This is a genomic window from Leifsonia sp. 21MFCrub1.1 (assembly GCF_900107895.1).
Lineage (GTDB): Bacteria > Actinomycetota > Actinomycetes > Actinomycetales > Microbacteriaceae > Leifsonia > Leifsonia soli.
The window spans coordinates 3,455,596-3,675,624 of sequence record NZ_LT629867.1 but is presented as its reverse complement, the minus strand read 5'-3'; the positions used below and the strand labels follow the sequence as shown (position 1 = coordinate 3,675,624).

The window sequence follows — 220,029 nt, the reverse complement described above, 5'->3', positions numbered from 1 at the left end:
GAGGGCGCCACAGAACCCGTTCCGATCGCCTCGATGCCCGGGGTCTCGCAGCACAGCCTCGACTCCCTGAAGCGCGTGGCCGCCGAAGCCGCCGAGGCCGGCGTCGGCGGGCTGATGCTCTTCGGCGTTCCCGAGACGCGCGACGCCGTCGGGTCCGGAGCGACCGACCCGGACGGCATCCTCAACGTCGCCACCCGGGTGCTCGCCGCCGAGGTGGGCGACGCCCTCGTGGTCCAGACCGACCTCTGCCTCGACGAGTTCACCGATCACGGGCACTGCGGCGTCCTGGATGCGCACGGTCACGTCGACAACGACGCCACCCTGATCCGCTACCGCGACATGGCCGTCGCCCAGGCCGAGGCCGGCTCCCAGCTGCTAGGCCTCAGCGGCATGATGGACGGCCAGGTCGCCGCGGTGCGCGACGCGCTCGACGCGTCCGGGCACACGGATGTCGTCATCCTCGCCTACGCGGCGAAGTACGCGTCCGGCTTCTACGGGCCGTTCCGCGAGGCCGTCGACTCGCAGCTCTCCGGCGACCGCCGTGCGTACCAGCAGGACCCGGCGAACCGCCGCGAGGGCCTGCGCGAAGCGCGGCTCGACCTGGAGGAGGGCGCGGACATCCTCATGGTGAAGCCCGCGCTCAGCTACCTCGACGTGCTCAGCGATGTCGCCGCGATCAGCGATGTCCCCGTCTGGGCGTACCAGGTGTCGGGGGAGTACGCGATGGTGGAGGCCGCGGCGGCCAACGGCTGGATCGACCGCGACCGGATCATCGAGGAGACGCTGATCGGCGCACGCCGCGCCGGCGCCGACGCGATCATGACCTACTGGGCGACGGAGGTGGCCGGGTGGCTGCGATGAACGACGTGAATGAGCAGCAGTTCGAGCGGGCACAGCGGGTCATCCCGGGCGGGGTCAACTCGCCGGTGCGCGCCTTCCGCTCGGTCGGAGGCACCCCGCGGTTCCTGGTGTCGGCGTCCGGTCCGTATGTGACCGATGCGGACGGCCGCGAGTACGTCGACCTGGTCGCGTCGTGGGGTCCGGCGATCCTCGGCCACGCGCATCCCGCCATCGTGGATGCGGTGCAGCGCGCGGCCGCGCGCGGCCTGTCCTTCGGAGCATCCACACCCGCGGAGACCGAGCTGGCGGAGGCCGTGATCGGCCGCGTCCCGTTCGTCGAGAAGCTGCGCCTGGTGTCCACGGGCACCGAGGCGACGATGAGCGCCATCCGGCTCGCCCGCGGGTTCACGGGCCGGCCGCTGCTGATCAAGTTCGCCGGGCACTATCACGGGCACTCGGACAGCCTGCTCGCCGAGGCGGGCTCCGGTCTCGCCACGCTCGCTCTTCCCGGCTCGGCCGGGGTCACCGAGGCGACGGCGGCGCAGACGATCGTGCTCCCGTACAACGACCTGGATGCGGTGCGCGCGGTGTTCGAGGCGCAGGGCCCCGACATCGCCGCGGTCATCACGGAGGCCGCCGCCGCCAACATGGGCGTCGTCCCGCCGGACGAGGGCTTCAACGCCGCGCTGACCGACCTCGCCCACGAGTTCGGCGCGCTGCTCATCCTCGACGAGGTGCTCACCGGCTTCCGCGTCAGCGAGGCCGGCTTCTGGGGGCTCGACCGCGGCTACACGCCCGACCTGGTCACCTTCGGCAAGGTCATCGGCGGCGGGATGCCGCTGGCCGCTCTCGGCGGACGCGCGGAGCTCATGGACTTCCTCGCACCGGCCGGTCCCGTGTACCAGGCGGGGACGCTCTCCGGGAACCCGGTCGCGGTCGCCGCCGGGCTGGCCACGCTGGCGAACGCCGGCGAGGCCGTGTACGACCGCCTCGACGCGGTCGCCGGCACGGTGTCGTCGGCGGTGTCCGAGGCGCTCTCGGCCGCCGGGGTCGCCCATCGGGTGCAGCACGCGGGCAACCTGTTCAGCGTCGTCTTCGGCGATTTCGAGCGGGCGCCGCGCACCTATGCCGAGGTGCAGGCGCAGGAGGCGTACCGCTACCGCGCCTTCTTCCACGCGATGCTCGACCAGGGCGTCTCGCTGCCGCCGAGCGTGTTCGAGGCGTGGTTCGTCACGGCCGCGCACGACGACGCGGCCGTCGACCGCATCCTGAACGCCCTCCCCGCGGCCGCCCGAGCCGCGGCCGCCGCCACCCCCGCCACCTGACCCCGTCCCCGTTCCCCGTCCCCCGCCCCCTCCGCCGAGTTGCGACATCATGTCGCAACTCGCCCTGGATTCCGGCAACGAGTCACGACTCGATGTCCGTCAGGCGTCGGGAGCGGCGGGTTCGCGCGAGAGGGACTCGACGTAGGTGTACGTGGCTGTCGCGGGCCAGCCGTCCGCATCCAGCAGGGCGTAGACGTCGAAGTTGAGCGTTCCACCGCCGCCGGCGGCACGGCGGAGCGTGCGCGGCGGTGCGTCCGACGATGAGCGGATGGTCACCGTCTGCGGCTCCGCGCCCGAACGGAGAAGGCGGGCGCGGAAGGTGGTGGTCCGGGTCATCCCACCACTCTCCCACGCCCGCCCGGAGGACGGGACCGGAGTCCCTAGGCTTGGCCGTGCGACGCCCTCGAGCGCCGCGACAGCGAGTCGATGATCACCGCGAGCAGCAGGACGGCGCCCGTGATCATGAAGCGGTACGACGAGTCCAGGTTGAGGAGCGTCAGGCCGTTCGAGATCGACTGGATGACCAGGATGCCGAGCAGCGCCGACCACGCGGAGCCGCGCCCGCCGAACAGGCTCGTTCCGCCGATGACCGCCGCCGCGATGGCGTTCAGGTTGGTATCGGTTCCGCCGGAGCCCGCACCCACCGACGCGAGGCGGGCGGCCGCGAGCAGGCCGCCGACCGCCGCGAACGTCGAGCAGAGGATGAACACGCTGATGAACACGCGGTTCACCCGGATACCGGCTCGACGCGCCGCCTCCACCGATCCGCCGACGGCGAAGACCGAGCGTCCCCACCGGGTGCGGGTGAGGAAGAAGTTCATCACGATGACGAGCACCACGAAGAACAGGAACATGGCGCCCGTGCCGCGGTCGGTGGAGAGGTACCAGACGCTGATGCAGAGTCCGACGAGCAGCAGAGCGGCCTTGATGGCGACGACCGCCATCGACCCCTCGGAGAGCCCCGCGTTCCTGCGTCGCACGTTGCGCCGGAAGTCGGAGAAGAACATCCCGCCCGCCGCGATGACCGCCAGAGCGTAGGCCGCCCACGGCGGCAGGAACCACTGCTGCGCGAACTTCACGATCCACGAGTCGTAGGGGATGTTGATCGAGCTGTTCGCGCCGAGGATCCACAGCTGGAGGCCGAGGAATCCGAGCAGACCGGCCAGCGTGATCACGAAGCTCGGCACGCCGAACCGGGTGAACAGGAAGCCGTAGAGCAGACCGATCGCCGAACCGGCGAGGATGGCGACGATCACCGTGAGCCAGAGCGGCCAGTGCAGCTGCGTGAAGCCGACGCCGAGGATGGCCGCCGCCACACCGCTCACCGACCCGACCGACAGGTCGATCTGGCCGAGCAGCAGCACCAGCACGATGCCGATCGAGATCGTTCCGATCGCGGCGCACTGCAGGGTCAGGTTGACCAGGTTGTTCGCGCTGAGGAAGTTGGGGTTGAGGATCTGGAACACGACCCAGATCACGACGAGTCCGATGACGACCGGCAGCGATCCGAGGTCGCCGCCGCGCACCCGGCGCCCGAAGGCGCGGACGGCGCCGCCGAGCCCTTCGTCGCGGATGATCCGCTCGTCCTGGAGGTCCGCCGCCAGTTCGGCAGGCGTCTCTGGTGCCTTGGTCATGCTTCCGGGCTCCGTTCGATGGATTCTTCGGCCTCCATGAGCCGTTCGGCGCGACGCACCACGACGTTGTCGGTCGCGCCGGTGATGGCGGAGATGATGTCCTCGTAGCTGACCTCCGGCACGCGGAAGTCGCCGTTGTTGCGGCCGAGCCGCAGCACGGCGACGCGGTCGGCGACGGCCTGGACGTCGGCCATGTTGTGGCTGATCAGGATGACGCCGAGTCCGCGCTCACGGAGCCGCTCGATGAGGTTGAGCACCTCGGCGGTCTGTGCGACGCCGAGGGCGGCGGTCGGCTCGTCGAGGATGACGACGCGCGGGTCGCCGATGAGCGACCGGGCGATCGCGACGGTCTGCCGCTGGCCGCCGGACAGCGACGCGACGGCGATGCGGACCGAGGGGATGCGCGCCGACAGCTGCCGGAGCAGACTCCACGACCGCTTCTCCATCTCCTCCTCGTCGAGCGTTCCCTTGCTGATCTCGCGGCCGAGGAACAGGTTGGACACGACGTCGAGGTTGTCGCACAGGGCGAGGTCCTGGAAGACGGTGGCGATGCCGAGCTGACGGGAGGCGGCGGGCGATGGGATGCTCACCTCCTGGCCGTCGAACTCGATCGTCCCCGCATCCTGCGGGTGGACGCCCGCGAGGATCTTGACGAGCGTCGACTTGCCGGCGCCGTTGTCGCCGACCAGGGCGACGACCTCTCCCGGGTAGACGTCGAGGTGGATGTCGGTGAGCGCTTGGACGGCGCCGAACCCTTTCGAGACCCCCCGCAGGGAGAGGACGGGGCGGCGTGAGGACCGCTCCTCGTCCACGATCGCGGATTCCATGGTCACGGCGTTCTCCTTCGAGCTGTGCGCAGCATGCTTCCTGTTCTCAGGGTAGAGCGGAACCCGGCCCGGGGCGCCCCCCGCTGTGAAGGCGGGAGGCGCTGTCCGGGCCGGGCATCCGTCGATCGGTTACTTGATGCCGTACTTCTCGCAGTCGGCCTTGTAGTCGGCGGTGCAGATCTTGGCAGCCGAGTCGGAGCCGTAGAACTCGTCCTTGACCACCGTGCTCTCGATGTTGTCCGTCGTCACCGACACCGGGGTCAGCAGGAAGGACTGGATCGCGGCGCCGCCGGCAGTGTCGACGGTGGTGTCACCCTTCGGCTTGTTGCCCTTGGTCAGGTCGACGGCGAGCTCCGCCGCCTTCTCGGCCTCCGGCTTGAGCGCCTTGTACACGGTCATGTACTGGTCGCCGGCGAGGATGCGCTGGATGCCGGCGAGCTCAGCATCCTGACCCGTGACGGGCGGGAGCGGGCTCAGGTTGGCCGCCTTCATGGCCGCGATGGCGCCGCCGCCGGTGCCGTCGTTCGCCGCGTAGACGCCCTTGATCTGGTCCTTGAACTGCGAGACCTGGCCGGACACCCAGTCCTGGGCCTTGGCGGGGTCCCATCCTGGTGTGTCGTACTCGGCGAGCACCTTGTAGCCGCTGGAGTCGATGACGCTGTGCGCGCCCTTCTTGAAGAGGGTCGCGTTGTTGTCGGTCGGGGATCCGTTGACCATCAGGATGCCGGCGCCCGAGGGCACGCCGTCCTTCTTCAGCTTGTCGACGAGCGCCTGGCCCTGCAACTGGCCGACCTTCTCGTTGTCGAACGAGATGTAGTAGTTGCTGTCCGGGCTGTTGATCAAGCGGTCGTAGGAGATGACCGGAACGTTCTTGGCCTTGGCCTCACCCACGATGGATGCGGCGGCCTCGCCGTCGAACGGGTCGAGGACGAGCACCTTGACGCCCTGGGTGAGCATCGACTCCGCCTGCTGCTGCTGCTTGCTGGCGTCGCCGTCGGCGTTCGCGTAGAGGACCTTGCAGCCGGAGCAGAGCTCCTTGACCTTCGCCTCGAAGAAGGGCTTGTCCGCCGCCTCGTAGCGGGCGGTGACCGAGTCAGGCAGGAGCAGACCGATCTGGGCGTTGGCGGCGTCGCCGGTGCTTCCTCCGCCGGAGCCGTTTCCGGATCCGTTCGAACAGGCTGTGAGAGTGACGGCTGTGAGCAGGATCGCGGCCGACGCGATGACCGCTCTCTTGGTGGCGATCTTCATTGAAAAACCTCCGATTCGGCACCGCCTTCGTTGGCGGCTGGGTTGAGTGTGCCAGCCGGGGGGTTTGGCGTCAAGAGTTGAAGACAATGGTTTCGATAACGGTTCGGACCGTCTTCGGGGGACACTCCGCCGGGAGGATCAGTACGAGACGCCGTCCGGTGAGAGGGAGACGCAGTCGACGGCGTAGGCGACCGCGCCGAGCGCCGCGGCGCGCACCCCGAGCTGGGCCTGGACGATGTCCGGCATGAGGTCGGGGTTGACGATGATCGAGCGCTCGACCGCGTGCCGCAGCGGGCCGAGCAGCAGCTCGCCCGCGCGCGACAGTTCGCCGCCGACGATCACCCGCTCCGGGTCGATCAGATTGCACAGGTTCGCGGTCGCGACGCCGATGTGGCGTCCGGCGTCGCCGATGGCGCGGATGCAGCGCGCATCCCCGGCCATCGCCTGCAGGACGACGTCGCCGAGCTTGAGGCTGCCGAGGTGGTCGCGCAGCTCGTCGAGGATGGCGGGGCCGCCCGCGAGCGCCTCCAGGCATCCCCGGTTCCCGCAGCGGCAGAGCGGTCCGTTCTCCCGGATCGTGGTGTGGCCGAACTCGCCGGCGACCCCGTGGTTGCCGCGGAACAGCTGGCCGTTGAGCAGAAGGCCCGCGCCGATCCCGTCGCCGACGTCGATGGTGATGGTGTTGCGCTTGCCGCGGCCGGCGCCGAAGCGCGACTCGCCGAGCGCCGCGAGGTTGGCGGCGTTGTCGACGAAGACCGGGCGCTTGATCCGCCGCTCCATCGATTCGGCGATCACCACGCCGTCCCACCCGCGCATGATGCCGCTGCGCGCGATCGTCCCGCTGGCGCGGTCGATCGGGGCGGGGACGGCGATGCCGACGGCGAGCAGGTCGTCGCGGGACGCATCCACCGACTCGAGCATGTCGTTCAGGAGCAGCGAGACCTTGTCGAGCTCGTTGTCGGCCCGGTGGTCCCGGGCGAGCGGCATGTGGTTCTCGGCGACGACCGTGTGGGCGACATCCGCCAGGGCGACGCGCAGGTGCCTGGTCGAGAAGTGCACGCCGACGACCAGTCCGAGGGCGTGCGCCAGGGTGACGTGCTGGGCGCGCCGGCCGGAGCGGATGCTCTGCGTCGTGTGCAGGACGCCGGAGGTCGAGAGCTCCTTGACGATGTTCGAGACGGTCGCGGGAGAGAGCCCGGTCGCGCCGGCGAGCTCGACCTGCGTGAGGCCGCCGTGCTTCTTGATGGCATCGACGATGCGGGCTCGGTTGGCTTCACGAAGTGAAGTCTGCGAACCCGGAGTTCGTCGCTGCGTTGCCACGACGAGAAGGATACATGGCCGGGCACGGCGGCCGATCACAAGTGAAAGTAATGCGTTTGTGAGATTCCTATGACCATCCGGACCGCCCGGCTTGGCAGGATAGAGCTATGGCCGATCTGCACGTTCACCCCGACCGCTTGGAGATCCACCTCACGCGGGCCGAGAAGGTGCTGGCCATGAAGCGCGAGGATCTGGTGGTGCCGCGGGACAGCATCCGCTCGGTCGCCATCACCGAGGACCCGTGGATCTGGATCCGCGGCATCCGCGCGCCCGGGGCCGCCGTCCCGCTGACGCTGTCGATCGGAACGTGGAAGTTCCACGGCGGCAAGGACTTCCTGCTCATCAAGGGCAAGCAGCGCGCAGCGGTGGTGATCGATCTCGACGGGGAGGAGTACTCCCGCGTCATCGTGTCGACGCCGCATGCCGCCCGCCTGGTGGAGGCCCTCCGCGTCGACGGCAGCGAACTGGCCGCCGACGGCATCATCGACTGACGGTCAGCTGTTCTCGGCGACGACGAACAGGATCAGGCCGATCGCCGGGATCCCGCCCTCGACCAGCGCCAGGAGCCAGAACCGCCGGGCGATCGTCAGCAGAACCAGCGACGCCAACACCATGCAGACGCCGCAGAAGAAGATGAGGCCGAACCCCACATCGCGGAGCGTCGTCCAGTAGAGGACGAGCCCCACCAGCGACCCGCCCGCGAGGAAGAGGTTGTAGAAGCCCTGGCTGTACGCGACGGGCCGCACCACGTCGGCGTCGTGCTGGGAGCCGATGCCGAACCTGCTCCACACGCCCGGTCCTGACCAGAGCACGCTCTGCACCGCGAAGAACCCGAGGTGCACGAGCGCCGCCGCGGCGATGAGGATGCTCCCGATGATCGCCATGCCGGGAGGATACGCTGCCCACCATGGAGACGTTGCAGACGACGTGCGTCATCGTCGGGGGCGGCCCGGCCGGGATGATGCTCGGCCTGATCCTGGCGCGCAACGGCGTCGATGTGGTCGTGCTCGAGAAGCACGCCGACTTCTTCCGCGACTTCCGCGGGGACACCATCCACCCGTCGACCATCGGCGTGCTCGGCGAGCTGGGGCTGCGCGAGCGGTTCCTCGGACTCCCGCACACCAGCGTCGGGGCGCTGGACGTGGTGGTGAACGGCAACCGCCTGCACCCCATCGACTTCGGCCGGCTCGCGCCGCCGGACGACTTCCTCGTGCTCGCGCCGCAGTGGGACTTCCTGAACTTCCTCGCGGAGGACGCCCGGCGTCACCCGAACTTCCGCTTGCTGATGCAGACCGAGGCGGCGGAGCTGCTCTCGGAGGGGGATGCGGTGCGGGGCGTCCTGGCGCACGGCCCGGACGGCGACCTCGAGATCCGCGCCCGGCTGACCGTCTCGGCGGACGGCCGCGCCTCCGGGCTGCGGTCCCAGGCGGGGCTCCGGCCCCGCCGGTTCGGGGTGCCGATCGATGTGCTGTGGTTCCGCATCCCGAAGCCGGACGACCTTCCCGCGCACACGCTCGCGTACGTGGGCGGAGGCGGGATGGTCGTCACGATCGAGCGCCACGACTACGTTCAGGCGGGGCTGATCATCCCCAAAGGCGGCTACACAGAGCTGCACGCGGGCGGCCTCGGCGCCTTCCGCCGGGCCGTGATCGACGCGGCGCCGCACCTGCGCGCCGCGCTCGAGACCGTCACGGACTGGGACCAGGTCAAGCTGCTCAGCGTGCAGATCGACCGCTTGCCGCGCTGGTACCGGCACGGCTACCTCGCGATCGGGGATGCGGCCCACGCGATGTCCCCGGCCTTCGGCGTCGGCGTCAACTATGCGGTGCAGGACGCGGTCGCGACCGCGAACGCCCTGACGGCGACGCTGCGCGAACTCGGGCCGGCGGCGGGGTCGGACGCCGAGGTCGACCTGCGGCTGCTCGACGGCATCCAACGGCGGCGGATGCCCGCGGTCGCGGCCATGCAGCGCATCCAGCTGGCGGCTCATCGCACCATCTCGCGGCCGGAGGGCGTCCGGCTGCTGCCGGAGCCGATGCCCGCACCGCTGCGGGCGGCGCTCGCCGTGGCGACGCCGGCCGTGCAGGTGGTGAGCTCCCGGCTGATCGGCCGCGGGCTGCGGCCGGAGTCGGTGTCTCCGGAACTCCGCTGAGACTCAGCTCTGGCCGGTCGCGAGCCCGATCAGCAGCAGGGCCAGCCCGATCAACGGGAGCGACCCCTGGATGAGCGCGGGGCGGAGGTACCCGCGCCCCGTCGTGACCAGCACGATGGCCGCCGCGACCATGCACGCGGTCGTGAAGATGATGAGCGCGAGACCGGCCGCGTGCTGGCCGACCCCGTAGAGGACGAGGCCGACGACCGCGCCGATCGCGAGGAAGAGGTTGTAGAACCCCTGGTTATAGGCCATCGGCCGCACCGTGTCGGCCGCCTCCTGGCTGACGACGCCGAACCGGCGCCAGACCGTCGGACGGGTCCAGGCGACGCTCTCCATGAAGAAGATCGCGATGTGGAGGGCGGCGGCGAGGGTGACCACGACGGTGGCGACGACGATCATGGCGCCAGCATATCGAGCGTTCTGCGAGGCGGAGGGTTCGCCGGGCCGAGCGTGTGCTGGGCCGAGCGTGTGCTGGGCCGAGCGTGTGCCGGGCCCAGCGTTCGCCCGGGCGGAGCGTCCGCCGGCCTGGCGTCTCGCGGAAACGAACGTACGGCGCGGTCAGGCGCGGACGTCGACCACCGTCCGGCCGCGCAGTCGCCCGGCGAGGATGTCCTCCGCCGCCGGGATGGCCTCGGCCAGTGAGACGAATCGGGTCATCGCGGCGAGCGCCTCCTCATCGAGGTCGGTGGCGAGCCGGCGCCAGGCGGTCTCGCGCAGGGCGAGCGGCGCATCCACCGAGTTGATGCCGACCAGGGAGACCGCGCGCAGGATGAAGGGGAGCACCGTCGTCGGAAGGTCCGGGCCCTGCGCCAAGCCGCAGGCGGCGACCGTCCCGCCGTAGCGGGTCTGCGCGAGCACGGTCGCCAGCGTCTGACTGCCGACGGAGTCGACCGCGCCGGCCCACCGCTGCGACTGCAGCGGCCGGCCCGGGGCGTCGAGCTCCGACCGGTCGATGATGGCGGTGGCGCCGAGGTCGGTTAGGTAGTCGCCCGCCTCCTCCACCCGGCCCGTGGATGCTGTGACCGGGTAACCCAGTTTCGCCAGCAGGGCGACGGCGACGGAGCCGACGCCTCCCGCCGCACCGGTGACGAGGACGCTGTCGCCGCGCTCGGCGACCTCGCGCGGGTCGACGCCGTTCCGTTCGAGCGCGAGCACGGCCAGCATCGCGGTGAAGCCCGCCGTTCCGATGGCGGCGGCCTGCTCCGACGTGATCGAGTCGGGGATGCGGACGAGCGCGTCGCCGCTCACGCGCGCCTTCTCCGCCAGTCCGCCGTGGTGGTTCTCGCCCAGGCCCGCGCCGTTGAGAGTCACGCGGTCGCCCGGTCGCCAGCGCGGGTCGTCCGAGCGCTCGACCGTTCCGACCACGTCGATCCCGGGGATCAGCGGCGAGGTGCGGGCGACGCCGGGACGCCCGCCGACGGCCAGCCCGTCCTTGTAGTTGAGGTCGGAGAACTCGACGTCGATCGTCACATCGCCGGGCATCAGGAAGTCGTCGGTGACCCGCCGGATCTCCGCGGTGTGGGCGGTGATCCGTCCGCCGTCGACCTGCTGCTCGATCACGATCGCCCGGAAATCGCTCATGGCCTCACCCTACGCCGGAGGGTCGAGACGGCCCGGGTGAGGCTCAGTTGAGCTGCTCCGTGCCGATCGGGAGCGCCCCGCCCGCGTAGAGCTCGAGCGCCGTGTTCTTGAGGGCGGTGAGGGCGACCCGCTGCGTCCACGGCCCGTACGAGACCCGCGCGACCCCCAGTTCCTCCAGCCGCTTCGGCGGGACCGATCCGGGGACGGCGATGACGCTCAACCTGCGCTCGCCGAGGCCGCCGACGAGCTGCTCGACCGTCCGCTCGTCCAGCTTGCCGGGGACGAAGACACAGGTGGCCCCCTCGTCGAGGAAGGCGCGGCCGCGGCGGATCGCCTCCTCGACCTTCTCGTGGTCGGTCGGGAAGGTGCCGCGGAGGAACACATCGGTACGGGCGTTCAGGGCGAACGGCACGCCTTCTGCCTCCGCCGCCTGGATCGCGGCCCGCACGGCGGCGACGGCCTCATCGAAGGGGCGGAGCCGGTCTTCGAGGTTGGCGCCGACGGCTCCCACGCCGATCGCGCGCCGGATGGTCTCGCCCGCGTCACCGTATCCGCTCTCGAGGTCTGCGCTGACGGGGAGGTCGGTGGTCGCGACGATGCGCCCGATCATGTCGAGCATGAGGTCGAGCGGGATGTTCTCGCCGTCCTCGTAGCCGAGCGTCGCCGCGATGGAGTGGCTGGCCGTCGCGAGGGCGCGGGTGTCGGGCAGCTCAGCGATCACGCGTGCGCTGATCGCGTCCCAGACGTTGACGACCTGGAGCAGTTCCGGGGCGTCGTGGAGTCTGCGGAGTTCGGCGCCACGCGCCTGGATGTTCGTCATGGACACACCCTACGGCGCGGACGTTCGTCGCTCTAGGATGGCCGCATGGCCCGCACGGGGGAACCGATGGAGGTGCCGAAGAGCCGTTCGGCACTCGGTCGGCGCGTCTCGGTGAGCTCGGTCATCGACTACGCGTTCTTCGTCTTCGGCGGTGTCGCCGCGGTCTGGCTGGCCATCCTGCTTCTCACGGACAGCTTCGAGTGGGGCTGGTTCCTGGTCCTGTTCTTCGTGGTGTTCTGGCTGGTGCTCGCCTACCTGGTCCTGCCGCGGCTGCATCGCATCCTGACCGAGATCTACGTGCCGGACTACTTCATCGGCCGGGCGCGCACGAGTGACGGGCTGCTCGGCGACCCGATCAACCTCGCGCTGCTCGGCTCGGAGGCGCAGCTCGACGACGCCATGCGGGAGGCCGGCTGGACGCGCGCGGATGACGTCACCTTCCGCTCCAGCCGGCGGATCATCACGTCGACGCTGCTGCGCCGCAGCTATGACGAGGCGCCGGTGAGCCCGCTGTTCCTGTTCGGGCATCAGCAGGATGTCGCGTACCAGCAGGAGGTGAAGGGCAACCCGGCGAAACGGCATCACGTGCGGTTCTGGCGGTGTCCAGAGGGCTGGCTGCTCCCGGGCGGGCACGGGGTGGACTGGCTGGCCGCCGGGACGTTCGACCGGTCGGTCGGCTTCTCCCTGTTCACGCTGCAGATCACCCACAAGATCGACGCGAACACCGACATCGAGCGCGATCACATCGTCTCGACGCTGCTGGGTGCGGATGTCGGCGTCGAGGTGTCGGTGATCCGCGACTTCTCGACCGGCTACCACGCGCGGAACGGCGGTGGCGACACGATCGAGACGGACGGCGATCTCCCGATCGTGGACCTCCGCCAGGTCGCGGTGGACGAACGGGCAGCGATGGTCGCGGCCGACGCTGCCGCCCGTCGCGCGGCCCTCGCGGAGCGCCGCCCGGTTCCGACGGCGCTCGGTGCGCTGCTGATGGCGCTGCGGGTGGTGGCCGGTGTCGGCTACATCGTGCTCAATCTGCTCGGCTGGGATCGTTTCGTCATGTCGGAGCTCGGCGGCGAGGTGGTGACGGCGAGCGAGCGGAGCGCGGTCAGCCTGGTGCTCGGCATCGCGATGGGGGTCTTCGGGGCCGGTCTGGTGCTGTACTTCGTGCTCGCCCTGCTGGTGTTCTTCGGCAGCAACTGGGCGCGGATCACCGCGATGTCGTACAGCTCGCTGATCATCGTGGTCTCGGCGATCGACTACTTCAACGGCGGCCCGCAGATCTCGTTGCGCAACAATCTGCTCGGGTTGGCCTTCGACATCCTGGTGGTCCTTGCACTGTCGTCGAAGCGCTCGCGACTGTGGGCACGTCGCCCGCGCGGCGACGGTCGCGACGCTCGCCGCGGTCGCGGTCGCGGCCGCCCTGCCGCTGCGCCCGTGACGGCCGCCGGCCCGCCGCCGGTGGATTCGGCGCCGGCGGACTCGCCGACCCTCACATGAGCGGCTTCTTCCCGTCGGCCCCGCCCGCCTTGAGTGCAGACTCCTCTGCATCCAGGAACGCGAGCACCGACCGCACCGCGGGTTCCTGGTAGCGCCCTTCGGCCCGCGCCTCGAGCACGGCCTGGCGCTCCGCGGTGATCATCGTGCGACGCAGCCGCCGATATTCGAGCGGCAGGTCGGCGCGATCGTCCGGTGACGGGTTCTCGAGGGCGTCGGACAGGAACAGTGCATTGATCCGCAGTCGCTCGATGACCCGATCGTCCTCATCGCCGGTCACCTGCGACTCCAGGTGCTCCAGCCCGGCGGACTGGGCCTCGGCGAGCAGCCGCTGCATCTCGCTGGCCTCTTGCGCGAAGTCGGGAGGCGGCAGCTTCAGCCGGCGGATGATCCAGGGCAGCGCGAGCCCCTCGAGCAGCGTCCCGACCACGACGACGAAGGCGAGGAACTGCAGGAACTCACGGTGCGGGGTGTCCTCGGGGAGCAGGAACACCGCCGCGAGCGTCACGACGCCGCGGATGCCCGCGAACGAGACGGCGATGCCCGTCGGCCACGACCAGCCGCGCTCCCTCAACCGCTGCGGACCGTACCGGTAGAGCGTGGTGGTGCCGATCATCCACAGGAAGCGGGCGAGGAAGATCGCCAGCAGGACGACGATGCTGATGACGATCGTCTGAGGGATCGTGATGCCCGAGGTGAACGCGGCCGTCAGGATGGACCGCAGCTCGAGCCCGATGAAGAGGAAGACGGCGTTCTCGAGCAGGAAGCTCACGGTCCGCCAGTTGATCGTCTCCGCGATCCGGGCCTCGGCCGTCTGGATGGTCGGCGAGCGATAGCCGAGGTACAACCCGGCGACGACCACGGCGAGCACCCCGGAACCGTGGAGCAACTGCGACGGGATGAACGCGAGGTAGGGCGTGACGAGTGCGAGCGAGGTGTCGAGGACAGGCGACCGCAGCTGCTTGCGGATCGTGGCGAGGACGAGCCCGACGAGGAGTCCAACGCCGATGCCGACCACCACGGCGAGGACGAAGTCGACGCCGACCGACACCGGGTTCACCACGCTGACGATGGCCGCGATGCTGGCGTTCAGCGCGACCAGGGCTGTCGCGTCGTTGAGCAGGCTCTCGCCCTCCAGCACGGTCACGAGTCGTCTCGGCAGCTTCACCCGCCCGGCGACCGCCTGCACGGCCACCGTGTCCGTCGGGGCGACCACCGCCCCGAAGGCGAACGCCGCCGCGAGGGTGATCGCCGGGACCACCAGGTAGGTCGCGAACCCCACCACGACGACCGTGAACGCCACCAGACCGACGGAGAGCAGCAGGATGCCGTCTCGCCTGGCCCGGACATCCACGATCGAGGTCTGGATGGCGGCCGCGAAGAGCAGGGGAGGCAGGAGGCCGAACAGGACGACCTCGGGTTCCAGCGCCACCTCCGGCACGCCCGGCACGAAGGACGCGGCGGCCCCGACGAAGACGAGCACGACGGGGGCCGACCAGCCGACCCTGCGGGACAGGCCGGTGACCGTGACCGTGACGACGACGAACGACACGATCCAGACGATGGTGGAGACCGGATCCATGCTGTTCATGATGGCGGCAACACGAAGAGGCCGCCAAGGTTTCCCGCGAGTCGGTGGAGAACGTGTTCGCCCTCGGCGATGTGGACGGTTTCGCTCTCGGGATCAGGCGGCGTGGGCCTCGCAGGTCGCGGTTCCGCAGTCGTCGCACACCACGAGCTGCTCCCGGCAGGCCGGGTCGGAGCAGTTGCGCATCCGGCTGGTCGACGCGCCGCAGGTGACGCAGCGGCCGAGGACGGCGGCGTGGTCGCTGAAGGTGAGGGAGCCCCGTCCGTCGAAGACGTAGAGGGCGCCCTCCCAGAGGCCGTCGTCGCCGTACGTCTCGCCGTATCGCGCGATCCCCCCGTCGAGCTGATAGACCTCCTGGAAGCCGCGGGAGCGCATCAGCGACGACAGCACCTCGCAGCGGATGCCTCCGGTGCAGTACGTGACGACGGGCTTGTCCTTGAGGTGGTCGTACGCGCCGCTGTCGAGCGCGGTGACGAACTCGCGGGTGTTCGCGACATCGGGCACGACGGCGTCCTTGAAGCGCCCTATCCCGGCCTCGAAGCGGTTCCGCCCGTCGAAGAAGACGAGGTCGTCGCGTTCCTGGGCGAGCGTGTGCAGCTGGTCGGGGGAGAGGCGCTCGCCGCCGCCTTGCACCCCGTTCTCATCGACCAGCAGCTCATCGGGAGCTCCGAACGACACGATCTCGTCCCGCACCTTGACCGACAACCGGGGGAAGTCGACGCTCGAATTGTCCGCATTCAGGCCGGAACCTTCGCTCCATTTGGCCTCGATGCCGCGGAACGGCCCGTACTCCTTGGTGACGCGGAGGTAGCGCTTCAGCGCATCGAGCTCGCCCCCGAGCGTTCCGTTGATGCCGTGGGCCGAGAGCAGGATGCGTCCCCGCAGTCTCAGCCGTTCGCACAGTTCCCGCTGCCAGAGCCGGACCGCCTCCGGGTCGGGCAGCGGCGCGAAGACGTAGAACAGCAGAATCTTGGGGACGGCCACCGCCTCATCGTAGGCGAGTGGTTCCGCGGCCGACCGAATCGTAGGATCGTGAAGGCTGTGAGCGCCCGCAGTCTAGTTCGCCTCCCGTTCAGACTGGTAGGACAGGGTCGAGAACGCCCCTCCGGAGCGTGCCCCTGACAGAAAGGCGGGTTGTTGCGAACCCTGGTCATCATCCCGACCTATGACGAACGAGAGAACGTCGGCTCGATCGTCGGACGCGTGCGTGCGTCCGTTCCGGACGCCGACGTGCTCGTCGTCGACGACAACTCTCCGGATGGCACGGGTGAGCTGGCCGATGCGCTCGCCGCAACGGACGCCAACGTGCATGTGCTGCATCGCACGGGGAAGGAAGGCCTCGGGGCCGCCTACCGCGCGGGGATGCAGTGGGCGCTCGACGCGGGCTACGACGTCATCGTCGAGATGGATGCGGACGGCTCGCACCAGCCAGAGCAGCTTCCGCGCCTGCTGGGTGCGGTCCGGTCGCCCGATTCGCCGGCCGGAGCGGACGTCGTCCTGGGTTCGCGCTGGGTCGACGGCGGGGGAGTGGTGAACTGGCCGGCCCGCCGCCGGCTGATCTCCCGCGGAGGCAGCGCCTATTCCCGCGTGGCTCTCGGGCTGCCGGTTCGGGATGTCACCGGCGGCTACCGGGCATTCACGGCGGACGCGCTGGAGCGCCTGCACTACGAACGCACCGAGAGCCAGGGCTACTGCTTCCAGATCGACATGACGCGTCGGGCACACGACGTGGGTCTCCGGATCGTCGAGGTGCCCATCACCTTCGTCGAGCGGGAACGCGGCGCTTCGAAGATGGGCGGCGGGATCGTGGTGGAGGCCATGCTCCGTGTGACGCTGTGGGGTCTGACCGGTCTGCCCCGCCGCTTCCGCAGGCATCCCTCCCCGGTGGAACCGGAACCCGCAGCGCGGGCGTAGCGTGGCGGTATGGCCAACGACCCCCTGGAGCGCTTCGGCGCTGTACCCCTCTTCCGTGTTTCGAGCGACGACGTCGCGGACGGGCGTCCCCTGTCCCGCGCCCAGTGGGGCGCCGGCGGTGGCGGCGACGACATGTCGCCGCAGCTCTCGTGGAGCGGCTTCCCCGCCGAGACCAAGAGCTTCGCGGTGACCATCCACGACCCGGACGCCCCCACCGGCTCCGGGTTCTGGCACTGGGCCGTCTACAACATCCCCGCCTCCGTCACCGAGCTGGCCGCCGGTGCGGGCGCCGAGGGCGGCGCGAACCTTCCAGCCGGCGCCTCCATGCTCTCCAACGAGATGCGGTCGAAGAGCTTCACGGGCGCCGGACCTCCGCCCGGAACGGGAACCCACCGCTACGACATCGTGGTGCATGCACTGGATGTCGAGCGCCTCGACCTCGACCCCGAGTCGACGCCGGCCGTCCTGGGCTTCAACGCGCACTTCCACACCCTCGCCCGGGCGATGATCGCGCCGATCGCCACGGCGGGGGACATCTGATCGCTGGAGGCCCGCGTCGACCGCAGGCCCAGCCCGCGGTCGGCGCGCCCGGTCAGTGCTTGACGCCGGTGAAGGCGAGCACGCCGCCGAGCCCGATCATGAGCACACCGCCGGTCGCTCCGAGGCGCTCCACCCGTTTGGGCGAGCGTCCGAACCACTGCCGAGCGGTGCCGGCTGCGAGGGCCCAGACGCTGTCGAACATCAGCGCCAGCACGAGGAAGACCACGCCCAGTTCGAACATCTGCAGGGGGATCCCGCCCGCCCGGTAGTCGACGAACTGCGGCAGCACCGCGACGAAGAAGACGAGCGACTTCGGGTTCGTCAGCCCCACGACGAATCCTTCGCCGAGGATGCGCGCCCAGGATCGCCGCGGCGGGGTCGCCTCGTGCGTGACGGCGGTGTGCCGTCGATGACGGATCGCCTGGATGCCCAGGTAGACGAGGTAGGCGGCGCCTGCGAACTTGATGATCGTGAACAGGACGAGCGACTCCGCGACGATCGCCCCGATCCCCAGGGCGACCGCGATCACCAGCGGGAGCATCCCGAGCGCGTTCCCGAGGACACTGAGCAGACCTCCGAGCCGCCCCAGGGCCAGGGAGCGCCCGATGACGAACAGCACGCTCGGTCCTGGGATCACGATCAGCGCGATCGACGCGAGGGCGAACGCGAGCAGTGACGGGCCGGGGACCATGTGCCGAGCGTAGGGGAGGTAGGTTCGTTACGTGAAGCTCCACAACGTTCGTGTGCACAGCAGCGAGGAGAACCTCGCCCGTCAGGACCAGCTCGCGTGGAAGATCGCGGAGGTCGCGGCCGACCCGGTGGAGGTGGACGCGGAGGTCACCGAGATGGTGATCAACCGGGTGATCGACAACGCGGCCGTCGCCGCAGCCTCCCTGACCCGGCGACCTGTCGTGTCGGCCCGGTCGCAGGCCCTCGCGCATCCGATCCCGTCGCGGCAGCTGGAGGAGCTCACCGAGTCGGTGGATCACCCGCAGGACGGCTCGACGGTGTTCGGCGAGGAGCCGGCCGTACGTGTGTCGCCGGAGTGGGCCGCCTGGGCGAACGGGGTCGCAGTGCGCGAGCTCGACTTCCACGACACCTTCCTGGCCGCGGAGTACTCCCACCCGGGCGACAACATCCCCCCGATCATCGCGGTCGCGCAGCACGCGGGACGCGCCTACGGCCTGACCGGGCGGGACCTCGTTCGCGGCATCGCGACCGGCTACGAGATCCAGATCGATCTGGCGCGAGCGATCAGCCTGCATCGGCACAAGATCGACCACGTCGCGCACCTGGGTCCGTCCGCTGCGGCGGGCATCGGCACTCTGCTGCACCTTCCACCCGAGACCATCTATCAGGCGATCGGCCAGGCGCTTCACACCACGACCGCGACCCGGCAGTCCCGCAAGGGCGAGATCTCCAGCTGGAAGGCCCATGCGCCCGCCTTCGCCGGGAAGATGGCGGTCGAGGCCATAGACCGCGCACTGCGCGGTGAGACCAGCCCCACCCCGATCTACGAGGGGGAGGACGGGGTGATCGCCTGGCTGCTCGACGGCCCGGACGCGTCGTACGACGTCCCCCTGCCGGAGGCCGGGGAGCCGAAGCGGGCGATCCTCGACTCGTACACCAAGGAGCACTCCGCGGAGTATCAGGCCCAGGCGTGGATCGACCTCGCGAGGAAGCTGCACCGCGAGCACCCGGAGGCGGCTGATCCGTCGCAGGTGGAGAGCATCGTCATCCACACGTCGCATCACACGCATTACGTGATCGGCTCCGGTGCGAACGATCCACAGAAGTACGATCCGACGGCCTCGCGGGAGACGCTCGACCACAGCATCCCGTACATCTTCACGGTGGCCCTGCAGGACGGCGGCTGGCATCACGTGGAGTCCTACCTCCCTTCGCGTGCCGCACGTCCGGACACCGTCGAGTTGTGGGGGAAGGTCACGACGTCCGAGGACGCAGAGTGGACCCGCCGCTATCACTCGACCGACCCGGCGGAGAAGGCCTTCGGAGGCCGCGTCGTCATCCGTCTGGCGGACGGCCGCGTCATCGAGGACGAGATCGCGGTCGCAGACGCCCATCCGCTCGGCGCTCGGCCGTTCGTGCGAGCCGACTATGTCGCGAAGTTCCGCATGCTGGCGGCCGATGTGCTGGAGCAGGACGAGATCGAGCGGTTCCTCGCGCTCGCCGGCCGCCTGCCCGAACTGAGCGCCTCCGAGCTGGGCGGTCTGACCATCACCGCACGGCCGGGACTTCTGGCCGCGACCCCCTCGCCGAAGGGACTTTTCTAGATGCTGTATTCGTCCGTCCCCGCGCATGAGAAGCGCGCCGCCTTCCGCGCCCGGTTGGCGTCGGGTGAGCTGATCCGGATGCCGGGGGCATTCAATCCGTTGAGTGCCCGCCTGATCGAGCGCAAGGGCTTCGAGGGCGTCTACATCTCGGGGGCCGTCCTCTCCGCGGATCTGGGGCTGCCGGACATCGGTCTGACGACGCAGACGGAGGTCGCCGCCCGATCCGCTCAGATCACGCGGATGACGGACCTTCCGGCCCTGGTCGACGCCGACACGGGATTCGGCGAGCCGATGAACGTCGCCCGTACCGTCCAGGCGCTGGAGGATGCCGGCGTCGCCGGCCTGCACATCGAGGACCAGGTCAACCCCAAGCGGTGCGGCCATCTCGACGGCAAGCAGGTGGTGGACGAGGACACGGCGCTCAAGCGCATCCGGGCCGCCGTCGATGCTCGCCGCGACGGCAACCTCCTGATCATGGCCCGCACGGACATCCGCGCGGTCGAGGGGCTCGCCGCCGCGATCGACCGCGCGAAGGCGCTCGTCGATGCGGGCGCCGACGCGCTGTTCCCGGAAGCGATGGCGGACCTCTCCGAGTTCGAGGCCATCCGGGCCGCCGTGGACGTGCCGGTGCTGGCGAACATGACCGAATTCGGGAAGAGCGACCTCTTCACCGTCGACCAGTTGCGCGATGTCGGGGTGAACATCGTCATCTGGCCGGTGTCTCTCCTGCGTCTGGCGATGGGCGCCGCCGAGCGCGGCCTCGACCAGCTGGTCGATTCGGGCACGCTGAAGCCGATGCTGGACGACATGCAGCATCGCGCCGACCTGTACGACCTGATTGACTACGAGGGCTACAACGCCTTCGACACGTCGGTGTACAACTTCGACGTGCGGAAGTAGCGCCCTCTCTCGAAACCGTCCGTCGGCGGCGATCCCGTCAGCAGCGAAGGAGCTCATATGACCGACCCTGAGATCCACAAGGGCCTCGCCGGCGTCGTGGTGGACACGACGACCATCTCCTCGGTGAACCCGCAGACGAACTCTCTGCTGTACCGCGGTTACCCGGTTCAGGAGCTCGCCGCGCACTGCTCCTTCGAGGAGGTGGCCTATCTGCTGTGGCACGGCGAACTGCCCACGCCGGAGCAGCTGGTCGCCTTCGAGTCCCTGGAGCGTTCGCTGCGTCGCCTGGACGATCGCACGCGTCGCGCCCTCGACGACATCCCGGCGTCCGCCCACCCGATGGACGCGCTCCGTACCGCGGTGAGTCAGCTCGGAGGCCTCGACGCGACGCTTCAGCAGCCCGACAGCATCCTGGACCCGGAGCTGAACGAGGGCCGCGCCCTCTACCTGTTCGCGCAGCTGCCGGCGATCGTGGCGCACATCCAGCGTCGCCGTCGCGGACTCGACCCGGTCGAGCCGCGCGACGACCTGGACTACTCGCGCAACTTCCTCTGGATGACGTTCGGCGAGGTTCCCGACGACGTCGTGGTCGACGCGTTCCGTGTCTCCCTCGTCCTGTATGCGGAGCATTCGTTCAACGCCTCCACGTTCACGGCGCGGGTGATCGCGTCGACCCTGTCGGACGTCTATTCGGCGGTGACCGGCGCCATCGGCGCGTTGAAGGGCCCGCTGCACGGTGGGGCGAACGAGGCCGTCATGCACGCCTTCGAGGAGATCCGGACCGCCGATCGTGCTGAGGAGTGGCTGGACGCGGCCCTCGCCGAGAAGCGCAAGATCATGGGTTTCGGTCACCGCGTGTACAAGAACGGCGACTCGCGGGTGCCGACCATGCACGCATCCCTGGTGGTGCTCGCCGACCACTACGACCGCCGCGATCTCCTCGACCTGTACGACGCTCTCGAGAACGCCATGGGCGAGCGCAAGAACATCAAGCCGAACCTCGACTATCCGTCCGGCCCTGCCTACAACCTGATGGGTTTCGACACGGAGACGTTCACCCCGCTGTTCGCAGCGGCACGGGTCACCGGCTGGACCGCGCACGTGTTCGAGCAGTACGCGGCCAACTCGCTGATCCGGCCTCTGTCGCAGTACACCGGCCCGGCGGAGCGTCACCTGGAGCGCTGACGCCAGCCCTGACGCCAGCGCTGACGCCAAGTCCGTCACCGCCGCCAGCGCTGCGCCCACCGCGGCCCGCAGCGCTCGTCGGCACCACCGGATCAGCGGTAGAGCAGGAGGGCGTCTCCCTGTCCGCCACCGCCGCACAGTGCGACCGCAGCTCGCCCGGAGCCTCGCCGCGCCAGCTCGTGCGCCGCGTGGCCCGCGAGCCGCGCGCCGGACGCGCCGATCGGATGCCCCACGGCGATCGCGCCGCCGTGGATGTTCACCCTGTCCGGATCGAGACCCAGGTCTGCCATCGACTGCAGTGCTACCGCTGCGAAGGCCTCGTTGATCTCGACCAGGTCGAGGTCCGCCGCGCTCCAGTCGGTCCGCCGGAGTGCTGCGTCGATCGCCCGCGACGGCTGCGAGTGCAGCGAATTGTCCGGCCCGGCGACCTGTCCGCTCGCCCCCACCAGCGCGAGCCAGGGCAGCCCGAGCCGCTCCGCGTTCTCGCGGCTGGTCAGCACCAGCGCCGCCGCCCCGTCGCTCAGGGGCGAGGAGTTGCCCGCCGTCAGCGTCCCGCTCTCCGCGAAGCTCGGCCGCAGTCGCGAGAGCGTCTCGGCCGTCGAGTCGGGTCGCACCCCCTCGTCCGTCCGCACGACGAGCGGTTCGCCTTTCCGCTGCGGGATGGTCACCGGCGCGATCTCGTCGTCGAAGACCCCGCTTGCTGCTGCCGCTCCCGCGCGCTGGTGGGATCGCGCCGCGAAGTCGTCCTGCGCCTCCCGCGTCAGCCCGAGCTTCTCCGTGTAGCTCTCGGTGGAGGCACCCATCGAGATCCCGTCGAACGCGTCCGTCAGCCCGTCGTGCGCCGCCGAGTCGAGCGCCTGGATGGAGCCGTAGCTCCAGCCGAGCCGTGAGCCGGGCAGGATGTGCGGCGCATTCGTCATCGACTCCTGCCCTCCCGCCACGACCACGGTCGCCTCGCCTGTTCGGATCAGCCGCGCAGCGTCGATCACGGCCGCGAGGCCCGACAGGCACACCTTGTTGATCGTGGTTGCGGGCACGTCCCACCCGATCCCCGCGCCGATCGCCGTCTGACGGGCCGGATTCTGTCCGGCTCCCGCCTGAAGCACCTGACCGAAGAGGACGGTGTCGACGGCGTCCGCCCCGACGCCCGACCGGTCGAGCGCTTGCTTCACGGCGATCGTCCCCAGCTGCACCGCGCTCAGTGAGGCGAGTGCCCCCTTGATCTTCCCCAGCGGCGTGCGCGCGGCGGACAGGATGACGACCTCGTCGGTGCTCATGGGCTACTCCTTCGTGCCTGGTCCTCCCATTGTCACACCGCGCACGACGGGCGCACCGGTAGGCTTGGGGCTCGTGACTGCACGCGTTTTGATCAAGGACCTGGCCGCCCTCCCCGACGGCCCCGTGAGCGTCGCCGGATGGGTCGAGACCGTCCGCGACCAGAAGAAGGTGCAGTTCGTGGTTCTGCGCGACGAGTCGGGAGCCGTCCAGCTGGTCAACCCGCGGACCGTCGGCGACGACGGCCTGGTGATCGCCGATGAGCCCGCGACCACCATCTCCGCTCTCTCGCAGGGCAGCTTCGTGCGGGCCACGGGCGAGCTGAAGCACGACGAGCGCGTCAAGCTCGGTGGCATCGAGATCAAACTGACCTCCCTCGAGGTCGAGACGGCCGCCATCCCGGAGACCCCGATCGCCGCCGACAGCGGCATCGACAAGCGCATGGACTGGCGCTTCCTCGACCTGCGCGAGCCGCGCCACAACCTCATCTTCCGCGTGCAGACGACCTTCGAGCACGCCCTCCGCCAGTACTGGGTGGAGAACGGCTTCGTCGAGATCCACACGCCCAAGCTGATGGCCTCCGCCTCCGAGTCGCGCGCCGAGCTGTTCGAGCTTCCGTACTTCGAGACCACCGCCTACCTGGCGCAGAGCCCCCAGATCTTCAAGCAGATGGCGCAGGCCGCCGGCTTCGGCCGTGTGTTCGAGATCGGCCCGGCGTTCCGTGCCGACCCCAGCTTCACCAGCCGTCACGCCACCGAGTTCACCAGCGTCGACACCGAGATCAGCTGGATCGACAGCCACGAAGACGTCATGAAGGTGCACGAGGACCTCCTGGTCGCCGGCTTCACCGCCGTCAAGGAGAAGCACGGCGAGGAGATCGAGCGCCTGTTCGGCGTCGAGATCACCGTGCCGTCGACGCCGTTCCCGCGCATCCCGCTGGCCGAGGCGAAGCGCATCGTCGCCGAGCGCGGTTACGAGGTGCAGCGCGAGGACGACGACATGGACCCGGAGGGCGAGCGCCAGATCTCGGCCTACGTCAAGGAGACCTACGGCCACGAGTTCGTCTTCCTGACGGACTACGCCGCCAGCATCCGGCCGTACTACCACATGCGTCATCCCGAGGACCCGTCGATCACCCGCAGCTACGACCTGATCTTCAACGGCGTCGAGATCTCGACGGGGGCTCAGCGCGAGCATCGCGTCGACATCCTCGAGAAGCAGGCGGTCGAGAAGGGTCTCTCCGTCGAGGAGCTCGAGGATGTGCTGGCCTTCTTCCGGTACGGTATCCCGCCCCACGGCGGCTTCGGCATGGGCCTTGCGCGCGTGCTGATGCTCATGCTGCACCTCTCGAACCTGCGCGAGACGACCTACCTCTTCCGTGGGCCGACCCGCCTGACGCCGTAGCGCCCGAGCCAGCGGTGGGCAGAGCCGTCCAGCTGTCGCCCGCCACCAGCACGTGCCCCAGGAAGCGGAGGCCGAGTGTCGCCGCGGACTGGTCGAGCCGGCGGGTGAGCATGAGGTCGGCGACGGATGCGTCGAGCACTCCGGACGGATGGTTGTGCGCGACCGCGAACGACCGGCCGCCGCGGGTGAGCACCGCCTGAAGGACGTCGGCCGGCTGAACGCTCGTCTCATCCACGCCGCCGTCCTGCAGGAGCACCAGCTCGAGCGGACGCGACGCACGATCGGCGACGACGACCACGAAGCGTTCCGAGTCGCGGTGGAGGAGCTCGGGCCGGACCACATCGGCGACGGCCTTGTGGTCGGTGAGCCTGGTCCACGTGGACGACGCCCCGGCGCGACGCCAGATCTCGATGATCGCGACGAGTCGGCCCGCGGTCGCCGGCCCGACTCCCGGTAGTCGTTCGAGTCGGGCGAAGTCCATCGTGGCCAGCCCGGGAAAGCCACCGGTCCTGCGGAGCACCGATCGCGCCAGTGCGAGGACGCTGCGCCCGGTCTGCCCGGACCCCAGCACGAGGGCGAGCACCTCGTCGTCTGTGAGGGATCCGACGCCCAGTCGCCGCATTCGCTCGCGGGGGCGGTCGTGGTTCGGGATGTTCGCAAGTGCCACGTCCTCTTCTTCGTCGTCGGCCATGAGTCGACGCTACGAAGAGCCCCTCTCAGGCCGGGCCGGTCGTGGGAATCTGTGGAGAAGTGCGAGCCCTCTCAGCCTGGGGACGGTTCCGGCCGGACGTGCCGCGCGGGCGCTCAGTGAATTCAAGGGAACCCCCTCCGTAGACTGGAGCGGTGGTAGCGAGCCAGGTTCACCTCGTCCGTCATGGCGAGGTGTTCAATCCCGACGGCATCCTGTACGGCAGGCTGCCGGGCTTCGGCCTCTCCAAACTCGGCCATCGCATGGCACAGGCCGCAGCAGACGACCTGCGCGAGCGGTCGCGGCCGGTCAGCGCACTCCGCGTCTCGCCGCTGCAGCGCACGCGCGAGTCCGCGGCTCCCATCGCGGCGGAGTTCGGCCTGGAGCCCGTCATCGACGAGCGCATCATCGAGCCGACCAACCGCTTCGAGGGCACGCGCATGAAGCGCGCCGTGCGCAATCCGGCGTACTGGCCGTACCTGGTGAATCCGCTTCGCCCGAGCTGGGGTGAGGCGTACACGAGCACCGAGCGCCGCATGATGGCCGCCATCCACGACGCGTTCGACTCGGTCGAGTCGGGCGATGTCGTCCTCGTCAGCCACCAGCTGCCGATCTGGGTCGCTCACCTCTCCGTCGCGGGAGAGCGCTACGCGCACGATCCGCGCAAGCGCCGCTGCGCGCTCTCCAGCATCACCACGTTCGAGCGGGTGAACACCGACTCGGAGGTCCCGACCGACCAGGCCGAGCCTCCCGCCCATCCCGGCCGCACCCCCGAAGCCCAGCGTCTGGTCGAGGTCGGCTACGTCGAGCCCGCCGCGAGCCTCCAGTCCGCCGCAACCGATGTGGGGGCCGTGTGACCTCCGTGTCCCGCCTCCGCTCCCGCATCCTCCTGCCTGCCGCCGCCCTCGCTGCGGCGACAGCGCTCGCACTCTCCGGCTGCACGGCGAACGACAGCCTCGCGAACCAGTACCGCTCCGGCAACGGCCAGAACTACATCGCCGGCGATGGAACGGTCAGCGAGTTCGCCGCGGGCAACCGGGGGGATGCGGTGTCGTTCACCGGCACACTGCAGGACGGAAGCACGGTGTCCTCCGCCGACTACGCGGGCAAGGTCCTCGTCGTCAACTTCTGGTACGCCGGCTGTCCGCCGTGCCGGGTGGAGGCGCCGGACCTCGAATCGCTCAGCAACAAGTACAAGTCCGAGGGCGTCGCCTTCCTGGGCGTCAACCTGTACGACTCCGCGCAGACGGCCGAGAGCTTCGAGAAGGAGAAGGGCGTCACGTACCCGTCCGTCCTGGACCGCGACACCGGATCCGTCCTTCTCGCATTCAGCAAGACCGTCCCGCCGAAGGCCACCCCGACGACGCTGGTCGTCGACAAGGAGGGCCGCGTCGCCGCGCGCATCCTCGGAGCGATCCCCGGCAAGAGCATCCTCGACACGCTCATCTCCGACGCCGTGGCCGAGAACTGACGTGGGCGACGTCGGTCAGATCGTCTTCAGCGGTCAGCTCCTGCTGGCGCTGCCGATCGCGCTCCTCGCCGGGCTCGTGTCGTTCGCGTCTCCGTGCGTCCTGCCCCTGGTGCCGGGGTACCTCGCCTACGTCGGCGGGATGAGCGACCCGGGGGCCAAGCGCGACCGCTCCCGCGTGCTGACGGGTGTCGCCCTGTTCGTCCTCGGGTTCGCCATCGTGTTCGTCGCCTACGGGGCCGCGTTCGGAGCGCTCGGCTACTGGCTGGTGCGCTGGCAGGATGTCGTGGTCCGGGTGCTCGGAGCCCTCGTGATCGTCATGGGTCTGGTGTTCATCGGCCAGTTCTCGTTCCTGCAGCGGACCATCAAGCCCTCGTGGCGCCCGGCCACCGGACTGATCGGCGCCCCCCTCCTCGGCATCGTCTTCGGGTTGGGATGGACGCCGTGCATCGGGCCGACGCTCGCCGCCATCAGCGCGCTGAGCGTCGGAAGCGGTTCGCCCTGGCGCGGCGCCCTGCTTGGGCTCTTCTACTGCATCGGCCTCGGCATCCCGTTCCTCCTCGTGGCCCTCGGGTTCGACTGGGTGGCGGGGTCCGTCGCCTTCATCAAGCGGCACATCCGTGTCATCAACATCATCGGAGGCGTTCTGCTCGTGGCCATCGGAGTCTTGATGGTGACCGGCCTGTGGAGCGAACTCATGTCCCAGTTCTTGGCGGTGATCCAAGGTTTTGAGCCGGCCCTCTGATCACATCGACGCGCCTCCCCAGCGGGAGGACCCGGAGGTCGTCCAGCCGAAGCTGGGCCCGACCGGGTGGATCCGCTGGTTCTGGCGTCAGCTCACCAGCATGCGCACGGCGCTGTTCCTGCTGCTGCTGCTCGCCATCGCCGCCGTCCCCGGGTCCCTCGTCCCGCAGCGGAGCTCGGACCCGAACGGCGTCACCAAGTACTTCAGCGAGAACCCGTCGCTCGCGCCCGTGCTCGACAAGCTGCAGTTCTTCGACGTCTACACCTCCGTGTGGTTCTCGGCGATCTACCTGCTGCTCTTCGCCTCCCTGATCGGGTGCATCATCCCGCGCACGCGCCACCACTTCGAGGCGATGCGCGCCAAGCCGCCGCGCACGCCGGTGCGCCTCACGCGCATGTCCGGGTTCCAGGCCCGCATCCTCCCGGCGGCGCTCCGCCCCGACGCCCCGGACCCGATCCTCACCGCCCGGGATGTGCTCAAGGCGAATCGCTACCGCGTCGCCTTGTACCAGGACGCGCGGTCGACCTCCGTCTCCGCGGAGCGCGGCTACCTGCGCGAGACGGGCAACCTGGTGTTCCACATCGCCCTGCTCGGAGTTCTGCTCGCGATCGGCGTCGGCGGCGGCTTCGGCTACACCGGCCAGAAGATCGTGGTCGAAGGCCAGAGCTTCGTGAACAGCCTGCCCTCGTACAACTCGTTCAATCCCGGCCGGTTCTTCAACGACGCATCGCTCGTGCCGTTCTCCATCGGGGTGGACAAGCTGGATGTCGCGTACGAGACCAAGAACCGGGATGCGATCGGCACGCCGCTCGACTACACGGCGCACGTGAAGACGACGGGCCCGGGGGATGCGTCCTCCGACACCACGATCAAGGTCAACGAGCCGCTCGCCATCGGCGGGACGAACGTGTACCTCCTTGGCAACGGCTACGCACCGACGATCACGGTGAAGGACCCGGCGGGCAAGGTCGTCTTCAACGACTCCGTCCCGTTCATCCCTCAGGCGGACCCGAACCTGACGTCCCTGGGGTTCGTCAAGGTGCCGGACGGCTTGAAGCAGCAGGTCGGGATGATCGGGTTCTTCTATCCGACGGTCACGGAGAGCTCGACCGGGGGCGGCGCGCTGGCGTCGAAGTTCCCCGGGCTGAACGATCCCGTCCTGAGCTTGAACGTGTACGCGGGCGATCTCGGCGTCGACGACGGTGTCCCGCAGTCCGTCTACAGCCTGAACACGGACACCCTCGAGCAGCTCGCCGGACCGCCGACCAAGACGAAGGCCCTGCAACTGAAGCCCGGGCAGACGGTGGAGCTCCCGAACGGGCTCGGCACGATCTCCCTCGACGGCGTCAAGCGGTTCGCGACGCTGGAGGTCCACCACGATCCCGCCCAGATCTGGGTGCTCGTCTTCGCCATCCTCATCCTCGCCGGCCTGCTCACCTCGCTGTTCGTCCCTCGGCGACGGCTGTGGGTCAAGGCGGTGGAGAACCCCGACGGCTCCCTGACCCTCGAGTACGCGGGACTCGCCCGCGGAGAGGACCCGAACCTCCTGGCGGCCGTGACCGCGGTCGCCGATCAGCACTCCCGAGCCCTGGCGGGCTCCCCGAAGACATAGGCTTGCATCGTGACCGAGACACTCGCTCAGCTGTCGACCGTGTTCCTGTACGCGGCGATGGGACTCTACGCGGCGGCGTTCATCGCCTTCGCCCTCGATCTCGCGCGCCGCGGGGCGCGGGCGACGGCGGTCGAGGCGGCGGTGGTCCCGAGCGCGGTGGCGCGCAGGGCGGAAGTCGCCGCTCCGGTGGGAGCGGGCGCGACGACCGTGATCGGCGGCGGACCGAGTGACGCTCCGCCCGAGCCGTCCTCCGCGCTCGGCCGGTTGTCCTCGCGCATCAGCAGCCGGGTCGAGGACGACCTCGTCGCGGGATCCGCGAATTCCCTCTCGATGCGATGGGCGTTCGCGCTCACCATCGTCGGCTTCGCGTTCCACCTGGTCGCGGTCGTGCTCCGGGGGATCGCTGCCGCGCGTGTGCCGTGGGCCAACATGTGGGAGTTCTCGATGACGGGCACACTCGTCATCATCGGAGTGTTCCTCATCGCCAACCTCAAGTGGCCGATCGCGTACGTCGGAACGTTCGTGCTGGGTCTGGTGCTCGTCCTGCAGGGGATCGCCCTGCTGCGGTATTACGTGCCCGTCGTCCCCTTGCAGCCGGCGCTCCAGTCGTACTGGCTCGTCATCCACATCATCGTCGCCGTGCTGGGCACGGCGTTCTTCGCCCTCGGGTTCGCGTTGTCCGGACTGCAGCTGCTGCAGTACCGGAGGGAACGGCAGGTTGTCGAGTCCCGTCCGCAGCAGTTCCGCTTCCTGGCGACGCTCCCGAGTTCGGTGGCTCTCGAGAACCTCGCCTACCGGATCAACATCGTCGGCTTCATCGCCTGGACCTTCACCCTCATCGCCGGAGCGATCTGGGCGGAGAAGGCATGGGGCCGGTACTGGGGATGGGACACCAAGGAAGTCTGGACGTTCATCATCTGGGTGATCTACGCCGGCTACATCCACGCCCGTGCCACCCGGGGATGGCGGGGCTCGCGGTCAGCGTGGCTCGCGATCATCGGATTCGCCGCCGTGCTCTTCAACTTCGGGATCGTCAACGTGTTCTTCCACGGACTGCACGCTTACTCGGGGCTGTGACCCGAGACGATCCGCCCGTCTGAACAGAACCCCCTCGGAGCTTCGGCTCCCGAGGGGGTTCTGGCGTTTCGGCGGGGGATGCGGCCTCCCGGAGGAGAGATCCGCGGAATTCCGGGGATGTCAAGCGCGACACGCCCGGGCCGCAGGTCGAATTTGCACGTCCACGGAGGCCTGCGTAAAGTACTTACTTGTCACCCCAAAGGTGCGGGAGAGCGGAAGAGCTCCCCGGCCTCAAGCGGGACCAAATCCTTAGCCTAGCGGCAAACCTGAACTTGAATTAGTTCGGTTGCTGCGCTTAGGATTAACACCCACTCACTGAGCAGGTCTAACCGGTTCGGATCGTGTGATCGGTTGTGCCCACCACATATCGGGCCAACGAGGAACACGAAACGCCGACTTGACAAACTGACTGAGAGTGGTAAGGTAGAGAAGTTGCCTCGCAGAGAAAGCCGACAGGCTGGAAGGCGAGAGCGTCCGATCCTTGAGAACTCAACAGCGTGCACAATGTCAAATGCCAAACAACCTCGGCATTGACTGTCTAGACCTAGTCTAGTGGTCGATGCGAGATTCCTTTGGATTAGAAACAGAATGTCAGTAGATATTCGAAACTAGTCAAGACAAACTCGCAGTGCGCGGACCTATTTCCGGTCCAAGCCTGCACTATGTTTCCCGGTCGCTTGCGATCGTGGAGCTAAACATTTTACGGAGAGTTTGATCCTGGCTCAGGACGAACGCTGGCGGCGTGCTTAACACATGCAAGTCGAACGATGAACCTGGAGCTTGCTCTAGGGGATTAGTGGCGAACGGGTGAGTAACACGTGAGTAACCTGCCCTTGACTCTGGGATAACCTCCGGAAACGGAAGCTAATACCGGATATGACGTACGGAGGCATCTCCTGTACGTGGAAAGAACTTCGGTCAAGGATGGACTCGCGGCCTATCAGGTAGTTGGTGAGGTAACGGCCCACCAAGCCTACGACGGGTAGCCGGCCTGAGAGGGTGACCGGCCACACTGGGACTGAGACACGGCCCAGACTCCTACGGGAGGCAGCAGTGGGGAATATTGCACAATGGGCGCAAGCCTGATGCAGCAACGCCGCGTGAGGGATGACGGCCTTCGGGTTGTAAACCTCTTTTAGTAGGGAAGAAGCGAAAGTGACGGTACCTGCAGAAAAAGCACCGGCTAACTACGTGCCAGCAGCCGCGGTAATACGTAGGGTGCGAGCGTTGTCCGGAATTATTGGGCGTAAAGAGCTCGTAGGCGGTCTGTCGCGTCTGCTGTGAAAACCCGAGGCTCAACCTCGGGCCTGCAGTGGGTACGGGCAGACTAGAGTGCGGTAGGGGAGAATGGAATTCCTGGTGTAGCGGTGGAATGCGCAGATATCAGGAGGAACACCGATGGCGAAGGCAGTTCTCTGGGCCGTAACTGACGCTGAGGAGCGAAAGCGTGGGGAGCGAACAGGATTAGATACCCTGGTAGTCCACGCCGTAAACGTTGGGCGCTAGATGTGGGGACCATTCCACGGTTTCCGTGTCGCAGCTAACGCATTAAGCGCCCCGCCTGGGGAGTACGGCCGCAAGGCTAAAACTCAAAGGAATTGACGGGGGCCCGCACAAGCGGCGGAGCATGCGGATTAATTCGATGCAACGCGAAGAACCTTACCAAGGCTTGACATATACGAGAACGGGCCAGAAATGGTCAACTCTTTGGACACTCGTAAACAGGTGGTGCATGGTTGTCGTCAGCTCGTGTCGTGAGATGTTGGGTTAAGTCCCGCAACGAGCGCAACCCTCGTTCTATGTTGCCAGCACGTAATGGTGGGAACTCATAGGAGACTGCCGGGGTCAACTCGGAGGAAGGTGGGGATGACGTCAAATCATCATGCCCCTTATGTCTTGGGCTTCACGCATGCTACAATGGCCGGTACAAAGGGCTGCAATACCGTAAGGTGGAGCGAATCCCAAAAAGCCGGTCTCAGTTCGGATTGAGGTCTGCAACTCGACCTCATGAAGTCGGAGTCGCTAGTAATCGCAGATCAGCAACGCTGCGGTGAATACGTTCCCGGGCCTTGTACACACCGCCCGTCAAGTCATGAAAGTCGGTAACACCCGAAGCCGGTGGCCCAACCCTTGTGGAGGGAGCCGTCGAAGGTGGGATCGGTGATTAGGACTAAGTCGTAACAAGGTAGCCGTACCGGAAGGTGCGGCTGGATCACCTCCTTTCTAAGGAGCAACTGGCACCCTCGGGTGTCCAGGCGCCGGATCTGAGCGAACGTCTCAGCCGGTAGCTCATGGGTGGAACATTGACATTGGTGCGGAGCCGAACGGCTCGAACCCAGTACATCCCTCGGGATAGGAACGGTTCGGACTGCGAAGCTTCGCACATGCACGCTGTTGGGTCCTGAGGGACCGGACCTCATCCGATCGGATGAGAACCCGAACCTCTGGACCTTTTCTTGTCGGTCATAACTCGGCCGGCGGAGAAGGTACCGCCCGTACTTTGAGAACTACACAGTGGACGCGAGCATCTTAGATTCGAACCTTCGGGTTCGGATCACAAAGATGATCTGATTTATTAGATCATTGGTCAATCTGCTCATCTTCGGATGAGTCGATCGATTCTAAAACTCATGTGATTTCAAGTTTCTAAGAGCAAACGGTGGATGCCTTGGCATCTGGAGCCGAAGAAGGACGTAGCAATCTGCGATAAGCCTCGGGGAGTTGATAAGCGAACTTTGATCCGAGGATTTCCGAATGGGGAAACCCCGCTGGGCCCTTTGGGTGACCCAGTGACTCCCGCCTGAATATATAGGGCGGGTAGAGGGAACGTGGGGAAGTGAAACATCTCAGTACCCACAGGAAGAGAAAGCAAAAGCGATTCCGTTAGTAGTGGCGAGCGAACCCGGAAGAGGCTAAACCGATCATGTGTGATAGCCGGCAGGCGTTGCATGGTCGGGGTTGCGGGACTTTTCAGCAGCTTCTGCCGAACTGCAAGCGTTACAAAGGATCATAGGCGAATGGTATTGAAAGGCCAGTCATAGAGGGTGCCAACCCCGTAGCCGAAATGGTCCAATGGCGCGAAGAGTATCCCAAGTAGCACGGGGCCCGAGAAATCCCGTGTGAATCTGTCAGGACCACCTGATAAGCCTAAATACTCCCAGATGACCGATAGCGGACAAGTACCGTGAGGGAAAGGTGAAAAGTACCCCGGGAGGGGAGTGAAATAGTACCTGAAACCGTTTGCTTACAAACCGTTGGAGCCTCCTTGTAGGGGTGACAGCGTGCCTTTTGAAGAATGAGCCTGCGAGTTAGCGATATGTGGCGAGGTTAACCCGTGAGGGGTAGCCGTAGCGAAAGCGAGTCTGAATAGGGCGATTCAGTCGCATGTCCTAGACCCGAAGCGAAGTGATCTATCCATGGCCAGGTTGAAGCGACGGTAAGACGTCGTGGAGGACCGAACCCACTTAGGTTGAAAACTGAGGGGATGAGCTGTGGATAGGGGTGAAAGGCCAATCAAACTTCGTGATAGCTGGTTCTCTCCGAAATGCATTTAGGTGCAGCGTTGCGTGTTTCTTGCCGGAGGTAGAGCTACTGGATGGCCGATGGGCCCCAAAAGGTTACTGACGTCAGCCAAACTCCGAATGCCGGTAAGTGAGAGCGCAGCAGTGAGACGGTGGGGGATAAGCTTCATCGTCGAGAGGGAAACAACCCAGACCACCAACTAAGGTCCCTAAGCGCGTGCTAAGTGGGAAAGGATGTGGAGTTGCACAGACAACCAGGAGGTTGGCTTAGAAGCAGCCACCCTTGAAAGAGTGCGTAATAGCTCACTGGTCAAGTGATTCCGCGCCGACAATGTAACGGGGCTCAAGCACGCCACCGAAGTTGTGGCATTGACATTATTGGTAGGCCTTCGTGGTCCAGCCGTGTTGATGGGTAGGAGAGCGTCGTGTGGCGAGTGAAGCGGCGGTGTGAACCAGCCGTGGACGCCACACGAGTGAGAATGCAGGCATGAGTAGCGAAAGACGGGTGAGAAACCCGTCCTCCGAAAGACCAAGGGTTCCAGGGCCAGGCTAATCCGCCCTGGGTAAGTCGGGACCTAAGGCGAGGCCGACAGGCGTAGTCGATGGACAACGGGTTGATATTCCCGTACCGGCGAAGAACCGCCCAAGCTAATCCAGTGGTGCTAAGAGTCCTAATCCTGGACACGGATCCCTTCGGGGTGAAGGTCCGGGCCTAACGCTCGACCCCATGCTGGTGCGGCTAGCGTATTAACAGGTGTGACGCAGGAAGGTAGCCCAGCCGGGCGATGGTTGTCCCGGTGTAAGTGTGTAAGCCGAGAGATAGGCAAATCCGTCTCTCATATAGGCCCAGGCACGATGCGTAGTCTTCATTGACGAAATGGGTGATCCTATGCTGCCAAGAAAAGCATCGACGCGAGGTTCCAGCCGCCCGTACCCCAAACCGACTCAGGTGGTCAGGTAGAGAATACCAAGGAGATCGAGAGAATCGTGGTTAAGGAACTCGGCAAAATGCCCCCGTAACTTCGGGAGAAGGGGGGCCTGAGGCGTGAAGGGATTTACTCCTGGAGCGTTTGAAGGCCGCAGAGACCAGTGGGAAGCGACTGTTTACTAAAAACACAGGTCCGTGCCAAGTCGCAAGACGATGTATACGGACTGACGCCTGCCCGGTGCTGGAAGGTTAAGAGGAAGGGTTAGCTTCGGCGAAGCTCAGAATTTAAGCCCCAGTAAACGGCGGTGGTAACTATAACCATCCTAAGGTAGCGAAATTCCTTGTCGGGTAAGTTCCGACCTGCACGAATGGCGTAACGACTTCCCAGCTGTCTCAACCGCGAACTCGGCGAAATTGCACTACGAGTAAAGATGCTCGTTACGCGCAGCAGGACGGAAAGACCCCGTGACCTTTACTACAGCTTGGTATTGGTGTTCGGTGTGGCTTGTGTAGGATAGGTGGGAGACTTTGAAGCCGGCACGCCAGTGTCGGTGGAGTCAATGTTGAAATACCACTCTGGTCACTCTGGATATCTAACTTAGAACCGTAATCCGGTTCAGGGACAGTGCCTGGTGGGTAGTTTAACTGGGGCGGTTGCCTCCCAAAAAGTAACGGAGGCGCCCAAAGGTTCCCTCAACCTGGTTGGCAATCAGGTGTCGAGTGTAAGTGCACAAGGGAGCTTGACTGTGAGACTGACAAGTCGAGCAGGGACGAAAGTCGGGACTAGTGATCCGGCAGTGGCTTGTGGAAGCGCTGTCGCTCAACGGATAAAAGGTACCTCGGGGATAACAGGCTGATCTTGCCCAAGAGTCCATATCGACGGCATGGTTTGGCACCTCGATGTCGGCTCGTCGCATCCTGGGGCTGGAGTAGGTCCCAAGGGTTGGGCTGTTCGCCCATTAAAGCGGTACGCGAGCTGGGTTTAGAACGTCGTGAGACAGTTCGGTCCCTATCCGCTGCGCGCGTAGGAAATTTGAGAGGATCTGACCCTAGTACGAGAGGACCGGGTTGGACGAACCTCTGGTGTGTCAGTTGTTCCGCCAGGAGCACCGCTGATTAGCTACGTTCGGGATGGATAACCGCTGAAAGCATCTAAGCGGGAAGCCGGCCTCAAGATGAGATTTCCATGCCTTCGGGCGAGAGGCTCCCAGCTAGACTACTGGGTTGATAGGCCGGATGTGGAAGTGGGGACTAAAGACCCATGGAGCTGACCGGTACTAATAAGCCGATAACTTGATAATCACCACTCTCATAAACGTTGTAAGGCAGCTATGAGGGGCCAAGATTGTTCGCGTCCACTATGTGGTTCTCGATGTACGGTCGAGAACTGATTCAAGCGAAGCTTGATCGTTCACTTTGATACATCAATAGTGTTTCGGCGGCCATAGCGAGAGGGAAACGCCCGGTTACATTCCGAACCCGGAAGCTAAGACTCTCTGCGCCGATGGTACTGCAGGGGGGACCCTGTGGGAGAGTAGGACACCGCCGGACTTCTTTGTGAGATGGCCACCCAGTGATGGGTGGCCATTTCGCGTTAACGGGGTCAGTAGCAGTACGAAGCATAGGCTGGGCTCGACCCGCCGACTCGACAGGAGAAGCCGTGAGCGACACACCGGCAGACGAGAACGCCCGGAACGAGCGACCGCGGCGCCAGCAGCCCGACCGTTCCGACCGTGGGGGTGCCGGGTACCGGCAGGATCGAGGCGACTCTGGTCAGGGTCGCCGGCCGCGCGAGAACGGCGGATACCGACCGTCCCGGGACGGCGACCAGGGTGGCCGCGCACCGCGGGGCGACGGGTACCGACCGTCGCGCGATGGGGGCGGTCAGCAGGGACGTTCACGGAGCACCGGCGACGGGTACCGGCCTGGCCGGAACGACGGCGATGCCCGCAGTGTTTCGCCGCGGGGCGGCGACGGCTATCGTTCCCGCGAGGACCGCGCAACCGGCCGTCCGCGTACCGGCGGCGACGGGTATCGGCCCGCCCGGAACGACGGAGACCGTGGTGGCCGGCCTGGTACGGGCGGCGGCGCCTCGCGCGACCGCTCGGTGTCGAGCAGTGGGAGTTGGCGCAGCAACCGGACGGATGGTGCCGGCAGCGATGAGCGCCGCTCGGGCGGGTATCGCTCCGACCGCGGCGGGGCGCCGCAGTACCGCGGTGACCGCACCGAGCGCGGAGGAGGCGACCGCGATCGCGGCCGCTCGCGTGACGATGGGCGTCCGGCTCGTGAGTGGAAGCCGCGTTCTGATGATGGCCGTCCGGCTCGTGAGTGGAAGCCGCGCGGCGGCGATGACCGATCGTCGCGTGGCGGCAAGCCGCGTTCTGACGACGGGCGTCCGGCTCGCGAGTGGAAGCCGCGTTCTGACGATGGCCGTCCGGCTCGCGAGTGGAAGCCGCGTTCTGACGATGGCCGTCCGGCTCGTGAGTGGAAGCCGCGTTCTGACGATGGCCGTCCCGCTCGTGAGTGGAAGCCGCGTGGCGGCGACGACCGACCGTCGCGTGGCGGCAAGCCGCGCACCGAGGGCGGCGACCGGTATCGCTCGGGCGGTGACCGCGGACAGTACAACGGTCGCCCCGCGAGGGCGGGCGACAGCCCGCGTTCCGGCGGTTTCCGCGACGACAGGCAGGGCCGTCCCCCGAAGAACGACGGACTCTGGACGCGCGAAGGTCGACCGGCGCGCGGAGACAGGGACGCTCGCGATGAGAGCTGGCGCACCGACGAAGAGGCCCAGCTCGCCCGCGAGCTGCAGTCCGTCCGTCCGCGTCACGACGACCCGCTGATCCCCGAGGATGTCCAGGCCCGGGATCTTCCCGGTGAGGCTCGCGTCGAACTGAAGACCCTGAGCAAGGACAACGCCGACTGGGTCGCCAAGCACCTGGTCATGGCGAGCCGCCTGATCGAGGACGACCCGGAGCTGGCGCACCAGCACGCTCTCTCGGCCGCCCGCCGGGCGGGACGCGTGGCCGTCGTCCGCGAGACGCTGGCGATCACCGCGTACGCGATCGGCGACTTCGCCCTGGCGCTGCGTGAACTGCGCACATACCGGCGCATCTCCGGGTCCAACGACCAGCTGCCGCTCATGGTGGACAGCGAGCGTGGCGTCGGCCGGCCCGACCGTGCGCTCGAACTCGGCCGCTCCGTCGACCGATCCACCCTCCCGGCCGATGTCCAGGTGTCACTGGCCATCGCCATGTCGGGTGCCCGGCTCGACCTCGGCCAGCCGGAAGCCGCGCTGGCCGAGCTCGAGATCCCCCAGCTGGATCCCACCCGAGCGTTCTCGTACAGTGCCGACCTGTTCCACGCCTATGCGGAGGTGCTCGACGACCTCGGACGCGACGGGGACGCCACGCGCTGGCGCGAGCTGGCGCAGCGGGCGGAAGAAGCCTTCGACCAGGCGAACCCGACGGACGAACTCGAGACGATCGACGTGATCGAAGAGGAGGTGCCCCTCGACCCGGAGGAGTCGTCCGACGAGCCGCTCCTCGACGAGGACGAGCTCGAAGTCGAAGCGCTCCTCAGCGAGGATGAGGCCGACCTCCACAACGAGGGTGACCACGACGACCACGACGGCGATGAGCTCGTCGACGAGGATCACACCGATGACCAAGCCCGGGATGACGAGGAGGGTGAGCCGACCGATGGCGCTGTTCCGACGGAGCACTGAAGGGCGTGCGCCGCTCGATGGCGTCGACCTCGTTCTCGCCGACCTCGACGGCGTCGTCTACAAGGGCCCGGACGCCATTCCGTATGCCGTCGAGAGCCTGAACGCCGTCGCTGAAACCCTGCGAGTCGGTTACATCACGAACAACGCGTCGCGCACGGATGCATCCGTCGCCGAGCACCTCACCCACCTCGGACTGCGCGTCGCGCCGACCGACGTCGTCACGTCTCCCCAGGCCGCCGTGCGGCTGCTTGCGCAGCACGTGGCCGCCGGTTCCCGCATCCTGGTGGTCGGCGGCGACGGTCTCGTCGACGAGGTCGAGAAGGGCGGCTTCACCGTGACACGCTCGGCCGACGAGTCGCCGGCCGCGGTCATCCAGGGGTTCTCGCCCGACGTTGGCTGGGCCGAGTTGGCCGAGGCGTCCTTCGCGCTGCAGGGACGCACCGACGACGAGCGCCCGTGGATCGCGACCAACACCGACTGGACGATCCCGGTCGCCCGGGGAATCGCGCCAGGAAACGGGACGCTGGTCTCGGCCGTGCACACCGCGGTCGGGCGGCTGCCTCTGGTCGCGGGAAAGCCGGAGCGGGCCATCTTCGACGAGGCGGTCGCGCGGTTCCACGCGCAGAAGCCGCTGTTCATCGGCGACCGGCTCGACACGGACATCCTCGGCGCCAACCGGGCGGGCATCGCGTCCGTCCTCGTCCTCACCGGGATCGACGGCGGAAAGCAGTTGCTCTCCGCCGACGCGGAATCGCGGCCCACGTTCATCGTCCGTGACCTCCGCGGGCTCAGCGAGCCGTATCCGGAGGTGAAGACAGCGAAGAACGGCGCGGTCAGCGTGCGGGATGCGACCGTGGCGATCGACGGCAACGACGTCCGGATCCTGTCCGAAGGAACGGACGAGCTCGACCTGCTCCGCGCGGCGTGCGCCGCGATCTGGAACTCGGGTCGCGCGATCTACGGCCTCGAGGTTCCGGAGCGCCTCTACAGCTGAGGCCGGATCAGAGCGCGAGCCCGCGCTCGAGGATGCGGTGGCAGCGCGCCAGCCGGTCGAGCCACCACTGCGTGCGCTCCGGGTCGGTCTGCAGCTCGTCCAACCGGGCGGACGACACGCTGGGGCGGACGACCGGGATGCTCCCGTCCACGGGACGAAGCGGTTCGTCGGCGACATCCTGTGCGAACAGGGCGACCGTACCGAGCCCGCAGTCGAACTCCAGCTCGGGGAGCGCGGCGGCCAGGTGGGCTCCCATGGCGATCCCGACCGACGTGTCGAGCGCGCTGGAGACCACAGCGGGGAGTCCGGCCTCCGCGACGATCCGCCGCGCCGCGTGCACTCCGCCGAGGGGCTGCGCCTTCACGATCACGATGTCTGCGGCCCCCGCCTTGGCGACGGCGAGCGGATCGGCCGCCTTCCGCACGCTCTCGTCCGCCGCGATCGGGATGCCCATGTAGCGGATGCGGCGCCGCAGCTCGGCGAGCTCGTCGACGGTCGCGCACGGCTGTTCCACGTACTCGAGATCGAACGGCGCGAGCGCATGGATCGCGTGCTCCGCTTCGTCCAGGTTCCAGAGCGCGTTCGCGTCGACGCGCACGCGGCCCTCCGCGCCGAGCGCGTCGCGGACGGCTCGCACCCGCTCGACGTCGTCGGTCAGGGTCTGACCGCGTTCGGCGACCTTCACCTTCGCCGTTCGCGTGCCGGGGAACCGCGCCAGGACCGCGGGGACCTGGTCGGCGGGGACGGCCGGAACCGTCGCGTTCACCGGGATGCGGTCACGCAGCGGCTCCGGCGCCGCCCTCCAGCCGAAGTCGATCGCCGCGCGCAGCCAGGCCGTCGCCTCCTCGTCGTCGTACTCGACGAACGGCGAGAACTCGGTCCAGCCGAACGGACCCTCGATGAGCACCGCCTCGCGCACCGTGATCCCGCGGAAGCGGGTGGTCATCGGAAGCGAGACCACGCGTGAAGTTGCCAACAGGTCGGCGAGGTCCGGCACCATTCCACAAGTTTTGCACGAGCCGATCGGCGCGGGGCCGCGAACCGTAGGCTGGATCCATGCAAGCGGACGTCTCAGAACTCTTCGACCCGGAGGTGTGGCGCGAGGTCACCGGCTTCGATGGCCTCACCGACATCACCTACCACCACGACGTCAGCGGGCGCATCGCGCGGGTGGCGTTCGATCGCCCCGAGGTCCGGAACGCGTTCCGCCCCCGCACGGTCGACGAGCTGTACTCCGTGCTGGAAGACGCGCGCACCGACCCGCAGATCGGTGTCGTACTGCTGACGGGCAACGGCCCGAGCCCGAAGGACGGCGGCTGGGCGTTCTGCTCGGGCGGCGACCAGCGGATCCGGGGGCGTGACGGGTACAAGTACGCCGAGGGCGAGACGGCGTCGACCATCGACGCCGCGCGGGGCGGCCGGTTGCACATCCTCGAGGTGCAGCGCCTGATCCGATTCATGCCGAAGGTGGTCATCGCGGTCGTGCCCGGGTGGGCCGCCGGAGGCGGGCACTCGCTGCACGTCGTGTGCGACCTCACGATCGCGAGTGCAGAGCACGGCCGGTTCAAGCAGACCGATGCGGATGTCGGATCGTTCGACGCCGGCTACGGTTCCGCCTACTTCGCGCGGCAGGTCGGTCAGAAGTTCGGGCGCGAGGTGTTCTTCCTGGCGCGGGAGTACTCGGCGCAGCGGGCGTACGAGCGCGGCGCGGTCAATGCGGTCGTCCCGCACGCGGAGCTGGAGACGGTGGCCGTCGAATGGGCGAACGAGATCCTGACGAAGTCGCCGACCGCGATCCGGATGCTCAAGTACGCCTTCAACGCGGTCGACGACGGCCTGGTCGGGCAGCAGCTGTTCGCCGGAGAGGCGACACGACTCGCGTACGGGACGGACGAAGCGGTCGAAGGCCGGGACGCCTTCCTCGAGAAGCGGGAGCCGGACTGGTCGCCGTTCCCCTGGCAATACTGAGGCGTGACGATGACCCGGAAGCTCCGCGTGGTCGACGCATCGCGGCCCGAGGACGTGTTCGTCGCCCTGCGGGAGGCGCTCGGCGGCGGCGGCGCAGCGGTCGTCCCCCGGAGCTCGTCGGCCGGGTCCGACTCGTGGCCGACGACGAGCGAACGGGTCCCGCAGAACGTGTCCCTCGTGATCGAGACCTCCGGCTCGACCGGTGTGCCGAAGCGGGTGGCGCTGTCCGCCGATGCCCTGCTGGCGAGCGCGGCCGCCTCGGCGGGCGCCCTCGGCGGTCAGGGCCAGTGGCTGCTGGCGCTCCCGGCCCACTACGTGGCCGGCGCACAGGTGCTGGTGCGTTCTCTCGCCGCTGAGACCGAGCCCATCCTGTACGGCGGCGGCCATTTCGACGCAGAGCGGTTCGCCTCCCTTTCCCGTCAGCTGACCCATGACCTGCGGTTCACCTCGCTGGTGCCGGTTCAACTGGCCCGGCTGGTCGATGCGGTCGAGGCCGGCTCGCGGCCGGTGGCGCAAGCGCTCCGACGGTTCGACGGCATCCTGGTGGGCGGGCAGGCGCTGCCCCAGCCGCTCCGCGAGCGTGCGGAGTCGATCGGAGCGCGCATCGTGAGCACCTACGGGTCGAGCGAGACCGCGGGCGGATGCGTCTACGACGGCGTCCCGATCGGGACGGCCACGGCGCGCGTCGTCGGCGGCCAGCTGGAGATCTCCGGGCCCATGCTCGCGGAAGGGTATCTGGGCGATCCCGAGCGGACGGCTGCGGTTTTCTACGAGGCCGACGACGCACGCTGGTACCGGACGGGCGACCTCGGCACCGTGGACGATGCGGGGCACGTGAGCGTTCTGGGGCGCGCCGACAACGTCATCATCTCGGGTGGCGAGAAGGTGCTGCTCGACGAGGTCGAGCGCACGGTGCGCGACCATGCCGGGCTGCAGGACGCCATCGTCGTCGGGCTCGAAGACGCCCGCTGGGGTCAGGTTCCGGTCGTGGTCGTCGAGACGCCCGCCGGGGATGCGGAGCTTCCGTCGCTCGAGGCATTGCGCCTGGCGGTGAGAGAGCGATTGGGGCGTGCGGCCGCCCCCGCGCGGATCGTGGTGGTGGACCGCCTCGCCCGGCTGGAGAGCGGCAAGCCGGATCGGGTCGCACTCGCCCGGCTGGCCGGTGAACGAGAGGCATAGCCCGTGTTGTTACGATTCGCTCTGTGATGAGTCAGAACAAGCCCCGCATGGAGCGCATGGCTCCGCAGACCTCCCGCGGACCACGCGGCGGCCGAAGCCGGCGCCCCGGTGCCGCCTCCGCTCCGGCGAAGCCCGCGACGACCGCCGACTGGATCGCCGGCGCGCGGCTCCGCACCCTGCCGCTTGCGATCGCGCCCGTCCTGATCGGCGTCGGCGCCGCGAAGGTCGCCGAGGGTCCCGGCGTCTGGCACCCGGTGCGGGCGCTGCTGTGCCTCGCCGTCGCCGTCCTGCTGCAGATCGGCGTCAACTACGCCAACGACTACTCCGACGGCATCCGCGGCACGGACGAGTTCCGCGTCGGCCCCGGCCGCCTCACGGGCTCCGGCAAGGCCACGCCGCGCGCGGTGCTGACCGTCGCCCTCACCTTCTTCGCGCTCGCCGCCGTCGCCGGGCTGATCCTGGTGATCCTCACGCAGTACTGGTGGGTGCTGATCGTCGGCGTCGCCGCGATCGCGGCCGCCTGGTTCTACACCGGCGGCAAGCGGCCCTACGGCTACTACGGGCTCGGCGAGGTGTTCGTCTTCGTCTTCTTCGGCCTCGTCGCCACCGCCGGCACCACCTACATGCTCGCCGGGCTCGTCAATCAGGAGGCCTGGTACGGCGCGGTCATCGCCGGCCTCATCGCCTGCGCCGTGCTCATGGTGAACAACATCCGCGACATCGAACCGGACAAGCTGGCGGGCAAGCGGACGCTGGCGGTGCTGCTCGGCCGGGTCGCATCCCGCATCGTCTTCTGCGTGCTGCTTCTGGTGCCGTTCGCGATCCTCGCCGTCCTGGCCGTGTTCTACCCGTTCGCCTGGTACGGGATGTTCGCCCTCCTGGCGGCGCTCCCGGCGTGCGTGATCACGCTCTTCAGCCGCACTTCGCGCGAACTGGTCACCGCCCTGCAGCTGACGAGCCTCACCGGACTGCTGGTCGGGATCGCGCTCGGCGCGGCCTACGCCTTCTGACGGGAGACCGTCAGTCGCGCTTGCGCTCCTGCGGCTCGGCGGTCGAGTGGTCGATTGCTGCGTGGTCGGCAACTGCATCGGCCGCGGATGCATCCTGAACCGCTACGTCGTCGGCCGCCGGATCGCCGACCGCCGCATCGCCGACCGCCGCATCGTCGACCGCGGCGTCCTCGACGTCGTCGTCCTCCGACCGCACCGGCTTCTCGCGATGGCGGACCGCGTACAGGTCGGCCGACACCGCGTTGCGCGGACGGCTCAGGAAGATGTACGAGAGGCACAGGCCGATCAGGGCGGCGGCGATGACCGCGAGCCACCACACGAGCCCCACCAGAAGCAGGATCACGAGCGGCACCGCGAACACCAGAAGGCGCAGCACGGTGTAGGTGATCCAAGAGGGAATCCGCTTCACCCTCCCAGCTTAGAGAGCGTCTCTGAGAGTTACGATTGACCCATGGTTCGCCTCTGGATAGCCCTCGGCGTCGCAGCCGTGGTGTTCTACATCTATTCGGTGGCAGACTGCGCCCTGTTCGACCGTTCGCGCGTGCGCGGCCTCCCGAAGCCCGTGTGGCTGCTGGTCATCATCCTGTTCCCGGTCATCGGCGGAATCCTCTGGTTCCTGATCGGCCGCGGCCGCCGGAAGGCGGACCTCGCGCGTCGCGTGAGCGCACCGGACGACGACCCCGAGTTCCTGGGCAAGCTCCGGATGGACCACGACCAGGAGGAGCGCATCCGTCAGCTCGAGAAGGAGCTCGCCGAGCTGGACGAGAACGGTCCCGACAACAACGATCAGACCGGCCGCAGGGATGGGTGACCGCCCGCACGCGGGCGACGTCACCTCGGTCGGCACGAGTCCGGTCGGCACCGGCAACCCGGCGACGGACTTCTCCCTCGCGCTTCTGAGCGCTCTCGTCCGTCACGGCGTCCGCGACCTCGTCGTGAGTCCCGGCTCGCGGTCGCAGGCCCTCGCGCTCGCCGCGGCCGAGCTCGAACGGTCGGGTTCGGCCCGCCTGCACGTGCGCATCGACGAGCGTTCGGGCGGATTCCTCGCGCTCGGCCTCGCCCGCGAGACCGGTGCCCCCGCCGTGGTCATCACCACGAGCGGCACCGCGACCGCCAACCTGCACCCGGCCGTCCTGGAAGCGCACGAAGCGGGGATCCCGCTCATCATCGTCACCGGCGACCGTCCGGAGGAGCTGCGCGGCATCCGCTCCAACCAGACCACGCAGCAGGACGGCCTCTATGCCGCCGCCGTGCACTGGTCCGAGGACGTCGACGCGCCGACGGGAGCCCGAGACGAGGGGGATCGTGCATCCGCGCTCGGCGCAGCGGCGGTCCGGGCAGCGGTCGGCGCCGACACGGCGGACCCCGGACCCGTGCACCTCAACGTCGCATTCCGCGAGCCGCTCTCGGTGGCCGTCCCCCCGCTGCCCGGACCGCTCCAGGGCACGCTGCCCGCGATGGCCGGACCGGAGGCGCTCGGCCGCGACGTCCTGACGATCGGCGGCGGCCCGAGAACGGTCGTCGTCGCCGGTGCCGACGCCGGACCGGTCGCCGAAGAGTTCGCGCGCGACGGCGGCTTCCCGCTGCTCGCCGAGGTGTCGAGCGGAGCCCATTTCGGTCCCAATCTCGTCGTCTCCTACCGGGAACTGCTCCGCGACGACACGTTCGGGGGAGCGGTCGAGCGCGCCATCGTCTTCGGCCATCCCACGCTCAGCCGCGAAGTGCCGCTCCTGCTCACCCGTGCCGACGTGGAGGTCGTCGTCGTCGCGCCCGCGGGAGCGCAGGCGTACAACCCCGGCCACCGCGCCCGGATCGTCGGCGGCGTGCACGCCGCCGACACCATCGACGTGCGCTCGCCGGAGGTGCGCGGTTGGGTCGGCCGGTGGGTGTTCGCGAGCAGACGCATCGCCGAGCAGGCAGAACGCGAAGCCGACCCCGCCGCCGTCGCACCGGATGTCGAGAAGGCTCGATCGTTCGACCCCGCCGATGCCCTCGCCTTCGCCTCCGCGGAACTCGCGGCCATCCGGGCGCCGATCACGCGCGCGCTCCTCGCGGAGGCCGTGTGGCGGTACACCTGGCCGCACGACCGGCTCGTGCTCGGCGCATCCCGCCTCATCCGCGACGTCGACCGGATCGTTCCGGGCAAGAAGATCACCGTGCACGCCAATCGCGGACTGGCCGGCATCGACGGCACCATCGCCACGGCGACCGGGATCGCGCTGGCCAGCCAGTCCGCGGCCCGCGCGGCGGGTGCCCCGAGCGGGGTGACCCGCGTGCTCCTCGGCGACCTGGCGCTGCTGCACGATGTCGGCTCGCTGCTGATGGGCGCCGGCGAGATGCGCCCGCACCTGCAGGTCGTCGTGGGCAACGATGGGGGCGGCACGATCTTCGACGGCCTGGAGGTGGCCGCAACCGCGACGTCGGACGCGTTCGACCGCGTCCTCTACACCCCGCAGTCCGTCGACCTCTCCGCGCTCGCGTCCGCCTACGGATGGCAGCACAGCGTCGTCCGCACCAAGGGCGAGCTCGACCAGGCGCTCTCCGCGCCTCCCGCCGGCACCAGCATCGTCGAGGTTCCCCTCCCGCGCTGAACGTGCTGGGATTCTTCTGGGACGCACTCACCACGACGGGAGACTGCCATGGCGCACGACGCACTGCCCGAGCCGATCCAGCGGTTCATCGACCGGACCAACGACGGGGACTCCGCCGGATTCGTCGAGACCTTCACGGATGACGCGTACCTGAACGACTGGGGCCGGGAGTTCCACGGTCACGCCGGCGTCCGAAGCTGGGACAGCACCGACAACATCGGTGTGAAGTCGCACTTCGAACTCGTCGACGCCCGCGAAGGCACGCAACCCGGCGCCTGGGTGGTCACCCTCACGGTGACCGGCGAGGGGTTCAACGGCACCGGTCCGATGGAGTTCCAGCTGCGCGACGGCCGCATCGCCAGCCTCCGGATCAGCTGACCGCCTCCCGCGGCTGATGCGGTGCGCACAAGCCGCATCCAGCGCGGTCGGCCGCGCCTTGGAGACATCGCACAAGGGATGCGCCGCTCCGGTGGCGGATCACTAACATGATCGCCGTGCACATGATCTTCCGGACGATGCTTCACGCGATCATCTCCCGTTTCGGAGCGCGGCTCGGCCACTGGGATGTGGCCCGCACGAGGTTCCGCGTGCTGCCGACGGACCTCGACATCCTGAAGCACATGAACAACGGCGTGTATCTCTCCATCGCGGACATCGGGCGCTTCGACCTGCTGACGCGCAACGGCGTGTGGGCGATCTTCAAGAAGCGCGGCTGGTATCCGGTCGTGGCGTCGGAGACCATCTCGTTCCGCAAGTCGCTGGAGCTGTGGCAGCCGTTCGTCGTCGAATCGCGCATCCTCGGCTTCGACGAGAAGGCCGTCTACGTCGAGCAGCGCTTCACGGTGGACGGCGAGATCTACACGCAGGCGTTCATCCGCGGGCGCTTCCTCAAGCGCGGCGGCGGGATCGTGACCATCGACGAGCTGTTGGATGCGGTGGGGCCGTCCCCGACCGACGTCACGGTGCCCGAGTGGCTGCGCACCTGGGGAGCGGATGCCGCCCTCCCGTCGACGCGCGTCGACGCGCCGAGCATCTGGAGCGAGTGACGCCGGTCAGGCCGGTCCGAACGCGAAGACGCGGTCCGGGTCCCACTCCCGACGGACGACCTGGAGGCGCTCGGAGATCGCCGTCGGCCACACCCTCTCGAAGGCCGCCCGGTCGGACAGGTCTCCTGCGAAGTTGACGTTGGTGATCGCCGAGACCGACTCCTGCAAGGCTTCGGCGATGGCGCGGGCCCGCGCGGGAGCGGCCTCGGCGAAGGTGGACGGGTCGCCCGAGAGCAGGCTGAGCGTGTAGCCGCTGTCGCGCCCGCCGACGGACGTGCCGTCCTCCGGGTCGCGTGCGGTCGCCCCGCCCAGCTGACGGACCTCCACGGCGATGAAGGGCGAGCCGGATCCGGGGCCCGCGAGCTCGAGGATGGCGTCGACGGAGTCCTGGTCGAACGAGTCGAGCATGAAGCCGCGGATCCAGGTCGGGCCGCCCTCCTCCGGATCGTTGTGGATGCTCGCGACAGCGGTGGTGGGCATCTCGGCGACGAAGTCGAGATACACGGGCGCCGCCGCCCGGATGGGTGCGAACAGCCGTTCGCCCTCTGCCGGGTCGCCGGGGTACGCGAAGCGGACGCTGAGGACGGTGCGGCCGCGCAGGAACGGGGGCGGACCTTCGACGTCGGGCACGTTCAGGAGCACCACGGACGTCGTCGCCTCGTCCGGCAGCTCGGCCGACCAGTCGACCCAGGCGCGCAACGCCGGCTCGATCGCTCCGCCGTCGAAGAAGACGCTGCCGCCGTACAGCGAGCGGAGCTCCACCAGCTCCAGCGTCATCTCCGTGACGACGGCGAGGCCGCCCTTGCCGCCGCGGAGGGCCCAGAACAGGTCGGGGTTCGTCTCGCGGTCGGCCGTCACGAGCTCGCCGTCCGCGGTGACGACGCGGAAGGCGCGGACCCAGTCGCTGGTGAACCCGTAGCGGCGCGCCAGCGGGCCGACCCCGCCGCCGAGCGTGTAGCCGACGGCGCCGACACTGGTCGACGATCCGGTGACAGGCGCGAGTCCGTGCTCCGCCGCGGCGATGATGACGGGAGCCCAGCGCAGGCCCGCACCGATGCGGGCCAGGCGGGACCGTGCGTCGATGGAGAGCGAGTCGAGGCCGCGTGTCGAGACGATCATGCCCCCGACGATCGGCGCCTCCGCTCCGTGCCCCGTCGCCTGCACCCGGACCGGCAGACCGGCCGCGCGGGCGAAGCGCACGGCCTCCACGACGTCGTCGTCGGAGGCGACGGCGACCACGATGTCCGGATCGTGGCGGATGGCGGGGTTGAAGCAGGCGACCTCCGCTGCGAGGCCCTCGTCGCCGCGGACGTAGACGGTTCCCGAGATGCCGTCGCGCAGGCGCGCGACAGCATTCGTGTCGAGTTCGATTCCCATGGGGGAAATGTAGGGGAGGCCACCGACATGAGGGAACCCCATCTTCCCGACGAGCCGTTGTCAGGCGGGTGACGTAGCATGCCAGCATGTCCGCCGTCCTGCCCTCCGCCCGCGCCTCAGCGGCGGGCGCGACGGCTCCGTCCGCGGCGCGGGCGCCCGATGCCGAGACGGTGTATCGGCCCGCGGGGCGGCTCGATCTCGCGGGAACGCTCGCACCGCTCGGCCGTGGTCCATACGACCCCACGACGACGTGGGACCTGCGGGGGATGTGGCGCACCTGGCGCACGCCGCTGGGCGCGGCGACTCTGCGCATCCACCGTCCGTCCGCCGACGGCGCCGTCTCCGCCGCCGCATGGGGGCCGGGAGCAGAGTGGGCCATCGGGGCGGTGCCCGCCCTGCTCGGCCGGGACGACGACTGGTCGGGGCTCGACGTCGGCGGCCACCCGCTGCTCCGCGACAGTCTGCACCGCAATCCCGGCCTGCGGCTGGCACGGACGAGCCGGATGCTCGAGGCACTGATCCCGGCGATCATCGAGCAGCGCGTCACCAGCATCGAGGCCTACCGCTCCTGGTCGCGCCTGCTCCGGTGGTACGGCGAGCCGGCGCCGGGGCCCGCCCCGGAGGGGATGCGGGTGACGCCGACGCTGGAGCAGTGGCGCGGCATCCCGTCGTGGGAGTGGCATCGCGCCGGGGTCGACCCGCGGCGTGCCCGCGCGATCCAGGCGGTGCTGGCGGTCGCACCGTCGCTCGAGCGCGCGACCGAGCGGGCGGCGACCCTCGCGGACGCCGAGACCGTGCTGCAGACCATCCCCGGTGTCGGCCTCTGGACGGCGGCGGAGACGCTGCAGCGTTCCCACGGCCACCCCGATCTGGTCAGCGTCGGCGACTACCACCTCGCGCATCAGGTCGGCGAGGCGCTCATCGGCCGGCGGGTCGACGACGACGGGATGCTCGAGCTGCTGGAGCCCTGGGCAGGACACCGGCAGCGCGTGGTGCGGCTGATCTTCGCGAGCGGCTTCCGCTTCCAGCGACGCGGCCCGCGCGTGACGCTGCAGGAGCACCGCTGGCACTGAGCGGCGGTCGACGTCAGCCGGCGGTCGACGTCAGCCGGCGGTCGACGTCAGCCGGCGGTCTCCGCGCGGGCGGCGGAGTGCTCGGATCGCAGGTCGCGGTCGAGCTCCCGGCACAGCGTCCGGTAGTGCTCCGCCATCGCGGGGCCGTAGCTGCTCCACTCCGGGAGCGGCTTGTGATCGTGCACGGCGACGAGGCGATCGAGGTAGTAGTCCCAGCGCGGCCCGGCATCGGCCTCCTCCACGAGGGAGCGCAACCGCCGGCCGACCGTGACGGTGGTGTGACCGCTCGCCTCGCTGAGATGCACGAACATCCGGTGGGATGCGCCGGCAGCTCCGACGTCCGCATGGAGCCGATGCGGCGCCGAGCACTCCAGCACGGAGACGTCCTGCCAGTCGGGGTCGTCCCCCTCGACGGTCATGCGGAACTTGACCGCTCCGGTCGACCCGGTGCCCTTGTACTCGCCCAGCCATTCGGAGAGCCGCGGCGAGCGGCTGAAGAAGGTCCACACCTCCTCGATCGGCGCTTTGAACATCCGGTCGAGGACGAGGTAGACCCCGTCATCCTTGCGGACCAGTCTTCCTGTCGGCTGCGGCATCATCGTGACCTCCGTCGGCTCAGCCTCTGGTGATCCACACACTAGTCACGCTCGCCCGGAAACGGCAGAGGGCGCTTTGCGAGTGCTCTCAGCCTTCGAGCACGGCCATCGCGGCGTTGTGTCCGCCGAGCCCGCTCACCGCGCCGCCCCGTCTGGCTCCGGAACCGCACAGCAGGATGCGCGGGTGCCGCGTCGCGACGCCCCAGCGCTGCGCGGGGGTGTCGAGCGGGTCGTCGTCCTCGGCGAACGGCCACGACAGCGGGCCGTGGAAGATGTTGCCGCCGGGCATGTTCAGCGCCTGCTCCAGGTCGCGGGTCGTCTTGGTCTCGATGCACGGGTTGCCGTCCGCGTCCGTCAGCAGCAGGTCTTCGACCGGCTCGGCCAGAACCGAGTTCAGGGAGGCGAGCACCGCATCCTGGAGCCGCTGGCGGGTCGCATCGTTGTTCTCGTCCGTCAGCCAGCGGTCGGGGGTGTGCAGGCCGAACACGGTGATGGTCTGCGCGCCCGTCTCGGCGAGCTCGGGATCCAGGATGCTGGGGTCGGCGAGGGTGTGGCAGTAGATCTCGCAGGGGAGGAGCTCGGGCATCACTCCGCGGGTCATGCCCGCGTAGGCCTCCTCGAGCTGCGTGTACGTCTCGTTGATGTGGAAGGTGCCGCCGAACGCGGCCTTCGGGTCGATCGCCTCGTCGCGGAGGCGGGGGAGCCGCTTCAGAAGCAGGTTCACCTTCACCTGAGCACCTTCCGCCTTCTGCGCAGGCGGATCGGCCGGTTCGCCGAGCAGGCGATCGAGCACCCCGGGGGCGACGTTGGCGAGAACGTGGCGGCCGACCACGCTGCGCTCGTGCCCGTTACGGCGGTATTCGACCGTTCCGTCCGGATCGATCCTGGTCACTTCGGCTCCGGTCACGATGCGCGCGCCGGCCTCGCGTGCGACGCGGGCGAGCTCGCCGGTGACGGCGCCCATCCCGCCGACCGGGACGTCCCATTCCCCGGTGCCCTGGCCGATCACGTGGTAGAGGAAGCAGCGGTTCTGAGCGAGGCCCGGGTCGCCCAGGCTGGCGAACGTTCCGATGAGAGCATCGGTGGCCACCACGCCGCGCACGAGGTCGCTCTGCAGGCGCGCCTCGATGAACTCGCCGATCGGGCGCTCGATCAGTGCCTGCCACAGCTCGTCGTCGCCGACCAGCGCGCGCGCCTCGGACCGCGTCAGCAGCGGTTCGGTCACGGTGGGCCAGAGGGCGCGCGCGAGCTCGCCGGTGCTCTCGTAGACGCCGTCGAAGGCCTCGGCGTCCTCGGCCGCGCCGACCCGGGTGAAGGACGCGGCGGTGGCCGCGGCGTCGGTGTTGTCGATCAGCAGTCCGGCGCCGTCGGGATCGCCGGGGACCGGCGTGTACGAGGAGTAGCGGCGGCGGGCCAGCCGGATGTCGAGGCCGAGATCCTCGATGATGCGCTGCGGCAGCAGGCTGACGAGGTAGGAGTACCGGGAGAGGCGTGCCTCGACCCCGGGGAAGGCCTGGGCGCTGACCGCGGCGCCGCCCACCTCATCCAGTCGCTCGAGCAGGATGACGGACTTGCCTGCGCGCGCGAGGTACGCCGCTGCGGTGAGGCCGTTGTGCCCGCCCCCGACGATCACGATGTCGTGGGTCGCAGCGGACGGCGAGGGGGAGCGGTCGGTCATGGAATCGACTCTAGCCGCGGTGGAGAACGGTCAGTTCTCCACATCTTCAGTTCGCTTCCGGGGCCGCCCAGCGCCGGGTAATAGTGTCGTCATCATGGTCGACACAACGGATGGCGCCGAGGCGCGCCCGGCGACGATCGCTCACGAGGCGGTCGGGCTGGTGCAGCGCTGGCTCGCCGAGAGCGCGCGCGGGGCCGACGGCTCCTCGCCCCGCCAGGATCCCGCCGCCGAGAGACTCGCGGGGGTGCTCAGCGACCCCGACGGTCTCGACTTCGCGGTCGGCTTCGTCGACGGCGTCGCCCGCCCGCAGGACCTGTTCGTCGCGGGCTACAACCTGCAGCGGGTGGCGAAGCGCATCCCCGCGTTCCTGCCGTGGTACATGCGGTTCGCGATCTGGCTGGGCGGTGTGTTCGGTCCGGTCCTGCCGTGGGTGGTGATCCCGATCGCCCGCCGCGTGCTTCGCCGGATGGTGGGGCATCTGGTGGTGGATGCGACCCCGGAGAAGCTGGGCCCCGCGATCGCCCGGCTGCGGTCGCCGGATCCGTCCGGCGGTCCCGGTGCCCGTCTCAACCTGAACCTGCTCGGCGAGGCGGTCCTCGGCGAGAAGGAGGCGCTCCGGCGCCTCGAAGGCACCCGCACCCTCCTGGCCAGAGACGACGTCGACTACGTCTCCATCAAGGTGTCGTCGATCGCCTCGCAGCTGTCGATGTGGGCGTTCGATGAGACGGTCGAGCGCGTGGTCGAGCGGCTGACTCCTCTGTATGAGCTCGCCGCCGCCTCGCCGACGCCGAAGTTCATCAACCTCGACATGGAGGAGTACCGCGATCTCGACCTGACGATGGCGGTCTTCACCGGCATCCTGGGCAAGCCGCAGCTACTCGGGCTCGAGGCCGGCATCGTGCTGCAGGCCTACCTGCCGGACGCCCTGGACGCGCTGCAGACGCTCACCGAGTGGGCGACCCGGCGGCGGGCGCAGGGCGGGGCGCCCATCAAGATCCGCGTGGTCAAGGGCGCCAACCTGGCGATGGAGCGGGTGGATGCCGCGATCCACGGCTGGCCGCTCGCCCCGTACGGCACGAAGCAGTCGACCGACGCGAACTACAAGCGCGTGCTGGACTGGGCCCTGACGCCAGAGCACGCGGACGCGGTGAAGATCGGCGTCGCCGGGCACAATCTCTTCGACATCGCCTACGCGTGGCTGCTCGCACAGAAGCGCGGGGTCACGGGGCGGATCGACTTCGAGATGCTGCTCGGGATGGCCACCGCGCAGGCGGAGGCGGTCGAGCGGACGGTGGGCGGCCTCCTGCTGTACACGCCGGTCGTCGATCCGCGCGAGTTCGATGTGGCGATCTCCTACCTCATCCGGCGCCTGGAGGAGAACGCCAGCCCCGAGAACTTCATGTCCGCCGTGTTCCAGCTCGATTCCGACCCCGAGCTCTTCGAGCGCGAGAAGCAGCGGTTCCTGGCCTCCGTCGCCGAGCTGGAGGCCGACGCGGGGCCACGCGGAACCGCGCCCGTCCCGAACCGGCAGCAGGACCGAACGCGCGAGTGGGAAGAAGCGTCCGCGCCCTCCTTCACCCGTCCGCCCGCGCCCGCTCCGGTCACACCCGCCGCCACCGACGAGCAGGGGCTCACCAGCGTGGTGCTCGGGTTGACCCGCGGATCCGGCGGCATCGAGCTGCCGACGCCGAACGCACCCGCGGGGGCTGTGCCGGCGGAGGCCGCGCCGGCGGCGGTCCCGACAGAGCAGGCCGGCGACTTCCACAACGCTCCGGACACGGACCCGTCGCGTGCGGCGAACCGCGCCTGGGGCCGGCGCATTCTGGTCCGCTCCGCCGCTTCGACGATCGGCGAGGAGACCATCGACGATGCGGCCGTCCGCGACGCCGGTCGTCTCGACGCCATCCTCGGGATGGTCGCGGAGGCGGGACGCGAGTGGGGGTCGCGCTCCGGGCACGAGCGCGCGGCGGTGCTCGACCGCGCCGGGCACGCTCTCGAGGCCAACCGCGACCGCCTGATCGAGGTCATGGCGGCCGAGACGGGGAAGACCATCGCGGAGGCCGACCCCGAGGTCAGCGAGGCGGTCGACTTCGCGCACTACTACGCCACCCGCGCTCGCGAACTGGATGCGGTGCAGGGTGCGCAGTTCGTTCCGAGCGCCTTGACCGTCGTCGCCCCGCCGTGGAACTTCCCTGTCGCGATTCCGGCCGGGTCGGTCCTCGCGGCGCTCGCCGCAGGCAGCGGCGTGATCATCAAGCCGGCACCGCAGGCGCGGCGGTCCGCCGCCGTCATGGTGGAAGCGCTGTGGGAGTCGGGCATCCCCCGCCAGCTGCTCGCCCTGGTCGACGTCGCCGAGAACGAGCTCGGGCAGCAGCTGATCGCCGACCGCCGGGTCGGCCGGGTCATCCTCACCGGTTCGTACGAGACGGCGAAGCTGTTCCGCTCCTGGCGTCCGGACCTCCCCCTCCTCGCCGAGACCAGTGGCAAGAACGCCATCATCGTGACCCCGAGCGCCGACTACGACCTGGCGGTCTCCGACATCGTCAAGAGCGCCTTCGGCCATGCCGGCCAGAAGTGCTCAGCGGCCAGCCTCGTCATCCTCGTCGGCTCCGTCGCCCGGTCGGAACGATTCAGGAACCAGCTCGTGGATGCGGTCACCAGTCTCCGGGCCGGGTACCCGCACGACCCGACCAGCCAGATGGGGCCGCTCATCGAGCCGGCGTCGGGGAAGCTGCTCCACGCGCTGACCACGCTGGGCGCAGGCGAGGAGTGGCTGGTCGAACCGCGTCGGCTCGACGACTCCGGGCGGCTCTGGAGCCCGGGAGTCCGTACTGGCGTCCAGCCCGGCTCGTACTTCCACCTCACCGAGTTCTTCGGACCGGTCCTCGGAGTCATGACGGCGCGTGACCTGGAGGAGGCCATCCGGTACCAGAACGCCGTCGAGTACGGACTCACGGCCGGTCTGCACTCGCTCGACAGCGATGAGCTCGCCCTCTGGCTCGACACCGTCGAGGCCGGAAACCTCTATGTGAACCGCGGGATCACCGGAGCGATCGTACGGCGGCAGCCGTTCGGAGGCTGGAAGCGGTCCTCGGTCGGCGCGGGCACCAAGGCCGGAGGGCCGAACTATCTGTTCGGGCTCGGCAACTGGGTCCCCGAAGCGGGGCACTCGAGCTCGAGCCTGCACCTCCGTGGGCTGGAGACACGGGTCTCCGACCTCATCGAGTCCGGACAGTCGTCGATGGACTACCCCTCCTTCGACCTCGTCCGGCGGTCCGCCCTGAGCGACGCCATCGCCGTCGCGACCGAGTACCACCGCGTCACGGACGTCTCCGGACTCGGCGTAGAACGCAACCTGTTCCGCTACCGGCCGGTCCCCGTGGCCATCCGGCTCTCGGAGGGCAGCTCGCTTCCCGAGCTCCTGCGCGTGATGGCGGCCGCAACGGTCGCCCGCTCGCCCTTCTCGGTCAGCACGCCCGTGAAGCTGCCGCGCGGGATGCACGCACTCCTGCGCGAGCGGGAGATCGAGGTCGTGGTCGAGTCCGATGCGCATTGGCTCTCCCGCGTGCGGGCGCGCCGCATCCCGGCGCATCGCATCCGGCTCATCGGAGGAGACCCGGTCGCGCTCGCGACGGCGCTGGGCGGCAGCCCCGACGTCGCCGTGTACAGCGGGCCCGTGACGCCGTCGGGCCGGGTGGAGGTGCTCACGTTCCTCCACGAGCAGGCCATCTCGATCACGAACCACCGCTTCGGCAATCCGACGCACCTGTCGGACGGCCTCCTCTGACATCCCCGACCCCGACATCACCGATTTCGGACATCACCGACGACACCCGAGTGGAAGGCAGCGCGCGTACTGTGACCGGCATGACCCCTTCGATCCCCTCCCTGCCCCTCGACGGCGGCGGCAGCATCCCGCAGATCGGCCTGGGCACCTGGCCGCTGGACGACGCCGCGGTCGAGAAGGCGATCGTCGCGGCCGCCGAGCTCGGCTACCGGCACGTCGACACCGCCGTCAAGTACGGCAACGAGGTCGGCGTGGGTCGCGGCCTCACGAGGAGCGGGCTCGCCCGGGAGGACTGGTTCGTCACCACCAAGCTCGACGGCACGTACCAGGGCGAGGATCGCGCTGTCGGCGGCCTCGACGACAGCCTGGCGCGGCTCGGGCTCGACTACGTCGACCTCCTGCTCATCCACTGGCCGCTGCCGAAACGCGACCAGTACGTCTCGACGTGGGAGACCTTCATCCGGCTGCGAGAAGCGGGCAAGGCGCGCGCAATCGGGGTCTCGAACTTCAAGCCGGCGCACATCGACCGCCTGATCGCCGAGACGGGCGTCACACCGGCCGTCAACCAGATCCAGCTCAGCCCCGCCATCCCCCGACGGGAGCAGCGCGCCTACGACAGCGAGCACGGCATCGTCACCGAGTCCTGGAGCCCCATCGGGGGCACGGGCGACCTGCTCGCCGAGCCGGTCCTCGCCCGGCTGGCCGACAAGCACGGCCGCACCCCCGGCCAGATCGTGCTGCGCTGGCATGTGCAGAACGGGCTCGTCGCCATCCCGAAGTCGCGCGATCCCGAGCGGATGGCCCAGAACCTCGCGGTGTTCGACTTCGAGCTCGACGCGGACGATCTGAGCGCGCTCGACACGCTCGACAAGGGGCCGGACGCCGGAGTCGACTCCGACCGGTCCGGGCACTGACGGTCAGTCGCGACGCAGGGGCAGCGTCACCGTCACGGTGAGGCCGTGGGGTTCCGCGTTCGCAAGACGGACGCGCCCGCCGGCAGCGCCCGCCAGCGCGCCGACGATCGCGAGCCCCAGCCCACCGCCCGACTGTCCCGTCCTGGCGCCGTCGGCGCGCGTGAAGCGGTCGAGGGCAACGGGGATGAACTCCTCCGGCATCCCCGGACCGGAGTCCCGGACCGTCAGCACGACCGAGTCGACGCCGTCCGTCCCCTCGGAGAGCGACAGCGAAGCGACGACCGTCGCCTCCGGTCGGCCGTCGCCGCACGAACGGATCGCGATGATCGCGTTCGCCAGCAGGTTGTCGAGGATGCGACCGAAATCCGTGGGAGACAGGGCGACGCGTGCCTCGGGGTCCGGCCGCCGGCGCGGGTCGTACTCGAAGTCCACCGAGACGCCCGAAGCCTCGTCGTCGCTGCTCACCAAGAGCCGCGCCCGGTCGATCGCATCCGTCAGCTCGTCGACCAGCGTCCGCCAGTCGATGCGACCGCTCGACGGGCCTGCCTCGATCCGCGACAGCTCCAGCAGGTTGTTCGCCAGCGCTGCCAGGCGGATCGCCGTCGCGTGCGACGCGCGGACGTCGCTCAGCAGCGCGTCGGGATCACCCGCATCCAGCTCGGCCAGCTCCAGCTGCCCACGCAGCACGGCCAGCGGCGTGCGCAACTCGTGGCTGGCATCCGACACCATCTGACGTTCGCGCTCGGCCGAGGCCCGCAGGCGCAGAATGAGGTCGTTGAGCGTGGTCGCGAGCTCCGACAGCTCGTCCTGGGCGGGACCGACGGTCAGCAGCCCGGCCACCTCCGGGGTCGATCCGGCGATGCGGTCCGCCTGCTCCCGCATCCGGCTCACCGGTCGCAGCGCCGCCCGGGCGAGCAGCCAGGACGCGGCGCCGAAGGCGAGGATGAGAACGCCGGCGCCGGCGAGCAGTGCGGCCGTGAGCCGGTCCAGGATGAGCGCGGTCGTCTCGTCGTTCCGCGCGGCGACGACGTGCATGACGCCGGAAGAGGTCGTGACGCTCCGGGAGAGGACCACATAGTGGTCGTCTCCCACTTGCACCTCCTGAGGCTCGCGGCCCTGATCGATCAGGCGTCCGATGCGGTCCTCGAGAGCCTGCGGCATGGTCGAGGCGAGGATCGTGCCGTCCTCCGCGACGATGGCCAGCTCCTGGCCGCCGCCGGGCAGGTCGAACGGCCCCGTGGGCTTCGACGGCAGCGATTCGACCGGCGCGGCGACATCATTGCTCAGCAGCGTGACCGTCGCGTTGTGGAGGATGGACGACACGCCCACCCGAATGATGACGACGGCGACCAACCCGAACAGCGCGGCGACGATCAGACTTCCGATCGTGATGCGCGCCGTGATCGACAGGCGCCGCAGCCGGTTCACGGCGTGGCTGCGGTGTCGTGGCCGCTCGGGACGGCGTCGCCTCCCGGCGTCGCGCGCTTGGTGTCGACCGCATTGCGGGCATCGAGGCGGTAGCCGCGGCCACGCTCGGTGACGATGTTCAGCCCGGCGCCCGCCGCGTCCAGCTTCTTCCGGAGATAGGAGACGTACTGGTCGATGACGTTGGTGCCGATGTTCTCGGTCGTGCCCCACACCGATTCGAGGATGTCGGACCGCGACAGCGTCTTGTCCGGGTTCGTGGCGAACAGGCGCAGGAGGGTGAACTCCCGCCGGCTCAGCGGCATCTCGTGCCCGGCGACGAGCGCCTGGTGCTCGTGCGAGTCGATGGTGAGGCGTCCGACGCTCACCTGCGGCCGCATCCCTGTCGGCTCGCGGCGCAGCAGCGCGCGGACGCGGGCGGCGAGCTCGGCGAACGCGAACGGCTTCGTCAGGTAGTCGTCGGCCCCCGAATCCAGGCCGTGCACGCGGTCCTCGATGGCGTCGCGGGCGGTCAGGAGCAGGATCGGCATCGGGTTGGACGCCTCGCGGATGTGGCGGCACAGTTCGAAGCCGCTCATGCCGGGGAGCATGACGTCGATGGCCGCGGCGGAGAACGCGTCGCTGCGCAGGGCGATGAGAGCGTCGACGCCGTTGGTGACCAGGGTGACGTCGTACCCTTCGGCCGCCAGACCGCGCTCGACGAGGCCTCCCATGTCGGGATCGTCTTCGACAACGAGCAGTTTCATGCGCCCATCGTGCCACTGTTCGCCGTGCCGGTGCTCGGATGGCGCCCTCGCGCCGGGTCGCAGCGCTGAACGTTCTCGCAGGAGACGGTCAGCCGTGCTCGACGACCGACTTCAGACTGTCGAGCACCATGCGCCAGTTTCCGCTCGACCGCTCGGCCTCCGCCTCGTCGGCGCAGCCGTCCTGCGTGATGGTCACGCGGGTGCCGTCGCCGTCGTCCGCGAGCAGATAGGAGACGTTCTGGTAGCTGTCGGGGACGTCCGGCTTGCCGCTGAGCGGGCTGTAATAGCTGGTGACCAGGCGCTCGCCGGGGACGATCTCCAGGATCGTGCCCTTGTCCTCGTACGGCTCGCCCTCCCACTCGCCGCGGTAGACGATCGGGCTTCCCTTCGTCCACTCCGTGGTGACCCGGCTGCCGAACAGGTAGCGGGCGATGGTGTCGGGGTCCGTCAGGGCCGCCCACAGGCGGTCGCGGGACGCGTCGATGTGGATGTCTGCGCGTGCTGTCGTACTCATGCCGCCAGTCTCATCCCCTCGGGCGGCGCGGTCTTGAAGTTTCGCGACGCTCAGGCGTGGCCGCGGTTGATCAGGCGCGACAGCACGATGGCGCTGCGGGTGTGGTCGACGTTGGGCGCGAGCCGCACCTTCTCCAGCGCGGCCTCCAGGCTCGGGATGTCGCGCGACCGGATGTGGACGATCGCGTCGGCGCTTCCGGTGACCGTCCCTGCGTCCACGACCTCGGGAACGGCCGACAGGATGCGCAGCAGCTCCTCCGGCGAGACGGTCCCGCGGCAGAACAGCTCGACGTACGCCTCGGTGCTCATCCCATCGATCGCCGGATCGACCTGGATGGTGAACCCCCGGATGACGCCGTCGGCCACCAGGCGGTCGACACGGCGCTTCACGGCCGAGGCCGAGAGCCCGACGACGGAGCCGATGTCGCCGTATCCCGCCCGGGCGTTCTGACGGAGCAGGTCGAGGATGCTGCGATCGAGATTGTCCACGGGGTGAGCTTATGGTGAATCGTTGCGCATAAGCCAGAGAAGCGATCGTTTTGTGCGTCTCTGTGCACAAAGGCGGCGCGACGACGGTTGTCCACCGATGCGGCGTCGGGCGTTCACCAGCGCGATCGACGGTGGGAGCATGGGCGCCATGAGCAGAACGGACACCGCCCAGGACCGACGCGACGACAGCAGCCACGGCTTCTTCGGCCAGCCGCGGTCGCTCGCCAACATCTTCGGCGTGGAGATGTGGGAGCGGTTCTCGTTCTACGGCATGCAGGGCATCCTCCTCATCTACCTCTACTACTCGGCCGAGCGCGGCGGCCTCGGCATCGACGAGGCGACGGCCACCGGCGTGGTGGGCGCCTACGGCGGCGCCGTCTACCTCTCCACCATCCTCGGAGCCTGGCTCGCCGACCGCCTGTTCGGGTCGGAGCGCGTGCTGTTCTGGAGCGCCGTCGTCATCATGGCGGGGCACATCTCGCTCGCCGTCCTCCCCGGCGTCGCCGGGGTGCTCGTCGGTCTGCTCCTGGTCGCGCTGGGAAGCGGGGGGCTGAAGGCGAACGCCACCCGGATCGTCGGGACGCTGTACTCCGAGAAGGACCCGCGGCGCGACGCCGGGTTCTCCCTCTTCTACCTCGGCATCAACCTCGGCGCCTTCGCCGGGCCGCTGCTGACCGGGCTGCTGCAGTCGACGCTCGGGTTCCACTGGGGATTCGCGCTCGCCGCGGTCGGGATGGCCATCGGGCTGATCCAGTACTCGCTCGGCCGCAAGCGCCTCCCCGATGAGGCGCGCCACGTGCCGCATCCCCTCGAGCGCTCGCGGTACCCGCTGATGATCGGCGTCGGCGTCGCGGGGCTCGTCGTGATCGTCGTGCTGGTGCTGACAGGGCTGATCAACGCATCCAATCTGGCGCTGTGGGTGATCGGCGTGACGATCGTGGCCGCGATCGCCTACTTCGTCGTGATCCTGGGCTCGAAGCTCCTGAGCGCCGACGAGCGCAGCAGGCTGTTCGCGTTCATCCCGCTGTTCATCACCAACGCGGCGTTCTGGACGCTGTACCAGCAGCAGTTCACGGTGGTGACCATCTACTCCGACAAGCGGCTCGACCGCAATCTGTTCGGCTGGGAGTTCCCGGTCTCGTGGGTGCAGTCGATCAACCCGATCTTCATCATCGTGCTCTCGGGCGTCTTCGCGGCGATCTGGACGAAGTGGGGCGAGAAGCAGCCGTCGACGCCGATCAAGTTCGCGGCGGGGACGGTACTCATGGGTCTCGCCTTCTTCCTGTTCCTGTTCTGGGCCGGCGGTGGCGCGAACAGCACGCCGCTCCTCGCCGTCATCGGCATCCTCTTCGTCTTCACGGTCGCCGAACTGCTGATCTCGCCTCCCGGGCTCTCGGTCACCACGAAGCTCGCGCCGCGGTCGTTCCAGGCGCAGATGGTGGCGCTGTACTTCCTCTCGGTGGCGCTCGGGACGGCGATGGCCGGCCAGCTCGGCAAGCTCTTCACGACCGTGCCAGAAGGCATCTACTTCAGCATCATCGGCGGCATCGCCATCGCGATCGGCGTGGTGCTGGCGCTGTTGAGTCCGTGGGTGCTGCGGCTCATGCGCGGGGTGCGGTGAGTGCGACCGCGGGGCTCGCGCGCGGCGGCTGGGATACTGGGGCGATGGCAGAGATTCTTGCGGTGTGCCGGGTCGAGCAGCTCCTCCCCGACAGCGGGACCATCGGCGTCACGGCCATCGACAAGCGGCCGGTGGAGAAGCGGCTGCGGGTGCGGCCGCTCGGGTTGCACGGCGACGTGCAGGCCGACCGCAAGCACCACGGAGGGGCGTCGAAGGCGCTGTACGCGTACGCCGACGAGGACGCCCAGGACTGGGCCGCTGAGCTCGACCGCCCCATCCCGCCCGGGCTCTTCGGTGAGAACCTGCGAACGTCCGGGATCGACGTGAACGGCGCGGAGATCGGGGAGCGCTGGCGGATCGGCGACGAGGTCGTCGTCGAGGTGACATGCCCCCGGGAGCCCTGCGCCACCTTCCAGCGGCGGATGCAGGAGCCGCAGTGGGTCAAGCGCTTCACCGAGCGGGGCCGCCCAGGGGCGTACCTCTCGGTGGTGAAGTCGGGCGGCATCGGAGCGGGAGACCGCATCGAGGTGCTCTCGCGGCCCGGCCACGGCGTGACGGTCGCATCGTGGTTCTCCGGAGCGGATGCCGCACAGGCTGACGCGCTGGAAGCGGCGGAGGCGGCGGGGTCGGTCACGCTGGTCGGCGAGATCAGGGAGGCGATCCACAAACTGCGCTCGCGCCGTTTACTTGTTCTTGACAAGTGAACTTGCAAAGAGCAAGCTAGTGCCACACCGACGACCGGAGGACACCATGGCAACGAACATCTTCGTCAACTTCCCGACGAGCGACCTCGAGCGCGCGAAGGCCTTCTACGAGGCTCTCGGGTACACCATCAACCCCATGTTCACGGATGACAACGCGGCCTGCGTCGTCCTCAGCGACACCATCTACTTCATGGTCCAGACGCGCGAGTTCCTCGCCACGTTCACGGACAAGCAGATCATCGACCCGGCCACCCAGACCGGAGCCACCATCGCCCTCAGCCAGGACTCCCGCGAGGACGTCGACGCGATCGTCGCCCGCGGCCTCGAAGCGGGCGGCACGGAGCCGCGGCCGGCGCAGGACTACGGCTTCATGTACTCGCGCGACCTGGAGGACCCGGACGGCAACAACCTCTCCTACCTCTACATGGCGCCCGAGGCCGTGGAGAAGGGCCCGGAGGCGTACATGGCCGAGCACGCGGCCGACGCTCCGGCGCAGGCCTGACACGGCCTCCCGGATGGCGGCTCGGGCGCCCCGCGGTTTCGGCCAGGCCGGAGGCGTGGCGCGCGCGGTGGAGCGGGTCGGGGAACGGTGGGCGCTGCTCATCGTCCGCGACCTGCTCGCCGGCGCGCGCCGTTACAGCGACCTCAAGGCGGGCCTTCCGCGGATCCCGACCAACATCCTCAGCGACCGGCTGAAAGAACTGCAGCTGGCCGGCATCATCCGCCGCGTCCCGACCGTGCGCGGCGGGTACGAGCTGACGCCGCTCGGCCGTCAGCTCGAACCGGTCGTGCTCGCCCTCGAGCGCTGGGGATGGGCGGCGCCCGGCGAACCGGCCGAGGGTGAAGTGCTGACGGCCGATGCGCTCGCGGTCACCCTGCGGGCGGCCTTCCGGGGCGAGGTCGCGGGGGAGTTCCCGCCGACCGAGTACCTCATCCACACCGGAGAGACCTCCGTGAGCGCCGTGGTCGCCGCCGGTGACCTCGACGTGATGGACGTCGGTCCCGACGCTCTCCCGCAACCCCAGCGACGGGTGGCGATCGCCCCGCCGGAGGATGTGCTGGAGTTCCGCGTCGAGCGGGAGCGGCTCGGCGACCTCCTCGGTGGTGAGCTGCCGCCGCTCGACGTCGAGACCGGCGACCGGCGCCTGGTGGACCGGTTCCGTCGGACGTTCCGCTTCGACGGGATCCCCGGCGCCGACGCGACCAGGGAGGCCTCGGTCGCCTGACGCTCGTGCGGGCATCGACCCCGCGTATCGGGCATGCGGGATTCAGCAGTACGATCGCACAATGGAACTGCGGCAGCTGGAGCACTTCGTCACCGTCGCCGAAGAGCGGCACTTCACCCGCGCGGCCGAACTGCTGCGGATCTCCCAGTCCGGACTGTCCGCATCCATCCGCTCGCTCGAGCAGGAGCTGGGCACGTCGCTGTTCATCCGCAGCACCCGCCGCGTGGAGCTGACCGCCGCCGGTCAGGCGCTGCTGGCCGACTCGGTGCGCACCCTCGCGAGTGCGGCCGCAGCGCGCGACGCCGTCGCCGCGGTGCGCGGACTCGTGCGCGGCCGCCTGACGATCGGGGCGGAACCGTGCCTCGGCTCGGTCGACCTGCCCGCAGAGCTCGCCGCCTTCCGCACCGCCAACCCGGGGGTCGAGGTGCGGTTGCGCTACTCGGGCTCGGAGGAGCTGGTGGATGAGGTGGCCGGCGGCCGAGCGGACGTCGCCCTCGTCGTGGACACCGGTCACACGCCGGCCGGAGTGCACCTTCGGCCGCTGAGCACGCAGCAGATGCTCGTGCTCTGCCACCCGGAGCATCCCTTCGCCGCCGAGCAGAGCATCCCGCTGGAGGCCCTGCGCGGGGAACCGCTCGTCGGCTTCCAGGACGGCTGGGGTGCTCAGGCATTGAGCCGGCGCGCGTTCGCCGCCGCCGGGTTCGACTACCGGGCGGCGATGGAGGTCAACGACGTGCATCCCCTGCTCGACCTCGTCGGCTACAACCTGGGTGTCGCGGTCGTGCCGGAGAGCTTCGCGCGCAAACGTCCGGACGCCCTGCGCGCCGTCCGGCTCCAGGACGCCCCGGTGTGGACCGTCGCGGTCGCGATGGCCGAGCAGCCGAGCCCGGCGGCTTCCGCGTTCCTCGCCCAGCTCGACCCGGTGGCCCTGGCCCCCGCCACCGCCGGCTCCTGAGTTTTTCCGCCCGGCAGCGCGTGCGCGGGCGAAAAACTCAGGAGCCGAGAGTGGGTGAGGCGCGGGTCAGGCGGCGTTGAGGCGCTCGAGCTCCTCGGGGGTGAGCTCGACGTCGACGGCCGTGACGGAGTCGCGGATCGTCTCGGGGCGCGACGATCCCGGGATGGGGATGACGTGCGGGCTCTGCGCCAGGTGCCACGCGAGCGCGACGACCTGCGGGCTGATGCCGCGTGCGTCTGCCACGTCCTTGAACGGCTCGAACCGGCTGCCCAGGTCGCCCGCCGAGGTGATGCCGCCGAGCGGGCTCCACGGCAGGAACGCGATGCCGAGCTCATCGGCGAGGCGCAGCTCCGGCTCGCTGGAGCGGAACGCGGGCGAGAACTGGTTCTGCACCGACACCAGCCGGCCGCCCAGGATCTCCTGCGCCTCCCGGATCTGCTGCGGGTTCGCGTTCGAGATGCCGGCCATGCGGATCACGCCGTCGTCCAGCAGGTCGCGGATCGCTCCCACCGATTCGGCGTACGGGACCTCGGGGTCGGGCCGGTGGAACTGGTACAGGCCGATGGCGTCGCCGCCGAGACGGCGGAGCGACTCCTTCGCGGCCTGCTTGAGGTAGTCCGGATGCCCGTTCAGCGTCCACGAGCCGTCGCCGGGGCGCAGGTGCCCGCCCTTGGTGGCGACCAGCACGGAGGAGGCGTCCCCGCCCGTCCACGTGCGGAGCGCCTCGGCGATCAGCTCCTCGTTGTGACCGACCTCGTCCGCGTGCAGATGGTACGCGTCCGCGGTGTCGATGAAGGTGATGCCCTCGTCGAGCGCCGCGTGGATGGTCTTGATCGAACGCTCGCGGTCGGGGCGTCCTTCGATCGACATGGGCATCCCGCCCAGGCCGATGGCCGAGACCTGGACGTCGCCGATAGTACGTGTCTTCACTCGTTCTCCTTCGTCTTCGTTGTGCCCGGGGTCACCAGGCGTAGTCCTCAGGGGCCGTCTTGTGGCCCGGGAAGATCTCGTCGAGTCGCGCGAGCGCGGCTTCGTCGAGGTGGATGTCGAGCGCGCGCAGACCGCCGTCGAGCTGTTCGTGGGTGCGCGGCCCGATGATGGGGCCCGTGACACCGGGCCGGGTCAGCAGCCAGGCGAGGGCGAGGTCGCCCGGCTCGTGTCCGAGCTGGGCGGCGAAATCCTCGTACGCCTCGATCGCGTCGCGGTGCTTCTCGAGCGTCTCGGCGGAGCGGCCTTCGAGCCGGCGCTTGCCCTCGTTGTGCTTGCGGATGACCCCGCCGAGGAGGCCGCCGTGCAGCGGCGACCAGGCGATGACGCCGACGCCGTTCGCCTGGGCGGCGGGCAGCACCTCCAGCTCCACCTGGCGGGTGAGGAGGTTGTAGATCGACTGCTCGCTGACGAGCCCCAGCTGGTTGCGCTTGCGCGCCTCCGCCTGAGCCGTCGCGATGTGCCAGCCGGCGAAGTTGCTCGACCCGGCGTACAGGATCTTGCCCTGCGCGACGGCCGTCTCGATCGCCTGCCAGATCTCATCCCACGGGGTGTCCCTGTCGATGTGGTGGAACTGGTAGATGTCGATGTAATCGGTCTGCAGGCGCTGCAGGCTGGCGTCGAGGGCGCGACGGATGTTGAGCGCCGACAGGCGGTTCTCGTTCGGCCAGTCGCCCATGTCGCCATACAGCTTGGTGGCGATCACCGTGCGCTCGCGGCGGCCGCCGCCCTGGGCGAACCAGTTGCCGACGATCGTCTCGGTGGCTCCGCGGCCCTTGTGCTGGCCGTAGACGTTGGCGGTGTCGAAGTAGTTGATGCCGGCATCGTGCGCGGCATCCATGATCCGGTGGGAATCCTCTTCGCTGGTCTGCGGACCGAAGTTCATCGTGCCGAGGACGAGGCGCGAGACCTTCAGGCCGGACCGGCCCAGGTGTGTGTACTCCATATCCGCCACTCAACGCCCCGCCGAGTCAGATGTCCAACAGGTGGTGTGGATGGGATTGCGCAGTCCCGACGATGAATGGAGTCAGCCCTCGTCAGGCGCGGAGGGCCGCCTCGAGCTCGGGGTCGGTCGGCTCGACCAGGTGGCGGCCGTCCGGGAAGACGATCACCGGGATGTTCGTGCGGCCGCTGATCTGCTGGGCACGGTCGGCCTCTTCCGGGCGGGCGACGAGGTCGATGTACTCGTAGTCGGCGCCGAGGCGGTCGAGGAGGGACTTCGAGCGGATGCAGTCGCGGCACCAGTCGGCGCCGAAGACGGTCACGCGGTCGAAGGACGCGGTCGGAGAGGTCATTGCTCCAGGCTAAGCGCCTGCGGCTGGGAGTCCGGTGGTGCCGTCGACGACCAGCGTGGCGCGCGCCTTCGACGCTTCGATGAGGACCGCGTTGGCGCCGTCGACATCCCGGGCCCAGGCCGTCGCCGCCTCGAGCGTGCGGCCGTGACGCGTGTGCCGATCGACCAGCCGCCGCAACCGCTCGGCCTCCGGGGTCGCCACGAACCACGACTCGGCGAGGAGGTCGGGGATGCGCGACCAGGGCTCCGCGTCGACGAGGAGGTAGTTCCCCTCGACCACGACGACCCGCGCGGCGGGCGGCACGACGATGGAGCCCGCCACCGGTTCGTCGACCGTCCGCTCGAACGCCGGCGCGTAGACCGGGTTGCCGGTCTCGGTCAGCACGCGCCCGAGCAGGGCGACGAATCCCCAGCCGTCGAAGGTGTCGATCGCGCCCTTGCGGTCGTGCCGCCCCAGGGCGTCGAGCGTCGCGTTGGCGAGGTGGAACCCGTCCATCGGGAGGTGGACCGCGGTTCCCGCGCCGGCGAGCTCGTCCATGCGGCGCGCGACGCGGCGCGCCAGAGTCGTCTTCCCCGAGCCGGGGCTGCCCGCGACACCGACGATCACCCGGCCCTCGGCCGGTGCCAGGGCGATGGCGCGCCGGGCGAGGGCCGTCAGATCCGAGACGGGGGAGGCGGTGGATTCGGTGGTCACGCGTCCCATTCTGCTGCGATCAGCGCGCGAAGCCGGAGATCGCCTCCGCCATGAGTTCCGAGGACTGCGGACCGCCGTGGCCCTCGCTCTCGACCACGATCAGCCGGCTGGCCGGCCACTTCCTGTGCAGCAGCCACGGCGTGATGACGGGCCCGCTGACGTCGTGGCGGCCGTGGATGAGCACCGCCGGGATGTGCGCGAGCTCCTCCACCCGGCGGAGGATGGCGCGGTCGCCGGGCAGGAAGCCGTCGTTCGCCCAGTAGTGCGTCACCAGCGTCGCGAAGACCAGCCGCTGCGCCGGATCGGTGTGCAGCGGACCGGGAACGGCGTTCGGGTCGAGGGAGACATGGGTCGCCTCCCAGTCGTCCCAAGCGTCGGCCGCGGCGATCCGCTCCTCGAGCGTGCCGGTCGCGAGCACTCGGGCGTAGGCCTCGATGACGCGCTCGCCGGGGCGCCGGTGCGACGACCGCTCCAGCGCCTCCCAGGCCTCGGGGAAGACGCGTCCCATGGTCTCCGTGAGCCAGTCGACCTCGTCGCGGCCGGTGGTGGTGACGGCGCCGAGCACGATCCCGGTCACCCGCTCGGGATGCGCCAGCGCGTAGGCCAGCGCGAGCGTCGACCCCCACGATCCGCCCGTCACGACCCACCGGTCGATGCCGAGCTCTGCGCGGACCAGCTCGATGTCGGCGATCAGACCCTCGGTGGTGTTCGCGGGCAGGCGGTCGAGCGCATCCACGACGGAGGGGGTGCTCCGGCCGCATCCCCGCTGGTCGATGCCGACGAGCCGGAACGCGTCGGGATCGTAGCGCTTGCGGTAGCCGCCGGACCCGAGACCGGAACCCGGGCCTCCGTGCAGCCACAGGACGGGAACGCCGTCCGGGTTGCCGCTGGTCTCCCAGTAGATGCTGTCTCGCTCCGGGTTCTCTACCCATCCGCGTGCGTACGGCTCGATCGCAGGGAACATCCCCGCACGGTATCGCATCCCGTCAGGAGGTGCGGGTCGCCGTCGCCTCGACCTCCTGGAGCTCCTCGCGGACCACCTCGCGCGGCGCGAGCACGACCCGCGGGCGGAGCCCGGTGAACCGGACGCGCAGGCCGCGGTACTTCACGAGGTAGATCACGCCGACCAGCGCGGCCGCGAACCCGCTGGCGGCGCCGACGCCCATCGCCCAGCGCGGGCCGAACGCGTCGGCCACCCAGCCGACGATGGGCGCTCCGACGGGGGTGCCTCCCATGAAGATGGCCATGTAGATCGCCATGACGCGACCGCGGAGCACCGGGTCCGTCGTCATCTGCACGGTGCCGTTGGCCGTGGTCATGAGGGTCTGCGACGAGACGCCGATGACGATGAGAGCGGCCGCGAACAGCCAGTACGTCGGCATCACGGCGGCGACGGCGCAGCCGAGCCCGAACAGCGCGGCTCCGGCGAACAGGAGGGAGACGCGCGGCCGGTCGCGCCGGGCGGAGAGCAGGGCGCCGACCACCGACCCGACGGCCATGATCGACGACAGGATGCCGTACTCCCCGGCGCCCTGATGGAACACGGTCACCGACATGGTGGAGATGAAGATCGGGAAGTTCAGTCCGAACGTGCCGATCAGGAACACCATGATCAGGATGACGAGGATGTCCGGGCGGCGCCGCACGTAGCGGAAGCCGTCGACCAGGCTGCCGCGCGACCGCTTCGCGCGCTCGGTGCGGTAGAGCTGGTCGCGCCGCAGCATCGCCAGCGACAGCAGCACCGCGCCGAAGGTGGCGGCGTTGATCAGGAACACCCAGCCCGCTCCGACGGCGGCGGTCAGCAGGCCGGCCACGGCGGGGCCGAGGAGGCGGGCGGCGTTGAACGAGGCGGAGTTCAGGGCGACCGCGTTCGACAGGTTCGGCCCGGCGACGAGATCGGAGACGAACGTCTGGCGGGCGGGAGCGTCGAAGGCGGCGACGACGCCCAGCAGCAGAGCGAAGAGGTAGACGTGCCACAGCTGGACGACGCCGGTCACGGTGAGGATCCCGAGACCGAGCCCGAGCAGCCCCATGGCCCCCTGGGTCGCCATGAGCAGCTTGCGGCGGTCGAGATGGTCGGCGGCCCATCCCGTCACCGGGAGCAGGATCAGCTGCGGGCCGAACTGCAGGGCCATGACGACGCCGACGGCCGCGGCGTTGTTGTGGGTGAGCTGGGTGAGGACGATCCAGTCCTGCGCCGTCCGCTGCATCCAGGTGCCGACGTTCGACACGATCGCGCCGGCTGCCCAGATGCGGTAGTTGACGCCGGCGAGCGAGCGGAACATGGAACTCACGAGTCGGCGAGCTCCCGCATGATCCGGGCGGCCTCGGCGAGGGTGGCGCGCTGCTCGGCGGTCAGCGTGCGGAGACGCTGGTGCAGCCACGCGTCGCGGCGCTTGCGCGTCTCGGCCACCAGGTCGATGCCGCGCTCGGTCGGAACGACGACGACCTTGCGCCCGTCCGCCTCGTCGGCCGTTCTGGCCACGTAGCCCGCCTGCTCCAGTCGGTTGACGGTGCGGTTCATCGACGGTGGCTTGACGCGTTCGAAGTCGCTCAGCGCGCCGATCGTCGCGGAGCCTTCGCGCACCAGGTAGCCGAGCGCCGCCGTCTGCGAGTCGGAGAGCTCGTGGTCCTCCTTCTCGGAGCGCAGGCGCCGCGAGAGGCGCGCCACCGCGATGCGGAGCGCGCCGCTGAGATCGTTCGTCGACAATCGTGCACCCATACATAGTTAGCCTAACAAATTAGGTCGGCTAACTAAACCCCCTTCGCTGCCGGCGTACGCCAGACTGGGCGCGTGCAGAGTGAGCAGGGCCGCAGTTTCGACGACGAGGACGGCGTCCGCGTCCATTTCGATGTGTACGCGCCGACGCCGGAGGGCACGAGACCGGCCGCCGCCATCCAGCTGGCGCACGGGGTGGGGGAGCACGCCGGCCGCTATCGCGAGCTCGCCACCCACCTCGCGGCCGCGGGGTACGCCGTCTACGCCGACGACCACCTCGGCCACGGCCGCACTGGCATGGAGCAGTGGAACGGCGACGCGACGCGCCTCGGGCGGCTGGGGCCGGGCGGGCTCCGAGCGGCGATCCGCGACATCCATGCGTTCAGCGACCTCGTCCGCGCGGAGAACCCGGACCTGCCGCTGGTCTACATCGGGCACAGCTGGGGATCGCTGATCGGGCAGATCCTCCTCAACCGGCACAGCGACGAGTACGACGGGATGGTGCTCTCGGGCACCGCGTACCGGGCGCTCGGATCGATGAACGGCGGCGACCTCAACAAACGGCATGCCCACCTCGGCACGACGGGGGCGGAGTGGCTCAGCCGCGACCCCGCCGTTGCGCAGGCGTTCGTCGACGACCCGCTGACGACGCTCACGCCGCTGCAGAAGCTGTTCGGGATGGCGGACGCCGCGCGCCTGCTTGGCCGGCCGGCCCGCCGGCTGGCGCACGACCTGCCCGTGCTCATCCAGGTCGGATCGGACGACCCGCTGGGCGGCCCGGAGAGCGCCCGACGTCTGGAGCGCGCCTACCGCATTCGCTCGGGTCTCTCGGATGTCACGACGATCGTCTACGACGGCGCGCGGCACGAGATCTTCAACGAGACCAACCGCGCCGAGGTCTTCGCCGATCTCACCGCCTGGCTCACCGAGCGCTTCCCCTCCCGCACCTAGCCTGCGCCCCCCGTCGAGTCCGCAAAGACTGCACGCCGATCGGGCCATCAGCGTGCAATTTTTGCGGACTCGACGGCGGGAGCGGAGGGCTCGGGAAGTGTCTAGCGCGGGCGGCGCGGGGGCGGGGACACTGAGGGGCGGGAGGGCGTCATGGGAGCACACATCGTCATGGGACTGTCTCGGTTCGCGCCGATCGACAATCCGGCGAACTACAACGGGCACGACACCGACCTGATCTGGATCCTGGTGATCCTGGGTCTGCTGCTCGTCATCCTGCTCATCGGCCTGGGTGTCACGTTCGCCCGCAACCCGGAGCGCGAGCTGGACGAATGGGGCAACCCGAGGACCCCGCCGGGAGGCACGCCTCCGCAGGCCTGACCGCCCGACGGATCGGCCCGCGACGGACGTAGGCTGGGGGCATGCATGGTGAGTACAAGGTCCCCGGGGGCAAGCTCGTCGTCGTCGACCTGGAGGTGGTGGACGGCAGAATCGCGGACTTCCAGCTCGCCGGCGACTTCTTCCTCGAGCCGGACACCGCCCTGGAGGCGATCAACGAGGCCGTGAATGGCCTGCCGGCGGAGTCCGACGCGAAGACGATCGCCGCGGCGGTCAAGGGCGCCCTGCCGGAGGGCGCGAGCCTGCTCGGCTTCTCGCCGGAGGCCGTCGCCGTGACCGTCCGCCGCGCGCTCGCGAAGGCGACGAGCTGGCGCGACTACGACTGGCAGATCGTGCACGCCAAAGCGGTCTCCCCGCAGATGCACCTCGCCCTGGACGAGGTGCTCGCCACCGAGGTCGGCGAGGGCCGCCGCGGACCGACGCTGCGGATCTGGGAGTGGGACGAGCCGGCGGTCGTGATCGGAAGCTTCCAGTCCGTGAAGAACGAGGTCGACCCCGAGAACGCGAAGAAGTACGGCATCCAGGTCGTCCGGCGCATCTCCGGTGGCGGCGCCATGTTCATGGAGGCGGGATCGGTCGTCACGTACTCCATCTACGCTCCTGCCGATCTGGTGCAGGGCATGAGCTTCGCCGACAGCTACGCCTTCCTCGACGAGTGGGCGATCATCGCCCTCAAGTCGCTCGGGATCGACGCCGTCTACCAACCGCTGAACGACATCACGAGCCCCTCCGGCAAGATCGGCGGCGCCGCGCAGAAGAGGCTCGGGTCCGGCGCGGTGCTGCACCACGTCACCATGAGCTACGACATGGACGGCCAGAAGATGACGGAGGTGCTCCGCATCGGCCGCGAGAAGATCAGCGACAAGGGCATCACCAGCGCGGCGAAGCGCGTCGACCCGCTGCGCAGCCAGACCGGCCTCAGCCGCGCGGAGATCATCGAGCAGATGAAGCTGACCTTCCGGAGCCTCTACGGCGCGACCGACGGCGACCTCACCGACGCCGAGTACGCCGCTGCGGAGAAGCTTGTCGCCGAGAAGTTCGAGACAGAGGAGTGGCTCTACCGCGTGCCGTGACGGTCGGCGAACCAGCCGATCTTCAGGGATCGCACAGGTCCTCGGGTACCCTGGACGGCGTGAATTGGTGGGTTCTCGGCATCATCGCGGCGTTCGTCGCGCTGATCGTCGTCGCCGTGAAGCTGGGCTGGATCGACCTCTCGAACAAGGCGCAGCGCGGCTCCGGCACCATGAGCGGCGCGATCGGCGGCTCGTTCGACGAGATCTTCGCTCCGGCCCGCCACGAGGCGCAGCAGGAGATGGACCGTCAGTCGCTCCTGCCTGCCCCCGCGCCCCTTCCCGGCGACAAAGCCGACGGCACCTGGGAGGGCGGCAAGATCACGCTCGACCTCGGTCCGGCCGGTCAGGGGCAGCGCGCCGAGGGTAGGGCGCCGAGCGAGGACGGCCGGGCTACCGCTTCTGCAGCTCCGCGTAGTCGGGGTGCTCGCTGAGCCAGCTCCGCACGTAGGGGCACGACGCGATCACGCGCAGGTCCGAGTTGTCGCGCACGTCGTCGAGCGCCGTCTGCACGAGCGTCGACGCCATCCCCTTCTCGCGCTTCTCCGGGTCCACCTCGGTGTGCGTGAACACGATCGCGTCATGCCGGAGTTCGTACTCGGCGACGCCGATCACCTCGCCGTCCTGGAGGAGGGCGTAGCGGGACTGGTCTGGCTGCTTCTCGACGCTCAGGCTCATGCGTCTCACGCTACCCCGTGCGGAACGGCGTCTCGGTAGTACTCGGTAGTCCCGCGGTCCTGGCCGCCCACGACCGTGGCGGACTCTGAAGTCACGGGAGCGGCGCGCCGCCGATCCCGCCCGCCGACCGGGGAGACAGGATGCCCGCAACCGCCGTCCGGCCGACAGATCTGGAACTGCTGCACCGCGTCCGCCAGGGCGAGCACGCGGTCCTGGGAGAGCTGTGGGGCCGCTACCAGGGGTGGGCTCACCAGATCGCCCGCCGCACGACGTCGCGGTACGACGCGCAGGACATCGTGCAGGAAGCCTTCGCCAAGGTGCTCATCGCGCTCCGAAACGGAAAGGGGCCGACGGAGGGTTTCGCCCGCTACCTCAGCACCGCGATCCGCACCGTCGCGGCCACGTGGGGTGCACGGGACGCCCGGATGCCCCTCGTCCCCCTGAACGACGAGGTCGGCGTCGGCGTGTACGAGTTCGAGATCGTCGGCCTGGGCGAGCTGGAGCAGCCGTTCCGCAGCCTGCCGCAACGCTGGCAGCGCATCCTGCTGCTGACCTGCGTGCACGATCTCTCGGTCGGCGCCGCCGCGGAGATCCTCGGCATGACGCCCGGCGCCGCGGCGGCACTCGCCGCCCGAGCTCGGGCCGGTCTCCGCACAGCGGTGGCGGAGGCCGCCCAGAACGGGGAGCTCCTCCTCGCCGCCTGAATGTCCGCCCCGGAGGACGCGTGCTGCCGCCGTGCCCTCCGGGTGAGCGGTCGGGCGTAACTCACGGCCGCGGGGTCTGCTCTCGATGCCAGATCGCGAGCTCGGTCCGCGAGCGGAGGCCCAGCTTCACCAACGCGTTCTGCACGTGCGTCTCCACCGTGCGGATCGACACGAACAGCTGCCGCGCGATCGCCTTGTTGGAGGCGCCGTCTGCGACGAGGGACGCCACCTGCGCCTCGCGCGGTGTCAGCTCCGGTGTCCGTGCCGCCGACGGGATGCCGGTGCGCGTGCGGGACTCGACGACTCCGTGCAGAGCGAAGTCGATGCTCTCCTCCTCGCTGAGCGCCGCCCCGTACGCGAACGCCCGATCGAAGGCTTCGGGGCCGAGACGACGACGGAGCGCCCGCTCGGTCGTCGCGCGGTCGTGGAAATAGGGCGGATAGTCGGCGCGGATCGCGCCCGCGTCACGCCACCGGGCCGCTGCCGCACCGAGCAACGTCGCGCCCCGTGCCGGGTCCGCGCGTTCGCGTGCGACGTCGGCGAGGAGTTCGAGCGACTGGGCGACGCCGAGTCCGTTGCCCAGTCCGCGTTTCACGACGAGCGCCTCCCTGGCATCCGCTTCCGTCGTCTCGTACTCGCCGGCGACAGCGCATGCGGATGCGCGCGCGGTGAGCGCGAAGGACCGCTCGAAGCGGTCGCCCACGACGAGGGCGCGTTCGGTGATGTCGTCGTCGACGCGGGTACCCTCCGCCCGCAGGCCCAGAGCGTGCAGTCGAGCCGCGAGGCGTTGCGGCGTGTTCGTGCGGCCGAAGCGGTAGGCGTCCTCGCCGAGCTCGTCCATCAGGGTGCGGAGCAGGTCGAGGGCACGCCGGTCGTCGGTGTCGACGGCCTCGGCGGCGCTCCGCACGATGACCGCGCACTCCCGGGCCGCCTCCCTGTCGGCTCCGGCGGCGACCTCCTCGAGGGCCGCTCCGGCCAGCGCCAGCTCCCGGCGGGCGAGGCCCGGTTTGCCGGTCTGGCCGAAGACCGCGGCGCGGAGGGCGTGCCCCTGAGCCGCCCAGAACGGCGAAGGACGGCCCGAGGCGAACGCCGTGCCGAGCCAGGTCGAGACCTCGTCGCCGCTGCCGTGGAGGATCCACGCCTGCCGCCAGCCGGTCACCGCCACCTCGACGGCGCGGTCGGTGTCGCCGAGCGCCCCCGCGGTCGACACAGCGCGACGGATGTTTGCGATGTCTCCGCGCAGTCTCCGCAGGATCTCGCGCTGACGGTTGCCGAACCAGGCGTCCTCCGCATCGCGCAGCCGGAGCAGCATGCACGAGACGAAGTGGCGCTGCGCGTCGTGGGGATGGACGGCCCGCTCGGCTCCGAACTCGCGCAGGGCGGGCAGCAGCTCGTAGCGGACGTCGCCCTCGACCCGGCGTCGGTGGACCACCGAGCGCCGGATCAACTGCTTCAGCGCGGCACTCGCGTCTCGGCGGGTGCCGGTGCTCAGCCTGGCAATGGCTTCTCCGAGGTCGAGATCCCAGCCCGGCGCGAGAACCGAGAGATCCGACCACACGCGGCGTTCGGCGTCCGTGCAGCGCTCCCAGCTGTCCTCCACCGCCGCGCGGAGCGACCGCGATTCCGCCGCAGCGGGCTCCAGGGTGTCGAGCTGATCGGAGATGCGGCGAGCGAGCGTGCGCACATCCATGAACTGCAGCTGCGCCGCGGCGAGCTCGATGGCCAGAGGGACGCCCGAGGTCGCCTCGCAGATCGCGATCACATCGGGAAGGGTGCTGTCGTCGACCGAGAAGAGCGCGTCGCCTGCCGCAGCGCGCTCCGCGAACAGCCGGACGGCGTCACTGGACGCGGTCAGGTCGCGATGGGCGAACGGTCCCACCGCGACGAGTGCCTGCGCGGCGGACGACGGCGGCTCGCGGGAGGTCACGATCGCCCGCACACCCGGGCACGCGAGCAGGAGCGCGTCGATCACCGCAGACGTCTCGGGCACGGCTTCGTCCGCGTCGTCGACCAGCAGCAGCGCATCCTCGTCGGCGATCGCCGCGATGACGGCTCCGAGCGTGTCGTCCCGGGGGTCCACCCTCAGCTCCTGGGCGATCGCCAGCGCGACGTCGGGTCCGCGTCCGCGCACATCCACGTACCAGACACCTGCGACCGAGCGCCGGAGCGAATCAGCGGCCGCGATCGCGACGCGGCTCTTGCCCACCCCCGCGGTGCCCGTGATGGTCACCAGACGGGTCGATGTCTGCAGCAGCCGCCGGATCAGCGACACCTCCTCGCGCCGCCCGACCATCGCGTCCAGGCGCACGGGGAGGCCGTGCGTCGAGCTCGATGTCTGCATACCGACCCCTGTCGGCCGGGCGGGATGCCGGCCGGAGTCGTCGTCCGACCCGCGAGCCGACACCCCGGTCGGGTGTCCTGCCTCGCATGGTGTCAGGAGCGGATGCGGCTCGAAAGACAGCCATCACAGGTGCGGCTGGTACGGCGCCCACTTCTCCAGGTCGTACTCGAGCTCGACCCCGGAGTAGAGCCGGACCAGCCAGCGCCGCGAGTCGCCGCCGGCGAACTGGCCCGTGACCGTCTCCGTCACCCAGCCGCCCTCCGCGTCGCGGGTCCAGCGGATCAGACCGACGTGCTCACGGAGCCGGGGAGGGTGCGGCGGGTGGATGTAGTCGAATTCGTCAGTCATCGTCATTGCCTCCTCCCGCCCGGCGGGTGTCGACCCGTCGATGGCGGCGAGGCCATGATGCACCCTCGGCGGTGCGTGAGGGACTACGCGTTTTCCCTGCGGTCATTACTGCGAACGGTTATCCGCCGGGACATCCTCCCGCTTCCACTCCAGTTCGACGCCGGAGACCAGCCGGACGCGCACCGTCCCGCCGACCGCCTCGATCGTGTCGACGTCGGGATGGTTCTGCACCCGCATCCAGGCCGGCGAGCCCGGCTCGGGAAAGGCACCAGCGTCCTGGTCCACCGCACCCCTCCCTGCCGCAGATCGACCGACTTTTGAGAGGTAGCTTGACGCCTACCCGGACCGTTCCGCTAGCCCATCGAGTCGTCAGGTGGCAGACGACTCGCGCCCGACGTGCCGGTAGATGGCCTCGCGAGGCCAGTCGTCGGCTGTCACGAGCTCGTAGACGTCCATCGGCCGCCCGGCGGAGTCCTGCGGGGCGGGATGACCGACGGGGACGCGGACCCGGACGGGAGGATGCGATTCGAGCACCGGAAGCTCGATCGAGCGGTCCCGTGCGGGCTCGTCGCTGTGCACGAGGAAGGCGGTGAACACGTCGTCGCCGAAATCCATGCGTTTACATTAGCCCTCGGGTCGCCCGCTGCGAACCTGAGCCCCCACTGTCTATCCACGTCTCGGCCGGCCGAGCCACCATGTCCCCGAACGCAAGCGAGGGGGCGCGACAGATGACGTCGACGGATCAGAAGAGGACGGAACGGCCGGGGCGGTTCCCGGTAGGGGCCACAGTGCTGCTCGCCGTGCTCGGCTCCATCATCCTTCTCGGTTCCGGGGTGCTCGGTGGGCTCACTCTGCGCTCGGCGGGCTCGACGCTCGGGCAGTCGCTCACCCGGACCGCGCCGGTGACCTCGGCATCGGTGTGCGACGCCGAGCGTGTCGCCCGCGACGTGCTCCCCTCCATCGTGACGATCGGTGTGGTCGCGGGCGACGGATCCGGGGGCACGGGAAGCGGCGAGATCATCTCGGCCGACGGCTACATCCTCACCAACAACCACGTCATCGCGCCGGCGGCCGACGGCGCGACCATCACCGTGCTCTACAACGACGGGACCACGCACCCGGCGAAGCTCGTCGGCCGGTCCCCGCGTGCCGATATCGCCGTGGTGAAGGTGGAGGCGAGCGGACTCCCCGTGATCGAGCAGGGCGACTCCGCGTCGCTCCAGGTCGGGCAGCCCGTTGTGGCGCTCGGCGCCCCGCTCGGCCTCTCCAGTACCGTCACCACCGGCGTGGTGAGCGCCCTCGGCCGCACGGTGCCTGTGCAGAGCGACAGCGACCGCAACGCGGTGCTCGCGGACGCGATCCAGACCGACGCCTCCATCAACCCGGGCAACTCCGGGGGAGCCCTCGTCGACTGCGGCGGCCGGCTGGTCGGCGTGAACTCGGCGATCGCGACGGTCCCCGGGGCGTCCGGGGTGGCGGGTGGAGGGAGCGTGGGGATCGGTTTCGCCGTGCCGCAGGCCGTGGCGATGCCGATCGCGCAGCAGATCATCTCGACGGGGAAGGTGACGTACCCGACCTTCGGGATCTCGGTCACGCCCATCCAGCCGGGCCAGGGCGAGAAGGAGCAGCCGGGCCTGTACGTGCAGTCCGTGACGCCGGGTGGGCCGTCGCAGCAGGCGGGTCTGGCGGCAGGGGACGTGATCGTCCGGGTCGACGGCAGATCCGTCGGCAGTGTGGACGATCTCACCGCCATCCAGCTGACCAGCAAGCCCGGCGATGGGGTCGACGTGGTCTACGTACGGGACGGCCGACGCCAGACCACCACGGTCACCCTCGGAAACGGCTGACGTCTCAGGCGGTGCGTTCGGCGACGTTCGCGATCTTGAACCGGTCGATGATCCGATAGCTGTCGCCCGGGCCGTTCTCTTCGACCCGGACCGTGTCGTAGACCCGGAAGTCGAGGATGCGGAGCTCGCTCAGGCGCTCGGCGCGCTCGTTGAGGAGCGCGGAGCGGAGCGCCGACGTGGGCTCGCGCGGTATGAGAGGCGTGACGATCTCACCCCGCCAGCCGTCGGTCGTCACGCTGACGAGCTCGGCGGCACGCTCCCGTGGGTTCCAGTGCATCAGCCTCATCTCGTCCTCTCGGCGTCGATCACGGAGCGGCCCGGCCGGTTCGATACCCGACGAACGGACCGGACCACTCCGAAAGAGAGGCCCGCGACGGGCGCTCCCCTGGAGACGCGCGAAGCCCGATGATGCGCTCTCCGCTTATGAAGACGTGGCTCGGGGATGAACATGACGCGAGATCCTCAGCTGCACAGGTTCCATTGCGTGCGGACCTGGTCGGCGGACAGGGCGGTGCCGTAGACCGCGGCGAAAGCGAGGCTGCCGGTGATCTGCCGGGACGACGGTGTCTGCGGCCCCCAGTTGTCGAGGTTGTCCGCCCCGATGCGCCAGCGGCCGGGGAACTGATGGGCCTGCGTGACGGAGGGGTCGTGAGCGACCCGCTCCCCGTCGACGTAGAGCGCCATGCCCTCCTCCGACAGGGTCGCGGTGGCCTGGTGCCAGCGGCCGTCGGTGTAGCTCGCGTCGGAGGAGATCGTGCGGACCGCGTCCGGGAAGACCCCGAACACGAGCCGTCCGTCGTCGGTCAGGAAGAGGTGGCGGTCGTAGTACGCCGAGGCGCCCTCCGTCGATCCGCTGAAGCCCACCAGCCGCCCGCCGCCCGCGGTCGCCGAGAACCAGATCTGGACGGTGAAGCGGTCGACGGGGACGCGGAGCGCGTTGTCGGTCAGGCTCCACTCCCCGCCTCCGGGGTGCCCCGTGTATCGCGCCGTGTTCCCGTGGACGAAGTCAGTCGCGGTCGAGGAGCCGGCTTCGTCATCCAGCCGATAGGCGAACAGCGTTTCGGCCGCCGGTATCGCCTCGAGGGCGGCGACACAGCCCTGCGGTGCGGATTTGCCGGCATCTGGAGGGAGCGGAGCGTCGGGGCGCTGGTCGATCGGCTCTCTGGGTGCGTTCTGTGCGCTCGACCCCGTCTCGGGGGAGCCGCCGGCGGAGGGTGCGGGGCCGTCTCCGCTATCGGGCGGGGGTTCCGCTGCGGCGTCCGGCTTCAGCTGGTCCTTCTGCTCCGGCGTGACGCGACGGGCCTGGGGTTCCGGCCCGTCGCCGTTCGTGTTCCGCTGTCTCGAGGTCGAGCCATCGCCGGCGCCCGCCGAAGTGGGGTCGGACTGCGGAGCCGCGATGACCGCGCCGTAGGTGAGCGCGGCGGCGGCCGCCACACTCGCCACGACCGCGGCCATGCCGGCCTTCGAGCTGCCGGCGGCCGTGGCGGACAGATGCCGCAGGCGGGCGCCGTGGTGGAGGGCGACGGCCGGATGCGCGACACCGGCCGCGACGGCGCCCTCCGTCGCGCCGACCGTGGAGAGATACGCGGTCGCCCCCGCGAGCCCGAGGAACAGCGGAAGGATGCCGAGCGCCAGTCGCGAGCCGACGCGGTCCGCCTCGGAGGCGGCATCCGCGCAGCGCCGGCACGCGCCGAGGTGCTGCAGCACTTTCCGGCGGTCGGCCTTCGCCAGGCGGCCGCGGACGAGCGGGCCGAGCTTCTTCAGCGTCCAGCCGTGGATCGGATCCTCGGAGGGTGCGCTCGCCAGGTGCGCGTTGATCCACGATTGGCGCAGTCCCTCCCTGGCGCGGAGGGCCAACGCCGAGACCGCGTTGGGACTGAGGCCCATGAGAGGCGCGACCTCGCGCGGCGCCATGTCCTCGATCTCGGTGTACCAGAGCACCTCCTGCCACTTGACCGGCAGCGCGTAGAAGGCCTCTGCCATCGTCTCCCGGTCGATGCGGTCGAGGGCGGTGGCCTCGCTGAAGGTCCAGTCCTCGATGGCGTCGGCGTCCTCGATGTTCGGCGTCGTTTTGCGGCGCGACCAGTCGATGGCCACGTTGCGCACGGTGGTGGCGAGATACGAGCGGAATCCGGCGGTCGGGCCCTTGCCCCGGCAGATCGACGTCAGGATGCGCGCGAACGCCTCCGACGCGAGATCGTCGGGATCGAATCGACCGGTGATGGACGTCGCCATGGTGCGCGCTGCCGGCCAATGACGTTTCCAGAGCACCCCGTAGGCGAGCGAGTCGCCCTCCCGGGCGCGGACGATCAGGTCGGCGTCGGAGAGGTCGTCGAGTTCACCGGTCATAAGGGTCGGGTCCTAAGGTGCAGTACGGGCGTTCACTCACTTGGACGCAGCGAATTGCGAATCGTGACGCGATCGCGGAAGAAAGTCCTGCGATGTCGATCGGGGATGGCGTGGCCCCACCATCCCGCCCGTCCCCGCGGTCACGTGACCGTCGGACTGCGGAGAGACTACGTAGCTCGGGCGACCCGCCCGCTCAGCGGGTGCGGCGGCGACCCCGGGTCGCCAGGTTCCACAGGCCGGCGACCAGCACGGCGCCCGCGACCCCGTTCAGAACCCCGCCCACGACGTCCGTTCCGTAGTGCACGCCGACGTAGAGGCGCGACCAGGCGACGGCGAGCACGAAAAGGGTACCGACGATCACGACGATCGCCCGGGGGAGGCCCGCCCGCGACACCATGGCCAGCGCCGTCACCAGCGCCGCGGCGAAGACGACGTGCCCGCTCGGGTAGCTGAGCGTCGCGGGCGAGATGTGGAGCACGTGCGTCAGATCCCGGGTGGACGGCCGGGGCTGCGCGACGGCCGCCTTGACGACCAGCGTCGTCAGCCAGCCCGCACCCGCGACGATGCAGGTGCCGAGGGCCCGCCGCCATCCCACGGCGAACAGCAGGATCACGAAGACGACGGCCAGGATGCCCGCGACGACCACCGGATGGTCGAGGCGATCGAGGAGGAGTGCGGCGGCGTCCAGCAACGGCGAGTTGACCCGGTTCACGGCAGCGTCGAGTCCATCGAACCGCACGGCGGGGATCGCCTTCGCGACGAAACCGAGGGCGATCGTGACCGCGAAGAGGACGATGCTCCAGACGATCCAGTGGGCGGGGGCGCGGAGGGCCCACGACGTCGATCGCCTGGAGTGCATCCCCTCAGAGTAAAGAGGAGGCGCAGGCGAAGCCTGGACGTCCGCCGCCGGAGCGTGTGAAGACGTTCAGCGGACGAACGGCGCGATCGACCGCGCGATCGTCACTGCGCGTTCGGCGACGTCGGCCGCAGAGCCGCTCCCGCCGGCGGACGCCCACTCCCGGACCGCGATGCGGAGGGCGGCGATGCAGGCCACGACCAGTAGCTCGGCCTGCGCGGCGGCATCCGCCTCGCCGGGTGGCGCGTCCGGTGCGGCGACGTCGTCGGCGGCGACGTCCGCGAGGAAGGCGGAGACCGCCGCGACGAGCCCCGATCGCAGGTCGTCGAATCGCCCGAGCCGGCGGCGGAGGAGTCCGGCGTGCCGCGCGGCGATGAGCATGCGCGCCTCGCGGAGTTCCGCATCCTGCTCGTCGGGGAGGGAGGCCGTGAACAGGGTGTCGACGAGCGCGCCGACCACGCTGCCCTGGTAGGCGTCGGCGAGGCGCCGGCCGATCCACTCCGGGTCGCCCCAGGCCCGGCGGATGTCGAAGAGCGCGTCCTCCTTCGTGTCGAAGTAGTTGAAGAAGGTGCGATGCGAGACAGGCACCCGCGAGCAGATCTCGTCGACCGTCACCTCGTCGAGGTCGCGTTCGAGGGCCAGTTCGAGGGTCGCGCGTTCGAGGTCGGCTCTGACCTGCGCCTTCTTGCGCTCGCGGAGTCCGTCGGGGGATGAAGTTTGCATAGGTGGAAATTTTGCAGTCATGTCATTTATTAGTTGACTTCGGTCACCTAATCATATATGGTTGATCGTCGTCAACCAATTGTGCGAAGGATCCACATGTCAACAACGCTCTCCAGGGACGGGTCACCGGTCGCGATGTCGCACCGGCAGGTGCTCGAGTCCCTTTCCGGACTCCTGCTCGGGATGTTCGTCTCGATCCTCGCGGGCACGGTCGTGTCGACCTCGATGCCCCGGATCATCTCGGAGCTGCACGGCGACCAGACCGCATACACCTGGGTCGTCACCAGCACGCTGCTCGCGACGACGGTCTCGACGCCCATCTGGGGCAAGCTCGCCGACCTGCTCAACCGCAAGCTGCTCATCCAGCTCGCCCTCGTGATCTTCGTCGCGGGATCGGCGATGGCCGGGTTCTCGCAGGACACCAGCATGCTCATCGGCTTCCGCGTCATCCAGGGGCTCGGCGCCGGCGGTCTGACCGCGCTCAGCCAGATCATCATGGCCGACATCATCAGCCCGCGCGAGCGCGGCCGCTACATGGGCCTCTTCGGCGGCGTCATGGCCGTCGGAACGGTCGGCGGTCCGCTGATCGGCGGCCTGCTCACCGACTCGGTCGGATGGCGCTGGAACTTCTTCGTCGGCGTTCCCGTCGCGGTCGCCGCGATCATCCTGCTCCAGGTCACCCTGCGCCTCCCGAAGCGGCCGGCGCGGAAGGTGCGCATCGACTACCTCGGCGCGATCTTCCTCGCGGCCGGCGTCTCGCTCCTGCTCATCTGGGTCTCGCTCGCAGGCAAGAACTTCGACTGGTGGAGTGCCGAGACCATGTGGATGGTCGGAGGCTCGATCGCGCTCATCATCGCGACCATCGTGACCGAACTCGTGGTCAAGGAGCCGATCATCCCGCTCGGGATGTTCAAGAACCGCACCTTCACGCTCGCCGTGATCGCCTCCATCTCGGTCGGCGTCGCGATGTTCGGAACGTCCGTCTTCCTCGGGCAGTACATGCAGCTCGCTCGTGGGGCGACGCCGACGGAGTCCGGTCTGCTGACCCTGCCGATGATCCTCGGCTTGCTGCTCTCCTCCATGATCGTGGGTAACCTCATCAGCCGGTTCGGCAAGTGGAAGGGCTTCATGATCGTCGGCTCCCTCCTGCTCACCGCCGGGCTGTACCTGATGAGCACGATCGAGTACGACACGAACTACTGGCTCGTGTCGCTGTACATGCTCGTGCTGGGCGCCGGTGTCGGCATGGTGATGCAGAACCTGGTGCTCATCGTCCAGAACACGGTCCGTCCCGACCAGCTCGGCGCGGCGAGTTCGAACGTGGCGTTCTTCCGCAGCCTCGGCGGCACCATCGGCGTCTCGGTGATGGGATCCCTTCTGGGCACCGCGGTGAAGGACATGATGGCCGACCGCCACCAGGAGCTCCTGACCGCCGTCGCCAAGCTCGGCGCGAAGGGCGTCGCGGCCGCGAAGTCTCTGCAGAGCGGGACCCTCCCCGAGGTCAACACCCTCCCGGTGCCGATCCGGACCATCGTCGAGTCGGTCTACGGCCAGGCCGTCGCCGGCATCTTCCTGGTCGCCGTCCCGCTCGCGATCATCTCGGTGATCGCCATCCTCTTCCTCCCCAACATCACGCTGGGAAGCAAGACGGCGATCGAGCGGATGCGCGAAGAGAACGGCGAGACGCCGCTCGAGGCCGCAGAGGAGAACGCGATGGAGGTGGCGGAGGCCCTCATCGGCGCCCCGGCCACCGGATCGGTCGCCGCCGTCCGCGGGGACGCCGGTGAGGGCACCGCTGGGAACGGGCGCTCGACGGCCACGTTATGATCGCGGCCATGGACAACACGGATCGGGTGGCGGCGGGTTCCGCCGCCACCCTTCCCGCCGCACCGGAACCGGCGAGCGATGCGGCCATCTCCGACGTGGAGGAGCAGTTCACCCGGCTGTTCAACCAGGTCGGCACCGCGATGCGCGATCGGGCGGAGCGCATCCACCCGGATCTGCAGCCGGGCGGCTACAAGCTGCTGACGACGATCGTGCGCAGCGGTCCCATCCACGCGGGCGCGCTCGCCGCCATGCTGTACACCGACAAGAGCGTGATCAGCCGGCAGGTGAAGCTGCTCGAGGACATGGGCTTCATCGAGCGCAAGACCGACCCCACCGACCGGCGCGCCAGCTTCATCGCGGCGACTCCCGAGGCGATTGAGAAGGTCGACGAGGTGCGTGCCGCCGATCAGGCGACGCTGTACCGGGGCCTCCGGCGTTGGGGCGAAGAGGATGTGCGGCGCCTGGCCGAACTGCTCGCCCGGCTCAACGACGTCACGCGCTGACGGCTCTCCCGGTGGTGTTCCAACCGGACGCTGGTAGCCTTCCTCTGGTATGCCCCCCGCATCCGCCCCCCTTCGCCCTCGCGGCCGCCGCTCGGCAGGCCGTAGCGCCGCTGTGCCGTCGCAGCGGGTGCGGATCCGGCTTCCGAAGTCGCGGCGGCGGCCCCTGCTGCCGCTGCAGCACCGGATCGGCGTGACCCTCGCGGTCGTCGGCCTGGTCTGCGGGTTCTCGATCGTCCCGACGGACGACGCCCTCGCATCCACCCTGCTCGTCGCCCCGTCGACGACGCTCGCGCCGGGCGACGGAACGGCCGACACGACCCCGCCGGCGCCCGCGCAGCAGCTGCTGGTGGATGCGACGATCGCCGCGCCCGTGGTCAACCGCGAGGACCTCAGCGCGACCGACGGTCTGCAGACGCTCGCGCGCGTCGGCACGAACGAGGCCTGGGCGAAGCTGGTGCTGATGTTCGGCGGCTGGCCCCAGACCGACGCGAATGTGACCGTGATGCTGCGCTGGATGCGCCAGGAGAACGGGCCGCCGGACTGGTGGAACCGTAACAATCCTCTCAACAACGGTTACGGATCGGGCGGTGGCGCGGGTCTCGGAAGCTATCCGGACCTGATCACGGCGGCGGAGTACTGCGCGAAGAACCTCCAGCGCGGCTACCCGGGCATCGTGGCCGGGCTCGAGGCAGGCACGTCCGCCGACGCGACCGCCTCCGCCATCTGGGCGTCGCCGTGGGCGACCAGCCACTACGGCAACGGCACCCACTGGAGCACGCGCCCGGTCGAGATCGTGCAGGCCCCCGCCTCCGCTTGGGGACTCTGACCGGCATCGAGTCGTGACCCGATGTCCGAATTCGGGCCGAGTCGTGACGTGATGTCACCCCTCGATGGGGTCAGGACTTGGCGAGCCAGGTGCGCAGGCGATCCAGCGGCCAGGTGGTGATGATCCGGTCGGCGGGGACGCCGTTCGCGGCGGCGCGCGCGGCGCCGTACGCGAGGAAGTCGAGCTGGCCGGGCGCGTGCGCATCGGTGTCGATCGCGAAGAAGCATCCAGCATCGAGGGCGCGCTGGATAAGGTCGTCCGGCGGGTCCTGGCGCTCCGGCCGCGAGTTGATCTCGACGGCGACCTGGTTCTCGACGCACGCGGCGAAGACGGCGTCCGCGTCGAACTCCGACGGCGGGCGCGTGCCGCGCGACCCCTGCACGAGCCGGCCGGTGCAGTGGCCGAGGACGTTCGTGTGCGGATCGCGGATGCCGCCCAGCATCCGCTTCGTCATCGTCCGCTTGTCGGAGCGCAGCTTGGAGTGGACGCTGCCGACCACGACATCCAACCGGCCGAGCAGGTCGGGCGTCTGGTCGAGCGTGCCGTCCTCCAGGATGTCGACCTCGATCCCGCGGAGCAGGGTCACCGAACCGGTGTCGAGGCCGGCGATGACGTCCAGCTGCTCCTCCAGCCGCTCGGCGCTGAGGCCGCTCGCCACCGTGAGGGTCGGGGAGTGGTCGGTGATCGCCTGGTATTCGCGCCCGAGGGTCGCAGCAGCAGCAGCCATGACCTCGATGGGGACGGTCCCGTCGGACCACTCGGTGTGGCTGTGCAGGTCGCCGCGGAGCTGGGCGAGCAGGTCGGCTCCCGCCGTCTCGAGCGGCTGCGCGTTGTGTTCGCGGAGGTCGGCCAGGTAATCGGGGACATCGCCGTCCACCGCCTGCGCGATGACCTGGAAGGTGCGGTCGCCGATGCCCTTCGTGCGCTTGAGCCGTCCGTCGGCGACGCGTTCGGCGAGCTCGTCCGCGTCGAACGGGGCGATGATGGCGGCGGCGCGCCGGAAGGCCTGCACCTTGAAGCTCGGCGCGAGCTCCCGCTCCAGCCAGAAGGCGATCTCGTTCAGCGCGTCGACGGGGTCCATGCGGACCATGCTCCCACCGTGTCGGCGGTGCCCGGTAGCGTTCGTCGCATGGGGAGAATCGTCTTCGACACGGCCGCGACCATCAACGGGTGGATCGCCGATGAGCACGACTCGCTGTCCTGGCTGTTCGCGGTGCCGGGCGGGGAGGAGCCGGACGAGGGCCTCCTCCCTCAGGGTGCGACGGTGATGGTGGAGGGGCGCACCACGTACGAGTGGGTGCTGCGTGAGAGCGGCATCCTCGAGGCGCCGGAGAAGTGGCAGGAGTTCCACGGCACGCGTCCGACCTTCGTGTTCACGCACCGCGAGCTGCCGGTGCCCGACGGCGCCGACATCCGGTTCGTCTCCGGCTCGGTGGCGGAGGCGCTTCCCGCGATCCGCGAGGCGGCGGGCGACGGCGACATCTGGGTCGTCGGCGGGGGCGACCTGGCCGGCCAGTTCTTCGATGCCGGGGCGCTGGACGAGCTGGCGGTGTCGATCGCGCCGGTCGCGCTCGCCGGGGGCGCTCCGCTCTTCCCGCGCCGCGTGGAGTCCGACCGCCTGCACCTCGAATCCGCGGAGGCCGTCGGCCAGTTCGCGCGGCTGCGCTACCGCATCCTGGCCGCAGAAACGACCGCCTGATATATCGTGGGTCGCGTTCGACGGAGGGATTCGACATGACCGCAGCGGCCGACAGCCACGATCTCATCCGCGTCCAGGGGGCGCGGGAGAACAACCTGAAAGACGTCAGCGTGGAACTGCCCAAGCGGCGGCTGACCGTGTTCACCGGCGTCTCGGGCTCGGGGAAGAGCTCGCTGGTGTTCGGGACGATCGCCGCCGAGTCGCAGCGCATGATCAACGAGACCTACAGCGCGTTCGTGCAGGGCTTCATGCCGTCGCTGGCGCGGCCGGACGTCGACGTGCTCGAAGGGCTCACGACCGCGATCATCGTCGACCAGGAGCGGATGGGCGCCAACGCGCGCTCGACGGTCGGCACCGTGACCGACGCGAACGCCATGCTCCGCATCCTGTTCAGCAGGCTCGGCCGGCCGCACATCGGCTCGCCGCAGGCCTTCTCGTTCAACATCCCGTCGGTCACCGGCCGCGGTGCGATCACGGTCGGCGGCAAGACGGAGTCGCGCGAGTTCGCGCAGCTGGGCGGCATGTGCCCGCGGTGCGAGGGGATGGGCAGCGTGAGCGACATCGACCTCACCCAGCTGTTCGACGACAGCAAGTCGCTCGCCGAGGGCGCCATCACCATCCCCGGCTACACGGCGGACGGCTGGGCGGTGCGGATCATCGGCAGCTCGGGCTTCGTTCCCTCGGACAAGCCGATCCGCGAGTTCACCGAGCGGGAGCGGCAGGACTTCCTCTACAAAGAGCCGGTCAAGGTGAAGATCGAGGGCATCAACATGACCTACGAGGGGCTCGTCCCCAAGGTCCAGAAGTCGATGCTGTCGAAGGATGTCGACGCGATGCAGCCGCACATCCGGGCGTTCGTGGAGCGGGCCGTCGCCTTCGCGACCTGTCCGGAGTGCGGCGGCACCCGGCTGAGCGAGGGCGCGCGGTCGTCGAAGATCGCAGGGATCAGCATCGCCGATGCCTGCGCGATGCAGATCACCGACCTGTCGGACTGGGTGCGCGGGCTCGACGAGCCGACCGTCGGGCCGCTGCTGAAGAACCTCCAGCACCTGCTCGACTCTTTCGTCGACATCGGCCTCGGCTACCTCTCGCTCGACCGGCCGTCCGGCACGCTGTCGGGCGGCGAGGCCCAGCGCACCAAGATGATCCGCCACCTGGGATCGTCGCTCACCGACGTCACGTATGTCTTCGACGAGCCGACGGTCGGGCTGCATCCGCACGACATCCAGCGGATGAACGAGCTGCTGCTGCAGCTGCGCGACAAGGGCAACACGGTGCTCGTGGTCGAGCACAAGCCGGAGGCGATCGCGATCGCTGACCATGTCGTCGACCTGGGGCCGCACGCGGGCTCGGCGGGCGGCGAGGTCGTCTTCACCGGCACTGTGGACGAACTCCGCTCTAGTGGCACCCTCACCGGGCGGCACCTCGACGACCGCGCGCACCTGAAGGAGACGGTGCGGGCGCCGAAGGGGGCGCTCGAGGTGCGCGGCGCCTCCGAGCACAACCTCCAGGGCGTGGATGTGGACATCCCGCTCGGCGTGCTGGTGGTCGTCACCGGGGTCGCCGGGTCGGGGAAGAGCTCCCTCATCCACGGCTCCGTCGCACCGCGGGAGGGCGTCGTCTCCGTCGACCAGGGGGCGATCCGCGGGTCGCGCCGCAGCAACCCGGCGACGTACACGGGGATGCTGGAGCCCATCCGGAAGGCGTTCGCCAAGGCCAACGGCGTGAAGCCCGCGCTGTTCAGCGCCAACTCGGAGGGCGCCTGCCCGAACTGCAACGGCGCCGGCGTGATCTTCACCGACCTCGGCGTCATGGCCGGTGTCTCCACCGTGTGCGAGGTGTGCGAGGGCAAGCGCTTCGACGAGTCCGTGCTGGAGTACCGGCTCGGCGGCCGTGACATCAGCGAGGTGCTCGCCATGCCGGTCACGGAGGCGGAGGAGTTCTTCGCGGGAGGTGAGGCGAAGCTGCCTGCGGCGCACGCCATCCTGCAGCGGCTGTCGGATGTCGGGCTCGGATACCTGACGATCGGCCAGCCGCTCACCACCCTCTCGGGCGGCGAGCGGCAGCGCCTCAGGCTGGCGACGCACATGGCGGAGAAGGGCGGCGTGTACGTGCTCGACGAGCCGACGACCGGCCTCCACCTGGCGGACGTCGAGCAGCTGCTCGGGCTGCTCGACCGGCTGGTCGACGGGGGCAAGTCGGTGATCGTGATCGAGCACCATCAGGCCGTGATGGCGCACGCCGACTGGATCATCGACCTCGGTCCTGGGGCCGGACACGACGGTGGCCGCCTCGTCTTCGAGGGCACCCCCGCCGACCTGGTCGCCGCGCGTTCCACCCTCACCGGCGAGCACCTCGCCCGCTACGTCGGCGCTTGAGCCGCCCGCCCGCCGTCGAGTACGCACAAACTGCACACGAAACGCCGTCGGCGCGTGCAAACTTCGCGTACTCGACGGCGGGTTACGGAAGGTTGCGCGGGCGGAGGAGCCCGCGGCGAGGGGCGGATAGCGTCGGAGGGTGACCAGCCCGATCGAGAACCTCGGCCGCGAGACGCGGCTGTACCGGCCCTCCGAGGAGTTCGCGGCGCAGGCGAACGTCGACGCCTCCGTGTTCGCCGAGGCCGCCGCCGACCCGGTGGCCTTCTGGGAGCGTCAGGCCGCCCGCCTCGACTGGGCGGAGCCCTGGCACACGGCCCACACATGGGAGCCGGCGGCGCCGGGCGACGACGGCGAGCTGACCGTCCCGCGCGCGGAGTGGTTCGCCGGCGGACGGCTCAACGCCGCCGTCACCTGCGTCGACCGGCACGTCGCCGCCGGCCGGGGCGACCGCGTCGCCCTGTACTTCGAGGGCGAGCCGGGCGACCGCGAGACCATCACCTACGCCGACCTGCAGCGCCGGGTGGCGCAGGCGGCGAACGCCCTCACGGCGCTGGGCGTCGGGAAGGGCGACCGCGTCGTCGTGTACCTCCCCGTCATCCCCGAGACGGTCGTCATCACGCTGGCGATCGCACGGGTGGGTGCCATCCACTCGCTCGTCTTCGGCGGCTTCTCGGCGGAGGCGCTGCGCTTCCGGGTCGAGGACACGGGCGCAAAGCTCCTGGTCACTTCGGACGGGCAGTTCCGCCGCGGGGCCGCCGTCCCGGTCAAGGCGAACGCGGATGCGGCCGTCGCCGGCGACAACGCGATCCAGCACGTGCTCGTGGTGCGGCGCACGGGAGAACTGACCCCCGACGTGCCGTGGACGCCGGGCCGCGACGTGTGGTGGCACGACGTGGTCGAGACCGCTCCGGACGTGCACGAGCCCGAGTTCTTCGACGCCGAGACCCCGCTCTTCATCATCTACACGTCGGGGACGACGGGCCGGCCGAAGGGCGTCGTCCACACCACGGGCGGCTATCTGACGCAGGCGTCGTGGAGCCACTGGGCCCTCTTCGACGCGAAGGACGACGACGTGTACTGGTGCACGGCCGACCTCGCCTGGGTGACCGCCCACACGTACGTGCTGTACGGCCCGCTGTCGAACGGCGCCACCTCGGTGATCTACGAGGGAACGCCGAACACCCCGCACACCGGCCGGCACTTCGAGATCATCGAGCGCTACGGGGTGACGACGTATTACACGGCGCCGACTCTCATCCGCACCTTCATGACGTGGTTCCCGGAGGGGCCGGGCGAGCGGTGGGACCTCTCCAGCATCCGGCTGCTCGGCACCGTCGGCGAGGCCATCAACCCGGAGGCCTGGGTCTGGTTCCGCGAGCATCTGGGGGCGGGACGCGCGCCCGTGGTCGACACCTGGTGGCAGTCGGAGTCGGGCGCGGCGATCGTCGCGCCGCTTCCCGGGGTGACCGCGCTGAAGCCGGGGTCGGCGACTGTCGCCGTGCCCGGCGTCACCGTCCGCGTCGTCGACGAGCGCGGCGAGGATGTTCCGCGCGGATCGGGCGGCTCGATCGTCATCGACGGCACCTGGCCGGCGATGTCGCGCACCGTGTGGGGCGACCCGGAGCGGTACCGCGACTCGTACTGGCGGCCGTACGCCGACCGCGGGTACTTCCTCGCCGGCGACGGCGCGGCGGTCGACGACGATGGATACATCTGGCTGCTCGGCCGCCTCGACGACGTGATCAACGTCTCCGGTCACCGCCTGTCGACGATCGAGATCGAGTCGGCGCTGGTCGCGCATCCACGCGTCGCCGAAGCCGCGGTCGTCGGCGTGGGCGACGACACCACCGGCCAGGCCGTCGCCGCGTTCGTCGTGCCGTCGGGCGACGCGCCGGGGGAGGGGGACCTCCGCGACCAGGTGACGCGCGAGATCGGCGCGATCGCGAAGCCGCGGCACATCGTGATCGTCGGCGACCTCCCGAAGACGCGGTCGGGCAAGATCATGCGCCGGCTGCTGGTGGACCTGTTCGACGGCCGGCCGCTCGGCGACACGACCTCCCTGCAGGACGAGACGGTTCCGCACACCATCGCGGCGACGCTGGCCGCACGCGCGCGCTGACCGGTCGGCCTGCGCGAAAGGGAGGTGCCGCGGGTCGACACGCCGGCGGAATGGGCCGAACGGAGGTGGATGCGGTGCTGAGGACGCGAAGGTCCTCCGTTTCCGGCGATGCGCGCGGTCAGGGACGCTGCTGGAGTCCGGCCGCCGAGATGACCGCCTCGCGGAACAGCGGCGTCAGCTGTTCCGCGGTCGGGCGGCCGGTGGGGTCGGTCGTGGTCATCGCGTGGAGGATGCGCGACCAGTCGTCCGGCAGGCCGTCGGGGATCGGCGGTTCGTGCTCCAGCCGGGCCATCGCCGACTCCACCGCCCCTCCGGGATAGGCGACCGAGCGGGTGAAGCATTCCAGCAGGACGAGCCCGAGCGAATAGATGTCGCTCGCCGACGTCGCCGGCTGCCGCATGGCCTGCTCCGGGCTGAGGTAGGCCGCCGTGCCGGTCGTCTTGCCCTCGTCCGGCTGGGACGGCGTGCCGACGATGCCGCTGGCGATCCCGAAGTCGGTGAGCCGGGCCCGGGCGCGGAAGGTCGTCGTGCCGTAGGAGACCAGCATGATGTTCGACGGCTTGATGTCCCGGTGCACCACCCCGTTCGCGTGCACGTACTCCAGCGCCTCGGAGATGTCGTAGGCCACCTCGGCGATCTCCTCCAGGCTCAGCTCCCGCTGGGCCAGCATGCTGGCGAGGTCGGTGCCCGAGACCAGCTCCATGATGAGGAACGGGCGCGGATCCTTCGGCGACGAGTAGTCGATCCCCGCGTCGATCAACGACACGATGCCGTGGTGGCTGAGCCGCGCGAGTGCCGCCTGCTCGGTGCGGTACTGCGCCATCTCCTCCTCGCCACCGGAGCGGTAGAGCTTGATCGCGACCTCGCGCCCGAGCAGTTCGTCGGTCGCGCGGAAGATGCTGGCCTCCCCGCCGCGGCCGATGACGTGCTGCGGCCGGTAGCGACCGAGCAGCGCAGGGATGGTGGACTCGGGCATCAGCTGTTCCGCGACCTCAGCAGGGCGAACGACGACTCTCCCAGGATGACGCTCTCGCCGTCCCCCAGAGCGAGTTCGGGGTCGCTGGAGAGCTCCAGCTCCCACCGAGAGCCGCGCGCGTCGGGGAGGACGAACTCGACGCCGTTGCCGGCCGCGTTGAGCATCAGCAGGAACGAGTCCGCGCCCTCGTGGCGCAGCTCGAAGGCGATGGAGCGCGCCTCCGGGTCGGCCCAGTCCTCGTCCGCGAAGGGCTCGCCATCCGCCCGGACGATGCAGACGACATCGGGACCGCCGACATCGGGCGCGTGCCGGTACCACTCCGGGCGGAGGGCCGGCTCGCTGCGCCGCAGGCGGATGAGCTTCGAGGTGAACTCGTGGAGCTCCCAGTCGGCGTTCTGCCAGTCGAACCAGGAGATCTCGTTGTCCTGGCAGTAGGCGTTGTTGTTGCCCCGCTGGGTGCGGCCGATCTCGTCGCCGCCGAGGATCATCGGGACGCCCGCGGAGAGCAGTACCGTTGCGAGGAAGTTCTTGCGCTGCCGCGTGCGGAAGGCGTTGATGCCCTCGTCGTCCGTCGGCCCCTCGACCCCGTAGTTGCTCGACCGGTTGTCGGACTCCCCGTCGCGGTTGTCTTCGCCGTTCGCCTCGTTGTGCTTCTCGTTGTAGCTGGTGAGGTCGGCGAGGGTGAAGCCGTCGTGCGCGGTGACGAAGTTGACGCTCGACAGCGGAGCGCGCCGAGAGTCCTCGTAGATGTCCGGGCTGCCGAGCACCCGCTGCGAGAGGGTCGACAGCACGCCGGGCGTGCCGCGCCAGTAGTCGCGGACATCGTCGCGGAACTTGCCGTTCCATTCGGACCAGCCCGCCGGGAACCCGCCCAGCTGGTAGCCGGCGACATCCCACGGCTCGGCGATCAGCTTCACCTGCGCGAGCGTCGGGTCCTGCTGGATGAGCGTCAGGAAGGCGCTGTGCAGGCTGGCGTCGCCGCCCTGACGGGTCAGCGTCGTGGCCAGGTCGAAGCGGAAGCCGTCGATGTGCATGTCCTCGACCCAGTAGCGGAGCGAGTCCATGATGACCTGGAGCGCGGCCGGGTGGCTCACGTTGAAGCTGTTTCCGGTGCCGGTCGTGTCGAAGTAGTGGGCGGCGTCCCCCTCGACCAGCCGGTAGTACGACGGATTGTCGATGCCCTTGAAGCTGTAGGTCGGCCCCAGGTCGTTGCCCTCGGCGGTGTGGTTGTAGACCACGTCGAGGATGACTTCGATCCCGGCCGCGTGCAGAGCCTTGACCATGCCCTTGAACTCGTCGACCTGGTGCCCGGTGTCGCCGGTGGCGGAGTACTCGTTGTGCGGCGCGAAGAAGCCGATGGAGTTGTAACCCCAGTAGTTGCGCAGCCCCTTCTCGAGCAGGTGCGCATCCTGGACGAACTGGTGGATGGGCAGCAGCTCGACGGCGGTGACGCCGAGGTTCTTGAGGTACTCGACGGCGGCGGGATGCGCCAGCCCGGCGTAGGTGCCGCGGAACTCCTCCGGCACCCACTCCATCAGCTTCGTGAAGCCCTTCACGTGCAGCTCGTAGATGATCGTCTCGCTGAGCGGCGTGTGCGGGCGCTCGTGGTCGCCCCAGTCGAACTCCTGCGGGTCGATGGCGACGCCGAGTGCGACGTGGCGTGCGCCGTTGGTGTCGCTGCGGCGCTTCGGGCGCCCGAGCTGGTGGCCGAACACGGCCTGCGTGTTGTCCCACGAGCCCGTGACCGCGCGGGCCTGCGGGGCGAGCAGCACCTTGGCGGGGGCGAACCGGAGGCCGTTGGCCGGGTCCCAGGGGCCGTCGACGCGGAGCCCGTAGCGCGTACCCGCGGTGAGTTCGGGGACGAAGCCGTGGAAGACATGGCCGGTGCGCTCGGTGAGAACGGTCTGCCGCTCGCGGCCCCGGTGGTCGAAGATCGAGACGATGACCTTGTCGGCCCGCTCGCTGTAGACGGCGACGTTCGCACCGCCGTCCCGCAGGGTGACCCCGAGCGGGTACGGCGTGGAGGCGCCCGTCACAGGGCCGGCCCCTGCGAGCGGCGTGCGCGAGGGGCGGTCCGGCGGGGGAGCCGGGGGCAGGGTCGGGACACGGTGCCTCCGTTCGGTAGAACGCCACGATACCTGCGGGGTGACACGCGCATCCAGCCATTGACAGGGGGGTTGCGGACCGTTAGGCGCGCGGCTACAACGGCGAGATCCGAGACTCCAGCCACCGGACGACCTCGTCGTTTTCGACGCCACCGTCGGCCACCTTTCGAATGAAGGCGTCCGCCTCCGGCACCGGCTCGCTGGTCAGGTGCAGGCCGTTGAGCGCGAGGAAGGTCTTGGCCACGATCCAGGCGAGTCGCTTGTTGCCGTCGGCGAGCGGGTGGTTGCGATTGAGGGCGATGAGGAGCGCAGCCGCCTTCTCGATATCACCCTCGTACATCTCCTCGCCGAAGACGGGCAGGGGCGAGGCGAGTGCCGACAGCAGCAGATTCTTGTCGCGAACGTTAAAACCCAGTTGTCTCATCAACCCCAGCACATCGCGAGGCTCGAGATACTCGGTCACCGGGAGAGGGCGTCGAGCAGGGCCGCGTCCTCGTCGAGGATGCGGTCCATGATCGCCCGCGTGCGGGCGCTCTTGTCGAGCTGAGCGGCTCGCTCTTCGAGGGCGAGCTTCACGACTTCTGTCTTCGTGCGGTGCTCCTGCTGGGCAAGCGCTTCGAGCAGTTCTTCGTGGGCGGTGTCGAGCCGCAGATTCATGGCCATTTTTCGCTCCTAGTACCAAGTGGTACCTAAGCGTACCACCTCGCACCTACTGTCGCGTCGCGCGAACCGCTTCGTCGAATGCCGCGATCGCATCCGCTGGAGCAGCTCCGAGGCCTGTGCCGGACAGGCTCACCTCCACGAGCAGCTCACCGCGGCGGAACCGGAAGACGCCGTCTGTGTACGCCACCTCGGTCGCGGGCGCATCGGCCGGGATCGTGCGGCGCAGTGCAGTGAGCGTGCGGTACCAGGCGAGCATGCGGGCGTTCTCCGGACGCTCCGGCTCCGACCAGTCGAGCTTGGAGCGCCGGAAGGTCTCGGGGTCCTGCGGGTCGGGCACGACATCCGGGTCCCATCCCATCCGGGCGAACTCCGCGATGCGTCCCTCCGCCGTGGCCTTCCCGAGTTCGGGCTCCGGGTGGGAGGTGAAGAACTGCCACGGGGTCGTCGCCGCCCACTCCTCGCCCATGAAGAGCATGGGCGTGAACGGGCCGAGCAGGGTGAGGGCGGCAGCCGCGGCGAGGCGTCCGGGGTCCAGTGTCGCGGTGAGGCGGTCGCCGACGGCGCGGTTGCCGATCTGGTCGTGGTCCTGGCTGAACACCACCAGGCGGGTGAACGGGATGTCCGGGTCGAGCGGCCGGCCGTGATGGCGCTCGCGGAAGCTCGACCACGTGCCGTCGTGGAAGAAGCCGCGCTGGAACACCTTCACCAGCGCCTCCGGCCGGGCGAAGTCGCCGTAGTAGCCGGTGTCCTCTCCGCTCAGATTCGCGTGGATGGCGTGGTGCACGTCGTCGTCCCACTGCGCGTGGAGGCCGTAGCCGTGGTGCGAGCGCGTGCGGATGAGCTTGGGGTCGTTGAGATCGCTCTCCGCGATGAGGGTGCGCGGGCGCCCGGTCTCGCCGGCGAGCTCGTCGGCGAGGATGGCCAGCTCCTCGAGCAGGTGCGTCGCGCTGTGATCCTGGAGCGCGTGCACCGCGTCCAGACGCAGGCCGTCCACGTGCATCTCGCGCAGCCAGTACTCGGCGTTGTCGAGGATGTACCGGCGCACGTCGTCCGACAGGGGGCCGTCGAGGTTGATGTTCACGCCCCAGGTGCTGGCTCCCTGGCCGAGGTAGGGACCGAACTTCCCCAGGTAGTTGCCGCTGGGCCCGAGGTGGTTGTACACGACGTCCTGGATGACGGCGACACCGCGACGATGGCACACCTCCACGAAGCGCTGGTACGCCTCCGGTCCGCCGTACTGCTCCTGGACGGCGTACCAGAGCACGCCGTCGTAGCCCCAGTTGTGCGTCCCGTTGAACGCGTTCACCGGGAGCAGCTCGATGGCGTCGACGCCGAGGTCGATCAGGTGGTCGAGCCGGGCGGCCGCGGCGTCGAGGGTGCCCTCCGGCGTGAACGTGCCGATGTGCAGCTCGTAGACGACCGCGCCCGTGAGGTCGCGGCCCTCCCACGCGCCGTCGTCCCAGGCGCGGGCGCGCGGATCGAACTCGCGGCTCAGGTCGTGCACGCCGTTCGGCTGCCGACGCGACCGCGGATCGGGGAACGGGCCGTCGCCGTCGACGACGAACCCGTAGTCGAGCGGCTCCGCCGGCAACGTCGGCGCCTCGGCGAGCTCCCACCATCCGCCGGCCGGGTTCGCGTCCGACGCGGGCACGCGGGTGAGCGGGAAGGTGCCGAGGCCGCCGAGCACTACATCCACCGACCGGGCCCCGGGTGCCCATACGGGGAAACGCCGGTCGGCACCCGTCATCCGGTCGCCGCCGCTCACCGGATCACCGCCAGCAGGGCGACCGGGTAGGTCTCGAGCAGGGAGGCGAGCGGCACGCGCCCGGAGAACTCGCGCCCGGTCAGTTCGTCGCGCATGCGCTGGTCCTCCAGATCGATCGTGGTGTCGGCCCAGCCTCCGGTCGCGGAGAGCCCGACCGGCAGGCGGGTGGCGATGGCGATCGCGCCGCCCCGGTCGAAGCCGACGAGGTGGCCGGCGCGCGAACCCTCGGCGTAGACGGGACGGTAGCCGGTGAAGAGCTCCGGCCGGTCGCGGCGCAGGCGGAGCGCCTTCGCGGTGACCAGCTCCTTCGCCGCGCCCGACGAGTCGACCGCGGGCTGCCATCCCTCGTCGATGTGGGCGAGGAGCCCGGCGGCCGCGTCGAATTCGACCGGACGGCGGTTGTCGGGGTCGACCAGCGAGCGCTCCCAGCGCTCCGAGCCCTGGTACACGTCCGGGATGCCTGGCGCCATCAGCTGCAGCAGCTTGGCGCCGAGCCCGTTGCTGGCGCCGGGGGCCTCGATGACAGCCGCCAGCGCCTCCACCTCGGCCCGTACGCGCTCGTCGTCGAAGGCTGCGTCGATCGCGGCGAGCATCCGCTTCTCGAACGCCTCGTCCGGGTCCGTCCATCCGGTCGACGCCCCCGCCTCGCGCGCGGCCTTCAGCGCGTAGTCGTGCAGACGCTCGCGGGATGCGGGCCACGCGCCGATGACGGACTGCCACAGCAGGCTCTCCAGCGAGCCGTCGCCGAACCCGACGCGCTCCCGAACCGTCCGCAGGAACCGCTCCCAGCGTCCCGGCAGCTCGGCGAGCACGTGGATGCGCGCCCGCGTGTCCTCGCCGCGCTTGGTGTCGTGCGTGGAGAGCGCCGTCATCGACTCGGGCAGGCGCCGTTGGCGGTCGGACTGCCGGCGGTGGAACTCCTCCGGCGAGATCGCGAACTCGGAGGGGTCCGCGCCGACCTCGGTCAGCGAGACGAGCCGGGTGAATCGGTAGAAGGCGTTGTCCTCGACGCCCTTCGCCATGATCGCGCCCGTGGTCTGCTCGAACCGCTCGCCCAGGCGGTCGACGATGCGAGCCAGGACGGGCGCGAGGTCGGGGCGCGTCGCCGCGGCGGCCAGGCGGGCCTCCTCCAGGTACTCGTCGCCGTAGGGGAGGTAGCTGCGGTACACGGGGAACCAGGCGGCCAGCTCGGCGACGGCGTCGGCGACCTCCTCGTCCGTCCCCTCGCCGAGCTCGCGCACCACGCGGAGCACCTCCGAGCGGAGGATGCCGTCGGCGACGGCGCGCTTGCGGCGGTGCACGAGCTCGACCCAGTCCTGGCTCTCCTCGCGGTCGTCGAGCTCCCCGGCCAGGGCGGTCAGCGGCCCTTCGCCCGACGGGTCCACGAAGACGCGGTCGATGACGGCGAGGGCGTCGTAACCGGTGGTGCCCTGCACCGGCCAGTCCGGCATCCGCTCGTCGCCCTCGATGATCTTCTCGACCCAGATCGGCGCGTCACCGGCGAGGTCGCGCAGGCGTTCGAGGTACTGACCGGGGTCGCGGAGGCCATCCGGATGGTCCACGCGGAGCCCGTCGACGAGCCCCTCGCTCAACCAGCGGCCGATCTCGCGGTGGGTGTCGTCGAACACCTGCTGGTCTTCGACCCGGAGGCCGGCGAGCGTGTTGACGGCGAAGAAGCGGCGGTAGTTGAGCTCGGCGTCGGCGCGGCGCCAGGACATCAGCTCGTAGTGCTGGCGGGCGTGGACCTCGCGCGGGGTGCCCTCGCCGGTGCCCGGCGCGAGGGGGAAGCGGTGGTCGTAGTAGCGCAGCTCGCCGTCCTCGATGCGGAGGGCGTCCTCCTCGTCCGGTCCGTCGCCGAGGACGGGAAGGCGGAGTCGCCCGTGGCCGAACTCCCAGTCGATGTCGAAGAAAGAGGCGTGACGCGAGTCCCGGCCGTGAGCGAGCACATCCCACCACCACGCATTGACCGCCGGCGTCGCGACGCCCATGTGGTTGGGGACGATGTCGACGAGTACCTTCAGGCCCCGGGCGTGGGCGGCGTCGGCGAATTCGCGGAGCGCGTCCGGACCGCCCCGCGCTTCGTCGACGCGGCTGTGGTCGACGACGTCGTAGCCGTGCATCGAACCGGGCTCGGCCTCCAGGAGGGGCGACAGATAGACCCAGTCGGCGCCGAGGCGTCGGATGTGGTCGAGCACCTGGGTGGCGTCGCGGAGGGTGAAAGTGGGGGAGATCTGGAGGCGGTAGGTGCTCACAGCGTTCATTCTGGGGGAGGGGAGCGGTGCCGAGTAGGCCTTGAAATCGATCGCCGGGCATTTTGCTAGACGAGCGAGCTATATGATGAGACTAACTACATATCCGCTGGATCAGCGATACAACGAAGGGAGACGTGGCGTGGGAGTGCTCAGCTACGGGGGAGCCGACTACGAGTTCTCGGATCGCCTGCTGGCTCATGTGCAGGTCGTCATCACGACCAAGCTGCGCCGTCGAGAGTCGTTCGCGCTGAGCTGGATCCGCGATGGGGACGGCGGCCGCGAGACCATCTGGGTCGACAACGGGCTGCCGATCCGCTTCCGCTACGACGACGGCGTCATCGCGCCGCTCAACCGGGAGTGGCTCGAATCGCTCATGGACGGCACGCACCGCCCGAACGGGCTCCTCGTCACGCCGGAGCCGGCCGCGTCGCCGGCCGCGAAGGGCAAAAGCTAGGGAGTCTAGTTAGTAGGTGCTCTATCGTTAAGTGCATGACGTCCGAGACCCAGGGATCGGCGCACTACTGGTACGAGGAGCGCGCCCAGCAGCGCGCTCCCGGCATCGAGGTGCTCGAGGCGATGCGCGCGTACGGCGCCGCCGAGTCGGCCATGCGCCGGCGTTCCGAGGGCGTGCTGCGGATGAGCGAGAACGACGTCTCGGCCATGCGCTACCTGCTCCGCGCGCAGGAGGCCGGCCGCGCGGTCGGCCCAAAGGAGCTGGCCGAGTACCTCGGCATCCAGAGTTCGTCGGTCACCGCCCTGCTCGACCGTCTGGAGCGCGCCGGGCACGTCCAGCGTCAGTCGAGTCCGTTCGACCGGCGCGCGCTCATCGTGGTGCCGACGGTGCCGGAGGACGAGCTGCAGCGGTCGATCCTGGGCGACATGCGGCAGGAGCTCGTCGACGTCGCCGCGTCGCTCGACCCGGCCGACGCGGCCGTGGTGATCGACTTCCTGCGCCGGATGCGCGAAGCCGTCGACCACATCGACGCCGCGGAGGCGGCGCGTGGACCGAACCGCTCCGGCGACCGCACCCGCAGCAGCACGTAAAATCGGGGTATCGAAGAACAGACCGGCGGGCGGTACTGGTACGACCGTGCGGACCCGCATACCGTTGACGTCCTGAACGCGCTGCGCGACTACCGCGCCGCGGAGCAGGCGATGCGCCGTCGTACCCGCGAGTCGATGCGGATGGGGGAGAACGACCTCCGTGCGCTGCGGTTCCTGATGAAGCGGCAGAACGACGGCGCTCCGGCGACTCCGGCGGAACTCGGCGCCCACCTCCAGCTCAAGTCGTCGTCGGTCACCGTCATGCTCGACCGGCTGACGGTAGCCGGGTGGGTGAGCCGCCGGCCGCATCCCGCGGACCGGCGCAGCCTGGTGATCGTCGCGACCCCCGGTGCGGACGAGGAGGTCCGGCACACGCTCGAGGCGATGCACCGCCGGATGCTCGAGGCCGCCTCCGTGCTGGATGAGAGTCAGGCGGAGATCGTGACCGGCTTCCTGGGCCGGATGTCCTCCGCGCTCGAGGCGCTGGACCACCGCGACGGCGTCTCCTGAACGTGACGTGGGAGGTCCGCGGGCGGGGGTAGACCCGCCTGCGGAACGGTGGGAGCGTCGAAGACGAAACGGACCACGAAAGGGGACGTCATGGGACTGGACGACAAGATCGAGAACGCCGGAGAGAAGCTGGGCGGCAGCGCCAAGGAGGCCACGGGTAAGGCCACCGGCGACGAGCGGCTCGAGGCCGAAGGCAAGGGCGACCAGATCAAGGCCGACGTCAAGCAGGCCGGCGAGAAGATCAAAGACGCCTTCAAGCACTGACCCTCCGACGACCACGAAGCCCCCGCCCCGAACCTCCGGGCGGGGGCTTCGGCGTGTTCACCGGCCGGCCGACGGGATTTCGCCTTTTGTTCACCCGATCTGCGGAGTAGTTTCCGGTGCATGGGAGACCAGGCGGATCGCGCCAGGGCGGCGCGACGAGAGGGGATCGGGGCGGCGCTCGCCGTGCTCGCCCTCATCGCGACGGTCGCCCTCGCGATCGCCATCCCGACGCTGGGCGAGAATCCGCGCGCGTGGGGCGTGATCGTCTGCGGGCTGGTCACCGTCGGCCTGTGCGGTGACCTCGCCCTCCGCAACCGGCGGCTGCTGCGGCACTACCGGGGCGACGACCTCGCGCCGCGGCGTCATCCCGCCCCGCGGCGGGCGTTCCCGCTCGGTCGGCCGCCGGCGCGTCAGGCGCGCGCGAAGGCCGCGCGGTAGCGCGTCGGAGGGACGCCCACCTCGGCGTCGAAGTGGTGGCGCAGCAGAGTGGCGCTGCCGAAGCCGCACTGCCGGGCCACCTCGTCGATGGGCAGGTCGGTCGTCTCGAGCAGCAGCCGGGCGCGCAGGATGCGCTGGGTGGTCAGCCACTGCATCGGGGGCACGCCCGTCTCCGCCACGAACCGCCGCGAGAAGCTGCGGGTCGACATGTGCGTGCGCTCGGCCAGGCTCCCGACCGTGTGCGTCTCGTCGAGGCGCTCGGCCAGGTAGTCGATGAGCTCGCTGAACGTGTCGTCCTCGCAGTCGCTCACCGGCTTGTCGATGTACTGGCGCTGACCGCCGTCGCGCTGCGGCGGGACGACCATGTTGCGCGCGATCGTGTTCGCGACGGCGCTGCCGAGCTCGCGGCGGACGAGGTGGAGGCTGGCGTCGATCCCGGCCGAGGTGCCGGCGCTCGTGATGATCTGGCCGTCGTCGACGAACAGCACGTCCGGGTCGACGCAGGCGGCCGGGAAGCGGCGCTGCAGTTCGTCCGAGTAACGCCAGTGCGTGGTGCAGTCGCGCCCGTCGAGGAGTCCGGCGGCCCCGAGGGCGAACGCACCGGAGCAGACGCTGAGCAGGATGGCGCCGCGGTCGTATGCGCGGCGGAGCGCATCCAGGAACTCCTCCGGGTACTCCTCGCGGATCGTGGCTGCGGGGACGGCGATGAGGTCGGCGTCGTCCATCGCCTCCAGCCCGTAGGGGGCCGTGACGCTGACGCCGACGGGGCTGGCCACCGGACTCCCGGGCTGGATGGAGCAGACCCGGAAGTCGAACGGCTCGAGCCCGGCATAGCTGCGGTCGAGTCCGAACACTTCGCACACGACGCCGAACTCGAACATGGCGAAGTCGTCGATGAGGGGCACCGCGACGGATCGGATCATGCCGTCAGTGTAGTGGCCGAATCTTTGCGAAGATAGACCTGAAGCCATCTCGTGTCCGTATCTTTACGTCCGTAACGTGAGGGTCATGGCGAACACGACATGGACACAGGGGATGGAACACAGCTGGGTGGCGCGCCCGGCACGGACGACCGAGGGGCGACCGCCCCGTCGCCGACGCTTCGTGCTCAGTGACTGGCTGCCCGCGGCGATCCTCGCCCGCGGCGGCCGGGCCGACCGCGAGACGGAGCGCGCGCTCGGTGACCTGCGTGCGATCCACGCGGCCCGCGAGACGGGCCGCTGACGGCGGCGCACGGACACCCGGGGACCCCGTGGCGCCCCGTCTCCTAAGCTCGGAGAGTGGATGAGATCTCGGCGGCCGGCTTCCTGTTCGACATGGATGGGACGCTCGTCGACTCGACGGCGGTGGTCGAATCCGTCTGGACGGCCTTCGCCGTCCGCCACGGGGTGGATGCGGCCGCGCTGCTCGCGTACGCCCACGGCCGCCAGGCGGCCGACACGGTCGGGCACTTCCTCCCGGGGGTGGCGGAGGACGAGCGCGCCGTCCTGGTGCGCGGGCTGGTAGCCGAGGAGGTCACCCGCACGGACGGGATCGTCGAGATCCCGGGTGCGGTCGCGCTGCTCGAGCACCTCGTGGCTCAGCGAGCGCCGGTCGCCGTGGTGACCAGCGCGCCGCGCGCGCTCGCCGTCGCCCGGCTCCGCGCCGCCGGGGTCCCCGTTCCGGACGTGCTGGTCGCGGCGGAGGATGTCGCCCGCGGCAAGCCGCATCCCGAGGGCTACCTCCGTGCCGCGGAGCACCTCGGCGTCCCGATCGACGAGTGCGTGGTGTTCGAGGATGCGGAGGCGGGGATCGCCGCGGCCGTCGCATCCGGGGCCCGCGTCGTCGTGGTCGGCCACCACGAGTCTCCGGTCACCGACGGCCTCGACCGTCTCGGCGACTACGCCGGATTCCGGGCCGCCGTTCGCTGACGAGTACTGCATTGCGCGACGCCGCATGAGGCGAGCAGGATCGCGCCATGAGCACCAAGAGCGTGCCGCGGCGCCTGCCGCGCCGGCCGGCCTCGAGCCTCTCCGAGCGATGGACCGTCGTCGACGGCGTCGACGTGTTCTACCGCGAGTCGCCCACCCCGCCGGACGCCCCGGCGATGATGCACGTGCACGGGTTCGGCCTGTCCGGCCGCTACCTTCTCCCGACCGCTGAACGTCTCGCTGACGAGTTCCACACCCTCGTCCCCGACCTCCCGGGGTTCGGCCGGAGCGGCAAGGTGCCGGGGGGCCTCGACATCCCGGATCTGGCGCGCGACGCCGCCCGCTTCCTCGACGATCGCGGCATCGAGACGGTGACCCTCGTCGGCAACTCGATGGGCTGCCCGGTCATCCTCGAGTTCGCTCATCACTATCCCGAGCGGATCGACCGCGCCGTGCTCGTCTCGCCCGCAGGCGGCGCATACAACCGGCCGTTGCGGCGCGCCGTCGGCCAGCTGACCCGCGACGGCGGCCGGGAGCCGCCGCGGATGATGCGGGTGGCGACGCCGGACTACCTCCGCTTCGGCGTACCCAGCACCTTCAAGATGTTCAGCGCCCTCACGTCGTATCCGTCGCTCGAGCGGCTGCTGGAGCTGCGCATCCCGACCCTGGTGGTGATCGGCGACCGCGATCCGCTGCTGCCCGGCCCCGACCGGGTGCGGGAGGTCGCGGCCGCGACCGACAACCACGTGCTCGTGGTGCGGATCGAGGGGGCGGCGCACGCCATCAACTTCAGCCACCCCGGAGAGCTGGCCCACATCATCCGGCTGTTCATGGCCGACCGGCCGATCGTGGACGACCCGGCGTCGCCCGGGCACGCCAGCCTCTACGAGATCCACCGGGGGCGGCACCTGCCGTCGACGGACTAGCGGCGGCGGACGGACGGCGCCCCGGCGCAGAGCCGCGACCGCACCCAGTCGCCGGCGTCGCTGAGCGGCAGCTCGCCCGAGCGGACGGACCGCACGAAGTCCACCGCGAGATCGGTGAGCCGGCCGTCGGCGGAGTCGGGCGCATCCCGGCCGACGTGGATGGAGAGCCAGCGTGTCACGCGCGGTCCGACGCGGGCGGCGACGGAGACGATGCCGGCGAAGTGGCGCGCCTGCCCCTCGGTCCCGTCGTCGACGTGCCGGCGGAAACCGCGGCCGCGGACGCGATTCGACCCGCCGCTGCCGGCGTCGAGGAACCAGAACGGACCGCGCCGGACGCCCGCGACCTCGTGACCGAGGTCGCGCAGGAAACGGCTGGGCGATGGGGTCCGTGCGGCGAGGCGGTCGCACGCCGCGGCCAGCTGCTCGCAGGCGTCCGCGGTCACTTGCCGCGGCCGTTCACGAGCGCCTCCGCCCCGGCCTGCCACCAGACGCCCGCGGCGGGCCCGCCGTTGCAGCTGCCGTCGCTGACGCCGGGGTGCTTCACCCAGAGCAGCGCATCCAGCTTGCCGTCGGTGCCCTCCATCACCTTCGGGTCCTGACCGAGCGCGGCGCCGGGCGGATTGCACCACGTGCCCGTCCATCCGTTGCCGTTGCGGGAGACGTCGATCACGTAGTGCTTCCAGCCGACTTTCGACGACAGCCTGCCCGCATAGTCGCGTTCGCGCTGGGTCGTGTCGAAGTTCGACACGTTGGTGAAGAAGCCGTGCGCCTGCTCCACATCGGCGCGCTTCAGCCAGGCGGCCTGGTCGTCGGGCGACAGCCAGCGGGCGTTGCCGCCGTCGAGGTAGGTGGCGATGCCCGCGCCTTCGAGGATGCCCACCGACGAGCGCAGCAGAGGGAGCCGGACCTCCGCCGAGCCGGCGCACTTGTCGGACGACAGCATGGCAAGCGAATCGGGTTCCAGCAGGACGACCGCACCGCTTCCTTCCAGGGTGGAGGCGATGGTCCGGATCCACGGGAGGTACTGGTCGGCGGCGAGCCCGCCCTTCGAGTAGCCGCCGCAGTCCCGGTTCGGGATGCCGTAGGCGACGAACACCGGCGTCGCCTGCTGCGAACGGGCATCCGCGACATCGTTCCGGAGCTCGGTCACCAGGCGGTCGCCCTGGAACCACTCGCCCAGCCAGACGGCCGTCGGCACGGCGGCGATCCGGCCGACGACGGCCGCGGCCGCGGTGTCGCCCTGGGCCAGCAGGCGCTTCTGCGCCGCGGCCGCCTCGGTGTTCGGATCGAGGTAGAGGCGCGGTGACGCGAACGCGGGCTTCAGGCTGTCCGTGGTCGGGGGCGGGGTGGTCGGACCGCTGACCGCGGGCGGGGGCGTCGCAGCCCGCAGGCCGACCCCGACGGCCGCGGCGACCGCGACGAGGGCGAGCGCCCCCACGACTGCTGCGACGACCGGTTTCCGCATCCGCTCCCCTTCCGCGCACTCCCGGAAGTCCACACCCTAACAGCGCCGGGTGGACCGCATCCGTGTCGCCCGGATTGGGGTACAGACCCGTGTCCTCCAAACGACCCACAGACCGGTCTTTCTGGCTATGCTCGCGGATGTCACACCCGAGTTACTGTCTTGAGCCCCGCGGGAGCCGACCCGAAACCGGTCCGCGGGAGAACCCGAACGCGCAAAGGACGTACCGTGCACACCACCCTGCCCTACAACCATGCCCACGACCGGGCCCAGCTGCTCGCCCGCCGCCACGAGCGCGACCTGCACTGGGCGAAGGAGCGCCGTCGCCAGCACGAGCGCGAGAACGCGGAGGCGCGGGCGCTGCTGGCGACGCACCCGCTGCGCCTCGCCGGTGCGACGCTGTGGACCTCCGCGGCGGCGCTCGCCGCGATCGGCGCCGGCTGGGCGGTCGCCCTCGCCGTGACCGCCCCCGGCTGGCAGGCCGCCGTGGACGTCGCAGGCGCGACCCTCACCCTGGTCGTGCTCCTCGCGTCCACGATCTCCCTCGCGCGGATCCGTGGACGCCGGGCCGCGGCCCGGGCGTTGCTGCGCAGCAGGGACGCGCGCCTCTCTCACACGCAGTACCACATCCACGAGAGCGTGCACTCGTTCATCGACGCCCGGGTGGACGTGGCCAACACCCGGCAGCCGGTCTCCGCCTGACGGCCGCGGCTACGGCCTGAGGGCGGTCGTCGACCCGACCACCTCATCCACGAACCCGTAGTCGCGGGCCTCGTCGGCGGTGAACCAGCGGTCGCGGTCGCCGTCCTCGATGATCTGCTCCACCGGCCGCCCGGTCTGCTGGCTGGTGAGCTCGGCCATGCGGCGTTTGAAGTGCAGGATCTGCTTCGCCTGGGTCTGGATGTCGGCGGACGTGCCGCCGAAGCCGCCGTGCGGCTGGTGCATGACCACGGAGGAGTTGGGGAGGGCGTAGCGCTTGCCGCGCTTCCCCGACGACAGCAGGAACTGGCCCATGGAGGCGGCGAAGCCGAGCGCGAGCGTCGCCACGTCGGCCTTCACGAAGTTCATGGTGTCGAAGATGGCGAAGCCCGCCGTGACGGATCCGCCCGGGGAGTTGATGTACAGGAAGATGTCGCGGTCGGGCGCGATCGAGTCGAGGAGGAGCAGCTGGGCGCAGATGTCGTTGGCGACCTCGTCGGTCACCTCGCTGCCGAGGAAGACGATGCGCTCGTCGAGCAGCCGCTGAACGGGAGAGGTCTTGTCGGTGTCCATGAGGCCAGTGTGCGAGCCGCGTCGCCCGGTGTCTGCGGCTTCTGCCCGCCGCGAATCTGCGCAGGGCAGACCGCGCCGACGACGGGTGCGGCGTGCCAGCATGGACCCGTGCGGAGGCAGAGGAGCGGATGGCGCACCGCGGTCGGCGGTGTTCTCGCGGCGGTTCTGGCCGTCACGGCCCTCGGCGGCTGCTCGCAGGAGGTCCGTGGCGAGGAGGACCTGGCCGCGCGGCCGTACACCGGTGCGTTCTACGACGACCCGCCCGCGGCGCCCGGGACGCCGGGCGAGATCGTGCGGTCGGAGCTGGCGGCCGGCGGTCCGTTCGGGGCGACGGCGTGGCGCATCCTGTTCCGGTCGACCGACCTGTCCGGCCGGCCGGTGCTGAACAGCGGGATGCTGCTGGAGCCGGACGGGCCAACGCCCGACGGCGGCAGGACCATCGTGTCGTGGGCGCACCCGACGACCGGCAGCGCCGAGAAGTGCGCGCCGTCGCGATCGGCCGACCCCTACGTGTGGATCGAAGGGCTGCAGGCGCTGCTGAAGCAGGGCTACGCGGTGGTGTCGACCGACTACACCGGGATGGGTGTCCCCGGCCCGAACTCGTACCTCGTCGGCGCCACCGAGGGGCGCAACGTGCTGGACGCCGCCCGCGCCGCCCGCGACTTCCTCGGGTCGGCCGCCAGCGACCGCGTCCTGTTGTGGGGGCACTCGCAGGGCGGGCAGGCGGCCCTGTTCGCCGCACAGGTGTGGAAGGAGTACGCGCCGGAGCTCGACCTGAGGGCGGTCGCCGTCGCCGCTCCGGCGACGGACCTGGCGTCGCTGATGCGCGCCGACATCGGCGACGTCTCCGGGGTCAGCATCGCGTCTTACGCCTTCGACGCCTACGCGGACGTGTACGGAGCGCCGCTCGACTCCATCCTCACTCCCGCCGCCGTCGCTGCGCTGCCGACGATGGCGGGATTCTGCCTGCTCACCCAGAACCGGGCACTGCACGACGTCGCGCAGCCTCTCGTCGGCCGGTTCCTGGCGGGCGATCCCGAGACGACGGAGCCGTGGGCCGGCCTGCTCGCGGCGAACACACCGGGCGCAGCCGCGATCCCCGTCCCCCTGTTCGTGGCGCAGGGGCTCAGCGACAAGCTGGTGCGGCCGTCGTCGACGGCGGCATTCGTGGCAGGCGAGAAGAAGCGCGGTACGGACGTCGTCTACGACGCCATCCCGGGGGCGACGCACGGAACGGTGGCGAACACCGCCCTGCCCGCGGTGCTGCGGTTCTTCGGCAGCCACGACGGCGCTGCCGGGTGAACGTTTCTATAATCGAACACGTGCCTCTCGCCGATGACGCTCCGCAGACCCCGCCGCTGCAGACGCTCTCGCGCGGCATCCGCACGCTGGAGCTGCTCGCCGACGCGGGCGAACCCCTCAGCATCCCGGTGATCGCGGCGCGGCTGGGCCTGCACCGCTCGATCACGTACCGCATCCTCCGCACACTGGAGGACCACGGACTGGTGGTGCGCGACGCCGCCGGCGCGGTCGAGCTCGGACCGCGGATGGCCAGCCTCGCCCGATCGGTGTCGCGCGACCTGCAGTCGGCGGCCCTTCCGCAGCTGACGGCCGTCGCCAACGAGCTCACGATGACGGCCTTCCTCGCCGTGCTCGACCGCCATGACGTGGTCACCCTGGTGACGGTGGAGCCGTCGCACGCGCACGCCACCGTGGCGCAGCGGCCGGGGACGCGGCATCCCCTCGCCTCCGGCGCCCCGGGGATCGCGATCCAGTCGGCCCTGACGGAGGCGCAGTGGCGGGCGCTGCCGGGGGAGCATCCCCGCGAGGCCGCCGCGCTGGCGCAGCGCCGCGGGTACGCCACCAGTCACGACGAGGTGATCGCGGGACTCGCGTCCATCGCCGTGCCGGTCGTCGCCCCCGGCCAGCCCGTGGCGGCGCTCGCCGTGGTCTACGTCGCGAACGACGTGGACGCCGCCGCGATCGGAGCGCGCCTGCGGACCGCCGCCGCCGCCATCGAGGCCGACCTGCGCTGACCCACCCACCGTCGAGTCCACAAACTTTGCACGCCCGCGCGGCGTTTCGTGTGCAATTTGTGCGGACTCGACGGTGGTGGGGGTCAGGCGGTTGGGGGTCAGGCGGTGAGGGTTCGGGTGAGGAGGATGGGGCGGAAGAATGCGGCGAGTTCGGCGGTGGCCGTCAGGGGGAGTATCGCCGAGACATACTGATCGGGGCGGACGACGACGATCGCGCCGCCTCGGTCGATCCCGCGGACCGCGAAGATGTCGTCGGCCGGGTCGGCCGCGTAGACCTTCTCGTAGTCGATCAGCCCGAACGGTCCGACCCGGGGGAGGAACAGGTCGGGGACGACGCCGAGGTCGACGGCCGTGTGGTCCTGCTGGTAGATCACCTTGACGTCGAACCACGCGTCCGGATCCGCCCCAGCGGGCGTCGCGGCGAGCGGCGAGTCGGGAGACTCCGAGAGCCACGCCGCGAGGTCGGTGACCGCCGAAGGCTCCCCGGCGCGGGCGGCGTCGGCGAAGACGTAGATGCGCCACCGGCCGTCGGCGCGCGCGTGGTGCCCGAGGTGCACCGGGTTGCCGTCGCAGACCCGCTTCACCGCAGCCGACTTGAAGCGCTTGCCGACCGGGAAGCCGGTCGCGAGCTCCTGGTGGCTCTGCTCCCCGACGATGAGGGAGGGCGCGTACTGGGTCATGAAGCCGGCGGGGAACTCGGCGGTGCGGACGTAGAAGTCCTCCAGCTCCGACGGGCTCTCGAACTCCTCCGGCTTCTTCGCCATCAGCGTCGACCACTGCTTATCGAAGTCGATGAGGTCCTTCGCGACCACCTGCCGCTCGGCGGAGTAGGTCGCGAGCAGGCTCTCCGGGCTCCGGCCGTCGAGCACATGCCCGAGCTTCCAGCCGATGTTGAAGCCGTCCTGCATCGACACGTTCATGCCCTGGCCGGCCTTCGCACTGTGCGTGTGGCAGGCGTCACCGGTGATGAAGACCCGCGGCGTGCGCATCCCGAGCTCCTCCGGCCGTACGTCGTCGAAGCGGTCGGTCAGCCGGTGGCCGACCTCGTACACGCTGTGCCAGGCGACGTTCCGCACGTCCAGCGTGTACGGGTGGAGAATGCGGTTCGCCCGCTCGATGATCTGCTCGATGGAGGTCGCCCGCACGGCGCCCTTGTCGTCGGGCGCGACCTCGCCGAGGTCGACGTACATCCGGAACAGGTAGCCGCCTTCGCGCGGGATGAGCAGGATGTTGCCCGCCTCCGACTGGATCGAGCACTTCGTCCGGATGTCGGGGAAGTCGGTGACCGCCAGCACGTCCATCACCCCCCACGCGTGGTTGGCCTGGTCGCCGGCGAGGTGGCAGCCGATCGCCTCGCGGACCATGCTGCGCGCTCCGTCGGCTCCGATGACGTACTTCGCGTGCACGACGCGCTCGGCGCCCTCGTCCGGTCCCGCCGTCCGGCGCAGGGTGACGGCGACGGGATGCTCGCCGTCGCCGACCTCGAGCCGTACCAGCTCGTAGCCGTAGTCCGGCGTCATCCGGGCGGGCGAGTTCGCCATCACCTCGGCGAAGTAGTCGAGCACGCGGGCCTGGTTGACGATCAGGTGGGGGAACTCGCTGACGCCGGTGGGGTCGTCGACCGGCCGCGCGGTGCGCACGATGCGCGACGGGTCGGCAGGGTCGGGCTTCCAGAAGGCCATCTCGGTGATCCGGTACGCCTCCGCGATGATCCGCTCGGCGAAGCCGAAGGCCTGGAAGGTCTCGACGCTGCGGGCCTGGATGCCGTCGGCCTGCCCGATCGCGAGCCGCCCGGGCCGGCGCTCGACGATCCGCGTCGTGACGTTCGGGAACTGGGAGAGCTGCGCTGCGGCGATCATGCCCGCCGGGCCGGTGCCGACGATGAGCACGTCCATCTCTTCGGGCAGCTCGGCCGGGCGGTCGATCCCGGTGCCGGCCGGCTCCTGGATGCGCGGGTCGCCCGAGACGTAGCCGTGGTGGTGGAACTGCACGAGAACCTCACTTCGTCGTAAGTCGTTCATTATGCGAACGCCGTGTTCGCATATCGCGCACCCAGAGTACCTCATTCCGCCATGGCTGCGCCGCGTAGCTTTGTGCAACAGAAGGCGTTTCGGGAGGGGCCGTGCCGCACCATAGGGGCATGTCGGAGTTCAGCACAGCCCAGGTGCACGCGGGAGAGGCCCGCGATGCCGCCCACGGCGCCCGGGTCACGCCCATCTACCTCACCGCGGGGTTCGAGTTCGACAGCTTCGCCCAGGCCGAGGGCCGTTTCGGCGGCGCCGAGCCCGGCTACACCTACAGCCGCTCCGGCAACCCGACGACCGCCGCGCTGGAACGGCGCGTCGCCGCCCTGGAGCGCGGGCGCGAGGCGATCGCGGTCGGCAGCGGCCAGGCGGCCCTCACGGTCGCGCTGCTCGGGCTCGTGCAGGCCGGCGACCACATCCTGTCGGCCCAGAGCGTCTACTCGGGCACGCGGGGGCTGTTCGAGAACGGTCTGCGCAGGCTCGGGGTCGAGATCGAGTTCGTCGACGACCCCACCGATCTCGCGGAGTGGCGGCGGCGCATCCGGCCCACCACCCGGGTGCTGTTCGGCGAGTCCATCGCGAACCCCGGCACGGAGATCCTCGACATCGCGGGCGTCGCCACCGTCGCGCACGAGAACGGCATCCCCTTCGTGGTCGACAACACGCTCGCCACCCCTTACCTGCTGCGGCCGGGCGACCACGGCGCCGACATCGTCGTCCACTCCGCCAGCAAGTACCTCGGCGGTCACGGCTCCACGCTCGGCGGACTGGTCGTCGACCAGGGGAGCTACGACTGGGCGGCCTCGCCGTTCGCTCACCTGACCGGACCGGACGAGTGGCTGGACGGCGCGAGCTACGTGGATGTGCACGGCGCTGCCGCGTACACCGCCTTCACCCGGTCGGTCGTGGCGTCGCTGTTCGGGCCGGTGCTGTCGCCGCTGAACGCGTTCCTCATCCAGCAGGGCATCGAGACCCTCTCGCTGCGGGTGCAGCGGCAGTCGGACACCGCGCTCGCCGTCGCCCGCTGGCTGGAGGCCCAGCCCGAGGTGTCCGGCGTGGACTACGCGGGTCTGCCGTCGCACCCCTCGCATCCCCTCGCCCAGCGGTACCTGCCGCGCGGGCAGGGTGCGGTACTCGGGTTCACGCTCTCCGGTGGGGCCGCCGCGGCCGAACGGTTCTACGACGCCGTCGAGCTGTTTAGCCGGATGACGCACATCGGCGACGTGCGGTCGCTCATCCTCCACCCCGCATCGACGACGCACGCGCACCTGCCCCGGGAGGTCCGTGAGGGCACCGGCATCGGTCAGGGCCTGCTGCGGCTCTCGATCGGCCTGGAGGATCCGGACGACCTCATCGCCGACCTCGCGCGCGGCATCGCGGCGGTCGCGGCGACCGATGTGGTGGTGTCCGATGCGGCTGCGGAGCCCATTCCGGCGGCGCTGGCCGCCACGGCGGGGAGGTAGGCGCACCATGGCACGACTGCAGCACTTCGGCTGGTTCTTCAGCCGCGGGTTCGGCCCTCAGGGCTGGGGGCACCCGTACTGGGAGTGGGGCTACGACTGGACGCGCCCGGACCTCTACCAGCAGTCCGCGCGTGAGCTCGAGCAGGCGGGACTCGACCTCGTCATCATCGAGGACGCCCTCTCGCTGGGCTTCCCGGAGACCGTCGACCTGCGTGTGCGCGAGGCCTACGGCGGCCCGAAGCACGACCCGCTCATCCTCTCGCCGTACCTGCTGGATGCGACGCGGCACCTCGGTGTCGCCCCGACCATCAACGCCGGCGCCTACCCTCCGTATGTGGCGGCGCGGCAGTTCGCGACCCTCCACCACCTGAGCGGCCACCGCCTCGGCGTGAACGTCGTCACCGACGTGGGCAGCGCCCGCCACCTCGGCCTCCCGCCGCTCTCGCACGACGCCGCGTACGACCGCGCCGAGGAGTGGCTGACCGTCATCCGCCGCCTGTGGCACAGCTGGGACGACGGTGCGCTCGTGCAGGACGCCGCGACACGGCACTTCGCCGACGGGTCGAAGATCCGGGGCTTCCAGCACGAGGGCGAGTACTTCCGGGTGGCCGGTCCCCTCAACGCGGTGCCGTTCACGGACGGAGACCCCGCGATCGTGTCGCCGGGCGGCTCGCCGCGCGGCATCGCCTTCGCCGGCACCCACTCGGAGGTGCAGCTCGCTCTCGCCCCGCTGGATGCCCAGAGCATCCGCGACTACCGCACGAAGGTGCGCGAGGCGGCGATCGCGGCCGGGCGCACCCCCGACTCGATCAAGGTCCTGTTCGTCTTCAAGCCGGAGGTCGTGTCGAGCGACGAGGAGGCGCGGCGTGTCGTCGAGGCGTCGAAGCATCCCACCGACGAGGAGCTGTACCGCGCGCTGGCCGGGCAGTCGAGCGACCTGGAGACCGACCTGACCGTGCTCTCGCTCGATGAGCCGTTCGACGTGTCGGTGTTCGGCGACCACGTGTCGCAGGGGAGCATCAAGGGACTGTTCGGCAAGCAGGGCATCCGCGGCGGCGTCACCCTGCGCGAGCTGATCGCGCCCAAGGTGGTCAAGGGACGCATCGCCGACCGTGCGGGATTCGTGGGAACGGCCGAGCAGATCGCCGACTTCATCGAGGAGATCGGGGAGGAGGCCGACAACGACGGTTTCATCTTCTCGGGCGACCTGCACCCGGTGACGCTGCACCGCTACCTCGACGAGCTGGTCCCGGTGCTGCGGCGCCGCGGCATCCTGCGCACCGAGTACGGGAACGGCGGCATCCGGGGTAACCTGTCCGACTTCTGACGCGACGGGTTAGTCCGCGTGCTCCTTCCTGGCGCGGAACGCGATCATGTTCACGCGATTGCCGCAGCGGACGCTGCAGAAGCGCTTCGATCCGTTGCGGGAGAGGTCGAGCACCAGCCCGGTGCAGTCGTCGGCCGCGCAGACGCGGAGCCGGTCGGTCTCACCGGAACGGATGACGTCGACGAGAGCGAGCGCGACCTCGACGCGGATGCGCTCGGCCAAGGGGGCATCCTGTGCCGTGGCGTGCAGGTGCCAGTCGAAGCCGTCGTGGCGCATGAGGTAGGGGAGCGCGCGGGCTTCCGCCAGCATCGCGTTGACTTCGAGGGCCGCGGCGTCTCGGTCGAGGGACCAGGTGCGCTTCAGGCGCTCGCGCGTCGCGCGCACCTCCCGCAGCTCGGCCTCGTCCCCGTCGACGCGGCCGGAGTAACGGTTCTCCTTCAGGAGGGCGGCGAGCTGCTCGATCGTCGCCAGCTCGTCCTCGCCGCTGCGTGTGGCTCCGGGGTCGGTGTCGGTGAGTGCGACGGCGAACTCGAGCGCATCCACGGTGTCAGGGGCAAAATGCAAGTTGACTCCTTACTCGGTTCAAGACTAGCGTCAGGACCATCATCCCTTTCGATCCTGACAGGTGAATCATATGAAGCAGCGCCACCCCGCAACGGCAGGCCTCCTCATCGCGGTGCTCGCTGCGGCCTTGTTCGGGATGTTGGGCGCCCTCATCAAGCCGCTGCTCGAGAGCGGCTGGTCACCCGTCGCGGCCGTGACCGCCCGCGCGGCCATCGGCGGGATCGTGCTGCTGCCCTTCGCGCTCCTCTCCGTCCGCGGCCGCTGGGGCGCGGTCTGGCGGGGCCGCTGGCGGCTGCTCGGGATGGCACTGGTCGGTGTGGCCGGAACCCAGGTGCTGTACTTCGGGGCGATCCAGCGCATCCCGGTGAGCACCGGGATCCTCGTCGAGTACCTCGCGCCTGTCCTGCTCGTGGCGGTCGTGTGGGCGCAGACCCGGAGGGTGCCGCGCGCCGTGGTGCTCGCCGGATCGGCGGTGGCCGTCGCGGGCCTCGTGCTCGTGGTCTCGCCCGGCGGCGCGGGAGCTCCGGATCCACTCGGGCTGCTGCTGGCGGTGCTCGCGATGGTCGGATGCGCCGCGTTCTACGTCATCGCCGCCCGGCCGAGCGACGGCCTGCCTCCCGTCGCGCTCGCCTCCGGCGGTCTGCTGCTCGGCGCCGTCGCCCTCGCCCTCGTCGGGGCGACCGGGCTGCTCCCGGTCACCGTGAGCTTCGCCGACGTGCCGCTGTTCGGCCGTCCGACGGCGTGGTGGGTGCCGCTGCTCGTCGTCGGCGTCATCGCGACGGCGTTCGCCTACGCCGCCAGCATCACGGCGACCGAGCTGCTCGGATCGCGGCTGGCGTCGTTCGCCGGCCTGCTGGAGGTCGTCTCCGCGACCCTGTACGCCTGGCTGCTGCTGGGCGAGCAGCTCAATGCCCTCCAGCTGCTCGGCGGCCTGCTCATCCTGGCCGGCATCGCACTGGTCCGCGCCGATCGCGGGGATGCGGCGCCCCGGGTGCCGCGGAGCGCTCGCAGCGAGCGGCGCGAGAGCACCCTTCCGCTGAGCTGACCGACCCGCTCGGCTTCACCCTGCGCTCCACGAAACCGGTCCGACCCCCTTGTCTATCCTCTCGGGCGCGCCCATCGTGGAGGACATGGATGCGACGAGCGGCGACGCGGACCGACGAGGGCACGACGACGACACGTCGACCATCGGCATGCGACTGACAGGAGTCCGCGATGCGAAGGACCCGGATGGCCTGCTGACGGTCGAGCAGGACGCCGAGCGTCCCGATCCGGCACGCTACGGCCGGCGGGAGACCGACACCCTGGAGCGCGAACGGGCGTACGTCGCAGCGCTCGGGGATGGCGGCTCATCCGCCGACCTCCCGCAGGTCCCGCCGAAGCGGGGCGTGACCGGGCTGGGCTGACCGGGCTGGGCTGACCGGGACCGGTCGCCCGCAGGGCGAGAATGGCCTGATGGCCCTTCCCGCGACCGAGCGCATCGTCCCCGTCTCCGTGCAGCGCATCGAGCTGGAGGCGGAGGTCGCCTTCGGGACGCTCCGCCGTGCGTTCGAGGCCGAGGTGCCGCCGCTGGATGTTACGCGCCTGCGCGAACTGCTGTCGTCGGGCGCCGACTGGAGGCGGCTGACGCTGGAGACGGCGGGGCCGGGCATCCACCGGTTCGTGCGGTTCTGGACCGACCACCCGACGCCGGTGATGCGCGTCGGCGGCGCCGACATCGCGAGCGCCGTCTACCTGATCGGCGACTATGCGACCGCCGCCCGCATGTTCCGCCATGACGCCGGGACGCTGCTCTACACGCCGATCCGCGTCGAACTGCACGCGAGCCGCACCGGAGGCACCGTGCTCAGCGTCGACCAACCGAGCAGCCGCCTCGGGAGCTTCGGCAACAACAAGGTCACCCAGGCCGGGTTCGAGCTCGATCGGATGCTCGGCGACCTCATCGAGGAGCTCGGCCTGCCGCGGCCGAGCGTCCTCCGGCGCTGAGCGCCGCGCCAGCCGTCAGTCGTCGCTGTCCGGCACGTCCGGGCCGGTGACCGCCACATCGCATCGGTACCAGAGGCCGGCGATGCCGCCCGCATCCACCCAGGCGCGGACGATCTCATAGCGGCGCGGGATGTCTCCCCGCGTCGGCTGCTGCGACATCGCGTCCTCGAGAGCCTCGGCGAATCCCCCCTGAGACGAACCCGTGACCAGCATGGGAGCCTTCTTCCCCGGCTCGTCGGCGAGCCGATCCAGCCGCACGCTACGCCATCCGGGAACGCGGTGGCAATCGGGCGTCCCGTCAACCCGGGTGCGGTGTCGGGGCCGCGGCGTACTGTCTGCCGCATGACCGACAGTGAAGACATCAGCACCGGCAGCGCCGGCTCCGCCGACGACGTGCTCGGCGCACGCCATGGAGACGACGAGAACCCGGCCAGCAAGGACCCGTCGGAGTGGGTCACCGGCGACGAGCCGATGACCGCCTCGCAGCGCAGCTACCTCGACACCCTCGCCCGCGAGGCCGGCGAGGAGATCCCCGCCGACCTCACGAAGGCGCAGGCCTCCGAGCACATCGACCGCCTGCAGCAGAAGACCGGGCGCGGCCAGGGCTGATCGCGCCCGGAGGCGCGTGACGTCCCGGACCGTCAGGCGCGCCCGGCCGGAACCGCATCCCGCAGGAAGTCCGCCACCCAGCGGGCGCTCCGCTTCGGCGTCCGCTTCTGCGTCTCGTAGTCGACGTGGACGATGCCGAACCGGCGCGAGTACCCCCACGCCCACTCCCAGTTGTCCATGAGCGACCAGATGAAGTAGCCGCGGAGCGGCAGGCCCTCGGCCACCGCATCCCGGGCCGCCTCGAGGTGCGCCTCCAGGTACTCGGCGCGCTGCGGGTCGTCGATCCCGCCGTCGGCGTCCACCCGGTCGGGATAGGCCGCGCCGTTCTCGGTGATGTAAAGCGGGAGATCGGGGGCGAGCGCGTTGGCCTGACGGAGCACGTCGACCATCCCGTCCGGGTGGATCTCCCAGCCCATCTGGGTGACCGGTGCGCCCGTCTTCACAAAGCGGACGTGCTCGCTGCCGGGGTAGGCGCTCGCCGGGGCGCCGGCGGCGGGTGCCGACCCGGAGGCGACGGTGTGCCTGCTGTAGTAGTTGATGCCGAGGAAGTCGATCGGCGCGGAGATGCGCTTCAGGTCGTCGTCCGTCGCGTTCTCGGCGAACCAGGCCGTCTCGCCGAGGTCGTCGAGCACGTCGGCCGGGTACGCGCCGCGGAGCACAGGGTCGAGGAAGAGGCGGTTGCTGAGTCCGTCGATCCGGCGCGCGGCATCCGCGTCGCCCTCGCTGTCGCCGGCCGGCTGCACCGGGGAGAGATTCAGGGTGGTGCCGACACGAGCCGCCGAGTCGGTCGCCCGCAGCGCCTCGAGCGCGTGGCCGTGACCCAGCAGGAGGTGATGGGCGGCGTGCGCCGCGCGCGAGCCGACCCTGCTGCCCGGCGCGTGGTCGCCGCTCGCGTAGCCGAGGAACGACGAGCACCATGGCTCGTTCAGCGTGATCCAGTCGGACACGAGGTCGCCGAGCTGGTCGGCGACGTGCGCGGCGTAGTCGGCGAAGCGGAACGCGGTGTCGCGGTGCATCCAGCCGCCGCGGTCCTCGAGCGCCTGCGGCAGATCCCAGTGGTAGAGGGTCGCCCACGGCGTGACGCCGCGCTGCAGGAGCGACTCCGCCAGCCGCCGGTAGAAGTCGACGCCCGCGCGATTCGGCGACCCGCTCCCGTTCGGCTGGATGCGCGGCCAGGCGATCGAGAACCGGTAAGCGTCAAAGCCCAGGTCGCCGATGAGGGCGACGTCCTCCGCCGAGCGGTGGTAGTGGTCGTCGGCCACGTCACCGGTGCTGCCGTCGGCGATGGCACCGGGAACACGCGCGAACGTGTCCCAGATGCTCTCACCACGGCCGTCCTCGTGCGTGGCGCCTTCGATCTGGTACGACGCCGTGGCTGTCCCGATCACGAAGTCGTCGGGCAGGTCGCTCCTGCGCATGGTCAGTGCTCCTTCGCGGGGGCGAGCCAGTCGCCGTCGCCGTTCGCGTACAGGGAGGGTGTCGTCCCCGGTGATGCTGCTTCACGAGAGTATCGCGAGACGATCTCCGGACATCCGGTCCGGTCGGTCGGGACTTTGGGCCTGTCCGCACGGGGGCACGCCCCGGAAGGATACACGTGGGCCCCGGCAGGCGGGGTCTTCACCGAGAGGAGCTGGGCGTGGGACGAGTCGATGGCAAAGTGGCGCTGGTCACCGGGGGAGCACGGGGTATGGGAGCGTCGCATTGCCGACGGCTGGCACGCGAAGGCGCCCGGGTCGTGATCGCCGACCTGCTCGACGAAGAGGGGCAGGCACTGGCCGAGGAACTCGGATCGCAGGCGACGTTCGTCCACCTGGACGTGACGAAGCCGGCCGAGTGGGACCGCGCAGTCGCGCACGCGACCTCCACTTTCGGGTCGCTCGATGTGCTCGTCAACAATGCCGGCATCGCCAACGGTGCTCCTCTTCACGAGTTCACCGATGACATGTGGGCGTCGATCATCGCGATCAACCTCAGCGGTGTGTTCTACGGGATGCGGGCCGCGGTCCCTGCCTTGGCTGCGAGCGGACGGGGAAGCATCGTCAACATCTCCTCCGTCGAGGGCATCCAGGGCAGTCCAGGTCTGCACGGTTACGTGGCGGCGAAGTTCGGTGTGCGCGGACTGACGAAGTCGGCGGCGGCTGAGCTGGCTGCAGCGGGCATCCGCGTGAACTCTGTGCATCCTGGCCTGATCGAGACGCCGATGACGACCGGGATCGACGCGAAGCAACTGCAGATCCCGCTCGGCAGGGCCGCGACTCCGGATGAAGTCTCCAGCCTCGTCCTCTACCTGGCGAGCGACGAGTCCTCCTACTCGACGGGATCGGAGTTCATCATCGACGGCGGCCTCACGTCGCACATCCCGCAGGGCGTGTGACGCGGGGAGAGATCGGTGGACCGCGGCGGCGGCATACTTGACGGATGACCGCTGCAAGCATCCTCGCTTTCGCTGGGCTGTGCGTCGTCCTCGCGATCACGCCCGGGCCGGACACCTTCCTGGTGCTGCGGTTCAGCTTGTCCCGACCCGGCGCGGGCATCGCCGCGTCCCTCGGCTCTGCCGTGGGGTCGCTGGCGTGGGCGCTCGCGGTCGCGCTGGGGCTCGCGGCGCTGCTGGAGCAGTCGGCCGAGGTGTACCGCGTGCTCAAGATCGTGGGTGGTCTGTATCTGATCTACCTCGGCGTGATGGCGTTCATCGCCGGCCGCCGCAACCGATCCGGTACCGGCATCGAGACCCCCGTGAGGCGTACATCGCTGCACGGCGGGTTCGCCGCAGGGATCCTCTCCACGATGACGAACCCGAAGGTCGGGCTGTTCTTCCTCGCGGTCGCGCCGCAGTTCGTTCCTCACGACGGCTTCACCATCGGCAACACGCTCCTGCTCGGCGCGATCGATGCGTTGGTCGGTTCGCTCTACCTGGTCGTGGTCGCCCTGCTGGCCGGCCGGGCGGTCGCCTGGCTCAAGCGTCCGGCGGTGACCACGTGGCTGGAGCGGGTGTCCGCCGGGATCCTGGCGGCGCTGGGCCTCGGGACCATCGCGCTCAGCGCGGAGTCCTAGCGAGCGTAGCGTGACGGGGTGCCGTCCCGGTCCGAGCCACGCACCTCTGCACACCGACCGCGCGCTGGGATATGGTTCGGCCACGGCGGTCGTGGGTGGAGGCGAGCAGCATGCGTGGAGCGGTACGACACGTGGAGTGGGTGGGCGACGAGGATCCGCAGCGGCTGGAGGCCGCGGTACTCACCCTGGCGCCGGACAGGCTGGATGCCCTCGGCACGTCGCGAACCACGGACTACGTCACCAGCTGGACGCTGGAGACCGGACCGGACTGGGTGACATCGCGACTCTCCGTGTCGGTGGCCGGGCGCGGGTTCATACGCTGGCTGGTGCTGACGCGCAGCGGTCACGGACGGTGGGCCACCGAGACGTACGCGCACGGGGACGACCGCTACCACGGCGAGCGGATGCCCGATCCGGGCACAGCTCATCCCGAGGACCTGGACGACGCGCTCGACTGCGATCTCGCGCTCTGCCCGGTCACCAACACGATGCCGATCCTCCGGCTCCGCGCCCGCGAGGGACTGGCCGAGACGGAGCTCACCATGGCGTGGGTGGACCTGCCGTCCCTCGCGGTCGTCCCGAGCAGGCAGGCCTACAGTGCCGCGAAGCCCTACGATCCCGCCTCCGGCCACACCGTGGTGCGGTACCGCAGCGTTGGCGGCACGTTCATGGCCGATCTCACCGTGGATGAGGACGGGATCGTGATCGACTACCCGCGAGTGGCCCGGCGCATCCTCTGAGAGACGCCGAACATCTGAGAGCTCTCAGGCCGTCCGGACGGCTGCCCAGGGTCGCGAGTCCGCCGTCCGGGATGCTAGGGGGATGCGCAACAAGGTCCCGGCGGTCACCGCCCTGTTCTGGGTGACCAAGCTGCTGACCACCGCGGTGGGTGAGACGACGTCCGACTTCCTGGTCAAGACGATCGACCCGGTGCTGGCTGTCGCGGGCGCCTTCGTCGTGTTCGCAGCTGCGCTCATCCTGCAGCTGGTGGTGCGGCGGTACATCCCCTGGGTCTACTGGCTGGCCGTGCTGATGGTGGCGGTGTTCGGCACGATGGTCGCCGACGTGCTCCACGTGGAGCTGGGCGTCCCATACCTGGCGTCGACCATCGTCTTCGCCGTCGTCCTCGCTGCGGTCTTCGTACTCTGGTACGCGACCCAGCGCACGCTCTCCGTGCACAGCATCGACACGCACGCTCGCGAGCTCTTCTACTGGTGCGCGGTTCTCGCCACGTTCGCGCTCGGCACAGCCCTCGGCGACCTCGCCGCCGTGACGTTCGGCCTCGGCTACTTCGCTTCGGCGCTGGTCTTCGGAATTCTCTTCGCCGTGCCCGGGATCGCCTACCGCTGGTGGGGCCTTGGAGCGACCGCGGCGTTCTGGACCGCCTACGTGATGACGCGCCCGTTCGGTGCCTCGATCGCCGACGGCCTGGCGGTTCCGCACGCGCGAGGTGGCCTGGCTCTCGGCACGGGACCGGTCAGCCTCGTCCTCTTCGCGGCGATCGCCGTGTGCGTCGGCGTGCTCAGCCGGCGACCGCGGTTGTCACGGGAACGCGCGCAGGGCACGCTCGGCGACGCGCTGGAGTGACGCGCGGCTCGCGCCGGCCGACGCCTGGACCGCGAGACCGGCGCTGACCGTCGAGAGGTACTTCGCCAGGTCGGTCGGACTCTCGTCCGCACTCAGGTCGCCGTCGGCCACGGCCCGGCGGAAGCGGTCGGCGAGACGGCGCTCGCCGGAGGCTCTGCTGTCGGCGAGGAAGCGGACGATGCGGTCGTCCTCCGGGCTTCCGGCGAGGCCGCCCTGGATCGAGAGACACCCGGCCGGCTTGCCGGGCGTCGTGATGGCGACGACGTTGCTGCGGAGATAGTGCTCGGCGACGGCGCGTGCGGTCGGCTCGGCGATGGCCTCGCCCACGTACGCCATGTCGACCTCGGCGTAGCGGCCGACCGCGCGCTTGAAAGTCTCCTCTTTGTTGCCGAAGGCGGCGTAGAGGCTCGGCCGGTTGATGCCCATCGCGGAGGTGAGGTCGTCGAGCGTCGTGCCCTCGTAGCCCTGGCGCCAGAACACCTCGACGGCGGCATCCAGGGCATCGTCCGTGTCGAAACCGCGGGGGCGTCCGCGTGCGGCCATGCTCCTCATCTTCTTTCTGTACTGATCTGAAAAGAATTCTTCCACGTTCGGAATACGACGGCAACGCGGCTGTTTTATGTACCGATTCGTACGGAAATCGGAGGACATCATGACCATCACCACCGCATCCACGACCGCATCCACCACCGGCACCCTCGCCGGCAAGAAGGCGCTCGTCACCGGAGGCGCACGCGGCATCGGCGAAGGAATCGCGCGCGCACTCGCCGCGCACGGCGCAGAAGTGGCGGTGACCTACCGCGCCTCGCGCGAACGCGCCGACGCCCTCGTCGCCGACATCGAGGCGGCGGGCGGACGGGCCGTCGCCGTGCGCGCTGACGCCTCCGACGCGGACGCCGCGCGCGCCGGTGTGCGCGACGCGGTCGCGGCGCTCGGCGGTCTCGACATCCTGGTCAACAACGCCGGGGGAGGCTGGTTCGAGGACTTCACAGAGACCCCGGACGAGCACATCGAGGCGACGATCGACCTCAACATCCGCGGCACGGTCTACGCCACGCAGGCCGCCATCCCGCTGCTGCCGGACGGCGGCCGGATCATCACCATCGGCAGCGTGAACGCCGAGCGCATCCCGTTCACCGGGGGCGCCGTCTACGGCCTCACCAAAGCGGCCATGGTCGGCTTCACGAAGGGGCTCGCGCGCGACCTCGCGGGTCGCGGCATCACGGTGAACGTCATCCAGCCGGGACCGATCGACACCGAGGGCAACCCGGCCGACGGCGAGGCGGGCGACTACCTCGCCGGCTTCACCGCGTTCGGGCGGTTCGGGCACAGCTCCGACGTCGGCGAGCTGGTCTCGTGGATCGCCTCCGACGCCTCCGGGTACATGACCGGCTCGGCCGTCACGATCGACGGCGGCTGGACCGCCTGAGCGCCTCGCGGCCCGGTCACACCTCGGTGTGGCCGAGCCGCGGCTCCGGCACGAAGGCGGCGATCGCCTCGGCGGCGGACTCCAGCTCCAGCACGATGAGCTCGTTCGCCCCCGCGCGCACGACGCCGCGGGGGACGAACAGCGTCTCCTGCGGCCCGCGGGTCCAGTAGCGGCCGAGGGGGAAGCCGTTGATCCAGGCCACGCCCTTGCCCCATCCCGTCGTGTCGAGGAAGAGGGGGCACGGCTCGTCGAGGTCGAAGGCGGCGCGCGCGAAGACCGGTCCGGCGAGCCGCTCCGGTGCGGCGGCCGATGCCGCGTGCTCCAGCGCCTCCCGGACGGGCTCGATCGACGACAGATGGAGGGGGAGGACGCTCCAGCGGCGCAGCTCCTCGCCGTTCAGCTGCACCGGGCCGATGAGCCCCTTCGGTTCGCCGATGCGGGGGCCGTAGTCGACGCGGCCCTGGTCCTCGACGAGCACGGTGAGCGTCCCGCGGCTGGGCGAGAGCGAGATGGCCGAGTCGTGGTGGTCGCGGGCGAGCACGCCGATGCGGCTGCCGTCGACCGAGACGTACGCGCGGTCGCGGATCTCGCCGAACTCCAGCACAGCGGGCTCTGTCGTGTCGATCTCGGTGCGATACAGGCCCAGGCCGCTGTAGTGGCCCAGCTCGTCGAACGTCGGCAGCGCGTCCGTGTGCGACCACGCGCCCAGCCGGTCGGCGACCGCCCACAGCGGGACGGCGGCGTCGAAGGGAACCGTGAACGCGGGCGCAGCCGCGGCGGCGACGGGCTCCAGGGCGGGCACCGGGGCGTACTGGGCGATCACATCGCGGAACGCCCAGAACTTCTCCGTCGGCTCGCCCGCCTCGTCGAGCGGGGCGTCGTAGTCGTAGCTGGTGACGATCGGCTGGTAGACGCCCTTGTCGTTGGCTCCGTTGGTGAAGCCGAAGTTGGTGCCGCCGTGGAACATGTACAGGTTGACGGATGCGCCGAGCGCGAGCAGCGCATCCAGATCGGCTGCCGACTCCGCAACAGACGTCGTGTGGTGGTGGCCGCCCCAGCTGTCGAACCAGCCGTCCCAGAACTCCGAGCACATCAGCGGGCCGGTCGGCTGGTGACGGCGCAGTGTCGCGAGCCGCTCGCGCGAACGGGAGCCGAAGGAGGCGGTCTTCAAGAGCTCCGGCAGGGAGCCGTTCTCGAGCATGTCGTCCTGCGGCTGGTCGACCGTGGTCAGCGGCACGGTGATGCCGGCGCCGCGGATGACCTCGACCAGCTGACGCAGGTAGTCCTTGTCGTCGCCGTACGCGCCGTACTCGTTCTCGACCTGCACGAGCAGCACCGGACCGCCCTCGGTCACCTGCAGCGGCCGGACGATGTCGAGCACGTTCCGCAGGTAGCCGGAGAGCGCGGCGACGAACCGCGGCTCCGACCGGCGGATGCCGACCTCCGGGTCCGTGAAGAGCCATGCGGGCAGACCGCCGTTGTCCCACTCGGCGCAGATGTACGGCCCGGGGCGGACGATCGCGTACATCCCCTCATCGGCCACCGCCTGCAGGAATCGGGCCAGGTCGAGGCCGCCGTCCGCGCGCCACGCGCCGGGGCGCGGTTCGTGCGCGTTCCACGGCACGTAGGTCTCGATCGTGTTGAGCCCCATCAGGCGCGCCTTGTGGATGCGGTCCGCCCAGTCGTCCGGGTGCACGCGGAAGTAGTGCAGCGCTCCCGAGAGGATGCGGAACGGCTCGCCGTCGAGGACGAAGTCGTCGCCCGCGATCTCGAAGGTGGTCATGGTTCTCCTGAGGGGTGGGAAGGCCGTGGCCGGCCGCGGCGTGCGCGGCCGGCCACGGGGGATGCTGCTACTTGCCGGTGACCGTGAAGCCCTGCTGGTTGCCGTACTCCACCAGCGCCTTCTGCCAGGCCTGCAGGCCGGGGTTCAGGCTGGAGTTCGACGTGTAGGACTGACCGACCGTGTCGCCGTAGATGCTGTTCGCGTAGACCTGGAACGGCAGGTACTGCCAGCCGGTCGACACGTTCTTGGCGCCGTCCACCAGCACCTCGTTGATCTTCTGACCGCCGAAGTACTCGGGGGCCGAGGCGAGGAACTCGGAGGAGTTGAGGTCCTTCGTGGTCGACGGGAAGCCGCCGGACTCGAGGAAGACCTTGATGCTGTCCTCGTCGTTGTTCAGCCACTTCAGGAAGCCGGCCGCGAGCGCCTGGTTCTTGCTCTGCTTGAGCACGACCTGGCCGCCGCCGCCGTTCTCGGCGTTCGCCGGCGTTCCGTCGTAGGTCGGGATCGGGGCGACGCGCCACTGTCCGGCGCCGTCCTTCACCGACGACTCGAGCACGCCGGGCATCCATGCGCCGGTGATGAGCGTCGCGATGGAGCCGTTGCCGAGCGCCTTGAACCAGTCATCGCTCCAGCCGGGGACGCTGGAGAGCAGTTTGCCCTCGACCAGCTTGTCCCAGGTGCCGGTCCACTTCTTCGTGCCGTCGTCCTGCAGGTTGATCGACACCTTGGTGCCGTCGACGCTGAACGGACGGCCGCCGGCCTGCCAGATCATCGAGGTGGTGAAGCCGGAGTCGCCGGAGTCGCTCGTGATGTAGGCGTTGGGGTCGGCGGCGTGCAGCTTCTGTGCGGCCGCGACGTACTCGTCCCAGGTCTTCGGCACGGCGATGCCGTTCTTGTCGAAGACGGTCTTGTTGTAGAACATCGCCATGGGGCCGGAGTCCTGGGGGAGGCCGACCAGCTTGCCGTCGACGTTCACCGAACCCCAGGGGCCCGGGGTGTAGTCGCTCTTCAGCTTGTCGAACCCGTACTGCTTCAGGTCGACGAGGGAGTCGGAGAGCGCGAACTGGGGGATGGCGTAGTACTCGACCTGCGCGACGTCGGGGGCACCCGATCCGGCCTTGATCGCGTTCTGCAGCTTCGTGTACTCGGTCGTGTTCGTGCCGGCGTTGACCAGCTTGACCTTGACCTTCGGGTACTTCTTCTCGAACGCGGCCACCTGGGCCTCCGCCGACGGGGTCCACGACCAGTACGTGATCGTCCCGCCCTGCTTGAGGGCTGCGTCGATGTCGGAGGCGCTTCCGCCGCCGGACGAGGTGCCGCCGGAGCAGGCGGTCAGCGAGGCGGCGGCGACGACGCCGACCACCGCGGCGGTGACGGCCCGGGCGATGCGCCGGGACGCGAGAGTGCTCTTCATGAGCTTCCTTTCACTTCTTCGTGGAATGGGATTGCGTGGATGGATGGGTTGGGTGGGGTTACTGCTTGACGCTTCCGGCGGCCAGGCCCGACTGCCAGTAGCGCTGGAGCACCAGGAACGCGGCCACGATCGGGACGATCGTGATGAGAGATCCGGTGATCACGAGGTTGAAGATCGGCTGGGCGCCGACCCCGGTCGCCTGCGCGCTCCACTGGCTGAGACCCACGGTGAGGGGGTACCAGGTGGGGTCGCTCAGCATGATGAGCGGCAGGAAGTAGTTGTTCCAGGTGGCGACGATCGCGAACAGCGCGACCGTGACGATGCCGGGGGCGAGGAGCCGGAGCGAGATGGTGAAGAAGGTGCGGAACTCGCCCGCCCCGTCCATCCGCGCCGCCTCCAGCAGCTCGGTCGGGATGGCCTCGCTCGCGTAGGTCCAGATGAGGTAGAAGCCGAACGGGCTGATGAGCGAGGGCAGGATGACCGCCCACGGGGTGTTGGTGAGCCCGGCCTGGCTGAACAGCAGGAACGTCGGGACGGCCAGAGCGGTGCCCGGGACGGCGATCGCTCCGAGGACCACGGCGAACACGGCGCGCTTGCCGGGGAAGTTGTACTTGGCCATCCCGTAGCCGGCGACCGTGGCGAGCAGCGTGGCTCCGCCGGCGCCGACGACCACGTAGAGGAGGGTGTTGCCCAGCCACTGCACGAAGATGCCGCCGCGGTAGGTGAACGTGTCGGCGATGTTCTGGAAGAGGTTGAAGTCCTTGCCGAACCAGAGGCCGAACGACGAATAGAGGTCCGGCTGGGTCTTCGTCGCGTTGACGATCAGCCAGATGAGCGGGACGAACGAGTAGATGACGAAGAGCACCATCACGATCGTGAGCAGCGGCGACTTGCGGATGCGGCGGCCGGAGGAGGCGCCGGCCTGGATGCGCGCGGCGGGGCGCGATGGCGCCTTGCGCGGGCGGCTGCTCCTGGTGTCGGTCAGCGTGGCCATCAGCGGGCCTCCTTCCTCGTGCCGCGCAGCTGGACCACGTAGGCGATGACGGCGGTGAGGACGCCCATCACGATCGCGACCGTCGCGGCGTAGTTGAACTGCTGGCCGGCGAACGAGAGGTTGTAGGCGTACATGTTCGGGGTGAAGTAGCTGCTGATCGCGTTGGGCGCCAGCTGCTTGAGCAGGTTCGGCTCGTTGAACAGCTGGAAGCTGCCGATGATCGAGAAGATCGTCGCGATCACGAGCGCGCCGCGGATGGCGGGCAGCTTGATGCTGAACACCGTGCGGAACGCTCCGGCGCCGTCGATCTCGGCCGCCTCGTACAGCTCGGTCGGGATGACGCGCAGCGCCGCGTAGAAGATGAGCATGTTGTAGCCCATGAACTCCCAGGTGACGATGTTGCCGATGGAGGCCAGCACCCACTGCCCGCTGAGCGGCGCGAGCCCGGTCCCGAGCAGCTGGTTGATGCTCGCGGTCAGACCGAACTGGTCGCCGTAGATGAAGCCCCAGATCAGCGCGGCCACCACACCGGGCACGGCGTAGGGGAGGAAGAGCGCGATCCGGAAGAACCCGGCGCCGTGCAGCCGCGCGCTGTCGAGCGCGAGGGCCGCGACCAGCGAGAGGACCAGCATGATCGGCACCTGCACGACGAGGAACAGCGAGACGCGCCCGAGAGACGCCCAGAACTTCTCGTCCTGGAACACGGCGACGTAGTTGCCGAGGCCGACGAACGCGTTGCCGCCGATGAGCTGCTGGCGGAAGAGGCTGAGGTAGATCGCGTAGACCACCGGCGCGATGATCATGGCCGCGAACACGACCATGAAGGGGGCCACGAAGGCCCACCCGCGCCAGTCGCGGCGCGACCGGCGGCCGCGGCGGGGGGTGCCGGGCGCGGTGGCCCGCGTGAGGGACGTCGTTGTCATGTCTTCCCTGGGTTCGAGATCGGTATGCGGATGTTTACGTCAACATCGTGGCGGCTACTCTAACATGTTCACGTCAACATGATGCAAGGTCGTGTTGAATCCCGAGAAGTGGAGACCATGGCAGAGTCGCTGGCCGAATCCCCGTCCGCCCGTGCAGCCGGACGCAAACGCGGTCCGTCGCTGGGCGATGTCGCGGCGCATGCGGGCGTCTCCACGCAGACCGTGTCGCGGGTGGCGAACGGCCTCACCAACGTCGAGGAGACAACGCGTCAGCGCGTCCTCGCCTCGATGCAGGCGCTCGGCTACCGCCCGAACCGCGCGGCGCGGGCGCTGCGGTCCGGCCGCTTCCGCAACATCGGCGTCGTCATGTTCACCCTGTCGTCCTACGGCAACATGCGGACCCTGGATGCGATCGCCGTCTCGGCCGCGACCGCCGGCTACGCGATCACCGTCGTCCCGGTCGAGCGCCCGACCCAGCAGGAGGTGAGCGTCGCGCTCAGCCGGCTGCTGGAGCAGGCGGTCGACGGCATCATCGTCGTGATCGAGGCGCACATCGTCGACCGCGCCGACGTGGAGCTGCCGTCCGGGCTGTCGGTCGTGGTCATCGACTCGACCGAGCGCTCCGACTACCCGCAGGTCGACACCGACCAGGCCGAGGGCGCCCGGCAGGCCACCCAGCACCTGCTCGACCTCGGCCATCGGACGGTGTGGCACATCTCCGGGCCCGGCGACTCGTATTCGGCCGCGCGCCGCGAGGAGTCGTGGCGGCGCACGCTGGAGGAGGCGGGCGCTCCCGTCCCGGAGGTCTTCCGCGGGGACTGGTCGACCGCGGCCGGCTACCGTCACGGTCAGGAGATCGCCGCGCGGCCCGAGATCACGGCCGTGTTCGCGGCCAACGACCAGATGGCGCTCGGCGTGCTCCGCGCGCTGCACGAGGCCGGCCGCCGCGTGCCGGAGGACGTCAGCGTCGTCGGATTCGACGACATGGCGGAGTCGGACTCCTTCTGGCCGCCGCTGACGACCATCCACCAGGAGTTCGAGGCCATCGGCCGCCGCGCGCTCGAACTGCTCATCGCCGAGATCGAGGCGCGTCCAGAGCCGGTGCGCTCCTCGGTGCTGCACACCCGTCTGGTTGTGCGCGCGAGCACGGCACCGCCGCAGGCCGGGCCGGCTGCGCAGGCACCCTGACCTAGTTCGGCTCCTCGTCCGTCTCGAGCGACTCGTCCGCATCCACGAAGTCGTCGTCGGTCTCGGTGGCCTCGGTGGCTGCGGCGGCCTCCGCCTCCGCCAGCTCCTCCGCGTCGTGCTCGTGCCTGTGCCTCGCCATGGTGTCCCCTCTCGACATCTGCATCATAGGAGTCCGCGGTGCGAGCGCATCCTCGACCGTCGCCTCAACGGAACATCATCTTCTCGTACAGGGTGCGTCCCGTGACGTGGTCCGTCAGGTCGTCGAGGGCGATGTCGAGCTCCAGGTCCGCGTTGAAGTCGTAGTACATCGGGTGGTCCCCGGCGTGGAGGGCCTTGGCGATCCCGTGGCGCGGGGTGTGCATGTCGATCGACTCGATCAGAACCGGATTCGTCGCGGTCATCGTGATGGTCCCGCGCTCCGACGCCCACGTCCACTCCATGCGCGTCGGATACGTCTGGTGGCCGGGGCCGTCGACGTCTCCGCTGGTGGCGAGCCGCAGGGGCAGCAGGTCGTCCGTGATGACGCGGTCGGCGGTGGCGAGGTAGAAGGTGGGGATGTTGATCTCCCCGAGACCGAAGAGGCCTTTCGTGGTCATGCGCACGTAGACCACCGTGTAGTCGCCGACGTGGGCGCGGCCCCAGTACCAATGATCGAGGAACGACCCCATGAGGTGGTTGCCCCAGTTGTGGTCGTGGTAGGCGCTGCCCGTGAGCGTGGAGCGCGCGCCATCCTGCACGATCGTCGCCGACACCGTGCCGTACGGCACCGGAACGACCCACGCCAGGAAGTGCGTGCGGGCGGAGTCGAAGTAGTTGATCCCGGCACCCGGACGCCAGGACGGCGCGGCGCGGTCGATCGTCACGTCGGCGGTGATGCCTTCCGCCTCGATGTGGATGTCGTAGCGGTCGAGGTCGCCGCTGACCGTGTTCGGACCGATCCGCACATCGCAGCGATCCGGGGAGGCGCTGAACTCGGCCGCGGGGTAGTGCGGCTCGAGGTGCAGCCGGGTGCCGTCGCTGAGCTGCCGGATGATGAGCACGCTCGGATCGAGGGGACCGGACGGGTCGGTGTGCGGCTTGTTCGAGAACGTGACGACGAGCGTCGAGCCGTCGTCGAACTGGCAGTCGAAGTACCACCACTCGAACGTGCTGTCGGCCGTTGCGGCGGCCCGGTAGCCGTCCTCCCAGCCTTCGACGACCGGACCGAGGCCGAGGGCGGCCATGCCCTCTGCCTGACTGGCGGCCATCTTCTCGCGGACCTCGAGGGTGTCGGGGATGTCGTGCGTCGTCATGCAGCCAGGCTGGCGGACCGCGCTCGGCCGGGCAATAACCGCATGCGGGGGGCGCGAATGGGCGGCCCGAGCCGTTCATGAGAAACGACTCATGTTCGAAACAATCGTTCGCTATGGTCTCTTTCACCGAATGTTCACGCGCACACGCAAAGCCTGTGCGCGAAAGCGAGTCCACTCGCAACGAATCTCCGCCACAAGCGCTCTGCACCTCTGCCACACCTGCGCGTTCGCCGAGCGCGCAGTCGGACGAAGCATCCCTGGAGGATCACCGTTGGAACCCCGGAACATCACACCTCGGAGACGGCTGGCGCGCCCCCTCGCCGCCGTCCTCGCCGCAGCGCTGATCGGCGCGAGCCAGATCGCGCTCAGCACCCCTGCCGCCGCCGCTGACGGCACACCCGGAGCGACGGCGATCGGGGATTCGCTCTTCCGCGGCATCGGGAACGGCGGCTACGACGTGAAGCACTACGACGTGGCGCTCGCGTACAACTCCGACAAGACCATCACCGCCACGACCCTGATCACCGCCACGGCGACTCAGGCGCTCTCCTCGTTCTCCCTCGACTTCGAGGGCCTCACCGTCTCGTCGGTGCTCGTCAACGGGGTCGCCGCGACGTTCAGCCGGACGAGCGATCCGAGCATCAGCTCGTACAAGCTCGTCGTCACGCCGGCGTCGACCGTCACCGGCGACTTCACGGTGGCGGTCGCCTATTCGGGCACCCCGGTCACGCACGAGGATCCCGATGGATCGAGCGAGGGATGGGTCTCCACCTCCGATGGAGCGACCGCCCTCGGCCAGCCGGTCGGCACCATGACCTGGCTCCCGAGCAACAACACCCCCGCCGACAAGGCGACCTACGACATCACCATCGACGCGCCCACGACGATCGATGGCGTCTCCGCTGCCGCCGTCAGCAATGGCGAGCTCGTCGCGAAGACGCCCACCGGAGACGGGAGCCGCACCTCCTGGCACTGGCGGCAGACCCGGCCCATGGCCACCGAGCTGGCCATGATCACCATCGGCAAGTACCTGGTCTACGAGTCGGACATCGCGCTCGCGGTCAGCGGCCGGACCATCCACGAATGGACCTTCGTCGACCCGGCCGTCACGACGGCGAACCAGACGACGATCCAGACGCGCCGTGCCGCACTCCCGGAGATCCTCAACTACCTCGAGTCGAAGTACGGCGCCTATCCGGGCGGGAGCACGGGCTTCGTGGTCGACATCACCTCCCTCGGCTACGCGCTGGAGACCCAGGACCGCCCCTACTTCGAACGCTCCGTCTCATCCGGGACGTTCATCCACGAGCTGGCGCACCAGTGGTTCGGCGACTCCGTGACCCCGGCCGACTGGAACAGCATCTGGCTCAACGAGGGCCCGGCCACGTTCATCCCCACCCAGTACAACCAGGACCACGGCAGCAGTACGACGACCGCCTCGTCGCTGTTCACCACCTGGAACACGACTGCTGCGAGCAGCAGCCGCTGGACCATTCCCTCCGCGGCCATGACCGACCCGGCCGACCTGTTCGACTGGCAGGTCTATACCCGGGGCGCGATGACCTTGGAGGCGCTGCGCCAGTCCGTCGGCCAGACCGTGTTCGACAACATCATGAAGACATGGGTCCAGCGCTACGCAGGTCAGAGCAAGACGACCGAGGACTTCATCGCGCTCGCAGAAGAGCTCTCGGGTCGCGATCTGGGCGCCTTCTTCCAGGACTGGCTGTACGACGCCGACAAGCCCGCATGGCCCTCGACCTGGACGCTCGGCCTGACCTCCGATCCGGCGGGCGGCCAGGTCGTCCCCGGACAGGTGATCACCTACACCCTGACCGCGAACAACACGGGCCAGATCGGACTGACCGGCGCGACCGCGACCGTCGACCTCGCCGACGTCGTCGACGATGCCGCGATCGACACGTCGTCGCTCCCGGCCGGTCTGACGCGTAACGGCACGACCCTGACCTGGACCGTGCCGGACACCGCCACGAGCGGCTCGGCGACCGTCGCCTTCACCGCGGTCGTCGCGAAGACCTCCTCGGGTGGCACGCTCACGGCGACGGCCACGGTGGAGGCCCTGGGCGCGGCCTGCGCGGCCTGTTCCTCGACGCTCACGACCCCGGTCATCCCCACCCCGGACCCGATCACCGAAGCCGACCTGACCGATGCGACCCGCGGTCCGGTCCGCGTGCCGACGACCGCCGTTCCGGGCGGCGTGGTCCACGTGACCATCGTGGGCGGGGCGCACGAGGGCGAGACGGTCACTCCCGTGCTCTTCTCGACACCCCGGCCGCTCGCTGCGGCCGTCGTCTCCGGAGGTGCCGTGTCGGTCACCATCCCGGCGGACGCCGCACTGGGTGCGCACAAGCTCGCGATCGTCGATGCCCAGGGCGGGCTGATCGGCTGGGGCGCTCTGACCCTGGTCGCCGCCGCGGGTTCTCCCGACCCGCAGGGCGGTCCGGCAGCCACCGGCTCCGGCGCACTCGCCAGCACCGGTTCGTCGGTCACGCTGCCGCTCGGCATCGCCTCCGGTGTGCTCCTGGCCGGCGTCGCGGCCCTGCTGCTGGCCGTGTGGCGTCGCCGCCGGGCGACCAGAATCGCGATCGAGGGCCCGTCCCAGGACTAGCCCGGACGAAGACGAAGGGCCGCCCGGCCGAACGACCGGGCGGCCCTTCGTCGCTTAAACGCAGAAGCCGCGCTTGAGCCAGTATGGAAAGTTCTCACCGAATGGGCACCGCATGTGCGGATCTGATGTGACGTCCCGGCGCGCTAGTTGCGGCAGGCTCGGGCGGAAGCCGAGTCAAGTGGGGGGACGTCTACTGCTTGAGCTCGCTTTGGTGCAAGACCGGCGCGGCATCGCGATGCACTAAGACAAGACCGCCCGAAGCTACCATCCCGCCCTCTGTCTCGCGGCAATGCTCGACTGGGCGACGGGAGTCGATCGGAGCTGGTCTGACAAGCGCGGAGAAGCTTGACGCCGAGGATGCGCGGATCGTGTCCAAAAGTCCACTTGAGACGGGGCCTACCTCGGAAGTCGCGGAATGGCGTGCTTCTCCAGAACGGGAACGTCTTCCTACTGCATCAGCGTCGAATCTGCGCCATGATTGTGTCCCATGGTCGCCGACTCAACAGCTTCAGCTGGCCTGCGACCGCTGCAGAACGCCGTAACGATGTGGGCCGTCGGTTTCGATGGCTCTGCTTCCTCTGTCCTGGCGGCGGCGAACGCCCTCGCGGATGGCTTCGACAGCCCCGCACTGCGCGAGATGGCCGGACTGCCGCTAGAGACGTCGTGGTGGGTTTCCGAGGACCTCGTGCGAGAAGCATTCGCCGAACTGGACCTCGACTTTCCAGACGCCAGTTCTCCTGCGACGAAATTAGTTGCGCTCCGGGTGATGTGCCAACGCTTTTTGGAGGCTGAAATTGGGGCGGAGCAATTGACCGAGTGGGCGCACTCCGTCATCGGTCACGAGTTTCCCGACGAACAAGCGGAGAAGTTCGTGTTGCTGGATGATACCGACGACTACATGCCCGAACGCCCGGCGGACTGGGCCCCGCGAGTGCGAAGCGCCGCTGAGGCATTCATCGCGCGGGACTGACGCGACAGATCGCGTCATCGATGCCTGGTTGGATGGCGAGCGATGGCTGCGCACAGCGGCGACGATAGTGCTTGGCCCGACCGAAGATATGCGTGAGCAGATTTGGAAGCTCGTCTGTAGACAGTCGTTGAGAGTCACGATGGATCTGTATTCGCACGTGATGCCGAGCGCACTGCTCGATGCCTCGCGGACGATCGATCTGGCGCTGGGCAACGATGAATCCGAGGCGAGGTGATGGCCGTAGCCACTGGCCTCGTCCGGGCGGGTTGCTGTCACGGTTCCGGTCAAACGCGCTTCAAAGCCGCCGGATCCCGCGTCTGGAGGCAAAGCAAAAGCCCCACTGTTCCGGCGTTTTGCCTGTTCAGCGGGGCTCTTGTTACTGTCTCAACCAGTGTGCGCCACGAGGGATTCGAACCCCCAACCTTCTGATCCGTAGTCAGATGCTCTATCCGTTGAGCTAGTGGCGCATGACCCGCACGCGGACCGGATACGAGCTTACATGACGGCATCCAAGACCGCCAATTGGCGGCGCAGGGCGACCTGCCGGTACGACGTCTCGATCAGTTCGGAGGTCTCGGACCAGTCCTGCGCGTCGCGGTCGAGGTCGATGGCCAGCCAGCCGCTCGGCCCCCAGTATTTGGGGACGAACACCCGCGGGTCCTCGCGCCAGGCCGGCGCCTCCGCCGGATCGGGCTTGAACACCAGGGTGTCCGGACGGTCCATCGACGCGCCGAGCACGGCGAACGCGCGGCCTTTCTCCCCGGCCTTCCACGACGGCCGGCCGTGGTTCAGCGTCTCGACCGCCTCGGGAAGCCGCAGGCTCAGCGCACGGATGCGCTCCACGAGCACATCGCCATCGTCGAAGAGCAGGGGATGCTCCATCAGCCGGCCCCTCCGCTCACCGGAACACCTCGTCGAGGAAGCAGACGAGCTCCCGCCAGCTCCGCGCATCCGCGAGCGGGCGGTAGCGGTCGGTGCCCGGGATGGTGAACGCGTGGGGCGCCCCGGAGTACGTTGTCACCTGCCAGTCGACGTGCGGGGCGCCGCGCAGCTCCTGCTGGAACGCGACCACCGCCTCGTCGGGCACGACCGGGTCGTCTCCGCCGGTCAGCACCAGCAGGGATGCGGCGATCTGTGCCGCATCGGACGGGTCGTGCGCGATCAGGCCGCCGTGGAACGAGACGACCCCGCGGGCCGGGGCCCCGGTGCGCGCGAACTCCAGCGCCGCCGTCCCGCCGAAGCAGTAGCCGATCACGGCCAGGCGCGCGGGGTCGACAGCCGGATGCTGCTGCAGCCAGCCGAAGCCGGCGGCGACGCGTGCGCGGAGGAGCGCCAGGTCGTTGTAGTACTTCCCTGCCTCCGCGGGGGCCGCGTCTCCCGCGGGACGCACGCCGGCCCCGTAGAGGTCGGCGGCGAAGGCCACGTACCCGGAGCGCGCCAGCATCTGGGCGCGCATCCGCACGTTGTCGCCGACCCCGTGCCAGTCGTGCAGCACGAGCACCGCCGGGCGCCGCTCGTCCGCCTGGACATCGCGCGCGAGGTAGCCCTCGAGGGGAGTCCCCTCATGGTCGTACGGCACCGTCTCGGCCTCGATGACCGAGTACTCGCCGATCGGGACCTGCTCGAGCAGTGTCTGGAAGGCGGGGGCGAGAGCGGGCGACGGTGTGTCGTTCGTCACAGGGCGGCTCCTGGGTCGTCACGTCACGCGGACGGCAGGCGCCGTCGGCGGCCGGGTCTGCTGTGACGTGGTCGCGGGATGCGCGCGGGAGCCTTCGGTGCGGGTCGGGTTCCCACAGGTTCACACTACCGCGGGTTCCCCCGGGGCACGACGGACGTACGATGGGCCACATGGCCACGGAGTTCAGCGATCAGACGGATGCGAGCCGCTACGCGATGCACGTCGACGGCGAGCTGGTCGGCGTTCTCGACTACCGCATCCTCGGCGACTCCATCTCGCTGACGCGGGCCTTCACCGTGCCGCACCACCGCGGAAAGGGGTACGCGGCCCAGCTCGTCGAGTACGCGGTCGGCGAGATCGAGAAAGGCGGCACGCTGCGGATCGTGCCGATGTGCTGGTACGTGGCCGACTGGTTCGAGGCGCACCCGGACCGCACTGCGCTGCTGCAGCGCCGAGCGGGCTGACCCCCGATGACCGGGGAGGGCTCGGCAGATCCCTCGCGTCTCGTCGCGCGGGTGTCGCGGTTCGGTGATCCGACGGCCATGGTGCTCGCGCGGGAGCCCGTGCGGCCCCCGCGGGGCAACGAGGTCGTCGTGCGGGTGACGCACGCCTCCCTGGGGGCGACGGATGTGCTGGCCCGCCGCGGCGGGTACGTGCTGCAGCCGGCTCCCGGCTTCATCACCGGGTACGACTTCGTCGGCGAACTCGTCACCGAATCGGCCGTGTCGGTCGCCCTCGGGCTGCGCGTCGGCTCCCGGGTGGTCGCCGCGCTTCCCCGGATGGGCGCCCACGCGACGTTCGTGACGGTCGCTCCGACGCTGCTCGTCGCGCTTCCCCCGACCCTCGATCCGGGTGCAGCCGCGGTGCTGCCGCTCGACGGGGTGACCGCCGCCCACGCTCTCGACCTCGCCGGCCCGGGCCGCAGCATCCTGGTGCAGGGCGCGTCCGGGGCGGTCGGCATGCTCGCCTCCCAGCTGGCCCTGCGCTCCGGCCGGACCGTCGTGGGCACGGCGTCCGCGCGCAGCGCCGACGCGATCGGCGACCTCGGCATCCCGCTGATCGACTACTCCGCTCCCGACTGGCCCGCCCGTGTCCGGGAGGCGGCGGAGGGACCGGTGGATGCGGCGATCGACCACACCGGCTCTCCGCGGGTCCGCGAGACGCTGGCGCCGGAGGGGGTGCTCGTCCGCACGGCCTTCGCCGGGCGCCCGGGTCACGAACGCGCCGACGCCGTCCGCGGGTTCGCGCGCGCCGCGCGCAACCGGTCGGAGCGGATCTGCGGCGCGCCGCTGTTCATCGCGACCCGCCGCACGGCGTATCGCCGCCTGCTCGCGTCGCTCCTCGCCGACGTGGCGGACGGCGGCCTGCGCACGGCGGAGCCGACCCTGTTCCCGCTCGCGGAGGTCTGGGAGGCGCAGCGTGCCGCCGAGTCCGCGCCGCCGGGGCGCAAGGTCGTCCTCACGATGGTCTGACCGGCGTCAGAAGGCGAACATCTGCCCCAGCACGACCACGGCGATGATGAAGAGGACGACGATCCCGCCGATGGTGACGACCGCCCGGGCGGACAGGCGCGCGATCCCGAACCCGACGAGGAACGGCAGAGCCAGACATCCGAGAGCGAGCACCCACCAGAAGGCCGCGTAGCCCGACGCCGATGCCGACTCCAGGCGCCCGCCGAACAGCTTCTGCGTCGTGGGATGTGTCGCGAACGCGATGCAGGCCGACAGCGGATACGCGATCAGCACCGCGGTGATGAGTCCGGCGAACGCCCCCCAGAGTCCCCGTTTGTCACCCAGCTGGAGCGTCTCCTCGTGGTGCGGCCCTTGGCGGCTCTTCGTGCTCATGGCGCACAGCATAGCCAGCGGCCGGGCCGCCGGGAACGCAGCAGGCCGGCGCTCGTCCGTCGTCAGAAGTCGTCGTCGGAGCCGATGACGACCGGTACGCACTCGGAGAAGCGGTAGCGGATCAGCTCCGGCCAGAGCGTCGCATCGCAGAGGTCGAACACATCCATCACGGCGGCGCCCCCGATGTGCGAGGGCAGATGCAGCTCGAAGGGCGGCTCGCTTGTGCGCTCGAACTCGATCTCGAAGGCGACATCGTCGCGCTCCAGCACGGCGAGCACGGTCTCCATGGTGGCCTCCTCCGACGGATGGATCGTGTGCTCCCACCGTTACGCCCGGTCGCCGCCGTGGCAAGCCCCGACATGAAGCGGATGCGGAGAACCGCTGGCAGCATCTTTTCTGGCACTCCGTGTCATAATCAGCTCACACTCCGACGAGGAAGGGACGACGATGACCGAATCGAAGCCGCTGACGGCGCACAGCACCATCGGCGAATGGCTGGATCACCCGGAGGGCGCTCCGCTCATCCAGGGGCTCCTCGCTCAGGCGGGAGTCGGCGAGGAGATGCTCGCGCCGGTGCGCGGCCTGCCGCTCCAGCAGTTGGTGGCGCTCAGCCAGGGCCAGCTGCCGCAGTCCGTCGTCGACGATCTGGTGCTGCAGGCCAACGGCGGCGTCATGCCGGAGGACGTGGAGACCGGTTGGGTCGAGAAGGTCACCCCCGGCCGCTTCGACGGCCGCACGGTGATCGTCACCGGCGCAGCGTCGGGCATCGGTAGGGCGACCGCCTCCCGCATCGCCAGGGAAGGCGGACGGGTGATCGCGGTGGACATCTCCGCGGAGCGTCTGGACGACCTCGCCGCCGGATTCCCCGCCGGCACGGTGACCACCGTGGTCGGCGACATCACGAAGCAGGACGACATCGACGCCATCGTCGCCGCCGCCGGCGACCGCATCGACGCGCTGGCCAACATCGCCGGGGTCAACGACGACTTCTCGCCGGCGCACGAGACCTCCGACGCCGTGTGGGAGCGAACCATCGGCATCAACCTGACCGGCGGGTTCAAGCTGACCCGCGCCGTGCTCCCCGCGATGCTGCAGGCCGGCGCCGGCTCGATCGTGAACGTGGCCTCGGAGGCCGGTCTCCGCGGGAACGCCTCCGGCACCGCATACACCGTTTCCAAGCACGGCGTCGTCGGCCTCACCCGCAGCACCGCGTTCATGTACGGTCCGCAGGGCATCCGCGTCAACGCCGTCGCTCCGGGGGGAGTGGCCACCGGCATCCCGATGCCTGCGCACCCGTCGGAGGCGGGGACCGCCCGTCTCACCCCGTTCCAGCAGCAGATCCCCACCATCGCGACGGCCGAGCAGCTGGCGGCGTCGATCACGTTCCTGCTCAGCGACGACGGCGTCAACATCAATGGCGCCGTGCTGCCGAGCGACGGCGGGTGGTCGGTCCAGTAGCAGGGATCCCGGGTACACCCGGTGACCGCGACCGGATACCGTTTCTGCTGTGTCGCGCATTCAGGAAGTCGCCCGGGAGTCCTTCGGCTGGGAGCAGCTGCGCCCGCGCTTGGCGGAGGCCATGGAGGTGCTCCTCGACGGGGGCGATGTGCTCGCCGTGATGCCGACCGGTTACGGGAAGTCGTCGCTGTATCAGGTGACCGGCACCATCCTCGACGGCGTGACGATCGTCGTGTCTCCGCTGATCTCCCTGCAGGAGGATCAGGTGCGTTCGCTCAGCGAGGCGACGGGGGTTCCGCGCGCGGTCGCCATCAACTCCTCCGCCGGGCAGCGTGAGCGCGAGCGCGACTGGGAGGCGCTGACGTCGGGGGAGGCGGGCTTCGCCTTCCTCGCTCCCGAGCAGCTCGCGAACCCGGAGGTGCGGGAGCGGCTCCGCGGCATCGACGTCTCGCTGTTCGCGGTGGACGAGGCGCACTGCGTGTCCTCCTGGGGTCACGACTTCCGGCCCGACTACCTGCTGCTCGGCGGCGTCATCGACGAGCTGGGGCATCCACCGGTCGTCGCGATGACCGCGACGGGAGCACCGCCCGTGCGCACGGAGATCGGCGAACGGCTCGGCCTCCGCCGCCCTCGGTTGGTCGCGACCGGCTTCGACCGGCCGAACCTGCGGCTGGAGGTCGTGCGCCACGAGGAGGATGCGGCGAAGCGCGCGGCCGTCGTCGCGCAGGTGCGCCGGTCGGAGGGCTCCGGACTGGTCTACGTCTCGACCCGCACGGACGCCGAGCAGTACGCCGAAGAGCTCCTAGAGGCCGGCATTCCGGCAGCGGCATATCATGCGGGCCTGCGTCGCGCCGAGCGCGAGGACGTCTACGAGCGCTTCATGGACGGCCGCGCCCGCGTGGTCACCGCGACCAGCGCCTTCGGCATGGGCATCGACAAGCACGACGTGCGCTCGGTCGTGCACGCCTCGGTGACCGACTCCCTCGACAGCTACTACCAGGAGGCGGGACGCGCCGGGCGCGACGGCCGGCCGGCGCTGGTCACCCTCCACTACCGCCCGGAGGACTTCGCTCTCACCCGGTTCTTCTCCGGCGGCGGCCCGGACGCCGACGAGCTCGCGCGCGTCTTCGAGGCCATCGCCCGCGAACCGGGCATCACCCGGGTCGAGCTCGCGGAACGCGTCGAGATCAGCGTGCGGTCCCTCGGCCGCCTGCTGGGCCTGCTGCGGGATGCCGGTGTGCTATCCGGGAGCGACGACGACCTGCGCGCGGAACGCCTCGACCCCGGCACGGCCGCAGCGAAGGCGGTCGCCGAAGCCGCATCCCGGCAGCGCATCGAGCACTCCAGGGCGCAGCTCATGCAGGAATATGCCGAGACCGGAATGTGCCGCAGGCAGTTCCTCCTCGGCTACTTCGGCGAGGAGCTGCCCGAGCCGTGCGGCAACTGCGACACCTGCTCGTCCGGCAGTGCGAAGCGCTGGGCGGAGGAGCACGACGCCAGCCGCGAGGAGGCGTTCCCGCTGGCCGCACGGGTTCGGCACGAGACGTGGGGCCCTGGCGTCGTGATGCACACCGACGCAGACCGCCTCACCGTGTTCTTCGACGAGGAGGGCTACAAGGTCCTATCGCTCTCGGCCGTCACGGACGGCGGCTTGCTCGAGGTGCTCGGCCCCGTGGCCTGAGCCTCGGCCCTCGGCCCTCCGCCCTGACCTAGGCCCTGCCATCGCTCCGGACCTGGGCCCAACCCGCCTCGAATAGAGGCACACCGATTCCGCGATCCCGCGTCACGAATTCGGGACAGCTCGCGTCTTCATGTGTGAAGGGTTCGGGCGAACGGGTCGGACCCCTTCAGGCGATGTGGCGGGGAGTACGGGAACTGTCCCGCCACATCGCCCCCCATCACCGTCGAAACCGATGATCGGGTGCGCCGCGGACCGTTCCGCAAACAGGCGTCGCCCCCTATGCTGTTCCGGGGGAAAGGGGAGTCTGATGGGCGCGATCGCAGTGCACGAGTTCGTGTCGCTGGACGGCGTGTTCGAGGATCCGAGCTGGACGTCCGAGTTCGGGTTCGATCCCGAGATGGGCGACGACATCGGCCGTATCACGCGGGCGTCGGACGCGATCCTCCTCGGCCGGCGCACGTTCGAGATGTTCGCGCCCGCCTGGTCTGCTCGCACCGCAGCGGACGATCCGGGTGCGCCCTTCTTCAACGACAGCCCGAAGGGCGTCGTGAGCTCCACGCTCGACGACCAGGCGGCGGAGCGCACCTGGCGCAACTCGCGGTCGCTCGGGGCATACGACGCTGGGCGCATCCGCGCCTTCGCCGACGAGTACAGCGGCGGCGTCTACATCAGCGGCTCCGGCTCGCTGGTGCGTGCGCTGCTGGCGGACGGACTCGTCGACTCCCTCCATTTGTTCGTCTACCCGGTGATCCGCGGAACGGGCGCACGCCTGTTCCCGGAAGGAAGCGCTCCCGCTAAGCTGCGGCTGCGTCACCACGACGCCTACGACAACGGCGTCCTCCACCTCCACTACACGGCCGCCTGACGCGGTCCGAGGGCGACCGTCCGCATCGCGGTCGCCGGACGGCCTCGCAATTGAGGCCGCTCATCGTCCGCAATCGCCGTTAGCCTCGTTCGTGGCGGGGCTGCTCCGCCACCACATCCACACACAGCACACCCGGGAATCACTGTGACTCTGCTTCGTCTCTCACTCCGCTTCGTGCGCCCCTACTGGCGCGCGGTGACCGCGGTCGTGGTCCTTCAGCTCGTCGCGACCATGGCCGCCCTCTACCTACCGACCCTCAACGCCCAGATCATCGACAAGGGCGTCGTCACCGGCGACACCGACTTCATTTGGCGCACCGGCGGCATGATGCTGGTCGTCTGCTTCATCCAGGTGCTCGCCGCCGTGACGGCCACCTACTTCGGCGCGCGCGCCTCGATGTCCGCCGGCAAAGACATCCGGCGCACCTTCTACCGCACGGTGGATGCGCTGCCCTCGCTCGACCTCGCCCGCTGGGGCATGCCGACCCTCATCACCCGCAACACGAACGACGTGCAGCAGGTGCAGATGCTCCTGCTGATGACGTTCAACTTCATGGTCTCCACCCCGATCATGTGCATCGCCGGCATCATCTTCGCGGTGCAGGTCGACGCCGGCCTGTCCTGGCTGATCTGGGTGTCCGTCGCTGTGCTGTTCGTCGTGGTCGGCGTCCTCGTGTCGCTGCTTCTGCCGATGTTCCGCATCATGCAGGAGCGCATCGACGGCGTGAACGGCGTCATCCGCGAGCAGATCGTCGGCATCCGCGTCATCCGCGCCTTCGTCCGCGAACGCTTCGAGACCAAACGGTACGACGACGCCAACGCCGCCCTCACCCGCATCTCGGTCAAGGTCGGCAACGTGTTCGTGCTGATGTTCCCGATCATCATGCTCATCCTCAACGCGGCGACCGTGGCGGTGCTCTGGTTCGGAGGTCACCGCGTCGACGCCGGAGACATCCAGATCGGCGCGCTGACCGCCTTCCTCCAGTACCTCCTGCAGATCCTCGTCGCCGTCATGATGGGCGTCTTCATGGCCATGATGATCCCGCGCGCCATGGTCTGCGCCGAGCGCATCGAAGAGGTGCTCAGCGCGAAGCCCAGCACGGCGCAGGCGGCCGTCGACGCCGCCGAGGTCCCGGCGGACGGCCGGGTCGAGGTGCAGGATGTCACCTTCGGCTACCCGGGCGCCGAGAAGCCCGTGCTCAGTGACGTCACGTTCACGGCCGAGCCGGGCAAGGTCACCGCGATCGTCGGATCGACCGGCTCCGGAAAGACCACGCTGGTCTCGGTCATCGCCAACCTGTTCACCCCGCAGAGCGGGCACGTCCGCATCGGCGGCGTCGCCGTCGACGCGCTCACCCGCACGCAGATCGCCGGGGTGCTCGGGCTCGTGCCCCAGCGGCCGTACCTCTTCTCCGGCACGATCGCATCCAACCTGCGCTTCGGGCGTCCGGATGCGACCGACGACGAGCTCTGGGAGGCGCTGCGCGTCGCCCAGGCGGAGGACTTCGTGCGCGCCAAGGAGCACGGCCTGGACGAGCGGATCTCCCAGGGCGGCACCAACGTCTCCGGCGGCCAGCGCCAGCGGCTCTGCATCGCCCGCGCGCTCGTCGCGCAGCCCAAGGTGTACCTCTTCGACGACTCGTTCTCGGCCCTCGACGTCGCGACCGACGCCCGCCTCCGGCGCGCGCTCGCCGAATCCATCGGGGACGCCGCGATGATCGTCGTCGCGCAGCGCGTCTCCACGATCCGCGAAGCCGACACGATCATCGTCATGGACGACGGACGGGTGGTAGGACGCGGCACCCACGACGACCTGCTGGAGACCAACGAGACGTACCGCCAGATCGTCGAGTCGCAGCTGAGCCTGGAGGTGGCCTGAGATGGCACGGACCACAGACCGCAAGAAGCGCGGCGGACGCCCCGACGAGGGGCAGAACCCGACGGCGAAGGACATCGTCCTCGACGAGCTCGAGGAGGAGTACGACTTCACGCCGACCGAGGCCGACGGCGACATGTTCGGCGGAGCGCCGGCGAAGAAGGCCGAGAACTTCTGGCCGTCGTTCAAGCGGCTCATGGGCCTCCTCAAGCCGGAGTGGCTCGGGATGGCCTGGGTCACCCTGCTCACGGTGGTGTCGGTCGTGCTCGTCGTCATCGCGCCGAAGATCCTCGGCGATGCCACCAACGTCATCTTCCGGGGCGTGATCTCGTCGCAGCTGCCCCCGGGCGTTCCCGTGGACCAGGTGATCCAGCAGCTGCGCGCCAGCGGGCAGGGTCAGCTGGCCGACGTGATCGCCGGCTCGGGCGTGACCACAGGCGAGGGCATCGACTTCACGGAGCTCGGACGCCTCCTGCTCATCGTGCTCGGGATGTACCTGGTCGCCTCCCTGCTGCAGTGGTGGCAGGGCTACCTGCTGAACGCGCTCGTGATGCGGGTGGTCTACGGGCTGCGCAAGGACGTGGAGGCGAAGCTCAACCGGCTGCCGCTCAGCTACTTCGACACCCGGCAGCGCGGCGACCTCATGTCGCGCGTGACCAACGACGTCGACAACATCCAGACGGCCCTGCAGCAGGCGTTCTCGCAGCTGATCCAGTCTGTGCTGATGGTGATCGGCATCGGGATCATGATGTTCATCGTGTCGTGGCAGCTCGCCCTGATCGCGCTCATCTCCATCCCGCTCTCCGGCGTGATCGCCGGTGTGATCGGGTCGCGCTCGCAGAAGCTGTTCACCGCGCAGTGGGCCTCCACCGGCGCGCTCAACGGCCACATCGAGGAGTCGTACTCCGGTCTCGACCTGGTGCGCGCCTTCGGTCGCGACGAGGTCATGCTGGCAGAGTTCGACGCCCGCAACGCGAAGCTGCACAAGGCGCAGGTGGGCGCCCAGTTCGTCTCCGGCAGCATCATGCCGGCGATGAACTTCGTCTCCTACCTCTCCTACGTGCTCATCGCGGTCGTCGGCGGACTCAAGGTCGCCGCCGGCCAGCTGACCATCGGCGACGCCACCGCGTTCATCCAGTACTCCCGGGAGTTCTCGCAGCCGATCGGGCAGATCGCGGGCATGGCCAACATGCTGCAGTCGGGTGTGGCTTCGGCCGAGCGCACGTTCGAGTTCCTCGACTCGGAGGAGCAGCTGCCCGAGACGCCGACCCAGCACCTCCCGGAGCGTGCCGACGGCCGGGTGGAGCTCGACAAGGTCGACTTCTCGTACGACCCGACGACGCCGCTCATCCAAGACCTGTCGCTCAGCGTGCAGCCGGGCAGCACCGTCGCGATCGTCGGTCCGACCGGGGCGGGCAAGACCACCCTCGTCAACCTGATCATGCGGTTCTACGAGCTGAACAGCGGCACCATCCGGCTCGACGGCATCGACACCACCCAGCTGTCGCGGGACGAACTCCGCGGCCAGGTCGGGATGGTGCTGCAGGACGCGTGGCTGTTCTCCGGCACGATCCGAGAGAACATCCGGTACGGGCGCCTCGAGGCGACCGACGACGAGGTGATCGAGGCGGCGAAGGCCACCATGGTCGACCGCTTCGTCCGTCAGCTGCCCGACGGCTACGACACGGTCATCGACGCGGAGGGCGGCAACGTCTCGGCCGGTGAGCGCCAGCTCATCACCATCGCCCGGGCGTTCATCGCCAACCCGTCGCTGCTCATCCTCGACGAGGCGACGTCGTCGGTCGACACCCGGACCGAGCTGCTCGTGCAGCACGCGATGGCGGCGCTGCGCACCGACCGGACCTCGTTCGTCATCGCACACCGCCTGTCCACCATCCGCGACGCGCACACCATCCTCGTGATGGAGCACGGCCGGATCGTGGAGCAGGGCGACCACGCGACCCTCCTCGAACGGCGCGGCGCCTACTACGACCTGTACATGACGCAGTTCCGCGGCGACGACGCGGAGGCCGAGGCCGACCAGCAGGGCGCGCCCGGCGTGGCAGAAGAGGTCGCAGCACCGTAGGGGTGGCGCGCGGACCGCCGAGTGGGGTTGAGGCGGTCCGCACGCCAGCCACCAGTGAACAACCGCCGCGGCACCGGGTCACTCTCGTTGACACCGGTGCCGAGGCGTGCGGCTAGACCGAACCGTGCAGGGGTCGCAGCCGAGAGGGACGTCCTACACCCTTTTGCTAGGCATGTGAACGAGTTGTCCCGCGGTTTCCGACGCCGTAGAACGGGAGCATGACGAAAGACGAGCGCGCCTCCCTGCCTCCCGGGCCCGACTTCTCCTACGGCGGGTACACGGTGCGGCTGGAGCCCGAGCACGGGCGGACGGGACGCTGGCGCGTCATCGACGACGAGAGCTACTACGGGCTGGTCGCGGCGGCCGAGCCGCTCCGCGGGGAGCCGGAGGTCCACTTCGCCGCGCACTTCCCGGGCGAGGAGGACATCCCGCCCATGAAGATCGTGCCGCTGTGGACGCTCGCGGTGGAGTTCCTGCTGGATGCGGGCAAAGGCGAGGCGCTATGGGGCCTCCCCGACGACCGCACGGCGCCGCATCCCATCGTCGCCGACGAGCTCGCGCCACCGACCGGCCCGGTCGAGACGCAGGATGCCGCCCGCGCGGAGGAGCCCTCGCCGTAGCGGCGGCCGGGGGCGACGATGGAAGCGCCGGGACGCACGAGAGGCCCGGAGTCATGCGACTCCGGGCCTCTCGTCGATCGTGCTCCGGCTACGCGGAGACTCCGATCGCGAAGCTGACGGCGCCCTGGTCGTCGACCTGGGCGTCGAGCACCTTGTCGTCGAGGACCTCGGCTGCCTGCGTCTCGAGGAAGATGCGGGCCCCGCCCGACTCGACCACCTGGTCCGAAGCCTCCGGCTCCGGGGTGACCGCGGCGGCGAACGCCGTGGCGTCGGGGTTGCTGCTGCTGATGCGCAGACCCGCGGACTCGTCCGGGGACTGGTCGGTCAGCGTCTTCACGATGGTGCTGGCGTTCTCGGTGAGGGTGAGCATGTGCTCTCCTTCCTATCGATGGTCCAGGAGTCGCCTACGTTCCCGCGGCCTCCCGCCGATCGCAACCGGCTTGGAGGCCATTGCCAGGGAACGTTCACGGTCTCTACTCGAAGGCCTTCACGAGCTCGCGGTCGAACGCGTCGAGGTCGTCGGGCTTGCGCGACGAGACGAGCGTGAACGGTCCGTCGTCGACCACGACCTCCTGGTCGACCCAGGTTGCTCCCGCGTTGCGGTAATCGGTCTGCAGGCTCGGCCAGCTGGTCAGCGTCCGGCCGCCCACGACGCCCGCTTCGATCAGCACCCAGCCGCCGTGGCAGATCACCGCGATGGGCTTGCCGGCCGCCGCGAAGTCCTTCACCAGCGACACCGCCTCGGGAAACGTCCGGACCTGGTCGCCGTTGGCGACACCGCCGGGGAGCACGAGGGCGTCGAACTGGTCGGCGCTCGCCGAGGCGAGGGTCACATCCACGGGGAAGGTGTCGGCCGGGGTCAGGTGATTGAAGGCCTGCACCTCGCCCTCCTCCTTCGACACCAGCTGAGGGGTGCCGCCGGCATCGGTCACCGCCTTCCACGGTTGCACCAGCTCGGCCTGCTCGATGCCCTCCGGACCCACCAGGAACGCGATCGTCTTGTTCGTCAGTGCCATGTTGCTTGTCCCCTTCCGTCCCCACACCTGTACGCCGAGGGCACGGCAGAATGAACCCATGGCGAGCATCCCGCAGCTGACTCTCAACGACGGCAACACCATCCCGCAGCTGGGCTTCGGCGTCTACAAGATCCCGGAGGCCGAGACGGCGGAGGCGGTGGTGACGGCGCTGGAGGCGGGCTACCGCCACATCGACACGGCAGCGTTCTACGAGAACGAGCGCGGTGTCGGGGAGGGGGTGCGGAGGAGCGGGCTCGACCGGTCCGACGTGTTCGTCACCAGCAAGGTGTGGTGGACGGACAACGGGTACGACTCGACTCTGCGGTCGTTCGACGCCAGTCTCGAGCGGCTCGGCTTCGACACGATCGACCTCTTCCTCATCCACTGGCCTGCCCCGCGCAGCGACCGGTATGTGGAGACGTGGCGGGCCTTGGAGCGCGTGCGCGCGGAGGGCCGCGCCCGCTCGATCGGGGTGGCGAACTTCCACACGCACCACCTCGACCGGCTGGCGCGGGAGACCGACACGGTGCCCGCGGTGAACCAGGTGGAGCTGCACCCCTGGCTGCCGCAGGCCGAGGTGCGGGCGTACGACGCGGCGCACGGGATCGTGACCGAGGCGTGGTCGCCGCTGGCGCGCGGGCGCGTGCTCGGCGACCCGACACTGGATGCGCTCGCCGCGAAGCACGGGGTGACCCCGGCGCAGGTGGTGATCCGGTGGCAGCTGCAGCTGGGCAACGTGGTCATCCCGAAGTCGACATCGCCGGAGCGCATCCGGTCGAACATCGACGTCTTCGGCTTCGAGCTGGACGCGGACGATCTGGCCGCCATCGCCACGCTGGAGTCCGGGGAGCGCACCGGCAAGGACCCCGACGACCTGGGCTGAGCCAGGCGGCGGCCGGCCGCGTCCTCCGATCGAGCGCGCCTACACCGCGGCCCGCGTGACCGGCTGCCGCAGGATGGTCCGCAGCCTCTCCGGCGCGGTCCGCCGGGCGTCGCTCAGGTAGATCTCGTGGTGGCGGCCGGTCATCGTGAGCCCCGATTCCGGGATGAACACATCGTGCAGCTCCGCCAGCACCGGCGCCTCGTCGTCGTAGGAGCCGACGTGCAGGGTCTGCACGCACAGCCCCTCGTCCAGGGTCTCCACGCGCAGCGCGCCCAGCGCCGGGGCGCCGCCGCGACTCCTCACCGCTACGTGTGCCTGCTCGACGTGGTCGTCGGTGATCCAGTCGGGGATGAGGTTCAGCGCGGTCCAGTCCCACTGCGATTTGTCCCGTGCCGTGGTGAAGGACGCCATGTCCTCGGCCCACCACAGCGCCTCCAACGGCATGACCGTGTAGTCGCGGTCGAGCTCTCTCTTGCTGAGGAACTTCAGCGCGTAGGCGAGCGGGAAGATCGTCTGCAGCGCGTCGCGATACTGCTCCGACGTGTTGGGATCCCCGTGGCCGTCGATCATCAGGTAGCGGAGGGGCGGCACGGTCACCAGCTCGAAGCGTCCGCGCCGCGGGGCGTAGAGGCCCAGCTCCTTCTTCAGATCGATCTTCACGGCATCTCCCGTCGTACCGTCACTCGCCCGACGGATGCGCCCCGACGACGTCGAGGAGCCACGCGAGGGCGAACGCCCGCTCGCGCCAGGCGGCGTACCGCCCGGAAACCCCGCCGTGACCGGCCGCCATCTCGATCTTGAGCAGCGGGTCCGCATCCGCTTCGCGCAGCTTCGCCACCCACTTCGCCGGCTCGACGTAGAGCACCCGGGTGTCGTTGAGGCTCGTGATCGCGAGGATGCGCGGGTAGTGCGTCGCGTGCACGTTCTCGAGCGGCGAGTACGACTTCATGTAGTCGTAGACCTCGGGGTCGTGCAGCGGGTCGCCCCACTCGTCCCACTCGATCACGGTGAGCGGGAGGGACGGGTCGAGGATGCTGGTCAGCGGATCGACGAACGGCACCTCGGCGAGGATGCCGGCGAAGTCGCGCGGCGCCAGGTTCGCCACGGCGCCCATGAGCAGCCCTCCGGCGCTGCCGCCCTGGGCGGCCAGGCGCGACGGCTCCGTCCATCCCCGGTCGACCAGGTGGCGGGCGGCCGCGATGAAGTCGGTGAAGGTGTTCTTCTTGTGCAGCTTCTTGCCGTTCTCGTACCAGAGCCGGCCCAGCTCGCCGCCCCCGCGCACGTGCGCGATGGCGAAAACGACGCCGCGGTCGAGCAGGCTGAGGCGCGGGATGCTGAACGACGGGTCCATGCTGGCCTCGTACGACCCGTAGCCGTACAGCACCAGCGGAGCCGGCTCGCCGGGCGTCACCAGGTCGCGGCGGTACACGAGCGAGATCGGCACGCGCGCGCCGTCCGGCGCGGTCGCCCACTCCCGGCGCTGCTCGAAGAGCGAGGCGTCGAACGTTCCGAGCACCGGCTGCTGTTTGCGGAGCGCGAGCTCCCCGGTGCGCACGTCGTAGTCGTACACGGTCGACGGGGTGACGAAGCTGCCGTAGCCGAGGCGCAGGAAGGGCTGGGTCCACTCCGGGTTGCCGCCGACGCCGACGGTGAAGAGCTCCTCGTCGAAGTGCAGCTCGTGCGGAGTGTCGTCGGCCGGCTTCCCGCTCTGCGGGTCGGGCACGCAGGCGACGGCGACCCGCGTCATCCCCTCGCGGCGGTACTCGACGCTGACGAAGTCGCGGAACGCATCCACGCCCTCGATGCGCACGGCCGGATCGTGGGCGAGGAGGACCCGGCGGGGTCCCTGCGGGTCGTCCGCCGAGACGCTGACGAGCTCGAAGTTGATCGCGCCGTCGTTGTGCACGATGAGGAGGCGGTCGTGTCCGCCGACGATGGCGTGCTCGACGTCGTACTCGACGCCCTCCTTCCGGGGCCAGACCACGCGGAACTCGCCGGTCGGGTCGTCCGAGCGCAGCAGCCAGGCCTCGCTGGTGATGTTCGACCCTGCCTCGATGACGAGGAACCGCCTGCTCCGGGTGAGGCCGACGCCGATCCAGTAGCGCTCGTCCGGCTCGTGGAAGACCTGCGTGTCACCGGCGTCCGGTGCGTCGCCGACCCGGTGCCGCCAGACGGTGTCGGGGCGCCAGGACTCGTCGACCGTCGTGTAGAAGATGTAGGCGCCGGTCTGGTCGAAGAGCGCGCCGCCCGCGGTTCCCTCGATCTCGTCGGGGAAGGTCGCGCCGTCGTCGATGAGGGAGCGGACGCGGAGCGTGTAGCGCTCGTCGCCCTCGGTGTCGACGGCCCAGAGCAGGCGCGTCCCGTCGGCGCTCACATCGAAGCTGCCGAGCGCGTAGAAGTCGTGGCCCTCGGCCTCCGCGTTGTCGTCGAGCAGGATCTGCTCGCCCGGAAGGCCGTTGCGCTGGGCCGCCTCGTCGAGCGTCGGCGGCACCCAGTCGTCGGCCGACGCGATGGGGGCACGGCAGTGGATGCCGTACTGCTTGCCCTCGACCGTGCGGGTGTAATACCACCAGTCGCCCTCGCGGACGGGAACGCTCAGATCGGTCTCGCGGGTGCGCGCCTTGATCTCGTCGAAGATCTGCTCGCGCAGCAGCGCGAGGTGCTCGGTGCGGGCGTTGGTGTACGCGTTCTCCTCGTGGAGGTGCGCGATGACGGCCTGATCGTCCTTCTCGCGCAGCCACTCGTAGTCGTCGACGTAGACGTCGCCGTGGTGGATGCGTTCGACGGGCTTCTTGGGCGTGACCGGCGGGGTGAGCATGTGCCCAGGCTATCGGGCGGTGCCCACCCCGGACCCGGTCGCGGCCCAGGTCACGGACGCAGCAGCACCTTGCCGACGCGTCCGGCCTCGCCGCTCGCGGCCACGGCCCCGGCGATGTCGTCCAGGCCGTGGATGCCGGCGACCGGCAGGGTCAGCGTGCCGTCCTGCAGGCGGGCGAACAGCTCCTGGAACAGCCGGCCGCGCTGGTCGGCCGGCATCTCGCGGCTGACGACGCTTCCCCAGAATCCCTTGACGGTGACCTGCTTGAAGATGATGTCGCCGGACGCCAGCTCGAGCGTCGGGGACGCCATGGCGCCGAACACGACGAGGGTGCCGTTCTCGGCGAGCGTGGAGAGCACATCTCCCGCCGCCGAACCGCCGACGGAGTCGACGCCCGCGGTGATCGGGGCGCCTCCGGTGATCTCGGCGAGCCGGTCGCGCCAGTCCGCGCCGTCGGTGGCGACGACCCGCTCGATGCCCTGGGCGCGCAGCTCCTCCACGCCGGCGGACCGGCGGACGAGGCCGACGACGTTGAGCCCGCGTGCGGCGCCGAGCTGGGCGACCATCCGGCCGACCGCGCCGTTCGCCGCGTTCTGGATGAGCCAGTCGCCCTCGCTCAGACCGAGCGACTCGAGCAGGCTGATCGCGCTGAACGGCATCGACACCAGCTGGGCGGCGGACTCGTCGGGGAGACCGTCGGGGACGGGGATGAGCCCGGCCGCGCGGGTGACGAAGTACTCGGCCCAGACGCCGAACGTGCCGCCGGTGACGACCCGCTGGCCGACCGTGAGCTGCTCGACGCCCTCGCCGACCGCATCCACGACGCCCAGCGCCTCGGTGCCGGCCTGAGCGGGAAGCCCGGGCTTGAAGCCGTACGTGCCGCGCACCGTCCACAGGTCGTGGTTGTGGATGGGCGAGAGCAGCATCCGCACACGGACTTCGCCGGCGCCCGGCTGGGGGAGGGGGCGGTCTTCGACCGCGAGCACCTCGGCCGGGTCGCCGAACTCGTGGTGGACCAGAGCGCGCATCGTGGTGTCGGTCACGGCTCAGTCCTCCGAGACCGTGATGGTGACGTCGATGTTGCCGCGCGTGGCGTTGGAGTACGGGCACACCTGGTGCGCCGCGTCCGCGAGGGCCTGCGCCTGCTCGGCCTCGATCCCCGGGAGGACGACCTCGAGCAGCACGGCGAGCTGGTAGCCGCCCTCGCCGTTCGGGCCGATCTCGACGCGGCCTCCGACCGACGAGCCGTCGAGCTTCACCTTCTGGCCGCGGGCCACCGCCTGCAGCGCCGAGTGGAAGCACGCCGCGTATCCGGCGGCGAAAAGCTGCTCGGGGTTGGTGCCTGCTCCCGAGCCGCCCATCTCCTTCGGAACGGCGAGGTCGAGGGCGAAGGTGCCGTCGCTGGTGGCGACGCGGCCGTCGCGGCCCGCGCCGGTCGACAGGGCTTCTGCGGTGTAGAGGACGTTCATCAGTGCCTTTCGGAGGGTGTTCGGTTGTCCGCGGGGACCGGCGGCTGCGCCGCAGCGTGCATGGTCTCCGTGAGCCGGTGGAGGGTGTCGATGAGGGCGCCGGCCGCCTGCTGGTCCGGGAGGCCGGTGCCTGCCGCGATCCGGGCGGGGATGTGGGCGAGCTCGGAGCGCAGCTCTCGGCCGCGGTCGCCGAGCGTGACCGTCACCACCCGCTCGTCGCCGGGGCGGCGCTCGCGCCGGACGAGGCCGGACTGCTCCATCCGCCGCAGCAGCGGGGACAGCGTCCCGGAGTCGAGCTGCAGGTGGTCGCCGAGCGTCCCGACCGTCTGCTCGCCCTCGACCCAGAGGGTGATGAGGACGAGGTACTGCGGGTAGGTGAGCCCCCACGGCTCGAGGAGCGTACGGTACGCCTGCGTTGTGGCACGCGTGGCGGCGTAGAGCGAGAAGCACACCATCTCATCGGTCACCGGCATGCGGCAATCATTGCACGCAATTCAATTGCGCACAACTCAATGCGCATCGACTTGGCACGACACGCCGTCGGCCGGCGCCCCCGGACGGCGTGTCGCGTCAACCAGGTCAGGTGCGGGCGGCGTCGAACGCGAGCAGGGCGGCACCCGCGCGGCCGGCGTCTCCGCCGAGGGAGCTGCGGACGACCGGCGGACGCTCCCGCCAGGCCAGTCCGGCGGACATCCGCTCGCCCAGCGGCGCGAACAGCGCGTCGCCCGCGTGCGAGACTCCGCCGCCGAGCACGATCAGCCCGGGGTCGAGCAGCAGGGTCAGGATGTTGAGACCCTGCGCGAGCACGTCCAACGCTTCCGACCACACGCGGTCGGCGAGCGGGTCGTCCCCGAGACGCTCGACGATGCGGCGGGTGCTGACCGCCTCCCCGCCCGCTGCGTGGTAACGCCGGGCGACCCCGGCGCCGGACATGTAGACCTCGAGGCAGCCCCGCTGGCCGCAGGTGCACGGCTCGCCGCCCGGGATGACCGGGATGTGGCCGAACTCGCCTGCCGCTCCGGTCGCACCGGTGACGGCACCGCCGGACGAGACGAGCGCGGCGGCGACCCCGGTGCCGATCGGGACGAGGGCGAAGTCGCCGAAGCCGCGGGCGGCGCCGCTGCTGCGCTCTGCCAGCCCGGCGGCGCGCACGTCGTGTCCGACCGCGACCGGCAGGTGCAGCTCCGAGCGCAGGATGTCGAGGAGGGGCACGTCGCGCCAGCCGAGGTTGGACGCGTAGTGCACCAGGCCGCGCTGCTCGTCGAGCATCCCGGGGGTGGCGACGCCCGCGCCGACGACATCGTGGCCGTCGTCCGCGGCCGTGCGGCGCAGGTCGCCGAGCAGCTCGACGAGCGCGGCGAGGATGCCGTCGGACGGCGTCGCGAGGGTCGACTCGGTCATGGTGGCGCCGTCTTCACTGACGACGGCGCCCTTCATCGCGGTCCCGCCCAGGTCGACGGCCAGGACGACCGGGAGGCCGCTCATGCGGACTGCTCGCTGGTCGCCTCGCGGACCGCGTCGACGACCGCCCGGGCCACCTCGCCCGACGTGACATCGCGCTCGCCCGGGTCGTACGCCGTCGGAGCACCGGCCCCGGCGGTCGCCACCGTGTGCGGGGCGCGCAGGTGCACCTCGCCGACGCCGGTCCGCCGCACGACCTCCACCACGTTGGCCGGCCGGACGCCGCCCCCGGCCAGGATCGTCACGCGGTCGCCGGCGAGGTCGACGAGCTCCGCGAGCCCGTCGGCGCCGTCGAGCGCCGTGGCCGCTCCAGCGGACGTCAGCACCCGTGCCACACCGAGGTCGGCGAGCTGCCGGAGGGCTTCCCGCCGGTCGGCGACCTGGTCGAACGCCTTGTGGAAGGTCACCGGCGCATCGCCGCACGCGGCCACCAGGCGCCTGGTCGCATCCACGTTCACCCGGCCGTCGCTGCGCAGCGCTCCGATCACGAAGCCGACCACGACCCCCGATGGATTCGGCAGCGCACGGATCGAGTGGATGTCGTCCACCATCGCCTGCAGCTCGTCGTCGTCGTACACGAAGTCGCCCGGCCGCTGACGGATGAGCACCTGGATGCCGATCCGCGTCGCCGCGCGGAGCGCCCCGGCGACGGTGCCGATGGACGGCGTGATCCCGCCTTCGCCCAGAGCCGCGCACAGTTCGATCCGGTCGGCGCCGGCCTCCTCCGCCACGCGCACGCCGGCGAGGTCGTCGAGGCAGATCTCGACGACGGTCACGCGAGGCGCTCCAGCGCGGACGTCAGGTCCGCGCCGAGCTCGATCGCGCCGACCGGCGCGCCGCCGCCGAGCACGGGGAGGTCCGTCAGGGCGCGCGCGTCCGCGATCGGGGTCCCGAGGGCCTCGAGCACACGGAGCGCGATGAGCGTCGTCGCACGGGGGCTGCCGTCCACGATCTTCATGGCGACGGCCGTTCCGTCCGCGGCCGCGACGCCGATCACGCCCTCGGCGCCGCCCTTGGCGAGCGCGCCCGGGACGGTCTCCATGAGCGTCGTGTTCTGGTGGCCGGAACCGCCGACGTAATAGGGGTGCTCCCGCATCGCGTCCGCGACGGCCCGCTCCGGCGTGCCCGGCGCGGCCTGCACCAGGCGGCCGAACGCGCGCGCGATCCCGCGGACGCTCGTGCCGAAGAGGGGCGCGCCGCAGCCGTCGATCGCGTCGTGCCCCACCGGCACACCGGTCAGTTCGGCCATCGTGACGCGGATGTGCTGCTGGAGCGGGTGCTCCGGGTCGAGGTAGCCCTCGGTCGGCCAGCCGTTCGTCGCCGCGGCGAGCAGCATCGCGGCGTGCTTGCCGGAGCAGTTCATCCGCACGCGCGAGCGCCCGTCGCCGTCGCGCAGCATCCGCTCGAAGGTCGCCTCGTCCTCCGGCCGGTCGACCGGGCAGCCGAGCGCCGCGTCGTCCACGCCGGCGCGGGCCAGCAGCTCCCGGACCAGCCGGACGTGCTCGTCCTCGCCGGTGTGGCTGCCCGCCGCGATGGCCAGCTCCGGGCCGGCGAGCGGAGCGCCGGCGGTCAGGCAGCCGAGCGCCTGCAGCGGCTTCACCGTGCTCCGGGGCAGCACGACGGCATCCGGGTCGCCCAGCTCGATGAGGGGCCGGCCGGCCGGGTCGAGCGCCACCAGGCTGCCGAAGTGCCGGCTCTCGATGAGCCCGGAACGCCGGACGACGGCGAGCTCGGCCAGCTCGGCGGAGGCGGTGCGGACGGAGACGGTGGGGGCGTCAGACATGGTCGGCTTTCGAGGAATCGGTGCCGTCGTCGATGTGCTCGACGGCGACGACGGCGGGAAGCGTGGGAAGGACCGGCTGCGGTGACGAGCGGCGCCGCGATCCGCGCTGCAGCCGCGACGCGAACGCCGAGAGGCTGCCGTTGACGATCAGGTAGATCACCGTCACCGCCACATAGGTGGGGATGAGGAGGTGCAGATAGGAGGCGAGCACCTGGCCGCGGTACAGCAGCTCGGTGAAGGCGACGATGTAGCCGAGCGAGGTGTCCTTGAGGAGGCTGACGAACTGCGTCACCAGCGACGGCGTGACATTGCGCACCGCCTGGGGGAGCACGACGTACGTCATCGCCTGCACCGGGCGCATCCCGAGGCTGAGGGCCGCCTCGCGCTGCCCGCGCGGCAGGCTGAGGATGCCGGCGCGGATGATCTCGGCGAAGACCGCGGCGTTCGCGATGGTGAGCGGAACGACCAGCTTCCACAGCGTCGGGAGGTTGACGCCGATCTGCGGAAGCCCGAACAGCATGAGGTAGATGACCAGCAGCACCGGGACGGTGCGGGCGATCTCGATGTAGAGGCCGCACACGAAGCGCACCCAGCGCATCCTGCTGACCCGGCCGAGGGCCAGCAGGATGCCGAGCGCAGCACCCAGGACGGCGACGATCGCCGCCGCCTCCAGTGTCCCGAGCAGTCCGACCAGCAGGTACTGCCAGATGGCCCACTCGGTGAACGGCGCCCAGCGCTCCGGGGCGAGCTGGCCGTGCGCGGCGAACTGCCAGAGGCCCAGGCCGACGATGACGGCGAAGATCGCGACGCTGACGATCGACCCGACGAGGATGTTCCGGCGGCCGCGCGGGCCGGGCACGTCGTAGATGAAGGCGGCATCGTGGCGGCGCTTCGGACGGCGGGCGCGGGGGGGAGCCGGCCGGTCGGGGATGAGCTGTGCGGTCATCGGGCGATCGCCACCTTCCGCTCGACCCAGCCGGCGGCGAGGCCGATGGCGAGGGCGATGGCCATGTAGAGGAGTCCGGCGCTGGAGAAGATCAGGATGGGCTGGGCCGCGACGAGATTCACCTTGTTGACCTCGGCGGTGAGCTCGACGACGCCGACGGCCGCGGCCAGGGCCGTGTTCATGGCGAGCGCGATCATGACGTTGCCGATCGGCTGCACGACGGCCCGCAGCGCCTGGGGGATCACCACGAAGCGCAGCGACTGCCAGAGGGTGAGGCCCAGCGCCCGGGAGGCTTCGACCTGGCCGACGGGGACGGTGTTGACGCCCGACCGCACGGCCTCGGCGACGTAGGCGGCCTCGTAGACGGTGAGCACGATGATCGCGGTCGGCGTCAGGGGCAGCAGGATGCCGGCGTCCGGGAGGGCGAACACCGCGAGGAGCAGCAGCGCCAGCAGAGGGACGTTGATGAAGAACTGCACGTAGAGGAACGCGGCGGCGCGCAGCACGGGGATGGGGCTGACGCGGGCGATCGTGACCAGCACGCCGAGCACGATGGAGCCGACGCCGGCCACCACGGCCATCAGCAGTGTGGTGCCGAGTGCCTGGGCCAGAGGCCCGAGGTTGTCGATCAGGGGGTTCATCGTTCTCTCGTCGAGTGGTCGGGGGAGTGGTGGTCGGGGGAGTGGTGGTCGGGAGGTGGGGGGCCGGATGCGCGCGGGCCTGTGTGGGTGCCTCTCACGCGCATCCGGCCGGTCTGGTGCGGTCGGATCAGGAGCCGGGAACCGACCCGATCTCCGGCGGCGTCGGGATGTCCGAGTCGGTCACGGTGCCGAGCGTGGTCTTCCACGCCGTGCCCCACTGGCCGTCCTTCTGGATGGTCTTCAGCCACTCGTTGACGAACTTCTTGAAGTCGTCGTCGCCGTGCTTCAGCCCGATGCCGTACGGCTCCTTCGTGAAGGGCTGGCCGACGACCTTGATCTGCTTCTCGCTGGCGGCGTCGCTCGCGAGCAGGGTGTAGTCCTGCACGTAGGCGTCGCCGCGGCCCTGGATGAGCGCCTGCACGGCGGCGGGGTCGGTGCCGAACGCGGTGACGGTCGCCTTCGGGGCGATCTTCGGCACCTCGGTGACGGCCGGCGTGTTGGCGCCGACGATCACGTTCTTGCCGTCGAGGTCCTTGTAGCTCTTGATGTCCTTGTTGTCGCTCTTCACGGCGACGGACAGGCCGGACTCGAAGTACGGACCGGCGAAGTCGACCTGCTTGGCGCGCTCCTCGGTGATCGTGTACGTGTTGAAGACGACGTCGACGGTGTCGTTCTGCAGCATCGCCTCGCGGGTCTCGGAGGCGGGCGGCACGATCTCCACGTTCGGCTTGCCGATGATGTAGATCGCGAGCAGCTTCGCCAGCTCGGCGTCGAAGCCGTTGACCTTCTGTGGGTCGGTCGGGTCCTGCTGCGAGAGCAGCGGAGCGTCGAGCGCCTCGGCGACGATGAGCTTTCCGCGCTTCTTGATCTTCTCCATGGTCGAGCCGGAGAGGATCAGGTCGGCCTTGGCGACGGGGGCGCCGGCGAGGACGGAGTCCCCGGACGCGGTGGAGCTCGCGTCGCTGCCGGGCACTGCCGTGTTGCCGGAGCAGGCGGTGACGGCCAGCGTCACGGCTGCGAGCAGGACGCCGGCGACGGCGCTCTTCCTGCGGATGCTGCGGGTCATGGGATGCGTCCCTTTCTGATTGGACTTCGGTGTGATGTGGAACGGTGGTGCGCGGCCTCGTGCGGTGCGGGTGCTAGTGCGACAGCACGGAGGCCAGGAACGACTTCGCCCGCTCGGTGGCGGGGGAGTCGAAGAACTGTGCAGGTGGGGCCTGCTCCACGATCTGGCCGCGGTCCATGAAGACCACGCGGTCGGCGGCGCGGCGGGCGAAGCCCATCTCGTGGGTGACGACGATCATCGTCATGCCCTCCTTCGCCAGCGAGGTCATCACGTCGAGCACCTCGCCGACCATCTCGGGGTCGAGGGCGCTGGTCGGCTCGTCGAAGAGCATGACCTTCGGCTGCATGGCGAGAGCGCGGGCGATGGCCGCGCGCTGCTGCTGGCCGCCGGAGAGCTGGGCCGGGTGGCTGTCCGCCTTGTCGGCGATCCCCACCCGGTCGAGCAGCTCCATCGCCTGGGCGCGTGCGGCGTCCTTGCCGAGTTTGCGCACCTTGAGCGGAGCGAGGGTGACGTTGTCGAGGATCGTCCGGTGGGCGAACAGGTTGAACGACTGGAACACCATCCCGACCTCGGCGCGGAGCGTGGCGAGCGGGGCTCCCTCTTCCGGCAGCAGTTCGCCGTCGACGCGGATCTCGCCCGAGTCGATGGTCTCCAGACGGTTGATCGAACGGCACAGCGTCGACTTGCCGGAGCCGGACGGCCCGATCACCACGACCACCTCGCGCTCGGCGACATCGAGGTCGATGTTCTGCAGCACGTGGAGGTCGCCGAAGTGCTTGTCGACCGCGCGCAGGCTCACCATCGGCCGTGCGTCCGTTGCTGTCATCGGGGGTCCTCGCATCGTCGTCGGGCAGGTTTCGATGAGCGTACTAAGTATCGGCCGTTTATCGCAATATCGAAATTAGTTGATCCGATTTCGAACGAAGTCGGTACAGTATCCTCAACGCAAGACGGCGGGCAGCAGGCCCATCGCCGCAGAGGGGATGCCGCGATGACGAGCACGATCGAGGGGACGCCCGTCCAGGCCGGCCCGGGAACGCCGGGCGGCATCCTCGACCTGGTCCGCTCCGGCCGGTCCCGCTCGCGCGCCGACCTCGCGCGCAGCACCGGCCTGTCGCCGTCGACGGTGTCGCAGCGCGTCGACGCCCTCATCGCCGCCGGGTACCTCCGCGAGGCGGGCGCCGGCGTCTCACACGGAGGGCGCCGCCCGCGCGCCCTCGAGGTGGATGCGTCCACCGGCGTCGTCTGCGCCGCGGACCTCGGCTCCCACCACGCCACGTTCGGGCTCATCGACCTGAGCGGACGCGTGCTCGCCTCCCGCACCGAGCAGATGGACATCTCCATCGGCCCCGCCGCCGTCCTCCGCTGGATCGCCGAGGTCGGCGCGGAGCTCACGGACGCGCACGCCGTTCCCGGCCAGACCCTGCGCGGGTTCGGCATCGGCCTGCCCGGCCCCGTCGACTCCACCACCGGCCGCATGGTGTCGCCCTCGCGCATGCCCGGCTGGAACGGTGTGGATGTGGCGGCCGAGCTCTCCGCGATCACCGGTCTCCCCGCCGCCGCGGACAACGACGCCAACCTGATGGCGCTCGGCGAGTACGACACCCTGGGCGGCGACGTCGGCGAGCTCGTCTTCGTCAAGGCGGGGTCGAGCATCGGCTGCGGCATCGTCGCCTTCGGCGGCATCTACCACGGCCACCACGGCATGGCGGGCGACATCAGCCACGTCACCGTGCCCGGCGCTCCGGCGGTGCTCTGCTCGTGCGGCCGGATCGGTTGTCTGGATGCGGTGGCCGGCGGCGCCGCGATCGTGCAGGCGCTGCGCTCCTCCGGGGTCGAGATCTCCGACACCCGCGAGGTGCTGGCGCTGGCCCGCGACGCGCATCCGCGGGCGACCCAGGAACTGCGCGAGGCGGGTCTCCGCACCGGCGGCGTGCTCGCGACCATCATGAACTTCTTCAACCCGCAGCGCCTGGTGCTCGGCGGCATCCTCGGCGAGGCCGAGGCGTTCGTCGCCGGGGTCCGCTCCGCGATCTACTCCGACTGCCTCCCGATGATCACGGACCAGCTCGACATCGCGGTGAGCGTGGCCAAGGAGCAGGCGGGCATCCGGGGGGCGGGGCGCCTGATCCTGGATTCCGTGTTCGACCCGGCGCGCGTCGACCTCGTCGTGCGATGACCGAGGCCGTCGCCGTCGTCGGCACCGGCCGGATGGGCCGGGCGCACGCGGCGGCATGGGCGGCCAACGGCGTCCCGGTGCGGTGGGCGGTCTCCCCGCGTCGGCGGCCCGATCTTCCCGATGCGCCGGACGCCCGCTGGGCCACCCGGCTGGACGAGGCGCTCGACGACCCCGCCGTCACCATCGTCTCGGTCTGCACCCCGACCCCGTCGCACGCCGACCTGGCGATCCGGGCCCTGGACGCAGGACGTCACGTGCTGCTGGAGAAGCCCATCGCGCTGACTCTCGAAGACGCCGAGCGTGTGGAGGCCGCCGCCGCGCGGTCCACCGGGACGCTTATGGTCGCGCACGTCGTGCGGTTCTTCCCCGGCTATGCGGCGCTCGCGGAGCGCGTCGAGGCCGGGTCCGTCGGCCGTCCGCGGGTGGTGCGCGCGTCGCGGATATCGTCGGCCCCGGTCGGATACGACTGGCTGGAGGACGATTCCCGGTCCGGCGGGATGCTCGTCGACTTCGCCATCCACGATTTCGATCAGGCAGCCGCATACCTGGGGCGTGCCGTCGCCGTGACCAGCGTCGCTCTTGCCGGCACGGGCTTCGGCGTCCCCGTCGTGACGACGATCGAGTACGAGGGCGGAGGGGTCGCGCAGGTGCTCAGCGCGTCCGACCTCCCCGAGGGCCAGCCCTTCCGCACGGCGTTCGAGGTGGTCGGCGACGCGGGGGTGGGTGCGGCGGAGCCGGACGCCGGCGACGCGTTCGCCGCGCAGGCCCGCTACTTCCTCGACTGCGTGACCGCGGGCGCGCCGACCACCCGGGCGCCCGTCTCCTCGGCGGTCGAAGCGCTCCGCGTGGCCCTGGCCTCCCGCGAGTCCGCGGTCACGGGCCGACGCATCCCGCTGCCCGGGTAGGGTGGGCGCGTGAGCGACAAGTGGTGGCAGTCGGCGGTCGTCTATCAGGTTTATCCGCGCAGCTTCGCGGACAGCGACGGCGACGGGATCGGTGACCTGCGCGGGGTGATCGAGCACCTCGACTATCTGCACGAGCTCGGGGTCGACGTGGTCTGGCTGTCGCCGATCTACGCGTCCCCGCACGACGACAACGGCTACGACATCAGCGACTACCGCGCGATCGACCCGCTGTTCGGCACTTTCGACGACTTCGACGAGCTGCTCGCCGGCCTGCACGACCGCGGCATGAAGCTGGTCATGGACCTCGTCGTCAATCACACGTCGGACGAGCACCCGTGGTTCGTGGAGTCCGCATCCTCCACCGACAACCCCAAGCGGGACTGGTACTGGTGGCGTCCTGCGCGCGACGGCGCTCGGCCGGGCGAACAGGGCGCGGAGCCGAACAACTGGGGCTCCTTCTTCTCCGGGCCGGCCTGGCAGCTCGATCCGCAGACCGGCGAGTACTACCTCCACCTGTTCTCGCGAAAGCAGCCGGACCTCAACTGGGAGAACCCGGAGGTCCGCGACGCGGTGTACGAGATGATGAACTGGTGGCTCGACCGCGGGGTCGACGGGTTCCGGATGGACGTCATCAACTTCATCTCGAAGGTCACCTCGCTGCCCGACGGCGTCGTCCCCGAGGGCGCACTGTACGGCGACGCGTACCCGTACTTCGCCCAGGGGCCGCGCATCCACGAGTTCCTGCACGAGATGCACGAGCGGGTGTTCGCCGGCCGCGAGGACCGCTACCTGACCGTCGGCGAGATGCCGGGCGTCGACATCGAGCAGGCACGCCGTTTCACGGACCCCCGCAACGGCGAACTCGACATGGTGTTCCAGTTCGAGCACGTCGACCTGGATCACGGACCGGGCGGCAAGTGGGACCACCGTCCCCTCACGGTGGTCGACCTCAAGCGCAACCTCTCGCTGTGGCAGGAGGGGCTGGCCGACCTCGGCTGGAACAGCCTGTACTGGAACAACCACGACCAGCCCCGCGTGGTCAGCCGTTTCGGGGACGACGGCGCGAACCGCATCCCGTCGGCCAAGGCGCTCGGCACCGTGCTGCACCTGATGCGCGGCACCCCGTACGTCTACCAGGGCGAGGAGCTCGGGATGACGAACGTGCCGTTCGCCTCGATCGACGACTTCCGCGACATCGAGTCGCTGAACCACTACGCCGAGGCGGTCGACATCCTCGGAGCGCCCGCCGACGAGGTGCTCGCGGCGCTGCGCCGGACCAGCCGCGACAACGCCCGCACGCCGATGCAGTGGACCTCCGGACCGCACGCGGGTTTCACGGCGGGCACACCATGGATCGCGGTCAACCCCAACGCGACCGAGATCAACGCGGAGGCCGAGGTGCGCGATCCCGAGTCGGTGTTCGCGCACTACCGCGCCCTGATCGACCTGCGCCATCGGTCGGAGGTCGTCGCGACCGGCGACTACGCGCTCGTGCTGCCGGAGCATCCCCAGGTCTTCGCCTACACGCGCGGGCTCGGCGACCGGTCGCTGCTGGTGCTGGCGAATCTCAGCGGCGAGCCGGCGGCGTTCGACGCCGGGCAGCTGCCCGGCTGGGCCGTCGCGGGAGGCGGGGGCGCCGGAATCGAACCGGAGCTCGCGAACCTGGGCCCCGCCACGGAGGCGTTGCGCGGATCGCTCCGGCCCTGGGAGGCGGTCGTCTACTCCCGCGGCTGACGGGCACGACAACTCGTGCTTGCGCAGGCGGCGTGCCGGGGTGTGGGATGGGCGGCACGACCCGGGAGGCGACGATGGGCAACTATGTGGCGCGTGCGGAGATCGACGTGGCCGCACCGCGGCGTGCGGTGTGGAAGGTGCTGACGACGAACGGCGCACGACCGGAGATCCTGTTCGGTGCCGAGGTGGTCTCCGGCTGGCGTCTGGGGTCGACGATCGTCTGGCGCGGTGAGTGGCAGGGGAAGGCGTTCGAGGACCACGGGCGCGTGATCGAGCTGGAGGACCGCGAGGAGCCGTGGCGGGTGGTGCTGACGCATTTCAGCCCGTTGAGCGGCCTGCCGGATGTGCCGGAGAACTACCACACCCTTCGGTTCGAGCTGGATGAGATCCCCGGCGGGACGCGCGTGACGCTGGACCAGGACAACAACCCGACGCGGGAGGCGGCCGAGCACGCGCAGGCGAACTGGGCGCAGATGCTCGAGGGCGTGAAGACGGTGGCGGAGCGCGCGTCGCGCTAGCGCCCGGTCCCCGCCCGCGGCTCAGGCGTCGAAGGCCTCGCGGAGGAAGGCGTCGAGGAAGAGGTCGAAGGCCTGCACCGTCCCGGTGCGGTCACCGATCATCAGGTAGCCGAAGTGCAGCCCGGCCGCCGAGTCGACCAGCCAGGTGGCGAGGACGCCGGCGCGGCGGGTCTCGATGCCCTGCTTCTTGAGCCAGGACTTCACGGTGTCGCGCCACTGCGTGAAGGACGTGGTCACGCGCTTGCCGATGTCGGGGTCGATCGGCTCGAGGGCTCCCGCCTCGAACTGCAGCCGCAGACCGGTGCGGTTGTTCTCGCGCAGGGAGTGGCGGAAGGCCTCCTTGTACCAGTCGCGGAACTGGTCGCGGTCGAACGCCGTGACGTCGACGCCGACCAGCGACTCGGTCTGCTGACGGACGCCCTCTTCGAGGATGGCGTCGATCATCTCCTGCCGGGAGCCGAAGTGATAGACGAACGAGTAGGTGCTCACGCCGAGGGCGCTGGCCAGGCTGCGGAAGGTCATGCGGGAGAGCGGCTCCGTCGCCACGTGCTCCATGATGCGGCCGAGCAGTTCCGGTTTGCGGTTCGGATCTGGTGTGCGTCCCACGCGATAACACTAGTCCGAATATCGGGCAGGATGGCTAGACAGCAGCGGGCTCTGCTGCCGACATCCGGCGTGCGAAGGTGGGGCTGACCCGCGGCTCGATCAGGGCTTGGTGGGCTTGCCCGGACCGCCGTTCCCGCCGCCGTTGCCGCCGCCGTTCCCGGGGTTCCCGCCGGCTCCCGGAGCGGGTGCCGTCGGCCCTCCCGGAGCCGTCGGCGGCTTGGGTGCGACAGGAGCCGTCGTGAACTTGCCACTCGGCGACGGGAACGCGCTGCCCCCGTATGCCGCGTTCAGCGCCGCGAGGATGCGCTTGGCGATCGAGAACTTGACGTTGCCACCGCCGACGCCCTGGAATGTCTGGCTCCGCAGTGCCACCTGGCCCTGCACGTTACCCACCCACGTCGCCTGGGCGACCTTCGTGGTGGAGGTGACCAGCCAGTTCTCGAGCGAATTGTCGGTCGTGCCGGTCTTGCCGAAGATCGGGATTCCGTCGCCGGGATTGGCGGCGGCGGCGGTGCCGCCGCCGCGCAGCACACCCTGGAGGGCGTAGATCGCTGCCGCCGCGACCTGGGGATCGATCGGGGTAGGCGAGCAGGTCGACTTCGGGACCGCGTGCTCTGCGCCGTTCGCGTCAATGATCTTGTCGATCGCGATCGGGCTGCAGGCGACGCCGTTGTTGGCGAGGCCTGCGTAGGCGGTCGCCATCGTCAGCGGGGCGATGTAGTTGGTGCCGAGCACAGAGGACGGGTTCGACATGAACGGGTTCTGAGCCTCGTCCGCTCCGTGCACCAGGAGGTCCTTGGCGCGCTGCTTGATCCCGCAGAGGTCGAGCTGGGTCGCCATCTTGGCGAAGATCGTGTTGATCGACTGTGCCGTCGCGTTCATCACGGTGGTGGAGGTGACGGACTCGCCTTCGTCATTGGACACGTTCCACGGTGCCCCGCCGATGTCGTTGCACGGGTCGCTCGCGTGGAACTGGGTTTGCGGGAAGACGTGCTGTGTCCCACTGACCGTCTGGTAGAGCGAGTGGCCCTCCTGCAGCCACTCGAGCAGGTCGAACACCTTGTAGGCGGACCCTGTCTGGAAGCCCTCTGATGCGCCGTAGTCGTAGTCGGTGTTGTAGTTGACCGCCGTGGTCCCCGGGGCGGGCGCCGCAGTGTTGTCGTATGGCCGGTTCTGCACCATCGTCACAACACGGCCGGTGCCGACCTCGACGGAAACGTTCGAGGACCCGAGGTCGAGCCGCGGGCTGGTCGGCGGGATATACGCGCTGACCGCCTGCTGCGCCTGGTTCTGAAGGTCCAGGTTGAGCGTCGTGTAGATCTTGAGGCCGCCGCGGGTCAGGTAGTTGGTGCGATCGTCGTCGGTCTTGCCGAAGATCGGGTCCTGCTTGATCACGTGCTCGACATAGTCGCAGAAGAACGCGGCGTTGTACTGCTGCGCCGTCATGCAGCCGTTCTGGGTCGGGGTGATCTTCGGCTCGACCTTGGTGGCCCGGGCCGCGTCGTGCTCCTCCTTGGTGATCTTGCCGTTGGCTAGCATCCGGTCGAGCACGTAGTTGCGCCGGTCGAGGGTCTCCTTGTACCCGTTCGCCGCGCCGTTCTCCTTGTCGTCCGGCCGGTCGATCCGCAGGTTGTCCGGGTTGTTCAGGATGGCGATCAGCGTCGCCGCCTGCTGGACGTTGACATCCTTCGCGGCCACCCCGAAGTAGTACTCGGCGGCGGACTGGACGCCGTAGACGCGGCCGCCGAACAGTGCGATGTTCAGGTAGCTCTGGAGGATGTCGTTCTTCGAGTACTCCTTCTCGAGCCCGATCGCGTACCGCATCTCCTTCAGCTTGCGGGACGGGTCGACCTTCGTCGCGTCGTCGTAGCAGGCCTCGTAGACCGTCAGCTGCTTCTTCTGGACGGCGTCGGTCGCGGTGGGGTCGGGCTGTTTGTTCTCACACCGCTGCACGAGGATGTTCTTCACGTACTGCTGGGTGATCGACGAGCCGCCCTGCACCGACTTGTGCAGCGCGGTCAGCATCGCGCCGCGGATCGTGCCGGTGACATCCACCCCGCCGTGCTCGTAGAACCGCGGGTCCTCCGTCGCGATTGCCGCATCCTTGAGGTTCTGCGAGATGGCGTCCCAGCCGACCTCGACACGGTTCTGCGAGTAGAAGCTGGCGATCGGCACCTGCTGGCCGTTGCTGAGGGCGTACATGGTGGACGCCTGCGCGAGCGGCTCGACCTTGATGTACTCGGGGAGGCCGTCGAAGACGCTGATGGTCGAGTCCGCCGCGGTCCCCGTCAGCGCGACGGCCGGCGTCACCGCCGCCGCCGCGAGCACACCGGCGAGTCCGCTCAGTGCGACGAAGCCGACCAGGGCGGGCGCCCATCCCCATCTCATGCGTCTTCTCCCTCGTGGAACAACCAGTCGTCCGTGGCGGCAATGATACGCGTCGCATCCGACCGGCCCGGGGCGGCGACGCTCAGGTTGGGGGAAGAAGCGAAGACCGCCGGCCCTGTGGACGGATCGGTCAGGACGCGTCGCGCAGCTTGTCGCAGAGCACGGCGAGGGTCTCGAGCTCTTCGGGGGTCAGCCGGCCGCCGACGCGGTCTGTGATGGTCTTCATATGATCGACGGCGACCCGGCGGAACATGTCGTATCCGGTGTCGGTCAGGCGGATCACGGTGCCGCGCGCATCCGACGGCTCCGGGCACTTCGCCACCAGCCCCCGCGCCACCAGGCGGTCGACGAGGCGGCTCACGCTCGGCTGGGTGAGCAGCACGTGCTTGTTCAGATCGCGGAGGCGCAGCTCGCGGTTCGGCTGCCGCGACAGGTTGAACAGTACGTCGTACTCGTTGAACGAGATGTCGCGGGTGGGGAACTCGGCGGCGAGCGTGCGCATCACCGCGACCTGCGCCCGGAACAGCGACTCCCAGGCGGACACGGCGCTGATGCGGGTGCGCTTCGTGGGCTCCGCCGCCGTCGCGCTCTCGGCCATGACCCGTCCTCCCTCTGCGAGCTCAATGCATTCGCATCTTCTCATCATGCGCGCGAGGCGACATCCGTGCCACCACGGGGGAGCGGGCGCCGCGGGAGGAGAGGACGGTGAGAGAAAAGATTGAGGGCCGACCGCAGAGGCTAGCGGCCGGCCCTCTCCCTTGCACCAAGAGTGTCCTGCAATCACATTCCGCGATGGCTGCCACAGCAAACAACCATTGCTCTTGAACTATATAACGAAGAGGTAACGGCATCTAGTTATCAAGTCGTTATTTTTTCTGCGAGTTCGCTATGCGTACTGATGCGGTCTCTCAGCCTCAACTCGCATGAGAGGAAGCTTGTTCGTCGACCAGGTCCTCTTCCACGGGGTTGTGAGCCGGTCGGCTGCCGCCAGCGAGAGCTGGGACGCCGGCGTGGGCTACTGCGTTTCGCCGGTGGAGGCCGCGCGGGCTGTAAGAACGTCGGGGACGTGCTCTTCGGCCCATCTGCGCACGGCTCGGAGGGGGACGAGAAGTGATCGGCCGAGGTCGGTGAGCGCGTACTCGACGCGCGGCGGGTTCTCGTCGTAGACCGTCCGGGATACCAGCCCGTCGTGCTCGAGCGAGCGCAGCGTCTCGGCGAGAACCTTGGGAGTGATGCCCTGGATGCGATCGGCCAGCGCGGTGAATCGCATCGGTTCGTGCTCGAGCGCGTTGATGATGAACACGGTCCACCGTGCTCCGATGCGCCGCAGCACGATACGCGACGGGCAGGTCGCTGACATGATGTTGTACCCCACGGTGACCCTCCTCCGGTTACGTTGAAGTCACCAGTTACTTTTCCATAGCGTCGGGTGCGTCAGCAGCCGAACGGAGAAGAAACATGGTCCAGACCCCCGCCGCCCGCACCAGGGCCGCCTCTCCAGCTCTCGGCGGCAGGTACTGGGTCCTGCTCACAGGAAGCACGCTCTCGAGCCTGGCGGACGGGTCGTTCAAGGTCGCGCTGCTCCTGGTCGCGAAGGCGACGACGGGCAGCCCGGCGTTGATCGCCGGTGTGTCGTTCGCGGCCACCCTGCCCTGGCTCCTCGCCTCCCTCCCGGCCGGTGCCATCGCGGACCGTGGGGACCGCCGCCGGATCATGCTGGCCGCGAACATCGCACGCGGAGTGCTTCTCGCGGTGTTCGGTGTGCTGTGCGTGCTTCGGGTGGACTCCATCCTCGCCCTGTATCTGGTGGCGTTCGGTGCCGGGGTCGCGGAGGTCTTCTACGACACGTCGGCGCAGGCGATCGTGCCGATGATCGTCGAGCGCCCGCTCCTGCCGCGGGCGAACGCCGCCCAGCAGGTCGCAGACCAGGCGGCCAACCAGTTCGCCGGGCCGGCACTCGGCGGGATCCTGATCGGGATCGGCGCAGCCGTCTCCTCGTTCACGTCCAGCGGGTTGTGGCTGCTCGCGGTCGCCGGCCTGCTCCTCGTGCGCGGGACCTACCGCGCCGCTCCGCAGGCAGCCCGCTCGACGCTCCGGGCAGACGTCGCCGCCGGGGTGCGCTTCCTCCTTCGAAGCCGTGTACTCCGCTCCATCACTCTCCGCGTCGGGATGACGAACTTCGCCGGGTCGGCGGTCACCGCGGTATTCGTCGTCTATGCCGTGGGGCGCGGGTCCGTTCTCGGCCTGTCGCCCGCCGGATACGGTCTGCTGCTGACCGTGTCCGCGGTCGGCAGCATCCTCGGCGGGCTTCTCGTCGCGCCCCTGCGGAAGTGGATCGGCGACCGGGGCCTGATGACCGCCAACATCATCACGCAGGCACTCCAGATCGGGGTGCCCGTGATCGCGCATGACGCGGTTGTCGTCGGCGCGGCGTTCGTGATCGGCGGCATCGGCGTCGCTTTGTGGAACGTGAGCGTCGTCACCGTGCGCCAGCGGCTCACGCCGCCGGCGCTTCTCGGCCGTGTGGTGTCCGCCTACCGGCTCGTCTCCTGGGGCGCCATGCCCGTGGGTGCGTTGGCCGGCGGTCTGCTGGCCGAGGTGATGCCGATCTGGGGCGTGTTCACGCTCATGGCGGCCGTCACGCTCGGCGCTCTCTTCGGCACGAGCAGCTGGTCTGCCGCGCGGATCGCCAGCGAGGAGTCCGAGTGAGGGCGTCGACAGCGTTCCGGCCTCCTGTAGCTAGCGTTCGGCTGTGAAGATCAAGGAGACGTTCTGGCCGCCGAAGCCGAAGGAGTTGCTGAGTACTGCGTTCTGGGTCAGCTCGCGTCGCTGCGTGACGACATCGAGGTCGATGCCGGGGTCGACGGTCGAGCGGTCGAGGTTGCGTGTTGGAGGGATGATGCCGTGTTCGATGCTCAGCACAGCGATCAGGGCCTCGATCGCGCCTGCCGCTCCGAACAAGTGGCCGAGAGCGGCTTTCGGCGCTGTGACGGTGGCTCGGCCGAACACCGTGTTGATGGCGATGGCCTCGGCGGCGTCTCCTACCTCTGTCCCCGTGGCGTGAGCGTTGACGTGCCCGATCTGTGCGGCCTCCAGCCCGGCCTGCGCCAGCGCCTTGCGCATCGCCGAGATCTGGCCGCTGCCGTCGGGAGCGGGGGCTGTGATGTGGTGGGCGTCCGCCGCGATGCCCGCCCCGGCGAGCACAGCGTGGATCCGGGCCCCCCGCGCGGAAGCGTGCTCTGCGCTTTCCATCACGATGATGGCGGAGCCTTCTGCAAGGACGAAACCGCTGCGGTCTGCTGCGAACGGTCGTGATGCCGATGCGGGATCGCCGGTGTGATGCGAGAGGGAGCGAGCCTGCCGGAAGCCGGCGACGGTGATCGGGGCTATCGCCGCCTCTGTGCCGCCGGCGATCACGACGTCCGCCTCGCCGGCCCGGATGAGCCTTGCTCCGAAGGCGATCGCTTCGGCTCCTGAGGAGCAGGCGGAGACCGGCGTGTACGAGCCGCCGCGCGCGTTGTAGGTGATGCTGATCAGCGCGGCCGCCGCGTTCGGCATGAGCATCGGGACGGTTCGCGGCGACACGCGCCGCGCCCCCGAGGTCTCCCGCACGTCGTCCTCCCGCAGCAGCGTCTGAACGCCCCCGATGCCGGTGCCGATGACGGCGGCCAGCCTCTCGGGATCGACATCGGAGAGGTTCGCGTCGGCCCAGGCTTCCGCGGCTGCGACGAGGGCCGCCTGCTGGGACCGGTCCAGGCGCCGTGCCTGCACCGGGGGGAGCAACGATGCTGGATCGACCGCCATCGTCCCCGCGGCGACGCCGCGAAGCTCGACGTCCCCCGAATCTCCCAGGGCGTCACCGCGGATGCCGGACTCTCCCGCCACGAGCGCCCTCCAGGTGGAGGCGACATCCGGGCCGAGCGGCGTGATCGCACCCAAGCCGGTCACGACGACTTCGTTCTTCTCCATAGCAAGACCATCCCTTGTATGCCATACAATTTCCTTCCTATTTGTATCACATACAATGACGACATGGCTCAGCGGCAGACGACCCGTCGGGAACTCGCCCCTCAGAGGGAACGGGGATCTTCGACGCGCAGGCGACTGATCGAAACCACGGCACGCTTGTGCAAGGAACGGCAGGGGGCGCAACTGAGCGTCGCGGAGATCGCGGAAGCTGCAGGAGTGTTCCCGAATCAGATCACCTACCACTTCGGATCCAAGGACTCGCTCCTCGTTCATGCTGCGTTTCTCGCGATGCTCCACGACACCCGCCGCATCGAACGGATCGGACGCAACGCTGCCGACGCGGCCGCATTCCGGCGGAACATCGCGCGGACGGTTCTGGCTCTGCCCTCTCTCCCTCTGGTGGCGGGAGCGCTCGCGATCGGAATCACCAGGGCCGACCTCGCGCCCGTGATCGACCAGCACCTCCATCTGCTCTTCCGCCAATCCGAGCGCTACCTCAGCGAGCTCGTCGATGGACGAGGCTGGAGAGTGGACAGACCCCTCCATCAAGAGGTGAGGACGTTCTGGAGCACGGCTCTCGGGGGCGCCCTCCTCGCGCACGCAGGAGCACACGGTACGGCCACGGACCTCGACCTGGCCGGCACACTGACCGTCGTCGACGGGAGGGACGCGATCGGCGACGAGTCCTCGTCGCGAGCGGAGAGAAGCACGGTCGCCGACTGAGAGCGGCTCGATGAGTGCCGCCTTGCCCGTCGGCTCACGCCCTCTCCTCCTCGATCGGCTGCAAGCGGCGGGCGCCCTGCCCGTCCTGCCCCAGGACGTCGCCGGGGTTCATGACCAGGCACACGCTGAGTGAGACGCAGCCGCAGCCGATGCACTGGCTCATCTCGCTCTGCAGCCGTTCGAGTTCACGCTGGCGGGCGGTCAGCTTGGCGCGCCAGTGCTCGTTCAGCCGGTTCCAATCGCGGAGCGAGGGCATTCGATCGGTGGGAAGCGCCTGGAATTGCTCCGCCACCTCGCTGAGTGGGATACCGAGGCGCTTGGCCACTTGGATGATCGCGATACGCCGCTCCACGTGGCGGGGATACAGGCGGGTGCCACCCTCCGTCCGCTGGGTGTGGATGAGGCCCTTCCGCTCGTAGAAGTGCAGGGCGGACGCCGCGACCCCGGTGCGGCGGACCACCTCGCCGATGGTCAGGAGGTCTGTGGGACTCGGTCGCTTGATCTCAACCATGGTTGAGATTTTACGGTGGAGCCATGACCACAGAAACACTGCAACCCTCGACCTGGCGTGCTCTCCTCCGGGGAGCCAATGGACGGATCGCCCTCGTGCTGAGCGGTGGCGTCGCCGCGTACGCCGTGACCACCTACATCACGGGCGCCGTGCTGCCGGCGCTCGCCTCCCAGCTGGACGGCGACCGCCTCTACGCCTGGGTGAACACCGCGTTCCTGGCCGCTTCCGTCATCGGGTCCGCAAGCGCGAGCCCCGTGATCGGACGGCTGGGACTCCGCGCCTCGTATCTCCTCGCGTTCGGTCTGTTCGCCGCAGGCTCGGCGGTCATCACCGCTTCCTGGACGATGGAGATCGTCGTCGCCGGGCGTGCCGTGCAGGGAATCGGCGGCGGGCTGCTCACCGCCCTCGCGTACGTGGCGATCAGCGCTCTGCTGCCCGAGAGCCTGTGGGGCCGCGCGACCGGCCTCGTCACGGCGATGTGGGCGATCGGCGGCATCGCCGGGCCGGCGCTCGGCGGCATGTTCGGCGGACCGGGACTCTGGCGAGCGCCGTTCGTCGTCCTGGCGGCCTGCGGACTGGCGCTGGCGGTCGCCGCACGCTTCTCGGTGGCACCGGCCGAGAACGGTTCGCCCGACGACTCACGGGCCCACGGATCCGTGGCCATCCCGTCCCTCGTCATGGTCCTTCTCGCGGTGTCCGGTCTCAGCGTCGCCGCGCTGTTCGACGGTCCGACGCGGCTGGCCTGGTCCGCGGGTGGTGTGCTCCTGCTCGTCCTCTTCCTCGTCGTGGACAGTCGAGCGAGGTCGAGCATGCTCCCGAAGGCGACCTATGCGCGGGGGTCACGACTGCGGTGGGTCTACCTGTTGGTCGCGGTCCTGGCCGGGTCGGTGATGATCGAAGCGTTCATCCCGTTGTTCGGGCAGCGGCTGGGCCTGTCGCCGTTCGGGGCCGGGTACCTCGGCGCTGTGCCGTCGATCGGCTGGACGGTGGCCCAATTCGCGAGCGTCTCGGTGACCGCGACGCGGACGCGGGCACTCCTGCGCGTCCTCGGCCCCGTCGTGACCCTCGCCGGCTTCGTCACCATCGCGGCGACCGGCGGCCTGGGCGGCCCGTGGATGCTGTGGTGGCTCCCCGCGCTGGCGGCCATCGGCGGCGGTGTGGGGCTGGCGTTCCCGCACCTGGCCGTTGCGGCCATGGCGATGGGACGCGGCGACGCCGATTCGGCACAGACCTCCGCCGGGATCAGCGTCGTGCAGCTTCTCAGCAACACCGTCTTCACCGCCTTCTGCGGCCTCCTGCTCACCACGCACATCGGCGGACTCACCGACGCGCAAGGGATGGCCGGCGGTCTCGCAATCCTGGTCGCGATCGGTGTGGTCGTCGGCCTCGGCGGCCTCCGACGGGCGCGTTAGCAGGATCCGGGCCGCCTGAGCCAGACGGACGCGGAGGACTTTGGTCCCGGAGGCGGAGACGTCCGCTTGCCATCCTTCACCATGTGGGTCGCGCCGACGCGGCTGGTGAATGGCTGGGTGACGCAGCCGCAGGACGAGACACCGCGGAAGTCGCGGGGCGAGGTGGTGCACATGGGAGATGGGTCGGGTCGCCAGGCTCACGTCGGCGTGATCGCGGAGGTCGTCGACGCTCCACGGGAGGGCCGGCCTCGGGAATGGGAGGGCGCGTCCGAGTGGGAGGTGCGGATGAGCTACGCCGAGACGTGGGTGAACGTGGGATTCACTGATCCGCGAGAGGTGGCCGCCTGGATCGCGGAAGGCGTGCATCACGCCGGGATCGCGGCGGACGCCTATCGTGCGGGCTTCCGCCCGGACGACCCGTGGGTGGAACGCTCGCCTGCGGGGATCGTCCCCCCACGGCAGGAGCCCCTCACGCCACCGAACTGGTTGGCCGTGCGTGCGAACCGTGCGCGGGCTCGCCGGGAGTGGCGAGCTCAGGAGTCCAAGCGACGACGTGCCGAGAAGCTGTTCAATGCGCAGATGAGCCAGCTCGCCTGGTTGACGCGCTCGCTGGACTTCGACTCCGGCTTCGGAGCCGTCAGTCTCGAATTGATCGGCAGCTCCGATGTCCCCGTGATCGAGGCCGACGTCATCCGCGGGTACGACGAGTATGCGGACGCGCTCATGCTGCTGCGCGAGCGGCTGGCGCGCGTGCCGGAGCTCTCAGAGGGTGATCTCGCGCGCGTTCGGAGCGGGCTTTCGCGCTGGCAGGGGGTGGGCGAGGTCATCGCCCGTCACGTCCACGTGTGCAGCCGACCTATCCGGCACACGATCGAGGCGCAGCTCGCCGCCGATCAGGAGTGGCTCGAGCAGGCCCGACAGCTCCGCTGGTGACGAAGGCGCGCCCCGCACGCCAGCGCGAGCACGGTGACCAGCCGGCCGACGAAGAGGAGCAGCCTGATCCGATCGGTCCGCTGCTCGAACGGAGCGAGTGCCTGTCCCATCGCGCCGGCCCCTCCGAAACCTGACGGAAACCGGCCGCGCCTATCCTGGCCGCATGGCAGGCCCAGACGTGTCCGGCGCAGGGGAGTGGAATCGCTTTGCCGAGGGCTCCGTGGAGCGGCTGATGCTGTCCGCGCTCAGCGAGCGGCTCGGGACGGCGCTCCGCCCGCGCGTGCTGCTGCTCGCCGACGGCGTCCGGGTCGAGGTCGAGGGCATGGATGCGGCGGGCACGGTCGTGGCCCAGCTCGTCGCGAACCAGGGTTCCTACAAGCCGTCGTACCGCAACAAGGTGATGGCCGACATGTTCAAGCTGCTGTGGCTGCGCACGGCGGCGCCGCAGGTCGAGCGTGCGGTGCTGGTGGTGAGCACGGTCACGGTCCGCGCCCTCAACGGGTGGGTCGCCGTCGCGGCGGCCGACCTCGGCGTGGAGGTCTACGTGTTCGACGGCGCCGGCGTCGTTCCGCTCGGTGCGGAGAGTTAACACGCGCGCAATCTTCCGCGGCGGTCTCGGAAACATTGCCTGGATACCGTGAGGTCATATCAAGCGGACTCCGCGTGGCAGACATCGAACTCGCTACGCACGCTCTCCGCCATCTGGGAACGGGCCTATGGGTCCGTACACGGCATGGAGGGTGTGAATGGTGACGCCAGCGGTACAGCTGACCTCGGTCGGCAAGGTCTACGGGTACGGTCCCTCGGCGATGATCGCGTTGAACGACGTCGACCTCACGATCGAGCCCGGCCGGTTCGTCAGCCTGATCGGCCCGAGCGGATGCGGCAAGTCGACGCTCCTCCGGATCGTCGCCGGTCTCGAATCGGCCGGCCGCGGTGAGGTGCGCGTCCACGATGTGACGCCGAGCGAAGCGGGCGCGGCGAAGCTGATCGGGCTGGTCCCGCAGACGCCGGCGCTGCTGCCGTGGCTGTCGGTGCTGAAGAACGTGACGCTGCCGCAGAAGATCAACCCGGGGGCGGCGCGGCGACGCCAGCGCATCGGCGACCTGGCGGAGCGCGGCGGCCGGAAGCCCGCCCCGGACATGCTCGAGCTCCTCGATCGCGCCGGGCTCGCGGACGCGGCGCACAAGCTGCCCGCCCAGCTCTCCGGCGGCATGCAGCAGCGCGCGGCGATCGTCAGGGCGTTCGGCCTGCAACCGGATGTGCTGCTCATGGACGAGCCGTTCTCCGCACTCGACGAGTTCACGCGGGAGAGCCTCCAGGACCAGCTGCTCGACCTGTGGGACGAGCTGAAGACGACGGTGCTGTTCGTGACGCACTCGGTGTCCGAGGCCGTGCGCATGTCCGACACCGTCGTCGTGATGGCGCCGCGACCGGGCCGGATCGTCGATGTGATCGACATCGACCTCCCGCGGCCCCGGAACCAGCGGCTGTTCGAGGAGCGCCGCTTCCACGAGTACGAAGACCTGATCAGGGATCGCCTGCACTCCGCATGGCGATCGACGGACGCGGCTTAGGGGGCACACGATGAGCGTCGCAACAGAACGGGCAACCGTGTCCCACTCGCTTCCGGACGGCGTCACCGCCGAGCCGTCGCGGTTCAGCCTCAGGCACCCCAAGTCCCGGATGGCGTGGATACGTCCAGCGGTCTGGCTTCCTCTGGTCGTCATGCTCGCGCTTCTCGCCGGACTCTGGCAGTGGGGCGCCGCATCGATGCCGTACCTGCTCCCTCCGCTGCAGGCGATCGGCGAATCGCTCGCCGGCAACCTCGGCTACTACCTCGGCAACGCCCTCATCACCCTGGGCGAGGCGACGGCGGGGCTCGCGATCGGCTTCGTCGCCGCCTTCGTGGTCGCCGTGCTCATCAGCGAGCTGCCGGTGGCGCGGAGGGCGATCATGCCGATCGCGGTTGTGCTCAACGTCACGCCGCTCGTCGCGATCGCGCCGGCGCTCGTCGTCGCCTTCGGCTTCGGTCCGCTGCCGAAGCTGATCATCACCGCGCTGATCTGCTTCTTCCCCATCCTCATCAACACGGCCGTCGGTCTCCGGTCCGTGCCGCAGCAGGTGATGCAGGTGTACAAGACGATGGACGCGTCCCGGCTGGAGATGCTCGTCCACCTGCGGATCCCCAACGCGCTGCCGTATCTCTTCGCGGCCCTGCGGATCGTCTTCCCGCTCTCGATCATCGGCGCCGTCGTCGCCGAGCTCTCCGCCTCCGGCTCGACCGGCGGCCTCGGCACGATGATCAGCGTCGCCTCGTCGATGAACCAGCTCGCCGTCGTCTACGCGGCGATCTTCGTCCTCGCGGTGATGGGCGTCCTCCTGCTCGCCCTCATCACCCTGGTCGAGCGCCGCGTCCTGCACTGGCACGAGAGCTCGACCGACTGACCGGGGCCCTCCCCGCCTCGACCGCCCCACCCCTGTCGTCGACCGGCGACCGGGCCCACCCCTGCCATCGCGCACCCCTGCACCACCCCATCCGTAGAAGGAGTGACCCATGCAGCACCGTCTCATCAAGACCGGTCTCGCGTCCCTCACCGCCGTCATCCTGACGATCGGTGTCGCCGCGTGCAGCTCCGGCTCCCCCGCAGACTCGTCGTCGTCCGGATCCGCCATCTCCGCCAAGCGCTGCGAGGAGAACAAGGCGGCCGGGCCGATCACGTACCTCTCCGGCTACCAGTTCCAGTCGTCCGCCTCGATCCTGGAGTACGTCGCCGCCAGCAAGCTCGGCTACTTCTCCGACCTGTGCCTGACGGTGCAGCTGAAGCCGGGAAGCGGCGACACCGCGCAGAACACGAAGCTGCTCGCCAGCGGCCAGGCGACGGTCTCCGCCATCGCGCAGCAGGACCTCATCCAGGCGCGCGCCAACGGCATCGACATCGAGGGCATCTCGTCGTACTCGAACGCGGGCCTCGACATCCTGATGACGAACCCGGGCATCACCGACCTCACCCAGCTCGACGGACAGGTCGTCGGCCACAAGGGCTACGTCCCCGCCTCCGTGGAGGCGATGATGGTGAAGGCCGGCGTCGACTGGAACTCGCTGAAGCTGGTCAAGGAGGGCTACGACCCCTCGGTGCTGCCGCGCAAGCAGGACGGCCTCGCCGCCCTCACCGGGTTCATCTCCAACGAGCCCAACCAGCTCAAGGCGGCCGGCGACAAGGTCACGGTCTGGCAGCCGGTGAAGTACGGCATCCCCAGCTCGCTCGGCGCGATGGCGGTCAACCCGGCCTTCGCGAAGGCCCACCCGACCGCGGTGCAGGACATCCTCCGCGCGGCCCTTCACGCCTACGACTACTGCAGCGCCAGCGAAGCGAACACCGAGAAGTGCGTCGGCTTCGCGGCGGACCTCTCCGGCGGGGCCACGTACGACAAGAAGCTCAACGCGACGATCTGGAAGACCGAGACCCAGGTGGTGGCCGACAACCCCACCCCCGGCCAGCCGCTCGGCGGGATGGACCCGGCCAACGTGACGAAGCTCGTCGACATGCTGCACCAGTTCCAGATCGTCCCGGACACGGTGACGGGCGCCCAGGCCGCGAAGTGGTTCGACAACTCCTACATCACGGCCATCTACTCGGGCGACACGCTCATCTGGCCCGCCCCGTAAGCACCGACCGAACGCAGCGAAAGGCCCTCAATGCCCGCGAAAGACTATGGGATCTTCCTCCCGATCGGAAACGGCGGCTGGATGCTCTCCACCACCGCACCGCACCCCGAAGCCACGTACGCCTGGAACAAGCGCGCGGCCCTGCACGCCGAGGACATCGGCCTCGACTTCATCATGTCGATGGCGAAGTGGCGCGGGTTCGGCGGCACGACCGATCACTGGGGCCGGTCGCTGGAGTCGATGACCATGATGTCAGCGCTCGCGGAGGCGACGGACCGGGTCAAGATCTGGGCGACGATGCATGCCAACGTGCACAACCCGGCGGTCGCCGCGAAGATGTACGCCACGCTGCAGGACGTGTCCGGTGGCCGCGCGGGCATGAACATCGTGAACGGCGCATACGCGGGGGAGTTCGAGCAGTTCGGGATCTGGGACCCGACGCTCAGCCACGCCGACCGCTACACGATGACCGAGCTCTGGACCGAGGCCGTGACCCGGCTGTGGACCGAGGACTCCGTCACCATGCACACCCCGTACTTCGACCTGGTCGACTGCGAGTCGCGTCCGCATCCGTCCTCCCGGCCGACGATCATCAGCGCGGGCAAGTCGGAGGCCGCGCGCGCCTTCCAGGCACGGTTCGCCGACGGGGCCTTCCTCGCCGGCGACAGCCTGGAGGAGATGAAGGAGCTCTCGGCGGATGTGCACGCCAGGGCCGCGGCGAACGGCCGGACCTGCAAGACCTACTCCATGCTCACCGTCGTCCAGGACGAGACCGACGCGCTCGCCGAGGCCAAGGTGAAGGAGTGGGGCGCCGGCGTCGACCGGGAGGCGCTGGCGAACATGCGCGCATCCTGGGGAGTCCCGGAGGACCAGGCGCGCGCCTGGGCCTCGGGCGCCGTGGGGGAGGCGGCCTTCCAGACCGCGTACGTGGCCGGATCGGCGCAGACCGTCACCGAGCACATCCAGTACATCGTCGGCGAGGCGGACCTCGACGGTCTGATGCTGATCTTCCCCGAGTACGACCAGGACATGGTCCTGTTCGGCGAGACGGTCCTCCCCGCGCTGCGGGCCCACGACGCGGGCGGCGACCGGTGAGCGCCCTCCGCGAAGCGCAGCTCGCGCAGCTGACCCGGCCCGGGAGCGCACCCGCCCTCGTCGTCGTCGATGTCCAGCGCGACTTCGGCGACCCGGCCGCCCTCGGCGCCTACGGCCTGACCGAAGAGGTGGTCGCCGAGCTCGACGCAACGGTGACCCGCATCGGCGGTTTGGTCGACGCCGCCCGGGAGCTGGGTGTCCCCGTGGTCTGGGTGGAGCTCGGCAGCGATCCGTCCCGCCCGTGGCGCTCGAGCAACTGGCTGCGCGAGGGCGACTACGACGCCCCCATGGGCGAGTCGGAGCCGTGCATCGTCGGCTCGGCCGGCGCGGAGTGGTACCGGATGCAGCCCGCCGCCGACGAGCTGCGGGTCGTCAAGCGCGGCTACAGCGGCTTCCTCGGGACCGACCTCGACCAGCGGTTGCGAGCCGCCGGCTACGACTGGCTCACGATCGTCGGCCTCACCAGCGAGTGCTGCGTCGACGCGACCGCGCAGGACGCGATGCAGCTGGACTGGCCGGTCGTGGTCCCCCGCGACGCGACCGCCGCGTACGACCTCGCGGTGAACGAGGCCGCGCTCGTCCAGCTGGAGCTCAACGTCGCCGTCCTGTCCGACACCGACGAGGTCGTCGGCCTCTGGAAGCAGGTGACCGCGTGAGCGGCATGCACATCGCGTACGACCTGTCCTTCACGCACACCGAGGGCCGCTGGGCCCAGCCGGGTTCGTGGGTCGGGCGGCAGTTCCCCGACGTCCGCATGTACCTCGAGGTGGCCAGGACCGCCGAGCGGGCGGGCGTGGACATGCTGTTCTTCGGCGACGGCTCCGGCATCCCGAGCACCTGGCGGGGGAGCATCGACCCGGCGGTGGAGTGGGGCATCCAGTGGCCGCGCCAGGACATGTCGCCGGTCATCGCCGCGATGTCGACGGTGACGGAGAGCATCGGATTCGGGCTCACCTACTCCTCGACGTTCATGCACCCCTTCTACGTCGCTCGGCTGCTCAACTCGCTCGACCACGTCACCGGCGGCCGGATCGCGTTCAATGTCGTGGCCTCCAGCCGCGGTGCGGACGCCGCGAACTACGGCTACGCCGAGCTGATCGACCACGACCTGCGCTACGAGCGGATGGAGGAGTTCATCGGCGTCTGCCGGGCGCTGTGGGACTCGGTGGCTCCGGACGCGATCGTGCGCGACCCGGCGACCGGCCGGTTCGCCGACCCGTCGAAGGTGCACCCGATCGACCACGACGGCCGGTTCTTCACCGTCAAGGGCCCGCTCGCCTCCGTGCCGAGCCCGCAGGTGCATCCCGTCATCGTCCAGGCCGGAAACTCGCCGCGCGGCATCGCCGGCTCCGCGGCGTTCGCCGACCTCGTCTTCGGGTTCGGCGGAAGCCTCGCCGGTCAGCAGCGGCACCGCCGCATGCTCGACGAGGCGCTCACCGCGGAGAGGCGGGATCCCGAGCACGTCGGCATCCTGTGGGCGACGCAGGCGATCGTCGGCCGCACCGCTGCGGAGGCGTCGGCACGGCGGGATGCGGTGCTCGGCTTCTGGACGGACGAGGCCGTCGGCACGATGCTCTCGCACAACGCCGGCTACGACTTCTCCACGCTGCCCGCGTCGTTCCGGCTGGGCGAGCTCCGGGACGAGATCGTCGCGGCCCAGGCCAGCCCGGCCGGTTTCGTCGGGTCGCTCGTCGCCGAGTTCGGCGAGGACTACACGATCGGCAGGCAGGAGTTCTTCGAGCACGGTTTCGAGGCGGCCACCGGCCTCGATCACACCGTCGTCGGCGACGCCGCCACGGTGGCCGACGCCCTCGAGGAGAACTTCGCACAGACCGGGTCGCGCGGCGGATACATGCTCTCGAGCCCGCTGTCGATGCCGTCCGGGCTCGCCGATCTGAGCGAGCTGCTCGTCCCCGAGCTCCGGCGGCGGGGAGCCCTGGCCCCTCGTTACCCCGGCTCGACGCTCCGCGAGAACCTGGCGGTCTGAGGTGGCTGGCGCTGTGCGGCGATCGACGCGGGACTGGCTCGCCCTGGCCAGCCTCTGCCTCGGCTTCTTCATGCTGCTGCTGGACAGCACCATCACCTCGGTCGCGCTGCCCGCGCTGATCGCGGGGCTCGGCACCACCGCGACCCTGGCGATCTGGGTCAACAGCGGCTACCTGATCGCGTACGCGGTTCCTCTGCTGATCGCGGGGCGGCTCGGCGACCGGTTCGGGCGCCGGCGGATCTACCTGGTCGGACTCGCCGCGTTCACGATCGGATCGGTCCTCTGTGCGCTCTCGCAGGACATCGGTTCGCTGATCGGCTGGCGCGTCGCGCAGGGTGTCGGCGCCGCGTTGATGACGCCGCAGTGCCTCACGATCATCCGGACGCTGTTCGCTCCGCCGCGGCTCGCGGTCGCGCTCGGGATCTGGGGCGCGGTCGGGGGCGCCGCCACCGTCGCCGGGCCCATCCTCGGCGGCCTGCTGGTGGGGGCGGCGGGGTGGCCGTCGATCTTCGCCGTGAACCTGCCGATCGGCGTTGTCACCGCGGTGGCCGTGCTCGTGTGGGTGCCGGCGTCGGAGCGGCAGCCCGCGCGCATCCCGCTCTGGGCGATGGCGGCGAACGCGCTCGGTGTCGCCGCGCTGGTCGTGGGGATCCAGGGCACCGACGCCGCGTCCGGTTCCGTCGCCGGCGTCCCCCGCTGGCTGCTGGTGGTGCTGGGGGCCGCACTCGTCACGGGTGTGGTGGTCCTCCAGCGCCGCTCGGGCGACCGCGCGCTGCTGCCGGTCTCGCTGTTCCGCAGCCACGGCTTCGTCACCGCGTCCTGGGGTGCCGCCGCGGCCGCCTTCTGCGTCGGCTCCGCGCCCATCCCGCTGATGCTGGCCCTGCAGGAGGACCGCGGGCTGGATGTGGTGACCGCATCGATCGTCCTGGTCCCGATGGGTCTCGTCTGCCTGGTCGCGGCGCCCGTCTCGGCCCGGCTGAACAACACCGTCGGGCTGCGCGTCGTCGCGGTGATCGGCGGTGCGGCGCTCGTGCTCTCCATCGGAGGAACGGCCGTGCTCGTCTGGCTGGAGGCGCCGCTGTGGGCGATCGCCGGAGTGTTCGCCCTGTTCGGGATCGCGAACTCGTTCCTGTGGTCGCCGTTCTCCATTGCGACGGTGAGCTCGGTCGAGCGGTCGTCGATCGGCGCCGCCTCCGGCGCCTTCAACTCCATGAAGCAGCTCGGCGCCGTGCTCGGCAGCGCCGCGACCGCGGTCGTGCTCGCGTGGACGGGCAACGCCGTCGCGCTCGCCGTGCTCGCGCTCGTCGGCGTGCTGAGCATCGTCGCTGCCTCCCTCCTGCGCGTCACGCCGGGAGGCGTCGAGGTCGATCCCGAGAGCCGTGGCGTTCTGGTCGGCACCGTCGTGGGCGGCGCGGGCGCCGGGCTCGCCCTCGGATTCCCGACGGCGAACCTCGACCTGGAGGAGCCCGGCCGCACGCCGGCCGACGGCGTCTACGTCGGCGGCTTCCGCGCCGAATCGTGGAGCGAGCCGCTGCCGGCGCTGATCTCGGTGGGGACGAACGACACCTTCCCGGGGCGAGCGCACACCGTCGAGGTGCACGTCCTCGACTTCGCCGGCGACCTGTACGGCAGCCGGGCCGAGGTGACGGCCGACCGGCTCCTCCGGTCGCAGCGGGCGTTCGCGAGCCGCGACGACCTGGTCGAAGCCATGCGGGAGGACGAGCGAGAGGCGCGCTCCCTGCTCACCGCCACCCGGCATCCACACGAAAGGAAGGTCCCGTGATGTTCACAGCCGCCGTGATCGTCGGAAACCCCAAGCCGCAGTCGCGCACCCGGGACGCCGCCGAGCGCCTGGCCTCCGCCCTCGGCGCCACCTCCACGACGATCGAGGTGTCCGAGCTCGGCGCCGGTCTCCTGGGCTTCGGCGACCCGCTCGTCGCGGACGCCGTCGCCCGGGTGCAGGATGCCGACCTGGTGATCGCCGCGTCCCCGACCTTCAAGGGCACCTATTCGGGTCTGCTCAAACTCTTCCTCGACCAGTTCGCCACCGCCACCGGCCTGGCCGGCCGCGTCGCCGTCCCCCTGATGCTGGGCGCCGGCCCGGCGCATGCGCTCGCCCCCGAGCTCAGCCTCAAGCCCGTGCTGGTCGAGCTCGGCGCGATATGCCCGGCCCAGGGGCTCTACCAGCTGGACAAGCGCTACGCCGAGGAGGGCGCACTCGACACCTGGCTCGGCGCCTGGGCTCCTGCGATCCACGCGTCTCTCCGGGAGGGCGGTTCACGATGACGCTGACCTACGACTTCACCTCCGACCCGGAGGAGATGCGCGCAGCCTTCGCCGGCTTCCCCTCCGGCGTCGCCGCGCTCGCCGCGATGATCGGGGAGGAGCCGGTCGTGATGATCGCATCCTCCTTCTCGGTCGGCGTCTCCTACGATCCGCCGATGGTCTCCTTCGCGGCGCAGCGCAGCTCGACGACCTGGCCGGACCTGGCGGCCGCGCCGACGATCGGGGTGTCCATCCTGGGCGAGGACCACGCGGGCAAGACCAGACAGCTGGCCTCCCGCGACAAGCAGAACCGCCTCCGCGGCGTCCGCAAGGCCGAACTCCCGTCCGGCGCCGTCTTCCTCGAAGGTTCGCCCACCTGGCTGGAGTGCGTCGTCGAACACCGCTACCCGGCCGGCGACCACGACATCATCGTGCTGCGCGTGCTCTCGATGATGAGCGACGAGCTGCCCGCCCCGATCGTGTGGCACCAGCGGAAGGTGAAGGTGCTGTCGGAGCGCGATCAGCCGTAGAGCACTCCGGAGCCGGCGTCAGGCCCGCTTGCGGCTCGCGATGTCGTCCGCGAGCCGCTGCACCTGGGTGGGGTCTGCGTCCTGGGCGAGGGCGACGTAGTGGTCCATCACGGCGGGCCGATAGCGCACGGGGAACACCTGTCCCGGCGCCAGGCGGGTGAGAGCGGTGATCGTGAGGCTTTCGTCCGCGATGCCGCGGAACGCGATCCCGCCGGCCGTCTCCACATCGAACATCAGGACGACCCGCGGCCTGCCCTCGCCGCCGACCTCCCGCCAATCGACCAGAGTGCCGAGCGCAAGCGCGCCGGCGCGGAGTTCCGCCGTGCGCTTCCGTGCAGCACCGCTCAGATACGGGTTCGGGGCGATGCCCGGGAAGTCGGGCCCGACCCCGAGCGATTCCCGGCTCAGGTCGGGCCTGAGCTGCTCCACCACATCGGCGAGCGTCCTCTTCGAACCGAACATCCTGCCCCCTCGTCGCACCGGTCTCGCTCTTCCGGCGATTGTATGCGACGGCCGTCCATGCGGACATTGACAACATCAGGGCACACAGCCTCGCGAAGTTCGTCTTCCGCTCCACGCCGGACGAGATCGTCTCAGGCGGCCTGCTCGAGGACGGGCCCCCCAGAACGCGGCGTCACGCTCCGGGTCGGGGGAGACGAACGTGACAGCGTGGAAGCCGAGCTTCACGAAGACGACGTTCCCACGCATTCGTCGCCGTTGCCGTCCCGCGCGATCAGTCCGTGGCCGGAGTTGGCGGATTCGGCCAGGCGGCGCACCCAGTCCCGGTCGATGGCGACCGGCCCCGCATCCACGAACCGGAAACGCAGGGGGATGGTCGGATCCAGCCAGATGGTGCTCCGGCCGCCGCCGTTGGCACTCGACTCCCGCCACGACAGCGCGAACGACTCCTTGCGCTGGAGTTTGGAGATGATCACGACTTCGAGGTGGGCCAGGACCACGTCGTCGAAGGAGACCCGGGCCGAGCCGTCGTACGCCAGGTATCCCATCGTGCACACCTCCTGCGCTCACCGTACCGGCCGGGGCCCGCGGCTCTGCCTTTCACATGGGCCCCTTATGGGCGACCGCGAACAGTCGTCCGCCGGGGCTGGACGAGATCACTCTGAATAGAATACTCTGTTCAAAGTAATCGGCCGACGAGGAGGCACCATGGCGAAGCGCGCGGTATCCAACCCGCTGGCGCTGGCCGTCCTGGCCTGCCTGTGGGAGCGGCCGATGTACCCGTACGAGATGACCACGACCATGAAGGAGCGCGGCAAGGAGGACAGCATCCGGCTGAACTTCGGCTCCCTCTACGCCGTCATCAAGTCGCTCGAGAAGCACGGCTTCATCGAAGTGGCGCAGACCGAGCGCGAGGGCAACCGCCCCGAGCGCGTCGTCTACGCGATCACTCCGGCCGGGCGGCAGGAGGCGGAGGAGTGGCTGCGGGAGCTCGTCGAGATCCCGGTCAAGGAGTACCCCGCCATCGAGACCGGCCTCTCGCTGCTGCCCATGCTGCCGCCCGACGTCGCGGCCGACCTGCTCGAACGCCGGCGTGACCGGATCGACGCGGACATCGCCGGACGCCGGATTCTGCTGGCCGAGGCGAGCGGGTTGCCGGAGCTCTTCATGGTCGAGTTCCACTACCGGATGGCCGTGCTGCAGGCGGAGCGGACGTTCGTGGCCGACCTGGCGGCGCGCATCCGCGACCGGTCGATCGGCGGCTACGACTGGTGGGAGCAGCTGCATGTGCTGCTCGGCCAGGGGATCGGCATGGAGGAGCTGCGCGAACGCATCGCCGCCGGCGCCTTCGGGGAGGAGGCGGCCGACCTGTTCCTGTCGTAAGGCCTCGAGCCACAGAACGATGGCCGGAGAGCGGCAACTCTCCGGCCATCTACACCTTCAGTCGTTCCGTAAGGAACCTGCGTCAACAGTCACCGAGGGCTGTCTTCAAGGATATCCCCGTCGGTGGCTGCCTACCTGAAAGAGAGAAGCCACCATGGCACATCAACAGGGTCCGGCGCTCGCCGCCGACCACCTCGTGAAGACGTATCCAGGAGGGCGCGGGAGGCCTCCGCTCCGCGCCCTCGATGACCTCGGATTCGAGGCCGAGAAGGGCACCGTGTTCGGCCTGCTCGGCCCCAACGGCGCCGGCAAGTCGACGACCATGAAGATCCTGTCGACCCTCACCCGCCCCGACTCGGGGACCGCGTACGTGGCGGGCATCGACGTCGCCCGCCACCCGGCGCGCGTCCGCCGGGCCCTCGGCTTCGTCGCGCAGAAGCCCGTCTCCGACCCGATGGACACGGGCGTCGAGAACCTCGTTCTCGCCGGCCGGCTGCAGGGCCTCTCCGGGCGCGAGGCCGCCGCACGGGCGCGCGAGCTGCTCGACCGCTTCGGCCTGACCGACCACGCCCGCCGACAGGTGAAGACCTACTCCGGCGGCATGACGCGAAAGCTGGATGTGGCGATCGGCCTCATGCACCGGCCGGAGGTGCTGTTCCTCGACGAACCGACCACCGGCCTCGACCCGGAGGCGCGCGCCGAGCTCTGGCTGGAGCTCGAACGGATGACGACCGCCGAGAACCTGACCGTGCTGCTGACGACGCACTACCTGGATGAGGCGGACCGTCTGGCCGACCGGCTGGCGATCGTCGACCACGGCCGGGTCGTCGCCGGCGGAACCCCGGAGGAGCTCAAGAACGACCTCCGCGGCGACGCGGTGATCGTCGAGCTGGCCGCGGATGCCGATCCCTTCGCGGGGCTCGGGGCGCTGCAGCGGGTGGATGCGCTGCGCGAGGTCGGCGGAGACGGCCGGACCCTGCGCGCCCGCGCCGACAGCGGCGCCGCGACGCTGCCGCTCGCCCTCGCCGCTCTGGAGGCGGCCGGCGTCGCCGTCGCCTCCGCCACGGTCGCCCGGCCGAGTCTGGACGACGTCTATCTGCGGCACACCGGACGCACCTTCACGCGGGCTCAGGAGTCCGCCGAGTCCGTCCTGGAGAACGCATCATGACCACGACAGCCCTTCCCGCATCCCGTCCCCAGCGGCGGAACGGCCCGACGTTCCTGACGCACACCCTGCTGCTGACCGGAAGACAGCTGCGCGCCGCCTGGCGCATGCCCGCCTTCCTCGTGATGAACCTGGTGCAGCCGGTGATCTGGCTGCTGCTGTTCGGGCAGCTGTTCAAATCGGTGATCGACATCCCGGGCTTCGGCGTCGGCCAGAGCTATCTCGAGTACCTGACGCCCGGCGTCGTGATGATGCTCGCGCTGTTCGGGTCCGCGTGGTCCGGGACCGTCTACATCCAGGACATGGACCGCGGCGTGATGGACCGCTTCCTCACCTCGCCGACGAACCGTGGAGCGATGATCGTGTCGACGCTCGTGTACCAGTCGCTGCTCGCGGTCGTCCAGTCGCTGGTCGTGGTCGGCATCGCGTTCTGGGCGGGCGCCCGGTTCGAGGGCGGCATCGTCGGCATCCTGCTTCTGCTCCTGGGCGTGGTGCTGCTGACCGCGGTGTTCTGCTCGCTGTCCAACGCCGTCGCGCTGCTGGCACGCGAGCAGACGGCGCTGATCGGCATCTCGCAGCTGATCACTCTGCCGCTGATGTTCCTCAGCTCCGCGATCATGAACACGAAGCTCTCACCGGAGTGGGTGCAGAACGTCGCCGCGTACAACCCGTTCGAGTGGGCGGTGATCGTCGGTCGTCAGGCGCTGAGCGCGCATCCCGACTGGGCGACCCTGTGGGCGCACGCAGGCCTGCTCGCAGCGCTCGCGGTGATCATGGCCGCCTGGGCGACGAGCGCCTTCCGCGTGTACCAGCGCTCCGCCTGACCCCCACCGTCGAGTCCACACAAACTGCACGTTTCTCGGCGAGAAGCGGTAAGTCTTTGCGGACTCGACGGTGGGTGGATGCGGGGCGGGGTCAGAACAGGTCGGGGGAGGGGGCGCTCGCGTAGCGGATGGAGACGTCGGCATGCCGGTCGAAGCGGTATCCGACACCGCGGACCGTGCGCACGATGTCCTCGTAGCGGCCCAGCTTCGAGCGCAGACGGCGCACGTGGACGTCGATGGTGCGCTCGTTCGGGACCTCGTCCTCATCGGCGCCGCTCCACAGCGACGAGATGAGCTCCGAGCGCTCGATAGTGCGGCCCTCGCGGAGCACGAGGTACTGCAGCAGCTCGAACTCCTTGTACGTCAGGGCGACGGTCTGGTTGTCGAGCACGAGGCGCTTGCGGGAGATGTCGACGACGACCCCGGATGCTGCGCGGTCCTCGTCCTCGTCGACCGTGACCGCATGGCGGTGCTTGGCGATGGCGGCCGGGTCCTGCAGGGCGAGGCGCACGACATCCACGTCGCGTCCGCCGGCGCCGGCCGGGGCGAGGGCGACGGCCGCGTAGGTCTCGGCGGTCGGGGCGATCTCGGCAGTGAGGCGCTTGAGCGCCTCCACGATGCGACCGAGGTCCGTTCCGGCGGCGGCGGCCTTCGCCTCGTCGATGCCGACGTAGAGGACGAAGCCGCGGGCCTCGGTGCCCTCCGGCACGGCCCGGATGCGGGGAGCGGAGTCGACGGCCGGTGCGGGCGCGGCGGCGTCGGTCGGAGCCGCGGGGCGGATCGGACTGACGGGGGAGACGGCGGAGGTGCGGGGGAAGGCGGTGTCGACGGTGGCCAGAGACATGGGAATCGAGTCCTTAGTGATGATGTTCCGCATCCCGATGCGATGAAGCTCCGCGGGTACGGCGGAGTGCGGGGATTCGCGGGGAGTGTCGTGTTGTGTGCCCCTAGACGGCGGGGCGGATGCGCGGGAGCGTGAGTGTGGCGCTCCCGGGGAGCGTGCGCCCGGTCACGACGAGATGTCGTCGGAGGGCTGCTGCTCGGCGAAGGGTCGTCAGATCAGCGACACATTCGGCAACACATGACCGAGTCGCGGCCGGCCATCATCATGCCGGCATCCCCAAGGGCCTCGAAGGAGGTCAGGGTACGCGAGTTGTCAGTCATGCACGTTAGTAAAACCGACCATGACTCGCCGTGTCAAATCATTACGCACTATTGCGTGCGGCTACACCGTGCCGTAAAGGCGGTCGCCGGCGTCGCCGAGACCCGGGACGATGTAGCCGTTCTCGTTCAGGCGCTCGTCGAGGGCGCCCAGCACGATGGTCACATTGCGCCCCTCCGTCGCCTTCTCGAGAGCCTCCAGGCCCTCGGGGGCGGCAAGCAGGCAGATGGCCGTCACGTCGACGGCGTTGCGCGCGAACAGGAACTCGATCGCCGCGCCGAGCGAGCCTCCCGTTGCGAGCATCGGGTCCAGCACGAAGCACTGCCGGTCCGACAGATCCATCGGCAGGCGCTCGGCGTAGGTGGTCGGCTCGAGCGTCTCCTCGTTGCGCACCATCCCCAGGAAGCCGACCTCGGCCGTCGGCATGAGCCGCACCATCCCCTCGAGCATCCCGAGACCTGCGCGCAGGATGGGGACGACGAGCGGGCGCGGCTCGCTCAGGGCGACACCCATCGTGGTGGTGACCGGGGTCTGGATCTCGACGGGCTGCACGCGCACACCGCGCGTCGCCTCGTAGGCGAGCAGGGTGACGAGCTCCTCGGTGAGCTGACGGAACACCGGCGAGGGCGTCCGCTTGTCGCGGAGCACCGTCAGCTTGTGGGTGATGAGGGGGTGGTCCGCAACGTGCACTCGCATAGGCTCAAGGCTAGCCGAACCCCCGAACCCCGAGAGGACCGCCGTGAGCCTGCCGGTGCCCGTCGACTACGAGCAGTGGATGGGCCGAGCGCTCGCCGACGCCCGGCTCGCTTTCGACACGGGCGATGTGCCGGTGGCCGCCCTCGTGCTGGACGAGAACGGCGAGGTCATCGGGACGGGCCGCAACGAGCGCGAGCTCCGGCACGATCCGACGGCGCACGCCGAGGTGCTGGCCCTGCGGGAGGCGGCGGCGACGCGTGACGACTGGCACCTCGAGGGGTGCACGCTCGTGGTCACCCTGGAGCCCTGTGTGATGTGCGCAGGCGCGGTGCTCGCCGCGCGCATCCCCACGGTCGTGTTCGGCGCCTGGGACGAGAAGGCCGGCGCCGCGGGGTCGGTGTACGACGTCCTCCGCGACCGCCGGCTGAACCATCGCGTCGAGGTGTTCGCGGGTGTGCTCGCAGAGGAGTGCGGCGAGGTGCTTCTCGACTTCTTCCGGGCGAAGCGCTGAGGCCTCAGGCGGGTAGGCGCTCCAGCCACTCGGAGAAGGCTGCGCGCGACGCCTCCTGCATCCGCGCGGAATAGGCCTCCCGGTCGCGGCGGAGCGCCTCGGGGTCGATGGCCAGCTCATCCAGCTCGTTGTACCCGTCCGCGACCCACGCCTCGTGCATCTCGTCGGTCACCTCGGGGTGGAACTGCACCGCGAGCGCGAAGTCGCCGATCGCGAAGGCCTCGTTCGAGTAGTCGCTGGAGGACGCCAGCAGCGTCGCCTCCTCGGGCAGCTCGAAGGTGTCGCCGTGCCACTCCACCACGGGGACGCCCGTGAAGTGGCGGATCGGCGAGTCCGCGCCGGCCTCCGTCGGCTCGACCCGGCGGTAACCGATCTGGGTGGTGTCGCCCTTGTAGACGCGCTCGCCGAGCGCGCCGGCCATGAGCTGCGCTCCGAGGCACACGCCGAGCACAGGGCGCTCGGCGCCGATGCGCGCCCGCAGCAGCTGCTTCTCCTGCTCCAGGAAGGGGAACTCGTCGGTCTGGTACGCGCCCATCTCTCCGCCGAGGACGACGACGAGGTCGGCCTCCGCCGGGTCGATCGCCGAGACGTCCTCGGTGGTCGCATCCACGATCCGCAGGTCGTACCCGTGCTCGGTGAGCACCGGGCCGATGTTGCCGAGATGGATGCTGGGGTCGTGCTGCAGGATGACGGCAGTGCGGGTCACTCGAGTCCCTTGATGACGATGGTGTCGGTGGCCGGGGCGGCTTCGTTGGGGTCGACCCACACATCCGGCTCGATGTAGATGACGCGCGCGACCGGGACGGCCTCGCGGATGCGGCGCTCGACGACATCGATCGCCGCGGCGACGTCCGCCAGGCGGTGCTCGCCGGAGAACGCGAGCTTCGCCGCGACCATCAGCTCGTCCGGGCCGAGGTAGAGGGTCTTCATGTGGATGATGCGCTCCACCTCGGGGCCTGCGGTCACCGCGGCCTCGATGGCGGCGAGGTCGACGTCGGAGGCGCCCTCGCCCACCAGCAGGCTCTTCGTCTCGATGCCGAGCACGACCGCGACGGCGACCAGCAGGGCGCCGATGAAGAGGGTCCCGATGCCGTCCCAGACGGAGTTGCCGGTGATGATCGTGAGACCGACGCCGATCAGGGCGAAGACGAGACCGGTCAGCGCCGCCACATCCTCGAGCAGGACGACGGGGAGCTCGGGGGCCTTGGCGCGGCGCACGAACTGCGGCCACGACATCCCCTTCTTGTGCGGGCGCGACTCGTGGACCGCCGTGCGCAGCGAGAAGGACTCCAGGCCGATGGCGATGAGCAGCACGAGGATCGGCAGCCAGGCGTTCTCGAGCGGATGCGGGTGGGTGAGCTTCTCGATCCCCTCGTAGATCGAGAACACGCCGCCGACCGAGAACAGGATGATGGAGACGACGAAGGCGTAGACGTACCGCTCGCGGCCGTACCCGAAGGGGTGCTCGCGGTCGGCCGTGCGGCGCGACCGCCGGCCGCCGAGCAGCAGCAGCAGCTGGTTGCCCGAGTCGGCCACCGAGTGCACGCCCTCCGCGAGCATCGACGACGAGCCCGAGAACGCCCACGCGATGAACTTGGTGAGGGCGATCCCCAGGTTGGCCGCGAAAGCGGCGACGATCGCTCTGTTTCCGCCGGATGCGCTCATGCTCCTCATCCTAGGATGGGCCGCATGGACGACGCGCAGAACGTGACCCTTCCGACGATCGCGATGTTGGGTGCCGGTTCGATGGGACGGGCGATCCTGAGCGGCCTGCTCGCGCCCGGGGTGCAGGTCGCGGGGGTGCGGGTCACCAACAGGTCGGAGGCGCGCGCCGCAGAGCTCGCCGGGACGCCGGGGGTCACCGCGTACGCGACGGAGACGCAGGCGGACGCCAACCGGCTCGCCGTCGACGGGGCGCAGGTGGTGATCGTCGCGGTGAAGCCGGCCATGGTGCGCGACCTGCTCGCCGAGATCACCGGCTCGCTTGCGCCGGGGACCGTCGTGGTCAGCGTCGCCGCCGGGGTCACCACGGAGACGATGGAGTCGCTCCTCCCGGACTCGGTCTCTGTCGTCCGCGCCATGCCGAACACGCCGGCGGTCGTCGGCAAGGCCGTGACCGGCGTCAGCGCGGGATCGCGCACCGATCCGGACGACCTGGAGGTCGTGCGCGCGCTGTTCGAGACCGTGGGCGAGGTGGTCGAGGTCCCGGAGTCGCAGCTGGATGCGCTGAGCACGATCTCGGGGTCCGGTCCCGCATACGTGTTCCTCCTCATCGAGGCGCTGACCGAGGCGGCCGTGCAGAAGGGCTTCACACCGGAGCAGGCCGCCACGCTCGTGAACGGCACGTTCCTCGGCGCGTCCGAGCTGCTGGTGTCCTCGGGCGAGGACCCGGCCGAGCTGCGCCGCCGGGTGACCAGCCCGAACGGCACGACGGAGCGGGCGATCGCCGTCCTCTCCGAGGCCGACCTCCCCGCCCTCTTCGCCCGCGCGACCGACGCCGCCCTCGCGCGCGCCCGCGAACTCGCCGCCGGCTGACCCCCCGCCCCCCGCCCCCCGCCCCCCGTCGAGTCCGCAAAGACTTACCGCTTTTCGGGCGGATAGCGTGCAGTTATCGCGTACTCGACCGGCGGAGTGCTCGGCGGACCCGCAGGGCGACCTGGTCGAAGCTGTCCGCGGCGGTCACGAAGATCACATCCCATCCGGACTCGACGAGGCGCTCCCGCCGGCCGATGTCGTTCCTGTAGGTCGCCGTGTCAGTCCGATGGTGATCGCCGAGGTACTCGATGGCGACCCGGGCCGTCGGATACGCGAGGTCGATCATGGCTTCGACGCGTTCCCCGTCCGGCGACCGGACGACGTGGTTGAGTTCGGGGGACGGCAACCCCGCATCCTCGAGAGCCAGGCGGAGGCGCGACTCCTGCGGCGACAGTGATCCGTAACGGATGCGCTCGAGCGCCTGTCTCAAGGTCGTCACACCGCGCCGTCGACCGTGGCGGCGGACGGCTGCCTCGAGGTCGGCGCGGACCAACGGCGGCGGATGCTGCGAGTACGGCTCATCGCCCGTGATCAGGAAATCCCCGATGGCGACCAGGTCGGGGAGCCGTAGCCGAGTGCTCAGCTGGGCCCACGTGTCCTGCGCGGCGATCACCCGGAGTCCGTCGACCAGGACCCACCGGTGCTCGTCGGGCGTGAGCTGGTGCGAGACGATCCCGCGCAGACGTGGCGGGCGCGTCGGCTCGAACACGGAGATCTCCACCTCCGTGGGTTCGGCCCAGTTCGGCAGCGGCATCCCGTGAATCATGGCGGCCGAGCGGTGGCTGAACAGGGCCGCGCTGGGCAGGATGACCGCCGCCGCGTGACAGAGGGCGATATGACCCTCCGGCTCGGAGGCCGACCGCATCCCGAAGAAAGGTCGATGCAGCTTCTGCCCGTATACCGTGCGCCACGAGACACCGTCGCGCAGCAGCTCGCTCGTGCGGGCCCCGTTCTCGTCCATCCCTCTACCCAAGCGCCTCCCGCGTGCACCGGACCGCTCATCCACAGCCCCCACCGTCGAGTCCGCAAACTTTGCACGCTTGGGGGCACCGAAGCGTGCAAAGTTTGCGGACTCGACGGTGGAGGGGGGTCAGGCCTCGAGGGCGGCGAAGCGCTCGATGTCGGCGGACGCGCCGGAGACGATGACGAGGTCGTGGTCGGAGACCACGGTGTCCGGAGTCGCGTAGGTGAACGGCTTTCCCGGGCTCTTCACGCCGACGACGGTGATGTTGTACTTCGAGCGGACACCGGACTCGCCGAGGCGCAGACCCCGGATCGGCTTCGGCGGGTACATCTTGACCAGGGCGAAGTCGTCGTCGAACTCGATGAAGTCGAGCATCCGTCCGGACACGAGATGCGCCGCGCGCTCGCCCGCCTCCGCCTCCGGGTAGATCACGTGGTTGGCGCCGATCCGCTCCAGGATCTTGCCATGCGACTTCGAGATCGCCTTCGCCCAGATCTGCGGCACCTTGAGGTCGACGAGGTTTGCCGTGATCAGCACGCTCGCCTCGATCGACGATCCGACGGCGACGACGCCGATCGAGAAGTCCTCAGCGCCGATCTGCCGCAGCGTCTCGATCGAGCGCGCATCGGCCTGCACGGTGTGGGTGACGCGGTCCGCCCACTTCTGGACGAGGTTCGCATCCGTGTCGATGGCGAGCACCTCGCGCCCGAGGCGGTCCAGCTGCCCGGCGGTCGCCGCGCCGAACCGGCCGAGTCCGATGACGAGGACGGGCGCGTTGTGTCTGATCCGGTCAACCAACGAGCGGCCTCTCCTCCGGGTTGTGGTACAGCTGGCGCCGCTGGCTCTGGGCCAGCGCCGCGGCGAGTGTCACTGTACCAACGCGTCCGCAGAACATCGTCGCGGCCATGACGTAGACGCCCGCGTCCGGCAGCCGCTCGGTCAGACCGGTCGACAGACCGCAGGTGGCGAATGCGGAGATCACGTCGAACAGCACGTGGTCGAGGGGTGCCTTGGTGATCTGCAGGATGAGGATGCTGGACACCGCGACGATCGTCGCCCCCCAGAGCGCGACGGCGACCGACAGCCGCAGGACGTCGATGGGGATGCGGCGGCGGAACGCATCCATCGACTCCACACCGCGCGCCTCGGCGAACGCGGCCAGGAAGAGGACGGCCAGCGTGGTGACCTTGATGCCGCCGGCGGTGGATGCCGACCCGCCTCCGATGAACATCAGCATGTCGGTGACGAGCAGGCTCGACCCGTGCAGGTCGTCGATGGGGATGGTCGAGAAGCCTCCCGACCGCGCCATGGTCGACAGGAAGAACGACTGGAAGACGGTGTGCCCGGCGTCCAGGCTGCCGAATGTCTTCGGGTTGTCGTACTCCAAGACGATGTAGAGCACGGCCCCGGCGACGAGCAGGATGACCGAGGTCAGCAGCGTCAGCTTGACGTGGATGGACCAGCGCCGTCGCTTCTGACGCAGATTGGAGGCGATGGCCAGGATGACCGGGAACCCGATCGCGCCGAGGAACACGCCGATCATCAGCGCGCCGAGGAACCAGTAGTCGGTCGCGAAGGCGTCGATCCCCTCCCGGTTGGGCGTGAATCCGGTGTTCGTGAACGCCATCGCCGAGTAGTACACGGACTCCCATGCGGCCGTGCCGACGTCGATGCCGGCGATCAGCATCCGCGGGAAGAGCAGCAGGGCGACGCCGCCCTCGATGACGACCATGCTGATCGCGACGGTGGCGAGCAGCTTGCCGACCTCGCCCAGCCGCACCGCCTGGCCCTCGGCGACCGGGCCCCCGTGGACGCGGAGCGGGTTGCTGTCGCTGGCGGCCATCAGCTTCGCGCGGAGGCCGAGCTTGCGCGAGATGACGAGTCCGAGGATGGAGGCCATGGTCAGGACGCCGACGGCGCCCACCTGCACGCCGATGTAGACGAGCAGGTGTCCGAACACCGACCAGTGCGTCGCCATGTCGACGGTCGCGAGCCCGGTGACGCAGATCACCGAGACCGCGGTGAACAACGAGTCGGCGAGCGGCGTCCACCGCCCGTTCGACGACGAGATCGGCAGCGAGAACAGCAGCGTGAAGACGAGGATCAGCAGGGCGAACACGAGGATCGCGAACCGCGAGGGGCTCCGGGCCGCGAACCCGTTGACGGCGGCTCGGATGCGCCCGGCCGGGGACGTGGGCCGTCCGGGGACCGCCCGGGTGGTGGCGCTCATGTCTCGTCCTTCCCGTCGTCTTCGGCTGTCGGGCGGGCTTCGGACATGGTACTGCGTCGGGGGAATGGCTAGCCTGGGGACATGGCCGACATCTTCGACGTGATCGCCGATCCGACGCGGCGCGACATTCTGCGCGTACTGCTCGATCGCAATACGGACGCGGCGCATTCCGTGGGCGAGATATCCGTGTCCGAGATCGTCGCGACGCTCGAGCTGAGCCAGCCGACGGTGTCGAAGCACCTCAAGGTGCTGCGCGAGGCGGGCCTCGTGTCCGTCCGCGAGGAGGGCCAGCACCGCTACTACCGTCTGGATGCCGGTCCGCTGGTGGCGGTCGAGGACTGGATCATTCCGTTCACGGCATCCGACGAGGACATGGAGCTGAGCGTCCGGCTGGCGGAGGAGACGCGCGAGTTCGCGAGCACGGTCGGCAAGGTGCTCGCCGACACGCGTCATCGGGTCTCGTCGGCGACCGAGCGCGTGACGCCGAAGAAGTGGCGCAAGGACTGACCCTCCGCGAGTACGATGTCCGGAAAGGGGAGGACGGGCTCATGGCACACGATCTGAGAGACGTGCGCTTCCTGACGGTCGCCGAGGTGGCCGACATGATGCGCGTGTCCCGCATGACCGTGTACCGGCTCGTCCATTCGGGCGAACTGCCCGCCATCCGCTTCGGCCGATCGTTCCGTGTACCGGAGTCCGCGGTCGACCAGCTGTTGCAAGCCGCGACGTTCCGAGAGGGCGGCGTCGCGGACTCTGCGTGACGTCAGGTAGACTGGCTGCTCGTGTCGCCGCGCGCCCCGCGGCATGCCCCCGATTCTTTGTGAGGTCCACGTGGGTTCCGTTATCAAGAAGCGTCGCAAGCGTATGGCGAAGAAGAAGCACCGCAAGCTTCTTCGCAAGACGCGCCACCAGCGTCGCAACAAGAAGTAGACCTCGAGTCTGCGGCTCCAAGCGTCGGTCCGTCCGGTCCGGCGCTTTTTGCTGCGTCTAGAGTGGATTCGTGTCCACCGTCTCCCTGACTCTCATCGGCAAGCCCGGATGCCATCTGTGCGATGACGCGCGGGAGGTCGTCCACGCGGTCATCGATCAGCTGCCGGACGGCTCCCCCGAGGTCACGGTCGAGGAGCGTGACATCCTGCAGGACGCCGAGCTCCACGAGAAGTACGTGGAGGAGATCCCCGTCGTGCTCGTCGATGGACGCGTCCACACTTACTGGCGGGTCGACCCGGCACGCCTGCGCACCGCACTCCTGGAGGCCGAATGACCATCCGCCACGTCGTCTCGTGGAAGCTCGCGACCACCGATGGGACGGAGCGCGCCGAGCAGGCGGCCGAGATCAAGCGCGGTCTGGAGTCGCTTCCCCCCGTCATCCCGCAGCTGCGTTCGCTCGAGGTCGGCGTCAGCGCGGTGCCGGGCGACGACTTCGATGTCGTGCTGATCAGCGACTTCGACGACCTGGACGGCCTGCGTGCGTACGTCGAGCATCCTGCTCACGTCGAGGTGGCGGCATACATCCGGTCCGTCGTCGGCGCGCGCGCCGCGGTCGACTTCGAGGTCTGACGCGGCCGTCCCGGGAACGCGACCGGCGTCAGAAGACCGGCGTCAGAAGACCCGCGTCAGAAGACCGGGGTCTTGACGATATCCACGTCGCGGCGGCGGTAGTCCTCGAGGAACTGCGTGAGCGTCCTGGCGTAGAGGTCCTTCACCAGGTCTCCGGCCTTCGCGCCGTCGCGGTCCTTCGCGGCCGCGAGGATGCCGGCCAGCGCGCCGGCGAGGTCGTCGACCCCGAACGGCGTCTGCCAGACCGAGATGTAGCGGAGCAGCTGCGGGCTGAGGCCCTCGCTCACCGAGACGAGCACGTCGTTGCCTCCCGCGCGCGTCAGCTCGAGGAAGAAGTCGTTGAATGCGCGCCCGAGAGCCGGCAGGTCGTGCGCCTTCGCCGCCTTCTTGACCTCCTTCTGCGCCTTGTCGAGGCGGGTGACCACCGCGTTCTCGAGCGCGGGGACGTTCGTGCGCGCCGCATACTCGTGGAGGAGCCCGGTCGTGTAGATGGCCTCGTCGATCGCCTTGAGGTCGATCGGCGCGACGCGGGTGTACCGGTTGGGCGCCATTTCCACGAGCCCGATGTCGGCGAGCTTCATGAGCGCTTCGCGGATCGGGGTACGGGAGACGCCGAGCCATGCGGTCAGCTTCTCGTCGAGGAGCGTCTCACCCGGCTCGAGGGTGCCGTCGAGGATGCCCTCGTACAGGCGGGTGTAGACCACATCGCGCAGCAGCCGGCGCTCGACCGGTGCGGTGTCGCTCACGGGCAGCGGCATCAGCGGGCCTCCTTCGAAGACGTGGCGAACTCGTCGGCGATCGAGACGATCGAGGTGTCGAACAGGTCGCGGGTGGCGCGGGCGGCCTTGTCGGCCTTGCCGGCGACTGCCGAGTCGATCAGGGTCTTCAGCGTGGGGGTGGCCTTCTCGAGCGGCGCTGACGAGGGGGCGGCCTTGAGCGCCCGCTGCACCTCGGGGAGGTGCCGCTTGAGCAGGCGCGCGATGGTCGCGTTGTCGAGGCGGCGGACGAAGACGCCGAGGAAGCCGTCGGCGGAGAGCCCTGTGCGGATGGCCTCGGAGGCGTCCGCGGACGAGAAGGAGCGCAGCGTCTCCCGGTCGTCCTCGGTGAGAAGCGGTGTCGCGTCGCGCACGACCCCGGCGACGAGCACGCCGACCGTGGTGAGCAGTTCGCGCAGCCGACGGGACTCGATCGGCGTGACGCGCGTGCGGCGCTGGGGGAGGATCTCGACGAGGCCCATGGCGGCCAGCTGGTTGAGCGCTTCGCGGACGGGCGTGCGGGACACCCCGACCCAGCGCTCGATCTCGGCGTCGTAGAGCTGCTCGCCGGGGAGCAGGTCGCCGTCGACAATCGCGTCGAGGAGGCGCAGGAAGACTTCGTCTCGGATCAGCCGCCGGGGGCTGGCGGCTCCGGTCACGGGCACGGGCATAGTTGGATGTTACATCCAGGTGGATCGGTCATCGTCCTGATGTACTGAGTGTCGAACGCGCGCATTGCCTACTCTTGAGGCCCGGCGCATCCATGGAGTCCCCATCCGGTGTCCAACGGGCGCACAGCCTCGCGGGCGTAGGCTGGCCTGGTGAGATCAGCCCCGACCGCTCGGCGGGAGACGGGCGTTACGGTGCTCGTGGCCGAGACCGCACCGCTCGACGACGTCCGCCAGCTCATCCCCTTCCTCGACTCCCGCGCACCCTTGCTGTGGCTGCGCAAAGGCGAGGGGATGGCCGGGATCGGGGAGGTGCTCCGGCTCGACTTCACCGGGCCGGATCGCATCGAGCAGGCATCGGCAGCCTGGCGCGCGACGGCGGCCGCCGCGACCGTCGACGACGCCGTGCGCACGCCCGGAACGGGGCTCGTGGCGTTCGGCACATTCGCGTTCGACGACGAGAGCACGGCCACGAGCACTCTGATCGTGCCGGAGATCGTCATCGGGCGCCGAGGCAGCCGCAGCTGGGTCACGCGCATCCGTCGCGCCGATGCTCCGGCGACAGGTGACCTGCCTCGGCCGACGGCTTTCGGCGACGAGTACCGGCTGGCGCTCCTGCCCGGGCAGCTGGGCGGGGACGGCTACCGTTCGGCCGTCGCGGCCGCAGTCGAGCGCATCCGCGAACAGGACCTGTCGAAGGTGGTGCTCGCTCGGGATCTCCGCGGCCACCTGCCGGTGGAGTCCGACCTCCGCCGTGCCCTGGTGGAACTCGCGCTCGGCTACCCGGACTGCTGGACCTTCGCGGTGGACGGCCTGGTCGGCTCGTCGCCGGAGACCTTGGTGCGCGTCCACCACGGGACGGTGACGGCGCGCGTGCTGGCCGGGACGATCTCCCGCGGCTCCGACGCGTCGCGTGACGCCGCAGCGGCCGCCGAGCTGGTGGCCAGTGCGAAGGATCAGGGCGAGCACCGCTTCGCCGTGACGAGCGTGATGGATGCGCTCCGCCCGCACAGCGCGGACCTCGCCGCGAGTGACGAGCCCTTCACGCTCAAGCTCCCGAACCTGTGGCACCTCGCGACGGACATCGCGGGCATGCTGAGCGACGGATCCAGCTCGCTCGACCTCGCCGCTGCACTGCACCCGACGGCCGCGGTCGCCGGGACGCCCCGCCGCGAGGCCCTCGCGCTCATCCGCGAGCTGGAGCCGTTCGACCGCGGGCGCTACGCCGGACCGGTCGGCTGGGTCGGCGGGGATGGCGACGGGGAGTGGGCGATCGCGCTGCGGTGCGCCCAGGTGACGCCGGACGGCGATCTGACCGCCTACGCGGGCGCCGGCATCGTCGCGGACTCCGACCCGGAGCGCGAACTCGCCGAGACGACGATGAAGTTCCGGCCGATCGTGGAGGCCTTCGGCTGACGCCGTCCGGGCTCCCGGGCTCCCCGGGCCCGACGGGCGATCAGGAGGCGGCCAGCCGGCGCTTCTGCTCCTCCACGTCGTAGTCGGGCATCGGCCACTCCAGGTCGAGTCGCTCGAGTGTGTGGATCAGCAGCTGCTGCACGGCCACCCGGGCGTACCACTTGTGGTCGGCGGGGACGACGAACCAGGGAGCCTCCGCCGTGGTCGTCCGTTCGAGGGCGATCTGGTACGCCTCCTGGTAGTCGTCCCATCGGAGACGCTCGTCCACATCGGCCGGGTTGAACTTCCACAGCTTCGTCCTGTCGTCGAGGCGGGCTGCGAGTCGCTTCTTCTGCTCGCCTCTGCTGATATGCAGCATCACCTTGACGATGGTGGTTCCCGACTCGGCCAGCTCGTGCTCGAATCCGGTGATCGCGCCGTAGCGGCGCTCCAGCTCGTCCGGCGGCGCCAGCTGCCGGACCCGGCCGATCAATACGTCCTCGTAGTGGGACCGGTCGAAGACCCCCACCTGCCCGGCGGAGGGGACCTCGCGCCAGATCCGCCAGAGGAAATCGTGCGCGAGCTCCTCCGGTGTCGGCTTGCCGAAGCCCGCGTAGTGGACCCCGCCGGGGTTCATCGCGCCGATGACATGCGAGACGATGCCGCCCTTCCCGGCGGTGTCCATCGCCTGGAGCACGAGGAGGACGGAGCGGGTGTCGCCCTCCCGCCCGCAGGCGTACAGCTTCTCCTGCAGTTCGGCGAGCTTGTCCCGCCCCGCCGCGAGCGCATCCTGCCCTTCCGTCTTGCCTCCGTCGAAGCCGGGGGTGCCGTCGGTGGGCTGGTCGGCGAGGTCGAACCCGGGCCGCACACGGAGCAGCTCGGAGGGGTCCGTCGTCCAGAACGTGTCCTTGGGCACCGTCGCTCCTCACCCGTGGGGCGGCCGTCCGCCCCGCGATCTCTGGGATCGCCATGGTAGTCCCGCCCGCGCAGATGTGGTCTAGCCGCGGGTCGGCGCCCCGCATTACGGTGTGCGCGATGAGAGGGGACTGAGATGGGCACCTTCTGGAATGCGTTCCTGTACGTCTTCTGGATCTTCGCGTTCGTGGCGTTCGTGATGATCCTGTTCACCGTGCTGGTCGACCTGTTCCGTGACGACAAGCTGAACGGGTGGTGGAAGGCCGTCTGGGTGATCTTCCTCATCTTCGTCCCGCTGATCACGGTGCTCGTGTACCTGATCGCCCGGGGACGCGGCATGGCGGAGCGGAGCATGGCGCGTCGGGCGCAGGTCCCGGAGGACGACGACTGGGGGTCGAAGCCGACGGCGTCGGCGACGCCGGCGGCCGACATCCAGCAGGCGCAGGCGCTGCTCGACCAGGGTGTGATCTCGCCCGGAGAGTTCGACGCACTGCGGGCCAAGGCGCTCGGGCAGCGCTTCTGATGCCCGATCGCACTCCGTCGCGGCGGCTCGCCCGGCTGACCGTTCGGCGTGCATCCTGCCGTCGGCATGCACCCGCTGACGCCGCAGCCTAAGCTGGTGGGGTGAGTAAGGCCGACCTCAGCAAGCAGCCCGCGCAGGTCGCCGCCATGTTCGACCAGGTGTCGACGCGCTACGACCGGACCAACAACGTCCTGTCGGTCGGCAATGCGGCACTGTGGCGCGTCGCGACGACCCGCGCTGTCGATCCGCGCGTCGGAGAGACGATCCTCGACGTCGCGGCAGGAACCGGCACGTCCAGCGCGTCTCTCGCCCGCAACGGGGCGTCCGTCGTCGCCGCCGACTTCTCCGCGGGGATGATCGAGGTCGGCCGGCAGCGCCAGGCCGGCAACCCGTTCATCCGCTTCGTCCAGGCGGACGCGACCGACCTCCCGTTCGACGACGACACGTTCGACGCTGTGACGATCTCGTTCGGCCTGCGCAACATCGTCGACCCGAAGAAGGCGCTCGCCGAGTTCTACCGGGTGGTGAAGCCCGGGGGCCGCGTGGTGGTGTGCGAGTTCTCCCGCCCGCCGCTCGCCCCCGTACGTGCCGGGTATTCCGCCTACCTGAAGTTCGGGATGCCGGTGCTGGCTCGCGTCGCGAGCTCCAACCCCGCCGCCTATGAGTACCTCATGGAGTCCATCGAGGCGTGGCCGGACCAGCGTGCGCTCGCCGGGTGGATGCGCGAGGCCGGATTCGAGCGCGTCGCCTACCGCAACCTGACGGCCGGGATCGTCGCCCTCCATCGCGGCTTCAAGCCGGAGCGCCCGCCCGTACCGGTCGAGACCGTCGCCGAGACGCCCTCGTCGGATGCCGAGCCCTCGGCTCCGTCGAAGAAGCCCGCCGGTGGGTCGCCGTCCGCGGCGAAGCCTGCTGGTGCGGCCAAGCCTGCCGCGGCGAAGCCCGCTGGTGCGGCCAAGCCTGCCGCGGCGAAGCCTGCCGGCGCGGCCAAGCCTGCCACGGCGAAGCCCGCCGGCGCGGCCAAGCCTGCTGCCGCGAAGCCCGCTGCCGCGAAGCCTGCCGCCGCGAAGCCCGCCGCGGCGAAGCCGTCCGCCGCCGCCAAGCCCGCCGCCGCGAAGCCGTCCGCCGCCGCCAAGCCCGCCAAACCAGGCACGACGGCCAAGCCCTCCGCTCCGAAGTCCGGCGCGGCACAGCCTGCGGCGCCCAAGCCGAAGCGCTCGACCTCTGCCGGCTCCGCCTCGCGGCCGGCATCCGCCGGACCCGCCGGCTCCGAAGAGTCTGCGTCCACCATCCCGTCCGAGGGGGAGTAGTGCCACGAAGTGTCCCGGCTGTGCGGCGTCCGTCGCTCACCAGCCAGCTCGGCTTCACCGAGCGGATCTTCCTCCGCGGTGACGACCGCGAGCTCGCGAACGCCGTCGATGCCGGGCTCGCCCAGGTCGAGGAGAGCCTGCACCAGGAGATGCACTTCGCGGACAATCTCGCGGACGTGACGGCGCGGTACCTCCTCGAGGCCGGCGGCAAGCGGGTCCGTCCCATGCTGACCCTCCTGGCCGCCCAGCTGGGCGGAGGGACGAACGCCGACGTCATCCAGGCGGCATCGGCCGTCGAGATCACCCACCTTGCGTCGCTCTACCACGACGACGTCATGGACGACTCCCAGATGCGGCGCGGTGTTCCGAGCGCGCAGTTCGTCTGGGGCAACTCCGTCGCCGTGTTGACCGGCGATCTGCTGTTCGCCCGCGCGAGCAAGCTGGTCTCCGCGCTCGGCGAGCGCGCCATCCAGCTCCAGGCCGACACGTTCGAGCGGCTGTGCCTCGGCCAGCTGCACGAGACCATCGGTCCCCAGGAGGGCGAAGACCCGATCGAGCACTACATCGGGGTGCTCGAGGACAAGACCGGCTCGCTGATCGCGGTCGCCGCCCAGATGGGCGTTCTCTTCTCGAACGCTCCGGCGGAGTTCGACCAGCCCGTCGTGGTGTTCGGCGAGAAGATCGGCGTCGCCTTCCAGCTCATCGACGACGTCATCGACCTGTCGTCGGAGGGTGTGGCCCAGACCGGCAAGACCCCCGGCAACGATCTGCGCGCCGGCGTCGCGACCCTTCCCGTGCTCCGCCTCCGCGAGCGCGCCTCCACCGACCCCGAGGCGGCGGCCCTGCTCGATCGTCTCGAGCGCGACGTCATCGGCTCGGCCGAGGACGGCGAGGTCACGCCCGCGGCCATGGACGCCATCGCCGCGCTCCGCGAGCACGACGTGACCCGCCAGACGCTGGAGGAGGCGCACCGCTGGGCGCGTGAAGCGGTGGAGGCGCTCGCGCCCCTTCCGGACGGCCCGGTGAAGAAGGCCCTGATCAGGTTCGCGGACACGATCGTCGAACGCTCCAGCTGAGCGACCTGCAAACCCAGAAGGAATCAACGAATGACCAAACTGCGACTGGCCATCGTCGGCGCCGGGCCGGCGGGCATCTACGCCGCCGACATCCTGCTGAAGGCGGAGCGGGGCTTCGACGTGTCGATCGACCTGTTCGAGCAGCTCCCCGCGCCGTACGGCCTCGTCCGCTACGGCGTCGCCCCGGACCACCCGCGTATCAAGGGCATCATCACCGCGCTGCGCGAGGTGCTCGACAGCGGTGACATCCGCATCTTCGGCAACGTCCAGTACGGGCGCGACATCACGCTCGACGACCTCAAGCGCCACTACAACGCGGTCATCTTCGCCACCGGCGCCGTGCGCGACGCCGACCTCGAGATCCCCGGGATCCAGCTCAGGGGCTCCTACGGGGCTGCGGACTTCGTCAGCTGGTTCGACGGGCACCCCGACGTTCCGCGCACCTGGCCGCTCGACGCGAAGTCGGTGGCCGTGATCGGCAACGGGAACGTCGCGCTCGACATCTCGCGCATGCTCGCCAAGCACGCCGACGACCTGCTTCCGACGGAGATCCCGGACAACGTCTACGAGGGCCTCAAGAACTCGCCGGTGACCGACGTGCACGTGTTCGGCCGGCGTGGTCCCGCGCAGGTCAAGTTCACGCCGCTGGAGCTGCGCGAACTCGGCGAACTGCGCGATGTCGACATGATCCTCTACGACGAGGACTTCGACTACGACGAGCAGTCGAAGGCCGCCATCGCCAGCAACAAGCAGGTGATGGTCATCGACCGCGTCCTGCAGCAGTGGCGCAAGCGCGAGGTCGGCAGCGCGTCGCGCCGGCTCCACCTGCACTTCTACGCCCGGCCGCTCGAAGTGGTCGGCGACGACGACGGCAACGTCCGTGCCCTGCGCTGGGAGCGCACGGAGCCGGACGGCGAGGGCGGCGTGCGCGGCACTGGCGAGATCCGCGAACTCGAGATCGACGCGCTCTACCGTGCCGTCGGCTACTTCGGATCGCCTCTGCCCGGCATCCCGTTCGACCGCAAGCACGGCGTCATCCCGAACCATGAGGGCCAGGTGCTGCGCAAGGGCGACAACGAGCGCATGTACGGCGTGTATGCGACCGGGTGGATCAAGCGCGGGCCCGTCGGGCTCATCGGTCACACCAAATCGGATGCCATGGAGACGATCAAACATGTCATCAACGATCAGGGCAATTGGTGGTCGCCCACCGACCCCGACGAGCAATCTGTGGAGAACCTGCTCCGCGAGCGGGGTGTGGAGTACACGACGCTCGACGGCTGGCACAACCTCGACGCGTACGAGCAGTCCCTCGGCGCCGAGCGCGGCCGGGTGCGCGTGAAGGTCGTCCCGCGCGAGGAGATGGTGCGGGCCTCCAACGGGGAGCCGGTCGGAAGCGGACCGGCAGCCGGACAGGCCGCCGAGTAGGCGACCTCGGCGGCATGGCGAACGCGCGCGAGTGGGTCCCCGACATCCTCGGGGAGCCGTTCGAGCAGCTGACGCTGCCGCTCCGCCCGGACGCGGAGGGCGAGGTCGTCGCCACACTGGTCCGCTACTCGCCGCCCCCGCGCCTGCACCTCCACCGTCGACCGGCCGCCGACACGGACGTGCTGTACGTGCACGGCTGGTCGGACTATTTCTTCCAGACCGAGCTCGCCGAGTTCTGGCACGATCAAGGCGCGCGGTTCCACGCCCTCGATCTGCGCAAGTACGGGCGCAGCCTGCGCGACGGCCAGACGCCGGGCTTCGTCGACGATCTGGCCGTCTACGACGAGGACATCGCGGCGGCCCTCGCCGCGATCGGGCACGGCGAGACCTCCGCGGAGGATGCGGCGCCGCGCCCGCGTTCGCGCCGTCTCATCCTGCTCGGCCATTCGACCGGCGGCCTCACCCTCAGCCTGTGGGCCGACCGCCACCCTGGCCGGGCCGATGCGCTGATCCTGAACAGCCCGTGGCTCGAGTTCCAGGCGCGGTCCGCCGGACGTGCCGCCCTGACCCCGCTGATCGACCTGCATGCGCGCATCGACCCGAAGGCCGCGATGCCCAACGTCGACCTGGGCTTCTACAGCCGCACGGTGTCACGGACCATGGACGGCGAGTGGGACTACGACCTGGCCTGGCGCCCGATCCGCGGCTTCCCCGTCCATCCCGCCTGGCTGGTGGCCGTGCTGGCGGGGCACGCGCGCGTCGCCGCCGGCCTGCACATCGACGCGCCCGTCCTCACCCTGCTGTCCGCGCGATCGACGCTGCTGCCGCACTGGACGCCGGACATGCTGACCTCGGATGTCGTTCTGGTCGTGCGCGACATCGCTCAGCGGGCGCTGCAGCTGGGGCCGACGGTCACGGTCTCGTGGCTGGAGGACGCCCTCCACGACGTCTTCCTGTCGCGGCCGCCGGCGCGCCAGGCGGCCTACGAATCCATCACGCAGTGGATGCGCGGCTACCTCAGCGCAGGTTGACGAACTGCACGGCGACGTCGAGGTCCGCGTTCTTGAGCAGCGCCATGGTGGCCTGCAGGTCGTCGCGGCTCTTGGAGCTGACGCGCAGCTCGTCTCCCTGGATCTGCGACTTCACGCTCTTGGGCGCCTCATCGCGGATCAGCTTGTTGATCTTCTTGGCCGCATCCTGCTCGATGCCGTTCTTGAGCCCGACTTCGATGCGGAACTCCTTGCCGGACGCGTACGGCGCGCCGGTGTCGAGCGACTTGAGGGTGATGCCGCGCTTGATGAACTTCGATTCGAGCACCTCGAGCACGGCCTTCACGCGCTCCTCGGTGTTCGCCTTCAGGAGGACCTTCTCGCCGCTCCACTCGATGGACGCGCCGACGTTCTTGAAGTCGTAGCGCTGGTCCACCTCTTTGCGGGCCTGGTTGACGGCGTTGTCCGCTTCCATCTTGTCGACCTTGCTGACGACGTCGAATGAGGAGTCTGCCATGGTGTCCGTCCTTCCCCTAGAGAGCTCCTCCCAGTCTACGAGGCGGGATGGGTCCGCCTGCGAAGGTGCTGGACGCCGCCTTGACGGAAGTCACGCGCGTAGGAGAGGCTGAGGTAAGCCTCCCCTAAGTCAGGAGACCCGATGGCTGAACTGATCCCCTTCTCCGAAGCGCTTCGCGAACGCACGCGCGGCGTGCACCAGGAGAGCGAGGGCGCCGGCTTCATGCAAGACCTGATGAGTGGGCGGGGCTGCCGCGACGACTACATCCAGCTGTTGTCGCAGCACTACTTCATCTACGAGGCGCTCGAAGAGGCGGCGGCGTGGATGGGTGACGATCCGGTCGCCGCGCCGTTCATCAGCCCGAAGCTGACCCGTCTTCCGGCCATCGAGGCCGATCTCGACTTCCTGCTCGGCCACGACTGGCGGGAGCGGATCGCACCACTGCCCTCCACAGCGCGCTACACGGCACGCATCCGCGAGGTCGGGCGCACCTGGCCGGGCGGCTTCATCGCGCACCACTACACGCGCTACCTCGGCGACCTCTCCGGCGGGCAGATCATCCGCACGCTGCTGCAGCGCCAGTACGGGTTCGAGACCAACGGCGTCGGCTTCTACCTCTTCGCCGACATCGCAAAGCCGAAGTTGTTCAAAGACACTTACCGGTCGCAACTGGATGCGGTCGAGTGGACCGAGGAGGAACGCGACCGCGTCATCGCGGAGGTGGCGCTGGCATTCCGCTTCAACACGGAGCTGTTCGACGACCTGGCGTCGGCCAAGGCCGCGGCCTGACGCGGGAGCCCGCAGCGGGCTTGGGTGCTCAGCGCGATCTAGCGCCGCCTGTCGCGGAGTCGGTGTGGATCAGGCTGTCTGCGCGAGCTCGGCGTAGTAGGTGACGTGGCAGCCGTCACCATTGCACTCGACGCAGACGGTGATCTCCTCATAGTGCTGGGCGGGGTCGGCTCCGGTCCCGTCGCACCGTTCGCAAATCTCCAACGTTCTCATGCCCCGATTGTGCGCCGAACCACCGACATCGGCGGCAGGCCCGTCGGGGTGTCGCGATCGCGCGGGGATGGGCCCCTGCGCCGACGCGCTCAGTCGCGCCAGAAGCCGCGGTGCGGAACGGCCGCTTCGTCTTCGAGCACGGGACCGACCACCGTGACCGGGCGGTTCCCGTCCGCGAAGACCAGGCGGCACGGATGGTCGAGGGTCGGAGTCCCAGGATCGTCGCCGGTGAGGGCCAGCAGGCCCCGGCCGGAGAGGGCGTAGACGACCGTGCCGATTCCGGCCCAGTAGATGGCCCCCGCGCACATGGCGCACGGCTCGCACGAGGTGACGAGGGTGTATCCGGAGAGCTCGGCGTACGGGATGGTCCGGGAGGCCCTCCGGACAAGGTTGGTCTCCGCGTGCCCGGTGACGTCCTCCTCCGTGACCACGCTGTTCTCCGCTTCGAGGACGATCTCGCCGTCCGGCGCGACGAGGACGGCGCCGAACGGGTGGTTGCCGTTGGCCCGCGCATCGGCGGATACCTGGATCGCGCGTCGGACGTGGTCGTCGAGTGCAGCTGTGGTCATGCGGGGTCCTCACGGGTCGTCGGGATGCGCGGCTTCGATACCTGTCTACCGTGTCCACCGTGCGATTCTGCCCAGAGCAGAACCGCCGAAATCCACCGTCGCGGATGCGGTGGCGCCGACATAGGCTGGCGGCATGCTCGTACGGCATGCGATCGGATCGGTGCTCCGCCGGATCAGGACGGAGCACGGGACGACGCTGCGCGAGCTCTCCGAGTCATCGCGGGTGTCGGTGCCCTACCTCTCCGAGATCGAGCGGGGACGCAAAGAGGCCTCCTCCGAGATCCTCGCCGCGCTGTGCCGGGTGCTGGGGGTCAGCGAGGGCGAGCTGATGACGCGGGTCGCCGCCGAGTTCGCCGGTGCCCAGGTGCTGAGTCTGGTGCCGGAGCGCGAGCTCGCGGGCGCATCCGCATCCACTCTGGAGCTGCAGTCGTCTGCCGTGGAGAGCGGCGCGCGCACTCCCGGCGTCGTCGCACTCGCCGCCTGACGGCGGCCGTGCGCTCGCTGAGCGGGCGCTGATTTCGTCTGCAGCCGCCCGCCGAGTATTCTTGTGTGGCGCCTTCGGTCACGAGTGAACTGGTGGTCGGGAGCGCCAATGGCGAGTTACCCAAGCGGCCAAAGGGATCTGACTGTAAATCAGCTGTCTACGACTTCGGGGGTTCGAATCCCTCACTCGCCACCACGCTGCGAACGCGCAGGCGACAAGCCCTCGGCCACCGGCCGGGGGCTTTCGTCATCGTCGGAAGAAACCGCTCCGATCTGCGACGGAGCGCGGGTCTGACAGGCTGGAGGCATGACCTCCAATGCCGAGCTGCTCGAGATCGCCGCAACCGTCGCCCGCCGCGCCGCCGCCTTCGCGCTGCAGCGACGACGGGACGGGGTGGAGATCGCCGCCTCGAAGTCGTCGCTCAGCGACATCGTCACGCGGGCCGACCGCGAGACCGAGCAGCTGATCCGCGATGCGCTCTCGGCGGCCCGGCCGCGCGACGGGTTCCTGGGGGAGGAGTCCGGTGGCGGAAGCAGTCAGAGCGGGCTGACCTGGGTCGTGGATCCGATCGACGGAACGGTCAACTACTTCTACGGCATCCCGGCCTGGGCGGTCAGCATCGCCGTCGTCGAGGGCGACCCGGAGCCGACGACCTGGAACACCCTCGCGGGCGCGGTGGTGAACCCCGTCTCCGGTGAGGCCTTCACCGCGTACGCCGGGGGAGGTGCGCGGCTGAACGGGGAGCCCATCCACGTCACGGACGGAGTGGAGCTGCCGCTCGCCCTCATCGGCACCGGCTTCGGCTACGACGCCGAGGTCCGGCGCCGCCAGGCGGGCTTCGTCGCGGAGCTGATCGGCGACGTGCGCGACATCCGGCGCATCGGCGCCGCCTCGCTCGACCTGTGCTCGGTCGCCGCCGGCCGGCTCGACGGGTACTACGAGCGCGGGCTCAACCCGTGGGACCACGCGGCGGGAGCACTCATCGCCGCGGAGGCGGGTGCGCGCGTCGCCGGGATCGGCGGAGGGCCGGCCGACCGCCGCCTCACGGTGGCGGCCGGACCGGACCTCTTCGAGCAGCTGCACCCCCGCGTCGAGCGCTTCTACGCCGACTGGGAGTAGGACCCCGGGGCCGGCCGAGCCGGGCCCGGCCGAGCCGGGTTCAGACGAGCCAGGCGGTCGTGTCGCGGGGGAGCATCCCTCCGTCGAGCGCGCCGCTCGCCAGCACGACCTCGCCCTCGGGAAGCGCCACGGGCGCCTCTCCGAAGTTCACCACGACGGTGACCTCGCCGGAGCGGAAGGCGAGCGTCCCCTCGCCCAGGTCGATCCACTCGGGGGAGCCGAACGCCAGGTCGTAGCGGCGGCGGGCATCGAGGGCGTCCTGGTACATCGTCAGCGTCGAACCCGGCACCCCGGCCTGCGACGAGCGCGTGTAGGCGGCCCACGTCGAGGGCTGCGGGAGCCAGCTCGCCGCGGTGGGTCCGAAGCCGTACGAGGCCTCCGTGCCCTCCCAGGGGATCGGGACGCGGCAGCCGTCGCGGCCGTACCGCTCGCCGTTGGTGCGGAACCAGGTGGGGTCCTGGCGCGCGTCGTCGGGGAGGTCGATCGCCTCCGGGAGACCGAGCTCCTCGCCCTGGTACAGGTAGGCGGAACCGGGAAGGGCGAGCATCAGGGCGGTCGCGGCGCGGGCCCGGTGCAGCGCGAAGACCGGGTCGGGCAGGCCGGTTGTCTTCGGCCCGATGCCGTGCCCCTGCAGGTTCTCGCCGTGCAGCGCCAGGCGCGTGGCGTGACGGACGACGTCGTGGTTCGACAGCACCCACGTGCTCGGGGCGCCAACGCTGCTGAACGCCGCGATGGAGCGGTCGATCACGCTGCGGAGCGCCGCCGCGTTCCACGGCGTCTCCAGGTATGCGAAGTTGAAGGTCTGCTGCATCTCGTCCGGCCGGACCCAGCGCGCCAGCTTGTCGAGCGGCTCGACCCAGGCCTCGCCGCAGAGCACGCGGTCACCGGAGTACTCGTCGAGGACCGTGTGCCAGTCACGGTAGATCGCGTGCACGCCGTCCTGCGCGAAGTAGGGAGGAGTCGCCGGCTCGCCGCCCGCGTGGGCCGCGATCTCCGGCTCGAGCGGGATGCCGCCGGTCTCGAGCGTCGGAGCGGCACCGCCCATGCTGCCCGTGTGCGCGGGCGGCGTGTAGTCGGGGAGGCCGGCCTCCTTGACCATGCCGTGGGCGACATCCACCCGGAAGCCGTCGACACCGCGGTCCAGCCAGAAGCGCAGGATGCCGCGGAACTGCTCCCACACCCACGGGTTCTCCCAGTCGAAGTCCGGCTGGGACTTGTCGAACAGGTGCAGGTACCACTGGCCGGGGCGGCCGTCGGCCTCGGTGACGCGCGTCCAGGCGCCTCCGCCGAAGATCGACTCCCAGTTGTTCGGCGGCAGGTCCCCGTTCTCGCCCGTGCCGTCGCGGAAGATGTACCGCGCGCGCTCGGGGCTCCCCGGGCCGGCCGCGAGGGCCTCCTGGAACCAGCGGTGGTCGCTCGACGAGTGGTTCGGCACGATGTCGATGATCACGCGGAGGCCCAGGTCGTGGGCGGTCGCGAGCATCCTGTCGAAGTCGGCGAGGGTGCCGAAGCGGACGTCGACGTCGCGATAGTCGGAGACGTCGTAGCCGGCATCGCGCTGCGGGGAGCTCTGGAAGGGCGACAGCCAGACGGCATCGACTCCCAGCTCGCGCAGAGCAGGGAGGCGGTGGGTGATGCCGGGCAGGTCGCCCATCCCGTCGCCGTCCGAGTCGGCGAACGAGCGCGGGTACACCTGGTAGATCACGGCGGAGCGCCACCATTCGCGGCCGGGGGCCGATGGAGTGGGCTCGGTGTGGGTGAGGGGGGTCGGAGCGGCGATGGTGGTCACCTCGTGTTCGTCTCGGTTGTGATGGTCAGGGGTGGACGGCGGTGCTGGACCGCACGATCAGATCCGCCGGGGCGGTGTGGCTGAGAGGTTCGGCGCGCGCTCGGCCGGGGGAGGTCCGGGCGGCCTGGAGGGCGTCGAGCAGCAGCGCAGCGGCCTGCTCGCCCTGGCGCCCGGGATGCTGCGCCACCGTGCTGAGCCCGAAGAAGTCGGCGAGGGGGTGGTCGTCGATGCCGATGATGGAGACGTCACGGGGCACGGAGAGCCCGAGGTCGCGTGCCGCCAGGATGGCGCCGATGGCCATCTCGTCCGATGCGGCGAAGATCGCGGTCGGGCGTTCGTGCGGCGACCCGAGCAGCTGCTTGGCGGCGTCGTATCCGCCGGGGAGGGTGAAGTCGGACGCGCGATGGAGCTGATCGTCGACCGGGAGGCCCGCATCCCGCAGTGCCTGCTCGTAGCCGAGCCTCCGGCTGGTTGGGATGTGGAAGTCGAGGTCGAACTCCTGCGAGCCGCCGATGTGGGCGATGCGGCGGTGGCCCAGGGAGATCAGATGCTCCGTGGCGAGGCGGGCGACGGCGAGGTCGTCGATCGTCAGCGTGCTGACGCCGGGCAGCGGTCCCCCCACCCCGACGACGGGCTTGCCGAGGGCGAGGAGGCGGCCGACCTCTTCCTCCGCGAGCTCGAGGGACACGGTGAACACCGCATCCACCCGGTTGCGCAGGAGGTGGTGGTCGAAGACCCGGCGGCGCTCGCCGCCGTCCCCGCTCAGGTTGTAGAGCGTGAGGTCGTAGCCCTGGCCGAGCAGGACGCGCTCCGCGCCCTCGATGACGGAGGTGAAGAACCAGCGGCTGAGGTGCGGGACGACGGCGCCGATGTTGCGGGTGCGACCGGATGCGAGGCTCGACGCGTCGGAGGAGACGACGTATCCCAGCTCCGATGCCGCCTGGACGACCCGGGCGCGCGTGCGGTCGGAGACCGGTCCGTTCCCGCTCAGGGCGCGGGAGACGGTGGCGGTGGAGACGCCGGCGAGACGGGCGACATCGTCGATCCCGGGCATCCCACCTCCTGTGTCTCATGCGGCGTCTGGTGCGGTGGAAGCGTTTGCGTCCGCCGGTGCAGGGCGGTCGGCCGCGCACAGCGGCAGTATAGCGAAGCGGGTGGAAGCGTTTGCAGTGTGTCAGGACCAGTGGCCGGGACGGTCGAGCGCCGGAGGCAGGAGCGTACGCCCGTCGCCGGTCGCGGCGTTGACCTGCACCTGCGTCAGGTAGATCGCCTCGCGCAGGTCGGCGCCGTCGAGGCGGGCGTCGCGCAGATCCGCTCCGATCAGCTCGGCTCGGGAGAGGTCGGCGTCGCGGAGGTCGGCGGCGATCAGGAGGGCGCCGCGGAGCTCGGCTCCCCGCAGGTCTGCGCCGCGGAGGTCGGCGCCCAGCAGGTCCGCGCCGGGACGGATGCGCGAACGGGCGGTGCGCTTGCGGCCGGCGCCGATCGGGCCGGCGCCGACGGGTCCGGCCTCGCGGGTCAGGCGGGCCGCGTCGCGGAGGAGGTCGGCTGCCGGGGCGCGGAGGTCCTCGATGTCGGTCTCCACGATGACGGCGCCGGGTGCGTCGGTCAGCGACCGGACGTCGGCGTGGGCACGCCGCAGAGACGGGTGGATGCCGGCCGCGGCTGGGAGCGCCAGAGCCTCCTCGAGGTACCAGAGCAGCTCGTGCAGCTGTCGCATCAGCGGGAAGACCGCGAACATCTCCCGACGTCGTTCCGCGTCGTCGCGCCATCCCCGGCCGTCGAAGGTGTGCTGCGTCACCTGCTGGCCGGCTCCGAAGCAGTCGAAGACCGTGCAGCCGCGGAAGCCGCGCTCCCGCAGGTGCGAGTGGATGCTGCAGCGGTCGTCGCCGTCGAGGTTGACGCACGGGTCGCCCGCCGCCTTATCGAATGCGAAGTCGGCGGAGCGGGCGAAGGCGAGGGCGACGCAGCAGAGACCGACGCAGCGGGAGCAGTCGGCTCTCAGCTCGCGGCGGGGGTCTTCGGCGGTACGCACCCGTCCACAGTACGGGCCCGCCGCATCCTTTCCACACCCTCAGGGAGAGCCGGAATAGCCCCGGGTCGCCCGCGTTAGCGTGGAAGAAGGAACAACGAAGGAGATCAGCATGACTGCACCGCGCCGCACGATCGGCTCGTCCGACCTCGAGGTCTTCCCGCTCTCGCTCGGGGGCAACGTCTTCGGCTGGACGGCCGACAGGCAGACGTCGTTCGACGTCCTCGACGGGTACACAGCGGCCGGCGGCAACTTCGTCGACACCGCCGACGGCTACTCGGCGTGGGTGCCGGGCAACACCGGCGGCGACTCGGAGCGCATCCTCGGCGAGTGGTTCGAGGCGCGCGGCAACCGCGACCAGGTGGTGCTCGCCACCAAGGTGAGCCAGCATCCCGACTTCAAGGGTCTCGCGGCCGACAACATCCGCCGCGCGGCCGACGCTTCGCTGGAGCGCCTGAAGTCCGACTACATCGACCTCTACTACGCCCACTTCGACGACGAGACGGTGCCCCTGGAGGAGACGGTCGCCGCCCTCTCCGGGCTCGTCGACGCGGGCAAGGTGCGCTACATCGGCATCTCGAACTACTCGCCGGAGCGCATCGAAGAGTGGTTCCGGATCACCGAGCGCGACGGGCTCCACCGCGCGGTCGCGCTCCAGCCGCACTACAACCTGGTCGAGCGCGGCTACGAGACGGCGTACCGCCCGATCGCCGAGCGCGAGGGCCTCGGCGTGATGCCGTACTTCGCTCTCGCCGCCGGGTTCCTGACCGGCAAGTACCGCGACGGCGTCACGGTCGACAGCGCCCGCGCCGGCGGTGCGGCCAAGTACCTCGACGACACCGGTCGCGCCGTCCTCTCCGCGCTCGACGAGGTGGCTGCCGCGCACGGCGCCTCCGTCGCCACGGTGGCGCTGGCCTGGCTGGCCGCGCAGCCGACCATCACCGCCCCGATCGCGAGCGCGCGCACCACGGAGCAGCTTCCCGACCTGCTGGCGTCCGTCGAGCTCGAGCTCACCGGCGACGAGCTGGAGGCCCTCGCCGGGGCCTCGGAGCCGGCCGCCGCGGCCTGAGCCGCGCGGGGCGGGGCCGCCGCTCCCGGGCGCCCGCGATGGTACGGAGCACCCCGCCGTGGGTGGTATCCTCGAACGGTTGCCGAAAACGACGTGCCTCCGGCCGTCGCGGCTCCGCCCCCTTAGCTCATTGGTAGAGCACTTCCTTGGTAAGGAAGAGGTAGTGGGTCCGATTCCCACAGGGGGCTCCGTCTCCCGTCCTGCGACTGGCTCGCTCGACGTGGGGATGCCACGGCGGGGTAGCTCAGGTGGTTAGAGCACACGGCTCATAATCGTGGTGTCGCGGGTTCGAGTCCCGCCCTCGCTACAAAACCCCCGGAATCTCAAGGTTCCGGGGGATTTTTGCTTAACAGGACCGGCCCAACCCCGCATAAACCCCGCACATTCATTTCGCTGTGACGACCTTGTTGAGGGCCGCGGCGGCCCGGGTGCCGCCCGTGTTTTTCGCCATGTAGACGTCCTGGGTGAGCGACGGGTTCTCGTGACCCAGGTACTCGGCGATCTCTCGTGCTGTCATGCCCGCTTGGTCCAACGCTGTTGCGACGGTCTTCCGGAAGCTGTGGCTCGTGACGTCAGGGAACCCCAGGCGTGCCCGGGCGTCGCGCCAATCCCGGGAGGTGTTGCGGGGGTCGCGGATGTTGCCGCGGATGGTGGGGAAGATCAGGTCATGCGCGTTCGCGACTTTGAACTCGGACTTGCGCCGGCGAAGCAACTCGACGAGCGAGTCCGCGATGGCGATCGTGCGAGCGCCAGCGGCGGTTTTGGGATGGTCCTGGATAATGACGCCCTTGCCCTGTGCGCGGATGACATTCGCCCTGATGCTCAGAAGTCCGGCGTCCAGGTCGACGGCGTCCCATGTGACGGCGAGCACTTCACCGAGACGGCAGCCGGTGCTGGCCAGGAAGAAGATCACGTCGACCTGGTCGAGCTGGTTCAGCCGCTCGTCATGCTTGACCGCGTTCAGAAGCCCGGGCAGCACACCAAGCGGGATGGCAGTCGCGCCATTGCGCTGTCGCTTGATGTGTCCGATTTCGCGGACCGGATTGGTGCGTACAAGGTCGGACCTCGCGGCCAGGCCCATCATTCCGGACAGGACAGCGCGGCAGGCTTTCGCAGCGCCCGGGCCGTTGCTCGAGCTCACACTGGTGATGAAGCGATCGAGCCGTTCTGTGGTGGCTTCCGAGACGGCGAGGGACCCGATCTTGGGGCGGATGAGGTGCTCGATCGTCTGCCGGTATGTGTCGACCGTGCGCGGTGCTCGGTCCGCTTTGCTCTCCAAGAAGACGTCCGCCAGGTTGGCGAGCGTGGTCTCCCGCTTGAGGCTCTTGCTCGTAGTTGACTCGACCGCAGTGAGCGCTCGCTGGAGGGAATTGCGGGCTTTGGCTTTGGTGGGACCGAACCGTTCGATCTGCCGAAGCACGCCATCTTCGAAGCGGTAGCGCGTGCGGGCGCGCCACTTGCCGTCGGTCACTTGCGCCACGGTGATGTTGCCGTAGCTGCCGATCGGCGTCCTGGGTCGAACCGTTTTCCTCACCCTTCCTGTCGCGTCCTATGCATTACAAGCTCTCGGGCTCTAACGACTCCACCTCGCTCTGTGCGAGTTCCAGCCCGGCCGTTTGGAGAAGGTTTGCGACGCTTGCTGCTTCCTTCGCGATTCGGTCGATGCGCTGTTCAACCTCAAGGTTTGCAGCGACTAAGTCAGGGTCTGCAGCCGCTTTCTGGGACTGGAGCACGATCTCGAGGCGATCGAGCTCTCGACGAAGGGTTCCGAATTCCCTCAGCGAGCTGAGGATTGCGATGTCGGAACGCTCGGATGCGCTGCGCGGGCGATACGCACTCGCCGGCGTCGCGGAGAGCCAGCAGTCGAACTCGGCGGCGGTCATGCTTTCGAAGTCCTCGCTGAGGTTGGGCAGGTCGAGTACGGAGTCCGGTGTCCCGACCGGGGCAAGCAGCATGCTCACCGGCACGTTCAACCCGCGTGCGATGTTCAGCAGCTGGCTGAGGCTGATGTCGGCTTTTCTGCCCGACTCAATGTTTTCCAGGATTGCCTCGGTCACGTTCCCTCCGGGAATGGCGTTTGCTAGGTCCCCTGTTGTGCGATAGCCGCGCTCCCTGCGGGCCAATCGAATGCGTACGCCGATGCCGGATTCCGATCGAAAGTCTGCCATTTCAACAGAGTAGCGCTCGTCCTGTTGTCAAGCTAGCGATTCTGCGCTACCGTTATTACAACAACTCAATCGCTCCTAGGTTGTCGAAGCGGAGGAGACATGATGACTGGAGAATTCATACAGCCCGCAGAAGTGGTCGAACTTACCGGGCTGTCCATTGCAGCGCTCGCCCAGCTGCGCTATCACGGCAAGGGGCCACGCTTCTATAAGCCCACCCCGCGCACCGTCCTCTATAAGCGAGCGGAGGTGTTGGCATGGCTGGAGGCGAGCGCTCAGACGAGGACCGGAGTGTTCGCGTAGACGAACCGAGGCCGGCTGCTGCAGGGGTCATCCAGGACTTCGTCGACGGTTATCTCGTACCGGTCGATCCGATGGATGGTCTGCAGTGTGAGAGCTGTCAATAGAACCGCCGGTTCACCCGGCGTGCCGCCCGAATGCGACCCCTGTTCGGGGGTAGCGTGCGGCACCAAATGGAGCGGCTGATTCTTACCCCGATCACCGTGACGCTCGGCTCCCAGTTCGAGTCAGGGCGGCGGTAACGCATCGTGACTAAGACTCCCGAACTTCAGAGCCGAAGTCGCTTCTCCATCACCCAATCCGGGCACGCCGCCCCGAACTCCCCGGCGTGGCTCGGCTCACCCGCCCAATCACTTTCATGGACGCTTCCGCGCGCCCGTTCGCGCTGATCAAGCGCGCCCTCTGACGGGCCGTCTCGGCCCGAACCCGGTCCTTCACAGTAGCCACCTCCATGCAAGGAAGGTTGTGAACTCGTGGCTGAAGGAACCCAAGTCCGCACGCGGCCGGATGCTCTTCTCACGGAATTGCTCCGTGAAGTCGACACCCTGCGGCCGTACGTCCGTTTTCAACTGCGCGGCTGGCCGAATGAGGTCGACGCCGTTCTACAGATAGCCCGGGAGACGGTCTGGCACCGATCCTCGACGTTCGACCCCAAGCGTGGGTCGCCTCACGCGTTCGTGTTCGGCATCACGCGTCATGTTGTGCTGAGGGAGATCGAGCGGAAGCACGTCCCGATGGATGGCGTCCCGGACGATGTCGAGTCCGCCTCGGATATCGACCCGTTGGAGGTGATGATCCGCCGGTTCGACGCGCACCGGTGGATGGTGCTGGTGGCCGATTTCGTCGGCCCATCTGACTGGCACGTGATGAGCGACCTGAGTCTGGCAGACGGTGACGCCGAGCGGGTGGCAGGAGCCCATCAGCTGTCCAGGCGCACTGTCCGCACGATTCATGACCGCGTGTGCCAGACCGCACGCACCGTGCTCGCCGCCCTCGCGGCCGCGGACGCAGGACTGCCGCTGACGGGATCCGTGATCGTATCGTGCGTGCCCGAGACAGGTGGGTTCCGTGAGGTCGCAGAGATGATCGGCGACGACCCCGGCACGATCGCCGCGAACCTTCACATCCATCCCGGCTCGGCGCGGGCACGGATCGCGACCGCGAAGCGATTGCTGATGATCGCCCGCACCGTCCTTGAACAGGAGGTGGCGGCGTGATCGGCGTCGGTACGGCTACCGCGCGGGCCGTCGCCCATCCGAAAACGACCCGGAACCTTCTGACCGTCGCCGCGGTCATCGTCCTGGTCGTCCCTGTCGCGCTCGTCGCCGTCCCGGTGTCGCTGGTGCTCGCAATCGGCGCGAGCGGTTTCGGTGGTGGTGGGGGAGTGTGCGGTGGATCCGCCCCGTCCGTGGAGGCTGGCCAGAAGGTGGACGGGTACGGACCGGAGCAGTTGAAGATCGCGGCGACGATCATCACCGTCGGCCAGAAAATGAGCGTGCCCCTGCATGGCCAGACTCTCGCGGTGATGGTCGCGATCGGAGAGTCCGGGCTGCGGAACCTCGATCACGGGGACGCCGTCGACAACACCACCATCGGCGTCTTCCAACAGGGCGCCGGATACGGCACTCCTGCGCAGCGGATGGACCCGGCGACCGCGGCCGCCGCCTTCTACACGCGCATGCTGCACGTCCCGAACTGGCAGACCCTCGCTCCGACGCTCGTCGCGCACGCGGTCCAGATCAACGCCGACCCGAACCACTATGCGCCATTCTGGACACCCGCCGAGCACGTGTTGGCGGCGCTGACTGGGGCGAGTGCGGGCACGTGCCAGGTGCCCGCCGACGCCCGCGCCGCCGCCGCGGTGCTGGTTAGTGCGATCCAGTCGAAGAAGCTGAACTTCCTCGAGCCCCGCTACCAGCAGCAGGTCACCAACATGGCCGAAGGAACCGCGACACCGGACTGCACGATCGACGCCCACCTGCTCCAACTGATCGTCGTCGCCGTCCAGTCGTTCCAGCAGGTCGGGGTCAGCGACCTGAACCGGCGCTGCACGGGCATGACGCCCGGAGCCGGTACCGCGTCCGCGCACTGGAAGGGAAAGGCGGTGGACTTCTATGCGATCAACCGGCAGTCCCTCACCGGCGCGGACACGCTCTCGGTCCAGCTGATCCACGCGCTGGACCCCTATGCCCCACACGGGTCATCGGCCGGGCAAAGCGACTGCCGCACACGCGCCCACGTGTCGCTCGGTGTGCTCGTGAACTTCACCAGCGACTTCCCCGATACCTGCAACCACCAACACATCCAGGTGCCCTGACCTGCAGGTGCGCGCCAAAAGCTGCGCCGAACCGGAAGTTCTAGGTGAAGGCGCTACGAAACCGAGGTGAATCGAGATGAACAAGAAGCTGATCGCAATCGCGGCTCTCTTCCCACTCTTTGCCCTGACGGGCTGTGCAGCAAGTGCCCAAGACCCGAAGGGTTCGTTCACGACCGTCGCACCGGCCACACCGACCGCGACTCCGTCCCGCGACGCGACTCCCGCAGCTGACGGCATCGTCGACACCGTCTACGTGGAGGTCTTCCCGGGGAAGACCTTCAAGGCGAAGCACGGCTGCCGATGCACCCTCCCGGATTCGAACCAGGAACTTTTCCCGATGGG

225 protein-coding genes, 4 tRNA genes and 3 rRNA genes (2 of these 232 cut by a window edge) are annotated in these 220,029 nt (G+C 69.7%); 126 read left to right on the top strand and 106 right to left on the bottom strand.

The window, feature by feature from the left end; translation table 11 throughout:
• A protein-coding gene (gene hemB / locus BLW09_RS17355) for a porphobilinogen synthase (RefSeq protein ID WP_231947190.1) crosses the window boundary here: on the top strand, window positions 1-861 show its 3' portion. It extends 66 nt beyond the left edge of the window; only the last 861 of its 927 coding nucleotides appear in the window; its start codon lies off the left edge, out of view; the stop codon is at window positions 859-861.
• Complete coding sequence (hemL, locus tag BLW09_RS17350; RefSeq protein WP_089917071.1) at window positions 858-2,165, top strand: glutamate-1-semialdehyde 2,1-aminomutase; 1,308 nt, start codon at window positions 858-860, stop codon at window positions 2,163-2,165. The genes hemB and hemL overlap by 4 nt, the downstream gene beginning before the upstream one ends.
• Before the next feature lie 99 nt (window positions 2,166-2,264).
• On the opposite strand, the gene BLW09_RS17345 is transcribed toward hemL, so the two are convergent.
• From BLW09_RS17345 to BLW09_RS17325, 5 genes are all read right to left on the bottom strand, one after another.
• Complete coding sequence (locus BLW09_RS17345) at window positions 2,265-2,501, bottom strand: hypothetical protein (RefSeq protein ID WP_089915679.1); 237 nt, start codon at window positions 2,499-2,501, stop codon at window positions 2,265-2,267.
• 44 nt (window positions 2,502-2,545) lie between these two features.
• A complete protein-coding gene (locus tag BLW09_RS17340) occupies window positions 2,546-3,799 on the bottom strand; it encodes a sugar ABC transporter permease (RefSeq protein ID WP_089915676.1) in 1,254 nt (417 codons plus the stop codon).
• Window positions 3,796-4,626: an ATP-binding cassette domain-containing protein gene (locus BLW09_RS17335; RefSeq protein WP_089917068.1), complete on the bottom strand. Its 831-nt coding sequence runs from the start codon at window positions 4,624-4,626 to the stop codon at window positions 3,796-3,798. Before BLW09_RS17335 ends, BLW09_RS17340 begins: the two co-directional genes overlap by 4 nt.
• Before the next feature lie 129 nt (window positions 4,627-4,755).
• Window positions 4,756-5,874 (bottom strand): ABC transporter substrate-binding protein, encoded by a 1,119-nt coding sequence (locus BLW09_RS17330; protein WP_089915673.1) that lies wholly within the window; start codon window positions 5,872-5,874, stop codon window positions 4,756-4,758.
• A gap of 138 nt (window positions 5,875-6,012) precedes the next feature.
• The gene (locus BLW09_RS17325; protein ID WP_089915670.1) at window positions 6,013-7,194 is read right to left on the bottom strand and encodes an ROK family transcriptional regulator; all 1,182 of its coding nucleotides are present in this window, start codon (window positions 7,192-7,194) and stop codon (window positions 6,013-6,015) included.
• A gap of 107 nt (window positions 7,195-7,301) precedes the next feature.
• Here BLW09_RS17325 and BLW09_RS17320 point away from each other — a divergent pair, with 107 nt between their 5' ends.
• Window positions 7,302-7,685: a hypothetical protein gene (locus BLW09_RS17320; RefSeq protein ID WP_089915667.1), complete on the top strand. Its 384-nt coding sequence runs from the start codon at window positions 7,302-7,304 to the stop codon at window positions 7,683-7,685.
• Window positions 7,686-7,688: 3 nt separating this feature from the next.
• Here BLW09_RS17320 and BLW09_RS17315 read toward each other — a convergent pair whose 3' ends face one another.
• Entirely contained in the window at window positions 7,689-8,078 is a 390-nt protein-coding gene (locus BLW09_RS17315) for a DUF1304 domain-containing protein (RefSeq protein WP_089915664.1), read from the bottom strand.
• A gap of 23 nt (window positions 8,079-8,101) precedes the next feature.
• Between BLW09_RS17315 and BLW09_RS17310 the strand changes: the two genes are divergently transcribed.
• On the top strand, window positions 8,102-9,346 hold the full coding sequence (locus BLW09_RS17310; RefSeq protein ID WP_089915661.1) for an FAD-dependent oxidoreductase: 1,245 nt from the start codon (window positions 8,102-8,104) through the stop codon (window positions 9,344-9,346).
• Between the two features lie 3 nt (window positions 9,347-9,349).
• Here the strand turns inward: BLW09_RS17310 and BLW09_RS17305 are convergent, their stop codons facing one another.
• The 3 genes from BLW09_RS17305 to BLW09_RS17295 all read right to left on the bottom strand — a co-directional run bounded on the left by BLW09_RS17305 (window position 9,350) and on the right by BLW09_RS17295 (window position 11,750).
• Complete coding sequence (locus tag BLW09_RS17305) at window positions 9,350-9,748, bottom strand: DUF1304 domain-containing protein (RefSeq protein ID WP_089915658.1); 399 nt, start codon at window positions 9,746-9,748, stop codon at window positions 9,350-9,352.
• 159 nt (window positions 9,749-9,907) lie between these two features.
• On the bottom strand, window positions 9,908-10,930 hold the full coding sequence (locus BLW09_RS17300) for an MDR family oxidoreductase (protein ID WP_089915655.1): 1,023 nt from the start codon (window positions 10,928-10,930) through the stop codon (window positions 9,908-9,910).
• Window positions 10,931-10,973: 43 nt separating this feature from the next.
• The gene (locus BLW09_RS17295) at window positions 10,974-11,750 is read right to left on the bottom strand and encodes an isocitrate lyase/PEP mutase family protein (protein WP_089915651.1); all 777 of its coding nucleotides are present in this window, start codon (window positions 11,748-11,750) and stop codon (window positions 10,974-10,976) included.
• Window positions 11,751-11,795: 45 nt separating this feature from the next.
• On the opposite strand from BLW09_RS17295, the gene BLW09_RS17290 reads away from it, so the two are divergent.
• The gene (locus BLW09_RS17290; protein WP_089915648.1) at window positions 11,796-13,250 is read left to right on the top strand and encodes an LssY C-terminal domain-containing protein; all 1,455 of its coding nucleotides are present in this window, start codon (window positions 11,796-11,798) and stop codon (window positions 13,248-13,250) included.
• On the opposite strand, the gene BLW09_RS17285 is transcribed toward BLW09_RS17290, so the two are convergent.
• Together BLW09_RS17285 and trhO are read right to left on the bottom strand one after the other, a co-directional pair.
• Window positions 13,243-14,829 (bottom strand): Na+/H+ antiporter, encoded by a 1,587-nt coding sequence (locus tag BLW09_RS17285; protein ID WP_231946933.1) that lies wholly within the window; start codon window positions 14,827-14,829, stop codon window positions 13,243-13,245. The genes BLW09_RS17290 and BLW09_RS17285 overlap by 8 nt on opposite strands.
• A 102-nt stretch (window positions 14,830-14,931) precedes the next feature.
• Window positions 14,932-15,819, bottom strand: a complete 888-nt coding sequence (trhO, locus tag BLW09_RS17280) for an oxygen-dependent tRNA uridine(34) hydroxylase TrhO (RefSeq protein WP_089915641.1) — start codon at window positions 15,817-15,819, stop codon at window positions 14,932-14,934.
• Between the two features lie 153 nt (window positions 15,820-15,972).
• On the opposite strand from trhO, the gene BLW09_RS17275 reads away from it, so the two are divergent.
• On the top strand, window positions 15,973-16,749 hold the full coding sequence (locus BLW09_RS17275) for a polyprenol monophosphomannose synthase (protein WP_197682034.1): 777 nt from the start codon (window positions 15,973-15,975) through the stop codon (window positions 16,747-16,749).
• 9 nt (window positions 16,750-16,758) lie between these two features.
• The gene (locus tag BLW09_RS17270) at window positions 16,759-17,289 is read left to right on the top strand and encodes a YbhB/YbcL family Raf kinase inhibitor-like protein (protein ID WP_089915636.1); all 531 of its coding nucleotides are present in this window, start codon (window positions 16,759-16,761) and stop codon (window positions 17,287-17,289) included.
• Between the two features lie 52 nt (window positions 17,290-17,341).
• On the opposite strand, the gene BLW09_RS17265 is transcribed toward BLW09_RS17270, so the two are convergent.
• Window positions 17,342-17,980 carry a LysE family translocator gene (locus BLW09_RS17265; RefSeq protein WP_089915633.1) on the bottom strand — a complete coding sequence of 213 codons (639 nt, stop codon included), beginning with the start codon at window positions 17,978-17,980 and terminating at the stop codon, window positions 17,342-17,344.
• A 31-nt stretch (window positions 17,981-18,011) separates the two neighbouring features.
• Between BLW09_RS17265 and BLW09_RS17260 the strand changes: the two genes are divergently transcribed.
• Genes BLW09_RS17260 through BLW09_RS17250 form a run of 3 tightly spaced genes read left to right on the top strand, consistent with a single transcriptional unit; the run spans window position 18,012 to window position 21,668 of the window.
• Window positions 18,012-19,583, top strand: coding sequence for an MmgE/PrpD family protein (locus BLW09_RS17260; protein ID WP_089915630.1), 1,572 nt, complete (start codon window positions 18,012-18,014; stop codon window positions 19,581-19,583).
• Window positions 19,584-20,483: a methylisocitrate lyase gene (gene prpB, locus BLW09_RS17255; RefSeq protein ID WP_089915627.1), complete on the top strand. Its 900-nt coding sequence runs from the start codon at window positions 19,584-19,586 to the stop codon at window positions 20,481-20,483.
• A 57-nt stretch (window positions 20,484-20,540) separates the two neighbouring features.
• Complete coding sequence (locus BLW09_RS17250) at window positions 20,541-21,668, top strand: bifunctional 2-methylcitrate synthase/citrate synthase (RefSeq protein ID WP_089915624.1); 1,128 nt, start codon at window positions 20,541-20,543, stop codon at window positions 21,666-21,668.
• Between the two features lie 92 nt (window positions 21,669-21,760).
• Here BLW09_RS17250 and BLW09_RS17245 read toward each other — a convergent pair whose 3' ends face one another.
• Window positions 21,761-22,945, bottom strand: coding sequence for an acetyl-CoA C-acetyltransferase (locus BLW09_RS17245; protein WP_089915622.1), 1,185 nt, complete (start codon window positions 22,943-22,945; stop codon window positions 21,761-21,763).
• Window positions 22,946-23,018: 73 nt separating this feature from the next.
• Here BLW09_RS17245 and aspS point away from each other — a divergent pair, with 73 nt between their 5' ends.
• On the top strand, window positions 23,019-24,347 hold the full coding sequence (gene aspS / locus BLW09_RS17240; protein WP_197682033.1) for an aspartate--tRNA(Asn) ligase: 1,329 nt from the start codon (window positions 23,019-23,021) through the stop codon (window positions 24,345-24,347).
• Here the strand turns inward: aspS and BLW09_RS17235 are convergent.
• On the bottom strand, window positions 24,277-25,038 hold the full coding sequence (locus BLW09_RS17235; RefSeq protein WP_089915616.1) for a JAB domain-containing protein: 762 nt from the start codon (window positions 25,036-25,038) through the stop codon (window positions 24,277-24,279). The two genes, aspS and BLW09_RS17235, sit on opposite strands and share 71 nt — an antisense overlap.
• Window positions 25,039-25,190: 152 nt before the next feature.
• Here BLW09_RS17235 and BLW09_RS17230 point away from each other — a divergent pair, with 152 nt between their 5' ends.
• From BLW09_RS17230 to BLW09_RS17185, 10 genes are all read left to right on the top strand, one after another.
• Entirely contained in the window at window positions 25,191-25,892 is a 702-nt protein-coding gene (locus BLW09_RS17230; protein ID WP_089915613.1) for a histidine phosphatase family protein, read from the top strand.
• A complete protein-coding gene (locus tag BLW09_RS17225; protein WP_089915610.1) occupies window positions 25,889-26,506 on the top strand; it encodes a TlpA disulfide reductase family protein in 618 nt (205 codons plus the stop codon). The genes BLW09_RS17230 and BLW09_RS17225 overlap by 4 nt, the downstream gene beginning before the upstream one ends.
• A gap of 1 nt (window position 26,507) precedes the next feature.
• Window positions 26,508-27,248, top strand: a complete 741-nt coding sequence (locus tag BLW09_RS17220; RefSeq protein WP_020076057.1) for a cytochrome c biogenesis CcdA family protein — start codon at window positions 26,508-26,510, stop codon at window positions 27,246-27,248.
• Complete coding sequence (gene resB / locus BLW09_RS17215; protein WP_089915607.1) at window positions 27,232-28,860, top strand: cytochrome c biogenesis protein ResB; 1,629 nt, start codon at window positions 27,232-27,234, stop codon at window positions 28,858-28,860. The genes BLW09_RS17220 and resB overlap by 17 nt, the downstream gene beginning before the upstream one ends.
• A 9-nt stretch (window positions 28,861-28,869) precedes the next feature.
• Window positions 28,870-29,937, top strand: coding sequence for a c-type cytochrome biogenesis protein CcsB (gene ccsB / locus BLW09_RS17210; protein WP_172824247.1), 1,068 nt, complete (start codon window positions 28,870-28,872; stop codon window positions 29,935-29,937).
• Between the two features lie 699 nt (window positions 29,938-30,636).
• Window positions 30,637-32,160 (top strand): 16S ribosomal RNA (locus BLW09_RS17205).
• Window positions 32,161-32,573: 413 nt separating this feature from the next.
• A 23S ribosomal RNA gene (locus tag BLW09_RS17200) occupies window positions 32,574-35,687 on the top strand.
• 133 nt (window positions 35,688-35,820) lie between these two features.
• A 5S ribosomal RNA gene (gene rrf, locus BLW09_RS17195) occupies window positions 35,821-35,937 on the top strand.
• Together the 16S, 23S and 5S rRNA genes form the textbook arrangement of a ribosomal RNA operon.
• 1,390 nt (window positions 35,938-37,327) lie before the next feature.
• Window positions 37,328-38,110, top strand: coding sequence for a hypothetical protein (locus tag BLW09_RS19220; RefSeq protein ID WP_231946932.1), 783 nt, complete (start codon window positions 37,328-37,330; stop codon window positions 38,108-38,110).
• Window positions 38,085-39,104 carry an HAD-IIA family hydrolase gene (locus tag BLW09_RS17185; RefSeq protein WP_089915601.1) on the top strand — a complete coding sequence of 340 codons (1,020 nt, stop codon included), beginning with the start codon at window positions 38,085-38,087 and terminating at the stop codon, window positions 39,102-39,104. The genes BLW09_RS19220 and BLW09_RS17185 overlap by 26 nt, the downstream gene beginning before the upstream one ends.
• Window positions 39,105-39,111: 7 nt before the next feature.
• Here BLW09_RS17185 and BLW09_RS17180 read toward each other — a convergent pair whose 3' ends face one another.
• Window positions 39,112-40,104 (bottom strand): o-succinylbenzoate synthase, encoded by a 993-nt coding sequence (locus BLW09_RS17180; RefSeq protein ID WP_089915598.1) that lies wholly within the window; start codon window positions 40,102-40,104, stop codon window positions 39,112-39,114.
• A 56-nt stretch (window positions 40,105-40,160) separates the two neighbouring features.
• Here BLW09_RS17180 and BLW09_RS17175 point away from each other — a divergent pair, with 56 nt between their 5' ends.
• From BLW09_RS17175 to BLW09_RS17165, 3 genes are read left to right on the top strand one after another with little or no spacing between them, the layout of a single operon-like run.
• Complete coding sequence (locus tag BLW09_RS17175) at window positions 40,161-41,072, top strand: 1,4-dihydroxy-2-naphthoyl-CoA synthase (protein WP_089915596.1); 912 nt, start codon at window positions 40,161-40,163, stop codon at window positions 41,070-41,072.
• 9 nt (window positions 41,073-41,081) lie between these two features.
• Window positions 41,082-42,251, top strand: a complete 1,170-nt coding sequence (locus BLW09_RS17170) for an AMP-binding protein (RefSeq protein WP_089915593.1) — start codon at window positions 41,082-41,084, stop codon at window positions 42,249-42,251.
• 26 nt (window positions 42,252-42,277) lie between these two features.
• Window positions 42,278-43,261, top strand: a complete 984-nt coding sequence (locus tag BLW09_RS17165) for a 1,4-dihydroxy-2-naphthoate polyprenyltransferase (protein ID WP_089915590.1) — start codon at window positions 42,278-42,280, stop codon at window positions 43,259-43,261.
• A gap of 10 nt (window positions 43,262-43,271) precedes the next feature.
• Here the strand turns inward: BLW09_RS17165 and BLW09_RS17160 are convergent, their stop codons facing one another.
• Window positions 43,272-43,670, bottom strand: coding sequence for a DUF4229 domain-containing protein (locus BLW09_RS17160; RefSeq protein WP_231946931.1), 399 nt, complete (start codon window positions 43,668-43,670; stop codon window positions 43,272-43,274).
• Between the two features lie 42 nt (window positions 43,671-43,712).
• Between BLW09_RS17160 and BLW09_RS17155 the strand changes: the two genes are divergently transcribed.
• From BLW09_RS17155 to BLW09_RS17140, 4 genes are all read left to right on the top strand, one after another.
• Entirely contained in the window at window positions 43,713-44,072 is a 360-nt protein-coding gene (locus tag BLW09_RS17155) for a PLD nuclease N-terminal domain-containing protein (protein WP_089915584.1), read from the top strand.
• Window positions 44,065-45,852, top strand: a complete 1,788-nt coding sequence (gene menD, locus BLW09_RS17150) for a 2-succinyl-5-enolpyruvyl-6-hydroxy-3-cyclohexene-1-carboxylic-acid synthase (RefSeq protein ID WP_089915582.1) — start codon at window positions 44,065-44,067, stop codon at window positions 45,850-45,852. The genes BLW09_RS17155 and menD overlap by 8 nt, the downstream gene beginning before the upstream one ends.
• A gap of 48 nt (window positions 45,853-45,900) precedes the next feature.
• Window positions 45,901-46,230 (top strand): nuclear transport factor 2 family protein, encoded by a 330-nt coding sequence (locus BLW09_RS17145; protein WP_089915579.1) that lies wholly within the window; start codon window positions 45,901-45,903, stop codon window positions 46,228-46,230.
• Between the two features lie 107 nt (window positions 46,231-46,337).
• Window positions 46,338-46,898, top strand: coding sequence for an acyl-CoA thioesterase (locus BLW09_RS17140; protein ID WP_089915576.1), 561 nt, complete (start codon window positions 46,338-46,340; stop codon window positions 46,896-46,898).
• 6 nt (window positions 46,899-46,904) lie between these two features.
• Here BLW09_RS17140 and BLW09_RS17135 read toward each other — a convergent pair whose 3' ends face one another.
• Window positions 46,905-48,275, bottom strand: a complete 1,371-nt coding sequence (locus tag BLW09_RS17135; protein ID WP_089915573.1) for an FAD-binding oxidoreductase — start codon at window positions 48,273-48,275, stop codon at window positions 46,905-46,907.
• Between the two features lie 86 nt (window positions 48,276-48,361).
• On the opposite strand from BLW09_RS17135, the gene BLW09_RS17130 reads away from it, so the two are divergent.
• Entirely contained in the window at window positions 48,362-49,348 is a 987-nt protein-coding gene (locus BLW09_RS17130; RefSeq protein ID WP_172824245.1) for a DNA-3-methyladenine glycosylase family protein, read from the top strand.
• Between the two features lie 47 nt (window positions 49,349-49,395).
• Here the strand turns inward: BLW09_RS17130 and BLW09_RS17125 are convergent, their stop codons facing one another.
• Window positions 49,396-49,947: an SRPBCC domain-containing protein gene (locus BLW09_RS17125; RefSeq protein WP_089915570.1), complete on the bottom strand. Its 552-nt coding sequence runs from the start codon at window positions 49,945-49,947 to the stop codon at window positions 49,396-49,398.
• Window positions 49,948-50,032: 85 nt separating this feature from the next.
• Entirely contained in the window at window positions 50,033-51,622 is a 1,590-nt protein-coding gene (locus tag BLW09_RS17120) for a phytoene desaturase family protein (protein ID WP_089915567.1), read from the bottom strand.
• Between the two features lie 94 nt (window positions 51,623-51,716).
• On the opposite strand from BLW09_RS17120, the gene BLW09_RS17115 reads away from it, so the two are divergent.
• Entirely contained in the window at window positions 51,717-55,409 is a 3,693-nt protein-coding gene (locus tag BLW09_RS17115) for a proline dehydrogenase family protein (RefSeq protein ID WP_089915564.1), read from the top strand.
• 80 nt (window positions 55,410-55,489) lie between these two features.
• Window positions 55,490-56,323 carry an aldo/keto reductase gene (locus BLW09_RS17110; protein ID WP_172824243.1) on the top strand — a complete coding sequence of 278 codons (834 nt, stop codon included), beginning with the start codon at window positions 55,490-55,492 and terminating at the stop codon, window positions 56,321-56,323.
• A gap of 3 nt (window positions 56,324-56,326) precedes the next feature.
• Here the strand turns inward: BLW09_RS17110 and BLW09_RS17105 are convergent, their stop codons facing one another.
• The 4 genes from BLW09_RS17105 to BLW09_RS17090 all read right to left on the bottom strand — a co-directional run bounded on the left by BLW09_RS17105 (window position 56,327) and on the right by BLW09_RS17090 (window position 59,496).
• Window positions 56,327-57,751, bottom strand: a complete 1,425-nt coding sequence (locus BLW09_RS17105; RefSeq protein ID WP_089915558.1) for a sensor histidine kinase — start codon at window positions 57,749-57,751, stop codon at window positions 56,327-56,329.
• The gene (locus BLW09_RS17100; RefSeq protein WP_089915555.1) at window positions 57,748-58,494 is read right to left on the bottom strand and encodes a response regulator transcription factor; all 747 of its coding nucleotides are present in this window, start codon (window positions 58,492-58,494) and stop codon (window positions 57,748-57,750) included. The genes BLW09_RS17105 and BLW09_RS17100 overlap by 4 nt, the downstream gene beginning before the upstream one ends.
• An 88-nt stretch (window positions 58,495-58,582) precedes the next feature.
• Window positions 58,583-59,008 (bottom strand): SRPBCC family protein, encoded by a 426-nt coding sequence (locus tag BLW09_RS17095; RefSeq protein ID WP_089915552.1) that lies wholly within the window; start codon window positions 59,006-59,008, stop codon window positions 58,583-58,585.
• A 50-nt stretch (window positions 59,009-59,058) separates the two neighbouring features.
• Window positions 59,059-59,496 carry an Lrp/AsnC family transcriptional regulator gene (locus tag BLW09_RS17090; protein WP_089915549.1) on the bottom strand — a complete coding sequence of 146 codons (438 nt, stop codon included), beginning with the start codon at window positions 59,494-59,496 and terminating at the stop codon, window positions 59,059-59,061.
• Window positions 59,497-59,635: 139 nt separating this feature from the next.
• On the opposite strand from BLW09_RS17090, the gene BLW09_RS17085 reads away from it, so the two are divergent.
• From BLW09_RS17085 to BLW09_RS17065, 5 genes are all read left to right on the top strand, one after another.
• The gene (locus BLW09_RS17085) at window positions 59,636-61,117 is read left to right on the top strand and encodes a peptide MFS transporter (RefSeq protein WP_089917058.1); all 1,482 of its coding nucleotides are present in this window, start codon (window positions 59,636-59,638) and stop codon (window positions 61,115-61,117) included.
• A 44-nt stretch (window positions 61,118-61,161) separates the two neighbouring features.
• Entirely contained in the window at window positions 61,162-61,821 is a 660-nt protein-coding gene (locus tag BLW09_RS17080; RefSeq protein ID WP_089915544.1) for an MOSC domain-containing protein, read from the top strand.
• A 46-nt stretch (window positions 61,822-61,867) separates the two neighbouring features.
• On the top strand, window positions 61,868-62,323 hold the full coding sequence (locus BLW09_RS17075) for a VOC family protein (RefSeq protein WP_089915540.1): 456 nt from the start codon (window positions 61,868-61,870) through the stop codon (window positions 62,321-62,323).
• Window positions 62,324-62,336: 13 nt separating this feature from the next.
• Entirely contained in the window at window positions 62,337-63,047 is a 711-nt protein-coding gene (locus BLW09_RS17070) for a winged helix-turn-helix transcriptional regulator (RefSeq protein WP_089915538.1), read from the top strand.
• Window positions 63,048-63,108: 61 nt separating this feature from the next.
• On the top strand, window positions 63,109-64,002 hold the full coding sequence (locus BLW09_RS17065) for a LysR family transcriptional regulator (protein ID WP_089915535.1): 894 nt from the start codon (window positions 63,109-63,111) through the stop codon (window positions 64,000-64,002).
• A 66-nt stretch (window positions 64,003-64,068) separates the two neighbouring features.
• Here the strand turns inward: BLW09_RS17065 and BLW09_RS17060 are convergent, their stop codons facing one another.
• The 7 genes from BLW09_RS17060 to BLW09_RS17030 form a co-directional block, all read right to left on the bottom strand.
• Entirely contained in the window at window positions 64,069-64,932 is an 864-nt protein-coding gene (locus BLW09_RS17060) for an aldo/keto reductase (RefSeq protein WP_089915532.1), read from the bottom strand.
• 31 nt (window positions 64,933-64,963) lie between these two features.
• Window positions 64,964-65,935, bottom strand: coding sequence for an aldo/keto reductase (locus BLW09_RS17055; RefSeq protein WP_089915529.1), 972 nt, complete (start codon window positions 65,933-65,935; stop codon window positions 64,964-64,966).
• Between the two features lie 91 nt (window positions 65,936-66,026).
• A complete protein-coding gene (locus BLW09_RS17050) occupies window positions 66,027-66,284 on the bottom strand; it encodes a glutaredoxin family protein (protein WP_018189228.1) in 258 nt (85 codons plus the stop codon).
• Window positions 66,285-66,293: 9 nt separating this feature from the next.
• Window positions 66,294-66,986, bottom strand: coding sequence for a nucleoside/nucleotide kinase family protein (locus tag BLW09_RS17045; protein WP_089915526.1), 693 nt, complete (start codon window positions 66,984-66,986; stop codon window positions 66,294-66,296).
• Between the two features lie 10 nt (window positions 66,987-66,996).
• A complete protein-coding gene (pip, locus tag BLW09_RS17040; RefSeq protein WP_231946930.1) occupies window positions 66,997-67,941 on the bottom strand; it encodes a prolyl aminopeptidase in 945 nt (314 codons plus the stop codon).
• A 22-nt stretch (window positions 67,942-67,963) separates the two neighbouring features.
• Complete coding sequence (locus tag BLW09_RS17035) at window positions 67,964-69,262, bottom strand: MFS transporter (RefSeq protein WP_089915521.1); 1,299 nt, start codon at window positions 69,260-69,262, stop codon at window positions 67,964-67,966.
• Between the two features lie 5 nt (window positions 69,263-69,267).
• On the bottom strand, window positions 69,268-69,699 hold the full coding sequence (locus BLW09_RS17030) for a MarR family winged helix-turn-helix transcriptional regulator (RefSeq protein WP_089915519.1): 432 nt from the start codon (window positions 69,697-69,699) through the stop codon (window positions 69,268-69,270).
• A gap of 72 nt (window positions 69,700-69,771) precedes the next feature.
• On the opposite strand from BLW09_RS17030, the gene BLW09_RS17025 reads away from it, so the two are divergent.
• From BLW09_RS17025 to BLW09_RS17010, 4 genes are all read left to right on the top strand, one after another.
• The gene (locus BLW09_RS17025) at window positions 69,772-70,647 is read left to right on the top strand and encodes an alpha/beta fold hydrolase (RefSeq protein ID WP_089915515.1); all 876 of its coding nucleotides are present in this window, start codon (window positions 69,772-69,774) and stop codon (window positions 70,645-70,647) included.
• A gap of 150 nt (window positions 70,648-70,797) precedes the next feature.
• Entirely contained in the window at window positions 70,798-71,025 is a 228-nt protein-coding gene (locus BLW09_RS17020; protein WP_089915512.1) for a hypothetical protein, read from the top strand.
• 41 nt (window positions 71,026-71,066) lie between these two features.
• The gene (locus BLW09_RS17015) at window positions 71,067-72,116 is read left to right on the top strand and encodes a lipoate--protein ligase family protein (RefSeq protein WP_089915510.1); all 1,050 of its coding nucleotides are present in this window, start codon (window positions 71,067-71,069) and stop codon (window positions 72,114-72,116) included.
• Window positions 72,117-72,175: 59 nt separating this feature from the next.
• Window positions 72,176-72,547, top strand: a complete 372-nt coding sequence (locus BLW09_RS17010; protein ID WP_089917054.1) for a hypothetical protein — start codon at window positions 72,176-72,178, stop codon at window positions 72,545-72,547.
• Here the strand turns inward: BLW09_RS17010 and BLW09_RS17005 are convergent.
• Window positions 72,507-72,791 (bottom strand): GNAT family N-acetyltransferase, encoded by a 285-nt coding sequence (locus tag BLW09_RS17005; protein WP_089915508.1) that lies wholly within the window; start codon window positions 72,789-72,791, stop codon window positions 72,507-72,509. The two genes, BLW09_RS17010 and BLW09_RS17005, sit on opposite strands and share 41 nt — an antisense overlap.
• Window positions 72,792-72,931: 140 nt before the next feature.
• Here BLW09_RS17005 and BLW09_RS17000 point away from each other — a divergent pair, with 140 nt between their 5' ends.
• Complete coding sequence (locus BLW09_RS17000) at window positions 72,932-73,495, top strand: RNA polymerase sigma factor (protein ID WP_089915505.1); 564 nt, start codon at window positions 72,932-72,934, stop codon at window positions 73,493-73,495.
• Between the two features lie 61 nt (window positions 73,496-73,556).
• On the opposite strand, the gene BLW09_RS16995 is transcribed toward BLW09_RS17000, so the two are convergent.
• The 4 genes from BLW09_RS16995 to BLW09_RS16980 form a co-directional block, all read right to left on the bottom strand.
• Window positions 73,557-75,836, bottom strand: coding sequence for an ATP-binding protein (locus tag BLW09_RS16995; protein WP_089915502.1), 2,280 nt, complete (start codon window positions 75,834-75,836; stop codon window positions 73,557-73,559).
• A gap of 123 nt (window positions 75,837-75,959) precedes the next feature.
• Window positions 75,960-76,184: a hypothetical protein gene (locus tag BLW09_RS16990; RefSeq protein WP_089917051.1), complete on the bottom strand. Its 225-nt coding sequence runs from the start codon at window positions 76,182-76,184 to the stop codon at window positions 75,960-75,962.
• A 105-nt stretch (window positions 76,185-76,289) separates the two neighbouring features.
• On the bottom strand, window positions 76,290-76,469 hold the full coding sequence (locus BLW09_RS16985) for a hypothetical protein (protein ID WP_089915499.1): 180 nt from the start codon (window positions 76,467-76,469) through the stop codon (window positions 76,290-76,292).
• 84 nt (window positions 76,470-76,553) lie between these two features.
• Complete coding sequence (locus BLW09_RS16980; protein ID WP_089915496.1) at window positions 76,554-76,799, bottom strand: hypothetical protein; 246 nt, start codon at window positions 76,797-76,799, stop codon at window positions 76,554-76,556.
• 113 nt (window positions 76,800-76,912) lie between these two features.
• Here BLW09_RS16980 and BLW09_RS16975 point away from each other — a divergent pair, with 113 nt between their 5' ends.
• Window positions 76,913-78,031, top strand: coding sequence for a S1C family serine protease (locus tag BLW09_RS16975; protein ID WP_089915493.1), 1,119 nt, complete (start codon window positions 76,913-76,915; stop codon window positions 78,029-78,031).
• A gap of 4 nt (window positions 78,032-78,035) precedes the next feature.
• Here the strand turns inward: BLW09_RS16975 and BLW09_RS16970 are convergent, their stop codons facing one another.
• The 4 genes from BLW09_RS16970 to BLW09_RS16955 form a co-directional block, all read right to left on the bottom strand.
• On the bottom strand, window positions 78,036-78,308 hold the full coding sequence (locus tag BLW09_RS16970; RefSeq protein WP_089915490.1) for a hypothetical protein: 273 nt from the start codon (window positions 78,306-78,308) through the stop codon (window positions 78,036-78,038).
• 185 nt (window positions 78,309-78,493) lie between these two features.
• Window positions 78,494-80,380 (bottom strand): sigma-70 family RNA polymerase sigma factor, encoded by a 1,887-nt coding sequence (locus BLW09_RS16965; RefSeq protein ID WP_089915487.1) that lies wholly within the window; start codon window positions 80,378-80,380, stop codon window positions 78,494-78,496.
• 193 nt (window positions 80,381-80,573) lie between these two features.
• Complete coding sequence (locus tag BLW09_RS16960; RefSeq protein WP_089915485.1) at window positions 80,574-81,239, bottom strand: phosphatase PAP2 family protein; 666 nt, start codon at window positions 81,237-81,239, stop codon at window positions 80,574-80,576.
• A 66-nt stretch (window positions 81,240-81,305) separates the two neighbouring features.
• Entirely contained in the window at window positions 81,306-81,959 is a 654-nt protein-coding gene (locus BLW09_RS16955; RefSeq protein ID WP_089915482.1) for a TetR/AcrR family transcriptional regulator, read from the bottom strand.
• A 135-nt stretch (window positions 81,960-82,094) separates the two neighbouring features.
• Between BLW09_RS16955 and BLW09_RS16950 the strand changes: the two genes are divergently transcribed.
• From BLW09_RS16950 to BLW09_RS16940, 3 genes are all read left to right on the top strand, one after another.
• Window positions 82,095-83,786 (top strand): MDR family MFS transporter, encoded by a 1,692-nt coding sequence (locus tag BLW09_RS16950; RefSeq protein WP_089915479.1) that lies wholly within the window; start codon window positions 82,095-82,097, stop codon window positions 83,784-83,786.
• Between the two features lie 8 nt (window positions 83,787-83,794).
• Entirely contained in the window at window positions 83,795-84,289 is a 495-nt protein-coding gene (locus BLW09_RS16945; protein ID WP_231946927.1) for a MarR family winged helix-turn-helix transcriptional regulator, read from the top strand.
• A 112-nt stretch (window positions 84,290-84,401) separates the two neighbouring features.
• The gene (locus BLW09_RS16940) at window positions 84,402-85,115 is read left to right on the top strand and encodes a hypothetical protein (protein WP_089915474.1); all 714 of its coding nucleotides are present in this window, start codon (window positions 84,402-84,404) and stop codon (window positions 85,113-85,115) included.
• Between the two features lie 70 nt (window positions 85,116-85,185).
• Here the strand turns inward: BLW09_RS16940 and BLW09_RS16935 are convergent, their stop codons facing one another.
• A complete protein-coding gene (locus BLW09_RS16935) occupies window positions 85,186-86,196 on the bottom strand; it encodes a PHP domain-containing protein (protein WP_089917048.1) in 1,011 nt (336 codons plus the stop codon).
• A gap of 48 nt (window positions 86,197-86,244) precedes the next feature.
• On the opposite strand from BLW09_RS16935, the gene BLW09_RS16930 reads away from it, so the two are divergent.
• The 3 genes from BLW09_RS16930 (at window position 86,245) to acs (ending at window position 91,311) form a co-directional block, all read left to right on the top strand.
• A complete protein-coding gene (locus tag BLW09_RS16930; RefSeq protein ID WP_089915471.1) occupies window positions 86,245-86,814 on the top strand; it encodes a dihydrofolate reductase family protein in 570 nt (189 codons plus the stop codon).
• A gap of 35 nt (window positions 86,815-86,849) precedes the next feature.
• Window positions 86,850-89,192, top strand: a complete 2,343-nt coding sequence (locus BLW09_RS16925; protein ID WP_089915468.1) for an ATP-binding cassette domain-containing protein — start codon at window positions 86,850-86,852, stop codon at window positions 89,190-89,192.
• Between the two features lie 139 nt (window positions 89,193-89,331).
• Complete coding sequence (gene acs / locus BLW09_RS16920; protein WP_089915465.1) at window positions 89,332-91,311, top strand: acetate--CoA ligase; 1,980 nt, start codon at window positions 89,332-89,334, stop codon at window positions 91,309-91,311.
• Between the two features lie 118 nt (window positions 91,312-91,429).
• Here acs and BLW09_RS16915 read toward each other — a convergent pair whose 3' ends face one another.
• From BLW09_RS16915 to treY, 6 genes are all read right to left on the bottom strand, one after another.
• A complete protein-coding gene (locus BLW09_RS16915) occupies window positions 91,430-92,287 on the bottom strand; it encodes a serine/threonine-protein kinase (RefSeq protein ID WP_089915462.1) in 858 nt (285 codons plus the stop codon).
• Complete coding sequence (gene glgX / locus BLW09_RS16910; RefSeq protein ID WP_089915459.1) at window positions 92,287-94,323, bottom strand: glycogen debranching protein GlgX; 2,037 nt, start codon at window positions 94,321-94,323, stop codon at window positions 92,287-92,289. Before glgX ends, BLW09_RS16915 begins: the two co-directional genes overlap by 1 nt.
• A gap of 163 nt (window positions 94,324-94,486) precedes the next feature.
• Entirely contained in the window at window positions 94,487-94,855 is a 369-nt protein-coding gene (locus tag BLW09_RS16905) for a type II toxin-antitoxin system death-on-curing family toxin (protein ID WP_089915456.1), read from the bottom strand.
• Window positions 94,852-95,055, bottom strand: a complete 204-nt coding sequence (locus BLW09_RS16900; RefSeq protein ID WP_089915453.1) for a hypothetical protein — start codon at window positions 95,053-95,055, stop codon at window positions 94,852-94,854. Before BLW09_RS16900 ends, BLW09_RS16905 begins: the two co-directional genes overlap by 4 nt.
• Before the next feature lie 46 nt (window positions 95,056-95,101).
• Complete coding sequence (treZ, locus tag BLW09_RS16895) at window positions 95,102-96,802, bottom strand: malto-oligosyltrehalose trehalohydrolase (protein ID WP_089917045.1); 1,701 nt, start codon at window positions 96,800-96,802, stop codon at window positions 95,102-95,104.
• A gap of 14 nt (window positions 96,803-96,816) precedes the next feature.
• The gene (gene treY, locus BLW09_RS16890) at window positions 96,817-99,081 is read right to left on the bottom strand and encodes a malto-oligosyltrehalose synthase (RefSeq protein ID WP_089915450.1); all 2,265 of its coding nucleotides are present in this window, start codon (window positions 99,079-99,081) and stop codon (window positions 96,817-96,819) included.
• Window positions 99,082-99,211: 130 nt separating this feature from the next.
• Between treY and BLW09_RS16885 the strand changes: the two genes are divergently transcribed.
• The 5 genes from BLW09_RS16885 to BLW09_RS16865 all read left to right on the top strand — a co-directional run bounded on the left by BLW09_RS16885 (window position 99,212) and on the right by BLW09_RS16865 (window position 101,328).
• Window positions 99,212-99,526 (top strand): DUF7882 family protein, encoded by a 315-nt coding sequence (locus BLW09_RS16885; RefSeq protein ID WP_089915447.1) that lies wholly within the window; start codon window positions 99,212-99,214, stop codon window positions 99,524-99,526.
• Window positions 99,527-99,561: 35 nt separating this feature from the next.
• Window positions 99,562-100,116 (top strand): MarR family winged helix-turn-helix transcriptional regulator, encoded by a 555-nt coding sequence (locus BLW09_RS16880; protein ID WP_089915445.1) that lies wholly within the window; start codon window positions 99,562-99,564, stop codon window positions 100,114-100,116.
• A gap of 111 nt (window positions 100,117-100,227) precedes the next feature.
• The gene (locus tag BLW09_RS16875) at window positions 100,228-100,626 is read left to right on the top strand and encodes a MarR family winged helix-turn-helix transcriptional regulator (protein ID WP_231946925.1); all 399 of its coding nucleotides are present in this window, start codon (window positions 100,228-100,230) and stop codon (window positions 100,624-100,626) included.
• Window positions 100,627-100,716: 90 nt separating this feature from the next.
• On the top strand, window positions 100,717-100,890 hold the full coding sequence (locus BLW09_RS16870) for a CsbD family protein (RefSeq protein WP_089915439.1): 174 nt from the start codon (window positions 100,717-100,719) through the stop codon (window positions 100,888-100,890).
• A gap of 120 nt (window positions 100,891-101,010) precedes the next feature.
• Window positions 101,011-101,328, top strand: coding sequence for a hypothetical protein (locus BLW09_RS16865; protein WP_089915436.1), 318 nt, complete (start codon window positions 101,011-101,013; stop codon window positions 101,326-101,328).
• Here BLW09_RS16865 and BLW09_RS16860 read toward each other — a convergent pair.
• Window positions 101,301-102,251 (bottom strand): helix-turn-helix domain-containing protein, encoded by a 951-nt coding sequence (locus BLW09_RS16860; RefSeq protein ID WP_089915433.1) that lies wholly within the window; start codon window positions 102,249-102,251, stop codon window positions 101,301-101,303. The genes BLW09_RS16865 and BLW09_RS16860 overlap by 28 nt on opposite strands.
• 85 nt (window positions 102,252-102,336) lie before the next feature.
• Between BLW09_RS16860 and BLW09_RS16855 the strand changes: the two genes are divergently transcribed.
• The 3 genes from BLW09_RS16855 to BLW09_RS16845 are packed head-to-tail and all read left to right on the top strand — an operon-like array spanning window position 102,337 to window position 104,164.
• Entirely contained in the window at window positions 102,337-102,552 is a 216-nt protein-coding gene (locus BLW09_RS16855) for a hypothetical protein (RefSeq protein WP_231946923.1), read from the top strand.
• Between the two features lie 56 nt (window positions 102,553-102,608).
• Complete coding sequence (locus BLW09_RS16850; RefSeq protein WP_231946922.1) at window positions 102,609-103,238, top strand: HAD-IA family hydrolase; 630 nt, start codon at window positions 102,609-102,611, stop codon at window positions 103,236-103,238.
• A 47-nt stretch (window positions 103,239-103,285) separates the two neighbouring features.
• The gene (locus tag BLW09_RS16845) at window positions 103,286-104,164 is read left to right on the top strand and encodes an alpha/beta fold hydrolase (protein ID WP_089915427.1); all 879 of its coding nucleotides are present in this window, start codon (window positions 103,286-103,288) and stop codon (window positions 104,162-104,164) included.
• Here the strand turns inward: BLW09_RS16845 and BLW09_RS16840 are convergent.
• Window positions 104,161-104,607 (bottom strand): hypothetical protein, encoded by a 447-nt coding sequence (locus tag BLW09_RS16840; RefSeq protein WP_089915424.1) that lies wholly within the window; start codon window positions 104,605-104,607, stop codon window positions 104,161-104,163. The genes BLW09_RS16845 and BLW09_RS16840 overlap by 4 nt on opposite strands.
• A complete protein-coding gene (locus tag BLW09_RS16835) occupies window positions 104,604-105,629 on the bottom strand; it encodes a glycoside hydrolase family 6 protein (protein ID WP_089915421.1) in 1,026 nt (341 codons plus the stop codon). The genes BLW09_RS16840 and BLW09_RS16835 overlap by 4 nt, the downstream gene beginning before the upstream one ends.
• 225 nt (window positions 105,630-105,854) lie before the next feature.
• Here BLW09_RS16835 and BLW09_RS16830 point away from each other — a divergent pair, with 225 nt between their 5' ends.
• Window positions 105,855-106,328 carry a hypothetical protein gene (locus BLW09_RS16830; protein WP_089915419.1) on the top strand — a complete coding sequence of 158 codons (474 nt, stop codon included), beginning with the start codon at window positions 105,855-105,857 and terminating at the stop codon, window positions 106,326-106,328.
• Between the two features lie 9 nt (window positions 106,329-106,337).
• Here the strand turns inward: BLW09_RS16830 and BLW09_RS16825 are convergent, their stop codons facing one another.
• The gene (locus tag BLW09_RS16825) at window positions 106,338-106,898 is read right to left on the bottom strand and encodes an ATP-dependent Clp protease proteolytic subunit (RefSeq protein ID WP_089915417.1); all 561 of its coding nucleotides are present in this window, start codon (window positions 106,896-106,898) and stop codon (window positions 106,338-106,340) included.
• Window positions 106,899-107,006: 108 nt separating this feature from the next.
• Here BLW09_RS16825 and BLW09_RS16820 point away from each other — a divergent pair, with 108 nt between their 5' ends.
• Both BLW09_RS16820 and BLW09_RS16815 read left to right on the top strand, forming a co-directional pair.
• Window positions 107,007-108,200: an alpha/beta fold hydrolase gene (locus tag BLW09_RS16820; RefSeq protein ID WP_231946921.1), complete on the top strand. Its 1,194-nt coding sequence runs from the start codon at window positions 107,007-107,009 to the stop codon at window positions 108,198-108,200.
• A 56-nt stretch (window positions 108,201-108,256) separates the two neighbouring features.
• Complete coding sequence (locus tag BLW09_RS16815; RefSeq protein WP_172824360.1) at window positions 108,257-108,934, top strand: IclR family transcriptional regulator; 678 nt, start codon at window positions 108,257-108,259, stop codon at window positions 108,932-108,934.
• Window positions 108,935-109,032: 98 nt separating this feature from the next.
• On the opposite strand, the gene BLW09_RS16810 is transcribed toward BLW09_RS16815, so the two are convergent.
• Window positions 109,033-110,925, bottom strand: coding sequence for an FAD-binding monooxygenase (locus tag BLW09_RS16810; RefSeq protein ID WP_089915414.1), 1,893 nt, complete (start codon window positions 110,923-110,925; stop codon window positions 109,033-109,035).
• Window positions 110,926-111,074: 149 nt separating this feature from the next.
• Between BLW09_RS16810 and BLW09_RS16805 the strand changes: the two genes are divergently transcribed.
• Window positions 111,075-112,421 (top strand): O-acetylhomoserine aminocarboxypropyltransferase/cysteine synthase family protein, encoded by a 1,347-nt coding sequence (locus BLW09_RS16805; protein ID WP_089915411.1) that lies wholly within the window; start codon window positions 111,075-111,077, stop codon window positions 112,419-112,421.
• A 7-nt stretch (window positions 112,422-112,428) separates the two neighbouring features.
• Window positions 112,429-113,748 (top strand): NtaA/DmoA family FMN-dependent monooxygenase, encoded by a 1,320-nt coding sequence (locus tag BLW09_RS16800; RefSeq protein ID WP_089915407.1) that lies wholly within the window; start codon window positions 112,429-112,431, stop codon window positions 113,746-113,748.
• A gap of 9 nt (window positions 113,749-113,757) precedes the next feature.
• Here BLW09_RS16800 and BLW09_RS16795 read toward each other — a convergent pair whose 3' ends face one another.
• Complete coding sequence (locus tag BLW09_RS16795; protein ID WP_172824239.1) at window positions 113,758-114,312, bottom strand: CGNR zinc finger domain-containing protein; 555 nt, start codon at window positions 114,310-114,312, stop codon at window positions 113,758-113,760.
• Between the two features lie 70 nt (window positions 114,313-114,382).
• On the opposite strand from BLW09_RS16795, the gene BLW09_RS16790 reads away from it, so the two are divergent.
• The 3 genes from BLW09_RS16790 (at window position 114,383) to BLW09_RS16780 (ending at window position 116,298) form a co-directional block, all read left to right on the top strand.
• The gene (locus tag BLW09_RS16790; RefSeq protein WP_089915400.1) at window positions 114,383-115,357 is read left to right on the top strand and encodes a DMT family transporter; all 975 of its coding nucleotides are present in this window, start codon (window positions 114,383-114,385) and stop codon (window positions 115,355-115,357) included.
• An 85-nt stretch (window positions 115,358-115,442) separates the two neighbouring features.
• Window positions 115,443-115,718: a hypothetical protein gene (locus BLW09_RS16785; RefSeq protein ID WP_089915397.1), complete on the top strand. Its 276-nt coding sequence runs from the start codon at window positions 115,443-115,445 to the stop codon at window positions 115,716-115,718.
• A gap of 49 nt (window positions 115,719-115,767) precedes the next feature.
• On the top strand, window positions 115,768-116,298 hold the full coding sequence (locus BLW09_RS16780; RefSeq protein ID WP_089915394.1) for a hypothetical protein: 531 nt from the start codon (window positions 115,768-115,770) through the stop codon (window positions 116,296-116,298).
• Between the two features lie 15 nt (window positions 116,299-116,313).
• Here the strand turns inward: BLW09_RS16780 and BLW09_RS16775 are convergent, their stop codons facing one another.
• Window positions 116,314-116,511 carry a hypothetical protein gene (locus BLW09_RS16775; RefSeq protein ID WP_157696992.1) on the bottom strand — a complete coding sequence of 66 codons (198 nt, stop codon included), beginning with the start codon at window positions 116,509-116,511 and terminating at the stop codon, window positions 116,314-116,316.
• 129 nt (window positions 116,512-116,640) lie between these two features.
• Between BLW09_RS16775 and BLW09_RS16770 the strand changes: the two genes are divergently transcribed.
• Window positions 116,641-116,907, top strand: coding sequence for a DUF3072 domain-containing protein (locus BLW09_RS16770; protein ID WP_089915388.1), 267 nt, complete (start codon window positions 116,641-116,643; stop codon window positions 116,905-116,907).
• 32 nt (window positions 116,908-116,939) lie between these two features.
• Here the strand turns inward: BLW09_RS16770 and BLW09_RS16765 are convergent, their stop codons facing one another.
• Window positions 116,940-118,325, bottom strand: a complete 1,386-nt coding sequence (locus BLW09_RS16765) for a GH1 family beta-glucosidase (RefSeq protein WP_172824238.1) — start codon at window positions 118,323-118,325, stop codon at window positions 116,940-116,942.
• A 218-nt stretch (window positions 118,326-118,543) separates the two neighbouring features.
• Between BLW09_RS16765 and BLW09_RS16760 the strand changes: the two genes are divergently transcribed.
• The 4 genes from BLW09_RS16760 (at window position 118,544) to BLW09_RS16745 (ending at window position 121,545) form a co-directional block, all read left to right on the top strand.
• Entirely contained in the window at window positions 118,544-119,281 is a 738-nt protein-coding gene (locus BLW09_RS16760; RefSeq protein ID WP_089915382.1) for a glucose 1-dehydrogenase, read from the top strand.
• Between the two features lie 44 nt (window positions 119,282-119,325).
• Window positions 119,326-119,958, top strand: coding sequence for a LysE family translocator (locus tag BLW09_RS16755; RefSeq protein WP_089915379.1), 633 nt, complete (start codon window positions 119,326-119,328; stop codon window positions 119,956-119,958).
• Between the two features lie 110 nt (window positions 119,959-120,068).
• Window positions 120,069-120,698: a putative glycolipid-binding domain-containing protein gene (locus BLW09_RS16750; RefSeq protein WP_231946919.1), complete on the top strand. Its 630-nt coding sequence runs from the start codon at window positions 120,069-120,071 to the stop codon at window positions 120,696-120,698.
• Window positions 120,699-120,780: 82 nt separating this feature from the next.
• Entirely contained in the window at window positions 120,781-121,545 is a 765-nt protein-coding gene (locus BLW09_RS16745) for a COG4705 family protein (RefSeq protein ID WP_089915374.1), read from the top strand.
• Here the strand turns inward: BLW09_RS16745 and BLW09_RS16740 are convergent.
• Window positions 121,501-122,088 carry a TetR/AcrR family transcriptional regulator gene (locus BLW09_RS16740; protein ID WP_089915371.1) on the bottom strand — a complete coding sequence of 196 codons (588 nt, stop codon included), beginning with the start codon at window positions 122,086-122,088 and terminating at the stop codon, window positions 121,501-121,503. The genes BLW09_RS16745 and BLW09_RS16740 overlap by 45 nt on opposite strands.
• A gap of 109 nt (window positions 122,089-122,197) precedes the next feature.
• Between BLW09_RS16740 and BLW09_RS16735 the strand changes: the two genes are divergently transcribed.
• Window positions 122,198-122,974 carry an SDR family NAD(P)-dependent oxidoreductase gene (locus BLW09_RS16735; protein WP_231946917.1) on the top strand — a complete coding sequence of 259 codons (777 nt, stop codon included), beginning with the start codon at window positions 122,198-122,200 and terminating at the stop codon, window positions 122,972-122,974.
• Window positions 122,975-122,990: 16 nt separating this feature from the next.
• Here the strand turns inward: BLW09_RS16735 and BLW09_RS16730 are convergent, their stop codons facing one another.
• From BLW09_RS16730 to BLW09_RS16715, 4 genes are all read right to left on the bottom strand, one after another.
• Window positions 122,991-124,757 carry a glycoside hydrolase family 35 protein gene (locus BLW09_RS16730; protein ID WP_089915368.1) on the bottom strand — a complete coding sequence of 589 codons (1,767 nt, stop codon included), beginning with the start codon at window positions 124,755-124,757 and terminating at the stop codon, window positions 122,991-122,993.
• Between the two features lie 67 nt (window positions 124,758-124,824).
• The gene (locus BLW09_RS16725; protein ID WP_089915365.1) at window positions 124,825-126,171 is read right to left on the bottom strand and encodes an ABC transporter substrate-binding protein; all 1,347 of its coding nucleotides are present in this window, start codon (window positions 126,169-126,171) and stop codon (window positions 124,825-124,827) included.
• 58 nt (window positions 126,172-126,229) lie between these two features.
• Window positions 126,230-127,165, bottom strand: a complete 936-nt coding sequence (locus BLW09_RS16720; RefSeq protein WP_089915361.1) for a carbohydrate ABC transporter permease — start codon at window positions 127,163-127,165, stop codon at window positions 126,230-126,232.
• The gene (locus BLW09_RS16715) at window positions 127,165-128,088 is read right to left on the bottom strand and encodes a carbohydrate ABC transporter permease (protein ID WP_089915357.1); all 924 of its coding nucleotides are present in this window, start codon (window positions 128,086-128,088) and stop codon (window positions 127,165-127,167) included. Before BLW09_RS16715 ends, BLW09_RS16720 begins: the two co-directional genes overlap by 1 nt.
• A 117-nt stretch (window positions 128,089-128,205) precedes the next feature.
• Here BLW09_RS16715 and BLW09_RS16710 point away from each other — a divergent pair, with 117 nt between their 5' ends.
• A complete protein-coding gene (locus tag BLW09_RS16710) occupies window positions 128,206-129,276 on the top strand; it encodes a LacI family DNA-binding transcriptional regulator (protein ID WP_089915354.1) in 1,071 nt (356 codons plus the stop codon).
• A 1-nt stretch (window position 129,277) separates the two neighbouring features.
• Here BLW09_RS16710 and BLW09_RS19105 read toward each other — a convergent pair whose 3' ends face one another.
• Entirely contained in the window at window positions 129,278-129,415 is a 138-nt protein-coding gene (locus BLW09_RS19105; protein WP_172824236.1) for a hypothetical protein, read from the bottom strand.
• 64 nt (window positions 129,416-129,479) lie between these two features.
• Window positions 129,480-130,568 carry a hypothetical protein gene (locus BLW09_RS16705; RefSeq protein WP_089915350.1) on the bottom strand — a complete coding sequence of 363 codons (1,089 nt, stop codon included), beginning with the start codon at window positions 130,566-130,568 and terminating at the stop codon, window positions 129,480-129,482.
• A gap of 271 nt (window positions 130,569-130,839) precedes the next feature.
• Between BLW09_RS16705 and BLW09_RS16700 the strand changes: the two genes are divergently transcribed.
• Both BLW09_RS16700 and BLW09_RS16695 read left to right on the top strand, forming a co-directional pair.
• Window positions 130,840-133,194, top strand: a complete 2,355-nt coding sequence (locus BLW09_RS16700; protein ID WP_089915347.1) for a M1 family aminopeptidase — start codon at window positions 130,840-130,842, stop codon at window positions 133,192-133,194.
• Window positions 133,195-133,681: 487 nt separating this feature from the next.
• On the top strand, window positions 133,682-134,164 hold the full coding sequence (locus BLW09_RS16695) for a hypothetical protein (RefSeq protein ID WP_157696991.1): 483 nt from the start codon (window positions 133,682-133,684) through the stop codon (window positions 134,162-134,164).
• 394 nt (window positions 134,165-134,558) lie between these two features.
• On the opposite strand, the gene BLW09_RS16690 is transcribed toward BLW09_RS16695, so the two are convergent.
• From BLW09_RS16690 to BLW09_RS16680, 3 genes are all read right to left on the bottom strand, one after another.
• Window positions 134,559-134,631: transfer RNA gene (locus BLW09_RS16690), tRNA-Arg, on the bottom strand.
• Window positions 134,632-134,659: 28 nt separating this feature from the next.
• Window positions 134,660-135,046: an MmcQ/YjbR family DNA-binding protein gene (locus tag BLW09_RS16685; protein ID WP_089915337.1), complete on the bottom strand. Its 387-nt coding sequence runs from the start codon at window positions 135,044-135,046 to the stop codon at window positions 134,660-134,662.
• Between the two features lie 16 nt (window positions 135,047-135,062).
• Complete coding sequence (locus BLW09_RS16680; protein WP_089915334.1) at window positions 135,063-135,842, bottom strand: dienelactone hydrolase family protein; 780 nt, start codon at window positions 135,840-135,842, stop codon at window positions 135,063-135,065.
• Between the two features lie 170 nt (window positions 135,843-136,012).
• Here BLW09_RS16680 and BLW09_RS16675 point away from each other — a divergent pair, with 170 nt between their 5' ends.
• Both BLW09_RS16675 and BLW09_RS16670 read left to right on the top strand, forming a co-directional pair.
• Window positions 136,013-136,306 carry a GNAT family N-acetyltransferase gene (locus tag BLW09_RS16675; protein WP_089915332.1) on the top strand — a complete coding sequence of 98 codons (294 nt, stop codon included), beginning with the start codon at window positions 136,013-136,015 and terminating at the stop codon, window positions 136,304-136,306.
• Window positions 136,307-136,357: 51 nt separating this feature from the next.
• Window positions 136,358-137,314 carry a quinone oxidoreductase family protein gene (locus BLW09_RS16670; protein ID WP_231946916.1) on the top strand — a complete coding sequence of 319 codons (957 nt, stop codon included), beginning with the start codon at window positions 136,358-136,360 and terminating at the stop codon, window positions 137,312-137,314.
• Between the two features lie 6 nt (window positions 137,315-137,320).
• Here the strand turns inward: BLW09_RS16670 and BLW09_RS16665 are convergent, their stop codons facing one another.
• On the bottom strand, window positions 137,321-137,686 hold the full coding sequence (locus BLW09_RS16665; RefSeq protein ID WP_089915329.1) for a hypothetical protein: 366 nt from the start codon (window positions 137,684-137,686) through the stop codon (window positions 137,321-137,323).
• Window positions 137,687-137,748: 62 nt separating this feature from the next.
• On the bottom strand, window positions 137,749-137,973 hold the full coding sequence (locus BLW09_RS16660) for a hypothetical protein (protein ID WP_089915326.1): 225 nt from the start codon (window positions 137,971-137,973) through the stop codon (window positions 137,749-137,751).
• A 160-nt stretch (window positions 137,974-138,133) separates the two neighbouring features.
• Between BLW09_RS16660 and BLW09_RS16655 the strand changes: the two genes are divergently transcribed.
• The 6 genes from BLW09_RS16655 to BLW09_RS16630 all read left to right on the top strand — a co-directional run bounded on the left by BLW09_RS16655 (window position 138,134) and on the right by BLW09_RS16630 (window position 146,271).
• Window positions 138,134-139,144, top strand: coding sequence for an SDR family NAD(P)-dependent oxidoreductase (locus tag BLW09_RS16655; protein ID WP_089915323.1), 1,011 nt, complete (start codon window positions 138,134-138,136; stop codon window positions 139,142-139,144).
• Window positions 139,145-139,193: 49 nt separating this feature from the next.
• Window positions 139,194-140,825 (top strand): RecQ family ATP-dependent DNA helicase, encoded by a 1,632-nt coding sequence (locus BLW09_RS16650; protein ID WP_089915320.1) that lies wholly within the window; start codon window positions 139,194-139,196, stop codon window positions 140,823-140,825.
• Between the two features lie 307 nt (window positions 140,826-141,132).
• On the top strand, window positions 141,133-141,690 hold the full coding sequence (locus BLW09_RS16645; protein WP_089915317.1) for a dihydrofolate reductase family protein: 558 nt from the start codon (window positions 141,133-141,135) through the stop codon (window positions 141,688-141,690).
• Window positions 141,691-141,834: 144 nt separating this feature from the next.
• Window positions 141,835-143,568, top strand: coding sequence for an ABC transporter ATP-binding protein (locus BLW09_RS16640; RefSeq protein ID WP_089915315.1), 1,734 nt, complete (start codon window positions 141,835-141,837; stop codon window positions 143,566-143,568).
• A gap of 1 nt (window position 143,569) precedes the next feature.
• Window positions 143,570-145,651, top strand: coding sequence for an ABC transporter ATP-binding protein (locus tag BLW09_RS16635; RefSeq protein WP_157696990.1), 2,082 nt, complete (start codon window positions 143,570-143,572; stop codon window positions 145,649-145,651).
• Between the two features lie 218 nt (window positions 145,652-145,869).
• A complete protein-coding gene (locus BLW09_RS16630) occupies window positions 145,870-146,271 on the top strand; it encodes a hypothetical protein (protein WP_089915312.1) in 402 nt (133 codons plus the stop codon).
• An 88-nt stretch (window positions 146,272-146,359) separates the two neighbouring features.
• Here the strand turns inward: BLW09_RS16630 and BLW09_RS16625 are convergent, their stop codons facing one another.
• On the bottom strand, window positions 146,360-146,641 hold the full coding sequence (locus BLW09_RS16625; protein ID WP_089915309.1) for a Fe-S cluster assembly protein HesB: 282 nt from the start codon (window positions 146,639-146,641) through the stop codon (window positions 146,360-146,362).
• A gap of 103 nt (window positions 146,642-146,744) precedes the next feature.
• The gene (locus tag BLW09_RS16620; protein WP_089915305.1) at window positions 146,745-147,287 is read right to left on the bottom strand and encodes a type 1 glutamine amidotransferase domain-containing protein; all 543 of its coding nucleotides are present in this window, start codon (window positions 147,285-147,287) and stop codon (window positions 146,745-146,747) included.
• 58 nt (window positions 147,288-147,345) lie between these two features.
• On the opposite strand from BLW09_RS16620, the gene BLW09_RS16615 reads away from it, so the two are divergent.
• Complete coding sequence (locus tag BLW09_RS16615; RefSeq protein ID WP_089915302.1) at window positions 147,346-148,170, top strand: aldo/keto reductase; 825 nt, start codon at window positions 147,346-147,348, stop codon at window positions 148,168-148,170.
• Window positions 148,171-148,209: 39 nt separating this feature from the next.
• On the opposite strand, the gene BLW09_RS16610 is transcribed toward BLW09_RS16615, so the two are convergent.
• The 12 genes from BLW09_RS16610 to BLW09_RS16555 all read right to left on the bottom strand — a co-directional run bounded on the left by BLW09_RS16610 (window position 148,210) and on the right by BLW09_RS16555 (window position 159,180).
• The gene (locus BLW09_RS16610; protein ID WP_089915300.1) at window positions 148,210-148,830 is read right to left on the bottom strand and encodes a GyrI-like domain-containing protein; all 621 of its coding nucleotides are present in this window, start codon (window positions 148,828-148,830) and stop codon (window positions 148,210-148,212) included.
• Between the two features lie 19 nt (window positions 148,831-148,849).
• Window positions 148,850-150,988 carry a S9 family peptidase gene (locus BLW09_RS16605; RefSeq protein WP_089915297.1) on the bottom strand — a complete coding sequence of 713 codons (2,139 nt, stop codon included), beginning with the start codon at window positions 150,986-150,988 and terminating at the stop codon, window positions 148,850-148,852.
• A gap of 50 nt (window positions 150,989-151,038) precedes the next feature.
• Window positions 151,039-152,016, bottom strand: a complete 978-nt coding sequence (locus tag BLW09_RS16600; RefSeq protein ID WP_172824358.1) for a zinc-binding dehydrogenase — start codon at window positions 152,014-152,016, stop codon at window positions 151,039-151,041.
• A gap of 18 nt (window positions 152,017-152,034) precedes the next feature.
• Window positions 152,035-152,457 carry an organic hydroperoxide resistance protein gene (locus tag BLW09_RS16595; protein ID WP_089915291.1) on the bottom strand — a complete coding sequence of 141 codons (423 nt, stop codon included), beginning with the start codon at window positions 152,455-152,457 and terminating at the stop codon, window positions 152,035-152,037.
• Window positions 152,457-152,930, bottom strand: coding sequence for a MarR family winged helix-turn-helix transcriptional regulator (locus tag BLW09_RS16590; RefSeq protein WP_231946914.1), 474 nt, complete (start codon window positions 152,928-152,930; stop codon window positions 152,457-152,459). Before BLW09_RS16590 ends, BLW09_RS16595 begins: the two co-directional genes overlap by 1 nt.
• A gap of 106 nt (window positions 152,931-153,036) precedes the next feature.
• The gene (locus BLW09_RS16585; protein WP_089915288.1) at window positions 153,037-153,942 is read right to left on the bottom strand and encodes an ROK family protein; all 906 of its coding nucleotides are present in this window, start codon (window positions 153,940-153,942) and stop codon (window positions 153,037-153,039) included.
• Entirely contained in the window at window positions 153,939-154,694 is a 756-nt protein-coding gene (locus BLW09_RS16580) for a copper homeostasis protein CutC (RefSeq protein ID WP_089915283.1), read from the bottom strand. The genes BLW09_RS16585 and BLW09_RS16580 overlap by 4 nt, the downstream gene beginning before the upstream one ends.
• Window positions 154,691-155,701 carry an asparaginase gene (locus BLW09_RS16575; RefSeq protein WP_089915280.1) on the bottom strand — a complete coding sequence of 337 codons (1,011 nt, stop codon included), beginning with the start codon at window positions 155,699-155,701 and terminating at the stop codon, window positions 154,691-154,693. The genes BLW09_RS16580 and BLW09_RS16575 overlap by 4 nt, the downstream gene beginning before the upstream one ends.
• Window positions 155,694-156,647 carry an amino acid ABC transporter permease gene (locus tag BLW09_RS16570; protein ID WP_089915277.1) on the bottom strand — a complete coding sequence of 318 codons (954 nt, stop codon included), beginning with the start codon at window positions 156,645-156,647 and terminating at the stop codon, window positions 155,694-155,696. Before BLW09_RS16570 ends, BLW09_RS16575 begins: the two co-directional genes overlap by 8 nt.
• A complete protein-coding gene (locus BLW09_RS16565; RefSeq protein ID WP_089915274.1) occupies window positions 156,644-157,288 on the bottom strand; it encodes an amino acid ABC transporter permease in 645 nt (214 codons plus the stop codon). The genes BLW09_RS16570 and BLW09_RS16565 overlap by 4 nt, the downstream gene beginning before the upstream one ends.
• Before the next feature lie 127 nt (window positions 157,289-157,415).
• Window positions 157,416-158,354, bottom strand: a complete 939-nt coding sequence (locus tag BLW09_RS16560) for a glutamate ABC transporter substrate-binding protein (protein WP_089915271.1) — start codon at window positions 158,352-158,354, stop codon at window positions 157,416-157,418.
• Between the two features lie 73 nt (window positions 158,355-158,427).
• On the bottom strand, window positions 158,428-159,180 hold the full coding sequence (locus tag BLW09_RS16555) for an amino acid ABC transporter ATP-binding protein (RefSeq protein WP_089915267.1): 753 nt from the start codon (window positions 159,178-159,180) through the stop codon (window positions 158,428-158,430).
• 165 nt (window positions 159,181-159,345) lie between these two features.
• Here BLW09_RS16555 and BLW09_RS16550 point away from each other — a divergent pair, with 165 nt between their 5' ends.
• From BLW09_RS16550 to BLW09_RS16535, 4 genes are read left to right on the top strand one after another with little or no spacing between them, the layout of a single operon-like run.
• Window positions 159,346-160,533, top strand: a complete 1,188-nt coding sequence (locus BLW09_RS16550) for an ROK family transcriptional regulator (RefSeq protein ID WP_089915264.1) — start codon at window positions 159,346-159,348, stop codon at window positions 160,531-160,533.
• Window positions 160,530-161,438 carry a Gfo/Idh/MocA family protein gene (locus BLW09_RS16545; RefSeq protein WP_089915261.1) on the top strand — a complete coding sequence of 303 codons (909 nt, stop codon included), beginning with the start codon at window positions 160,530-160,532 and terminating at the stop codon, window positions 161,436-161,438. The genes BLW09_RS16550 and BLW09_RS16545 overlap by 4 nt, the downstream gene beginning before the upstream one ends.
• A gap of 9 nt (window positions 161,439-161,447) precedes the next feature.
• Window positions 161,448-163,172, top strand: a complete 1,725-nt coding sequence (locus tag BLW09_RS16540) for a glycoside hydrolase family 13 protein (protein ID WP_089915258.1) — start codon at window positions 161,448-161,450, stop codon at window positions 163,170-163,172.
• Between the two features lie 47 nt (window positions 163,173-163,219).
• On the top strand, window positions 163,220-163,690 hold the full coding sequence (locus tag BLW09_RS16535; RefSeq protein ID WP_089915255.1) for an SRPBCC family protein: 471 nt from the start codon (window positions 163,220-163,222) through the stop codon (window positions 163,688-163,690).
• A 21-nt stretch (window positions 163,691-163,711) separates the two neighbouring features.
• On the opposite strand, the gene BLW09_RS16530 is transcribed toward BLW09_RS16535, so the two are convergent.
• The 4 genes from BLW09_RS16530 to BLW09_RS16515 form a co-directional block, all read right to left on the bottom strand.
• A complete protein-coding gene (locus BLW09_RS16530; protein WP_089915252.1) occupies window positions 163,712-164,296 on the bottom strand; it encodes a TetR/AcrR family transcriptional regulator in 585 nt (194 codons plus the stop codon).
• 99 nt (window positions 164,297-164,395) lie between these two features.
• The gene (locus tag BLW09_RS16525; RefSeq protein WP_089915249.1) at window positions 164,396-166,684 is read right to left on the bottom strand and encodes a transglycosylase domain-containing protein; all 2,289 of its coding nucleotides are present in this window, start codon (window positions 166,682-166,684) and stop codon (window positions 164,396-164,398) included.
• 130 nt (window positions 166,685-166,814) lie between these two features.
• Window positions 166,815-167,282 (bottom strand): MarR family winged helix-turn-helix transcriptional regulator, encoded by a 468-nt coding sequence (locus BLW09_RS16520; protein WP_089915246.1) that lies wholly within the window; start codon window positions 167,280-167,282, stop codon window positions 166,815-166,817.
• A gap of 417 nt (window positions 167,283-167,699) precedes the next feature.
• Entirely contained in the window at window positions 167,700-168,059 is a 360-nt protein-coding gene (locus BLW09_RS16515; protein WP_231946912.1) for a winged helix-turn-helix transcriptional regulator, read from the bottom strand.
• A gap of 83 nt (window positions 168,060-168,142) precedes the next feature.
• Between BLW09_RS16515 and BLW09_RS16510 the strand changes: the two genes are divergently transcribed.
• Complete coding sequence (locus BLW09_RS16510) at window positions 168,143-169,393, top strand: MFS transporter (RefSeq protein WP_089915243.1); 1,251 nt, start codon at window positions 168,143-168,145, stop codon at window positions 169,391-169,393.
• A 30-nt stretch (window positions 169,394-169,423) separates the two neighbouring features.
• On the opposite strand, the gene BLW09_RS16505 is transcribed toward BLW09_RS16510, so the two are convergent.
• Entirely contained in the window at window positions 169,424-170,653 is a 1,230-nt protein-coding gene (locus tag BLW09_RS16505) for a beta-ketoacyl-[acyl-carrier-protein] synthase family protein (protein WP_089915240.1), read from the bottom strand.
• Window positions 170,654-170,716: 63 nt separating this feature from the next.
• Between BLW09_RS16505 and BLW09_RS16500 the strand changes: the two genes are divergently transcribed.
• Window positions 170,717-171,376, top strand: coding sequence for a TetR/AcrR family transcriptional regulator C-terminal domain-containing protein (locus BLW09_RS16500; RefSeq protein WP_089915237.1), 660 nt, complete (start codon window positions 170,717-170,719; stop codon window positions 171,374-171,376).
• Window positions 171,377-171,410: 34 nt separating this feature from the next.
• Here the strand turns inward: BLW09_RS16500 and soxR are convergent, their stop codons facing one another.
• Window positions 171,411-171,887 (bottom strand): redox-sensitive transcriptional activator SoxR, encoded by a 477-nt coding sequence (gene soxR / locus BLW09_RS16495; protein ID WP_089915234.1) that lies wholly within the window; start codon window positions 171,885-171,887, stop codon window positions 171,411-171,413.
• A 23-nt stretch (window positions 171,888-171,910) separates the two neighbouring features.
• Here soxR and BLW09_RS16490 point away from each other — a divergent pair, with 23 nt between their 5' ends.
• From BLW09_RS16490 to BLW09_RS16435, 12 genes are all read left to right on the top strand, one after another.
• The gene (locus BLW09_RS16490; RefSeq protein WP_089915232.1) at window positions 171,911-173,299 is read left to right on the top strand and encodes an MFS transporter; all 1,389 of its coding nucleotides are present in this window, start codon (window positions 171,911-171,913) and stop codon (window positions 173,297-173,299) included.
• A gap of 336 nt (window positions 173,300-173,635) precedes the next feature.
• Window positions 173,636-174,232: a hypothetical protein gene (locus BLW09_RS16485; RefSeq protein WP_157696989.1), complete on the top strand. Its 597-nt coding sequence runs from the start codon at window positions 173,636-173,638 to the stop codon at window positions 174,230-174,232.
• 163 nt (window positions 174,233-174,395) lie between these two features.
• Window positions 174,396-174,821: a hypothetical protein gene (locus BLW09_RS16480; RefSeq protein ID WP_089915227.1), complete on the top strand. Its 426-nt coding sequence runs from the start codon at window positions 174,396-174,398 to the stop codon at window positions 174,819-174,821.
• Window positions 174,822-174,978: 157 nt separating this feature from the next.
• Window positions 174,979-175,809 carry an ABC transporter ATP-binding protein gene (locus tag BLW09_RS16475; RefSeq protein WP_089915224.1) on the top strand — a complete coding sequence of 277 codons (831 nt, stop codon included), beginning with the start codon at window positions 174,979-174,981 and terminating at the stop codon, window positions 175,807-175,809.
• Window positions 175,810-175,819: 10 nt separating this feature from the next.
• Window positions 175,820-176,680 (top strand): ABC transporter permease, encoded by an 861-nt coding sequence (locus BLW09_RS16470; protein ID WP_089915221.1) that lies wholly within the window; start codon window positions 175,820-175,822, stop codon window positions 176,678-176,680.
• Window positions 176,681-176,789: 109 nt separating this feature from the next.
• Entirely contained in the window at window positions 176,790-177,902 is a 1,113-nt protein-coding gene (locus BLW09_RS16465; RefSeq protein ID WP_089915219.1) for an ABC transporter substrate-binding protein, read from the top strand.
• Window positions 177,903-177,932: 30 nt separating this feature from the next.
• The gene (locus BLW09_RS16460; protein ID WP_089915216.1) at window positions 177,933-178,997 is read left to right on the top strand and encodes an LLM class flavin-dependent oxidoreductase; all 1,065 of its coding nucleotides are present in this window, start codon (window positions 177,933-177,935) and stop codon (window positions 178,995-178,997) included.
• Window positions 178,994-179,653 carry a cysteine hydrolase family protein gene (locus BLW09_RS16455; protein WP_089915213.1) on the top strand — a complete coding sequence of 220 codons (660 nt, stop codon included), beginning with the start codon at window positions 178,994-178,996 and terminating at the stop codon, window positions 179,651-179,653. Before BLW09_RS16460 ends, BLW09_RS16455 begins: the two co-directional genes overlap by 4 nt.
• Before the next feature lie 5 nt (window positions 179,654-179,658).
• Window positions 179,659-180,984, top strand: a complete 1,326-nt coding sequence (locus BLW09_RS16450; RefSeq protein ID WP_231947189.1) for an NtaA/DmoA family FMN-dependent monooxygenase — start codon at window positions 179,659-179,661, stop codon at window positions 180,982-180,984.
• A 13-nt stretch (window positions 180,985-180,997) separates the two neighbouring features.
• On the top strand, window positions 180,998-182,767 hold the full coding sequence (locus BLW09_RS16445; RefSeq protein ID WP_089915207.1) for an MDR family MFS transporter: 1,770 nt from the start codon (window positions 180,998-181,000) through the stop codon (window positions 182,765-182,767).
• Window positions 182,767-183,270, top strand: coding sequence for an NADPH-dependent FMN reductase (locus BLW09_RS16440; RefSeq protein WP_089915204.1), 504 nt, complete (start codon window positions 182,767-182,769; stop codon window positions 183,268-183,270). The genes BLW09_RS16445 and BLW09_RS16440 overlap by 1 nt, the downstream gene beginning before the upstream one ends.
• Window positions 183,267-183,779, top strand: a complete 513-nt coding sequence (locus BLW09_RS16435) for a flavin reductase family protein (RefSeq protein WP_231946911.1) — start codon at window positions 183,267-183,269, stop codon at window positions 183,777-183,779. Before BLW09_RS16440 ends, BLW09_RS16435 begins: the two co-directional genes overlap by 4 nt.
• An 18-nt stretch (window positions 183,780-183,797) precedes the next feature.
• Here the strand turns inward: BLW09_RS16435 and BLW09_RS16430 are convergent, their stop codons facing one another.
• On the bottom strand, window positions 183,798-184,241 hold the full coding sequence (locus BLW09_RS16430; protein ID WP_089915202.1) for a hypothetical protein: 444 nt from the start codon (window positions 184,239-184,241) through the stop codon (window positions 183,798-183,800).
• Between the two features lie 221 nt (window positions 184,242-184,462).
• Window positions 184,463-184,786 carry a DUF7882 family protein gene (locus BLW09_RS16425; protein WP_089915199.1) on the bottom strand — a complete coding sequence of 108 codons (324 nt, stop codon included), beginning with the start codon at window positions 184,784-184,786 and terminating at the stop codon, window positions 184,463-184,465.
• A gap of 160 nt (window positions 184,787-184,946) precedes the next feature.
• On the opposite strand from BLW09_RS16425, the gene BLW09_RS16420 reads away from it, so the two are divergent.
• From BLW09_RS16420 to BLW09_RS16410, 3 genes are all read left to right on the top strand, one after another.
• On the top strand, window positions 184,947-185,621 hold the full coding sequence (locus tag BLW09_RS16420; protein ID WP_089915196.1) for a PadR family transcriptional regulator: 675 nt from the start codon (window positions 184,947-184,949) through the stop codon (window positions 185,619-185,621).
• A gap of 154 nt (window positions 185,622-185,775) precedes the next feature.
• A complete protein-coding gene (locus BLW09_RS16415; RefSeq protein WP_089915193.1) occupies window positions 185,776-186,789 on the top strand; it encodes an ABC transporter ATP-binding protein in 1,014 nt (337 codons plus the stop codon).
• The gene (locus tag BLW09_RS16410; RefSeq protein WP_089915190.1) at window positions 186,786-187,610 is read left to right on the top strand and encodes an ABC transporter permease; all 825 of its coding nucleotides are present in this window, start codon (window positions 186,786-186,788) and stop codon (window positions 187,608-187,610) included. The genes BLW09_RS16415 and BLW09_RS16410 overlap by 4 nt, the downstream gene beginning before the upstream one ends.
• Before the next feature lie 91 nt (window positions 187,611-187,701).
• On the opposite strand, the gene BLW09_RS16405 is transcribed toward BLW09_RS16410, so the two are convergent.
• A complete protein-coding gene (locus tag BLW09_RS16405) occupies window positions 187,702-188,454 on the bottom strand; it encodes a winged helix-turn-helix domain-containing protein (protein ID WP_089915187.1) in 753 nt (250 codons plus the stop codon).
• Between the two features lie 381 nt (window positions 188,455-188,835).
• On the bottom strand, window positions 188,836-189,468 hold the full coding sequence (gene upp / locus BLW09_RS16400; protein ID WP_089915184.1) for a uracil phosphoribosyltransferase: 633 nt from the start codon (window positions 189,466-189,468) through the stop codon (window positions 188,836-188,838).
• A 43-nt stretch (window positions 189,469-189,511) separates the two neighbouring features.
• On the opposite strand from upp, the gene tadA reads away from it, so the two are divergent.
• A complete protein-coding gene (gene tadA / locus BLW09_RS16395) occupies window positions 189,512-189,979 on the top strand; it encodes a tRNA adenosine(34) deaminase TadA (RefSeq protein ID WP_089915181.1) in 468 nt (155 codons plus the stop codon).
• 4 nt (window positions 189,980-189,983) lie between these two features.
• Here the strand turns inward: tadA and BLW09_RS16390 are convergent, their stop codons facing one another.
• Together BLW09_RS16390 and BLW09_RS16385 are read right to left on the bottom strand one after the other, a co-directional pair.
• Window positions 189,984-190,685, bottom strand: a complete 702-nt coding sequence (locus tag BLW09_RS16390) for a glutamine amidotransferase (RefSeq protein WP_089915179.1) — start codon at window positions 190,683-190,685, stop codon at window positions 189,984-189,986.
• Window positions 190,682-191,644: a cation diffusion facilitator family transporter gene (locus BLW09_RS16385; protein ID WP_089915176.1), complete on the bottom strand. Its 963-nt coding sequence runs from the start codon at window positions 191,642-191,644 to the stop codon at window positions 190,682-190,684. Before BLW09_RS16385 ends, BLW09_RS16390 begins: the two co-directional genes overlap by 4 nt.
• A 24-nt stretch (window positions 191,645-191,668) precedes the next feature.
• Here BLW09_RS16385 and proC point away from each other — a divergent pair, with 24 nt between their 5' ends.
• Complete coding sequence (gene proC / locus BLW09_RS16380) at window positions 191,669-192,514, top strand: pyrroline-5-carboxylate reductase (RefSeq protein ID WP_089915173.1); 846 nt, start codon at window positions 191,669-191,671, stop codon at window positions 192,512-192,514.
• Between the two features lie 73 nt (window positions 192,515-192,587).
• On the opposite strand, the gene BLW09_RS16375 is transcribed toward proC, so the two are convergent.
• The 3 genes from BLW09_RS16375 to BLW09_RS16365 form a co-directional block, all read right to left on the bottom strand.
• Window positions 192,588-193,475 (bottom strand): hypothetical protein, encoded by an 888-nt coding sequence (locus BLW09_RS16375; RefSeq protein ID WP_231946910.1) that lies wholly within the window; start codon window positions 193,473-193,475, stop codon window positions 192,588-192,590.
• A 129-nt stretch (window positions 193,476-193,604) separates the two neighbouring features.
• Window positions 193,605-194,276 (bottom strand): potassium channel family protein, encoded by a 672-nt coding sequence (locus BLW09_RS16370; RefSeq protein ID WP_089915172.1) that lies wholly within the window; start codon window positions 194,274-194,276, stop codon window positions 193,605-193,607.
• Window positions 194,269-195,708, bottom strand: coding sequence for a TrkH family potassium uptake protein (locus BLW09_RS16365; RefSeq protein ID WP_089915169.1), 1,440 nt, complete (start codon window positions 195,706-195,708; stop codon window positions 194,269-194,271). Before BLW09_RS16365 ends, BLW09_RS16370 begins: the two co-directional genes overlap by 8 nt.
• Window positions 195,709-195,789: 81 nt before the next feature.
• Between BLW09_RS16365 and BLW09_RS16360 the strand changes: the two genes are divergently transcribed.
• The 5 genes from BLW09_RS16360 to BLW09_RS16340 all read left to right on the top strand — a co-directional run bounded on the left by BLW09_RS16360 (window position 195,790) and on the right by BLW09_RS16340 (window position 197,268).
• The gene (locus BLW09_RS16360) at window positions 195,790-196,215 is read left to right on the top strand and encodes an ArsR/SmtB family transcription factor (RefSeq protein WP_089915166.1); all 426 of its coding nucleotides are present in this window, start codon (window positions 195,790-195,792) and stop codon (window positions 196,213-196,215) included.
• Window positions 196,216-196,256: 41 nt separating this feature from the next.
• A complete protein-coding gene (locus BLW09_RS16355) occupies window positions 196,257-196,469 on the top strand; it encodes a helix-turn-helix domain-containing protein (RefSeq protein ID WP_020075898.1) in 213 nt (70 codons plus the stop codon).
• Window positions 196,470-196,539: 70 nt separating this feature from the next.
• Window positions 196,540-196,638, top strand: coding sequence for a 30S ribosomal protein bS22 (locus BLW09_RS16350; protein ID WP_003792170.1), 99 nt, complete (start codon window positions 196,540-196,542; stop codon window positions 196,636-196,638).
• 70 nt (window positions 196,639-196,708) lie between these two features.
• Complete coding sequence (locus BLW09_RS16345; RefSeq protein WP_089915163.1) at window positions 196,709-196,972, top strand: glutaredoxin family protein; 264 nt, start codon at window positions 196,709-196,711, stop codon at window positions 196,970-196,972.
• Window positions 196,969-197,268 carry a Dabb family protein gene (locus BLW09_RS16340; protein WP_089915160.1) on the top strand — a complete coding sequence of 100 codons (300 nt, stop codon included), beginning with the start codon at window positions 196,969-196,971 and terminating at the stop codon, window positions 197,266-197,268. Before BLW09_RS16345 ends, BLW09_RS16340 begins: the two co-directional genes overlap by 4 nt.
• Window positions 197,269-197,324: 56 nt before the next feature.
• Here the strand turns inward: BLW09_RS16340 and BLW09_RS16335 are convergent, their stop codons facing one another.
• Window positions 197,325-198,026 carry a GntR family transcriptional regulator gene (locus BLW09_RS16335; RefSeq protein ID WP_089915157.1) on the bottom strand — a complete coding sequence of 234 codons (702 nt, stop codon included), beginning with the start codon at window positions 198,024-198,026 and terminating at the stop codon, window positions 197,325-197,327.
• Complete coding sequence (locus BLW09_RS16330) at window positions 198,026-198,694, bottom strand: GntR family transcriptional regulator (RefSeq protein ID WP_089915154.1); 669 nt, start codon at window positions 198,692-198,694, stop codon at window positions 198,026-198,028. Before BLW09_RS16330 ends, BLW09_RS16335 begins: the two co-directional genes overlap by 1 nt.
• A gap of 192 nt (window positions 198,695-198,886) precedes the next feature.
• Between BLW09_RS16330 and BLW09_RS16325 the strand changes: the two genes are divergently transcribed.
• Entirely contained in the window at window positions 198,887-200,107 is a 1,221-nt protein-coding gene (locus BLW09_RS16325; RefSeq protein WP_089915152.1) for an isochorismate synthase, read from the top strand.
• 40 nt (window positions 200,108-200,147) lie between these two features.
• Here BLW09_RS16325 and BLW09_RS16320 read toward each other — a convergent pair whose 3' ends face one another.
• Window positions 200,148-201,002: a polyphosphate kinase 2 family protein gene (locus BLW09_RS16320; protein ID WP_089915149.1), complete on the bottom strand. Its 855-nt coding sequence runs from the start codon at window positions 201,000-201,002 to the stop codon at window positions 200,148-200,150.
• Window positions 201,003-201,137: 135 nt separating this feature from the next.
• On the opposite strand from BLW09_RS16320, the gene BLW09_RS16315 reads away from it, so the two are divergent.
• The 5 genes from BLW09_RS16315 to BLW09_RS16295 all read left to right on the top strand — a co-directional run bounded on the left by BLW09_RS16315 (window position 201,138) and on the right by BLW09_RS16295 (window position 206,369).
• Window positions 201,138-201,524, top strand: coding sequence for a hypothetical protein (locus BLW09_RS16315; protein ID WP_089915146.1), 387 nt, complete (start codon window positions 201,138-201,140; stop codon window positions 201,522-201,524).
• A 101-nt stretch (window positions 201,525-201,625) separates the two neighbouring features.
• Complete coding sequence (gene ubiE / locus BLW09_RS16310) at window positions 201,626-202,834, top strand: bifunctional demethylmenaquinone methyltransferase/2-methoxy-6-polyprenyl-1,4-benzoquinol methylase UbiE (protein WP_157696988.1); 1,209 nt, start codon at window positions 201,626-201,628, stop codon at window positions 202,832-202,834.
• Between the two features lie 20 nt (window positions 202,835-202,854).
• The gene (locus BLW09_RS16305) at window positions 202,855-203,910 is read left to right on the top strand and encodes a polyprenyl synthetase family protein (protein WP_089915143.1); all 1,056 of its coding nucleotides are present in this window, start codon (window positions 202,855-202,857) and stop codon (window positions 203,908-203,910) included.
• A gap of 30 nt (window positions 203,911-203,940) precedes the next feature.
• Window positions 203,941-205,338, top strand: a complete 1,398-nt coding sequence (locus tag BLW09_RS16300) for an FAD-dependent oxidoreductase (protein WP_089915141.1) — start codon at window positions 203,941-203,943, stop codon at window positions 205,336-205,338.
• A gap of 14 nt (window positions 205,339-205,352) precedes the next feature.
• Window positions 205,353-206,369: an alpha/beta hydrolase gene (locus BLW09_RS16295; RefSeq protein ID WP_089915137.1), complete on the top strand. Its 1,017-nt coding sequence runs from the start codon at window positions 205,353-205,355 to the stop codon at window positions 206,367-206,369.
• Here BLW09_RS16295 and BLW09_RS16290 read toward each other — a convergent pair.
• Window positions 206,356-206,844 (bottom strand): YajQ family cyclic di-GMP-binding protein, encoded by a 489-nt coding sequence (locus BLW09_RS16290; RefSeq protein ID WP_089915134.1) that lies wholly within the window; start codon window positions 206,842-206,844, stop codon window positions 206,356-206,358. The genes BLW09_RS16295 and BLW09_RS16290 overlap by 14 nt on opposite strands.
• A 141-nt stretch (window positions 206,845-206,985) precedes the next feature.
• On the opposite strand from BLW09_RS16290, the gene BLW09_RS16285 reads away from it, so the two are divergent.
• On the top strand, window positions 206,986-207,633 hold the full coding sequence (locus tag BLW09_RS16285) for a biliverdin-producing heme oxygenase (RefSeq protein WP_089915130.1): 648 nt from the start codon (window positions 206,986-206,988) through the stop codon (window positions 207,631-207,633).
• Between the two features lie 69 nt (window positions 207,634-207,702).
• Here the strand turns inward: BLW09_RS16285 and BLW09_RS19100 are convergent, their stop codons facing one another.
• Both BLW09_RS19100 and BLW09_RS16280 read right to left on the bottom strand, forming a co-directional pair.
• Window positions 207,703-207,846: a hypothetical protein gene (locus BLW09_RS19100; RefSeq protein ID WP_172824152.1), complete on the bottom strand. Its 144-nt coding sequence runs from the start codon at window positions 207,844-207,846 to the stop codon at window positions 207,703-207,705.
• A gap of 89 nt (window positions 207,847-207,935) precedes the next feature.
• Window positions 207,936-208,415: a nucleoside deaminase gene (locus BLW09_RS16280; RefSeq protein WP_089915128.1), complete on the bottom strand. Its 480-nt coding sequence runs from the start codon at window positions 208,413-208,415 to the stop codon at window positions 207,936-207,938.
• A gap of 133 nt (window positions 208,416-208,548) precedes the next feature.
• Here BLW09_RS16280 and BLW09_RS16275 point away from each other — a divergent pair, with 133 nt between their 5' ends.
• From BLW09_RS16275 to BLW09_RS16265, 3 genes are all read left to right on the top strand, one after another.
• Window positions 208,549-208,899 carry a helix-turn-helix domain-containing protein gene (locus tag BLW09_RS16275; RefSeq protein WP_089915124.1) on the top strand — a complete coding sequence of 117 codons (351 nt, stop codon included), beginning with the start codon at window positions 208,549-208,551 and terminating at the stop codon, window positions 208,897-208,899.
• A gap of 110 nt (window positions 208,900-209,009) precedes the next feature.
• Window positions 209,010-209,094, top strand: a tRNA-Tyr gene (locus BLW09_RS16270).
• Between the two features lie 111 nt (window positions 209,095-209,205).
• Window positions 209,206-210,018 carry an inositol monophosphatase family protein gene (locus BLW09_RS16265; protein WP_089915121.1) on the top strand — a complete coding sequence of 271 codons (813 nt, stop codon included), beginning with the start codon at window positions 209,206-209,208 and terminating at the stop codon, window positions 210,016-210,018.
• 40 nt (window positions 210,019-210,058) lie between these two features.
• Here BLW09_RS16265 and BLW09_RS16260 read toward each other — a convergent pair whose 3' ends face one another.
• The 3 genes from BLW09_RS16260 to BLW09_RS16250 form a co-directional block, all read right to left on the bottom strand.
• Window positions 210,059-211,807: a glycoside hydrolase family 13 protein gene (locus tag BLW09_RS16260; protein ID WP_089915118.1), complete on the bottom strand. Its 1,749-nt coding sequence runs from the start codon at window positions 211,805-211,807 to the stop codon at window positions 210,059-210,061.
• Between the two features lie 25 nt (window positions 211,808-211,832).
• Window positions 211,833-212,861: a LacI family DNA-binding transcriptional regulator gene (locus tag BLW09_RS16255; protein ID WP_089915115.1), complete on the bottom strand. Its 1,029-nt coding sequence runs from the start codon at window positions 212,859-212,861 to the stop codon at window positions 211,833-211,835.
• 120 nt (window positions 212,862-212,981) lie between these two features.
• The gene (locus BLW09_RS16250) at window positions 212,982-213,839 is read right to left on the bottom strand and encodes a pentapeptide repeat-containing protein (RefSeq protein ID WP_089915112.1); all 858 of its coding nucleotides are present in this window, start codon (window positions 213,837-213,839) and stop codon (window positions 212,982-212,984) included.
• A 109-nt stretch (window positions 213,840-213,948) separates the two neighbouring features.
• On the opposite strand from BLW09_RS16250, the gene BLW09_RS16245 reads away from it, so the two are divergent.
• The 3 genes from BLW09_RS16245 (at window position 213,949) to BLW09_RS16235 (ending at window position 215,212) form a co-directional block, all read left to right on the top strand.
• Window positions 213,949-214,905: an aldo/keto reductase gene (locus tag BLW09_RS16245; RefSeq protein ID WP_089915109.1), complete on the top strand. Its 957-nt coding sequence runs from the start codon at window positions 213,949-213,951 to the stop codon at window positions 214,903-214,905.
• A gap of 116 nt (window positions 214,906-215,021) precedes the next feature.
• A tRNA-Thr gene (locus BLW09_RS16240) sits at window positions 215,022-215,093 on the top strand.
• 45 nt (window positions 215,094-215,138) lie between these two features.
• Window positions 215,139-215,212: transfer RNA gene (locus tag BLW09_RS16235), tRNA-Met, on the top strand.
• Between the two features lie 78 nt (window positions 215,213-215,290).
• Here BLW09_RS16235 and BLW09_RS16230 read toward each other — a convergent pair.
• The gene (locus tag BLW09_RS16230; protein WP_089915105.1) at window positions 215,291-216,376 is read right to left on the bottom strand and encodes a site-specific integrase; all 1,086 of its coding nucleotides are present in this window, start codon (window positions 216,374-216,376) and stop codon (window positions 215,291-215,293) included.
• An 85-nt stretch (window positions 216,377-216,461) separates the two neighbouring features.
• Window positions 216,462-217,073 (bottom strand): helix-turn-helix transcriptional regulator, encoded by a 612-nt coding sequence (locus BLW09_RS16225; protein ID WP_157696987.1) that lies wholly within the window; start codon window positions 217,071-217,073, stop codon window positions 216,462-216,464.
• Between the two features lie 770 nt (window positions 217,074-217,843).
• Between BLW09_RS16225 and BLW09_RS16215 the strand changes: the two genes are divergently transcribed.
• From BLW09_RS16215 to BLW09_RS16205, 3 genes are all read left to right on the top strand, one after another.
• Entirely contained in the window at window positions 217,844-218,587 is a 744-nt protein-coding gene (locus tag BLW09_RS16215) for a sigma factor (RefSeq protein WP_089915096.1), read from the top strand.
• Window positions 218,584-219,687, top strand: a complete 1,104-nt coding sequence (locus BLW09_RS16210) for a hypothetical protein (RefSeq protein ID WP_089915093.1) — start codon at window positions 218,584-218,586, stop codon at window positions 219,685-219,687. The genes BLW09_RS16215 and BLW09_RS16210 overlap by 4 nt, the downstream gene beginning before the upstream one ends.
• A 76-nt stretch (window positions 219,688-219,763) precedes the next feature.
• Window positions 219,764-220,029, top strand: the 5' end (the start) of a protein-coding gene (locus BLW09_RS16205; protein ID WP_089915089.1) for a hypothetical protein. The gene runs 388 nt beyond the window's last position; only the first 266 of its 654 coding nucleotides appear in the window; its start codon is at window positions 219,764-219,766; the stop codon falls past the right edge of the window.

What these genes read in the sequence shown, in the direction of transcription:
- BLW09_RS16300 (WP_089915141.1), top strand. Translation starts at nt 203,941, where the DNA reads ATGACCAAACTGCGACTGGCCATCGTCGGCGCCGGGCCGGCGGGCATC.
- BLW09_RS16775 (WP_157696992.1), bottom strand. Translation starts at nt 116,511, where the DNA reads ATGCTGGTCACGGGTTCGTCTCAGGGGGGATTCGCCGAGGCTCTCGAG.
- BLW09_RS17185 (WP_089915601.1), top strand. Translation starts at nt 38,085, where the DNA reads ATGGCGCTGTTCCGACGGAGCACTGAAGGGCGTGCGCCGCTCGATGGC.
- BLW09_RS17345 (WP_089915679.1), bottom strand. Translation starts at nt 2,501, where the DNA reads ATGACCCGGACCACCACCTTCCGCGCCCGCCTTCTCCGTTCGGGCGCG.
- BLW09_RS16725 (WP_089915365.1), bottom strand. Translation starts at nt 126,171, where the DNA reads ATGAAGAGCACTCTCGCGTCCCGGCGCATCGCCCGGGCCGTCACCGCC.
- BLW09_RS16430 (WP_089915202.1), bottom strand. Translation starts at nt 184,241, where the DNA reads ATGTTCGGTTCGAAGAGGACGCTCGCCGATGTGGTGGAGCAGCTCAGG.
- BLW09_RS17335 (WP_089917068.1), bottom strand. Translation starts at nt 4,626, where the DNA reads ATGGAATCCGCGATCGTGGACGAGGAGCGGTCCTCACGCCGCCCCGTC.
- BLW09_RS17180 (WP_089915598.1), bottom strand. Translation starts at nt 40,104, where the DNA reads ATGGTGCCGGACCTCGCCGACCTGTTGGCAACTTCACGCGTGGTCTCG.
- BLW09_RS17290 (WP_089915648.1), top strand. Translation starts at nt 11,796, where the DNA reads ATGGCCCGCACGGGGGAACCGATGGAGGTGCCGAAGAGCCGTTCGGCA.
- BLW09_RS17170 (WP_089915593.1), top strand. Translation starts at nt 41,082, where the DNA reads ATGACCCGGAAGCTCCGCGTGGTCGACGCATCGCGGCCCGAGGACGTG.
- BLW09_RS16535 (WP_089915255.1), top strand. Translation starts at nt 163,220, where the DNA reads ATGGGCGGCACGACCCGGGAGGCGACGATGGGCAACTATGTGGCGCGT.
- BLW09_RS16935 (WP_089917048.1), bottom strand. Translation starts at nt 86,196, where the DNA reads ATGGACCCCGTCGACGCGCTGAACGAGATCGCCTTCTGGCTGGAGCGG.
- BLW09_RS16415 (WP_089915193.1), top strand. Translation starts at nt 185,776, where the DNA reads ATGGCACATCAACAGGGTCCGGCGCTCGCCGCCGACCACCTCGTGAAG.
- BLW09_RS19220 (WP_231946932.1), top strand. Translation starts at nt 37,328, where the DNA reads ATGGCGAGCCGCCTGATCGAGGACGACCCGGAGCTGGCGCACCAGCAC.
- BLW09_RS16995 (WP_089915502.1), bottom strand. Translation starts at nt 75,836, where the DNA reads ATGCAGACATCGAGCTCGACGCACGGCCTCCCCGTGCGCCTGGACGCG.
- BLW09_RS16975 (WP_089915493.1), top strand. Translation starts at nt 76,913, where the DNA reads ATGACGTCGACGGATCAGAAGAGGACGGAACGGCCGGGGCGGTTCCCG.
- BLW09_RS16720 (WP_089915361.1), bottom strand. Translation starts at nt 127,165, where the DNA reads ATGGCCACGCTGACCGACACCAGGAGCAGCCGCCCGCGCAAGGCGCCA.
- BLW09_RS16730 (WP_089915368.1), bottom strand. Translation starts at nt 124,757, where the DNA reads ATGACCACCTTCGAGATCGCGGGCGACGACTTCGTCCTCGACGGCGAG.
- BLW09_RS16735 (WP_231946917.1), top strand. Translation starts at nt 122,198, where the DNA reads ATGACCATCACCACCGCATCCACGACCGCATCCACCACCGGCACCCTC.
- BLW09_RS16785 (WP_089915397.1), top strand. Translation starts at nt 115,443, where the DNA reads ATGGATGCGACGAGCGGCGACGCGGACCGACGAGGGCACGACGACGAC.
- BLW09_RS16330 (WP_089915154.1), bottom strand. Translation starts at nt 198,694, where the DNA reads ATGCCCGTGCCCGTGACCGGAGCCGCCAGCCCCCGGCGGCTGATCCGA.
- BLW09_RS16880 (WP_089915445.1), top strand. Translation starts at nt 99,562, where the DNA reads ATGACGTCCGAGACCCAGGGATCGGCGCACTACTGGTACGAGGAGCGC.
- BLW09_RS17100 (WP_089915555.1), bottom strand. Translation starts at nt 58,494, where the DNA reads ATGAAACTGCTCGTTGTCGAAGACGATCCCGACATGGGAGGCCTCGTC.
- BLW09_RS17080 (WP_089915544.1), top strand. Translation starts at nt 61,162, where the DNA reads ATGGCAGAGATTCTTGCGGTGTGCCGGGTCGAGCAGCTCCTCCCCGAC.
- BLW09_RS16555 (WP_089915267.1), bottom strand. Translation starts at nt 159,180, where the DNA reads ATGACAGCAACGGACGCACGGCCGATGGTGAGCCTGCGCGCGGTCGAC.
- BLW09_RS16475 (WP_089915224.1), top strand. Translation starts at nt 174,979, where the DNA reads ATGGTGACGCCAGCGGTACAGCTGACCTCGGTCGGCAAGGTCTACGGG.
- proC (WP_089915173.1), top strand. Translation starts at nt 191,669, where the DNA reads ATGGACGACGCGCAGAACGTGACCCTTCCGACGATCGCGATGTTGGGT.
- BLW09_RS19105 (WP_172824236.1), bottom strand. Translation starts at nt 129,415, where the DNA reads ATGGCGAGGCACAGGCACGAGCACGACGCGGAGGAGCTGGCGGAGGCG.
- BLW09_RS16870 (WP_089915439.1), top strand. Translation starts at nt 100,717, where the DNA reads ATGGGACTGGACGACAAGATCGAGAACGCCGGAGAGAAGCTGGGCGGC.
- BLW09_RS17270 (WP_089915636.1), top strand. Translation starts at nt 16,759, where the DNA reads ATGGCCAACGACCCCCTGGAGCGCTTCGGCGCTGTACCCCTCTTCCGT.
- BLW09_RS16280 (WP_089915128.1), bottom strand. Translation starts at nt 208,415, where the DNA reads ATGACCACAGCTGCACTCGACGACCACGTCCGACGCGCGATCCAGGTA.
- BLW09_RS16845 (WP_089915427.1), top strand. Translation starts at nt 103,286, where the DNA reads ATGAGCACCAAGAGCGTGCCGCGGCGCCTGCCGCGCCGGCCGGCCTCG.
- BLW09_RS16790 (WP_089915400.1), top strand. Translation starts at nt 114,383, where the DNA reads ATGAAGCAGCGCCACCCCGCAACGGCAGGCCTCCTCATCGCGGTGCTC.
- BLW09_RS17075 (WP_089915540.1), top strand. Translation starts at nt 61,868, where the DNA reads ATGGCAACGAACATCTTCGTCAACTTCCCGACGAGCGACCTCGAGCGC.
- BLW09_RS17005 (WP_089915508.1), bottom strand. Translation starts at nt 72,791, where the DNA reads ATGAGCCTGAGCGTCGAGAAGCAGCCAGACCAGTCCCGCTACGCCCTC.
- BLW09_RS16630 (WP_089915312.1), top strand. Translation starts at nt 145,870, where the DNA reads ATGACGAAAGACGAGCGCGCCTCCCTGCCTCCCGGGCCCGACTTCTCC.
- BLW09_RS16420 (WP_089915196.1), top strand. Translation starts at nt 184,947, where the DNA reads ATGGCGAAGCGCGCGGTATCCAACCCGCTGGCGCTGGCCGTCCTGGCC.
- BLW09_RS17295 (WP_089915651.1), bottom strand. Translation starts at nt 11,750, where the DNA reads ATGACGAACATCCAGGCGCGTGGCGCCGAACTCCGCAGACTCCACGAC.
- menD (WP_089915582.1), top strand. Translation starts at nt 44,065, where the DNA reads ATGGGTGACCGCCCGCACGCGGGCGACGTCACCTCGGTCGGCACGAGT.
- BLW09_RS16685 (WP_089915337.1), bottom strand. Translation starts at nt 135,046, where the DNA reads ATGGAGCATCCCCTGCTCTTCGACGATGGCGATGTGCTCGTGGAGCGC.
- BLW09_RS16385 (WP_089915176.1), bottom strand. Translation starts at nt 191,644, where the DNA reads ATGAGCGCATCCGGCGGAAACAGAGCGATCGTCGCCGCTTTCGCGGCC.
- BLW09_RS17175 (WP_089915596.1), top strand. Translation starts at nt 40,161, where the DNA reads ATGCAAGCGGACGTCTCAGAACTCTTCGACCCGGAGGTGTGGCGCGAG.
- BLW09_RS16715 (WP_089915357.1), bottom strand. Translation starts at nt 128,088, where the DNA reads ATGACAACGACGTCCCTCACGCGGGCCACCGCGCCCGGCACCCCCCGC.
- BLW09_RS17085 (WP_089917058.1), top strand. Translation starts at nt 59,636, where the DNA reads ATGGGCGCCATGAGCAGAACGGACACCGCCCAGGACCGACGCGACGAC.
- BLW09_RS16745 (WP_089915374.1), top strand. Translation starts at nt 120,781, where the DNA reads ATGCGCAACAAGGTCCCGGCGGTCACCGCCCTGTTCTGGGTGACCAAG.
- BLW09_RS17065 (WP_089915535.1), top strand. Translation starts at nt 63,109, where the DNA reads ATGGAACTGCGGCAGCTGGAGCACTTCGTCACCGTCGCCGAAGAGCGG.
- BLW09_RS16605 (WP_089915297.1), bottom strand. Translation starts at nt 150,988, where the DNA reads ATGCTCACCCCGCCGGTCACGCCCAAGAAGCCCGTCGAACGCATCCAC.
- BLW09_RS16405 (WP_089915187.1), bottom strand. Translation starts at nt 188,454, where the DNA reads ATGTCTCTGGCCACCGTCGACACCGCCTTCCCCCGCACCTCCGCCGTC.
- BLW09_RS16625 (WP_089915309.1), bottom strand. Translation starts at nt 146,641, where the DNA reads ATGCTCACCCTCACCGAGAACGCCAGCACCATCGTGAAGACGCTGACC.
- BLW09_RS16285 (WP_089915130.1), top strand. Translation starts at nt 206,986, where the DNA reads ATGGCTGAACTGATCCCCTTCTCCGAAGCGCTTCGCGAACGCACGCGC.
- BLW09_RS16950 (WP_089915479.1), top strand. Translation starts at nt 82,095, where the DNA reads ATGTCGCACCGGCAGGTGCTCGAGTCCCTTTCCGGACTCCTGCTCGGG.
- BLW09_RS16855 (WP_231946923.1), top strand. Translation starts at nt 102,337, where the DNA reads ATGGCGAACACGACATGGACACAGGGGATGGAACACAGCTGGGTGGCG.
- BLW09_RS16545 (WP_089915261.1), top strand. Translation starts at nt 160,530, where the DNA reads ATGACCGAGGCCGTCGCCGTCGTCGGCACCGGCCGGATGGGCCGGGCG.
- BLW09_RS16315 (WP_089915146.1), top strand. Translation starts at nt 201,138, where the DNA reads ATGGGCACCTTCTGGAATGCGTTCCTGTACGTCTTCTGGATCTTCGCG.
- BLW09_RS16955 (WP_089915482.1), bottom strand. Translation starts at nt 81,959, where the DNA reads ATGCAAACTTCATCCCCCGACGGACTCCGCGAGCGCAAGAAGGCGCAG.
- BLW09_RS16960 (WP_089915485.1), bottom strand. Translation starts at nt 81,239, where the DNA reads ATGCACTCCAGGCGATCGACGTCGTGGGCCCTCCGCGCCCCCGCCCAC.
- BLW09_RS16585 (WP_089915288.1), bottom strand. Translation starts at nt 153,942, where the DNA reads ATGAGCGGCCTCCCGGTCGTCCTGGCCGTCGACCTGGGCGGGACCGCG.
- BLW09_RS16525 (WP_089915249.1), bottom strand. Translation starts at nt 166,684, where the DNA reads ATGAGATGGGGATGGGCGCCCGCCCTGGTCGGCTTCGTCGCACTGAGC.
- BLW09_RS16460 (WP_089915216.1), top strand. Translation starts at nt 177,933, where the DNA reads ATGCCCGCGAAAGACTATGGGATCTTCCTCCCGATCGGAAACGGCGGC.
- BLW09_RS17130 (WP_172824245.1), top strand. Translation starts at nt 48,362, where the DNA reads ATGTCCGCCGTCCTGCCCTCCGCCCGCGCCTCAGCGGCGGGCGCGACG.
- BLW09_RS17035 (WP_089915521.1), bottom strand. Translation starts at nt 69,262, where the DNA reads ATGTTCCGCTCGCTCGCCGGCGTCAACTACCGCATCTGGGCAGCCGGC.
- BLW09_RS16770 (WP_089915388.1), top strand. Translation starts at nt 116,641, where the DNA reads ATGACCGACAGTGAAGACATCAGCACCGGCAGCGCCGGCTCCGCCGAC.
- BLW09_RS16375 (WP_231946910.1), bottom strand. Translation starts at nt 193,475, where the DNA reads ATGGACGAGAACGGGGCCCGCACGAGCGAGCTGCTGCGCGACGGTGTC.
- BLW09_RS17310 (WP_089915661.1), top strand. Translation starts at nt 8,102, where the DNA reads ATGGAGACGTTGCAGACGACGTGCGTCATCGTCGGGGGCGGCCCGGCC.
- BLW09_RS17340 (WP_089915676.1), bottom strand. Translation starts at nt 3,799, where the DNA reads ATGACCAAGGCACCAGAGACGCCTGCCGAACTGGCGGCGGACCTCCAG.
- treZ (WP_089917045.1), bottom strand. Translation starts at nt 96,802, where the DNA reads ATGACGGGTGCCGACCGGCGTTTCCCCGTATGGGCACCCGGGGCCCGG.
- BLW09_RS17070 (WP_089915538.1), top strand. Translation starts at nt 62,337, where the DNA reads ATGGCGGCTCGGGCGCCCCGCGGTTTCGGCCAGGCCGGAGGCGTGGCG.
- BLW09_RS16675 (WP_089915332.1), top strand. Translation starts at nt 136,013, where the DNA reads ATGGCCACGGAGTTCAGCGATCAGACGGATGCGAGCCGCTACGCGATG.
- BLW09_RS17315 (WP_089915664.1), bottom strand. Translation starts at nt 8,078, where the DNA reads ATGGCGATCATCGGGAGCATCCTCATCGCCGCGGCGGCGCTCGTGCAC.
- BLW09_RS16930 (WP_089915471.1), top strand. Translation starts at nt 86,245, where the DNA reads ATGGGGAGAATCGTCTTCGACACGGCCGCGACCATCAACGGGTGGATC.
- BLW09_RS17165 (WP_089915590.1), top strand. Translation starts at nt 42,278, where the DNA reads ATGAGTCAGAACAAGCCCCGCATGGAGCGCATGGCTCCGCAGACCTCC.
- BLW09_RS16465 (WP_089915219.1), top strand. Translation starts at nt 176,790, where the DNA reads ATGCAGCACCGTCTCATCAAGACCGGTCTCGCGTCCCTCACCGCCGTC.
- BLW09_RS17155 (WP_089915584.1), top strand. Translation starts at nt 43,713, where the DNA reads ATGGTTCGCCTCTGGATAGCCCTCGGCGTCGCAGCCGTGGTGTTCTAC.
- BLW09_RS16875 (WP_231946925.1), top strand. Translation starts at nt 100,228, where the DNA reads ATGCGCCGTCGTACCCGCGAGTCGATGCGGATGGGGGAGAACGACCTC.
- BLW09_RS16505 (WP_089915240.1), bottom strand. Translation starts at nt 170,653, where the DNA reads ATGGAGAAGAACGAAGTCGTCGTGACCGGCTTGGGTGCGATCACGCCG.
- BLW09_RS17250 (WP_089915624.1), top strand. Translation starts at nt 20,541, where the DNA reads ATGACCGACCCTGAGATCCACAAGGGCCTCGCCGGCGTCGTGGTGGAC.
- BLW09_RS16340 (WP_089915160.1), top strand. Translation starts at nt 196,969, where the DNA reads ATGACCATCCGCCACGTCGTCTCGTGGAAGCTCGCGACCACCGATGGG.
- BLW09_RS16695 (WP_157696991.1), top strand. Translation starts at nt 133,682, where the DNA reads ATGGTCGCCGACTCAACAGCTTCAGCTGGCCTGCGACCGCTGCAGAAC.
- BLW09_RS16355 (WP_020075898.1), top strand. Translation starts at nt 196,257, where the DNA reads ATGGCACACGATCTGAGAGACGTGCGCTTCCTGACGGTCGCCGAGGTG.
- BLW09_RS16835 (WP_089915421.1), bottom strand. Translation starts at nt 105,629, where the DNA reads ATGCGGAAACCGGTCGTCGCAGCAGTCGTGGGGGCGCTCGCCCTCGTC.
- BLW09_RS16335 (WP_089915157.1), bottom strand. Translation starts at nt 198,026, where the DNA reads ATGCCGCTGCCCGTGAGCGACACCGCACCGGTCGAGCGCCGGCTGCTG.
- BLW09_RS17115 (WP_089915564.1), top strand. Translation starts at nt 51,717, where the DNA reads ATGGTCGACACAACGGATGGCGCCGAGGCGCGCCCGGCGACGATCGCT.
- BLW09_RS16480 (WP_089915227.1), top strand. Translation starts at nt 174,396, where the DNA reads ATGGCAGGCCCAGACGTGTCCGGCGCAGGGGAGTGGAATCGCTTTGCC.
- BLW09_RS17300 (WP_089915655.1), bottom strand. Translation starts at nt 10,930, where the DNA reads ATGAGCGATTTCCGGGCGATCGTGATCGAGCAGCAGGTCGACGGCGGA.
- hemL (WP_089917071.1), top strand. Translation starts at nt 858, where the DNA reads ATGAACGACGTGAATGAGCAGCAGTTCGAGCGGGCACAGCGGGTCATC.
- BLW09_RS17320 (WP_089915667.1), top strand. Translation starts at nt 7,302, where the DNA reads ATGGCCGATCTGCACGTTCACCCCGACCGCTTGGAGATCCACCTCACG.
- BLW09_RS16965 (WP_089915487.1), bottom strand. Translation starts at nt 80,380, where the DNA reads ATGACCGGTGAACTCGACGACCTCTCCGACGCCGACCTGATCGTCCGC.
- BLW09_RS16825 (WP_089915417.1), bottom strand. Translation starts at nt 106,898, where the DNA reads ATGGACACCGACAAGACCTCTCCCGTTCAGCGGCTGCTCGACGAGCGC.
- BLW09_RS16780 (WP_089915394.1), top strand. Translation starts at nt 115,768, where the DNA reads ATGGCCCTTCCCGCGACCGAGCGCATCGTCCCCGTCTCCGTGCAGCGC.
- BLW09_RS16265 (WP_089915121.1), top strand. Translation starts at nt 209,206, where the DNA reads ATGACCTCCAATGCCGAGCTGCTCGAGATCGCCGCAACCGTCGCCCGC.
- BLW09_RS16575 (WP_089915280.1), bottom strand. Translation starts at nt 155,701, where the DNA reads ATGTCTGACGCCCCCACCGTCTCCGTCCGCACCGCCTCCGCCGAGCTG.
- BLW09_RS17305 (WP_089915658.1), bottom strand. Translation starts at nt 9,748, where the DNA reads ATGATCGTCGTCGCCACCGTCGTGGTCACCCTCGCCGCCGCCCTCCAC.
- BLW09_RS17095 (WP_089915552.1), bottom strand. Translation starts at nt 59,008, where the DNA reads ATGAGTACGACAGCACGCGCAGACATCCACATCGACGCGTCCCGCGAC.
- BLW09_RS17120 (WP_089915567.1), bottom strand. Translation starts at nt 51,622, where the DNA reads ATGACCGACCGCTCCCCCTCGCCGTCCGCTGCGACCCACGACATCGTG.
- BLW09_RS16565 (WP_089915274.1), bottom strand. Translation starts at nt 157,288, where the DNA reads ATGAACCCCCTGATCGACAACCTCGGGCCTCTGGCCCAGGCACTCGGC.
- BLW09_RS16470 (WP_089915221.1), top strand. Translation starts at nt 175,820, where the DNA reads ATGAGCGTCGCAACAGAACGGGCAACCGTGTCCCACTCGCTTCCGGAC.
- soxR (WP_089915234.1), bottom strand. Translation starts at nt 171,887, where the DNA reads ATGGTTGAGATCAAGCGACCGAGTCCCACAGACCTCCTGACCATCGGC.
- BLW09_RS16900 (WP_089915453.1), bottom strand. Translation starts at nt 95,055, where the DNA reads ATGGCCATGAATCTGCGGCTCGACACCGCCCACGAAGAACTGCTCGAA.
- BLW09_RS16805 (WP_089915411.1), top strand. Translation starts at nt 111,075, where the DNA reads ATGTCGGAGTTCAGCACAGCCCAGGTGCACGCGGGAGAGGCCCGCGAT.
- BLW09_RS16655 (WP_089915323.1), top strand. Translation starts at nt 138,134, where the DNA reads ATGACCGAATCGAAGCCGCTGACGGCGCACAGCACCATCGGCGAATGG.
- BLW09_RS16550 (WP_089915264.1), top strand. Translation starts at nt 159,346, where the DNA reads ATGACGAGCACGATCGAGGGGACGCCCGTCCAGGCCGGCCCGGGAACG.
- BLW09_RS17125 (WP_089915570.1), bottom strand. Translation starts at nt 49,947, where the DNA reads ATGATGCCGCAGCCGACAGGAAGACTGGTCCGCAAGGATGACGGGGTC.
- BLW09_RS16915 (WP_089915462.1), bottom strand. Translation starts at nt 92,287, where the DNA reads ATGCCCGAGTCCACCATCCCTGCGCTGCTCGGTCGCTACCGGCCGCAG.
- BLW09_RS16615 (WP_089915302.1), top strand. Translation starts at nt 147,346, where the DNA reads ATGGCGAGCATCCCGCAGCTGACTCTCAACGACGGCAACACCATCCCG.
- pip (WP_231946930.1), bottom strand. Translation starts at nt 67,941, where the DNA reads ATGTTCCCTGCGATCGAGCCGTACGCACGCGGATGGGTAGAGAACCCG.
- BLW09_RS16645 (WP_089915317.1), top strand. Translation starts at nt 141,133, where the DNA reads ATGGGCGCGATCGCAGTGCACGAGTTCGTGTCGCTGGACGGCGTGTTC.
- BLW09_RS16980 (WP_089915496.1), bottom strand. Translation starts at nt 76,799, where the DNA reads ATGGATTTCGGCGACGACGTGTTCACCGCCTTCCTCGTGCACAGCGAC.
- BLW09_RS17030 (WP_089915519.1), bottom strand. Translation starts at nt 69,699, where the DNA reads ATGGGTGCACGATTGTCGACGAACGATCTCAGCGGCGCGCTCCGCATC.
- BLW09_RS17135 (WP_089915573.1), bottom strand. Translation starts at nt 48,275, where the DNA reads ATGGGAATCGAACTCGACACGAATGCTGTCGCGCGCCTGCGCGACGGC.
- BLW09_RS17285 (WP_231946933.1), bottom strand. Translation starts at nt 14,829, where the DNA reads ATGGATCCGGTCTCCACCATCGTCTGGATCGTGTCGTTCGTCGTCGTC.
- BLW09_RS17055 (WP_089915529.1), bottom strand. Translation starts at nt 65,935, where the DNA reads ATGGAGTACACACACCTGGGCCGGTCCGGCCTGAAGGTCTCGCGCCTC.
- BLW09_RS17015 (WP_089915510.1), top strand. Translation starts at nt 71,067, where the DNA reads ATGCATGGTGAGTACAAGGTCCCCGGGGGCAAGCTCGTCGTCGTCGAC.
- BLW09_RS16765 (WP_172824238.1), bottom strand. Translation starts at nt 118,325, where the DNA reads ATGCGCAGGAGCGACCTGCCCGACGACTTCGTGATCGGGACAGCCACG.
- BLW09_RS17265 (WP_089915633.1), bottom strand. Translation starts at nt 17,980, where the DNA reads ATGGTCCCCGGCCCGTCACTGCTCGCGTTCGCCCTCGCGTCGATCGCG.
- BLW09_RS16800 (WP_089915407.1), top strand. Translation starts at nt 112,429, where the DNA reads ATGGCACGACTGCAGCACTTCGGCTGGTTCTTCAGCCGCGGGTTCGGC.
- BLW09_RS17045 (WP_089915526.1), bottom strand. Translation starts at nt 66,986, where the DNA reads ATGGGACGCGTGACCACCGAATCCACCGCCTCCCCCGTCTCGGATCTG.
- BLW09_RS16360 (WP_089915166.1), top strand. Translation starts at nt 195,790, where the DNA reads ATGGCCGACATCTTCGACGTGATCGCCGATCCGACGCGGCGCGACATT.
- BLW09_RS17145 (WP_089915579.1), top strand. Translation starts at nt 45,901, where the DNA reads ATGGCGCACGACGCACTGCCCGAGCCGATCCAGCGGTTCATCGACCGG.
- BLW09_RS16255 (WP_089915115.1), bottom strand. Translation starts at nt 212,861, where the DNA reads ATGCCCGGGATCGACGATGTCGCCCGTCTCGCCGGCGTCTCCACCGCC.
- BLW09_RS19100 (WP_172824152.1), bottom strand. Translation starts at nt 207,846, where the DNA reads ATGAGAACGTTGGAGATTTGCGAACGGTGCGACGGGACCGGAGCCGAC.
- BLW09_RS16595 (WP_089915291.1), bottom strand. Translation starts at nt 152,457, where the DNA reads ATGAACGTCCTCTACACCGCAGAAGCCCTGTCGACCGGCGCGGGCCGC.
- BLW09_RS17140 (WP_089915576.1), top strand. Translation starts at nt 46,338, where the DNA reads ATGATCGCCGTGCACATGATCTTCCGGACGATGCTTCACGCGATCATC.
- BLW09_RS16865 (WP_089915436.1), top strand. Translation starts at nt 101,011, where the DNA reads ATGGGAGACCAGGCGGATCGCGCCAGGGCGGCGCGACGAGAGGGGATC.
- BLW09_RS16425 (WP_089915199.1), bottom strand. Translation starts at nt 184,786, where the DNA reads ATGGGATACCTGGCGTACGACGGCTCGGCCCGGGTCTCCTTCGACGAC.
- BLW09_RS16410 (WP_089915190.1), top strand. Translation starts at nt 186,786, where the DNA reads ATGACCACGACAGCCCTTCCCGCATCCCGTCCCCAGCGGCGGAACGGC.
- BLW09_RS16750 (WP_231946919.1), top strand. Translation starts at nt 120,069, where the DNA reads ATGCGTGGAGCGGTACGACACGTGGAGTGGGTGGGCGACGAGGATCCG.
- BLW09_RS16450 (WP_231947189.1), top strand. Translation starts at nt 179,659, where the DNA reads ATGCACATCGCGTACGACCTGTCCTTCACGCACACCGAGGGCCGCTGG.
- BLW09_RS17000 (WP_089915505.1), top strand. Translation starts at nt 72,932, where the DNA reads ATGCCCGCAACCGCCGTCCGGCCGACAGATCTGGAACTGCTGCACCGC.
- BLW09_RS16520 (WP_089915246.1), bottom strand. Translation starts at nt 167,282, where the DNA reads ATGGCCGAGAGCGCGACGGCGGCGGAGCCCACGAAGCGCACCCGCATC.
- BLW09_RS16560 (WP_089915271.1), bottom strand. Translation starts at nt 158,354, where the DNA reads ATGACCCGCAGCATCCGCAGGAAGAGCGCCGTCGCCGGCGTCCTGCTC.
- BLW09_RS16635 (WP_157696990.1), top strand. Translation starts at nt 143,570, where the DNA reads ATGGCACGGACCACAGACCGCAAGAAGCGCGGCGGACGCCCCGACGAG.
- BLW09_RS17245 (WP_089915622.1), bottom strand. Translation starts at nt 22,945, where the DNA reads ATGAGCACCGACGAGGTCGTCATCCTGTCCGCCGCGCGCACGCCGCTG.
- BLW09_RS16925 (WP_089915468.1), top strand. Translation starts at nt 86,850, where the DNA reads ATGACCGCAGCGGCCGACAGCCACGATCTCATCCGCGTCCAGGGGGCG.
- BLW09_RS17330 (WP_089915673.1), bottom strand. Translation starts at nt 5,874, where the DNA reads ATGAAGATCGCCACCAAGAGAGCGGTCATCGCGTCGGCCGCGATCCTG.
- treY (WP_089915450.1), bottom strand. Translation starts at nt 99,081, where the DNA reads ATGAACGCTGTGAGCACCTACCGCCTCCAGATCTCCCCCACTTTCACC.
- BLW09_RS16710 (WP_089915354.1), top strand. Translation starts at nt 128,206, where the DNA reads ATGGCAGAGTCGCTGGCCGAATCCCCGTCCGCCCGTGCAGCCGGACGC.
- BLW09_RS16970 (WP_089915490.1), bottom strand. Translation starts at nt 78,308, where the DNA reads ATGCACTGGAACCCACGGGAGCGTGCCGCCGAGCTCGTCAGCGTGACG.
- BLW09_RS16590 (WP_231946914.1), bottom strand. Translation starts at nt 152,930, where the DNA reads ATGCCGGTGACCGATGAGATGGTGTGCTTCTCGCTCTACGCCGCCACG.
- BLW09_RS17020 (WP_089915512.1), top strand. Translation starts at nt 70,798, where the DNA reads ATGGGAGCACACATCGTCATGGGACTGTCTCGGTTCGCGCCGATCGAC.
- BLW09_RS16990 (WP_089917051.1), bottom strand. Translation starts at nt 76,184, where the DNA reads ATGACTGACGAATTCGACTACATCCACCCGCCGCACCCTCCCCGGCTC.
- BLW09_RS16275 (WP_089915124.1), top strand. Translation starts at nt 208,549, where the DNA reads ATGCTCGTACGGCATGCGATCGGATCGGTGCTCCGCCGGATCAGGACG.
- BLW09_RS16660 (WP_089915326.1), bottom strand. Translation starts at nt 137,973, where the DNA reads ATGGAGACCGTGCTCGCCGTGCTGGAGCGCGACGATGTCGCCTTCGAG.
- BLW09_RS16440 (WP_089915204.1), top strand. Translation starts at nt 182,767, where the DNA reads ATGTTCACAGCCGCCGTGATCGTCGGAAACCCCAAGCCGCAGTCGCGC.
- BLW09_RS16755 (WP_089915379.1), top strand. Translation starts at nt 119,326, where the DNA reads ATGACCGCTGCAAGCATCCTCGCTTTCGCTGGGCTGTGCGTCGTCCTC.
- BLW09_RS16510 (WP_089915243.1), top strand. Translation starts at nt 168,143, where the DNA reads ATGGTCCAGACCCCCGCCGCCCGCACCAGGGCCGCCTCTCCAGCTCTC.
- BLW09_RS16295 (WP_089915137.1), top strand. Translation starts at nt 205,353, where the DNA reads ATGGCGAACGCGCGCGAGTGGGTCCCCGACATCCTCGGGGAGCCGTTC.
- BLW09_RS16945 (WP_231946927.1), top strand. Translation starts at nt 83,795, where the DNA reads ATGGACAACACGGATCGGGTGGCGGCGGGTTCCGCCGCCACCCTTCCC.
- BLW09_RS17235 (WP_089915616.1), bottom strand. Translation starts at nt 25,038, where the DNA reads ATGGCCGACGACGAAGAAGAGGACGTGGCACTTGCGAACATCCCGAAC.
- BLW09_RS16365 (WP_089915169.1), bottom strand. Translation starts at nt 195,708, where the DNA reads ATGAGCGCCACCACCCGGGCGGTCCCCGGACGGCCCACGTCCCCGGCC.
- BLW09_RS16435 (WP_231946911.1), top strand. Translation starts at nt 183,267, where the DNA reads ATGACGCTGACCTACGACTTCACCTCCGACCCGGAGGAGATGCGCGCA.
- prpB (WP_089915627.1), top strand. Translation starts at nt 19,584, where the DNA reads ATGCTGTATTCGTCCGTCCCCGCGCATGAGAAGCGCGCCGCCTTCCGC.
- BLW09_RS16290 (WP_089915134.1), bottom strand. Translation starts at nt 206,844, where the DNA reads ATGGCAGACTCCTCATTCGACGTCGTCAGCAAGGTCGACAAGATGGAA.
- BLW09_RS17050 (WP_018189228.1), bottom strand. Translation starts at nt 66,284, where the DNA reads ATGACCTCTCCGACCGCGTCCTTCGACCGCGTGACCGTCTTCGGCGCC.
- BLW09_RS16570 (WP_089915277.1), bottom strand. Translation starts at nt 156,647, where the DNA reads ATGACCGCACAGCTCATCCCCGACCGGCCGGCTCCCCCCCGCGCCCGC.
- BLW09_RS16665 (WP_089915329.1), bottom strand. Translation starts at nt 137,686, where the DNA reads ATGAGCACGAAGAGCCGCCAAGGGCCGCACCACGAGGAGACGCTCCAG.
- BLW09_RS16600 (WP_172824358.1), bottom strand. Translation starts at nt 152,016, where the DNA reads ATGCGCGCTCTGGTCCACCACGAGTTCGGCGACCCGGCCGAGGTGCTC.
- BLW09_RS16620 (WP_089915305.1), bottom strand. Translation starts at nt 147,287, where the DNA reads ATGGCACTGACGAACAAGACGATCGCGTTCCTGGTGGGTCCGGAGGGC.
- BLW09_RS16705 (WP_089915350.1), bottom strand. Translation starts at nt 130,568, where the DNA reads ATGACGACGCACGACATCCCCGACACCCTCGAGGTCCGCGAGAAGATG.
- BLW09_RS16225 (WP_157696987.1), bottom strand. Translation starts at nt 217,073, where the DNA reads ATGGCAGACTTTCGATCGGAATCCGGCATCGGCGTACGCATTCGATTG.
- BLW09_RS16245 (WP_089915109.1), top strand. Translation starts at nt 213,949, where the DNA reads ATGACTGCACCGCGCCGCACGATCGGCTCGTCCGACCTCGAGGTCTTC.
- BLW09_RS16490 (WP_089915232.1), top strand. Translation starts at nt 171,911, where the DNA reads ATGACCACAGAAACACTGCAACCCTCGACCTGGCGTGCTCTCCTCCGG.
- BLW09_RS17110 (WP_172824243.1), top strand. Translation starts at nt 55,490, where the DNA reads ATGACCCCTTCGATCCCCTCCCTGCCCCTCGACGGCGGCGGCAGCATC.
- BLW09_RS16860 (WP_089915433.1), bottom strand. Translation starts at nt 102,251, where the DNA reads ATGATCCGATCCGTCGCGGTGCCCCTCATCGACGACTTCGCCATGTTC.
- BLW09_RS16740 (WP_089915371.1), bottom strand. Translation starts at nt 122,088, where the DNA reads ATGGCCGCACGCGGACGCCCCCGCGGTTTCGACACGGACGATGCCCTG.
- BLW09_RS16500 (WP_089915237.1), top strand. Translation starts at nt 170,717, where the DNA reads ATGGCTCAGCGGCAGACGACCCGTCGGGAACTCGCCCCTCAGAGGGAA.
- upp (WP_089915184.1), bottom strand. Translation starts at nt 189,468, where the DNA reads ATGCGAGTGCACGTTGCGGACCACCCCCTCATCACCCACAAGCTGACG.